Origin of the sequence: Halalkalibacter oceani, from assembly GCF_040544555.1 — a bacterium.
In the GTDB taxonomy this organism is placed as follows: Bacteria; Bacillota; Bacilli; order Bacillales; family Bacillaceae_D; genus Halalkalibacter; species Halalkalibacter oceani.
The window spans coordinates 346030-576715 of record NZ_JBEPKD010000001.1 but is presented as its reverse complement, the minus strand read 5'-3'; the positions used below and the strand labels follow the sequence as shown (position 1 = coordinate 576715).

General features: G+C 47.7%; 234 protein-coding genes, 1 other RNA gene, 1 pseudogene, 2 riboswitches and 1 other annotated feature (2 of these 239 running past the window's edge). Of the genes and pseudogenes, 185 read left to right on the top strand and 51 right to left on the bottom strand.

Annotated features, from left to right (window positions below):
- From dmpG to ABMB67_RS02835, 8 genes are all read left to right on the top strand, one after another.
- Positions 1-971 carry the 3' portion of a 4-hydroxy-2-oxovalerate aldolase gene (gene dmpG, locus ABMB67_RS02870; protein ID WP_354571041.1) on the top strand. 37 nt of this gene lie to the left of the window's left edge, so 971 of the gene's 1008 nt are visible here — the last part of the coding sequence; the start codon falls outside the window, past its left edge; its stop codon occupies positions 969-971.
- A gap of 18 nt (positions 972-989) precedes the next feature.
- A complete protein-coding gene (locus ABMB67_RS02865; protein WP_354571040.1) occupies positions 990-1976 on the top strand; it encodes a C-terminal binding protein in 987 nt (328 codons plus the stop codon).
- A 412-nt stretch (positions 1977-2388) separates the two neighbouring features.
- A complete protein-coding gene (locus ABMB67_RS02860) occupies positions 2389-3159 on the top strand; it encodes a class I SAM-dependent methyltransferase (protein WP_354571039.1) in 771 nt (256 codons plus the stop codon).
- A 144-nt stretch (positions 3160-3303) separates the two neighbouring features.
- Entirely contained in the window at positions 3304-4797 is a 1494-nt protein-coding gene (locus ABMB67_RS02855; RefSeq protein ID WP_251222454.1) for a spore germination protein, read from the top strand.
- Positions 4790-5923, top strand: a complete 1134-nt coding sequence (locus tag ABMB67_RS02850; protein WP_354571038.1) for a GerAB/ArcD/ProY family transporter — start codon at positions 4790-4792, stop codon at positions 5921-5923. The genes ABMB67_RS02855 and ABMB67_RS02850 overlap by 8 nt, the downstream gene beginning before the upstream one ends.
- Complete coding sequence (locus ABMB67_RS02845; protein WP_354571037.1) at positions 5901-7001, top strand: Ger(x)C family spore germination protein; 1101 nt, start codon at positions 5901-5903, stop codon at positions 6999-7001. Before ABMB67_RS02850 ends, ABMB67_RS02845 begins: the two co-directional genes overlap by 23 nt.
- Positions 7002-7117: 116 nt before the next feature.
- On the top strand, positions 7118-8032 hold the full coding sequence (locus ABMB67_RS02840; RefSeq protein ID WP_354571036.1) for a peptidoglycan DD-metalloendopeptidase family protein: 915 nt from the start codon (positions 7118-7120) through the stop codon (positions 8030-8032).
- Between the two features lie 85 nt (positions 8033-8117).
- Positions 8118-8492, top strand: a complete 375-nt coding sequence (locus ABMB67_RS02835) for a hypothetical protein (RefSeq protein WP_251222450.1) — start codon at positions 8118-8120, stop codon at positions 8490-8492.
- Positions 8493-8665: 173 nt separating this feature from the next.
- Here ABMB67_RS02835 and serA read toward each other — a convergent pair whose 3' ends face one another.
- Positions 8666-10288 carry a phosphoglycerate dehydrogenase gene (serA, locus tag ABMB67_RS02830; RefSeq protein WP_251222449.1) on the bottom strand — a complete coding sequence of 541 codons (1623 nt, stop codon included), beginning with the start codon at positions 10286-10288 and terminating at the stop codon, positions 8666-8668.
- Between the two features lie 94 nt (positions 10289-10382).
- Positions 10383-10608, bottom strand: a binding site (T-box leader).
- Positions 10609-10799: 191 nt separating this feature from the next.
- Between serA and ABMB67_RS02825 the strand changes: the two genes are divergently transcribed.
- Complete coding sequence (locus ABMB67_RS02825) at positions 10800-11852, top strand: M14 family metallopeptidase (RefSeq protein WP_354571035.1); 1053 nt, start codon at positions 10800-10802, stop codon at positions 11850-11852.
- Positions 11853-11975: 123 nt separating this feature from the next.
- On the opposite strand, the gene ABMB67_RS02820 is transcribed toward ABMB67_RS02825, so the two are convergent.
- The gene (locus ABMB67_RS02820) at positions 11976-12224 is read right to left on the bottom strand and encodes a ferredoxin (RefSeq protein WP_251222447.1); all 249 of its coding nucleotides are present in this window, start codon (positions 12222-12224) and stop codon (positions 11976-11978) included.
- A 231-nt stretch (positions 12225-12455) separates the two neighbouring features.
- Between ABMB67_RS02820 and ABMB67_RS02815 the strand changes: the two genes are divergently transcribed.
- Genes ABMB67_RS02815 through ABMB67_RS02795 form a run of 5 tightly spaced genes read left to right on the top strand, consistent with a single transcriptional unit; the run spans position 12456 to position 16366 of the window.
- Complete coding sequence (locus ABMB67_RS02815) at positions 12456-13514, top strand: YpbB family protein (protein WP_354571034.1); 1059 nt, start codon at positions 12456-12458, stop codon at positions 13512-13514.
- The gene (locus ABMB67_RS02810) at positions 13504-15003 is read left to right on the top strand and encodes a RecQ family ATP-dependent DNA helicase (protein ID WP_354571033.1); all 1500 of its coding nucleotides are present in this window, start codon (positions 13504-13506) and stop codon (positions 15001-15003) included. The genes ABMB67_RS02815 and ABMB67_RS02810 overlap by 11 nt, the downstream gene beginning before the upstream one ends.
- A 53-nt stretch (positions 15004-15056) precedes the next feature.
- A complete protein-coding gene (locus tag ABMB67_RS02805) occupies positions 15057-15656 on the top strand; it encodes a CPBP family intramembrane glutamic endopeptidase (protein ID WP_354571032.1) in 600 nt (199 codons plus the stop codon).
- A 1-nt stretch (position 15657) separates the two neighbouring features.
- Positions 15658-15873, top strand: a complete 216-nt coding sequence (locus ABMB67_RS02800) for a hypothetical protein (RefSeq protein ID WP_251222443.1) — start codon at positions 15658-15660, stop codon at positions 15871-15873.
- A gap of 52 nt (positions 15874-15925) precedes the next feature.
- Positions 15926-16366, top strand: coding sequence for a DUF2663 family protein (locus ABMB67_RS02795; RefSeq protein WP_354571031.1), 441 nt, complete (start codon positions 15926-15928; stop codon positions 16364-16366).
- 186 nt (positions 16367-16552) lie between these two features.
- Here ABMB67_RS02795 and ABMB67_RS02790 read toward each other — a convergent pair whose 3' ends face one another.
- Positions 16553-16786: a hypothetical protein gene (locus ABMB67_RS02790; protein WP_251222441.1), complete on the bottom strand. Its 234-nt coding sequence runs from the start codon at positions 16784-16786 to the stop codon at positions 16553-16555.
- 467 nt (positions 16787-17253) lie between these two features.
- Here ABMB67_RS02790 and ABMB67_RS02785 point away from each other — a divergent pair, with 467 nt between their 5' ends.
- The 9 genes from ABMB67_RS02785 (at position 17254) to ABMB67_RS02745 (ending at position 25885) form a co-directional block, all read left to right on the top strand.
- Positions 17254-18477, top strand: a complete 1224-nt coding sequence (locus ABMB67_RS02785; RefSeq protein WP_354571030.1) for a M20 family metallopeptidase — start codon at positions 17254-17256, stop codon at positions 18475-18477.
- Positions 18478-18879: 402 nt separating this feature from the next.
- Positions 18880-19410, top strand: coding sequence for an RNA polymerase sigma factor (locus ABMB67_RS02780; protein WP_251222439.1), 531 nt, complete (start codon positions 18880-18882; stop codon positions 19408-19410).
- Positions 19407-20357, top strand: coding sequence for a hypothetical protein (locus ABMB67_RS02775; RefSeq protein WP_251222438.1), 951 nt, complete (start codon positions 19407-19409; stop codon positions 20355-20357). The genes ABMB67_RS02780 and ABMB67_RS02775 overlap by 4 nt, the downstream gene beginning before the upstream one ends.
- A 252-nt stretch (positions 20358-20609) precedes the next feature.
- Complete coding sequence (locus ABMB67_RS02770; protein WP_251222437.1) at positions 20610-21005, top strand: hypothetical protein; 396 nt, start codon at positions 20610-20612, stop codon at positions 21003-21005.
- Between the two features lie 23 nt (positions 21006-21028).
- Positions 21029-21793 carry a metallophosphoesterase gene (locus ABMB67_RS02765; RefSeq protein WP_251222436.1) on the top strand — a complete coding sequence of 255 codons (765 nt, stop codon included), beginning with the start codon at positions 21029-21031 and terminating at the stop codon, positions 21791-21793.
- A gap of 189 nt (positions 21794-21982) precedes the next feature.
- The gene (locus ABMB67_RS02760) at positions 21983-22879 is read left to right on the top strand and encodes a MerR family transcriptional regulator (protein WP_354571029.1); all 897 of its coding nucleotides are present in this window, start codon (positions 21983-21985) and stop codon (positions 22877-22879) included.
- 122 nt (positions 22880-23001) lie between these two features.
- On the top strand, positions 23002-23613 hold the full coding sequence (locus ABMB67_RS02755; protein ID WP_251222434.1) for a genetic competence negative regulator: 612 nt from the start codon (positions 23002-23004) through the stop codon (positions 23611-23613).
- Between the two features lie 126 nt (positions 23614-23739).
- A complete protein-coding gene (locus tag ABMB67_RS02750) occupies positions 23740-24657 on the top strand; it encodes a D-alanine--D-alanine ligase family protein (protein ID WP_354571028.1) in 918 nt (305 codons plus the stop codon).
- 256 nt (positions 24658-24913) lie between these two features.
- Positions 24914-25885 carry a YpdA family putative bacillithiol disulfide reductase gene (locus tag ABMB67_RS02745; RefSeq protein WP_251222432.1) on the top strand — a complete coding sequence of 324 codons (972 nt, stop codon included), beginning with the start codon at positions 24914-24916 and terminating at the stop codon, positions 25883-25885.
- A gap of 142 nt (positions 25886-26027) precedes the next feature.
- Here ABMB67_RS02745 and ABMB67_RS02740 read toward each other — a convergent pair whose 3' ends face one another.
- Entirely contained in the window at positions 26028-26993 is a 966-nt protein-coding gene (locus ABMB67_RS02740) for an asparaginase (RefSeq protein WP_251222431.1), read from the bottom strand.
- Between the two features lie 284 nt (positions 26994-27277).
- Between ABMB67_RS02740 and prsW the strand changes: the two genes are divergently transcribed.
- The 15 genes from prsW to fni all read left to right on the top strand — a co-directional run bounded on the left by prsW (position 27278) and on the right by fni (position 45713).
- Positions 27278-27925 carry a glutamic-type intramembrane protease PrsW gene (gene prsW / locus ABMB67_RS02735; RefSeq protein ID WP_251222430.1) on the top strand — a complete coding sequence of 216 codons (648 nt, stop codon included), beginning with the start codon at positions 27278-27280 and terminating at the stop codon, positions 27923-27925.
- Between the two features lie 21 nt (positions 27926-27946).
- Positions 27947-28108, top strand: a complete 162-nt coding sequence (locus ABMB67_RS02730) for a hypothetical protein (RefSeq protein ID WP_251222429.1) — start codon at positions 27947-27949, stop codon at positions 28106-28108.
- A gap of 83 nt (positions 28109-28191) precedes the next feature.
- Positions 28192-28297: riboswitch (SAM riboswitch) on the top strand.
- A gap of 89 nt (positions 28298-28386) precedes the next feature.
- Positions 28387-29499: a methionine biosynthesis PLP-dependent protein gene (locus ABMB67_RS02725; RefSeq protein WP_251222428.1), complete on the top strand. Its 1113-nt coding sequence runs from the start codon at positions 28387-28389 to the stop codon at positions 29497-29499.
- Positions 29500-29515: 16 nt separating this feature from the next.
- Entirely contained in the window at positions 29516-31354 is a 1839-nt protein-coding gene (locus ABMB67_RS02720; RefSeq protein ID WP_251222427.1) for a bifunctional homocysteine S-methyltransferase/methylenetetrahydrofolate reductase, read from the top strand.
- A 28-nt stretch (positions 31355-31382) separates the two neighbouring features.
- Positions 31383-34835 (top strand): methionine synthase, encoded by a 3453-nt coding sequence (metH, locus tag ABMB67_RS02715; protein WP_354571027.1) that lies wholly within the window; start codon positions 31383-31385, stop codon positions 34833-34835.
- Between the two features lie 168 nt (positions 34836-35003).
- Entirely contained in the window at positions 35004-36959 is a 1956-nt protein-coding gene (locus ABMB67_RS02710; protein WP_354571026.1) for an aconitate hydratase, read from the top strand.
- A 15-nt stretch (positions 36960-36974) separates the two neighbouring features.
- Positions 36975-37148 (top strand): hypothetical protein, encoded by a 174-nt coding sequence (locus ABMB67_RS02705; RefSeq protein ID WP_251222424.1) that lies wholly within the window; start codon positions 36975-36977, stop codon positions 37146-37148.
- A 212-nt stretch (positions 37149-37360) separates the two neighbouring features.
- The gene (locus tag ABMB67_RS02700; RefSeq protein WP_354571025.1) at positions 37361-38281 is read left to right on the top strand and encodes a VanW family protein; all 921 of its coding nucleotides are present in this window, start codon (positions 37361-37363) and stop codon (positions 38279-38281) included.
- 209 nt (positions 38282-38490) lie between these two features.
- On the top strand, positions 38491-39468 hold the full coding sequence (gene sleB, locus ABMB67_RS02695; protein ID WP_390188839.1) for a spore cortex-lytic enzyme: 978 nt from the start codon (positions 38491-38493) through the stop codon (positions 39466-39468).
- 20 nt (positions 39469-39488) lie between these two features.
- Positions 39489-40838 (top strand): germination protein YpeB, encoded by a 1350-nt coding sequence (gene ypeB, locus ABMB67_RS02690; protein WP_354571024.1) that lies wholly within the window; start codon positions 39489-39491, stop codon positions 40836-40838.
- Between the two features lie 507 nt (positions 40839-41345).
- A complete protein-coding gene (locus ABMB67_RS02685) occupies positions 41346-42017 on the top strand; it encodes a flagellar brake protein (protein WP_354571023.1) in 672 nt (223 codons plus the stop codon).
- 141 nt (positions 42018-42158) lie between these two features.
- On the top strand, positions 42159-42833 hold the full coding sequence (cmk, locus tag ABMB67_RS02680) for a (d)CMP kinase (protein WP_251222420.1): 675 nt from the start codon (positions 42159-42161) through the stop codon (positions 42831-42833).
- Position 42834: 1 nt separating this feature from the next.
- Positions 42835-43416, top strand: coding sequence for a lysophospholipid acyltransferase family protein (locus ABMB67_RS02675; RefSeq protein WP_251222419.1), 582 nt, complete (start codon positions 42835-42837; stop codon positions 43414-43416).
- A gap of 99 nt (positions 43417-43515) precedes the next feature.
- Positions 43516-44664, top strand: coding sequence for a 30S ribosomal protein S1 (gene rpsA / locus ABMB67_RS02670; protein WP_251222418.1), 1149 nt, complete (start codon positions 43516-43518; stop codon positions 44662-44664).
- Between the two features lie 14 nt (positions 44665-44678).
- A complete protein-coding gene (fni, locus tag ABMB67_RS02665; protein ID WP_354571022.1) occupies positions 44679-45713 on the top strand; it encodes a type 2 isopentenyl-diphosphate Delta-isomerase in 1035 nt (344 codons plus the stop codon).
- A gap of 170 nt (positions 45714-45883) precedes the next feature.
- On the opposite strand, the gene ABMB67_RS02660 is transcribed toward fni, so the two are convergent.
- Complete coding sequence (locus ABMB67_RS02660) at positions 45884-46018, bottom strand: YpzI family protein (protein WP_251222416.1); 135 nt, start codon at positions 46016-46018, stop codon at positions 45884-45886.
- 105 nt (positions 46019-46123) lie between these two features.
- On the opposite strand from ABMB67_RS02660, the gene ABMB67_RS02655 reads away from it, so the two are divergent.
- The 32 genes from ABMB67_RS02655 (at position 46124) to ABMB67_RS02500 (ending at position 76761) form a co-directional block, all read left to right on the top strand.
- Positions 46124-46735: a YphA family membrane protein gene (locus ABMB67_RS02655; protein ID WP_251222415.1), complete on the top strand. Its 612-nt coding sequence runs from the start codon at positions 46124-46126 to the stop codon at positions 46733-46735.
- 129 nt (positions 46736-46864) lie between these two features.
- A complete protein-coding gene (gene der / locus ABMB67_RS02650) occupies positions 46865-48178 on the top strand; it encodes a ribosome biogenesis GTPase Der (protein ID WP_251222414.1) in 1314 nt (437 codons plus the stop codon).
- Positions 48179-48294: 116 nt separating this feature from the next.
- Positions 48295-48924 carry a glycerol-3-phosphate 1-O-acyltransferase PlsY gene (gene plsY / locus ABMB67_RS02645; protein ID WP_390188838.1) on the top strand — a complete coding sequence of 210 codons (630 nt, stop codon included), beginning with the start codon at positions 48295-48297 and terminating at the stop codon, positions 48922-48924.
- Between the two features lie 19 nt (positions 48925-48943).
- A complete protein-coding gene (locus ABMB67_RS02640) occupies positions 48944-49993 on the top strand; it encodes an NAD(P)H-dependent glycerol-3-phosphate dehydrogenase (RefSeq protein WP_251222413.1) in 1050 nt (349 codons plus the stop codon).
- Positions 49994-50085: 92 nt separating this feature from the next.
- Positions 50086-50352: a stage VI sporulation protein F gene (locus tag ABMB67_RS02635; RefSeq protein ID WP_251222412.1), complete on the top strand. Its 267-nt coding sequence runs from the start codon at positions 50086-50088 to the stop codon at positions 50350-50352.
- Between the two features lie 239 nt (positions 50353-50591).
- A complete protein-coding gene (locus tag ABMB67_RS02630; RefSeq protein ID WP_251222411.1) occupies positions 50592-50795 on the top strand; it encodes a DUF2768 domain-containing protein in 204 nt (67 codons plus the stop codon).
- A gap of 19 nt (positions 50796-50814) precedes the next feature.
- A complete protein-coding gene (locus ABMB67_RS02625) occupies positions 50815-51543 on the top strand; it encodes a YphF family lipoprotein (RefSeq protein WP_251222410.1) in 729 nt (242 codons plus the stop codon).
- A gap of 232 nt (positions 51544-51775) precedes the next feature.
- Entirely contained in the window at positions 51776-53254 is a 1479-nt protein-coding gene (gene spoIVA, locus ABMB67_RS02620) for a stage IV sporulation protein A (RefSeq protein WP_251193928.1), read from the top strand.
- Positions 53255-53662: 408 nt separating this feature from the next.
- On the top strand, positions 53663-53881 hold the full coding sequence (gene mtrB / locus ABMB67_RS02615) for a trp RNA-binding attenuation protein MtrB (RefSeq protein WP_251222409.1): 219 nt from the start codon (positions 53663-53665) through the stop codon (positions 53879-53881).
- A 112-nt stretch (positions 53882-53993) separates the two neighbouring features.
- On the top strand, positions 53994-54782 hold the full coding sequence (locus tag ABMB67_RS02610; RefSeq protein WP_354571021.1) for a heptaprenyl diphosphate synthase component 1: 789 nt from the start codon (positions 53994-53996) through the stop codon (positions 54780-54782).
- A 5-nt stretch (positions 54783-54787) separates the two neighbouring features.
- The gene (gene menG, locus ABMB67_RS02605) at positions 54788-55498 is read left to right on the top strand and encodes a demethylmenaquinone methyltransferase (RefSeq protein ID WP_354571020.1); all 711 of its coding nucleotides are present in this window, start codon (positions 54788-54790) and stop codon (positions 55496-55498) included.
- A gap of 27 nt (positions 55499-55525) precedes the next feature.
- Entirely contained in the window at positions 55526-56389 is an 864-nt protein-coding gene (locus ABMB67_RS02600; RefSeq protein ID WP_354571019.1) for a UbiA-like polyprenyltransferase, read from the top strand.
- Between the two features lie 76 nt (positions 56390-56465).
- Positions 56466-57338: a menaquinone biosynthesis protein gene (locus ABMB67_RS02595; protein WP_354571018.1), complete on the top strand. Its 873-nt coding sequence runs from the start codon at positions 56466-56468 to the stop codon at positions 57336-57338.
- A 71-nt stretch (positions 57339-57409) separates the two neighbouring features.
- On the top strand, positions 57410-58381 hold the full coding sequence (gene hepT, locus ABMB67_RS02590) for a heptaprenyl diphosphate synthase component II (RefSeq protein WP_354571017.1): 972 nt from the start codon (positions 57410-57412) through the stop codon (positions 58379-58381).
- Positions 58382-58546: 165 nt separating this feature from the next.
- Positions 58547-58990: a nucleoside-diphosphate kinase gene (gene ndk, locus ABMB67_RS02585; RefSeq protein ID WP_251222403.1), complete on the top strand. Its 444-nt coding sequence runs from the start codon at positions 58547-58549 to the stop codon at positions 58988-58990.
- 168 nt (positions 58991-59158) lie between these two features.
- The gene (locus ABMB67_RS02580) at positions 59159-59947 is read left to right on the top strand and encodes a CheR family methyltransferase (protein WP_354571016.1); all 789 of its coding nucleotides are present in this window, start codon (positions 59159-59161) and stop codon (positions 59945-59947) included.
- A gap of 225 nt (positions 59948-60172) precedes the next feature.
- On the top strand, positions 60173-61345 hold the full coding sequence (gene aroC, locus ABMB67_RS02575) for a chorismate synthase (protein ID WP_354571015.1): 1173 nt from the start codon (positions 60173-60175) through the stop codon (positions 61343-61345).
- Positions 61345-62430 (top strand): 3-dehydroquinate synthase, encoded by a 1086-nt coding sequence (gene aroB, locus ABMB67_RS02570; protein ID WP_354571014.1) that lies wholly within the window; start codon positions 61345-61347, stop codon positions 62428-62430. Before aroC ends, aroB begins: the two co-directional genes overlap by 1 nt.
- A gap of 3 nt (positions 62431-62433) precedes the next feature.
- Positions 62434-62805: a chorismate mutase gene (aroH, locus tag ABMB67_RS02565; protein ID WP_251222399.1), complete on the top strand. Its 372-nt coding sequence runs from the start codon at positions 62434-62436 to the stop codon at positions 62803-62805.
- A 457-nt stretch (positions 62806-63262) separates the two neighbouring features.
- The gene (trpE, locus tag ABMB67_RS02560) at positions 63263-64792 is read left to right on the top strand and encodes an anthranilate synthase component I (RefSeq protein ID WP_251222398.1); all 1530 of its coding nucleotides are present in this window, start codon (positions 63263-63265) and stop codon (positions 64790-64792) included.
- On the top strand, positions 64785-65813 hold the full coding sequence (trpD, locus tag ABMB67_RS02555) for an anthranilate phosphoribosyltransferase (RefSeq protein ID WP_354571013.1): 1029 nt from the start codon (positions 64785-64787) through the stop codon (positions 65811-65813). Before trpE ends, trpD begins: the two co-directional genes overlap by 8 nt.
- Entirely contained in the window at positions 65806-66579 is a 774-nt protein-coding gene (gene trpC / locus ABMB67_RS02550; protein WP_354571012.1) for an indole-3-glycerol phosphate synthase TrpC, read from the top strand. Before trpD ends, trpC begins: the two co-directional genes overlap by 8 nt.
- On the top strand, positions 66563-67222 hold the full coding sequence (locus ABMB67_RS02545) for a phosphoribosylanthranilate isomerase (RefSeq protein WP_354571011.1): 660 nt from the start codon (positions 66563-66565) through the stop codon (positions 67220-67222). The genes trpC and ABMB67_RS02545 overlap by 17 nt, the downstream gene beginning before the upstream one ends.
- Positions 67200-68402 carry a tryptophan synthase subunit beta gene (gene trpB / locus ABMB67_RS02540; RefSeq protein ID WP_354571010.1) on the top strand — a complete coding sequence of 401 codons (1203 nt, stop codon included), beginning with the start codon at positions 67200-67202 and terminating at the stop codon, positions 68400-68402. Before ABMB67_RS02545 ends, trpB begins: the two co-directional genes overlap by 23 nt.
- Positions 68392-69195: a tryptophan synthase subunit alpha gene (gene trpA / locus ABMB67_RS02535; protein WP_354571009.1), complete on the top strand. Its 804-nt coding sequence runs from the start codon at positions 68392-68394 to the stop codon at positions 69193-69195. Before trpB ends, trpA begins: the two co-directional genes overlap by 11 nt.
- A 40-nt stretch (positions 69196-69235) precedes the next feature.
- Positions 69236-70342, top strand: coding sequence for a histidinol-phosphate transaminase (hisC, locus tag ABMB67_RS02530; protein ID WP_251222392.1), 1107 nt, complete (start codon positions 69236-69238; stop codon positions 70340-70342).
- 96 nt (positions 70343-70438) lie between these two features.
- Positions 70439-71536, top strand: a complete 1098-nt coding sequence (locus ABMB67_RS02525; protein ID WP_251222391.1) for a prephenate dehydrogenase — start codon at positions 70439-70441, stop codon at positions 71534-71536.
- Between the two features lie 13 nt (positions 71537-71549).
- The gene (gene aroA / locus ABMB67_RS02520) at positions 71550-72845 is read left to right on the top strand and encodes a 3-phosphoshikimate 1-carboxyvinyltransferase (RefSeq protein ID WP_354571008.1); all 1296 of its coding nucleotides are present in this window, start codon (positions 71550-71552) and stop codon (positions 72843-72845) included.
- 477 nt (positions 72846-73322) lie between these two features.
- Entirely contained in the window at positions 73323-74225 is a 903-nt protein-coding gene (locus ABMB67_RS02515) for a hypothetical protein (protein ID WP_354571007.1), read from the top strand.
- A 107-nt stretch (positions 74226-74332) separates the two neighbouring features.
- On the top strand, positions 74333-75595 hold the full coding sequence (locus ABMB67_RS02510; protein WP_354571006.1) for a tetratricopeptide repeat protein: 1263 nt from the start codon (positions 74333-74335) through the stop codon (positions 75593-75595).
- A 91-nt stretch (positions 75596-75686) separates the two neighbouring features.
- Positions 75687-76229 (top strand): ReoY family proteolytic degradation factor, encoded by a 543-nt coding sequence (locus tag ABMB67_RS02505; protein ID WP_354571005.1) that lies wholly within the window; start codon positions 75687-75689, stop codon positions 76227-76229.
- Between the two features lie 70 nt (positions 76230-76299).
- Positions 76300-76761 carry a YpiF family protein gene (locus tag ABMB67_RS02500; RefSeq protein ID WP_251222632.1) on the top strand — a complete coding sequence of 154 codons (462 nt, stop codon included), beginning with the start codon at positions 76300-76302 and terminating at the stop codon, positions 76759-76761.
- Here ABMB67_RS02500 and ABMB67_RS02495 read toward each other — a convergent pair.
- Positions 76758-76937 carry a hypothetical protein gene (locus ABMB67_RS02495; protein WP_251222386.1) on the bottom strand — a complete coding sequence of 60 codons (180 nt, stop codon included), beginning with the start codon at positions 76935-76937 and terminating at the stop codon, positions 76758-76760. The two genes, ABMB67_RS02500 and ABMB67_RS02495, sit on opposite strands and share 4 nt — an antisense overlap.
- 327 nt (positions 76938-77264) lie before the next feature.
- Between ABMB67_RS02495 and ABMB67_RS02490 the strand changes: the two genes are divergently transcribed.
- The 6 genes from ABMB67_RS02490 to ABMB67_RS02465 all read left to right on the top strand — a co-directional run bounded on the left by ABMB67_RS02490 (position 77265) and on the right by ABMB67_RS02465 (position 81681).
- On the top strand, positions 77265-77762 hold the full coding sequence (locus tag ABMB67_RS02490; RefSeq protein WP_354571004.1) for a Rieske (2Fe-2S) protein: 498 nt from the start codon (positions 77265-77267) through the stop codon (positions 77760-77762).
- A 15-nt stretch (positions 77763-77777) separates the two neighbouring features.
- A complete protein-coding gene (gene qcrB / locus ABMB67_RS02485; protein WP_251193954.1) occupies positions 77778-78449 on the top strand; it encodes a menaquinol-cytochrome c reductase cytochrome b subunit in 672 nt (223 codons plus the stop codon).
- Positions 78450-78520: 71 nt separating this feature from the next.
- A complete protein-coding gene (locus tag ABMB67_RS02480; protein ID WP_251222384.1) occupies positions 78521-79300 on the top strand; it encodes a menaquinol-cytochrome c reductase cytochrome b/c subunit in 780 nt (259 codons plus the stop codon).
- 114 nt (positions 79301-79414) lie between these two features.
- Positions 79415-80017, top strand: coding sequence for a lipoprotein heptaprenylglyceryl N-acetyltransferase LhaT (lhaT, locus tag ABMB67_RS02475; RefSeq protein WP_354571003.1), 603 nt, complete (start codon positions 79415-79417; stop codon positions 80015-80017).
- A gap of 74 nt (positions 80018-80091) precedes the next feature.
- Complete coding sequence (ypjB, locus tag ABMB67_RS02470; RefSeq protein ID WP_251222382.1) at positions 80092-80883, top strand: sporulation protein YpjB; 792 nt, start codon at positions 80092-80094, stop codon at positions 80881-80883.
- 120 nt (positions 80884-81003) lie between these two features.
- Positions 81004-81681 (top strand): zinc metallopeptidase, encoded by a 678-nt coding sequence (locus ABMB67_RS02465; protein WP_251222381.1) that lies wholly within the window; start codon positions 81004-81006, stop codon positions 81679-81681.
- A 196-nt stretch (positions 81682-81877) separates the two neighbouring features.
- On the opposite strand, the gene ABMB67_RS02460 is transcribed toward ABMB67_RS02465, so the two are convergent.
- Positions 81878-82744, bottom strand: coding sequence for a YitT family protein (locus ABMB67_RS02460; RefSeq protein WP_251222380.1), 867 nt, complete (start codon positions 82742-82744; stop codon positions 81878-81880).
- 343 nt (positions 82745-83087) lie between these two features.
- Between ABMB67_RS02460 and ABMB67_RS02455 the strand changes: the two genes are divergently transcribed.
- From ABMB67_RS02455 to ABMB67_RS02390, 14 genes are all read left to right on the top strand, one after another.
- Complete coding sequence (locus ABMB67_RS02455) at positions 83088-83435, top strand: nucleotide pyrophosphohydrolase (RefSeq protein WP_251222379.1); 348 nt, start codon at positions 83088-83090, stop codon at positions 83433-83435.
- Entirely contained in the window at positions 83428-84228 is an 801-nt protein-coding gene (gene dapB / locus ABMB67_RS02450; protein ID WP_251222378.1) for a 4-hydroxy-tetrahydrodipicolinate reductase, read from the top strand. Before ABMB67_RS02455 ends, dapB begins: the two co-directional genes overlap by 8 nt.
- Positions 84229-84244: 16 nt before the next feature.
- The gene (gene mgsA / locus ABMB67_RS02445) at positions 84245-84661 is read left to right on the top strand and encodes a methylglyoxal synthase (protein WP_251222377.1); all 417 of its coding nucleotides are present in this window, start codon (positions 84245-84247) and stop codon (positions 84659-84661) included.
- Complete coding sequence (gene bshB1 / locus ABMB67_RS02440) at positions 84642-85385, top strand: bacillithiol biosynthesis deacetylase BshB1 (protein WP_390188835.1); 744 nt, start codon at positions 84642-84644, stop codon at positions 85383-85385. The genes mgsA and bshB1 overlap by 20 nt, the downstream gene beginning before the upstream one ends.
- Entirely contained in the window at positions 85363-86484 is a 1122-nt protein-coding gene (bshA, locus tag ABMB67_RS02435; RefSeq protein ID WP_354571001.1) for an N-acetyl-alpha-D-glucosaminyl L-malate synthase BshA, read from the top strand. Before bshB1 ends, bshA begins: the two co-directional genes overlap by 23 nt.
- Positions 86485-86514: 30 nt before the next feature.
- Positions 86515-87651 carry a CCA tRNA nucleotidyltransferase gene (locus ABMB67_RS02430; RefSeq protein WP_354571000.1) on the top strand — a complete coding sequence of 379 codons (1137 nt, stop codon included), beginning with the start codon at positions 86515-86517 and terminating at the stop codon, positions 87649-87651.
- Positions 87648-88628 carry a biotin--[acetyl-CoA-carboxylase] ligase gene (locus tag ABMB67_RS02425; protein ID WP_354570999.1) on the top strand — a complete coding sequence of 327 codons (981 nt, stop codon included), beginning with the start codon at positions 87648-87650 and terminating at the stop codon, positions 88626-88628. Before ABMB67_RS02430 ends, ABMB67_RS02425 begins: the two co-directional genes overlap by 4 nt.
- A 251-nt stretch (positions 88629-88879) precedes the next feature.
- Positions 88880-89719: a 3-methyl-2-oxobutanoate hydroxymethyltransferase gene (gene panB / locus ABMB67_RS02420; protein ID WP_354570998.1), complete on the top strand. Its 840-nt coding sequence runs from the start codon at positions 88880-88882 to the stop codon at positions 89717-89719.
- Positions 89719-90576, top strand: a complete 858-nt coding sequence (gene panC / locus ABMB67_RS02415) for a pantoate--beta-alanine ligase (RefSeq protein WP_354570997.1) — start codon at positions 89719-89721, stop codon at positions 90574-90576. Before panB ends, panC begins: the two co-directional genes overlap by 1 nt.
- A 1-nt stretch (position 90577) precedes the next feature.
- On the top strand, positions 90578-90961 hold the full coding sequence (gene panD, locus ABMB67_RS02410) for an aspartate 1-decarboxylase (RefSeq protein ID WP_251193968.1): 384 nt from the start codon (positions 90578-90580) through the stop codon (positions 90959-90961).
- 67 nt (positions 90962-91028) lie between these two features.
- Positions 91029-92033 carry a tetratricopeptide repeat protein gene (locus tag ABMB67_RS02405; RefSeq protein ID WP_354570996.1) on the top strand — a complete coding sequence of 335 codons (1005 nt, stop codon included), beginning with the start codon at positions 91029-91031 and terminating at the stop codon, positions 92031-92033.
- Between the two features lie 10 nt (positions 92034-92043).
- The gene (dinG, locus tag ABMB67_RS02400) at positions 92044-94872 is read left to right on the top strand and encodes an ATP-dependent DNA helicase DinG (protein ID WP_354570995.1); all 2829 of its coding nucleotides are present in this window, start codon (positions 92044-92046) and stop codon (positions 94870-94872) included.
- 139 nt (positions 94873-95011) lie between these two features.
- Positions 95012-95842, top strand: a complete 831-nt coding sequence (locus tag ABMB67_RS02395; protein WP_354570994.1) for a ComEC/Rec2 family competence protein — start codon at positions 95012-95014, stop codon at positions 95840-95842.
- A gap of 48 nt (positions 95843-95890) precedes the next feature.
- The gene (locus tag ABMB67_RS02390; RefSeq protein WP_354570993.1) at positions 95891-97201 is read left to right on the top strand and encodes an amidohydrolase; all 1311 of its coding nucleotides are present in this window, start codon (positions 95891-95893) and stop codon (positions 97199-97201) included.
- A 59-nt stretch (positions 97202-97260) separates the two neighbouring features.
- On the opposite strand, the gene ABMB67_RS02385 is transcribed toward ABMB67_RS02390, so the two are convergent.
- Complete coding sequence (locus tag ABMB67_RS02385; protein ID WP_251222366.1) at positions 97261-97425, bottom strand: hypothetical protein; 165 nt, start codon at positions 97423-97425, stop codon at positions 97261-97263.
- 103 nt (positions 97426-97528) lie between these two features.
- Here ABMB67_RS02385 and ABMB67_RS02380 point away from each other — a divergent pair, with 103 nt between their 5' ends.
- The 8 genes from ABMB67_RS02380 (at position 97529) to ABMB67_RS02345 (ending at position 106533) form a co-directional block, all read left to right on the top strand.
- Complete coding sequence (locus tag ABMB67_RS02380) at positions 97529-97699, top strand: YpmA family protein (protein ID WP_251222365.1); 171 nt, start codon at positions 97529-97531, stop codon at positions 97697-97699.
- A gap of 2 nt (positions 97700-97701) precedes the next feature.
- On the top strand, positions 97702-98181 hold the full coding sequence (locus ABMB67_RS02375) for a cell wall elongation regulator TseB-like domain-containing protein (protein ID WP_354570992.1): 480 nt from the start codon (positions 97702-97704) through the stop codon (positions 98179-98181).
- 100 nt (positions 98182-98281) lie between these two features.
- Complete coding sequence (locus tag ABMB67_RS02370; RefSeq protein WP_354570991.1) at positions 98282-99469, top strand: pyridoxal phosphate-dependent aminotransferase; 1188 nt, start codon at positions 98282-98284, stop codon at positions 99467-99469.
- 150 nt (positions 99470-99619) lie between these two features.
- On the top strand, positions 99620-100912 hold the full coding sequence (gene asnS / locus ABMB67_RS02365) for an asparagine--tRNA ligase (protein WP_251222362.1): 1293 nt from the start codon (positions 99620-99622) through the stop codon (positions 100910-100912).
- Between the two features lie 132 nt (positions 100913-101044).
- On the top strand, positions 101045-101749 hold the full coding sequence (locus ABMB67_RS02360) for a DnaD domain-containing protein (RefSeq protein WP_354570990.1): 705 nt from the start codon (positions 101045-101047) through the stop codon (positions 101747-101749).
- A gap of 17 nt (positions 101750-101766) precedes the next feature.
- The gene (nth, locus tag ABMB67_RS02355) at positions 101767-102423 is read left to right on the top strand and encodes an endonuclease III (RefSeq protein WP_251222360.1); all 657 of its coding nucleotides are present in this window, start codon (positions 101767-101769) and stop codon (positions 102421-102423) included.
- Positions 102420-102938, top strand: a complete 519-nt coding sequence (locus ABMB67_RS02350) for a YpoC family protein (RefSeq protein WP_354570989.1) — start codon at positions 102420-102422, stop codon at positions 102936-102938. Before nth ends, ABMB67_RS02350 begins: the two co-directional genes overlap by 4 nt.
- Positions 102939-102957: 19 nt before the next feature.
- Complete coding sequence (locus tag ABMB67_RS02345) at positions 102958-106533, top strand: dynamin family protein (protein WP_354570988.1); 3576 nt, start codon at positions 102958-102960, stop codon at positions 106531-106533.
- A 558-nt stretch (positions 106534-107091) separates the two neighbouring features.
- Here ABMB67_RS02345 and ABMB67_RS02340 read toward each other — a convergent pair.
- From ABMB67_RS02340 to recU, 3 genes are all read right to left on the bottom strand, one after another.
- Positions 107092-107727, bottom strand: a complete 636-nt coding sequence (locus ABMB67_RS02340) for a class I SAM-dependent methyltransferase (RefSeq protein ID WP_251222357.1) — start codon at positions 107725-107727, stop codon at positions 107092-107094.
- A gap of 171 nt (positions 107728-107898) precedes the next feature.
- Positions 107899-110541 (bottom strand): transglycosylase domain-containing protein, encoded by a 2643-nt coding sequence (locus tag ABMB67_RS02335; protein WP_354570987.1) that lies wholly within the window; start codon positions 110539-110541, stop codon positions 107899-107901.
- 26 nt (positions 110542-110567) lie between these two features.
- The gene (gene recU, locus ABMB67_RS02330; protein ID WP_251222355.1) at positions 110568-111176 is read right to left on the bottom strand and encodes a Holliday junction resolvase RecU; all 609 of its coding nucleotides are present in this window, start codon (positions 111174-111176) and stop codon (positions 110568-110570) included.
- 126 nt (positions 111177-111302) lie between these two features.
- Here recU and ABMB67_RS02325 point away from each other — a divergent pair, with 126 nt between their 5' ends.
- Complete coding sequence (locus tag ABMB67_RS02325; protein WP_354570986.1) at positions 111303-112271, top strand: DUF2515 family protein; 969 nt, start codon at positions 111303-111305, stop codon at positions 112269-112271.
- A 190-nt stretch (positions 112272-112461) separates the two neighbouring features.
- Here ABMB67_RS02325 and ABMB67_RS02320 read toward each other — a convergent pair whose 3' ends face one another.
- Positions 112462-112584 carry a spore protein gene (locus ABMB67_RS02320; protein ID WP_354570985.1) on the bottom strand — a complete coding sequence of 41 codons (123 nt, stop codon included), beginning with the start codon at positions 112582-112584 and terminating at the stop codon, positions 112462-112464.
- A 198-nt stretch (positions 112585-112782) separates the two neighbouring features.
- Between ABMB67_RS02320 and racA the strand changes: the two genes are divergently transcribed.
- Both racA and ABMB67_RS02310 read left to right on the top strand, forming a co-directional pair.
- The gene (gene racA / locus ABMB67_RS02315; RefSeq protein ID WP_251222352.1) at positions 112783-113325 is read left to right on the top strand and encodes a chromosome-anchoring protein RacA; all 543 of its coding nucleotides are present in this window, start codon (positions 112783-112785) and stop codon (positions 113323-113325) included.
- 74 nt (positions 113326-113399) lie between these two features.
- Positions 113400-113786, top strand: coding sequence for a YppE family protein (locus tag ABMB67_RS02310; RefSeq protein ID WP_251222351.1), 387 nt, complete (start codon positions 113400-113402; stop codon positions 113784-113786).
- Between the two features lie 49 nt (positions 113787-113835).
- On the opposite strand, the gene ABMB67_RS02305 is transcribed toward ABMB67_RS02310, so the two are convergent.
- Entirely contained in the window at positions 113836-114039 is a 204-nt protein-coding gene (locus tag ABMB67_RS02305; RefSeq protein ID WP_285890221.1) for a hypothetical protein, read from the bottom strand.
- Positions 114040-114426: 387 nt separating this feature from the next.
- Here ABMB67_RS02305 and ilvA point away from each other — a divergent pair, with 387 nt between their 5' ends.
- The 3 genes from ilvA to ABMB67_RS02290 all read left to right on the top strand — a co-directional run bounded on the left by ilvA (position 114427) and on the right by ABMB67_RS02290 (position 117449).
- Positions 114427-115674 (top strand): threonine ammonia-lyase IlvA, encoded by a 1248-nt coding sequence (ilvA, locus tag ABMB67_RS02300; RefSeq protein WP_251222350.1) that lies wholly within the window; start codon positions 114427-114429, stop codon positions 115672-115674.
- A gap of 37 nt (positions 115675-115711) precedes the next feature.
- On the top strand, positions 115712-116611 hold the full coding sequence (locus tag ABMB67_RS02295; RefSeq protein ID WP_251222630.1) for a chemotaxis protein: 900 nt from the start codon (positions 115712-115714) through the stop codon (positions 116609-116611).
- A 196-nt stretch (positions 116612-116807) separates the two neighbouring features.
- The gene (locus tag ABMB67_RS02290; RefSeq protein ID WP_354570984.1) at positions 116808-117449 is read left to right on the top strand and encodes a YitT family protein; all 642 of its coding nucleotides are present in this window, start codon (positions 116808-116810) and stop codon (positions 117447-117449) included.
- Between the two features lie 13 nt (positions 117450-117462).
- On the opposite strand, the gene ABMB67_RS02285 is transcribed toward ABMB67_RS02290, so the two are convergent.
- On the bottom strand, positions 117463-118530 hold the full coding sequence (locus ABMB67_RS02285; protein ID WP_354570983.1) for a C40 family peptidase: 1068 nt from the start codon (positions 118528-118530) through the stop codon (positions 117463-117465).
- A 137-nt stretch (positions 118531-118667) separates the two neighbouring features.
- Between ABMB67_RS02285 and ABMB67_RS02280 the strand changes: the two genes are divergently transcribed.
- The 5 genes from ABMB67_RS02280 to ABMB67_RS02260 all read left to right on the top strand — a co-directional run bounded on the left by ABMB67_RS02280 (position 118668) and on the right by ABMB67_RS02260 (position 121429).
- Positions 118668-119186, top strand: a complete 519-nt coding sequence (locus tag ABMB67_RS02280; protein WP_354570982.1) for a type 1 glutamine amidotransferase domain-containing protein — start codon at positions 118668-118670, stop codon at positions 119184-119186.
- 9 nt (positions 119187-119195) lie between these two features.
- On the top strand, positions 119196-120107 hold the full coding sequence (gene rnz, locus ABMB67_RS02275) for a ribonuclease Z (protein ID WP_251222346.1): 912 nt from the start codon (positions 119196-119198) through the stop codon (positions 120105-120107).
- A 64-nt stretch (positions 120108-120171) separates the two neighbouring features.
- Positions 120172-120432: a DUF2524 family protein gene (locus tag ABMB67_RS02270; RefSeq protein WP_251193991.1), complete on the top strand. Its 261-nt coding sequence runs from the start codon at positions 120172-120174 to the stop codon at positions 120430-120432.
- Between the two features lie 209 nt (positions 120433-120641).
- Complete coding sequence (locus tag ABMB67_RS02265; RefSeq protein ID WP_251222345.1) at positions 120642-120974, top strand: thioredoxin family protein; 333 nt, start codon at positions 120642-120644, stop codon at positions 120972-120974.
- Between the two features lie 17 nt (positions 120975-120991).
- Entirely contained in the window at positions 120992-121429 is a 438-nt protein-coding gene (locus ABMB67_RS02260; protein ID WP_354570981.1) for a BrxA/BrxB family bacilliredoxin, read from the top strand.
- A 126-nt stretch (positions 121430-121555) separates the two neighbouring features.
- Here the strand turns inward: ABMB67_RS02260 and ABMB67_RS02255 are convergent, their stop codons facing one another.
- Entirely contained in the window at positions 121556-122275 is a 720-nt protein-coding gene (locus tag ABMB67_RS02255) for a metallophosphoesterase family protein (RefSeq protein ID WP_251222343.1), read from the bottom strand.
- Positions 122276-122487: 212 nt separating this feature from the next.
- Here ABMB67_RS02255 and ABMB67_RS02250 point away from each other — a divergent pair, with 212 nt between their 5' ends.
- From ABMB67_RS02250 to ABMB67_RS02235, 4 genes are read left to right on the top strand one after another with little or no spacing between them, the layout of a single operon-like run.
- Positions 122488-123621, top strand: a complete 1134-nt coding sequence (locus tag ABMB67_RS02250) for a conserved virulence factor C family protein (protein ID WP_354570980.1) — start codon at positions 122488-122490, stop codon at positions 123619-123621.
- 15 nt (positions 123622-123636) lie between these two features.
- Entirely contained in the window at positions 123637-123855 is a 219-nt protein-coding gene (locus ABMB67_RS02245; protein ID WP_251222341.1) for a hypothetical protein, read from the top strand.
- 20 nt (positions 123856-123875) lie between these two features.
- Complete coding sequence (locus ABMB67_RS02240) at positions 123876-124352, top strand: PH domain-containing protein (protein ID WP_251222340.1); 477 nt, start codon at positions 123876-123878, stop codon at positions 124350-124352.
- The gene (locus ABMB67_RS02235; RefSeq protein WP_354570979.1) at positions 124345-125775 is read left to right on the top strand and encodes a PH domain-containing protein; all 1431 of its coding nucleotides are present in this window, start codon (positions 124345-124347) and stop codon (positions 125773-125775) included. Before ABMB67_RS02240 ends, ABMB67_RS02235 begins: the two co-directional genes overlap by 8 nt.
- An 80-nt stretch (positions 125776-125855) precedes the next feature.
- Here ABMB67_RS02235 and ABMB67_RS02230 read toward each other — a convergent pair whose 3' ends face one another.
- The 3 genes from ABMB67_RS02230 to ABMB67_RS02220 form a co-directional block, all read right to left on the bottom strand.
- A complete protein-coding gene (locus ABMB67_RS02230; protein ID WP_354570978.1) occupies positions 125856-126851 on the bottom strand; it encodes a DUF2777 family protein in 996 nt (331 codons plus the stop codon).
- Between the two features lie 158 nt (positions 126852-127009).
- The gene (locus tag ABMB67_RS02225; protein ID WP_354570977.1) at positions 127010-127927 is read right to left on the bottom strand and encodes a hypothetical protein; all 918 of its coding nucleotides are present in this window, start codon (positions 127925-127927) and stop codon (positions 127010-127012) included.
- A 22-nt stretch (positions 127928-127949) separates the two neighbouring features.
- Entirely contained in the window at positions 127950-128957 is a 1008-nt protein-coding gene (locus ABMB67_RS02220; RefSeq protein ID WP_251222336.1) for a toxic anion resistance protein, read from the bottom strand.
- 245 nt (positions 128958-129202) lie between these two features.
- Here ABMB67_RS02220 and ABMB67_RS02215 point away from each other — a divergent pair, with 245 nt between their 5' ends.
- From ABMB67_RS02215 to kapB, 8 genes are all read left to right on the top strand, one after another.
- Complete coding sequence (locus ABMB67_RS02215; protein WP_354570976.1) at positions 129203-129994, top strand: NRDE family protein; 792 nt, start codon at positions 129203-129205, stop codon at positions 129992-129994.
- A 322-nt stretch (positions 129995-130316) separates the two neighbouring features.
- Positions 130317-134912 carry a glutamate synthase large subunit gene (gene gltB, locus ABMB67_RS02210; protein ID WP_354570975.1) on the top strand — a complete coding sequence of 1532 codons (4596 nt, stop codon included), beginning with the start codon at positions 130317-130319 and terminating at the stop codon, positions 134910-134912.
- 138 nt (positions 134913-135050) lie between these two features.
- On the top strand, positions 135051-136541 hold the full coding sequence (locus ABMB67_RS02205) for a glutamate synthase subunit beta (protein WP_354571121.1): 1491 nt from the start codon (positions 135051-135053) through the stop codon (positions 136539-136541).
- Between the two features lie 100 nt (positions 136542-136641).
- Entirely contained in the window at positions 136642-137289 is a 648-nt protein-coding gene (locus tag ABMB67_RS02200; protein ID WP_354570974.1) for a YpjP family protein, read from the top strand.
- A gap of 195 nt (positions 137290-137484) precedes the next feature.
- Positions 137485-137811 carry a hypothetical protein gene (locus ABMB67_RS02195; RefSeq protein ID WP_354570973.1) on the top strand — a complete coding sequence of 109 codons (327 nt, stop codon included), beginning with the start codon at positions 137485-137487 and terminating at the stop codon, positions 137809-137811.
- Positions 137812-137909: 98 nt separating this feature from the next.
- Complete coding sequence (locus ABMB67_RS02190; RefSeq protein WP_251222331.1) at positions 137910-138161, top strand: hypothetical protein; 252 nt, start codon at positions 137910-137912, stop codon at positions 138159-138161.
- Complete coding sequence (locus ABMB67_RS02185) at positions 138140-138352, top strand: hypothetical protein (RefSeq protein ID WP_251222330.1); 213 nt, start codon at positions 138140-138142, stop codon at positions 138350-138352. The genes ABMB67_RS02190 and ABMB67_RS02185 overlap by 22 nt, the downstream gene beginning before the upstream one ends.
- Before the next feature lie 14 nt (positions 138353-138366).
- Positions 138367-138741, top strand: a complete 375-nt coding sequence (kapB, locus tag ABMB67_RS02180) for a kinase-associated lipoprotein KapB (protein WP_251222329.1) — start codon at positions 138367-138369, stop codon at positions 138739-138741.
- Positions 138742-138773: 32 nt separating this feature from the next.
- Here the strand turns inward: kapB and ABMB67_RS02175 are convergent, their stop codons facing one another.
- Positions 138774-140441: a PucR family transcriptional regulator gene (locus ABMB67_RS02175; RefSeq protein ID WP_354570972.1), complete on the bottom strand. Its 1668-nt coding sequence runs from the start codon at positions 140439-140441 to the stop codon at positions 138774-138776.
- A gap of 210 nt (positions 140442-140651) precedes the next feature.
- Between ABMB67_RS02175 and ABMB67_RS02170 the strand changes: the two genes are divergently transcribed.
- The 4 genes from ABMB67_RS02170 (at position 140652) to ABMB67_RS02155 (ending at position 145454) form a co-directional block, all read left to right on the top strand.
- On the top strand, positions 140652-141845 hold the full coding sequence (locus ABMB67_RS02170; RefSeq protein WP_354570971.1) for a cystathionine gamma-synthase family protein: 1194 nt from the start codon (positions 140652-140654) through the stop codon (positions 141843-141845).
- On the top strand, positions 141842-143050 hold the full coding sequence (locus tag ABMB67_RS02165) for a M20 metallopeptidase family protein (protein ID WP_354570970.1): 1209 nt from the start codon (positions 141842-141844) through the stop codon (positions 143048-143050). Before ABMB67_RS02170 ends, ABMB67_RS02165 begins: the two co-directional genes overlap by 4 nt.
- Positions 143050-144285: a M24 family metallopeptidase gene (locus tag ABMB67_RS02160; RefSeq protein WP_354570969.1), complete on the top strand. Its 1236-nt coding sequence runs from the start codon at positions 143050-143052 to the stop codon at positions 144283-144285. The genes ABMB67_RS02165 and ABMB67_RS02160 overlap by 1 nt, the downstream gene beginning before the upstream one ends.
- A 233-nt stretch (positions 144286-144518) precedes the next feature.
- Positions 144519-145454 (top strand): DMT family transporter, encoded by a 936-nt coding sequence (locus ABMB67_RS02155; RefSeq protein ID WP_354570968.1) that lies wholly within the window; start codon positions 144519-144521, stop codon positions 145452-145454.
- Positions 145455-145548: 94 nt separating this feature from the next.
- Here the strand turns inward: ABMB67_RS02155 and ABMB67_RS02150 are convergent, their stop codons facing one another.
- The gene (locus tag ABMB67_RS02150; RefSeq protein ID WP_354570967.1) at positions 145549-146313 is read right to left on the bottom strand and encodes an IclR family transcriptional regulator; all 765 of its coding nucleotides are present in this window, start codon (positions 146311-146313) and stop codon (positions 145549-145551) included.
- Between the two features lie 306 nt (positions 146314-146619).
- Here ABMB67_RS02150 and ABMB67_RS02145 point away from each other — a divergent pair, with 306 nt between their 5' ends.
- Genes ABMB67_RS02145 through kduI form a run of 6 tightly spaced genes read left to right on the top strand, consistent with a single transcriptional unit; the run spans position 146620 to position 152219 of the window.
- Positions 146620-147663 carry a TRAP transporter substrate-binding protein gene (locus ABMB67_RS02145; RefSeq protein ID WP_354570966.1) on the top strand — a complete coding sequence of 348 codons (1044 nt, stop codon included), beginning with the start codon at positions 146620-146622 and terminating at the stop codon, positions 147661-147663.
- Positions 147664-147679: 16 nt separating this feature from the next.
- Positions 147680-148168: a TRAP transporter small permease gene (locus ABMB67_RS02140; protein ID WP_354570965.1), complete on the top strand. Its 489-nt coding sequence runs from the start codon at positions 147680-147682 to the stop codon at positions 148166-148168.
- A 20-nt stretch (positions 148169-148188) separates the two neighbouring features.
- A complete protein-coding gene (locus ABMB67_RS02135; RefSeq protein WP_354570964.1) occupies positions 148189-149499 on the top strand; it encodes a TRAP transporter large permease in 1311 nt (436 codons plus the stop codon).
- Between the two features lie 45 nt (positions 149500-149544).
- Positions 149545-150561, top strand: a complete 1017-nt coding sequence (locus ABMB67_RS02130; protein ID WP_354570963.1) for a zinc-dependent alcohol dehydrogenase — start codon at positions 149545-149547, stop codon at positions 150559-150561.
- Between the two features lie 23 nt (positions 150562-150584).
- Positions 150585-151352: an SDR family oxidoreductase gene (locus tag ABMB67_RS02125; protein ID WP_354570962.1), complete on the top strand. Its 768-nt coding sequence runs from the start codon at positions 150585-150587 to the stop codon at positions 151350-151352.
- 36 nt (positions 151353-151388) lie between these two features.
- Positions 151389-152219, top strand: a complete 831-nt coding sequence (kduI, locus tag ABMB67_RS02120) for a 5-dehydro-4-deoxy-D-glucuronate isomerase (RefSeq protein WP_354570961.1) — start codon at positions 151389-151391, stop codon at positions 152217-152219.
- A 69-nt stretch (positions 152220-152288) separates the two neighbouring features.
- Here kduI and dapA read toward each other — a convergent pair whose 3' ends face one another.
- Positions 152289-153176, bottom strand: coding sequence for a 4-hydroxy-tetrahydrodipicolinate synthase (gene dapA / locus ABMB67_RS02115; protein WP_354570960.1), 888 nt, complete (start codon positions 153174-153176; stop codon positions 152289-152291).
- A 142-nt stretch (positions 153177-153318) separates the two neighbouring features.
- Positions 153319-153498, bottom strand: a riboswitch (Lysine riboswitch).
- 189 nt (positions 153499-153687) lie between these two features.
- Positions 153688-153843 carry an aspartyl-phosphate phosphatase Spo0E family protein gene (locus tag ABMB67_RS02110; protein WP_251222322.1) on the bottom strand — a complete coding sequence of 52 codons (156 nt, stop codon included), beginning with the start codon at positions 153841-153843 and terminating at the stop codon, positions 153688-153690.
- A 234-nt stretch (positions 153844-154077) separates the two neighbouring features.
- Between ABMB67_RS02110 and ABMB67_RS02105 the strand changes: the two genes are divergently transcribed.
- On the top strand, positions 154078-154782 hold the full coding sequence (locus tag ABMB67_RS02105; RefSeq protein WP_354570959.1) for a YhcN/YlaJ family sporulation lipoprotein: 705 nt from the start codon (positions 154078-154080) through the stop codon (positions 154780-154782).
- 85 nt (positions 154783-154867) lie between these two features.
- Here ABMB67_RS02105 and ABMB67_RS02100 read toward each other — a convergent pair whose 3' ends face one another.
- A complete protein-coding gene (locus ABMB67_RS02100) occupies positions 154868-155434 on the bottom strand; it encodes a hypothetical protein (protein ID WP_354570958.1) in 567 nt (188 codons plus the stop codon).
- Positions 155435-155555: 121 nt separating this feature from the next.
- On the opposite strand from ABMB67_RS02100, the gene ABMB67_RS02095 reads away from it, so the two are divergent.
- Entirely contained in the window at positions 155556-155708 is a 153-nt protein-coding gene (locus ABMB67_RS02095) for a hypothetical protein (protein ID WP_354570957.1), read from the top strand.
- 812 nt (positions 155709-156520) lie between these two features.
- On the top strand, positions 156521-156724 hold the full coding sequence (locus tag ABMB67_RS02090; RefSeq protein WP_251194025.1) for a cold-shock protein: 204 nt from the start codon (positions 156521-156523) through the stop codon (positions 156722-156724).
- Positions 156725-156803: 79 nt separating this feature from the next.
- On the opposite strand, the gene ABMB67_RS02085 is transcribed toward ABMB67_RS02090, so the two are convergent.
- A complete protein-coding gene (locus ABMB67_RS02085) occupies positions 156804-158348 on the bottom strand; it encodes an AbgT family transporter (protein ID WP_251222318.1) in 1545 nt (514 codons plus the stop codon).
- Positions 158349-158814: 466 nt separating this feature from the next.
- On the opposite strand from ABMB67_RS02085, the gene ABMB67_RS02080 reads away from it, so the two are divergent.
- Positions 158815-159258, top strand: a complete 444-nt coding sequence (locus ABMB67_RS02080; protein ID WP_354570956.1) for a YkzI domain-containing protein — start codon at positions 158815-158817, stop codon at positions 159256-159258.
- Positions 159259-159270: 12 nt separating this feature from the next.
- Here ABMB67_RS02080 and ABMB67_RS02075 read toward each other — a convergent pair whose 3' ends face one another.
- A complete protein-coding gene (locus ABMB67_RS02075; RefSeq protein WP_251194028.1) occupies positions 159271-159792 on the bottom strand; it encodes a D-glycero-alpha-D-manno-heptose-1,7-bisphosphate 7-phosphatase in 522 nt (173 codons plus the stop codon).
- Positions 159793-160113: 321 nt separating this feature from the next.
- Here ABMB67_RS02075 and ABMB67_RS02070 point away from each other — a divergent pair, with 321 nt between their 5' ends.
- The 12 genes from ABMB67_RS02070 (at position 160114) to ABMB67_RS02015 (ending at position 171483) form a co-directional block, all read left to right on the top strand.
- Positions 160114-161184: a TRAP transporter substrate-binding protein gene (locus tag ABMB67_RS02070; protein ID WP_251222317.1), complete on the top strand. Its 1071-nt coding sequence runs from the start codon at positions 160114-160116 to the stop codon at positions 161182-161184.
- 106 nt (positions 161185-161290) lie between these two features.
- Positions 161291-161854: a TRAP transporter small permease gene (locus ABMB67_RS02065; RefSeq protein ID WP_251194031.1), complete on the top strand. Its 564-nt coding sequence runs from the start codon at positions 161291-161293 to the stop codon at positions 161852-161854.
- On the top strand, positions 161854-163188 hold the full coding sequence (locus ABMB67_RS02060; protein ID WP_251194032.1) for a TRAP transporter large permease: 1335 nt from the start codon (positions 161854-161856) through the stop codon (positions 163186-163188). Before ABMB67_RS02065 ends, ABMB67_RS02060 begins: the two co-directional genes overlap by 1 nt.
- A gap of 39 nt (positions 163189-163227) precedes the next feature.
- On the top strand, positions 163228-163971 hold the full coding sequence (locus tag ABMB67_RS02055; protein WP_251194033.1) for an SDR family NAD(P)-dependent oxidoreductase: 744 nt from the start codon (positions 163228-163230) through the stop codon (positions 163969-163971).
- Between the two features lie 30 nt (positions 163972-164001).
- Positions 164002-165009, top strand: coding sequence for a Gfo/Idh/MocA family protein (locus tag ABMB67_RS02050; RefSeq protein WP_354570955.1), 1008 nt, complete (start codon positions 164002-164004; stop codon positions 165007-165009).
- Positions 165006-165431, top strand: coding sequence for a MaoC/PaaZ C-terminal domain-containing protein (locus tag ABMB67_RS02045; RefSeq protein WP_251194035.1), 426 nt, complete (start codon positions 165006-165008; stop codon positions 165429-165431). The genes ABMB67_RS02050 and ABMB67_RS02045 overlap by 4 nt, the downstream gene beginning before the upstream one ends.
- A 3-nt stretch (positions 165432-165434) precedes the next feature.
- Positions 165435-166196 carry an SDR family NAD(P)-dependent oxidoreductase gene (locus tag ABMB67_RS02040; RefSeq protein WP_251222313.1) on the top strand — a complete coding sequence of 254 codons (762 nt, stop codon included), beginning with the start codon at positions 165435-165437 and terminating at the stop codon, positions 166194-166196.
- Between the two features lie 13 nt (positions 166197-166209).
- Entirely contained in the window at positions 166210-167325 is a 1116-nt protein-coding gene (locus tag ABMB67_RS02035) for a glycoside hydrolase family 88 protein (RefSeq protein ID WP_251222312.1), read from the top strand.
- Between the two features lie 24 nt (positions 167326-167349).
- Positions 167350-168930, top strand: coding sequence for an acyl CoA:acetate/3-ketoacid CoA transferase (locus tag ABMB67_RS02030; protein WP_354570954.1), 1581 nt, complete (start codon positions 167350-167352; stop codon positions 168928-168930).
- Complete coding sequence (locus tag ABMB67_RS02025) at positions 168927-169874, top strand: dihydrodipicolinate synthase family protein (protein WP_354570953.1); 948 nt, start codon at positions 168927-168929, stop codon at positions 169872-169874. The genes ABMB67_RS02030 and ABMB67_RS02025 overlap by 4 nt, the downstream gene beginning before the upstream one ends.
- Positions 169875-169888: 14 nt before the next feature.
- Positions 169889-170674, top strand: coding sequence for an SDR family NAD(P)-dependent oxidoreductase (locus ABMB67_RS02020; protein WP_354570952.1), 786 nt, complete (start codon positions 169889-169891; stop codon positions 170672-170674).
- Between the two features lie 26 nt (positions 170675-170700).
- Entirely contained in the window at positions 170701-171483 is a 783-nt protein-coding gene (locus ABMB67_RS02015; protein WP_251222308.1) for an enoyl-CoA hydratase/isomerase family protein, read from the top strand.
- 97 nt (positions 171484-171580) lie between these two features.
- Here the strand turns inward: ABMB67_RS02015 and ABMB67_RS02010 are convergent, their stop codons facing one another.
- Positions 171581-172654 (bottom strand): serine hydrolase domain-containing protein, encoded by a 1074-nt coding sequence (locus tag ABMB67_RS02010; RefSeq protein WP_354570951.1) that lies wholly within the window; start codon positions 172652-172654, stop codon positions 171581-171583.
- A 13-nt stretch (positions 172655-172667) separates the two neighbouring features.
- Positions 172668-173795 (bottom strand): acyltransferase family protein, encoded by a 1128-nt coding sequence (locus ABMB67_RS02005; protein ID WP_354570950.1) that lies wholly within the window; start codon positions 173793-173795, stop codon positions 172668-172670.
- 599 nt (positions 173796-174394) lie between these two features.
- Between ABMB67_RS02005 and ABMB67_RS02000 the strand changes: the two genes are divergently transcribed.
- From ABMB67_RS02000 to ABMB67_RS01915, 18 genes are all read left to right on the top strand, one after another.
- Complete coding sequence (locus ABMB67_RS02000; RefSeq protein ID WP_354570949.1) at positions 174395-175309, top strand: ketopantoate reductase family protein; 915 nt, start codon at positions 174395-174397, stop codon at positions 175307-175309.
- A gap of 239 nt (positions 175310-175548) precedes the next feature.
- Complete coding sequence (locus ABMB67_RS01995; protein ID WP_354570948.1) at positions 175549-177837, top strand: DEAD/DEAH box helicase; 2289 nt, start codon at positions 175549-175551, stop codon at positions 177835-177837.
- Entirely contained in the window at positions 177834-179087 is a 1254-nt protein-coding gene (locus ABMB67_RS01990) for a ribonuclease H-like domain-containing protein (protein ID WP_354570947.1), read from the top strand. The genes ABMB67_RS01995 and ABMB67_RS01990 overlap by 4 nt, the downstream gene beginning before the upstream one ends.
- A gap of 370 nt (positions 179088-179457) precedes the next feature.
- Positions 179458-179949 (top strand): spore coat protein, encoded by a 492-nt coding sequence (locus ABMB67_RS01985; protein ID WP_354570946.1) that lies wholly within the window; start codon positions 179458-179460, stop codon positions 179947-179949.
- A gap of 66 nt (positions 179950-180015) precedes the next feature.
- Positions 180016-180564: an SLOG family protein gene (locus tag ABMB67_RS01980; protein WP_354570945.1), complete on the top strand. Its 549-nt coding sequence runs from the start codon at positions 180016-180018 to the stop codon at positions 180562-180564.
- Between the two features lie 109 nt (positions 180565-180673).
- Positions 180674-180985, top strand: coding sequence for a cell division regulator GpsB (gene gpsB / locus ABMB67_RS01975; RefSeq protein WP_251222300.1), 312 nt, complete (start codon positions 180674-180676; stop codon positions 180983-180985).
- Between the two features lie 11 nt (positions 180986-180996).
- Complete coding sequence (locus tag ABMB67_RS01970; protein WP_251222628.1) at positions 180997-181392, top strand: reverse transcriptase-like protein; 396 nt, start codon at positions 180997-180999, stop codon at positions 181390-181392.
- 61 nt (positions 181393-181453) lie between these two features.
- Positions 181454-181843, top strand: an RNA gene (rnpB, locus tag ABMB67_RS01965) — RNase P RNA component class B.
- Between the two features lie 329 nt (positions 181844-182172).
- Entirely contained in the window at positions 182173-183210 is a 1038-nt protein-coding gene (locus tag ABMB67_RS01960) for an ABC transporter substrate-binding protein (RefSeq protein ID WP_251222299.1), read from the top strand.
- Between the two features lie 299 nt (positions 183211-183509).
- Positions 183510-184502 carry an ABC transporter permease gene (locus tag ABMB67_RS01955; protein WP_251222298.1) on the top strand — a complete coding sequence of 331 codons (993 nt, stop codon included), beginning with the start codon at positions 183510-183512 and terminating at the stop codon, positions 184500-184502.
- Positions 184486-185280: an ABC transporter ATP-binding protein gene (locus ABMB67_RS01950; protein ID WP_354570944.1), complete on the top strand. Its 795-nt coding sequence runs from the start codon at positions 184486-184488 to the stop codon at positions 185278-185280. Before ABMB67_RS01955 ends, ABMB67_RS01950 begins: the two co-directional genes overlap by 17 nt.
- 184 nt (positions 185281-185464) lie before the next feature.
- Entirely contained in the window at positions 185465-186622 is a 1158-nt protein-coding gene (locus tag ABMB67_RS01945) for a THUMP domain-containing class I SAM-dependent RNA methyltransferase (protein WP_354570943.1), read from the top strand.
- A gap of 351 nt (positions 186623-186973) precedes the next feature.
- Positions 186974-187474 carry an RNA polymerase sigma factor gene (locus ABMB67_RS01940; protein WP_354570942.1) on the top strand — a complete coding sequence of 167 codons (501 nt, stop codon included), beginning with the start codon at positions 186974-186976 and terminating at the stop codon, positions 187472-187474.
- Positions 187471-188472, top strand: coding sequence for an anti sigma factor C-terminal domain-containing protein (locus tag ABMB67_RS01935; protein ID WP_354570941.1), 1002 nt, complete (start codon positions 187471-187473; stop codon positions 188470-188472). Before ABMB67_RS01940 ends, ABMB67_RS01935 begins: the two co-directional genes overlap by 4 nt.
- Before the next feature lie 315 nt (positions 188473-188787).
- On the top strand, positions 188788-189270 hold the full coding sequence (locus ABMB67_RS01930; protein ID WP_354570940.1) for a DUF2975 domain-containing protein: 483 nt from the start codon (positions 188788-188790) through the stop codon (positions 189268-189270).
- Between the two features lie 10 nt (positions 189271-189280).
- Positions 189281-189502 (top strand): helix-turn-helix domain-containing protein, encoded by a 222-nt coding sequence (locus tag ABMB67_RS01925; protein WP_354570939.1) that lies wholly within the window; start codon positions 189281-189283, stop codon positions 189500-189502.
- 46 nt (positions 189503-189548) lie between these two features.
- Positions 189549-190355 carry a DUF817 domain-containing protein gene (locus ABMB67_RS01920; protein ID WP_354570938.1) on the top strand — a complete coding sequence of 269 codons (807 nt, stop codon included), beginning with the start codon at positions 189549-189551 and terminating at the stop codon, positions 190353-190355.
- A 352-nt stretch (positions 190356-190707) separates the two neighbouring features.
- On the top strand, positions 190708-190980 hold the full coding sequence (locus ABMB67_RS01915; RefSeq protein WP_251222291.1) for a DUF2564 family protein: 273 nt from the start codon (positions 190708-190710) through the stop codon (positions 190978-190980).
- Between the two features lie 126 nt (positions 190981-191106).
- Here the strand turns inward: ABMB67_RS01915 and ABMB67_RS01910 are convergent, their stop codons facing one another.
- Positions 191107-191409, bottom strand: coding sequence for an iron-sulfur cluster biosynthesis family protein (locus ABMB67_RS01910; protein ID WP_251194822.1), 303 nt, complete (start codon positions 191407-191409; stop codon positions 191107-191109).
- 124 nt (positions 191410-191533) lie between these two features.
- Here ABMB67_RS01910 and ABMB67_RS01905 point away from each other — a divergent pair, with 124 nt between their 5' ends.
- On the top strand, positions 191534-193054 hold the full coding sequence (locus ABMB67_RS01905; RefSeq protein WP_354570937.1) for a carboxypeptidase M32: 1521 nt from the start codon (positions 191534-191536) through the stop codon (positions 193052-193054).
- Between the two features lie 54 nt (positions 193055-193108).
- Here the strand turns inward: ABMB67_RS01905 and ABMB67_RS01900 are convergent, their stop codons facing one another.
- The 4 genes from ABMB67_RS01900 to ABMB67_RS01885 all read right to left on the bottom strand — a co-directional run bounded on the left by ABMB67_RS01900 (position 193109) and on the right by ABMB67_RS01885 (position 196257).
- A complete protein-coding gene (locus ABMB67_RS01900) occupies positions 193109-193813 on the bottom strand; it encodes a YwaF family protein (RefSeq protein ID WP_354570936.1) in 705 nt (234 codons plus the stop codon).
- Positions 193814-193831: 18 nt separating this feature from the next.
- On the bottom strand, positions 193832-194923 hold the full coding sequence (locus tag ABMB67_RS01895; protein ID WP_354570935.1) for a tyrosine-type recombinase/integrase: 1092 nt from the start codon (positions 194921-194923) through the stop codon (positions 193832-193834).
- A 140-nt stretch (positions 194924-195063) separates the two neighbouring features.
- Entirely contained in the window at positions 195064-195453 is a 390-nt protein-coding gene (locus tag ABMB67_RS01890) for an ATP-binding protein (protein ID WP_354570934.1), read from the bottom strand.
- Between the two features lie 111 nt (positions 195454-195564).
- Entirely contained in the window at positions 195565-196257 is a 693-nt protein-coding gene (locus ABMB67_RS01885; RefSeq protein ID WP_251222286.1) for a Na-translocating system protein MpsC family protein, read from the bottom strand.
- Positions 196258-196483: 226 nt separating this feature from the next.
- On the opposite strand from ABMB67_RS01885, the gene ABMB67_RS01880 reads away from it, so the two are divergent.
- From ABMB67_RS01880 to ABMB67_RS01845, 8 genes are all read left to right on the top strand, one after another.
- The gene (locus tag ABMB67_RS01880; RefSeq protein WP_354570933.1) at positions 196484-197413 is read left to right on the top strand and encodes an ABC transporter ATP-binding protein; all 930 of its coding nucleotides are present in this window, start codon (positions 196484-196486) and stop codon (positions 197411-197413) included.
- Complete coding sequence (locus tag ABMB67_RS01875) at positions 197413-198942, top strand: ABC transporter permease/substrate-binding protein (protein ID WP_354570932.1); 1530 nt, start codon at positions 197413-197415, stop codon at positions 198940-198942. Before ABMB67_RS01880 ends, ABMB67_RS01875 begins: the two co-directional genes overlap by 1 nt.
- A gap of 90 nt (positions 198943-199032) precedes the next feature.
- The gene (locus tag ABMB67_RS01870; RefSeq protein WP_354570931.1) at positions 199033-199446 is read left to right on the top strand and encodes a CoA-binding protein; all 414 of its coding nucleotides are present in this window, start codon (positions 199033-199035) and stop codon (positions 199444-199446) included.
- Positions 199447-199773: 327 nt separating this feature from the next.
- On the top strand, positions 199774-201762 hold the full coding sequence (parE, locus tag ABMB67_RS01865; RefSeq protein WP_390188812.1) for a DNA topoisomerase IV subunit B: 1989 nt from the start codon (positions 199774-199776) through the stop codon (positions 201760-201762).
- A 2-nt stretch (positions 201763-201764) separates the two neighbouring features.
- A complete protein-coding gene (parC, locus tag ABMB67_RS01860; RefSeq protein ID WP_251222281.1) occupies positions 201765-204203 on the top strand; it encodes a DNA topoisomerase IV subunit A in 2439 nt (812 codons plus the stop codon).
- A gap of 85 nt (positions 204204-204288) precedes the next feature.
- A complete protein-coding gene (locus ABMB67_RS01855) occupies positions 204289-204732 on the top strand; it encodes a hypothetical protein (protein ID WP_354570929.1) in 444 nt (147 codons plus the stop codon).
- A gap of 137 nt (positions 204733-204869) precedes the next feature.
- A complete protein-coding gene (locus tag ABMB67_RS01850) occupies positions 204870-205955 on the top strand; it encodes an isocitrate/isopropylmalate dehydrogenase family protein (protein ID WP_354570928.1) in 1086 nt (361 codons plus the stop codon).
- A 181-nt stretch (positions 205956-206136) separates the two neighbouring features.
- Positions 206137-206616, top strand: coding sequence for a metal-dependent hydrolase (locus tag ABMB67_RS01845; RefSeq protein ID WP_251222278.1), 480 nt, complete (start codon positions 206137-206139; stop codon positions 206614-206616).
- Positions 206617-207097: 481 nt separating this feature from the next.
- On the opposite strand, the gene ABMB67_RS01840 is transcribed toward ABMB67_RS01845, so the two are convergent.
- The 4 genes from ABMB67_RS01840 to ABMB67_RS01825 form a co-directional block, all read right to left on the bottom strand.
- Positions 207098-208060 carry an NAD(P)H-binding protein gene (locus ABMB67_RS01840; RefSeq protein ID WP_354570927.1) on the bottom strand — a complete coding sequence of 321 codons (963 nt, stop codon included), beginning with the start codon at positions 208058-208060 and terminating at the stop codon, positions 207098-207100.
- Positions 208057-208224, bottom strand: coding sequence for a hypothetical protein (locus ABMB67_RS01835; protein ID WP_354570926.1), 168 nt, complete (start codon positions 208222-208224; stop codon positions 208057-208059). The genes ABMB67_RS01840 and ABMB67_RS01835 overlap by 4 nt, the downstream gene beginning before the upstream one ends.
- A gap of 201 nt (positions 208225-208425) precedes the next feature.
- Positions 208426-208965, bottom strand: coding sequence for a TetR/AcrR family transcriptional regulator (locus tag ABMB67_RS01830; protein WP_354570925.1), 540 nt, complete (start codon positions 208963-208965; stop codon positions 208426-208428).
- A gap of 231 nt (positions 208966-209196) precedes the next feature.
- On the bottom strand, positions 209197-210084 hold the full coding sequence (locus ABMB67_RS01825) for an AraC family transcriptional regulator (RefSeq protein WP_354570924.1): 888 nt from the start codon (positions 210082-210084) through the stop codon (positions 209197-209199).
- A 208-nt stretch (positions 210085-210292) separates the two neighbouring features.
- Between ABMB67_RS01825 and ABMB67_RS01820 the strand changes: the two genes are divergently transcribed.
- From ABMB67_RS01820 to ABMB67_RS01810, 3 genes are all read left to right on the top strand, one after another.
- On the top strand, positions 210293-211048 hold the full coding sequence (locus ABMB67_RS01820; protein ID WP_354570923.1) for an SDR family NAD(P)-dependent oxidoreductase: 756 nt from the start codon (positions 210293-210295) through the stop codon (positions 211046-211048).
- Positions 211049-211378: 330 nt separating this feature from the next.
- Positions 211379-211849 carry a hypothetical protein gene (locus ABMB67_RS01815; protein WP_251222272.1) on the top strand — a complete coding sequence of 157 codons (471 nt, stop codon included), beginning with the start codon at positions 211379-211381 and terminating at the stop codon, positions 211847-211849.
- Between the two features lie 100 nt (positions 211850-211949).
- Positions 211950-212339: a hypothetical protein gene (locus ABMB67_RS01810; protein WP_251222271.1), complete on the top strand. Its 390-nt coding sequence runs from the start codon at positions 211950-211952 to the stop codon at positions 212337-212339.
- A 154-nt stretch (positions 212340-212493) separates the two neighbouring features.
- On the opposite strand, the gene ABMB67_RS01805 is transcribed toward ABMB67_RS01810, so the two are convergent.
- Together ABMB67_RS01805 and ABMB67_RS01800 are read right to left on the bottom strand one after the other, a co-directional pair.
- On the bottom strand, positions 212494-213483 hold the full coding sequence (locus ABMB67_RS01805) for a tRNA dihydrouridine synthase (RefSeq protein ID WP_354570922.1): 990 nt from the start codon (positions 213481-213483) through the stop codon (positions 212494-212496).
- A 130-nt stretch (positions 213484-213613) separates the two neighbouring features.
- On the bottom strand, positions 213614-214090 hold the full coding sequence (locus tag ABMB67_RS01800; protein ID WP_354570921.1) for an SRPBCC family protein: 477 nt from the start codon (positions 214088-214090) through the stop codon (positions 213614-213616).
- A 383-nt stretch (positions 214091-214473) separates the two neighbouring features.
- Here ABMB67_RS01800 and ABMB67_RS01795 point away from each other — a divergent pair, with 383 nt between their 5' ends.
- Positions 214474-214692, top strand: a complete 219-nt coding sequence (locus ABMB67_RS01795; protein WP_354570920.1) for a hypothetical protein — start codon at positions 214474-214476, stop codon at positions 214690-214692.
- A gap of 45 nt (positions 214693-214737) precedes the next feature.
- A complete protein-coding gene (locus ABMB67_RS01790; protein ID WP_251222267.1) occupies positions 214738-214950 on the top strand; it encodes a hypothetical protein in 213 nt (70 codons plus the stop codon).
- A 30-nt stretch (positions 214951-214980) separates the two neighbouring features.
- Here ABMB67_RS01790 and ABMB67_RS01785 read toward each other — a convergent pair whose 3' ends face one another.
- The 3 genes from ABMB67_RS01785 to hemB all read right to left on the bottom strand — a co-directional run bounded on the left by ABMB67_RS01785 (position 214981) and on the right by hemB (position 217699).
- Entirely contained in the window at positions 214981-216174 is a 1194-nt protein-coding gene (locus ABMB67_RS01785; RefSeq protein ID WP_354570919.1) for an MFS transporter, read from the bottom strand.
- Between the two features lie 290 nt (positions 216175-216464).
- Positions 216465-216710 (bottom strand): membrane protein insertion efficiency factor YidD, encoded by a 246-nt coding sequence (yidD, locus tag ABMB67_RS01780; RefSeq protein ID WP_251222265.1) that lies wholly within the window; start codon positions 216708-216710, stop codon positions 216465-216467.
- On the bottom strand, positions 216710-217699 hold the full coding sequence (hemB, locus tag ABMB67_RS01775) for a porphobilinogen synthase (RefSeq protein ID WP_251222264.1): 990 nt from the start codon (positions 217697-217699) through the stop codon (positions 216710-216712). The genes yidD and hemB overlap by 1 nt, the downstream gene beginning before the upstream one ends.
- A gap of 170 nt (positions 217700-217869) precedes the next feature.
- Between hemB and ABMB67_RS01770 the strand changes: the two genes are divergently transcribed.
- The 4 genes from ABMB67_RS01770 (at position 217870) to ABMB67_RS01755 (ending at position 219782) form a co-directional block, all read left to right on the top strand.
- On the top strand, positions 217870-218646 hold the full coding sequence (locus ABMB67_RS01770) for a GTP cyclohydrolase II (RefSeq protein ID WP_354570918.1): 777 nt from the start codon (positions 217870-217872) through the stop codon (positions 218644-218646).
- A 12-nt stretch (positions 218647-218658) separates the two neighbouring features.
- A complete protein-coding gene (locus ABMB67_RS01765; protein ID WP_354570917.1) occupies positions 218659-219048 on the top strand; it encodes a Fur family transcriptional regulator in 390 nt (129 codons plus the stop codon).
- 122 nt (positions 219049-219170) lie between these two features.
- On the top strand, positions 219171-219467 hold the full coding sequence (locus tag ABMB67_RS01760; protein WP_349775602.1) for a hypothetical protein: 297 nt from the start codon (positions 219171-219173) through the stop codon (positions 219465-219467).
- 18 nt (positions 219468-219485) lie between these two features.
- Positions 219486-219782, top strand: a complete 297-nt coding sequence (locus ABMB67_RS01755) for a hypothetical protein (protein ID WP_349775601.1) — start codon at positions 219486-219488, stop codon at positions 219780-219782.
- Between the two features lie 87 nt (positions 219783-219869).
- On the opposite strand, the pseudogene ABMB67_RS01750 reads toward ABMB67_RS01755, so the two are convergent.
- From ABMB67_RS01750 to ABMB67_RS01730, 5 genes and pseudogenes are all read right to left on the bottom strand, one after another.
- Positions 219870-220630, bottom strand: a pseudogene (locus tag ABMB67_RS01750) (ABC transporter ATP-binding protein).
- Positions 220602-221417, bottom strand: a complete 816-nt coding sequence (locus ABMB67_RS01745) for an ABC transporter ATP-binding protein (protein WP_354570916.1) — start codon at positions 221415-221417, stop codon at positions 220602-220604. The pseudogene ABMB67_RS01750 and the gene ABMB67_RS01745 overlap by 29 nt, the downstream one beginning before the upstream one ends.
- Positions 221410-222207, bottom strand: coding sequence for an ABC transporter permease (locus ABMB67_RS01740; protein ID WP_354570915.1), 798 nt, complete (start codon positions 222205-222207; stop codon positions 221410-221412). Before ABMB67_RS01740 ends, ABMB67_RS01745 begins: the two co-directional genes overlap by 8 nt.
- Positions 222200-223141, bottom strand: a complete 942-nt coding sequence (locus ABMB67_RS01735) for an ABC transporter permease (RefSeq protein WP_251222258.1) — start codon at positions 223139-223141, stop codon at positions 222200-222202. The genes ABMB67_RS01740 and ABMB67_RS01735 overlap by 8 nt, the downstream gene beginning before the upstream one ends.
- A gap of 3 nt (positions 223142-223144) precedes the next feature.
- The gene (locus ABMB67_RS01730) at positions 223145-224731 is read right to left on the bottom strand and encodes an ABC transporter substrate-binding protein (RefSeq protein WP_354570914.1); all 1587 of its coding nucleotides are present in this window, start codon (positions 224729-224731) and stop codon (positions 223145-223147) included.
- A gap of 104 nt (positions 224732-224835) precedes the next feature.
- Between ABMB67_RS01730 and ABMB67_RS01725 the strand changes: the two genes are divergently transcribed.
- On the top strand, positions 224836-225585 hold the full coding sequence (locus ABMB67_RS01725) for a class I SAM-dependent methyltransferase (RefSeq protein WP_251222256.1): 750 nt from the start codon (positions 224836-224838) through the stop codon (positions 225583-225585).
- 99 nt (positions 225586-225684) lie between these two features.
- On the opposite strand, the gene ABMB67_RS01720 is transcribed toward ABMB67_RS01725, so the two are convergent.
- The 4 genes from ABMB67_RS01720 to sufU all read right to left on the bottom strand — a co-directional run bounded on the left by ABMB67_RS01720 (position 225685) and on the right by sufU (position 228887).
- Positions 225685-226092, bottom strand: coding sequence for a Fur family transcriptional regulator (locus ABMB67_RS01720; RefSeq protein ID WP_354570913.1), 408 nt, complete (start codon positions 226090-226092; stop codon positions 225685-225687).
- A 17-nt stretch (positions 226093-226109) separates the two neighbouring features.
- A complete protein-coding gene (locus ABMB67_RS01715) occupies positions 226110-227102 on the bottom strand; it encodes a CobW family GTP-binding protein (RefSeq protein ID WP_354571120.1) in 993 nt (330 codons plus the stop codon).
- 9 nt (positions 227103-227111) lie between these two features.
- Positions 227112-228083 (bottom strand): CobW family GTP-binding protein, encoded by a 972-nt coding sequence (locus tag ABMB67_RS01710; RefSeq protein WP_354570912.1) that lies wholly within the window; start codon positions 228081-228083, stop codon positions 227112-227114.
- Between the two features lie 357 nt (positions 228084-228440).
- Positions 228441-228887, bottom strand: coding sequence for a Fe-S cluster assembly sulfur transfer protein SufU (gene sufU / locus ABMB67_RS01705; RefSeq protein ID WP_251222625.1), 447 nt, complete (start codon positions 228885-228887; stop codon positions 228441-228443).
- A gap of 237 nt (positions 228888-229124) precedes the next feature.
- Here sufU and ABMB67_RS01700 point away from each other — a divergent pair, with 237 nt between their 5' ends.
- Entirely contained in the window at positions 229125-230126 is a 1002-nt protein-coding gene (locus ABMB67_RS01700; protein ID WP_251222253.1) for a GTP-binding protein, read from the top strand.
- A 201-nt stretch (positions 230127-230327) separates the two neighbouring features.
- Here the strand turns inward: ABMB67_RS01700 and ABMB67_RS01695 are convergent, their stop codons facing one another.
- A protein-coding gene (locus tag ABMB67_RS01695; protein WP_251222252.1) for a sensor histidine kinase crosses the window boundary here: on the bottom strand, positions 230328-230686 show its 3' end. It continues 700 nt past the right edge of the window; 359 of the gene's 1059 nt are visible here — the last part of the coding sequence; its start codon lies beyond the right edge, outside the window; it ends in the stop codon at positions 230328-230330.

Below are 230686 nucleotides of genomic sequence, written 5' to 3'. Positions count from 1 at the left end.
TGCGCGATGGAATGCACGCCATTTCGCATCAATATACAAAGGAGCAAATTGCCGAATTAACGAGAGTCATCGATGAATCAGGTGCTGACATTATCGAAGCGACGCATGGCGATGGTCTTGGGGGCAGCTCGATTCAATACGGTTTCTCAAAGGAAACGGAAGAGACGATTATCCGAACGGCGGTCGAAAATGCGAAGTCGGCTAAAATCGGCGTCCTGCTCATCCCAGGCATCGGCACAATTGAGCATTTGCAGCGCGCCCATGAATACGGAGCAAGCGTCGTCCGGATTGCGACTCATTGTACAGAAGCCGACATTTCGGAGCAGCATATTAAATATGCGCGCGACTTAGGAATGGATGTCGTCGGCTTTCTGATGATGGCTCATATGATTCCGGCAGAGCAGTTGGCCGAGCAGGGCAAAAAGATGGAGTCGTATGGGGCGGGCACGGTTTATTGCACAGATTCCGCCGGAGCACTGTTGATGGATGATACTCGCCGGCGCATTGCCGCGCTGAAGGAGCGGCTTTCCGTCGAAATCGGCTTTCATGCCCATAACAATCTGTCGCTCGCCGTCGCGAATTCCATCGTCGCCATTGAAGAGGGAGCGAACCGGATCGACACAAGCCTTGCCGGAATGGGAGCGGGAGCTGGAAATACGGCGACGGAGGAACTGGTTGCCGTCATGAACAAGGCGAACATCCGCCACAACATCGATTTATATAAAGCGATGGATGCGGCTGAGCATGTGATGAAGCCGATGATGAAGCGTCCGATCTCGATTGACAGATTGAGCTTAACGATGGGCTATGCCGGCGTGTACAGCTCATTCCTGCTGTTTGCGTTCCGGACAGCCGAAGAATACGGGATTGATGCCCGTGATATTTTGATGGAAGTCGGCCGGCAAAAAGCGGTCGGAGGCCAGGAAGATATGATTCTATCCATTGCACAGAAGTTGGCAAGTGCAAAATAAACGTGGAGAGGGGCAGCAATGATGCTCGTTGTGTTAGCGGATGGCAAGTCACTAGAAGGAGATCACTATCAGATTGAAGAGGAGTTCTTTCGCGAGCGCGGAGTTGAATTCAGAGTAGAAGATTGTGCAACAGAAGAAGAGGTGATAGCAGCGTGTCAGGATGCCGATGCGGTACTTAGCGTCTACGCTCCGATGACGGAAAAGGTGATTGCTGCTTTGCCGAACTGTAAAGCGTTGGTGCGCTATGGTATCGGCTTTGACAATATTGACGTAGAGGCTGCTTCGAAGAGAGGAATCGCTGCTTGCAACATTCCTGACTATTGCATTCCTGAAGTCGCTACCCATACGATGGCGATGCTGCTACAATTTGAACGGAAAATCGGTTTGCTCGATGCTTCCGTGCGCGAAGGACAATGGAATCCGAATGCCGGCTTTTACTCACGCCGCCTGTCTTCACTGACGCTCGGCCTGGTCGGCTTTGGAAATATCGCTCAGGAAGTAGCGAAGTATGCCGCGTCGTTTGAGATGAAGATCATCACGTATGATCCGTTTATTTCCGATGAGGTAGTGGACAGATACGGGGTGAAAAAGGTCACTCTCGAGCAATTATTTACCGATGCAGATTATATCTCGGCTCATGTTCCGTTGAATGAGCACACGCATCATCTGATTAATGAGGAAGCGTTTAATAAAATGAAGAACTCCGCTGTCCTGCTTAACACCGCGCGCGGGCCGATTATTGATCAAACAGCGTTAGTGAAAGCGTTAAAGGAGAAAACGATCAGAGGAGCTTGTCTCGATGTTCTCGAGCATGAGCCGCTTCAGCTCGATGATGAAATTCTGAAGCTTGAGCATGTCGTCATCACCCCGCATGCGGCTTTCAATAGTGAAGAAGCAAAACAGCGCCTTCATTTACGAGTAGCAGAAACCGCTTACGCCATCCTCCAAGGTGAGCATCCAAGCAACATCCTTAACCGGCAGGCAGTCGTCAGCGCAAAAGGGTGAAGTGTCCCTTTTGCGCTGACGACGAAGCAGCGAGAGAAGAGCGCGCAAGGGTGTAGAAGTCAGAAAGGAAGGAGGCCATTGAAAAACTTCTTTTTTCGTAACTCGAAGAAGAGTAATGGCTCCGCGCGTTGCGCGCCTTGCTACGAGAAACGCACTCGTAACAAGGCTTTCAAAATCAGGCAACGGCTACACTCATTACGAAAAAGCTGCTGAAAAAGCGAAAATCATCCTTTTTCAGCAGCTTCAAGGAAAGCGGGGTTTCTTTCCTTCTGACTGAGCGCGGACGGAGCCGCTGCAAAGTAAGCTCCTGTGAAAAGGGTGAAGTGTCCCTTTTGCGCTGACGACGAAGCAGCGAGAGAAGTGCGCGCAAGGGTTGATATAATGAAACAGAACAGCAGAGGAGGTTGGAGACATGGCGATGGCCAAAGCGGACAAGTGGAATGCGAATCTTTATGACAATAAGCATGCGTTTGTCTCAAAATATGGAGAAACATTGATTGGACTGCTTGCCCCGGCGGAGGGGGAGAAGATTCTTGACTTGGGCTGTGGAACGGGAGATTTAACAAATCAGCTTAGCGAACGAGGCGCGATCGTAACAGGGGTCGATCAATCGACCAATATGATTGATCAGGCGGAGCAGAAATATCCCCATTTACAATTTGATGTGATGGACGGGGCCGAGCTGACATACCGGGAGCAATTCGATGCCGTGTTTTCGAATGCAGCCCTACACTGGATGAAGAAGCCTGAACCGGTGCTTGCGGGAATTTATCGGGCGTTAAAGCCAGGTGGGCGCTTCGTCGCGGAATTTGGAGGCCAGGCTAATGTCGCGATGGTGACAAATGAATTGCGGAACGAATTTGAAAAACGGGGCATGACCGATTTTTCTAGTCGTTATCCGTGGTATTTTCCAAGTATCGGGGATTATACGGGAAAAATGGAGGAGGCTGGCTTTTTCGTTACGTTCGCCGAGCATATTGACCGGCCTACTCCGCTCGAAGGAGAGGAGGGACTACGCAACTGGCTTGTGATGTTTGCCGCTTCCTTTTTTGAAGGAATTGAGGAAGGGCTAAGGCAGGAGATTGTAAAAGCAGTTGAACAAAATTTGCGGGCGACGCTTTATCAGGAAACAGGCTGGGTCGCTGATTACAAGCGAATCCGGGTGATCGGAAAGAAGCAATAAAAAATGGAGGCTCGAGGAAAAGGTTGTTATTTACCTTTCCCCGAGCCTCTTTATGTTTTTCCTGGAAACAAAGGTGAATGATGATACATAATTCCACGAGCTGTATTTCATACTACATAACAGGAAATGACAGGAGGTGAGAGAATGCTTGGAAAATGGCTGATGCATAAAGTGAAACATCGGGAAGATGAAACGATCCCAAGCATTCTCGAGTTATTTCGGCAGTCGAGTGACTTTGTTGAGTATGATTTTGAGCTGGAGTCAGCCTGTTACAAAATCGCTTATTTCCGGACGATGGTTGACTCGGATCGCCTGAATCGCGACATCTTGGCCTATTTGCCAAAAGCGAAAAAACAAAGCTTGGATGCGCTGCTTGAAGCAGTTCCGATTACTGATAAACAGCTTGTATATTCAGGAAACGAATTACGGAATAAGGCGATGGCCGGTTTTGTCATTCTCTATGAAAAAGACAATCCCTCCGCTTGTGGTGTCATTGAAGTATCGATGGAATCCGATCGGCAGGTTTCTCCTCCTGAAAATGAATTTAGTGTTGCCGGTCCACGAGAGTCCTTTATTGAATCACTGGACACGAATATCAATTTAATCCGGAAAAGGCTGCCTTTGCCGCAATTGGAAGTAAAAGAAATGAAGATTGGGAAAATTACCCAAACGCGTGTCTGCCTTCTTTATATTCAGGGTCTGGTCGACCAGGATAATTTGCAAACGATGCAGCAAAGGCTCGAAAAAGTAGAATTTGATCAGGTGATTGACAGCAGTTCCCTTGCGCAAATGATTACCGATAATACGATGTCGATGTTTCCCCAGCTGATCAATACTGAAAGACCGGAAAGGGTCGCGGCGGTTCTGGCGGAAGGGAAAGTAGCGTTTATGTGTGACGGGTCGCCGGAGGCTGTTTTCGGTCCGACGACTTTAATTGAGTTTTTTTCGTCATTGGAGGACTATTTCCTCCCATGGCAGATTGCTTCCGCCGTCCGGCTGCTACGCTTTGTGGCGGTAGCTTTTTCGATTTTGGCGACGCCGATTTATGTCGCCGTGCTAACCTATCATTATGAACTCATTCCACGTGATTTACTGGCAACGATTATTGCCTCGCGCAGTAATCTGCCGTTTCCTCCTATAATTGAAGCGGTATTTCTTGAGCTGACCATTGAGCTGTTACGAGAAGCCGGGGCGCGGTTGCCGACTAAAGTCGGACAAACGATCGGTATCGTTGGCGGAATTGTGATTGGGCAGGCGTCGGTGGAAGCGGGGCTGACAAGTAATATTTTGTTAATCATCGTCGCGCTGGCGGCATTAGCTTCCTTTACGACGCCTGTCTACCAAATGGGCAATACGATCCGTCTGATTCGCTTTCCGTTTATTATTGCCGCAGCCATTGCCGGCGGGGTCGGCGTCGTCGTTTGCGGCCTCTATACACTTGTTCATCTGCTTCATCTTACATCGCTCGGAAGACCGTATTTGGCTCCGCTCTTTCCGCCACGGTTTAAAGATTGGAAGGATGCTTTTATCCGGCTGCCTTTCAGCTGGATGTCCTCGCGACCGGTTTATTTAAGACCGCGTGATAAAGGGCGCTTCAATTTCAGCAGAGCGACAAGGAAGGAAGATATCGATGAGTAAAGGGTCGACAATTGGTGATAAACCGATAAAAGAGCAATATTTAGTATCTGGATTTTTAGTGCTGTTTTTGATTCACAGCACGCAAATTGGCGTCGGTGTGCTAAGCTTTCAGCGCTCGGTTGTAAAGTCAGCCGGTTATGACGGCTGGATCTCTGTCCTGCTTGCCGGTGTCGTCGTCTCGCTCATTATCAGTTGTATGTATATCCTCCTTAAAAGGGCGAATGGGGATATAATTACGATTCATCGGCAAATTTTCGGAAAGTGGATCGGAAATGGCTTCAGCATCCTTGTCGGCGTTTATTTTATGGCGCTGGCGATCCTTGTCTTGAGGTCGTATATCGAAATCGTTCAAGTGTGGATATTTCCTGATCTGCCGACCTGGGTTGCCCTTTCTTTCGCTATGTTGTTTTTTTATTATGTGGTCGCAGGAGGGTTCAGAACCGTCGTCGGTTTGGCCTTTTTAGGAGTCGTGATTCCTTCTCTTTTATTCCCGTTGCTTCTTTTGCCGCTTGAATATGCGCATTTTCTCAATATCCTTCCAATCTGGAAGCATACTTTCACGGAAATTGCGTTAGGCGCGCGTGATACGACGCTGAGCTTTCTCGGATTTGAGCTGTTGCTCATGTATTATCCATTTTTAAAGCAAAACGAATTTACGCAAAAATGGGCTCAACTGGGAGCGATCTTGACGACGGTCACCTATACGATCATTATGGTTGTCAGTTTGGTCTTTTACAGTGAAGAACAGCTTAACCGGACGATTTGGGCAACGCTGACCTTATTTAAGGTGATTGAGCTTCCCTTTCTTGAACGATTTGAATATATCGGCATCTCTATTTGGCTGATTTTAATCACGCCTAATATTGCGCTAAGCTTATGGGCGGCAAGCAGATGTGCGAAGCGGGTTTTTCATATGAATCAACGACTTGCTTTAGTGCTGGCGCTTATCATCGTTGCAGCTGCGATCACCTTTTTACCGACGAGGCAGGAAATCAACCTTTTTAACGAATGGGTCGGAACCGTTGGCTTTTATTTTTGCTTTCTTTATATCCCGCTTTTAGTACTTCTTCAAACGATCGTCTTGAAAGTAAGGAGGAATAAACATGGCCAAACGATGGATGTCTAGCGTCTGTTTGGCAGTACTTTTCCTAACGGGCTGCTTACAAACAAATGTGATTGACGAAGTCTCCCTCATCCGCTTAGCCGCCTATGATCTCGATGATGAACAACAGCTGAAAATCACGGTCAGTTTTCCGACTTTTATTGAGCAAGGGGGGAAAAACGTGCTTGAAAAGGGAATTATTGAGGCCAGTGGGGATACGGCAAAAGGAACGAAAGTCATGTTAAATAAGCGGGCCCAGCGGCCATTGGTGCTTGGCCAAATCAGAGTCATTTTATTTAGCCGGGAGCTGGCTGAACAAGGGATTGAGGATTTAGTCGATTCCCTCTACCGTGATCCGTCGGTAGGAAATCGGATTTTGCTGGCGGTTGTTGATGGTCGGGCCGAGGAGGTTCTGAAGACCGAGTTGGGCTCAGGGGAGCAGGCCGGTGTTTTTCTGTCCGATTTGTTGCGGCAAAATATGGAGCAGAATATGATCCCTTCGACTAATTTGCACAACTTTTTATTCAGCTTTTATAGTGATGCGCGTGATCCGTATCTTCCTCTTATTAAAAAAGCCGGAGATACTGTCCGTGTCGCAGGAACGGCATTATTTAAGGCCGATGTCGTCCATACGACTTTATCGGGTGATGATTCTTTCTTGCTTAAACTGCTCACGACACCGGCCCGGCAGGCGACACAGCAGTTTACGCTTAATGGAGAAGGAGCAACTAGTCATGTCGTAATTGAGAAACTGAATAGTGAATTAAAAAAAGAAGTAGAGAAAACGGAGACGGGGCCTATCTTTCGCTATAATATGACAATCGATGGGGAAATCATTGATTATACAGGAGAAATGAATTTGGATGAACCTGGGGTTGTGAAGGAGGTGCAGGAAAAAATAGAAGAGGAAATCACGAGGCGGCTGACAGATATGCTATACCAATATCGCGATGAAGGAATTGACCCGGTCGGCGTCGGCGAGCTTTACCGCAGCACGACACGCGACTGGCGTCCGGAAGAATGGAAAAACAGCATTTATCCAGCGGCGACCTTTGAATTGGATATTGAGTTAAACGTAATCCAGTCTGGGGCGATTGAATAAATCAGGAATATTTTTTAACGGATTTCCATATGATACTGATATCTGTGAATAAATCAAATAGACCAGCTTCGCTTTAAAGGGAAAGACTGGTTGTGATATCGGAATGGGAGGACGTCATGGTTGATTTAATAAAACGAGTCTGCATTGCGCTTGCCTTAGCTGCTTTTATTAGCATGTTATTTATTACATCGACAACTTCATTTGCGGCAGAATACGAATCAGGTTTCAGCGATGACCTGATTTGGCCGACGGTTGGCGAAGTGACGGATTCTTTTGGGACAAGGGAGGGCAAGCATTATGGGATTGATATTGCCGCCCCCGAGGGCACGCCGGTAGTGTCAGTAGCGAGCGGGACGGTTTCCCGCTCCTATGTTTCTCATACATATGGACAAGTCGTGTTTATCGAGCATGATAATGGCTTGGAAACGGTATACGCGCATCTACACGAACGCATCGTCGATGAAGGAGAGCAGGTAGAAGAGGGAGAAAAAATCGGTTCCGTCGGCAATACGGGCCGCTCGTCCGGCAATCATTTGCATTTTGAGGTTCATCACGGCAGCTGGAATCCGGAAAAGTCAGATTCGATTGACCCGCTTCATGTACTTTCAACGGACACGGGTGCGATGTATGCGGCAATTGGCGGCGTCTTTGAAGAGGAAGAGGAAAGAAAAACAGTGGCGACGCTAAGCATCCAGTCGGAACATACAGCCCGGGGAGAACAGGTGAATGATGAAACAGCAGTCTATGTCGAGGTGGAGTCCGGAGATACACTGTGGGGAATTGCGTCTGATTTTAAGGTGACCGTAGAGCATTTGCAGCAGTGGAACGAGCTTGAGACCGATTTGATTACTGTCGGTTCGACGCTCGTTGTATACCCTGAACGGGTCGATGGTGCTCATGTCATTGAGCAGGGAGAGACTCTCTCGGCGATTGCCGCCAAATACGAGCTGACGGCGGAGCAAATCATTGAACTGAATCAGCTTTCTTCCGATCTTATTTATCCGGGGCAGCTTCTGACAATTAAAGAATGAGAGGCGGAGCAGTCTATAATTCGCCTGTGAAATATGGTAAAATAGGAGGTAGCTCGACGGGTACGTAGAACGGGGAAATGGTGAAATGAACATAGATATCGAGCTGTTTCAATGGCTCAACCGACAAACGGATTTGAATAGCTCCCAAATTGATTTAGTCGATGGGTTTGTTTTCATGCTGCGTAAAATCAAGCAGCATGGTTCTATTCGTATGGTCGGAAACAGAGAGTTTCATTCCCGCTTTTGGCGCTCTCATGACCGGGCGTTCGGCTATCAACTTATGAAGAAGAAAGGCAGGCAGCAACGGGCCCACCTCTATCAATTTTATTGCGACATCGCCTTTGAGGAAGCACTGCTCAAAACGGATGGAACGATCGTCACGCTGACCGAAGCCGGCGAGGCTTATTTGCGTCAGAGCAAGGACAAGCAGCTCGACCTGCTGTTTTCGTATATATGGTAGGAATGAGGCTGTGACAAAAGGTTGTTTTTTAAACCTTTTGTCACAGCCTTTAAGCAATGAGCGGAACCGCCACGATCTTTTAAAGCCCGTTGTGAGTGGGTTTCTCACAACGGGCTTGTGGCGTGTGAAGCCATTTCCAGTAGGTCCAAAGCTAGCTTTGTCTCAAGCTCTTTTTAACATTCAATCTTATCGGCGATGTGGATGTCTTCCATTTTGAGAAGGGCGTCGATGACCGTGTCATCGACGAGCTTATCGACAGCGACCATCATAATCGCTTCTCCGCCTTCTTCTTTCCGGCCAACTTGCATCGTCGCGATGTTGACATTATGCTCAGCAAGCAATTGTCCCATACGGCCGATGACGCCTGGACGGTCATTGTGCTGGATGTAGATGAGGTGTCCTTCCGGAATGAAATCAACTGTGAATCCGTTGACGTTGACAATTCTTGGACCGTATTCCTTCACGTATGTTCCTTTAATTTCAAACGTACGGTTTTCGCCGCGGACAACAGCGTGAATCATATTGGAATAGCCGTACGTTTTGTTTAAGTGCTTCTCGCCGAAGCTGATGCCGCGTTCTTTGGCGATCAGGCTCGCATTGACATCATTGACGGCAGCGTCAACACGCGGCTGGAGAAAGCCGGCCATCAAGCTTCTTGTCGTAATCGACGTTTCCAGCTCTGTTACCGTTCCGCCGTAAAACACATCGATTTCCTGAACAGGAGTCATCATGACCTGTGACAGGATGTTCCCCATTTTCTTTGTTAATTCATAGAATGGTTTCACCTTTTCGTACACTTCCTTGGAAAGTGTCGGTAAATTAATAGAGTTGCTCGCTGGCTCGCCTTGAAGGAAATGGAGCACTTCTTCGGACACTTGGGCGGCGACATTGAGCTGCGCTTCTTTCGTAGAAGCAGCGATATGCGGAGTGGCAATCACTTTTTCAAATGATAGCAGCTCCTGATCGGCAACCGGCTCTTCTTCAAATACGTCAAGCGCCGCACCGGCAATATGACCGTTATTTAAGTAGTGTTTTAACGCTTCCTGATCGATAATTCCTCCGCGGGCACAGTTAATGAGAAAAACGCCCGGCTTTGTTTTGGCGATGTTTTTCATCCCGAGTAAGCCTTTTGTTTCTTTTGTCAGCGGTGTATGAACCGTAATAATATCAGCGTTTTCAAGGACTTCATCAAGCGAAGCTGTCTCGACACCAACCTTTTGCGCACGCTCTTGCGTTAAGAACGGGTCGAAGACGAGCAAGGACATTTCAAATGCTTTTGCCCGTTGAGCGAGCTGTGTACCAATCCGGCCAAAACCGATAATTCCAAGCGTTTTTCCTCTAAGCTCAAAGCCCTGGAACGCTTTGCGGTTCCATTCTCCGGCTTTGATGGAAGCATTGGCTTGCGGAATGTTTCGCATGACGGCCATCATCATCGCAAACGTGTGCTCCGCAGTTGAAATCGTATTCCCGTCCGGTGCGTTCACGACGACAACCCCGCGTTTCGTTGCAGCATCGAGGTCGATATTATCGACGCCGACCCCCGCTCTGGCAATGATTTTCAGCTTCGGCATCTTATCAAGCAGCTCACCTGTCACAGTTGTTGCACTGCGGACAAGTAGCGCGTCGAAGATCGATAAGTCTTCAACATCATTGACATTTTTCTCGACACAGCGGACCTGGTCACTTTCCAGTAAAGGCAGAAGCCCTTCCTTGCTCATGCTGTCTGAGACAAGAATGTTAAATTGTCCCTCTTTTGCTGCAGTTTCAGGATGATCAATGACAACTTGCTTGTTCATACTCTCTACACTCCTTTAAAAATCTGTTTTCTTTACTATGCGTAAAAATGAAAGCGGTATAACAAAAAAACCTTCTGCCCACACGACGGGAGTCGTGAGGGGCGGAAGGTTCAAACCGCGGTGCCACCCTCATTCATGCGCAACGCGTGCGCATCTCAGGGAGAGATACTCTCCAAGATAACGGATTTATCCGAATACATCTACTGACCTTCAATGTATGAACTCCGAAGGGCTCTGGAGGATGAAGCCAAACTAGTTCACAGCACCCACTAGCTCTCTGAATTGGCTTTTCATGCTCCCATCTTCATCATCGTTTTTCTAATGTGTAATTGTTCGTGAATAATAGTATTAATTGTTTGATAATTTATCATATCAAATGGCTTCTGTCAATCAGAAAATGACGAACAAAAGAAAAGATTTTTTCGTTTTTCTTCGTGAATAGCGTGATTGACGATAATTTTGTATCAAAAGAAGTTCGTTATCATATATATCGACTAGAGGAGGGGAGGCTTTGAAACATGTCGTAGGACCGGGAGAGACAGTGGCCATCATTGCGGCCAGCTATCAGATTCGGCCAATTGATCTGATCATGCTCAATCCGATCATTTACGCGGAAAACAGTTATGTTCCTCGCGGAGCCGAGCTTACACTTCCGCAAGAGGCGAAGTATTGCCCAGACACGTTCATTGATGACGTAAGGACAGAGTTTGGCCACGAGCAGCTGGTGGCATTGCTGCCTGTCTGGAAAGAAAAAGGGATTCGCAGTGAAATCATTGGCTATTCGGTCATGAAAAAACCGATTTACGCATTTTTTATCGGCAGCGGGAAGAAGAACGTTTTTTATTCGGGAGGCTGGCATGCGAACGAGTGGCATACAGCAAAGCTGCTGGCTCGTTTCCTCGACCGGCTTGCCTCATACAAGCAAAAAAAAGAAGCGTGGTTTGAGTACGACATCGAAGCGATATTGCAGCAAGTGACACTTGTCGTCGTTCCACTCGTCAACCCGGATGGTGTTGAGCTTGTGTTGCAGGGAATTTCCCCTGAGCATCCTTATTATCAGGACGTGCTTGCCATCAACAAAGGGATGACCAGGTTCGATCACTGGTCGAGCAATATTCGCGGCGTCGATTTGAATCATCAATGGCCGGCGGAGTGGGAAAGAGAAGCGGGTGAAAGTCCCCAGGAGCCTTGGCCGCGTCATTACAGCGGGCAGGCTCCATTAACCGAGCCGGAAGCACTTGCGGTGTATGAATTGGCTCTTCGTGAGTCGTTCTCTCATGTGCTTGCCTTCCATTCCCAGGGGCAGGTGATCTATTGGGGCTATCGCGGCTATGAGCCGCCTGAGAGCAAAGAAATGGTGACGCGCCTTTCTCTCGCCAGCTCTTACACTCCGGTTCATACGGCGGACAGCGACGGCGGCTTTAAGGACTGGTTTATTCAGGAAACTGGAAGGCCGGGCTTTACAGTGGAGGTCGGGACCGGCATCAACCCATTACCGCCAGGGGCCTTTGCCGAAATATGGGCCAATAATGTCAAGCTCGCACTTGAGGGTCTGCAGCTTTAAACGCAAGTGGCTGGGCAAAATTTTGCCCAGCCATGATCTTTTTCTCGCAACGGGCTTGTGGCAGTTTTGTCTCAAAAAGCAAAAGCCGATGAATCGAGATCATCGGCTTTCCATTAAATGGGCCTATTCAAATTTAAGCGCATCGCCGTCAAATGACTCGTCGGCAACTTTAATTGAGTCCGTCGGGCAGCCCTCTTGAGCATCGATCATATCTTCCTCAAGCTCCTCAGGCACTTCAGCTGTCCCTTGATTATCATCAAGAATAACGAAGGCAATTCCTTCATCATCATAATCATAAATATCTGGAGCAGCCGCGCCGCACGCACCGCATGCAATACATGTGTCTTTATCGACAATTGTATATTTAGCCATGGTTAAACCTCCAATTCCACTCTCTTTTCTATTGTTTAATGTCGCATCTTCTGATTTATTGTAAAACGGAATGAGAAACATTTCAACCAATTCAACTGAACAGTGCCATTATTTTTTTCAACTTTCTTCTTTCTTACACGTCCACTCAGACGATTTTCCACCCCATTAAACGTGGAATTTGCTAAAATAAACAAAAGAGCTAGTTTTTTCGCAGGAAAAGGTGGGAGGCGAATGAACGCCCAGCAAGCATTCATTTGTATCATTATAAGCGCCTATGAGGCAGACCGTTCGATTTATGGCGTTTACCATATCGTAAAAGGCAAGAAATCTTCTCAAACCATTCAAGACGCAGCCTTGTTTTCCCTGTTGCCTTATTTTGGCGTGTTGCCGGCGTTAACACGGGCTGAACTGGAGCAGGCTGTACGGGAACTTCACCAGCAAAAATGGCTGGAAAAAGTCGGCGAGGACCGCTTCGTCTTAACGGGGCAAGGTCAGGCGGCACTTGACGCTTTTCTACAGCTTCATCCGGTTATGAAGGAGCTAAACGGCTGGGAGTACCATACGTTGACGGAGACGGCCTGGCTCAGGCTGCGCTTGTATATTCAATCGTTAACCCATCTCGTCGCCAGGATGCCATCCTTTTATCCGCTGACGCACGAGCCTGACATCCAGCGCTGGGTGAAAAACAAGCTGCCGCCGTCTGATAAAAGGGAGACCGTTCACCGTGAGCTGTATGCGGAGTTAGTATCCTTTTTAAAAACCTGCCGGCAGGAGCAGGCCTTTGTTTTTGTCCATCAATTATCAGGGAAAAAACGGGCAGGAATGACAAAGCAGCAGCTCGCATCCGCACTCGGCTGGCATCCGTCTACGGTTCACCTTTATCATATGGCGACCTTGCATCAGATGTTCAACACAACAGCGAAACAGCCGGAGCGTTACCGCCGCTTGGCGATGTTTGCCGCTGATCTGAAGCAGGAGGTCGTGCTGACGGCATCGACGAAGCAGACAATGGAGCTGCTTGCTGAAGGCTATTCACTTGAGGAGATCAGCCGTATTAGAAAGTTAAAGCAAAATACGATCGAAGACCACATCGTCGAAATCGCCTGGCATCATAGCGCCTTTTCGATCCGGCCCTTTGTCCGTCAGGAATGGGAGCAGCAAATCATTGAGGTGGCGGAGCAGCTTGGGACGAGCCGTCTGCGCGAGCTGAAGGACAGATTGCCGCAGGAGGTCAGCTATTTTATGATCCGGCTGGTGATGGCCAAAAGGAAGGTGAGTCATGGAGCTTGAACGAGCATTACAAACTTTTTTCGGCTATTCGACTTTCCGAAGCGGACAAAAGGACGTTATCGAAGCATTGAGGCAAGGGCAGGATGTGATCGCTACATTGCCAACCGGTACCGGGAAATCGGTCTGTTACCAGCTGCCTGCTTTATTGGCGGAGGGGATCACCGTGGTCATTTCTCCGCTTCTGTCGTTAATGGAGGATCAAGTGCAGCAGCTGCGCACGGAAGGAATCAGGGCGGTTACGGCGTTAAACAGCTTTATGAACTGGAAGGAGCGGGAAAGCGTCCTGCGAAAGCTGTCCGAGTATAAGATGGTTTATCTTTCACCGGAAATGCTGCAAATGGCTCATGTCCAACAGCGTTTACGCGAAGTGGGAATCGCCTATTTCGTCGTCGATGAGGCCCATTGTATTTCGCAATGGGGACATGATTTCAGACCGGATTATTTGCGGCTCGGCACGTTGAAGGACGAGCTTGGCTGTCCGCCGTGTCTGGCGGTGACAGCGACGGCGACAGAAGCGGTGATTGAGGATATGGAGAAAAGCCTGCAACTAAGGCAGCCGGTGCTTCTGCGCTATCCGTCCGATCGTCCGGTGATTTCCTACCGGGTCGAAGCGTACCGCACGACGGAGGAAAAGCTCGACAGACTGAAAGAGCTTGTCAGAAAGCTTAGAGGCCCGGGGATGATTTATTTTTCCAGCCGGCTCTGGACGGAAAGATGCGCTCGTCTTTTGCAGGAGGAAGGAATCGGGCGAGTGACGTTTTATCATGGCGGCTTGTCGACAGAGGATCGACTTTTAATTCAGGAGCAGTTTATGAACGGACAAATTGACGTCGTCTGCTGCACAAGCGCCTTCGGAATGGGGATTAACAAGAAAGATATTCGCTATGTGCTGCACTTTCATTATCCAGCCGACATGGAGTCCTATGTTCAGGAAATCGGCCGTGCGGCACGCGACGGCAAGCCGAGTCTTGCGCTTTTACTCTATAGTGAAGAAGATAAAGGAAGAGTAAGGCTGTTAACCGACAGACTGGCACTTGAAGAGTCCGGCTTAAAGGACGCCTTACGCTCGATCAGCGGTGGTGCTGAGCTGACAAGAGAGCTGGAAGAGCAGTTTCGTGCGCGGACGGGCGGCGAGGAAGCAATCTGGAGGCTGACGCGCTATTTTTTGCAGGAAGAGGGTGCCTTGAACGGCGAGCGGATTGAGCCTTTTTCCGCCGGGCGGATGTATGAACGGATTCAGACAGCCCATGAACAGCATTTGAAACAGAAACAGCATAAGCTGTCGGCTTTTGAGGCATGGATTGCGGGTACGGGATGCCGCCGTGAAGCATTACTCGCTTATTTTTCAGAAAAAATAGGCGAACGGCCTGAGCAATGCTGTGATCAGTGCGGGGCGAATGTCGAAGCTTTCTTTAGTGAATCACAGCGAATGTCCGTACCGTTAAAAAGATGGGAAGAAGCACTTGAACAGCTTTTTTTTGAACAGTAGGGGCGGTCTGATGGGCTGCACGCCGCTTCGGGACTGCCCGGGAAAGGGAAACGATGACATCACAAAAAGAAATTCTTGCATCATTAACAGATAAACAGCTGCTTATCCAGGTATATGTTACACAGGGGCTATTGCTCGGTTTGTCCTTCGTCATCGGATTTTTTGTTTTTGACAACCGGGAAGCGTTTTGGGCGTTATTTCAAAATGAGCTGTTTCCTATTGTACTCATTGGCGGTGGCTTGGCCCTGGCTGTCATCATGCTTGATGTTATGCTTGAAAGGCTGCTCCCCGCCGAATGGCTCGATGATGGCGGGCTGAATGAACGGCTTTTCCGAAGCTTAACGACGCCGCGGCTCCTGCTCGTTTGTGCGACTGTCGCCGTGGCCGAAGAAATCTTTTTTCGCGGCGTGCTGCAAACAGCGTTCGGTCTCGTTGCCGCCAGCCTGCTGTTTGCCGTCGTCCATGGCCGCTATTTGCCGAAGCCATGGTTATTTGGCCAGGTGATTGCTGTTAGCTTTTTACTTGGTCTAACCTTTGAATGGACAGGGAATCTTCTCATCACGATTTTTGCCCATTTTCTGATTGATGTCGTAGTAGGGATGTTAATTCGCGCTCGTGCTCAAAAGGACATGAGAGAGGTAAAGGAGGTATAAGATGTCAAGGAAGGTAAATGATCAGGCGGACGGACTCCGTCAGCAAATGAAAAAGCACGAAAGCGAGACGGCTTCCCTTCCACCGCGTTCCGAAGTCCATAAAAACAGACCGAAGCCGATCAAGCTGAAACTCTCATTCCCATTAGTGCGCTTACTATTGATCTTGTTTTTTATCATTGTCGTCCTCGTCCTGTCCATCCCTTACTGGCTGCAATAGCCGCTTCTATGATTGCTTTGTCCCTCATAGAATGAAGAGGGGGTGAAAAAAGATGAAAAGCAGGCTGGAGGGGGAAAGAGAGGGCATTCAAGTATTGATGAATGAACTCGTCGCGCGGAAGCAAAAATGGGAAGACGTTGAAAAGGCAAAATCAAGATGGTCGCTGTTTTTGCTCGGCTGCCTCGCGCTGCTTGTTTTTGCCGTCTATCGCTTATTTATCGAAAGCGGAGCTGCTTCCTCGACCCGGCTGATCTCTGTCCTGACGACGGACCCTTTTTTTATCGGGGCCGCGGTCCTTTGCGCGATCGGCTATTGGCAACTCCGCTTTTTCAGCAAAAAGGAGGATAAAGCGGAAAAGGAGTACGAAGAACTGCGGCTTGATATTATCGCCCGCAGCCCTGAGCTGTGGGAGGATGATCGCTCCTGGAAAAAGCGCGAGCAAACATATGCCTTTATGAAACGTGTCCACGGAGTCAATTTGTACCACAAGTGACGGGCTTGCCTCGAAAAGGGGAAAGGCCGGTGAGATAATGCTTAAGGAGCTTGAGACATGGCAATGGCTTCACACGCAACAAAGCCCGTTGTGAGAAACCCACTCACAACGGGCTTTAAAAGATCGTGGCGGTTCCGCTTCATTGCTTAGAGAGACAAAAACAACCTTTTTTCCCAGACTCCTTTGTCAGCACGAGGCAGGGGCCGGCTGGGCCGGCTGTCCGAAGAACAGGTAGCTGGATCGGCAAAACGGGGAACCGTGTATATGGATGAGCTGCTCATTGTATGCTTCAATTTGTCCAAAGGCGACTGTTTTTCCTTGCTGGGAGTCAAATACCTCGACAGGAATCCCTAAACGGTAATTAAATGATACGTCTTGGTCGGTTACGAGCGATTTGTTCGTCAGTTTCGTCAGAATCACGTGAATCACTCCTTCATGTTTGTTCATAATCACCCTTGAATGTAAACGTTTCCTTTTCTCTGTTACTTTCAGTATACTGACTATTCACTAAATATTCAATCAATTTGTTTGTTTTTCTGACGTGTTAAAATTCTTTGTTTTGTCACATTATTACGGTAGCTAAGGTGATAACTGTGTTAGGATAAAATAAGAAAATGTGATAATGGAGTAAGGAGTGGATATTCATGACAGGAGTTCAATTACTTGCGATCCTCGGCTTTGGATTTTTAGCGATGATTTTAGCTGTGAGCATGGCTATTTACATGCTTAAAGTTTCAGATGAAGCTGAATAAAAAAAGAATGTTTTACCGGTTGTCTAAGACTATTTCATGCTGATCGAAAGCAGATGAAATAGTCTTTTTTGTTACCCTGTTTTCAATTTTCTGTTAGAAAGGTACAATAAAAAAAAGAGGAAGGGGAGACGAACGATGCTTAACCGTTTACTTGCAAGAATGGAAGAGCTTTACCCGGAGATGATCGAGCTGCGCCGGCTGCTTCATGCTGAACCTGAATTGTCATTTGAGGAAGTGAAAACGCCGGCGATGATCGCCGATTATTTAGAGCGGCTCGGTGTTGAGGTGAAAAGAGGGGTCGGCGGACGAGGCGTAGTCGGTTACATAAAGGGTGGTAAGCCGGGAAAGACCGTGGCGCTGCGGGCTGATTTTGATGCTTTGCCAATTACGGAAGAAACCGGTCTGCCATTTGCATCGAAAAACCCCGGTGTGATGCACGCCTGTGGCCATGACGGTCATACGGCGACGCTGTTGGTCGTCGCCAAGGCTTTGATGGAAATACGCGCCGAGCTTCCCGGGACAGTCGTGCTGATTCATCAGTTTGCGGAAGAGCTGGCGCCGGGCGGTGCAATTGCGATGATCGAGGACGGCTGCCTGGAGGGGGTTGACGCGATTTACGGCACGCATCTCTGGACGCCGATTCCAGTAGGGGAGATCGGCTATAGAGAAGGTGCGATCATGGCCGCGGCGGACCGTTTTGATGTGACGATTCTCGGTCGCGGCGGTCATGGGGCGAGTCCGCATGAAACGGTTGATTCCATCGCTGTTGCTTCAGCAGTCGTCGGGCAGCTTCAGCATATCGTCAGCCGCAATGTCGATCCGCTCAAGTCGGCAGTGATCAGCGTCGGGTCATTTCAAGCGGGCGGCGCCTTTAATGTAATCGCCGATCAGGCGGAATTGGTCGGAACGGTGCGCACGTTTGATCCAGACGTGCAGGAGCTGTTAATCAAAAGAATCGAAGAAGTGATTCAGGGCACTTGCGCAGCAATGGGTGCGAGCTATACGTATTCGTATAAAAAAGGCTATCCGGCTGTCATTAATGATGCTGTGGAAACAGAGCGCTTTGTCAGCAGCGCGCAGGCCGTGCATCCAGCAAAGGACATCGTCGAGATTGAACCGGTGATGGGTGGAGAAGATTTTGCCTATTATTTGCAGCATGTGCCGGGCAGTTTCTTTTTTACCGGAGCGGGAAATGAAGCAAAAGGTTTAACGTATCCGCATCATCATCCTAAATTTGATTTTGATGAAAGGGCGATGGTCATTGCCGCCAAAGGCTTAGTGAGCGCTGCCCTCCACTTTTTACAGGAAGCCAAAGCGGAGCAGCCTGTTAGCGGGCAGGATGTCCTCAAAAAAAGATAGGTCCGGGATCTAACAGAGCTGTTTCCCTCATGTGGTATAATGTCAGCAGAGATACAGGGAACATTTTTTATCACTTGTCCGAATATTCGTGCAGGTAGAAGGTTTTGGTCTCCCCTCTGCTTCCGTTTATGACCGAGAGCGAATGTCAGAGATGTTTCAAAAGGAAACTAATCGCCTTTTGAAACATCTCTTCTTAATTTTTTTAAAAAAAGACGGCTCTGACGCTGTGGAGCTTGAGGTCTAAAGAAAAAGCACGTGGCGGCGTGTCTTATTGCCAAATGAAGGTAAAAAGCCGGAATGAAACCTTTTATCAACATCGGGCGTTACATAAGCATCATGATAAAAGCAAGCTTGCTGGAGAGATAGAGAGACAGGTGTACACCGAAATCGGAGGTCTTGAAGATGGAAGAACAATTAGTTTTGCGCGCAAAGCAAGGAGATGATGAAGCCTTTAGCCAGCTGATTGAACAGCATTTAAAAACAGTGGAAAAATTCGCCTATCAACTTGGTGTTCATCATATGCATGTTGAAGACGTCACGCAGGAAGTGTTTATAAAAGTCTACCGTTTTTTAAATAAGCATAACCGTGGAAAGTTTACAACATGGCTTTATTCAATCACCCTGAATGTCGTCAGGGATTTCTACCGTAGCGAACAGCGTCAAAAAAGAAAAACGCAGGCGCTGAAGCAAATGGCTCCGGAAAGCACGTATGTGGAGCCGTTTTTTGACGAAGAATCAAAGGTGTTGCATGATTTTATTCAATCATTAGATGAGAAATACAAAATTCCGATCATTCTTCATTATTTTCATGATTTGCCTTATCAGGAAATCGCTGAGGTGCTCAATGTAACAGAGGGAGCTGTGAAAACGAGGATGCTGCGAGCAAAGAAGCAGTTGAAAGGAAAGTTTGAAAAAGTAGGTGAGCAGCTATGAATGATCAACAATTAAAAGAGATGATGGATAAACTGAAGGGGCAGTATGATCAGCTGCCGCAAAAATCGTCATCTTCCCATATAATGGCGCAAATTGAAAAGGAAAAACGCCCGCGGTGGGGCCGCTTTTTTCATCGTTGGCAGGCGGTGGCGATGATTGTCCTAGCGCTTGGTCTCGGCAGTGTGCTGACGATCAGTCAGCTTGGAAATTTCAGCTCGGAAGCACCAAGTGACTCAAGTGGAGACGAGGCTGAGCTAGCCGTGATGCCGGATGCCGAAAGTGGACAAAGTGAGGAAGAGGTTACCATATTCAACGATGCTCCGGAAATCAACGAATTCGCAACGGATGAACCGGCGATGGATTCCCGGGAAGCAGTACCGAATGAGAATGAGGATGCTGCTGAATCGACGGATGCCGGGGGCGAGACTGAGGTCATTGAATCGAGTGAGCGGTTCGAGGAAGTAATTATGATGGAAGGGATGGAGGAAACGATCCTCCTTAAGGAAGTGCAAAGTCCGGAACTGAACTTTACGACAAGGGTTAATGAACAGTATGTCGTTGAGCAAATGGCTTCTGAAGAAGGCCAGACGTTGCAGTTTTTTACAAACTTTGCCGGAGAGCCGGCAACGACGCCTTTCTTTACGCTGACAGAAGAGCAGATCGACGCCGCTTCGCCTGAAGAGCTGGAGGCTTCATTGCGTGAGCGCTTTGAAGCCGCCGGCTGGACGGAGAGCGAAGAGGGATGGCCGCTTTCTTCTCATGAGACAGAGCTGACATTTGCTGCCGAACTAAGCTTTGAAACGGAAGGGGCGACGCTTGAAACCGCGATTATTGAGGATGAGGGCGTTTATTACCGCCTCACTGCGGAGATAAACATAAGCGGTGACGGCGGGGAAAGAGTGTTTCGTGATATCGGCGTCCTGCTGAAATACGCTGAATTTGAATAAGCCGGTTTGAGCAAACGCGTCACCCGGGGTGTGCCAAAAGGAAAACCAACCTTTGCGGCGCACCCTGTTTTGCTGGAAACTGCTGAAAAAGTACGATTTCCACTTTTTTAGCAGTGTTACAAAAAAAGGACGTTTTTCAGTGGCCTCGTTTTGCTGCCGGCTGTCGGCTAGCTTGAAAATGTAAGGGAAAGAAGGGACTGTTGTCCATTTCCGCGCATATGTATGATAGAAAAAGGGGATGTCGCTGTGAGGATGGCAGTCTGGGTATATATAAGGATACTGCTGTTAGTAACCGCTTATGGCGGAGTTGCAGCTGCTGCGAGTCTTTTTCCCCGTTCGCCGATATGGGAGCTTTCGGCTTTTATCGGAGAAGTGTTGTTTTCTCCATTTAAGCTGCTGGCGGCCTGTCTGCTATTTATCGCCGGGTTTCTCGCGTATTCATTTTTTATTCGCGACTTGATCAGCAGCTACGTTCCGCATTATACAAAGAGACCGGGAAAACGTCCGACGCTCGTGTTTGGCTGCGCCGCATTAGTAACGTTTGTCCCTCTCTTTCTGAGTCATCGTTTTCTCGCATGTTTCGCGCTTTTTCTTGCTCTCTGGTATGGTATAATGGATGTCGGTTTTATGAGAAAACGCTGGAAATAGGAAGCTAAGGAGTACTGCATAGGATGAACATCTTCATTTACCTTATGGTGGCGGCAGGAGCCGTCCTTGTTTTTTATATGATTACGGAGGCTTTTCGGACGCGGGTTCGTCATCATCAGCTGTCATTCGGGCAACTGCCGGCAGCCTTTGACGGCTTCCGGCTGTTTTTTATTAGCGATATTCATCGCCGTCGCCTGCCTGATCCGCTCATTGAAACGATCCGGGGAAACGTCGATCTTGTGATTATTGGCGGCGATTTATGTGAAAAAGGAGTGCCGCTTGCCCGGATTGAGGATAATTTGCGCCGGCTCGCCTCACTCGGACCGTGCGTCTTTGTCTGGGGCAATAACGACGAAGAAGTCGGAGCGCAGCAGCTGCGCCGGTTGCTTGCGCGTCATCACGTGATCGAGCTTGTCAATTCATGTAAGGTCATTACGCGCGGAGCGGATCAGCTGTTTATCGGTGGGGTGGATGACATTGGACACAAGCGGGACGACCTCAGTCAAGTTAACGCCCAGAGCGAGGAAGGCTTTGCGGTTCTTGTCAGTCACTACCCCGATATCGTCGATGTTTTGCCGCACGATCACCCCTTTTCTCTCATCCTGAGCGGGCACACGCATGGGGGACAAATCAGAATCTTTGGCTGGGGACTGGAGGAGAAGGGACAAATGAAGCACAGGCCCGGTTATGTGCATCTCATCAGCAATGGCTTTGGCACCTCGACCCTCCCGCTTCGATTGGCTGCTCCCGCTGAAACCCATCTGATCCAGCTTCGGCGGGCAAAATAGCGTTGTATAAAGGAGTTGTACAAAGTTTACACAAGTTGTATCATTCGCTATACTGGGGAGTAAGTAGATGAACGTGTAAAGCCCAAAGATCAGGCGCGTTATGTGCATTTGAATGTGACGGGCCTGAGTTGCGGCTTCATGAGCGCGAAAATGAGACGTTTTTTCGTTACTCAGCAGGAGGAGAAGGATATGACCTCGAAAGAAGGGAAATATAATATTAAAGCGATTTCGACGATGTTAGGAATTCAAGCGGGTACTCTCCGGGCCTGGGAGCGCCGCTACCGGATTGTTAAGCCAATCCGCAATGCAGCGGGACATCGCCTGTATTCTGATGAACATGTCGCAATTCTGCGCTGGTTACTTGATAAAGTAAATAAAGGGTTTACGATTGGACAAGCTGTCGGCCTGTTAGAAAAAGATCACGCTGTTTCACTGAATTCCCAGCAGGAAGCACGCTATGAAGATTATGCGGCGAGGCTTGGCGACGACATGTTAACAGCGCTGCTTGCTTTTCGGGAAAGGGAAGCCCATGATTTGTTAAATCAGGCTTTCAGTATGTTCAGTGTCGATAAAGTAACGGTCGACATTTTAGGCGCCCTGCTTATAAAGGTTGGGGAGTTGCGGAAAAATGAGGAGATTTCACTTGCCGGTGAGCAGTTTGTCACGACTTTTTTACGGACGAAAATTGGCATGATTCTTCACAGCTTTCCGGTTGATGGCTTTTTACCAAGGGTCGTTACTGTCTGCGGACCTGATGAAGCCGATGAATGGGGCTTGATGAGCTATAAGCTGTTTCTGCGGCAGAAAGGGTTTGAAGTCATCTGCTTAGGCAAGAAAATTCCGGCTGACGATGTCGAACAGGTCATCAAGGAAGTGGAGGCACGGATGTTCTTTACATCCTGTATGAAGGATGGAAATCTTCCCGATGTGATGGACTTGATAAGACGGCTTAGTGAAGCGTACCCGCAGCTGATCATTGGTGCTGGCGGCAAGGCGATCGAGCTGCACGGCCCGGCAGAAAAATACCGGGTAGGGTCAACAAGGCCGGAGTGGGAAAGCTGGCTGCAAAAACAGCTCAGGGGATAGAAAAAAATGGTCTTCCTGTTTACGAACCTTCTTTTCTGTCTTCTCATATCGTATAGTAAGACTTTTCTACGGATGAATCCGCTTAAGCATGTAGGGAGTTCAGGGACAAAGGAGGGGGAAAAATGCGTCTTGAACGCTTGGCATCTAATAAATTCAAGGTGTTTTTAACATATGACGATTTAAAGGAACGGGGCATATCAAAGGAAGATTTGTGGCAGGATGTGCCAAAGGTTCATGATTTGTTTCGCGATATGATGCTTGAAGCAGATGATGAGCTTGGTTTTAAAGTAGACGGCCCAGTGGCTGTTGAAGTATATGCTATGCCGGCGCAAGGCATGGTGATCATTGTGACAAAGGGCCTGCCTGATGATCACTATGGACTTGATTACGATGAAGGGTATATTGAAATGCAGGTCACGCTTGATGAGACGGAAGAGATCTTTTATGAATTTCAGGATATAGAAGATGTGATTGATCTCGCGGCGCGGCTGTACGCCTTTGGCGCGATAGGTGGCACGCTCTACTCGTTTGAGAACCGCTATTATTTGAGCTTCGAGGAGTACGACCTCGATGAGATTGAAGAGGAAGCATTTGTCGCCCTTTTGTCTGAATACGGAAATCCTGCGACCGTTTCTTCCTTCCGCGTAGCCGAATATGGCAAAGTGATTGCAGAGCACGAAGCGATTTTACAGCTGTATATGAATTTCATTGGAGGAAAAAGGACTGATCAATGATAGAATCAGTCTTTTTTTGCCGTTTTCTTGAAAAAAGATTATGATACAATAGCCTAGACTAGTTCCACTTAGAGAAATGGGCGAATAAACTAGTGATACATAATGTTGGCGAGAGGTGAGCACGGAATGAAGATAGCAGTATTATACGGAGGGATTTCAGCAGAGCGGGAAGTGTCCTTATCTTCAGGTAAAGGAATTATCAAAGCATTGGAGCAGCGGGGACATGATGTCGCTGGCATTGATTTTCATCCTGAACGGCTTGAGGAACTGCTAAAGCTGGATGTGGATATGGTATATATTGGCCTGCATGGCCGCTATGGGGAGGATGGCAAGATCCAGGCATTGCTTGATATGCTTAATTTGCGCTATGTCGGTTCGGGCGTCCAGGGATCGGCTCTGGCGATGGATAAAGCGCGGGCGAAGCTGTTTTTCGCGCAAAACGGCACACGGACGGCGAAGGAGCAGGTTCTTTACCGCCATTCGTACGAGCGCGGGCAGGTAGAGATTTCACTGCCATTTCCGTTGGTTGTCAAGCCGAATCAGGAAGGGTCGACAATCGGGATTACGTTTGCGGAAGATAAGGAGCAGCTTCTGGACGGAATTGATGAAGCGTTTAAGCTTGATGAAACAGTATTGATTGAGGAGTTTGTTTCCGGGAGAGAGGTAACGGTGGCGGTAATGGGAAATCGCGGTCAGGAAAAAGCGCTGCCGGTTGTTGAAATTGTCCCGAAAAATAAATACTATGACTACGAAGCGAAGTATGCTGCCGGAATGAGTGAGCATATCGTTCCAGCGAGATTGACTGATGAGTATACGGAATATGTGAAAAAACATGCCGTGCTTGCCCATCAGTCGCTCGGCTGCGATATTTATTCCCGCGTTGATTTTATCGTGCCCGAGGATGGAACAGAGCCGGTCATTTTGGAGGTCAACACCCTTCCCGGCATGACGCCGACAAGCTTATATCCGGATGCCGCGAAGGCGATCGGGCTGTCATATGAAGAGATGATCGAGGAGCTTGTTACGCTTTCCTTGAAAAAATAAAATGGCTTTTTTAAACGATGTAGCGACTTTCGCGCATTTCTTGGACTTGTCCCGAAAAGGTAAATTCGGCCTAGTGGGACAGGTCTTTTCATTCGTGGCTCGCGAAACTCAGCGGTGGCGGCATGCTTTCGTTCGTTTCGTAAAGAATAAAAGGGAGATGAAGCGGCAGAAGCATCTCGTTTCCGTCGGTTGTTGTAAATTGGTATACTAAAAAAGAACTCAAGTAAGCGTGGCAGTGTAAAAAAGAGGTGGAAAAATGAACGATGAAGATGTGATCATAGTCGGGGGAGGGCCATGCGGCCTGGCGGCGGCGATTGCCTGCAAGGAGCGCGGTCTACATCCGTTAGTGATCGAGAAGGATCATGTCGTGAGCGCGATCTATCGTTATCCGACGCACCAAACCTTTTTCAGCACGAGTGAGAAGCTGGAAATTGGCGGGGTTCCATTTGTGATTGAAGGGAGAAAGCCGAAACGGAACCAGGCGCTCGTCTATTATCGTGAGGTCGTCAAGCGGAAGGAGCTGCGAATTCATGCCTATGAGCGCGTCGAGGCAGTTGCGCGTCAGGAAGATGGTACATTTATCGTGCAAACGACTAAAAATAACTATCGCACTCCGTATGTCATTATCGCGACAGGCTATTATGACTCGCCGAATATGATGGGAGTGCCCGGTGAAGAACAGGATCATGTCTTTCACTACTTTAAGGAGGCTCATCCGTTTTTCGATCACGATGTCGTCGTCATTGGCGGCAAGAACTCAGCCGTTGATGCGACGCTGGAGCTGGAAAAGGCCGGTGCGCGAGTGACGAATCTGTATCGTGGCAGCGATTATTCGTCAAGTGTGAAGCCGTGGATTTTACCGGAATTTGAATCGCTTGTCAGACACGAGAAAATTAAGATGGAATTCAATGCCGAAGTAAAACGGATTACAAAAGACGAAGTGATCTACCAGGTCGGGCAGACGACAAAGCGCGTCCGGGCTCAATTTGTTTTCGCGATGACCGGCTACCATCCCGACCATTCGTTTTTGCGGAAAATGGGGGTCGAGGTCGATTCGGATACAGGCCGTCCTCTGTTTGCCGAAGAGACGATGGAAACGAATGTCTCTGGGTTGTTTATCGCTGGGGTGATTGCTGCAGGCAATAATGCGAACGAAATCTTTATTGAAAACGGCCGTTTTCACGGAGAGGCGATTGCCGAGGCGATTGTCAGCCGCCGGCAGCAATAGGCTGGACCGTTCCCAAAAGCAAGGATTGAACATAAATCAGGCAAAAAAGATGGCTTACACAGGGGAAGAGACCTGGTATGCCATCTTTTTTTAAAAGATAAAAATAGCTGGAAGGTTCATGAAGACCGCTACGCGCTTTTCTTTATTGGAGAAAATAGGATTGGAGAAGCTCACGGTCATCTGTTTTCTCTAGCGTGACCATCAGCTTTAATCGCGCCTTTTGCCCATTTAACCCGTTTGTGAAAATAACGCCGAGCTCGCGCAATTCACGCCCGCCTCCTTCGTAGGCGTAGTTGTCCTGCACGACGCCGCTGAAGCAGCGGGAGACAAGCACAATCGGGATGTTGCGTTTGATGAGCTCTTTGAGTGCCGGGACAATCGCCGGGGGAACATTGCCTTGGCCGAATGCTTCAATGACAAGGCCGTCGGCGTCTGATTGCATCGCCAAATCGATGATGTCGCGGTCCATACCGGTGTATACCTTTAAAAGGATGACTTTTTTTGTCAGCCTGGAAACGGGGTACGATTCCCTTTTCGTGACAGTATGGTGAAAAAAGATGTCGCGCTTTGTGACGATGCCGAGCGGGCCATATTGCGGACTTTGAAAGGTCGCGATATTGCTGGCGTGCGTCTTGGTGACATTTTTAGCACTGTGAATCTCATCGTTCATGACGACGAGGACGCCTTTGCCACGCGCTTCGTCACACGTCGCCACGCGAACGGCGGTGATCAGGTTATGTGGCCCGTCGGCTCCTAATTCATTGCTTGAACGCATCGCTCCAGTAATGACGACGGGAAGCTGCCAATTAACTAATAGATCGAGCATATAGGCCGTCTCCTCAAGCGTGTCCGTTCCATGTGTGACGACAATGCCGTCAAGGCCGTCACGTTCCGTTCTTTCCCGCAGCCGTTCAGCGAGGTCGACCATTAAAGCGGGAGTCATATGAGGCGAAGGCAGATTGAGAAAATCATCGACCGTAACCGAGGCAATGCTTGCTAGCGATTCAATCGTGGAATATAATGGATGTATTGCTGTTGGAATCGTTCCTTGCTCTTCTTCCTTCATCGCAATAGTACCACCAGTATGTAAAACAAGAATTTTTTTCAATTTAAGCACCTCTATTTCTTTCCAAGTGAATGAAGGCGGGAAATGCCGAAAGTGTGCCCCTGCACTACCGAACAAAGAAATGATGCAGCTCGTGAAACAGACTTCTGCTTTCCGCGGAAACGATCTCTGTATCAGGAGTAGTGGCGTCCTCTCTAATTTGTCCGGATCGTCGTGTAGTTGAACTACTTTTGCCCCAGCCTCTATTATGATAACATACGATCTTAAAAGTATCCTCTAAGATCCTGCTGGCATAACGAAAGGATATAGAGAAAAGGGAGGATAACGTGTTTGCGATTGTGACGGCAGCGATGGCACCTGGCATGGCATTGTTGTCTTATTTCTATTTACGAAACCACTACAGTTCCTATACAAGCGCCTTTGTCTTTCGGACGTTTCTGATTGGTGTATTGCTTGTTTTCCCCGTAATGGTGCTGCAATATGCTTTTATTGAGGAACAGTTCTTTGAAAATCTGCTTGTCCAGTCGGTCGTGCTCTATGGGGTAATCGAGGAATTTTTCAAATGGTTTTTATTGTATTTCTTTGCCTATCAGCATGCCGATTTTAAGCGGAGATATGACGGGATTGTCTTTGGCGTTGCCCTGTCGCTCGGATTCGCCAGTCTGGAAAACGTCCTCTACCTGCTGGCAAACGGCTTGGAAACAGCGATTGGCAGAGCGCTTCTTCCGGTCTCCAGTCATGCGTTATTTGGTGTACTGATGGGGTATTATATGGGTAGGGCGAAGCTGGAGCGGGCCTCGAAAGCCAAGCATTTGACTTTGGCCTTGTTTTTTCCTATTCTCTTACACAGTATCTATGACAGCATTCTGCTGTTGTTCGACACCTATTTTATTATCGGGATGCTTCCATTTATGCTCTTGTTATGGTGGCTTGCTTTAACGAAGGTGAAACGTGCCCATCAATTGGACCAATAGAAAGTAAGAAAGGTGGTTATTATGTCTGAAGGACGTTATCGCGTTGTCATTCGCTGTCCGGTCTGTGGAGAAAAATATATTCTCAGAGGAAGACGAACCGAGTCAGGCGAGTATGAAACCGGTTTTAAGCGCTGTGTATGTGGGAATGCGGAGCATTTGCATATTGACGCAACACCGGAATGAATACTTCAGGAAAAAAATTTCACTTGCAAAATGGTTTGAATTGTTGTAATTTTGATTAAACGAAAAACTCATTTACATACGATTTCTTATCAAGAGAGACGGAGGGACTGGCCCGACGATGTCTCAGCAACCAGCCATTCATGGTCAGGTGCTAATTCCATCAGGTCGCGATGATCTGAAAGATAAGAAGAAGCGAATTCATAACCAAACACCTTCTTCTTAATGGAATTTAAGAAGTGGGTGTTTTTTCATAATTTGGTAAAGGTGGAGGTATACAGATGAATCGAGACAAGCTTGAGACATTGCTAGTACAGATCGGAAACCGCTCAGAAGACCGGACAGGAACGATTAATACGCCTGTTTATTTTTCAACGGCGTATCGTCATACAGGAATCGGAGAGTCGACAGGCTATGATTATGCCAGAACAGGAAATCCGACAAGGGAAGTCGTAGAAAAGGCGATTGCCGCCCTTGAGGAAGGAGATCGCGGATTTGCCTGTAGTTCAGGGATGGCGGCGATTCAGACGGTATTTTCCCTGTTCGCCCAGGGAGATGAGATTTTGGCCTCTCAGGATCTTTACGGGGGAACGTATCGTTTATTTGAACAGGGCTGGAATCGCTGGGGACTGTCATTTGCTTACGGTGATCCGCGAAACCTAGAGCATTTCGAGTCATTAATCAATGAGCGGACGAAGGCGCTTTTCATCGAGACACCGACGAATCCGTTAATGCAGGAAGCCGATATTGCCGCCTTGGCGGAAATCGCCAAGAAGCATCAATTGCTGCTGATTGTCGATAATACATTTTATACACCGCTGCTTCAGCAGCCGCTCGTCAAAGGAGCCGACATTGTCATCCATAGCGCCTCGAAATATTTAGGCGGGCATAATGATGTGATTGCCGGTCTCGTGGCAGCTAAAGGCACGGAGCTCTGTGAAAAGATCGCTTATTACCATAACGGCATTGGGGCGACTCTGTCGGCGTTTGACTCCTGGCTGCTCATCCGCGGAATGAAGACACTCGCTTTGCGGATGGAAAAGCATGAGGAGAATGCGAAGGCCGTTGTCGCTTTTCTTGAAGAGCATGAAGCGGTAACGGATGTTCTGTATCCAGGCAAAGGCGGTATGCTTTCCTTCCGAATTAAAAAGGAAGCATGGGTTAACCCGTTTTTGCAGCAGCTGAAACTGATTTCCTTTGCGGAGAGCCTTGGTGGAGTGGAGAGTCTGATGACGTATCCGGCGACGCAGACGCATATGGATATTCCCGAGGACATTCGGATTGCCAATGGCGTCTGTAACCGGCTGTTGCGCTTTTCGGTCGGAATTGAGCGCAGCGAGGATTTAATAAAAGACCTGGAGCAAGCTTTTCACTTTGTGACATCAAAGGAATAGAAAGGAGGGACCCGTAATGAAGTTGTTGGAACGATTAGCAAATGAGGTCCTTGTAGGAGACGGGGCAATGGGCACCCTCCTGTATGAGCAGGGGGTTGATCAATGCTTTGAAGAAGTCAATCTGAGTAATCCCGATAAGATCATCGCGGTCCACAAGCAGTATGTAGAGGCTGGAGCCGATGTGATTCAAACAAATACATATGCGGCCAATTCCTTAAAGCTCGAAAAATACGGCCTGGAAAATCAGGTTCAGCTCATCAACGAGGCAGCTGTTGCATTAGCGAAGCAGGCTGCGGACGGACGGACCTTTGTCGTCGGCACAATTGGCGGGGTGCGCCGCTTTCAGCTGGAGGAATGGTCGCTTCAGGAAATCGAAGAGTCGTTTAACGAGCAAATGAAGTACCTTCTGCAAGGAGGCGTCGACGGCCTGTTACTTGAAACATTTTATGACCTTGAAGAAGCAAAAATGGCTACAACCCTGGCGAGAAAGTGGACGAATTTGCCGATCATTGTTAACCTTTCATTAGGAGAAATCGGCGTGATGAATGGCGGGATCCCGGTCGCGGATGCTTTTCGTGAGCTGATTGCAGCCGGAGCGAATGTCGTCGGCTTAAATTGCCGGATGGGGCCTTTCCATATGCTGCGTTCATTTGAATCGATTCCGCTGCCGGAGAACGGCTATCTGTCAGCGTACCCGAATGCGAGTCTGCCCGATTATCGCGACGGGCGCGTTTTTTATCAGTCGAATGCGGACTATTTCAAGGCGATGGGGGAGAAGTTCGTCAAGGAGGGGGTCCGCTTATTGGGCGGCTGCTGCGGAACGACACCCGAACATATCACAGCATTCAAAGAGGTGAAGGAACGGTTCGCACCGATTACGGAGAAAAAAGTCCGTTCGATTATCCGTGTGGAAAAGCGGATCGAGCTGCCGCCGGAGCATACGCCGCTGCCTGAGCTTGTGAAGCAGCGCAAGTCGGTGATCGTCGAGCTTGACCCGCCGAAAAAGCTTAATACGGACCGATTTATCGAAGGAGCGAAAAAGCTTCATCAGGCCAGCGTCGATGCGGTGACGATGGCCGATAATTCACTCGCTTCCCCGCGTGTCGACAACCTGGCACTCGGAGCAATGCTGAAAGGGCAGATCGGCGCTCGTCCACTCGTTCATGTTACATGCCGCGACCGCAATTTAATCGGGCTGCAATCACACTTAATGGGGCTTCACGCCTTAGGAATTGATGATCTGCTGGCGGTGACGGGCGACCCGACGAAAATAGGAGATTTTCCGGGGGCGACTTCGGTGTATGACGTAACTTCCTTTCAATTAATTTCCTTTATTAAGCAATTGAACGAAGGAATTTCTTTCTCAGGAAAAGAGCTCGGACAGAAGTCAACCTTCTCTGTCGGGGCAGCCTTTAATCCGAATGTCCGGCATTTGGACAAAGCGGTGCAGCGGATGGAGAAAAAAGTCGAGAGCGGCGCCGATTATTTTATGACGCAGCCGATTTACAGTGAAGCGCAAATTGAAGCGGTGTACGAGGCGACAAAGCATATCGAACAGCCGCTTTACATCGGGATCATGCCGTTAACCGGAACAAGGAATGCTGAATTTCTTCACAATGAAGTACCCGGTATAAAATTAACCGATGAAATCCGGAGCGCGATGGAGCGGTGCGGTGATGACCGTCAGCGGGCGGCGGAAGAAGGGATACGGATTGCCAAGTCGTTAATTGACACGGCGCTAACATTCTTTAACGGCATTTATTTGATAACGCCATTTTTACGGTATGAGATGACCGTTGAACTGACTGATTATATTCAAGCGAAGACGAAGGCAGCATCCATTAAAAATCAGTAGCAGGGATCAGGAGAAAGGACTAAAGCGTATGACGAAGTCTTTATTTGAACAACAATTGGAACGAAAAATATTAGTACTTGACGGGGCGATGGGAACGATGCTCCAGCAGGCTAATTTAAGCGCGGAAGATTTTGGCGGCGAAGAATATGAAGGCTGTAACGAATACTTGAACGAAACAGCGCCCGAAGTCATTGAGAAGATTCACCGTGACTATTTGCAGGCCGGAGCTGATATTATCGAAACGAACACATTCGGTTCGACCAATATCGTCCTTGATGATTACGATCTCGGTCATAAGGCAGAAGAGCTGAGCCGCGTCTCAGCTGAAATTGCCCGCAGAGTCGCTGACGAGTTTTCAACACCGGAATGGCCACGCTTTGTCGCCGGGGCGATGGGTCCGACGACGAAATCACTTTCGGTGACGGGCGGTGTTACGTTCGAGCAGCTGATTGAATCCTATTATGAACAGGCTCGTGGCTTAATTCTCGGCGGAGTCGATGTGATGCTGCTCGAAACGAGTCAGGATATGCGCAACGTCAAGGCGGCTTATATCGGAATTGAGCAAGCTTTCACCGAGCTTGATAAAAAGCTGCCGATCATCGTTTCAGGAACGATCGAGCCGATGGGCACGACGCTTGCCGGTCAAAACATCGAAGCGTTTTATTTATCGCTTGAGCATATGAAGCCGACCGTCGTCGGCTTAAACTGTGCGACGGGACCGGAATTTATGCGCGACCATATTCGCTCTCTGTCGGAGTTGGCGACAACCTATGTCAGCTGCTACCCAAATGCCGGCCTGCCTGATGAGGAAGGGCATTATCATGAATCGCCCGACTCGCTTGCGACAAAGCTTTCGGCTTTTGCGGAAAAGGGCTGGCTCAATATCGTCGGCGGCTGCTGTGGAACGACGCCTGAGCATATTGCGGCAATGGTCGAAGCAACGAAGGACTTTGCCCCACGCGTGATTAAGGAGAAACATCCACATGCTGTTTCAGGCATTGAACCGTTAATTTATGAGGAAAGCATGCGTCCGTTGTTCGTCGGCGAACGGACGAATGTCATTGGTTCACGGAAGTTCAAGCGTCTGATCGCGGAAGGGAAATTTGAAGAAGCGTCGGAAATCGCCCGGGCCCAGGTGAAGCGCGGCGCCCACGTCATTGACATCTGTCTCGCTGACCCGGACCGTGAAGAGCTTGAGGATATGGAACAGTTTTTAAGCTATGTAATCAATAAAGTGAAAGTGCCATTGATGATTGATTCAACGGATGAGAACGTCATTGAAAAAGCGTTGACGTATTCTCAGGGGAAAGCGATCATCAATTCGATCAACCTGGAGGACGGGGAAGAACGGTTCGAAAAAGTAATTCCGATTGTCAAACGCTACGGGGCGGCGGTGGTCGTCGGGACGATTGACGAGAAAGGGATGGCCGTCAGCGCGGAACGCAAGCTCGAGGTCGCGAAACGCTCGCATGACCTGCTCGTAAACAAATACGGCTTAAAGCCGGAGGATATCATTTTTGATCCGCTCGTCTTCCCGGTTGGAACCGGTGATGAGCAGTATATCGGCTCCGCCAATGCGACGGTCGAAGGCATCCGCCTGATTAAAGAAGCGTTGCCGGACTGTTTGACGATTCTCGGTGTGAGCAACGTTTCGTTCGGCTTGCCGCCGGTCGGCCGCGAAGTGCTGAATGCTGTTTATTTGTATGAATGCACCCAGGCCGGGCTGGACTATGCGATCGTCAATACCGAGAAGCTTGAACGCTATGCCTCGATTTCAGATAACGAAAAAGAAATGTCGCGCAAGCTGTTATTTGAAACAACAGATGAGACGCTCGCTGAATTTACCGCTTTTTACCGCGGGAAAAAAGCAGAGAAGAAAGTCGAGCTTTCCACGCTTAGTCTTGAGGAGCGGCTCGCTTCCTATATCGTTGAAGGGACAAAGGAAGGACTGACGAAGGACCTCGATGAAGCGCTGGCGAAGTACGATGACCCGCTTGATATTATTAACGGGCCGCTGATGACCGGGATGGATGAAGTGGGCCGCCTGTTCAACAATAACGAACTGATCGTCGCCGAAGTGCTGCAAAGCGCTGAGGTGATGAAAGCGTCTGTTGCTCATTTGGAACCGTTCATGGAGAAAAAGGAAGATGATAACGGCAAAGGAAAAATCATTTTGGCGACCGTAAAAGGTGACGTCCATGATATCGGAAAAAATCTCGTGGAGATCATCTTAAGCAACAACGGCTTCAAAATCGTCAACCTCGGCATTAAAGTGACGTCGACTGAACTGATTGAGGCGATTAAAAAGGAAAAGCCGGATGCGGTCGGTTTGTCCGGGCTGCTCGTCAAATCCGCGCAGCAGATGGTGCTGACGGCGCAGGATTTGCGCCAGCAGAAAATCTCGATTCCGATTTTGGTCGGGGGAGCAGCATTGACGCGCAAATTCACCGATACGAAGATCGCCGCCGAATACGATGGAATGGTTCTTTACGCCAAGGACGCGATGAACGGGCTGGAAATCGCCAACCGTCTCGCCAATCCGGACGAGCGGACCCGTCTGGCGGAAGAACTGGCGGAAGCACGGGCGAAAAAGGACGCGGTTCGGAAAGAAAGAACACGAGGAGAACCGGATGATCCGGCAAAGGCTCCGGTGCGCTCCGAGGTGAAAACGGATGGTCCGATTTTTACGCCGACGGACCTCGATACTCATATTTTACGCGATTACAAGCTCTCTCATCTAGAGCCTTATATTAATATGCAAATGTTGCTCGGCCGCCATCTCGGCTTACAAGGCAAAGTGAGCCGTCTGCTCGCCGAGAAAGACGAACGGGCCGTTCAGCTGAAGGAAAAGGTTGATCAGTTTTTACAGCGGGCCAAGGCAGAACAGATTATTTCCGCGCACGGCATGTACCGCTTTTTCCCGGCACAGGCCGACGGCAACGATGTTCTGATTTATGATCCGGAAGATACGTCCACGGTGCTTGAGCGCTTCAGCTTCCCGCGTCAGCGCCAGAAGCCGTACCTTTGCTTGGCTGATTTTCTACGCCCGGTAGAAAGCGGTGAAATGGATTATGTCGGCTTCCTCGCTGTCACCGCCGGTCACGGTGTCCGTGAATTAGCGGAGAAAGCAAAGGAAGAGGGCGACTATTTGGAAAGTCACCTAATGCAGGCCGCGGCTTTGGAAATCGCTGAAGGCTTTGCTGAGCGTCTCCATCAGCAAATGCGCGACCGTTGGGGCTTTCCGGATTCGGCGGACATGACGATGGAGGAGCGCTTCTCCGCCAAATATCAGGGTGTGCGCGTCTCCTTCGGCTACCCGGCCTGTCCGAATCTTGAGGATCAGGAGAAGCTGTTTGCCTTGCTGAAGCCGGAAAAAATCGGCGTCCAGCTGACGGAAGGCTTCATGATGGAACCCGAAGCATCGGTGACCGCGATGGTCTTCTCCCATCCGGAAGGGCGTTATTTTAACGTGCTGGCTTAAAAAGAAAAGAGCTTTCTATTTTCGGAGTTTGAGTAAAAAGGTAAACGAACCTTGTTACTCAAACTCCTTTTTGCTTCCTTAAAAAAGAATTTCCCGCCTGGAGCATACATTTTCCCTTTTCAAAACAGACTAAGTGAAGCTGGATTTGTACAAAGGGGGACGAACGTAATGGCGTTTAATGTGACGCAAAAGCTGATTGATGGCCATCTTTTGTCTGGTGAAATGACGCCGGGCACAGAAATTGGCTTGAAAATTGATCAAACGTTGACGCAGGATGCGACTGGAACAATGGTGATGCTCGAATTGGAAGCGATGGGGCTCGACTATGCCAAAACCGAAGCGTCGGCGCAGTATGTCGATCATAACTTGATTCAAGTAGATAGCAAAAATCCGGACGACCACTTGTTTTTGGAAAGCGCGACGCGGCGGTTTGGCTTGTATTACAGCCGACCGGGAAATGGAGTCAGCCATCCGGTTCATATGCAAAGGCTGGCGAAACCGGGAAAAACATTGCTCGGCTCCGACAGCCATACATGCGCAAATGGCTGCATGGGGATGCTGGCGATGGGGGCGGGAGGCATTGACGTTGCGATGGCGATTGCCGGAGAACCGTTTTATGTGAAAATGCCGCAAGTGTGGGGCATTGAACTGAAAGGCAGGCTGCCTGACTGGGTCAGCGCCAAAGATGTGATTCTCGAGCTGCTTCGCCGTCATGATGTAAAAGGCGGAGTCGGCTATGTCATCGAATATTTCGGTGACGGATTAAAGCATTTAAGCGCGATGGACCGTCATGTCATCGCCAATATGGGAGCCGAGCTTGGGGCGACAGGGACCGTCTTTCCATCGGATGACGAAATCAAACGTTACTTGAAGCAACAAAACCGTGAAGAAGATTGGATCGAATTGAAAGCGGACAGAGGGGCTTCCTATGACCGGTATGAAGAAATCAATATATCGGAGCTGGAGCCGTTGGTCGCCAAACCATCGAGCCCGGGGAATGTCGTCGCCGTCCGGGATATCGCTGGGGAACCGATTTATCAATCGTATATCGGCTCTTCCGCCAATCCGGGCTATCGTGATTTTGCGATTGCGGCAGAAATTGTAAAAGGAAAACAGGTCGCCAATGGCGTTTCCTATGATATCAATCCGAGCTCGCGCCAAATTTTAACCGATTTAGTGGAAGAGGGGCATATCGCCAGCTTGCTTCAGGCAGGGGCGAGGCTGCACCAGGCTGGGTGCAACGGTTGTATCGGCATGGGACAGGCGCCCGCCTCAGGAAGAAACAGTCTAAGAACAACGCCGCGCAATTTTCCTGGACGGTCGGGAACGAGAGAGGACAGCGTCTTTTTATGCAGCCCGGAAACCGCCGCCGCCTCGGCGCTGACAGGCAAAATCACCGATCCGCGCACGCTGGAGATGGATTATCCGAAAATAAAAGAGCCAAGGAAGCCGACGGTTGATGAGAGCTTGTTATCGGTTCCATTACCACTTGAACAGGCACGGGAAGTGGAATTATATAAAGGGCCGAATATTGCCTCGATTCCGGAAATGAACGAGCTCCCTTATACATTGGAAATCCCGATTTTGCTGAAAATGGGCGATAATATTTCAACGGACGAGATTTTGGCCGGCGGTGCTCGCGTATTGCCGTTTCGCAGCAACCTGCCTGAAATCAGCAAATTCGTGTTTGAAATTGTCGATGAGACGTATTATGAGCGGGCGCGGAAAACGGTGGAACAAGGCGGGCACGCGATTATCGGCGGCTTTAACTACGGTCAGGGCTCAAGCCGAGAGCACGCGGCGCTTGCGCCGCGGTATTTGGGATTGCGGGTCGCCCTCGTCAAGGATTTTGCGCGGATTCATTGGCAGAACCTGGTCAATTTCGGCATTTTGCCGCTCACTTTTGTTAATGAAGCGGATTACGATAAGCTGAAGCAGGGCGATATCCTGACGATTACAGATGTAAAGAATAAGATTCAACAAGGAAATGAATTTAGCATTAGTTTAAATGGAGAAAAAGAAAGCATCAAAGTGAGGCATGCGCTGTCAGCAAGGCAAATTGACATGATGATCAAAGGTGGATTAATCAACTGGGTGAAAGCGCAGCAAAAGGTTACCACGTAAGAAAGGGTGAAACAAATGGTCGACCGCAACCATGTTTGCAAAGCATGTGAAGGAACAGGAATGCTCGCTGATGATGAAGAATGGCAATATACATGCACAGTATGCGGTGGTGAGGGATATGTTCAGCAGGAGCATCCTGCCTCTTCCATCGTGCTAAACGTTGATGAAAACAACCGGATTTTGGATTGAGGGAAAAACAGAGAAGCTCGATTTGCACAAAGTGCAGCTCGGGTTTTTCTTTTTTGCGGTGAAAATATTGTGAGACAAGCTGTGAAAATATGAAAAAATGGTAAAAAAGTTCGCAAAAAAGATGAACTCAGGGCCTAAATCACTATTGGTTCTTTCATAAGGATGTAATAAAATGGTACTTATAATGACACCACGATAGGGAGAATGAACAGTTGAAAAAAGCACTATTATTATGTGTGATTTTAATCGGGGCGAGCGGATGTGCGGGGGCGACGGTCAATGGAAGTGAGCAAATCGCTGCTGAGGCAAATAAAAAAGCGGTAAACCTCTATATAAAAGAGCTGGAAGAAAGAGAAATTGACTTGATTAACCCGCTCAAACAGGAGGTATTAATGACGATCAGAAAAAGCGATTTTGCTGATTCTGAAGAGACTCTGCGCGAGTGGGTGAAGGAATTGGCCCGAGGCCCGAACGGCTTTGATCAGCGCATGAAAGCGGCCAAGGTTCGCGATGATGGAACGTTTGTGCCAGGTGTTCCTCAAGTTGTATTAAAAGAAGAGGAATTAGTGGAAAAAATCAAGCAAGCCAGTTATTTTACACGGCAGCTCGAAATTCCGATTGAAGTAACCTATATTAACGTCACGGAAGAAGATGTCGCCGGCCTCGATGAAGTCGAGATCGGCCGTTATGCGACAAAGTTTACTTCTTCCATTAGCGGACGTGTCGATAATATCGAGCTTTCAGCGAAGAGCATTTACGGCGTCGTCCTCGGTCCGGGAGACATCTTTTCGTTTAACCGGATTGTCGGGGAACGTACAAAAGCGCGCGGCTATAAAGAAGCGAATGTCATTGTTGATGGCGACTTCGTCAATGGACTCGGTGGCGGAATTTGCCAAACATCAACGACATTATATAATGTCGCGTTGGATGCCGGAATGGAAATCATTGAGCGCAATCCGCATTCGCTGCCTGTTTCGTATGTGCCGGAAGGAAGAGATGCGATGGTTAACTGGGGTACATCCGATTTGCGCTTTCGCAACAGCTTTGACTATCCGGTTTTGATTCAAATGAAAGTCGACCGGGAGAAAAGCGAGCTGATCGCGATCATCAAAACGGCGCAACGTTATTTATAACTAAGTACGGCTGCATGGCGCAGGATCAACTTGTATAGAAATGAAGCCTCAAAGAAGCTGGAGATCAAGCTTTTTTGAGGCTTTTTTTTCTGTCTCGTCAAAAGAATGGTATAAAAAGAAGGCTGGAACAAACACTATTTGTATCAATCATGACCAAAAAAGGCGTGTCATGAAACAGATAACAAAGCATAAGGAGGGAATGATTCATCATGAAGCGGGATCTGTTTACATGGAGAATGGTATGTATTGTCGTACTCGTTGCGATTGGTTTAGTAGGGCATGCCAGCCCGGGGTTTGCTTTTTCAAACCAGATCATTCAGCAAGGAGCGACAGGTGATGATGTGGTCGAGCTGCAGGCGCGGCTCCAGTATATTGGATTTTACAATGGAAAAATTGACGGTGTATTTGGATGGAGCACCTATTGGGCTGTCCGTAATTATCAATATGAATTCGGACTCGACATCGATGGGCTTGTCGGCCCAGAAATGAAAAATATGCTGGAACGGTCGACCGATTATGATGAAGCATTTGTGCAGAAGGCGCTGCAGGAGGGACGTAAATTTACCCATTACGGTCAAACGCCAAAGCATATTCAAAAAGGAGCAAAAGGCAGCGAGAAAAAAGGCCAAACCCGGCAGCCGCAGGGCGGAGGCGGACAGGCTGAAGCGCCACAAGGCGGTGGACAGACAGGTGGTACTCCTGGTACGGGAGGAACGCCAGAGCAAGGTGGACAGCAGGAGCCGCCAGCGGAACCAGTGCCGGAGGAAGAAGCACCGGAACAACAGGACAATGATGTCAATATTGAGAAAGCGACAAATGTTCCGCCAGGCTATTCCGATAATGACATTCAATTGATGGCCAATGCCGTATACGGCGAGGCGCGCGGTGAGCCGTATGTCGGCCAGGTAGCCGTAGCGGCTGTCATTATCAACCGGGTGAACAGTCCCACGTTCCCGAACACGGTCAGCGGAGTTATTTTTGAACCGCGAGCCTTTACGGCAGTCGCTGACGGTCAAATTTGGCTGACGCCAAATGAAACGGCAAGAAGAGCAGTGCTTGATGCATTAAATGGTCAAGACCCAACCGGAAATGCGCTTTATTATTTCAACCCTGATACCGCAACATCCGGCTGGATCTGGACACGCCCACAAATTAAGCGAATTGGAAAACATATTTTCTGTCATTAAATTAGTGGAGGTGAAGGATCATGTTGAGAAATATCATCATTGGACTATTAGGTGTTGCTGTTGTCGGCCTTGGGTACTGGGGCTTCCAGGAACAGGGGCAAAAGCAGACCTTAATGATCACAGCGGAAAACAATTATCAGCGTGCATTTCACGAGCTGGCTTTTCATCTTGATCAAATTGAAGATCAGCTCGGGTCAACATTGGCGATGAATACGAGACGTCAGCTGACGCCGGCGTTAGCCGAAGTGTGGCGGGTGACGAGTTTGGCGCAGGAAGAAATCGGGCAGCTTCCGCTGAACTCGATTGATCTCGGGCAGACGGAGGAATTTCTGTACAAGCTTGGCCGCTTCAGCTATCAAACATCTATACGTGACCTTGAAAAGGAGCCGCTGACTGACAAAGAGTATGATACATTGACGCATCTTTATCAGCACTCAAAGGATATCCGTTCGGAATTGCGGAAATCTCAGGCGGAGATGCTTGCTAACCGTCATCAATGGCTCGATCTTGAAAAAGAGCTGGAAGCAAGCGAGGAACCTGGCGATAACACGATTGTCAATAATCTTGAAGTGATGAATAAATCGGTCCAAGGCTTCAGTGAAACAGAATGGGGCGCAGGTCTTGCTGCGATTGACGATCTGAATGGGGAACTGAAAAAGGCCCTTACCGGAAAGGAAATCTCGAAGCAGGAAGCAGAAAAAATTGCGCGCCAGTATCTTGAAATGAGCCCGGATGTGCCCGTGCATGTATCGGATACCGGAGATGGGCTTGAATATCCAGCTTATACGATCGTGATCGACGATCCAGAGCATGAAACGAATTATTATATGGATATGAGTGTAAAAGGTGGGGAGCCGATCTGGTTTTTGCAGGACAGACAAATCGAGGAACAGCGGCTCAGCCTGAATGAAGCGGTTGAAAAAGGAAAAGCCTTCCTGAAGCGGACCGGCAAGGAAGGGATGCAGCTGATCGACAGCAAGCAATATGATTCGATAGGGATGCTTGAATTCGCCTACGTCGAAGGGAATGTCCGCGTCTATCCGGATACGGTTACGCTTGAAGTAGCGCTTGATGACGGCGATATTCTCGGCTATGAAGCCAAGGATTACTTGCTGAACCATAAAGAGCGCAATATCCCGGAACCTGCGATTACGAAAGCGGAGGCCGAGGAGCGTCTTAATCCAAGGCTTGAAGTAATGGAAAGTCATGTAGCGTTAATTGAAAATGAGCTGAAAGATGAAGTTTTGTGCTATGAGTTTTTCGGTGTCATTGACCAGGACACATACCGGATCTTTATTAATGCCGAGGATGGCCAGGAAGAAAAGGTCGAACGCCTTGACGGAACCGAGCCTGTGTATCAATTTTCATAAAATCAGACCGGAGACAAAGAGCTAGTGGCAATGGCTTCACACGCCACAAGCCCGTTGTGAGAAACCCACTCACAACGAGGCCACTGAAAAACCTCTTTTTCCGTAACTCGAAGAAGAGTAATGGCTCCGCGCGTTGCGCGCCTTACTACGAAAAACCCACTCGTAGCAAGGCTTTCAAAATCAGGCAACGGCTACGCTCATTACGAAAAAGCTGCTGAAAAAGTACGATTTTCACTTTTTCAGCAGCTTCCTCACAACGGGCTTTAAAAGATCGTGGCGGTTCCACTCACAGCCTCTTTTGCATTTTTCGTTTGGTTGTTTCTCCAGTGCCATGCCGCGGTTTTTTCAGATCAACGCCTGCCTGCGGAAAGCGTGCCCCCCCTCCCGGCAGCGAGGTCGAAGAGCCAAACCCTGACTATTAACAAAGAAGAAGCATATCGTGCTTCTTCTTTTTCCTTGTTCATGCGATAATGGAGAAAGAAGGATATCAAAAAGGAGGAGTGCTGCTTGATTAATATTGGCTCGACGATCTTTTTGGAACGAAAAGATTGCAATGAGGAGGAGGTGGAGACAAAATTTCACTGCCGGCTTATTGATCGCGATGATAATTTGTTAATTGTTGATGAACTGTTAAGCGAGCTGACGAACACGGCGAGTATTTTCAAAACCGGTACAGCATTTGATGCCTGGTTCATCGGGCGGGATGAAGCGAAATATGTGTTTGAAACAGAACTTGTCGGCAGAAGAAAAGGGAATATTTCGATGTTTTGCCTTAAAGATCCGGGGAAGGCAGGTTACAAGCGGATTCAGCGCAGAAATTATGCCCGTGTCGAAGCGGCGGTTAATGTGGCGCTGCATTTTCAGGCGGACAGCAAGAAGCGCTTTGTCTCCGTGACAGCTGATCTTAGCGGCGGCGGCTGTGCCATCGACATTCCAAAGGGCAAGTCGCTTCCGGAAGAAGGAGAGGTCAGTCTCTGGTTCGTGTTGCCGATGCAATCAGGCGAAATCGATTATGTAAAGGGGCCGGCGAAGATCGTCCGCGTTTTTACGCCCCAGCCCGGAGCGCCTGAACGAGTTTCTTTGCAATTTACCGAGATGGACGACGCCGAACGACAGAAAATCATCCGCTATTGCTTTGAAAAGCAATTGAACATGCGCCGTCAGAAAAAAGAAGGATAGAAGCTTGTGGTCACGCTTTTTTTCAGACCTTTCGTTAGACCGTCATCGCTTCTTGTGATAAGATAGTAGTGAAAACGCTCTAAGCTCCCTTTATTCTTTTGAAAAAGGTGTTTGGTTGAATGGTATGAGGTGTAGATGTCAATGGATGAGAAATTGAAAATAGCAATTGATGGACCTGCGGGCGCAGGAAAGAGTACGGTTGCAAAGCTTGTTGCTGAGCAGTTATCCTTTTTATATATCGATACGGGAGCGATGTACCGTGCTCTGACCTGGGCAGCGATCGCAGCACAAATTGATCTAAACGACGGGGAGCGGCTGAGGCAGCTGCTGGATGAAACGACGATTCGTCTCTCAAATGAAGATAACAAATTAAACGTATATTTGAATGAAGCTGATGTTACGCAGCAAATACGGCAGAATGACGTTACAGCCCATGTCTCGCTGGTGGCAAGTCATGAATTGGTGCGTAAGGAAATGGTCGAGCGTCAGCGTCAGCTTGCGCAGCAAGGACGAGCCGTTCTGGATGGCCGGGATATCGGGACATACGTGCTGCCGGACGCCCAGATAAAAGTCTTTTTAACTGCTTCAGTGGAAGAACGAGCGCGGCGGCGATTTGAAGAGCAGCAGGCGAAAGGGATGGAATCCAGCCTTGAACAGCTGAAAGAAGAGATTGCCAGGCGCGATAATCTTGATTCGACAAGAGCGTTCGCGCCGCTGAAGAAAGCGGATGACGCCGTAGAGATTGACTCCACGAACCTTTCGATTGAAGAGGTGGCCGCAAAGATTATTGAGCTGGTAAAGGAGAGAACACGATAAGATGGGCTTATATCAGTTGGGTCAATTTGTTAGCAGATGCTTCCTTTCCAGCTCTTACAAAGTTGAAATCGTCGGCAAGGAGAATATCCCGTCGGAAGGGGGAGTTCTGCTTTGCGCCAATCATATCAGCAATTTCGATCCGCCACTGCTCGGGGCCTATATTGACAGACAAATCCATTATATGGCCAAACAGGAATTGTTTGAAAAACCGGTATTAAAGGGGCTGCTGCCGAAGCTTGGCGCCTTTCCTGTAAAAAGAGGAATGAGTGATAAGCAGGCATTGCGGCGGGCGATGAACCTGCTGAAAGACGGCGAAATGATCGGGCTTTTTCCGGAAGGAACGAGAAGTAAGGATGGCGTGCTTGGAAAAGGCATGGCAGGCGCCGGCTTCTTTGCGTTACGAACCGAGGCGACCGTTATTCCTTGCGCGATCATCGGCCCGTATGAACGCAAGAAACGATTAAAGCTGGTCTATGGCAAACCGATCGATTTTGCCGCTTATCGTGAGGAAAAGCGCTCTGCCGAGGAGGCAACCGCCTATATTATGGAGCATATCGGACAGTTAATGGAAGAGCATAAGTAGAGAAACCGTTCGTAAAATTTCTTTCGCAAGCGTGAAAGATTTTTAATATATTAGCGAGATCCGCGACTAGACTGCGGGTATTGAAGGAGGCAAAAGCCAATGGTCGAAGAAATGAACAATGAAGTGACAGGAATGAAGTCCTTCGAGGTAGGTGAAGTAGTAACTGGTAAGGTAACAAAAGTCGAGGATAAACAAGCGTTTGTCGATGTCGGCTTTAAGGTGGATGGCATTGTTCCAATCAGTGAATTATCGAGCTTGCATGTCGAGAAGGTCAGTGACGTTCTTTCAGTTGACGATGAGCTCGAATTAAAAGTCCTTAAAGTCGAGGATGACGAGCTGATCCTTTCGAAGCGTGCTGTGCAGGCTGAGAAAGCATGGGAAGAGCTTCAGGCAGCATTTGAGTCTGGTAAGATTATTGAAGCGGAAGTAGCCGAGGTCGTAAAAGGCGGTCTTGTCGTTGACCTAGGAGTGCGTGGATTTATTCCTGCTTCCCTGGTAGAAAGACATTTTGTCGAGGATTTCTCTGATTATAAAGGTCGTACGCTTCGTCTGCAAATTGCAGAATTGGATCAAGAGAACAACAAATTGATTTTATCACAGCGTGCTGTGCTTGATATGGAAGAAGAAGAAAAGAAGAAAGATGTTCTTCAATCTCTTAAAGCCGGTGATGTTGTGGAAGGAACTGTTCAGCGTCTAACGGATTTCGGTGCGTTCGTTGACGTCGGTGGAGTCGATGGTCTTGTACATATCTCGCAATTGGCCCACCATCGTGTGGAAAAGCCGTCTGATGTTGTTCAGGAAGGCGATAAAGTCAATGTGAAAATTCTCTCCGTCGATCCGGATAGCGAACGGATTTCGCTTTCAATTAAAGAAACGCTTCCGGGGCCGTGGGAGCAGATTGCGGGTCAGATCAAACCTGGCGATGTGATTGAAGGAACGGTCCGCCGCCTCGTTACATTCGGCGCGTTTGTTGAAGTGGCCCCTGGTGTCGAAGGACTTGTTCACATTTCGCAAATTGCCAACCGTCACATCGGTTCTCCTTCCGAGGTGCTGACAGAAGGCGAGACGGTTCAGGTGAAGGTGCTTGATATTAATCTTGAAGATAAGCGGATTTCGCTCAGCATCCGTGAACTGCTTGAGGATGAAGGCGAAAACGACTATCAGTCTTATGAAGCGAAGGATGATGAGCCAAGCGGATTCTCATTGGGAGATATGATTGGCGACCAGTTAAAGAAATATAAAAATTAATTACAGGTGATGAGATGAGCAGCAGAGCGAGCAGGAAACTTGATCATTTAAACCATGCGCTTGTAACCGGGCAGGCCCGCACTCATGGATTTGAGGATATTCGGTTTGTCCATAACAGCATTCCTGAGCAGCATGTCGATGCCATTTCTCTCACATCGCAAATCGGTGAACTTACGTTAAGTTCACCGATTTTTATCAATGCGATGACAGGGGGCGGAGGACTGCGGACGGAAGAGATCAACCGTCAATTGGCGGAAGTCGCCGCGGAAACAGGAGTCGGCATGGCTGTCGGCTCGCAAATGGCGGCGTTACGAGAAGCGGGACAGCAGCAAAGCTATCGAATTGTTCGTCAAGCTCACCCGCATGGCCTAGTCTTTGCCAACCTCGGCAGCGAGGCTACGGTTGACCAGGCGAAAAAAGCGGTTGAAATGATTGAGGCGGATGCTCTGCAAATTCATGTCAACGTGATTCAGGAGCTTGTCATGCCGGAGGGAGATCGTGATTTCCGCGGTACGTGGCAACGAATTACGGCGATTGTCGAGGCTCTTGATATTCCTGTGATTGTCAAAGAAGTCGGCTTTGGCATGAGTAAGGAAACCGTCGCCCGTCTCGTCGATTGCGGGGTGGCGGCCGTCGATATCGGCGGCTTTGGCGGGACGAACTTTTCGAAAATCGAAAATGAGCGACGTGAGCGCAGATTAGCGTATTTTGATGAATGGGGCATTTCCACTACCTGTTCCCTGCTTGAAGCGAGGGAGGCAAAGGGCGACATCGCCGTGATTGCTTCAGGCGGGATCCAGACCGCCCTTGAGATGGCGAAGTCACTGGCGCTCGGTGCTGCGGCATGCGGCTTTGCCGGTCACTTCCTCCGCGTGTTAACCGAGTCAGGACAGGATGCTCTGATTGCAGAAATTCGTACATTGCAGGAGGACTTGCGCTTTTTGCTGGCAGCCCTTGATGCAGAAAGTCCGCTGCAGCTGCGGGATACCCCGTTAGTAATCAGCGGGAAAACCTTTCATTGGGCGGTGCAGCGTAGTTTAACGATTTAATCCGTAGCGGCTGCAACGTTAAAAAAGCCAGCTGGAGGTGATTTTGTTCCAGCTGACGGCCAAGAGCGATCCTTTTATTCGCGCAAAGGGAGGCAAAAGAGAAAACCAACCTTTTAGACTTCGCATAGAGCTTGAGGAAGGGGAAAACCAGCCCTTTCCTCAAGCTTTTTTTATCGGCGCTGGTTCTGTCTGGCGTCTTCCGGTGATTCAAGCTTTGCTGCACCAGGGTAATCCAGGCTTTGATCGCGGTCGGATTCCACTCGTTTCGCCTGCCTGTTTTTCTTCTCCTGCCGGTCTTTTCCCATTGGCTCGCCTCCTTTTTGATTAGCTTGCCCAACGCGGCGGGTGAATTATGCAGAAAGGGTTAAAACAAGCTGAATCCGGCGATAATGGGGGAGGAGGTGAGAGCAGTGGACGGAGTTTTTATTTATTGGTTTGGCTGGCTATTGTGGATTGTGATTACGTTTTTTCAGAAAAAAACAACGAAACGGCTCGTAAATGCGGCGTTGCTTTTGCTGGTGCTTGCTTGCCTGCCGTTGACATTTTCGGTTGCGGGGATGTCGGTATCCGTGGTCTTTGCGGCGATGATTGCTTATGTATGTTGGCAAATGAGAAGCTTTTCCTGGCGGACGATTTTCTTCTTTCTCGTCGTTTCCTGGACAATTGCAGCAGCCTACGGAGCGTTCCGTCTGATGCTGATTTTTGATCCGGTGATCGAGCTGCTCGATACGCGCTGGATGAGTGCCGGTATTGCGTTTTTATTGGCTTGTTTGTTCGTCCGTCATATTCCGCGCAGCTGTCTGCTGGCGGTGTCCGGCCTGCTGCAAGGGGAGTTTGTTTTTCATTTCGTGTTACAGCAGTTTTTTCACTTGCAGGAAGTGACGGGAAGTCTTTACTTTTTTGACATTGTCGCCATCACTGTCTTTTTTTATGGCATTCTGCTGACCGTAAAAGGAGTCATGCGTCTTGTGCAGGAGATGACGATCAGACGGCCTTTTTCTTCACTTGAAAAAACATCGTAGAGAGGTCGACAAGTTCCAGTAAATCAAGTAATATAAAAAGGTTATGATGGAGAAAATCTGGACTGAAGGGGATTTTTTCTAGGGAGTAGCGTCTCCTGTAGTATCGGAAAGCAGAAAGGGTGTAACACGATGACAAAGCCGGTAGTTGCAATCGTCGGCCGTCCAAATGTGGGGAAATCAACGATTTTTAACCGGATCGTTGGTGAGCGGGTGGCGATTGTTGAAGATATGCCTGGAGTGACGAGAGATCGCTTATACGGCAAAGGAGAATGGTTGAACCGGGAATTTAATATTATTGACACAGGAGGAATCGAGCTTGGTGACGAGCCGCTGCTGATTCAGATGCGCGAGCAGGCGGAAGTCGCGATCCAGGAAGCGGATGTTATTATTTTTATCGTGAACGGGCGCGAAGGCATTACAGCTGCGGATCAGGAAGTGGCGAAGCTGTTATTCCGCTCAGACAAGCCGGTCGTGCTTGGCGTCAATAAGGTTGACAACCCGGAGATGCAGCAGGAGCTGTATGAATTTTATTCGTTGGGCATCGGCGATCCTTTCCCGATTTCGGGCTCACATGGTCTCGGGCTTGGTGATTTGCTCGATGAAGTGATCAAGCATTTTCCTGAGGAAGAAGGCGATCCGTACAATGAGAATACGATCAGAATCGCTTTAATCGGCCGTCCGAATGTCGGCAAATCCTCGCTCGTCAATGCGATGCTCGGAGAAGAGCGGGTCATTGTCAGCAATATTCCAGGAACGACGCGCGACGCGATTGACACGCCTTTTACAAAAGACGGGCAGGAATATGTGTTAATTGATACGGCCGGGATGAGGAAGCGCGGCAAAGTCTATGAAAATACAGAAAAATACAGCGTCCTCCGTTCATTGAAAGCGATTGAACGTTCCAATGTCGTCCTTGTTGTGATCAATGCCGAAGAGGGTTTGATTGAGCAGGATAAAAAAATTGCCGGCTATGCCCATGAGGCGGGACGGGCTGTTATTTTAGTCGTCAATAAATGGGACGCGGTTGAAAAAGACGATAAAACGATGCGGAATTTTGAGCAAAAGCTGCGGGACGAATTCCTGTTTTTGAGCTATGCGCCGATTTTATTCGTTTCGGCGAAAACGAAGCAGCGTCTGCAGCACGTACTGCCAATGGTGAAGAAGGTTTCGGAGAATCATCATCTGCGCGTGCCGACAAATGTGCTTAACGATTTGATTATGGATGCGGTGGCGATGAACCCGACGCCGACAGATAAAGGGAAACGGCTGCGGATTAACTATGTGACGCAGGTCGCTGTTGAACCGCCGACGTTCGTCTTTTTTGTCAACGAGCCGGAATTGATGCACTTTTCGTATCAGCGTTATTTGGAAAACCGTTTGCGAGATACATTTGAATTTGAAGGAACGCCGATTAAAATTTTTGCACGAAAGAAAAATCTCTAAGCAGACAATTAGGGGAAGCAGCAGTGGAGATGTCCGCTGCTCGATCTGCTCCACTCGGACGATCACGGCAGCGTACAAAACCATTGGCCCGATATAAATGAAAGGGAGAGAATGGCGTGGGAGACGGATTTATCGTTATTGCTCTTATTTTTATTATTGTAAGTGGTTATTTATTAGGCTCGATCAGTTTCAGTTACATCATCGCCAAAAAAATAAAGAAAGTCGATATTCGCCAGCACGGCAGCGGCAATGCCGGAGCGACGAATACGTTGCGCGTGCTTGGGGTCGGCCCGGCGGTTGCCGTCCTCGCTTTGGATATTGTAAAGGGAATCGCGGCGGTCTGGCTCGGCATTTTGCTCGCTCCTGATCAGTCCGGTCTATTTCCGGCTTTGGCTGGACTGGCGGCGATTCTTGGCCATAACTGGCCTGTTTATTACGGGTTCAGGGGAGGTAAAGGAGTAGCGACGACAATTGGTGTCCTGGCTACACTTGTCTTCTTCCCGGCTTTGTTTGCCGGCTTGCTGGCGATCGCCAGTATTTTCATCACTCGGTTTGTCTCGCTCGGTTCTTTATTATTTACAGTATTAACACCAGTGCTGACATACGTCCTTATTCATACTTATGATTATCCTATTCTATATGTCTATTTAACAGTGATTGTCGCCATTTTATCGCTTTGGCGTCACCGGACAAATCTGGCACGCCTTATCAATGGAACAGAGAGTAAGCTGGGCAAGAAAGCATAAGAATAGAGGAGGGGTTATAATGGGAACGATTTCCGTACTGGGAGCAGGAAGCTGGGGCACCGCACTGGCGATGGTCCTGGCTGACAACGGACACGCGGTGCGTCTGTGGGCGAGGCGGAAAGAACAAATTGAGGAAATCAATCAGCGTCACACGAACGAATCCTATTTGCCAGGTGTGACGCTTTCTGAGACGATTGTTGGCTGCGCCTCGATGGAACAGGCTGTGGAGGATACAGATGCAATTCTGCTCGTCGTGCCGACAAAGGCGATGCGGGAGACGGTTGCCGAGCTGCGAAAGGTACTGAAAAAAAAGGTTGTGATGATCCATGCGAGCAAGGGGATCGAACCAGGCACGCATAAGCGGATTTCGGAGATGATTGAAGAGGAAATGGGAGGCACCGAGCTGCTTGAAGCAGTCGTTGTGCTGTCGGGACCGAGTCATGCCGAAGAGGTGAGTCAGAGACAGCCGACGACGGTAACCGTTTCGTCCAAATGTCATCAGGCAGCCGAGTTCGCCCAGGATTTGTTTATGAATCAGCGTTTTCGCGTTTATACGAACCCTGATTTAATTGGCGTTGAAATTGGCGGGGCGCTGAAAAACATTATCGCCCTTGTTTGCGGCTTAACGCAAGGTCTCGGAATGGGAGATAATCCAAAAGCGGCGATTATGACACGCGGGCTGGCGGAAATCGCCCGTCTTGGCGTGAAGCTTGGGGCCAATCCATTAACCTTTGCCGGGCTGTCCGGTTTAGGCGACTTAATCGTGACATGCACGAGCATTCATTCGCGTAATTTTCGCGCCGGTAAGCTGATTGGCGAAGGAAAAACACTCGATGAGGTGCTCGATTCGATGGGAATGGTCGTCGAGGGAATTCAGACGACGAAGGCTACTCATGAGCTCGCCGTAGAATGCGGTGTCGATATGCCGATTACCGCTTCGCTCCATGCGGTCTTATTCGATGGTGTACAGCCAAAGGATGCGGCCGAAGGGTTGATGGGTCGGGTGAAAAAGCATGAGGTTGAACAGCTGCACACTGACATCGTCGATGCGGCGTATCGTCAGAGCTAAATAACCAGATTTCCCCCTTCCTGGGCGATTAAGGCACCACCTCCCTTCAGCCTGCATACGATATGGTGATTACGAATGAGGGAGGGTGCCGCATGTTTCAGAAAAATGACCCATCTATTATGGATCAAATTCAAAAAAAGACGAGTGTTAAGCCAGATGAACTCCTCAAGCTTGCCAACTCGGTCAGCCAGGCCAATCTTCAGGACGAAGCAACTGTAAGGCAGTTAATTGCCCAAGTCGCAAAGCTTGCAAATAAACCTGTTTCAAAGGAAAAAGAAGACCAGATTGTGAATGCGATTATTAACAACAACATGCCAACTGACTTTGCTTCTCTTGCGAAGATGTTCAATAAAAAATAACGGCTGGATAGGCTGCTGACGAAGCACACTAGCGGTTAGTGCATATAGTAGTAACGAACGAACATTACAATAGGGCTGTTCATTTGAAGGGTTTCGTCAAAACCGGAGAAGTGTGCCCCCGCTTCTCCGGTTTTTGCTATTTTCAAGCAGCGACGTTTTTGTGACTGATTGTGGTGAGGATTCCATTCTTTTTTCCTGATATGCTATAATACGAGTGATCGTCAGAAGGAGTGATAGAATTGTCACAAGCATTAATGAATATGTGGATTTCTTTTTTTGCGTTGGCCTTAATGTTTATTTCAGCAGGGACGGCGATTTTCAGCCGTGAAAAGTTAAAAGGCTGGCTGCAAAAAACGGTGCTTGCTTTTTCGTTTGTTTGCCTGCTTATTTCCGGAATCATCGTCTTCCTGATTGTCATCGGCGGTCCAACAGCTACGATGTAGGGAGAGGAGACAAAATAAAATGAAACAAATCAGTTGTACAAGCCTTATTATGTTGCTCGGCTTGCTGCTTTCCGGCTGCATGTACCCGAGTGAGCAGCGCGCTGAAAATCAGATTCCGTACCCGGATCAGCTTCAGGCTGTTCAGCAGGCGATTGAGCGGTTTCAGACCGATACAGGCGTGCTGCCGATACGAACCTTTGATGAAACGACGTCTCAGTATCAGCGCTATGTCGTTGATTTTAATCAATTGGTCCCGCGCTATATGCAGGAGCCGCCGGGATCGGCATTTGAAAATGGCGGTGTCTTTCAGTATGTGCTGGTCAATGTTGAAGAGGCGCCTGAGGTGAAAGTGATTGATTTAACTACCCAGCGGGCAATCCAGCAGATGCAGCAGCGCATCAATGATTATATGCGTCAGCATACATACGCCCCGGTTGCGGAGATCCTTGATGTCGGCTTGTTTCAGCTTGATCATCAGGCGCTCGGCTACGACGAAGCACCCCATGTGAGAAGTCCGTATCATGAAACGCAGCTTCCGCTTTTGTTTACAAATGACGGGGAGATCATCATTGACTACCGGATTGACTTAAATATGATGCTTCAGGAGCATGGTCATTCCTTTGCCGAAGGGGAAGATATTCGTCCTTTGCTCTATGAACACAGTCCGTTTGTGCCGAACCGCAGCATCCCATATGTGCTTGATGAAAATGGCGAGCCGGCATACGCGATCACACTTGATAAAAATTAAGAGGAAAAATTGGTCTATTGCCCCTTTTTATTTGATATATATATCAAAGGAAGGGGCAATTGTTTTCTGAACGACCCCTTCTCGGTGACCGAAAAGAAATTCATCTTACTTTTCAGCTGTTTCTTGCTGACGATTGTCATAAACGTTGGACAACATCATAAACATGATAGTGTCCAAGGTTTACGGAAACGAAGATGGGTTTCACATCTTTACTTAATCGGGAGGGGATCAAGTGGAAAAGGTAGATATTTTTAAAGATATTGCCGAGCGAACCGGCGGCGATATTTATCTTGGGGTTGTGGGTGCTGTCCGGACGGGAAAATCAACCTTCATAAAGAAATTTATGGAGCTTGTTGTCTTGCCAAATATCGAAAATGAGTCGGATAAGGCGAGGGCACAGGATGAACTGCCGCAAAGTGCAGCCGGAAAAACAATTATGACGACAGAACCGAAATTTGTGCCGAACCAGGCTGTTTCGATTCATGTTGACGAAGGGCTTGATGTCAACATCCGTCTCGTCGATTGTGTCGGCTATGCGGTTCCGGGGGCGAAAGGCTACGAGGATGAGCATGGGCCGCGGATGATCAATACGCCGTGGTATGAAGAGCCGATTCCTTTCCAGGAAGCTGCTGAAATCGGGACGAGAAAAGTAATCCAGGAGCATTCAACGCTTGGAGTCGTCATTACGACCGATGGTTCGATTGGTGAAATCCCGCGCTATGATTATATCGAGTCAGAAGCGAGGGTTGTCGAGGAATTAAAAGAGGTCGGCAAGCCGTTCATCATGATCGTGAACAGTGTTCGTCCTCATCATCCAGATACAGAGAATTTGCGGCGCCAGCTTTCAGAAGAGCATGACATTCCGGTGCTGGCGATGAGCATTGAAAGCATGACCGATCAGGATATTAACAATGTCCTTCGTGAAGTGCTATTTGAATTTCCTGTGCATGAAGTCAATGTCAATCTTCCGAGCTGGGTAATGGTCTTAAAGGAAGAGCATTGGCTGCGCCAAAGCTATGAAGAGTCCGTGCGGGAAACGGTGAAGGATATTAAGCGGCTGCGCGATGTTGATCGGGTTGTCGGTCAGTTCACCGAATATGAATTTATCGATGATGCGCGCCTTGCCGGAATTGAAATGGGCCAGGGCATTGCTGAAATTGATTTATACGCTCCGGACGATCTGTATGATCAGGTGCTGAAGGAAGTCGTCGGCGTTGAAATCCGCGGGAAAGACCATCTGCTGCAGCTGATGCAGGAATTCTCCCATGCTAAATCTGAATATGATCAGGTGGCAGAGGCATTGCGGATGGTGAAGCAGACCGGATACGGCATTGCCGCGCCTGCCCTGTCTGATATGAGCCTCGATGAGCCGGAAATCATCCGCCAGGGGGCGCGCTTTGGAGTCAGGTTGAAGGCGGTTGCTCCTTCAATCCATATGATTAAAGTTGACGTCGAGTCAGAATTTGCGCCAATTATCGGAACGGAAAAGCAGAGCGAAGAGCTTGTCCGCTATTTGATGCAGGATTTTGAAGAAAATCCGCTCTCGATTTGGAATTCTGATATTTTCGGCCGGTCGCTCAATTCGATCGTCAGAGAGGGAATTTCCGCGAAGCTGTCGCTTATGCCAGAAAACGCCCGTTATAAGCTGAAAGAGACGTTGGAAAGAATCATTAATGAAGGTTCAGGCGGACTGATCGCCATTATCCTTTGATTGACAGAAGCCCGGGGAAAAAAGAAGCTGCCGAAAAAGTACGATTTTCACTTTTTCAGCAGCTTTTTCGGTATAAGGATTTATCACGATCCAGAGCTTCGAACCCGCTCCCCGGATCGGGGCATGCTACCGGCTCACCAGCTTCCCGCGGAAAGTGGAGTTATAGTTCAGAAGCGGCGGATTCCCCCTTTTCATTTGTTCGGATAGTTATATAGAAAATACGTTTGAGCTTCCCTCGTTTTGGCTACGGTCTGAAAGGTTGTTTTCAACCTTTGCCCGGGCTTCGTTAATTTTTCAAGGCTGAACAAAGCAAAAACAGCCAAATCATGATAGACTAAAGAGAAAGTCGAATTTAGTGCCTGTCTTCCATCAGGGATGGGGAAGACAAACAAACAGGAGCGTGAGTCAATGAACAATCAAAATGAATTTTTTGTGATAAAAGCGAAGGAAAACGGGGTAAATGTCATCGGTCTGACGAGAGGCTCGGATACGCGCTTTCACCATTCAGAAAAGCTGGACAAGGGCGAAGTGATGATTGCCCAGTTTACCGAGCATACGTCAGCAGTAAAAGTCCGTGGCAAGGCGATTATTCAGACGAGTCATGGGACGATTGACACAGAGGAATAGCATTTATACACAGGAGAGGGAGTTTTGGTACCTTGTTTTGTGGAACATATGATATAATAGATGCGCGTTAATGATTTACAACAACGATTGTCGGAACTTGGGGGACGTAAAAATGGCAACAATCAGTCAGTTTAATGAGGTCGTAAAAGAGATCAACGAAAGCTTCTACAGCTTAATCAGGCATCCTTATTTACAAAAGTACATACATGAACCGGTTGTAGATGAAGATAAGGTTCGCTTTTTGTACGCTGGCCTTTATCGGCACCTGCCGGCTGAGGAAGCGAAAATGTTTACGATTTCATCTTTGCTTGTTCAGGCTGCGCTTGATGTTCACGAAGCGGTTACCCTCCATAAAGTAACGACAGATGCCGGCAGAAAGAACCGTCAGCTGACGATTCTTGCCGGGGATTATTATAGCAGTTTGTATTATTATCTTCTGGCCGAGAATAAGCATCTTCCGATGGTTCGCGTTTTCAGCCATTCGATTCAGGAAATCAATGAAAGCAAGATGAACCTGTACGGCTCTGATCAACTCAGCTATCACGAAGCGATGGAAAATATGGCGCTGATTGAATCATTATTAATGCAAAACATCGTAAAGCACTTCGGTGAGGATATATGGGCGGCTGTCATGAAAGATTATTTCTATTTGAAGCGGCTTCTGTTTGAAAAAGTAGAGTGGCTGGAAGGAAAGACGTATCCGGTGATCCAGGCGATTTTTCAAGAGGCTGACGGACCGAAGGAAATGCTTGAGCTGATTGAAAGAAAAGTAGAGGATGTCAAGGATCGTTTATTGAAGAACAGCCGATTGCTACAAACATGCGCCGGCTTTGTAATTGAGCACGTCGACGCGCTGTTTGAGCAGGTGGCGTGGCAAGAAAAGGTAGCAGAAGAAGGGTGAGCCTGATGGGACAGTCAAAGGAAGAACGCGTTCATCAAGTATTTGAATCGATTTACAAAAAGTATGATGTGATGAATTCCGTGATCAGCTTTCAGCGTCATAAAGCGTGGCGCAAGGATACGATGAAACGGATGAATGTAAAACAAGGGCAGTCCGCGCTTGATGTGTGCTGCGGGACGGCGGACTGGACGATTGCCCTCGCTGAGGCGGTCGGCAAGAGCGGGAAGGTCGAAGGGCTTGATTTCAGCGAAAATATGTTGAAAATCGGCGAAGAGAAGAGACAGGAGCGCAACCTCAGCCAAGTGACGCTCCGACATGGGAACGCGATGGAATTGCCTTATGACGATAATCAATTTGATTATGTCACGATCGGCTTTGGACTCCGGAATGTCCCGGATTATATGCAGGTGTTGCGGGAAATGCAGCGTGTCGTCAAACCAGGAGGTCTTGTCGTTTGCCTGGAAACGTCCCAGCCGACGATTCCTGTGTTTAAGCAGTTGTATTTTTTTTATTTCCGCCGAATCATGCCGCTGTTTGGCAAACTCTTCGCCAAAAGCTATCAGGAATATTCCTGGCTGCAGGAGTCGACGATGTCGTTTCCTGATCGGGACAAGCTTGCGGAGATGTTTAAAGAGGCCGGGTTGACGGGCATTGAGGTGAAGCCTTATTCAGGAGGCGTCGCCGCGATGCATGTAGGGAGAAAACCAGCCTTTTAATTTGGGGAAGAATTGGAGCAGATAGTTGTGATTAGAAAGTTAAGAATCATCCTTGAAATGATTAAATTTGAACATACTGTTTTTGCATTGCCGTTCGCCTACTTTGGCGCTGTTCTCGGTGCTTATATTGTGAATGGAGTGTGGCCGAGCCTGGCCCAATGGATTTGGATTACGGTGGCGATGGTCGGGGCAAGAAGTGCGGCGATGTCGTTAAATCGTGTTATCGACGAACAAATTGATAAGCATAATCCACGGACGGCAGGCAGGGCGATTCCTGCAGGCCTGATTTCAAAGGTGGAGGTGCTCTTTTTTATTGTCATTTCCTTTGTGCTGCTCTTTACGGCAGCTTTTCAGTTGAATCTCCTGGCGGTTTATTTGCTGCCGCTCGCCGTCTTTTTTCTTGTGATTTACTCCTATACGAAGCGCTTCACCTGGGCTTGTCATTTAATCTTAGGAATGACGATCGGAATTGCGCCGTTAGGTGGCTGGGTCGGAGCGACCGGCACACTGACCTGGGATGCCTTTATTCTCTTTATTGCGGTCGCCTTATGGACGGCCGGATTTGATGTGATTTATGCGACGCAGGATGCGGATTATGATCGTGAACACAAGCTGCATTCGATTCCGAGCCGCTTTGGCATTAAGCGGGCATTATTGCTTGCGCGTCTATTCCATGTCACAAGCTTTGCCGCTTTTTTGACCTTGTTTTTTATCACGCCGCTCGGCTGGTTGTACTTGATCGGGGTGATCATCGCCGGAGGCATTATGCTCTATGAGCATGCGATTGTTTCCGTTGACGATCTGACAAAAGTCAATGTCGCGTTTTTCACGATGAATGGAATTTTAAGTATCGTTATGTTTATTTTTACGATTGGAGATGTATGGCTATGAATGGATTAGAGAACGACATTCAGCGCAAAATAGCTGAAGGCGTGTCTCACTTGGAAAAAAGAGAAGGTGAAGGGAAATGAGTCTTGTTATCGGAGAAATTTCCTACACGAACATTTTACCTTTCTTTTATCACCTTGACCGGGAGAAGCTCAAGGAAGCCAATTGTCATTTTACACCGCAGGTACCGGCCCAGCTTAACAAAGCCATGGCTGCCGATCAGGTCGATATCGGCGGGATCTCTTCATTTGCTTATGCGGCCAATGCCGGTGCTTACACGTTACTGCCGAATCTTTCTGTGACGTCTTACGGCAATGTCAATTCAATCTTTTTGTTTTCAAAGCATCCGATTGAGCAGCTGGCCGAAAAAAAGATTGCCCTAACTTCGAGTTCTGCCACGTCTGTTCATTTGCTGAAAATTATTCTGGAGCATTTTTATTCACTGGACGTTCAGTATACGACGATGAAGCCGGATTTTACGGAGATGCTGCGCGAGCATGATGGCTGTCTGTTAATTGGAGATGATGCGATCCGGGCGAAGCGCGAGCTGCCGGACAATCTGTACAGCTATGATCTCGGGGAAATTTGGTACAAGCAGACAGGACTGCCGATGGTATACGCTGTATTTGCAGTCAGAAATGAAGCGATTAGCAAGCAGGCTGAGTTGGTAGGAACAGTTTATCAATCCTTTTTGGCGAGTAAGCAACTTAGTGAAGGACTGAACTATCAGCCGATGATCGCCGATATTGTGAAAACACACGGAGGCAGTGAGGATTTTTGGAATCTTTATTTTCAGCAGCTGTGCAATGACTTTGGCGAAACAGAGCAGCGCGGCCTGCTTTATTTCTACCGCTTAGCCTATCAGCTTGGCTATTTAAAGCAGCCGGTTGACAAGCTGGCGATCTGGGATTCCGTTTTGATAAAGAAAATGCTTGCCAATAATGAAATGTAATGTTTCAATCAAAACGAGACGAATTTTTTTCTATAGGCAGAAAGCCGCTGTAATGGAGTAAGGTGGATGATATGAAACTAACCGATATCTATATGAAATTTCAATCTGATATTGTCGTGATTGAACGGGAGCTGGAGGCGACCGTTCAGGCACGGCACCATGTATTACGACAAGCCTCGACCCACTTATTAAAAGCAGGCGGAAAACGAATCCGCCCTGTTTTTGTGCTGCTTTCAGCCAAATTCGGCACATACGATATTGATGTACTGAAGCATATTGCCGTTCCGCTTGAACTGATTCATATGGCCTCTCTCGTTCATGATGATGTCATTGACGATGCCGAGCTGCGTCGTGGAAAGAAAACGATCAAGTCCCAATGGGATAACCGTGTCGCGATGTATACAGGCGATTACATCTTCGCCAAAGCCGTTGAGACCTCAACCTTTTTTGATCACCCGGAAATCCATCAAATTTTATCGTATGCGATCGTTGAAATGTGCATTGGCGAGGTTGAGCAAATCCGTGATCAATATAATTGGCAGCAGAACTTCCGTATTTATTTACGGAGAATTAAGCGAAAAACCGCTTTGCTGATTGCCGTAAGCTGTAAATTAGGAGCACTGGCGGCTGGAGCTGATCGCGATGTTCAGCGTCAGTTGTTCAAGTTCGGCTACAATGTCGGTATGTCGTTCCAGATCACCGATGATATTCTCGATTTTGTCGGCACGGAAGAACAATTGGGAAAGCCGGCTGGCGGTGATTTACGTCAAGGAAATGTGACGCTGCCGGCTTTGTATGCGATGCAGCATAACGAAGAGGTAAGAGCGATGATTGAGCAGGCGCTCTCGACGGACTACCCGGATCAGGCTGACATGGAGCCGATTCTCGAGGCAATTAAGAAGTCGGGCGGAATTGAGTATTCGCTTGAAATCAGCGACCGTTATTTGGAACGGGCGTACTATGCGCTTGAATCACTTCCAGAGACGGAAGCAAAAACCTATCTCAGTGAAATCGCGGCTTACATCGGCAAACGGAAGTTTTAACAGTAGTGGGAGCAGAGGGAAATCAATGGCTTTCTTTCGTGATAAATCGGAGATAAAGCTCTATGCTTCGCGCGGGAGAGAACCCCATTGTCGACGATGTAAAACTTTGCTATACTGAGAGAGGTTTTGAACACATAGAAGAATGGAAAAGGGAGCGAATGACGAATGGAACGTACATATTTAATGATTAAGCCTGATGGCGTACAGCGTAATTTAATTGGTGAAGTTGTTTCTCGATTTGAGAAGAAAGGCTTTACACTTGTCGGTGCCAAGCTGATGACGGTTTCAAAGGAAACAGCGGAAACTCACTATGCCGAGCACAAGGAGCGCCCGTTCTTCGGTGAGCTTGTTGATTTTATTACGTCCGGCCCGGTATTCGCCATGGTTTGGGAAGGCGAAAATGTCATTTCTACAGCGCGGACAATGATGGGCGCAACGAACCCTGCTGATGCGGCGCCAGGAACGATCCGCGGCGACTATGGTGTCCAAGTGGCGATGAACGTCATTCACGGTTCTGATTCACCTGAAAGCGCGGCGCGTGAAATCAGCATTTTCTTCACAGAAGAAGAGCTGAACAGCTATGATAAAACGATTAGCAAATGGGTGTAAGCGGATAAGCACCGTCTGCTAGAGATATCGTCTTGCAGAGAGGCTTCACACCTTGCTTCGGGGATGTTTCAACCGGTCGGATTCGATCTGTTGAAGCATCCCCTTTTTAAAATAAGTGGGGGGCTCCAGTTTTGTCCAGCGGATAAATGAGTAATGAGGGGAATGCAAATGAACGACGACTATCAGCAATTCGTGCTTCTGATTAAAGAAAAGACCGGGATTGATTTGTCGCTTTATAAAGAGGCGCAAATGAAGCGGAGGCTTACGTCATTGCGCGATAAAAAAGGCTTTCGCACGTTCCGTTTGTTTTATGAGGCCATTTGTCAGGACGAGAAGCTGTTTAACGAATTTTTAGAACGAATGACGATTAATGTGTCAGAATTTTACCGCAATGCAAAGCGGTGGGAGGTGCTCGAGCAGAAAATCCTGCCGCGGCTATTGCGGGAGAATCCACGGCTTAAATTGTGGAGCGCGGCGTGTTCCACTGGGGAGGAACCTTATACACTGGCGATGATCATGAGCAAGTTTAAGCCCTTAAAAGACGTCTCGATTTTGGCGACGGATATTGATCAGGCAATTCTTGAGCGGGCGAAAGTTGGCCTGTATCCGGAACGATCATTAAAGGAAGCACCGACTGAGGCGATTCGCAACTTCTTTCATAAAGAACCGATCGGCTACCGGGTGAAGCAGGAAATTAAAGATACGGTTTCGTTTAAGCGGCAAAATTTACTGGCCGACCGGTTCGATGATCAATATGACTTAATCATTTGCCGCAATGTGATGATTTACTTTACCGAGGAAGCGAAGCATGAGCTTTATCATAAATTCAGCCGTGCGCTGCGGCCCGGTGGCGTGCTGTTTGTCGGCAGTACCGAGCAGATTTTCAATCCGGCGGTTTATCAGTTTTGCTCGGAGGATACTTTTTTTTATCAAAAATGCAAGAAGGGCACATCATAAGCAGGAAAGAGGGAGTAGACAATACAATAGGTAATTAATATCGAAATGTTCGTATTTTTTTCGAGACAGCAATCTGAAAGCATGTTATAATTTAACGCATAAAAGCGATAAAGAAAGCTGTGAAAAAGAGGGGATACATAAACAGCGGCTTCAAAAAGAGACGCGGAGCCACCCCTAAGGCGATGAAAGATAACAGCTGAACGTGTAGGCATAGGAGGAATTTAGATGAGATACTTAACCGCTGGTGAATCACATGGTCCCCAGCTGACGACGATTATTGAAGGGGTTCCGGCCCAATTGGAGCTGGTGGCAGAAGATATTAATGTTGACCTTGCCCGTCGCCAAGGCGGCTATGGCCGTGGCAGAAGAATGCAAATTGAAAAGGACCGGGTACAGCTTTTGAGCGGTGTCAGACATGGGCGTACGACCGGAGCACCGATCGCCCTTGTCGTCGAGAATAGGGATTGGACGCACTGGACGAAAATTATGGGCGCCGAGCCGTTAAGCGGTGAAGAAGAGAAGGAAGTCAAACGCAAGATCACCCGGCCGCGTCCCGGGCATGCCGATTTGAACGGAGCGATTAAATACGGTCATCGCGATATGAGAAATGTGCTGGAGCGCTCTTCCGCCAGAGAAACAACCGTTCGGGTCGCAGCAGGGGCTGTCGCCAAGAAGATTCTCGCTGCCTTTGACATCGAGGTTGGAGGCCATGTGCTCGAAATTGGCGGAGTTAAGGCGGAACAGGTTGAGTATTCGTCTGTCGCCGACCTGCGCGAGCGCTCGGAGGCTTCTCAAGTCCGCTGTCTTGATGAGCAGGCGAGTCAGAAAATGATGGAAGCGATTGATCAAGCGAAAAGCGATGGGGATTCCATTGGCGGAATCGTCGAGGTCGTTATCGAGAATGTACCGGTCGGCCTTGGCAGCCATGTTCATTATGATCGCAAGCTAGATGCGAAAATCGCCGCTGCGGTCATGAGCATCAACGCGTTTAAGGGAGTTGAAATCGGCATCGGCTTTGAAGCGGCTCATTTGCCGGGCAGTCAGGTTCATGATGAGATTATTTGGGATGAGGAGCACGGCTATCGCCGCAAAACAAACCGGCTCGGTGGGTTTGAAGGCGGAATGACGACGGGAATGCCGATAGTCGTCCGTGGTGTGATGAAGCCGATTCCGACTTTATATAAGCCGTTGCAAAGTGTCGATATCGATACGAAGGAGCCTTTTGCGGCGAGCATTGAACGTTCCGACAGCTGTGCCGTTCCGGCGGCTTCCGTCGTCGCTGAAGCGGTCGTCGCATGGGAGGTCGCCAATGCGCTGCTTGAAACCTTCGGCCATGACCAAATTCCGGTTATTCAGGAGAATGTCAAGCGTCACCAGGAACAAGCGAGGGAATTTTAATGCGGAAGGTCGCAATTAAAACGCCGTCAAAGTCGTATGAGGTTTTTATTGAAGCGGGACTGCGCCGGGAAATCGGTCGGCGGATGGACGATGTGCTGGCGCAGCCGGCTTCGTCCGTGCTGATTATTAGCGACTCTGTCGTCGCCCCGCTTTATTTGGATGAAGTGAAAAACAGCTTTTCCGGTCTGGCTGTTCATACAGCCGTCATTGAGGCTGGCGAAGCGTCGAAGTCGTTTACTGTGTTTGAACAGCTGCTGACAAAGGCGCTTGAGGCCGGCCTTGACCGAAAGTCGGTCATCGCCGCCCTTGGAGGAGGCGTTGTCGGCGATATCGCCGGGTTTGTCGCCGCGACCTTCATGCGGGGCATTCGCTTCATTCAAGTGCCGACGACCTTATTGGCGCATGATAGCAGCGTCGGTGGCAAGGTAGCGATCAACCATCCGCTCGGGAAAAACATGGTTGGCAGCTTTCATCAGCCTGAGGCTGTCTTTTATGACACGGAGGTTCTCTATTCCTTGTCAGAGCGGGAATGGCGTTCAGGCTTCGCGGAAGTGATGAAGCACGGCCTGATTCGCAAGCCGTCTTTTCTGACATGGCTGCAAACGACGATTTCGTCGCTTGAAAGCATTCCGGTTGAGGTGCTTGATGAGCTGCTTGAGCAATCGATTGCCGTGAAGGCCGAGATTGTTGCCGAAGATGAAAAGGAAGCCGGCGTGCGGGCCTATTTGAATTTAGGTCATACGTTAGGGCACGCGCTTGAAACGAAGCTCGGCTACGGTAAGCTGACTCACGGCGAGGCCGTCGTGATCGGTATCGTCTTTGCGATGCGGCTGAGCGGGAAGCTTTGCGGGCTGTCTGCGAATGTGGATGACTATGAAAAGTGGTTTCAAAGACTTGGCTACGACACAAAGATTCCGGCTCATTTGCAGGCCGATGAATTAATTGAGACGATGATGAAGGATAAGAAAACCGAGGGCGGAACGATTCGGATGGTGCTGCTGCGCAGCATTGGCGAAGCAACGACAATGACGGTTTCGTCTGACGAAATTAAACAATTACTAGTGGAGCAGGTGGAGGTGGACTGACGCATGGTGCGCGGTATCAGAGGAGCAACGACGATTGATGTTAATACTGAACAAGCAATCAGTGAAGCGACAAGCGAGCTTGTGACGAAGATGATTGAAGCAAATCAGATTGTGCCTGAAAGTGTCGCTCACGTTCTCATTACGGTAACCGAGGATGTGACAGCCGCCTTTCCGGCTAAGATCGTCCGGCAGTTTCCGGGATGGTCCTATGTCCCTGTCGTTTGCGCACAGGAAATTCCGGTACCTGGGAGTCTGCCGAAATGCATCCGGATTTTAATGACGGTCAATACGGATGTCAAGCAGGATCAGATTGTTCATGTGTATCAGCGTGAAGCGACCAAGCTTCGTCCGGATTTATCGACGAGCGAATCTTGATAGTTTTAAGGAGTAAGGAAAAAAGCCTAACATGTTCAGGTGGATTTGAGGAAGGGCACTGGCTTCCCACGCGTTACGTTCTCCATGAAAGAACCTCACTTTCATGGAGAACAAAGACCGTTGTAACGGCTCCGCATAGAGCTTCAAAGAAAAGACGCCTGTGGCGTTTTTTTTATTGACGAATGATTCAGAAAAGTGATAAACTGTATGCAGCAGAGTTGAGTGAAAGTATGAGTTTACTTGTTAGATCACAAGAGTATGAGTTGAGAATGAGAATGAGCTGAGGAGAGCAGAGTTTAGTTGAGGAATAAAGGAACATTCAATCCTCCTACCTCTTATGGTCCGGGAGGATTTTTTATATGAGATGCATTGGCCGTTGCCGCTCAGGCGGTGTCCGTGCCACCCGTTTCGTTTGCCTCCCCTCTTTTTCATTCCTTCTATTTTAAGGAGGATTGCGATGATTACCCCATCATTACACGATTTTCAAACATCTTGCCAGAATTACAAAACGATTCCCGTTGTGCAGCGTTTTTTCGCCGACGGTCTTACCCCTGTACAAATTGTTCACCAGCTTGAATCCCAGGTCAGCTTTTTACTTGAAAGCAAAGATGAGCAGTCGCCTTGGTCACGTTATTCCTTTATCGGCTTGAATCCGATGCTTGAATTGGTAGAGGAGCAAGGCGCGTATCGGACATATACGGATCAGCGCGAGCTTGTCGTCGAAAAAGAGTCGTTTCAGGCGGCGTTTCAAGCGACGATGTTGTATTTGAACGTCGAACCGGTTGACGTGCCGATCCCGTTTCGCGGCGGGGCGGTCGGCTATATGAGCTATGATGCGATTGAAACGATCGAACCGACCCTTCAAACGGAGACGGCGGAGCGTGTTCCGCATTATCAGTTTTTATTTTGTCAGACGCTGATCGCTTACGACCATACGAAAAAGGAATTGACGATTTTGGTTCATTCCCGTCCGGAGGCAGGAGAGGAAGAACGGGCTTACGGTGAAGCTCTTGCGGAGATCGAACGTGTCTCCTCCCTGCTTGAACAGCCGGTAAGCGGCTTAATGCTGAAGCAGCTGCCGCAAACCGATGAAGACGTATCATTTGAGCATGTCATCTCGAATTATAAAAAGGAAGCGTTCCTTAAAGATGTGGAGAAAATCCAGGAATACATCCGCGCGGGTGATGTGTTTCAAACGGTGCTGTCACAGCGATTTGAAATGAATGTTTCAGCGACGGCGCTTGAAGTATACCGGGTATTGCGGATGATCAACCCGTCCCCTTATTTGTTTTATCTTAAATTTGATCAGCTGGAAGTTGTCGGCAGCTCGCCGGAAAGGCTCGTTCAGGTTCAGGATGGTCATGTGGAAATCCACCCGATTGCCGGCACGAGAAAGCGGGGCAGGGACGAGGCCGAGGATGCCCGCCTGGAAGCGGATCTGCTCGCTGATGAAAAGGAGCGGGCCGAGCATTATATGCTTGTTGATTTAGCGCGAAATGACGTCGGCCGCATTGCCGAATACGGCTCTGTCGAAACCCCGACTTTACTTGAGATCGGTCGCTTTTCCCATGTGATGCACATCATTTCCAAGGTGACAGGACGGCTGCGCCGTGATACGGAGCCTTTGGAGGCTTTAATGGCTTCCTTCCCGGCCGGAACGGTGTCCGGTGCGCCGAAGATTCGGGCAATGGAGATTCTGCAGGAGCTTGAACCGACGAAGAGAGGCTTATACGCCGGAGCGATCGGCTATTTAGGCTTTGATGGAAATATTGATTCCTGTATCGCCATTAGAACGATGATCATTCAGCACGGGAAAGCCTATATTCAGGCCGGTGCCGGAATCGTCGCAGATTCTGTTCCGGAAAAGGAATTTGAAGAAACGGAGAATAAAGCGAAGGCGTTGATCCGTGCTGTACAGGTCGCGGAAAAAATGTTTGGCTCAGAAGCAAAGCAAAGTGAAAAAGGGGAGGTCGTCAAGCATGCTTAAATTATTGCTGCGGAAATGTATGAACGGAGAGACGTTGACAGAGAAGGAAGCGCAGGCGGCGATGGATGAAATTATGCGCGGCGAAGCGACGCCGAGCCAGATTGCGAGCCTCGTGACAGTTATGCGGTTTCGCGGGGAAACGGTCGACGAAATGACCGGATTTGCTCGTTCGATGCGGGCGCATTCGGTAACGATTCCCGAGACAAAGCTCGATGTTGTCGACACATGTGGGACAGGCGGCGATGATCTTGGCACGTTCAATATTTCAACAACGACGGCGATCGTCCTGTCGGCGCTCGGTGTGCCGGTTGCCAAGCATGGCAATCGCGCGGTTTCCTCAAAAAGCGGCAGTGCTGATGTGCTGGAGGAGCTTCAAATGTCGATCCAGTATTCCCCAGAAGAAGCGCAGCAGGCACTGCAGCAGACAAACCTGTGCTTTTTATTTGCGCCGCTTTACCATCAGTCGATGAAGCATGCGGTTGCTCCGCGGAAGGAAATCGGCTTCCGGACGATTTTTAATTTGCTTGGTCCATTGACGAATCCGGCCAATGCGAAACATCAGCTGATCGGCGTCTATGACGAGGCATTTGCTCGGAAAATGGCTGAAACACTGAGCCGGCTTGGGACGACGCGCTCGCTGCTCGTAACCGGAGGAGAGGGACTTGATGAGCTTTCCATTACGACAGAATCGCATGTTATTGAAGTGAACGGCACAGAACAGAAGCAGTATTCGCTCACACCGGAAGAGGTCGGCTTGACGCGCGGGACGCTGGATGAGATTCAGGTTGAGACGCCGAAGGAAAGTGCGGCATTAATTCGAAAGGTGCTAGCCGGAAAAGCGAATGCGTCGGCAGAGGGTATCGTCGCGCTTAATGCCGCGGCGGCACTTTATGCGTCAGAACGGGTTGCTTCGATAAAAGAAGGCGTATCGCTTGTGCAGAAGGCGATTTCCTCCGGCCGTGTCTATCGCCATTTTGAAAAGCTGACAACTGAGCAGAAGGAGACTGAACAACATGCTTGAGAAAATTTTGCAAACAAAGCAGAAGGAAGTAAGCGAGCTCGTTCTTCCCCCTCAGGAAGACGTGACGCACTATTCCTTGTTTGAAGCGTTGCGCGCGCCGACGCGACAAACCGCTCTCATTGCCGAAGTGAAAAAAGCGTCGCCGTCAAAGGGGCTGATCCGCGCTGATTTCAATCCGGTGGAGATTGCCAAAGGCTATCAGGCGGGCGGAGCCGATGCGATTTCGGTTTTAACCGACCGGGATTATTTTCAGGGAGACCCGACTTATTTGTCAGCGGTCAAGCGCGCGGTTCAGCTGCCGGTTATGCGCAAGGATTTCATTATCGATGAGGCGCAGGTCGAGGAAACGCTCCGGATCGGCGCTGATGCGATGCTGTTAATTGTCGGCGCAGTACCGATTGATAAGCTGAAACAGTTGTATGATCTTGCCTATGCGAAAGGGCTTGAATGCTTAGTCGAAGTCCATGCGAAAGAAGAGCTGGAAGAGCTTTTGTCCGCCTTTACACCGAAGATCATCGGCGTCAACAATCGCAACCTGAAAACATTCGAGACGTCGCTTTCCCAAACAGAGGAGATGGCTGTGCTCATCCCGGAGTCGAGCCTGTTTGTCAGTGAGAGCGGCATCTTTACAAAAGCCGATATCGACCGCGTCCAAAAAGCCGGAGCGGCCGGGGTGCTCGTTGGTGAATCCTTGATGCGGGCCGACTCACCGGAGCAGGGAATTAGCGAATTATTTGGAGGCGAAGCGCGTGTCTCCCCTTCTTAAGCTATGTGGCAATCATTCTTATGAGGATACAGAAATTGTGCTGACGAGCGGAGCCGATTATGCCGGCTTTGTTTTCGCCGAAAGCAAACGCCAGGTCACGCGCGAACAGGTAAAAGAGTGGCTTTCCCGTCATCACGGCAAAAGTCGGGCGAAAATCGTTGCTTTGTTTGTCAATGCGTCAGCGGAGCAAATTGCGGCAACGGTGGACGGGCTGCCGATAGACATTATTCAATGCCACGGAGCGGAAACACCGGAGCAGGTGAAAGAGATTAAAAAACAAACAGGGCTGCCAGTTTGGAAAGTGATCCATCACAACGAGAACGCGTTGCAGGAGATGGAAGCTTATGAAGGCATTGTCTCTGGTTATGTTGTTGATTGCAAAGTCGGGAAGCAATGGGGCGGGACAGGAGTTTCCTTCGATTGGAACTATGTCCCTCGTTATATAACAGAAGGACGCCGGCAAAAGGTGCCTGTCTTGATTGCCGGCGGCATTCGTCCAGAGAACGTAGGTGAGCTGATGCGCTATCAGCCTGACGGAATTGACGTCTCAAGCGGAATCGAGCAGGGCGGCCGCAAATCAAGGGCACTAGTGGAGCAGCTAGAGGAAAGGATGAACAATCATGGCAGTGATCTATCCAGATAAACGAGGACGCTTCGGCGATTTTGGCGGGAAATACGTGCCGGAGACGTTAATGAGCGTAATTGAAGAGCTAGAGCAGGCATTGGATGAAGCGATGGCTGATGAAACTTTTGTTGAGGAGTATCATTATCAGCTGCGTGAGTATGCGGGCAGACCGACTGCGTTATCGTATGCCAGACAGCTGAGTGAGAATTTGGGAGGCGCTAAAATTTATTTGAAGCGGGAAGATCTGCTTCATACGGGAGCGCACAAGCTTAATAATGCAATGGGTCAGGCGTTGCTGGCGAAACGAATGGGCAAAACAAAAATTGTCGCCGAAACGGGGGCCGGCCAGCATGGTGTGGCGTCCGCGACGATCGCCGCCCGCTTTGGCCTGGAGTGTAAAGTATTTATGGGAGAAGAGGATATGGAGCGGCAGGCGCTCAACGTCTTCCGGATGGAACTGCTCGGAGCTGAAGTCATTCCGGCGACATCCGGCAGCAAAACGCTGAAGGATGCGACGAACGAAGCAATCCGCTACTGGGTGGCGAATGCCGAGGATACGTTTTATTTAATCGGCTCTGTTGTCGGCCCGCATCCGTATCCTAAGATGGTTCGTGATTTTCAGCGCATTATCGGCGACGAGGCGCGCAAACAAATGCTCGAGCGGGAAGGAAAGCTTCCGACCGAAGTGATCGCTTGCGTCGGCGGGGGAAGCAATGCGATCGGGACATTTTATCCGTTTCTCGACGATGATGTCCGCTTGATTGGTGTCGAAGCGGCCGGGCTTGGCGTGGAAACCGACAAGCATGCGGCGACGATTACAAAGGGAACGAAGGGCGTCATTCATGGTTCTTTGACGTATTTATTGCAGGATGAAGCAGGACAGATTACGGAGCCGTATTCGATTTCCGCGGGCCTCGATTATCCTGGCATTGGGCCTGAGCACGCGTATCTTGCGGCAAATGGACGCGTGAGATACGATGCGGTCACTGATCAGCAGGCATTGGATGCGCTGAAGCTGCTTTCTGAAACGGAAGGGATCATTCCGGCGGTGGAAAGTGCCCATGCGCTGGCAAAGGCGTGTGAACGCGCGCGGCAGCTGACGAAAGAAGATACGATTCTCGTCTGCTTATCGGGACGGGGCGATAAAGATGTGCACACATTAATGAAACATTTTCGAGGTGAATCCGATGGCGAGTAAGCGTATGGAAGCTGCGATGAATTCGCACAAGCCTTTATTTATTCCTTTTATTACAGCCGGTGATCCTTCGGCTGACGCAACGGTCGAGCTGGCGCTGATGCTGGAGGAAGCCGGGGCGAGTCTGCTTGAACTCGGCATTCCGTATTCAGATCCACTCGCGGACGGTCCGACGATCCAGGCTGCTTCGAAGCGGGCTCTTGCCGAGGGGATGAGCTTGGAGCAGGCGTTGAAGCTCGTGCCGCTCATGCGGGAAAAAGGGCTGACGATTCCTGTCGTGATCTTTACTTATTTTAATCCGCTTTTGCAATATGGTGAGCGCCGTTTTACTGAGGAAGCGGCAGAGCTCGGCATCGACGGCGTTCTCGTTCCCGACCTGCCTTATGAGGAGAGCGAAGAACTGAGCGGTCTATGTCACGAAAAAGAGCTGGTGCTCATTTCTCTCGTTGCGCCGACCTCGCGTGAACGAATGGTGAAAATTGCTGAACGGGCCGAAGGGTTCTTGTACTGTGTTTCCTCGCTCGGCGTGACTGGTGCGCGGTCTAAGCTTGACCCGCGTGTCTATGACTTTTTGACAACCGTTCGCGAAGCAAGCCGGATTCCGACAGCGGTTGGCTTCGGCATTTCAACGGCAGAACAGGTGAAAGTGATGAATGAGCATGCTGACGGAGTCGTCGTTGGAAGCGCGCTCGTTGCCGAAATCGAAGCGCGCGCGGAAGCGTTAAAACAGCCGGCGACAAGAGCAGAGGCGCTCGCGGAAATAAAAACGTTTGTTTCTTCGCTTATTTCGTCGTAACATAGAGATATACGACTAAGACATAGATGAGGTGCTGACGATGCAGGTAAAACGACAATTACTCGGTCTTCCTTCCTATAAACCGGGGAAACCGATTGACGAAGTAAAAAAAGAGCTCGGGCTGACGAAAGTAATCAAGCTTGCCTCCAATGAAAATCCGTTCGGTGCTTCGCCGAAAGCAGCGGAAGCGATTCGGGAGCTTGCGGCAAATACGGCGATTTATCCGGATGGATATGCGGCTGTCTTGCGGGAAAAGGTCGCCCAAAAAATCGGCGTCGCCCAGGAGCAGTTAATCTTCGGAAATGGTTCAGATGAGATTATTCAGTTTCTTTGCCGGGCGTTGCTCGATGAGAATACGAATACCGTTACGGCTGATCCAACCTTTTCGCAATATAAGCTGAATGCGACGATTGAAGGGGCGGAAGTCCGCGAGATCGCCTGCAAGGAGGACGGCACCCATGATTTAGAGGCGATGCTTGCGGCGATTGACGAAAATACGCGCATCGTTTGGGTATGTAACCCGAACAATCCTTCCGGTACATATATCGACAAGGCGAGCTTTGAGCAATTTATGAAGAGCGTACCTGCGGATGTGCTCGTCGTTTCAGATGAAGCCTACTATGAATACGCGATAGCGGACGATTTTCCGCAATCGATTCCTCTTCTGAAGACATACAAAAATTTGATTGTACTCCGAACGTTTTCAAAGGCATACGGATTAGCAGCGCTTCGCGTCGGTTACGGCGTCGGGGATGCTGATTTCATTGCCAAGCTTGATCCGGTACGCCCGCCGTTTAACAATACGACCTTTGCTCATGCTGCCGCTGCGGCTGCACTTGATGATGATCCATTTATTGCCGAATGCGTACAAAAAAACAGAGAAGGCATGAAGCTGTATGAAGCATTCTGTGAGGAGCAAGGGCTTACGTACTACTCATCGCAGGCGAACTTCATCTTAATTGATTTTGAACGTTCAGGAGATGAGGTTTTTGATTATTTATTAAAGCGCGGCTTTATTATTCGCTCCGGTGAAGCGTTAGGCTTTCCGACATGTGCCCGGATTACGGTAGGCAGCCAGGAAGAGAATGAGGAAATACTTTCGATCTTGAAGGAAATGTTGCAAACACAGCCTATTGGACAAAAATAACATGTTCCTGTTTGGTGGAGAGGCAGTTTTGAAAGGTCGGCATTTGACTTTTTGAAACAGCCTTTTTCAACGCTGTGTGGGTGGAAGGAGAAAAGAATGAAAAGAACGGTTTTCATCGTCGGCCTCGGTTTGATTGGCGGCTCGATTGCGCTCGCCATTCGCAAAGAACACGACGTGCATATTCGAGGCTTTGATATTTCACAACAACAAGTAAAAATGGCTTTATCGCTGCAGGTGATTGATGAAGTGGCGCCTTCATTGGAAGAGGGGGTCAAGAATGCGGATCTGATTATTTTCGCGACTCCAGTTATGAAAACAGAGGAGCTGATTCAGGAGCTGGCTGGCTATTCATTGAAGGCGGGGGCGATCATTACCGATGTCGGCAGCACGAAGAAGCGAATCGTGACGCAGGCTGACTGCCTGACGGAAAAAGGCGTGACGTTTATCGGCGGTCACCCGATGGCCGGTTCACATAAAAGTGGTGTTGAAGCGGCGAGAGCTCATTTGTTTGAAAATGCCTTTTATATTTTAACCCCGGCTGAAGGCACGGATCTTAGGCAGATTATCCAGCTGCAAAACTGGCTGAAAGGGACGAAGGCGACGTTTATCGAGCTGACCGCGGAGCAACACGACCGTCTCGCCGGCGCGATCAGTCATTTTCCTCATATTGTTGCGGCAAGTCTCGTTCATCAAGTCGCGAAAATGGACGGGGATGAACCGCTTGTTTCGCGCCTTGCTGCCGGTGGATTCCGCGACATTACGCGAATTGCCTCGGCGAGTCCGGCGATGTGGCGCGATATTTTACTACATAATAAGGAAAGCCTGCTTGAGCTGCTCTCTTCATGGACAACGGAGATGAATGAGGTGCGAGCGATGATTGAAACAGAGAATGCCGATGATATTTTTGCTTATTTTGAACAGGCAAAAGCATTTCGCGATGGCTTGCCGGCACGTGAAAAAGGTGCGATTCCGTCCTTTTATGATTTATTTGTCGACGTACCGGACCACCCGGGGGTCATTTCGGATGTGACGAGCATTCTCGCCCAGCATGAAATCAGCATTACGAACATCCGAATTTTAGAGACGCGTGAAGATATTATGGGAGTGCTGCGCTTAAGCTTCCGTTCGGAAGAGGATCGGCAGCGGGCCCAGGTTCATTTACAGCAGGCAATGTACGACACGTATATGATGTAAGGAGGAAGGGCGAATGAGTACAGCACATGTTGAGCAGGCAAGGAATGGATTGACAGGCTCCATTCAGGTGCCTGGTGATAAATCAATTTCCCACAGGGCGGTCATGTTTGGTGCGATCGCTGAAGGGAAGACGACAGTCGACGGCTTTCTGGCCGGAGAAGATTGCTTAAGCACGATTGATTGCTTTCGGAAATTAGGGGTAACAATTGAGCAGGAAGGCGAAAAGGTGACGATTGAAGGGAAGGGCTGGGACGGCTTACAGGAGCCGGAAGAGATTTTAGACGTAGGCAATTCGGGTACGACAACGCGGCTGATGCTCGGCATCCTGGCGACGAGACCGTTTCATTCGGTTATTATTGGAGATGACTCGATTGCGAAGCGACCGATGGGCCGCGTGACGGAACCGCTGCGGGAAATGGGCTCGATTATCGACGGTCGCGGCAACGGACGCTTTACGCCATTGTCAATCCGCGGTGGACAGACAAAAGGGATTCAGTTTCAATCGAAGGTGGCAAGCGCTCAGGTGAAGTCGGCGATTCTTTTAGCTGGTTTGCAAAGTGAGGGTGTAACGTCCGTCACTGAGCCTGCGCTCTCACGCGATCATACAGAACGAATGCTGACGGCGTATGGAGTCGAAGTGAAGCGCGACGGATTAACCGTTTCTGTCAAAGGCGGACAAACGTTGACGGCTCAGGATATTACCGTGCCTGGTGATATTTCCTCGGCGGCGTTTTTCTTAGTTGCGGCGGCGATTGTTCCGAATAGTCATATTACGCTCAAGGGAGTAGGGATCAATCCGACCCGTTCGGGCATTATTGACGTGCTTCAGGAAATGGGCGCCTCGATCTCGGTTCACAACGAGCAGATCGTTGGCGGCGAGCCGATTGCCGACCTTGACATTAAGACATCGACGTTAAAGGGAATCGAAATCGGCGGTGACCTGATCCCGCGCTTGATTGACGAGATCCCGGTCATCGCTGTTCTCGCGACACAGGCCGAGGGCAAAACCGTCATCCGCGATGCCGAGGAATTAAAGGTCAAGGAAACGAACCGGATTGACACGGTTGTCAGCGAGCTGAAAAAGCTTGGGGCCACAATCGAAGCAACGGAAGATGGAATGATTATTGAAGGACGTACCGCGCTTCAAGCAGCGACTGTGAGCAGCTATGGCGATCATCGGATCGGAATGGCGATGGGGGTAGCGGGGTTAATCGCGGAAGGCAGAATGACAATTGAGCGCAGCGAGGCGATTGCCGTTTCGTATCCGACTTTCTTCGAGCATATCGACGAGCTGCTTGGCGGTAAGTAAACCGTGCGTGAGGCGAAAGGCGCTATTGGGAACCTTATTCCGCTATTCCGCCCATTATGACTTTTTGACGGATAAAAAAGGAACGGCATTCCGCAATTGCTAGCTGGAAGTGAGCTGAAGAGCTTATTTTTGCTTAGTAACGGAATCTTGTTCCTTTTGTCATGCGTATGAAGGACGAAAGTGAGAAATAACGCATTCCAGTTCCGCTTACGGATGATTTTAATAAAAAAAGCCCTTGATTTGGAAACGTAAGCGTTTTCAAATCAAGGGTTAGCAAAAGCTAAAAGTTGTATGGATAGGAGTGGAGAGAAACCATACGCTTAACTTTATTATAAACGCTTACATAAAGAAGTCAATAGGGAAAATAAATAATTTTAAAAAAGAATCCGCGCAGGATGTTTCAAAAGAAAAAGACATGCTAAATTGTCTCCTCCTTTCATAGCTTGTTTATAACAAGGTTGAAAGGGAGTGAGCATTATGTATTTATTGGATCGTGCGGTGCATCTTCATGAGGATTCTTTGCAATCTCGTTCTTATTTAATCGAAAACGGACAAGTTCGCTATGTAACGGGAAATTTTAAGAAGTGGAAGCAGAAAAGAAGCGTGCTGGAAGGCATCGCTCTTGAGCCTGGAAGGGTAATGGTGGCGAATCGGCTGCTTGACGCTGCCAATTTTACAAGCTTCCGTGAGCAGCAGGCCACTTTCATTGAAAAAGGCTGTACGACTGTCATCGTTTTGCCCGAGGCTGATTATGAACGTCAGTTAGAAGCGGTGATGAAGCGTGCCAAACATTCACTCGCAAGCAGTACGCTTGATTATGTGATCGGACTTTCGATTCCTCTGTCTCTTCTCCGTTGCTCTGTAGTGCGCCGCTGTCAAAAAATGAAAATTCCCCTTCTTCAAATTAAACTGACTTCATGCCGTGACATTCAGCAGCTTCCGTGGAGTCATATTGCCCAAACGTTAATGAGCTACCCGATCTTGCTCATTCCATCGGTTAGTGAAGGCGCAGCGGATCAGCAAATGCTGTTGGAAGTATGGGAGCAGTGCTGCGACTCCTATCACATTCATACCGCGCCGCCTTTAATCGAGGAAGCGCCGTGGTCGAAATCGCTGCTGCAAAAATCAGGCCTCTATCCGGAAAAGGGTGTTCTCTTACATGGCAGCGATGCCGACTATTTGCTTTTTTCACCGGAAGATCGAGGCGGAACGGTTGCAAGCAAAGACGGATTTGTTTATCATGATAACAATCCTAGCGTCGTCGTCATCAGAGGACAGATTATTAAAGAGAATCAGATGATTGTCGGCAAGCCGGGATACGGCCGTTATTTGCAAATCAAACGGCCGGGACGTTTTTTAGCGATAGAGGATGCAACATAATCAATCAAGATAGTAGGGATGACCCATTTTCAGCAAGATAACAGGAAAACAGCGAAAGATGGCGAACCCATCTGACAGAGGAGAGTACGAGAATAGGAGCAGATAAGATGGAAGCGATGAAAGAGGTTTGGAAGCTGATTGAAGCAGGGGAAATTGAGCAGGGCTTACGCCAGCTTGCTGAGCTTGAGCGGAAAGCCGACCATCAGACAAAATATGAAATTGCTGAAGTATACCATGAGCTTGGTCATATCGAAAAAGCGAAGACTTTAATTGAAGAGCTGCTCCAGCTTTATCCCGATGAAGGCAGTTTGTATGCGCTGGCAGCTGAATTGTTGATTGATCTCGATGAAGAAGATGAAGCGATTGAAATGCTGCTTGAAATTGAGGAAGACGATGAAGCCTTTTTGCAGGCGCAGCTGCTGCTCGCTGATTTGTACCAAATGCAGGCGCTCGACGAAGTCGCTGAACAAAAGCTTTTGACGGCGGCAAAAAAGGCGCCTGAGGAACCGATTATCTCCTATGCTCTTGGGGAATTGTATATAGAGCGTGGCGATTATCAGAAAAGTATTCCTTACTTAAAAAAGGCCGTCCACTCGGCCGACCCGATTCCTGATGCCAATATTGAGCTGAAGCTCGCCGAAGCCTACAGCGCAAGCGGTCAATTTGAAGACGCGCTTGCCTATTATCAGATCGGCGTGAAAAAACGGCTCGATCCAAACGGCTTGTTCGGCTATGGTTTTACCGCCTTTCAGCTCGGTGATATGATCGTCGCTATCGAGCAGCTGGAAGCGCTGAAAACGCTCGACCCTGATTTTTCGAGCGTTTATCCATTGCTCGCAAAGGCTTATGAAGCTGAGGGCCGGCTTGATGAGGCGCAGGAGACGCTTGAAGCCGGCTTCAAAATAGATGAACATAATGATCAGTTGTATCTTCATGCCGGCAAGCTCTGCTTTAAACGGCAGCAGCCCGATGACGGCGAGCAATTTTTGCGGCAGGCGATCGCCTTAAACCCCGGAAACATCGAAGCGGTTCAGACGTTGGCTGCTTATTTAAAGCATAATGAGCAATTTGATGAACTGCTTGAGCTGGTGACGCATATTCGCTCATTTGGCGAAGAAGATACGATGTTTACATGGTATGAAGCAACAGCGCTGCGGGAGCTTGATCAGTACGAGGAGGCTGCCGTGCGCTATGCGGAGATTGAAGGATTTTATCAGGACGATCCCGACTTTCTTGAGGAGTACGCCGGCTTTTTGCTTGAGGATGGAAAGCGTCCTGAGGCGAAAGCCTATTATAAGAAGCTGCTGCAACTACAGCCTGAAAGAAGCGACATTGAAGAGCTGCTTGCAGATTTAGAATCCTTTTCGTAAAAACGGAAAGGATTTCACCTACTGTTGGCGAATAGGAACAGTATACATGTCATCGACAGGCATTTGCTTGAAGAATAAGGAGGGATAAAGGATGGACAGTATCGTTTCCGTTGTGGAAAAAAAGGAGTTTTTACGGGGATTCCTTCAGCAATTTGAATTGAAACGTCGAGAGTGTGCGTGGTTGCTTAACTATTTAATGAGCGACGACCAGATTATGGAACGCGTACATTTTGTGGAAAAAGCTGCCCATACGCCAAAGGCCCTGATTATTTCTACAAAAGGAGTTGACACGATCCCTTTTTCTTTTCATAAGCAGAAGCATATAACGACAGACGCGGAAAAAGCCTTTCACGATATTCGCCTAAACCAGACAGAGGATATTTACATCGAACTGCATTTTAGCGGGGCGAAGCAATACCCTCCTTTTTTATCCGTGTTAGAGGATAATCCCTATGTGCCGGAGAACCTGGAGCTGGCAGAAGCGTTTCAGCATGAAGCGGAAAAGCTGCTTGAACGCTCGATACGGAGCTTCAAGCGCAAGCAATTATTACAGGCGATCGACGAAGCGCTTGATAAAGGGGATGAGACGGAGTTTCGTCACCTTGTGCAAGAGCTGGAGCAATATCAAAAGTAAAGGAGCGATAGACTATCCGGCTGTCCTCCTTTACGCTTACAACAGGAGATGCAAGGAAGGAACGATTGTGATGAAATGGCAGACAAAAGAAATGGATACATACTTGCAGGCGAAGGAATATGTGGATACTGCCCTTATTCCGCTTGTGCCGATTTCCTGGAAGGATGACGTGAAATCAACTGTCGCGATGGGGGAATTTATTTCGATGATTACCCATGAAGTCGAGCGTCAGTTTCACGGAAGAGTGGTGCATTTTCCTTCCTTTACGTATTTGAAGGCAGAAGAGATGACAGCTCGCCTTGAGCGGCTCGAAAGCTGGATCACGGAATTAAAAGCGGGGGGCGTTACCCATTTTATTTTCTTAACCTCGGACGGGGAATGGAAGACGAGTGAAAGCGAGATTGAAGGACTGCTAACGTGGCTGCCGACGATTCCGTTAGAGCATCTTGAGGAAAGCTACAAAAGGGAAATCATCGCCGATCAGCTGAAGCAGCTCATTCCGATTTTGACGAAAAAATGGCAGGAAAGCTAGCTTTCCTGCTTTTTGTTCTGCTTGATGATTCGTAGCCCGATAAAAACATTCAGGCAAGCCAGAAGTATAAATAAGAGAAAGAACATTTCTCCGTAGGCGACGACTGCTCCAATCAGCCAAAGCATTGCCATAATAAAATAGACAAAGCTGATGAACGGAATTTTTTGCGACTTCAATCCGATCCCTCCTCAAGCGCTACTATAGCAGAGTTTGACCAAATGGGGAAGGGAGTCGTCAGGCAGGCGAGGTCCGTATGAAGTTTTTCTCAACCGGCCTTGGCTCAAACTGGGAAAGAAGATTTGTTAAAAAAGTGAAAAATGAGGAAGGATAAAAAGAGCTAGGGTTGATTGAAGCTTTGATGAAAATATGCCGAATTTGTGCCAATTCATGTATTATCTTGCACATTAAGTTCGGATGTATTATCATGGGTATGTCCTAGTATAATATGTGTTTATTATGTGCCCGAAAATGGGTTTACCTTATTGTGTAAGGGGGGAAAATGAGTGAGCGAAAAAGATCACAAAGTATCAAGACGTCAATTTTTAACGTACACACTAACGGGTGTTGGCGGTTTTATGGCTGCGGGAATGATTATGCCAATGGCTCGATTTGCACTTGATCCTGCTTTGAAAGCCGGAGCGGAGTCAGATAGTGTATATGTATGTGAAGTGTCGGAACTGACAGAAGAACCGCAAAAATTCCCTTTTAGCTTTGACCAGACTGATGCTTGGTACGAATCAGAAGTTACGCACGATGCGTACATTTATTTAAATGGGGATGAAGTGGTAGCACTTTCACCTGTATGTACCCATTTAGGCTGTACGGTGACTTACGGTCATGAAGAGAATCCGGATGGATTCCGCTGTCCGTGCCATTTCGGGATGTTTTCGAAAGAGGGGATTAACGTACCCGGCACACCGCCACAGCGTCCGCTGGATGTGTTTGAAGTGACGGTGGAGGATGGAAAAGTTTACTTAGGTCAAATCAATCAGCGAACATAAGGAGGGGCGTAATCGATGCTTCAAAAAATTTACGACTATGTTGATGAGCGTCTAGATATTACGCCTATGTGGCGCGATATTGCTGACCATGAAGTTCCTGAGCACGTTAACCCTGCTCATCATTTTTCTGCGTTTGTTTACTGTTTCGGGGGATTAACCTTCTTTGTCACAGTCATTCAAATTCTATCTGGGATGTTTTTGACGATGTACTATGTGCCAGATATTATTAACGCTTATCAATCAGTAGCATACTTACAACAGGAAGTTGCCTATGGGGTCATCGTTCGTGGGATGCACCACTGGGGAGCTAGTTTAGTTATTGTCATGATGTTTTTACACACATTGCGTGTATTCTTTACGGGATCGTATAAGAAGCCACGTGAATTAAACTGGGTAGTCGGTGTCCTTATTTTCTTCGTTATGCTTGGTTTAGGATTTACAGGTTACTTGCTACCATGGGATATGAAAGCTTATTTTGCGACAGTAGTAGGGCTTCAAATTGCGGAAAGTGTACCGATTATCGGTGGCTTCGCCAAAACATTACTTGCTGGGGGAGAAGTCATTGGAGCATCGACGCTTGCACGTTTCTTTGCGATTCACGTATTCTTCCTGCCGGCTGCATTGTTAGGTCTTTTAGCAGCTCACTTCTACATGATCCGTAAGCAAGGTATTTCCGGACCGTTGTAAGAGCCGGAAGACGCTCGGATTGAAGAGATAAGCCTGTTGACTAATAGAAAAGTTGAAAAGGAGGGAACGAGATGGAACGTGGTAAAGGGATGAAGTTTGTCGGTGACTCTCGTGTCAAGGCAAACAATCGCAAAGCGAATATTCCAAAAGACTACTCCGAATATCCAGGAAAAACAGAAGCGTTCTGGCCGAACTTCCTCTTGAAAGAGTGGATGGTTGGAGCTGTATTCCTAATGGGATACCTTCTTTTAACCGTTGCGCATCCAGCGCCGCTTGAGCGTATGGCTGATCCAACAGACTCTGGATATATTCCATTACCGGACTGGTACTTTTTATTTTTGTATCAGCTACTTAAATATTCATATGCTTCTGGTGACTATAATGTCGTCGGAACAGTTGTTATCCCGGGGCTTGCATTTGGTGCATTATTGCTTGCGCCATGGCTCGATACCGGGAAAGAGCGTCGTCCATTAAAGCGTCCGATTGCATCTGGAATGATGATGCTTGCGTTAATTGCGACGATTTACTTAACGTGGGAATCTGTCGATCAGCATGACTGGGAAGCTGCCGCTGAACAGGGGGCGATCCAGGAGGAAGCTGATATTGATATGGAAGCCCAAGGGTACGAAATTTACTCTTCACAACAGTCATGTATGGGCTGTCACGGGGACACAATGGCTGGTGGATCAGGCGGTCCGAACTTACTAGAGACGGAAAAGACGCCTGAAGAGGTTATCGAGACGATCGTTAACGGTCAAGGTGCAATGCCAGGAGGTATGTTTGAAGGTTCTGAAGAGGAGCTTCAAATCCTTGCTGAATACATTGCCGCCCACGGTCATCCTGAAGAATAACAGCTTCTGAAAAACGGGATGTTTTGAAAGGTTTGTCATATACCTTTTGAGACATCCCCTTTTCTGTCGGTCGATAGCGGATTACTCTACAAAGAAAAAAGGTAGGATTAAACAATGCTACATGCTCTTTTGCGCTTATTTGGAAAGAAACCGATGCTGATCATGCTGCTCTTGATCAATATTCCCGGAACGATTTATGGCTATATGTGGTACAGCTCCCAGCTGGCCCGGACGCCGGACCTTTTTCTCCCGTTCGTGCCGGACAGTCCGACAGCAAGTCTCTTTTTTGTGTTCGTGCTGATCGCTTTTTTGCTCGGACGCAATTGGCCGCTGATTGAAGCGCTTGCAGCTGTTACGTTGATTAAATATGGCATTTGGGCTGTCGTGATGAATGTCGCTGCCGGTTATGTTGGCGACCCGTTAAATTGGCGCCACTACATGCTGATTTTCTCTCATGCCGGGATGGCGTTGCAGGCTGTTTTATATGCGCCTTATTATCGGATCAAACCTTGGCACCTCGTTGTCGTCGCTGTCTGGACCGTACATAATGACATCATTGATTATGTATTTATGATGCACCCGACCGTTTCGTACGGACTGATGCCGTATGTGACGCAAATCGGTTACTTTACGTTCTGGCTCAGCATTTTCTCGCTTGTGACCGTTTACGGTTTAACGGTTCGCAAACAAGCTCTTCGTCTCGAAATTGAGCGCTAGGTCGCATTTTCGCCTTTTCTTGGTCTACTCTTGTCCCATTGTACATAGGATGAGAGTAGAAAAAGGGGGGACGGATGATGCGTCAACTAGTGCTTATTTTTTTAGCCGTTTGTTTGCTGATGAGTCCAGTGTATGCCGAGACGGATGAAGAGTCATCTCTACATAGATGGAAAGAATTAAACCATACCTCGGACCAGATCCTTCAGCTGGTCAAAGCGGAAAAGTATGAGGAAGCAAAGCAATTGCTGGACTATTTTTCACGCAACTTTTTAGAGGTTGATTTTCAGGCAGAAGGGATCACGATGAGCGCGCTACGGACGGTAACGCTGACGTTCGAGAAAGCGGAGGAAGCGGTGACGGCGGCTGATTTGCCGGTGGAAGAACGGATTTATGCCATCACCTCGTTTCGCCTGGCAGTTGATGCGCTAACGAGTGAGCACCACCCGCTCTGGCTGCAAACGGAACAATCGGTGATGCAGGCGTTGGCGAAAATGCGGGAAACGGTGGTCGCGCGGGATCAGCAGGCTTATCAGCATCGCCTCAATGAATTTCTCCGCCATTATCAAATGATCCGGCCGGCGTTGTTCATTCATTTAGAGCCGCCGCTTTTGCAACGGATTGAATCGCAAATCACCTTTCTCGAAAAACGGAGGGCAGAGTCGCTTGAGTCCGGCACATTGACTGCGCATTTGACGATGATGGAGGAAGAATGGCAGAAGCTCTATCAGCAGGTGAAGGAAGACAGCGCCGATCCGTCCTTATGGTGGGTGATGTTTACCATTGGCGGGATGATCGTGCTTTCGCTTTCCTATGTCGGCTGGAAAAAGTACCGGGCGGAAAAAAGCAAAGTGAGAATGAAGGAATAATGTGTCGGAATTGTGAAAACGCTTGTGCGGCAAGGAATTGAGAGGTGTTTTGTTTGACTTTCGACATGGCTGACTTTAGAATAATAATTAAATAAAAGACTACAGAGGTGACTGCAAAATATGGGGTTTTTGATTTACTTCATTCTGCTTCTGATCATTCCAATCTGGGCACAAATGAAAGTGAAGAGCGCCTATCGCAAATATTCGCAAGTCCCGGCATCTTCTGGAATGACCGGAGCACAGGTTGCTCGAAGAATTCTCGATGACAATGGCCTGTTTAATGTGAGAATCGAGGAAGTTCGCGGGCAATTGACCGATCACTATGATCCGCGCTCAAAGGTTGTTCGTTTATCAAGCGACAATTACCATGGCACCTCCGTCGCCGGAGCAGCTGTCGCGGCGCATGAGGTCGGCCATGCGATTCAGGACGCGGAAGACTACGCCTTTCTACGCTTCCGTCACGCGCTTGTCCCTGTAGCCGGTTTTGGTTCCAATGTTTCGTTCTTTTTAATTCTTGCAGGGATTTTATTCCAGGCTTCCGGTCTGCTTCTGCTTGGGATTGTTGCGATGGCAGCAGCGGTGCTCTTTCAAGTCGTTACCCTTCCTGTCGAGTTTAACGCGAGCAACCGCGCGATGGAGCAAATCGTCTCAGTCGGCGTGATTCGCAATGATGAAGAGCGTGAAACACGGAAGGTGCTGAATGCGGCTGCGCTCACCTATGTAGCCGGTGCGCTCGTTGCCTTGATGGAGCTTGTCCGCTTTATCCTGATGTATGTTGGGATGGGCAACGACGAATAAGCAGGAAGAAAATAAGCAGTTTGTTTGCGACTGGTCTGGAGAGGAGAAGTTGATTCCCCTCCAGGCTTTTTTTAGGGTAAGGCCACGTGCTACGGGCTTTAAAGGATAGTAATCGTTCCGCCTTGCACAAAGCGTAAACAGCGCTTGCCATTCAGGGGAGGTGCAAAAAGGAAACAACCTTTTTGCACCTCCCTTTTCAATGCTCGAGCGGCTGCTTGTTTTCGTCGAGAGTGAACCCTTCGCCGATGACATCCTGGACGTCGTTGACCGTAACGAAGGCGTGTGGGTCGATTTTTTCAACGAGTGTTTTCAGGCGGATTAATTCGTTGCGCCCGACGACGCAATACAGCACCTCCCGTTCACTGTTTGTGAAGCTTCCCTTTCCTTTCAACAGTGTGGCGCCGCGATCCATTTCCTTGGCGATCGCCTCGGCAATCGCCTTGCTGTGGTCGGAAATGATGAAAGAAGCCTTGGCGGAATAAGCGCCCTGCTGAATAAAGTCAATTACTTTCGCCGCAATAAAGACGGCGACGAGCGTATACATCGCCTCGCGGTAATTCAAATAAATGAGCGAGGATGTAATAACGGCCGCATCAAACATGAACATCGTTTTTCCCATGCTCCAGCCGAGATAGCGAAAGCCAAGCTTGGCGATAATATCGACCCCGCCAGTCGTTCCCCCGTACCGAAAGACAATCCCGAGGCCAACGCCGATAAAGACGCCGGCAAAAAGCGCGGCAAGTGTCATATCATCGCGCAGCGGAATATGAATCAGCTGAACGCGCTGAAACAGTTCGAGAAAAAGCGAAACGCTGAAGGTGCCGATCAAGGTGTAAATAAACGTCGTTCTCCCGAGTATTTTCCAGCCGATAAAAAAGAGAGGAATATTCAATAGCAAATTTGAAATCGCCGGATTAAATTGAAAGACAAAATAAAGAATGAGCGTGATTCCGGTAAATCCACCGTCGGCCAAATTATTTTCCATATTAAAATAAACGAGCCCAAAGGATAAAATCGCCGAACCGAGAATAATAAATAGACTGTTTTTCACTTTTTTGCGCATAGAATGAAGCGTGCCCCCTTTGAGGAATGAAATCATGCCAAAAGGAAAATATCCCCTATTATAGGGGCCACTGAAAAACTTCCTTTTTCGTAACACGAAGAAGAGTAATGGCTCCGCGCGTTGCGCGCCTTGCTTCGAGAAACCCATTCGTAGCAAGGCTTTCAAATTCAAGCAACGGCTACGCTCATTACGAAAAAGCCGTTGAAAAAGTGAAAATCGTACTTTTTCAGCAGCTTCTATTATAGTCAGTATCACATTTTTTTTGCAAATGAAACATTAAGATTTGTCAAAATCGTCCTGATTCGCTAACATGAATGAGTAGGAATGTGAGGTGACGACAGCATTGAAGCAAAAAACGATGGAGGACATGCAAAAACAAGTTGATGATTATATTGGCCAATTTAAAGAAGGCTATTTCAGCCCGCTCGCTTTACTAGCAAGAATGAGTGAAGAGGTTGGCGAACTGGCGCGAGAAGTGAATCATGTTTATGGGGAAAAACCAAAAAAATCAACAGAAGAAAAGCGTTCCATGGAAGAGGAAATGGGGGACGTCTTATTTGTTCTAATCTGTTTTGCAAATTCATTACATATTGATTTAGAAGAGGCATTTGACCGCGTCATGAATAAGTTTGAGACTCGTGATCATGACCGTTGGACAAGAATAGAAGAAGAAGGTGTCAAAGATGAGTAATGTAAAGATTGTCATTGCCGGCCCACGCGGGAATATGGGAAAAGAAGCGGTGAAAATGGTTGAGGCGACAGACAGCTTTGAGCTGGTCGCTGTCGTTGATTCGAAGCATGATCAAATGCGGCTATCGGAAATTGGTGAATTCGCGGGAGTAGATGTGCCTGTTTATACCGATATGGAGCAGTGCTTTAGTGAACACGAACCGGATGTGCTGATTGATTTAACCGCGCCGGCTTTCGGGCGCAAGCATATGGAGCTCGCATTCGCCCATGGCGTACGCCCGGTCGTCGGGACGACCGGCTTCACGGAAAGCGATATTACGAGCTTGCGGGCGATTGCCGAAGAAAAACAGCTTGGGGCGATTATTGCGCCGAATTTTGCGATCGGGGCGATTTTAATGATGAAGTTCGCCAAAATGGCTGCCTATTATTTACCGGATGTCGAGATTATTGAGCGTCATCATGATCGCAAGCTTGATGCGCCTTCCGGAACGGCTGTCAAAACGGCTGAGCTGATCAAGGAAGTTCGCCGGCAGAAGCAGCAGGGGCATCCTGAAGAGCATGAGGATCTCGCCGGCGCGCGCGGCGCCGATTATGACGGCATGAAAATACACAGCGTGCGACTACCGGGTCTTGTCGCCCATCAGGAGGTTATTTTCGGAGGCGAAGGCCAGACGTTGACGATCCGCCACGATTCACTGAACCGGGCCTCCTTTATGCCGGGAGTAAAGCTGGCGGTTGAGACCGTGCTCCAGCTTGATACGCTTGTCTACGGATTAGAACATATTATTGAATAGAGGGAGAGAGATGCTTATGAGAATCGCGCTCATTGCTCATGATAAAAAGAAAGAGGAAATGGTCCAGTTTGCCACTGCTTACCAGGCTGTACTGGCAAAGCATGAGTTATATGGAACCGGAACGACGGGGACGCGGATTATGGAAGCGACCGACCTGAAAGTGATCCGCTTTAAATCAGGCCCGCTTGGAGGAGATCAGCAAATTGGAGCGCTTGTGGCGGAAAACAAATTCGACTTGATTTTATTTTTTCGCGACCCGCTTACTGCCCAGCCGCATGAGCCTGATGTCTCGGCTTTAATCCGGCTTTGTGACGTGAGACAGGTACCTTTGGCGACAAATCTTGGAACGGCTGAAATTTTGATTAAAGGACTGGAGCGGGGCGATTTCGCCTGGCGTGAACAGGATAGCGATGATGAGTCAGGCAACGCTTGATCTTCTCGCCTTCGGTGCTCATCCCGACGATGTTGAAATTGGCATGGGAGCGACCTTGGCGAAATACGCCGCCGCCGGCTACCGCGTCGGCATATGTAATTTGACGAAGGCCGAGCTTTCCTCAAATGGAACGGTCGAGCTGCGGCAGCGCGAGGCAGAGCATGCCGCCGACATTCTCGGGGTGAGCGAGCGCATTCAATTAAGCTTTGCGGATCGTGGCTTGAAGGCGGCCGGCTATGAGCAGCTTCAGGAGCTTGTTTCCGTCATTCGCCGCTTGCGGCCAAGACTGATCTTTTCGCCGTATGCGGTCGATCGCCACCCTGACCACGGCGCCTGTACCGAGCTGGTGAAAGAAGCGGCTTTTAATGCCGGGATTCTCCGCTATCGCTGCAAGGAGAACTTGCCGGCCTTTCGTCCAGAGGCTCATTATTATTATTTTATTAACGGCTATGAGCATCCTGATTTTGTTCAGGACACGACTCCGTTTATCGAGACAAAAATACAGGCACTGTCCGCCTATAAAAGCCAGTTTACATACAGCGGGGAAACGGTAGCGACCCCGCTTACAGACGGCTACATCACAGCGGTTGAGGCGCGTGACCGTCTTTTCGGCAAGGAAGCGGGCGTCCCTTTTGCCGAAGGGTTCATGAGTGAGCGGCCGCTGCTGCTTGGGGATTTGTTGGCTGGAAAGGAACAGAGGCATGAAGCTGAAAATCGGGATTAGCTGTTATCCGACGGTAGGCGGCTCAGGCGTGATTGCGACTGAGCTTGGAAAGCTTTTGGCGGAACGTGGACATGAGGTGCATTTTATTACGTCAAGCATGCCGTTTCGTCTTGACCGCGTCTATCCGAACATTTTCTATCATGAGGTGGAAGTCAATCAGTATTCTGTTTTTCAATACCCGCCTTATGATTTGACGCTGGCCAGTAAAATGGCTGAAGTCGCCAAGCGTCAGAAGCTTGATTTAATCCACGTTCATTATGCCGTGCCCCACGCGATATGCGCGATATTGGCAAAGCAAATGGCCGGCTATGATTTGAAAATTATGACGACGCTCCACGGGACGGATATTACCGTGCTCGGCTATGACCCGTCGCTGAAGGATATTATTCGCTTTGGCATTGAGCAGTCTGATATGGTAACAGCTGTTTCACATGATTTAGTGAAACAGACGTGCGAACTGATTCAGACGGATAAACCGATTGAAACGGTCTATAATTTCATTGATGAACGGGTTTATACAAAGCTGGAGGTCGAGGAGCTAAAACGACATTACGATATCGCCGCAGATGAACGGGTGCTGATTCATATTTCGAATTTCCGGCCGGTTAAGCGTGTTCCGGATGTTGTCCGCAGCTTTGCTGAAATCGCCAGGCACGTGAAATCGAAATTATTATTGATCGGCAATGGGCCTGATTTGCAGGTGGCAAGAGATCTTGTTAAATCGCTTCAGCTTGAAGATCAGGTGCTGCTGCTCGGGAATCAAAAGCATATTGCAGAATTGCTATCGATGAGTGACTTAATGCTGCTGCTCAGTGAAAAGGAAAGCTTCGGCCTGGTCGCACTTGAGGCGATGGCCTGTGGTGTGCCTGTAATCGGGACGAATACAGGAGGCATTCCTGAAGTGGTGGTTGACGGGGAAACCGGCTATTTATGCGAGGTCGGCGATATTGAATGTGTGGCCCACCGCGCTCTGACTTTGCTCGAGGACGAGGAACGCTATCAGGCGTTTTCAAAAAAAGCAATGGAACGCGTCGCCGCGACATTCCATTCACAGCTTATTGTGTCCCGTTATGAGCAGCTTTATCAGCAAATGCTTTAGAATACGGCATGAAGGAAAAGAGGAAATAAGATGCAAAGCGCGTGGAAGGAAGCCTTACATCTCATTCAAATAGTAGAACGGCATGGCTATCAGGCTTACATTGTCGGCGGGGCGGTTCGTGATTGGCTGCTTGCCAAGAATAGTGCCGATATCGACATTGTGACCTCTGCCAGACCCGAAGAGCTTGGGCGGGTTTTTTCGAAAACCTTTCAGATGAACACCGCTCATCAGACGGTCATCGTCCGTTCGAATGGTCACTTGTTTGAAGTGACGACGCTGCGCGGCGCTACGATTGAAGATGACCTCTGTTGCCGAGATCTGACGATTAACAGCATCGCGCTGACGGCCGATGAAACGGTGCTTGACCCGGCTGGCGGGCGCGAGGACCTCAAGCTTGGCCGGCTGCGCTCGATCGATCCGGAAAGCCGGATGACGGAGGATCCATTGCGGATGCTGCGCGTTTATCGGTTTGCGAGTCAGCTCGGCTTCGCGATTGACGAGGAGCTGCAGAAGGTTATTCATTGCAATAAGGAACGAATCCGCGAGACGGCTGTTGAACGGATCACGAAAGAATGGCTCAAGCTGTTAAAGGGGCCAGCGCGTACGGCCGCGCTGGCCGAGCTTCGGCAATCCGGGCTTCACCACGCGCTGGCCGGCCTGGCGGTAACAGACGATCAGCTTGAGGCGCTCGCTAAGCTGCCGGGCTTTGAAGAAGAGGCGAGCGAGGAGCTCGTCTGGACCGCTTTTTTTCTCTGTCGGGGAGAGACCGAGGTCAATCTTGGCAGCCTGGCGCTCTCTAAAGCATCCGCGCGGGCGATTCGGAAGCGGCTGTCTTATTTTCAGCTGCGTCGGGAGGCAGCCTGGTCGGCGTATGAGCTGTACCGCGCCTCGCTCGAAGTGGCGCGCGATGTGGAACGATTGCGGAGCTGGTTCGGCTATTCGCATGAAACAGACGAGACGCTGCAGGCGATCTGGGACGGGCTCGTCTTGAAGCAGAAGAGCGACCTGGCGATCAGCGGGCATGATTTGTTACAGAAAGGAAGAAAGCCGGGACCATGGCTTAAGGAGGAACTGGAATGGGCCGAACGGGCTGTCCTTTCCGGCCGTTTGCCAAATGACCACCGGCAGATTATTGCAGCGCTTGAGGAAAGGAGGGAGACCGAATGAAAGAGGCATTGCTGAAGATGTTTGCCGAGCATGAAGGCCAATTTTTATCAGGCGAAAAGATCAGTCAGCAGCTCGGCTGCTCGCGTACGGCGATTTGGAAGCATATTGATGAACTGCGGAAAAACGGCTATCAGCTTGAATCAGCGCCGCGCAAAGGCTACCGGCTTGTTTCCAAGCCGGATGAGATTCAGCCGCATGAAGTGAAGGTCAGCTTGCAAACGAAGTGGCTCGGTCACGAGCAAACGTACTATGAAGCCGTATCGTCGACGCAATCAGTCGCCCACCGCCTTGCCCAGGAAGGCGCAGTGGAAGGCCACCTCGTTGTTGCCAATGAGCAGACCGCCGGAAAAGGCCGGCTCGGACGGAAGTGGTATTCCCGCGCCGGTTCAACGATTTCAATGAGCCTGATCCTGCGCCCCGAGCTTCCACCGCAGCGGACGCCGCAGCTGACCTTGCTCGCTGCTGTGGCTGTCGTCCGGGCGATCAAACAGGAAACCGGAATCGACTGTTCGATCAAATGGCCGAATGATATTTTGATCAATGGCAAAAAGCTTGTTGGCATATTGACGGAAATGCAATCCGAACCGGACGTTGTCCATTCCGTCATTATCGGCATCGGCATCAATGTCAACCAAACGCCCGATGAATTTGCCGATGACATTGAAACGGTGGCAACGTCACTGGCAATCGAAAAAGGAGCGAGCATCAAGCGGGCACCGTTAATCGCGGCAATTCTTAATCAATTTGAAGTGCTGTACGAGCTCTATATCAGCTCGGGCTTTTCGGCGATCCGTTCTCTTTGGGAGGCGCATTCGATCAGCATCGGAACGCATCTTTATGCACGGACGACGAAGGAAGTCATTTATGGCTATGCGCAAGGGATTACCGACGAAGGAGCCCTCTTATTAAAAGATGAAGCAGGCAAAACGCATCAGATCTATTCAGCTGATATCGAAATTGCTTCCCACCCGACGTAACTTTCTGTTATACTTTTGATGAAATGGGCAGTATCGTTACGAACTGCACCAACACATAAAGGCTAATCGGATAGATGATCTGCCTTGATCCATGTTGGACTAGGACAGAGGGATTCAGCTAGCTTCAGATTGCAATTTCGCCGTGGCGGAATGGCTTCTTTCACATGAGCATCCTTCTTCCGTATTGTGAAGCGGGATTTTTTTGTGCGGTCTGGCTGAAGCTCTCCTTTTAAAAAAAAGGAGGAAAACGAATGAAGACAACTGCTGGGTTGAGAAAAATGAAGGAAAACAAGGAAAAAATTACGATGATGACCGCTTATGATGCGCCATCGGCAAAGCTCGTCGAACAGGCTGGAATGGATATGATTCTTGTCGGCGATTCGCTTGGCATGGTCGTGCTCGGCTACGATTCGACGATTCCGGTCACAACCGAAGACATGCTGCTGCATGCCAGAGCGGTGAGACGGGGGGCAAGGGATACATTTATCGTCGTTGACTTTCCTTTTTTATCGTACCAAACGGATCGGACGGAAGCATTTCGCTATGCGCAAAGAGTGATGCAGGAAACAGGCGCCAATGCCGTCAAGCTTGAAGGGGCAGGGGAAGTTGTGATTCAGCTCGTCGAACAGCTTACCGCAGCTGGCGTGCCGGTGATGGGTCACTTAGGCTTGACGCCGCAATCGGTTGAGGTGCTCGGTGGCTACCGCGTCCAGGGAAAGAGCCGGGAAGCCGCGGAACAATTACTGGCCGACGCCAAAGCGCTTGAAGCGGCCGGCGCGTTCGCCCTTGTTGTCGAATGTGTACCGGAGCCGGTCGGCGCCCTGCTTAGTAAAACGTGTCAAGTGCCGATCATTGGCATTGGCGCCGGTGTACACACGGACGGCCAGGTGCTCGTCTATCATGATGTGCTTGGCTATGGCGATGTTCACGTTCCTAAATTCGTCAAGCGTTATGCGACGCTTTCACCAGTGATTGAAGATGCGTTGAAAATGTATGTCCATGAAGTGAAGGAAGGAATTTTCCCGGGGGAAGAACACCGGTTTGCGATGAAAGAAGAAGAGCTTGCTGCTCTTTATGGAGGAAGCAAGTGATGAAAATTGTCAAAACGGTTTCCGCTATCCGTGAGGAAGTACGGAAAATAAAAGCAGAAGGCCGCTCGATCGGCTTAGTCCCGACGATGGGCTTTTTACACGAAGGTCATCTCAGCTTGATTGAAGCGGCGCGGGCGAAGCACGATGTTGTAATGGTGAGCATTTTTGTCAATCCATTGCAATTTGGGCCGAATGAAGATTTTGAACGTTATCCGCGCGACCTGGATCGAGATGAACGGCTGGCGCGAAACAGCGGTGTGGATATTTTGTTCTGCCCGGGAGTGGAAGAAATGTACCCCGGCGAAACGGCGATGACGATCCATGTGACAAAGGGGATCGACGTGTTATGCGGAGCCAGCCGCCCGGGCCACTTTGACGGCGTCGCGACTGTCGTGATGAAGCTGTTTCAGCTGACTGCGCCGGATGAAGCCTTTTTTGGCCAGAAGGATGCGCAGCAGGTAGCGATTATCACAAATATGGTCGAGACATTTAATGTTCCTGTTGGCATTGTCAGCTGTCCGACTGTGCGCGAAGAGGACGGACTCGCCAAAAGCTCGCGCAATGTCTACCTAACAGAAGAAGAGCGGCAGGAAGCGCCATTTTTGTATCAAGCGCTGCAGAAAACGGCTGAACGGGCCCAAGCGGGTGAACGCAGCCGTGAACAGCTGCTTCAGTTTTTAACCCGACAGCTTGAGGGTGGAAGTGGGACAATTGATTATGTCGACGTGTTAACCTACCCTGCGCTTGAACAGCAGGAAAAGCTTGCAGGACGAATCATTTTCGCTGTTGCGTATCACTATACACATGCTCGATTAATTGATAATATTATCATCGAGCTTGAGGGAGAGGAGGCTTAGCATGTTTCGGACCATGATGAAGGCAAAAATTCACCGCGCCCGCGTGACGGAGTCAAATCTTAACTACGTTGGCAGCATTACGATTGATGAAGATATAATGGATGCGGTTGATATACTGGAAAATGAAAAGGTGCAAATTGTCAATAACAACAATGGCGCGCGCTTTGAAACGTATGTTATTAAGGGAGAAAGAGGAAGCGGCGTTCTCTGTCTGAACGGCGCGGCTGCCCGTCTCGTTCAGGAAGGCGATGTCGTGATCGTGATCTCCTATGCGCTTGTACCTGAAGAAAAAGTGAAATCGCACACGCCGCGGGTAGCCATTATGGATGAAAACAATCAGATTGTCGAAATGTTACGTTCGGAGCCAGCTTCTACCGTGCTCTAATCCGCATATTCCCCTCTGTTTCGATGAACACTTTGAGTAAAAAGCCATCGAGAGGAGGGGTTTTTTGATGGATTGGTTCACGTCGTGGCATTCTCTCTATCAACAAACAGAAAAGAAATGGGCATTGTTAAGCCCGAATGAGCAAAAGAAACAGCTGACATACTTGGAGGAGACGGCCGGGACATTGCTCGATGAATGGACGCAAATGGATGAACTCGTCCAGAAGCTTCGTGCGGAAGGGACAGAGCAAAGCGACCTCCCGCAATACCGCTCGACCGGCACGGTGTATTATCAGCTTGAGATGTTTGCGAAAGCGGCCGATACTTTGCAATCAGAGCAGGCAAGCGGGGATGAGGATGATTTACGCCTGCTCTACACCGGCTTTGCTTTCCTGTTTGCCGACAATGAACAAAAAGCGCTGGAGTTGTTTCTTTATCTCGTTCAGGCTGCCCGGAAAAAAGTTTTTCATCATTTTGCCTATGTCGGTTTAGGCTGTATTCACGCCCGCCGCCAATGCTTTGAGGAAGCGACCGTCTGTTTTGAGCGGGCAAATCAGCTTATCACGACGGCGGATGTCGTGTATAATTTAGGCGTGTGTTATTACGTTCAAGAAGCGTTCCACCTAGCTGAATCCTATTTTCTCGATTATATCGAGCAGGTGAGTGAGGATGAAGAAGCTTACTTCTTTCTTGGCTGTTGCCAATGGCTGAAAGGGGATAAGGAGGCGGCCTGGGTTTCCTGGCTGACGAGCATTCACGTCGCTGAATCAACGACTTCTCTGCTCGCTTTGGCCCATGTGTGCGAATGGCATGGCTACCATCAAACAGCTGTCCACTGCTATAAGCGGATTCAGGAAAGCGAAGGGCTGGAGCAGAAGGTGCTCCATGGACTGGCCTGGAATTATGCCTTGGCGGGAGAAGGAAAAAAAGCGATGGTGACGTTCCGAAAAGCATTGCAATTCGACCCATTCAATTCACATATTCGTTCCTCGATCAGCTGGCTTGACGAGCATTGGCCCGAGGAAGAATGGCGTTCGCTGCTTGGGGCGGGAAAGAACGGCTTGATTAATTGAGGTGCAATCCATGATAGAACAAGAAAGATATGTGGTCGTCGATATAGAAACAACCGGCCACTCTGCTAAAAAAGGAGACCGGATCATCCAAATCGGGGCGGTTGTGATTGAGCAGGGAGAGATCGTTGAGACGTTTTCTTCGTTTGTTAATCCAGGTCTTCCGGTTCCGCCATTTATTGAAGACTTAACAGGGATTTCCGATGAGCTGGTCGAACAGGCACCTTCTTTTCACTCGCTTGTCCCTGAGATTTTACGCTTGCTGAAAAACAGTGCGTTTGTCGCTCACAATGTTGATTTTGACCGTTCCTTTTTAGCTGAGCAGCTTGAGCTGGAGGGCTATATGTTTCCTCCGGTTCCGCTGTTTGACACGGTGGAGCTGGCCCGGATGCTGTTGCCGAAACAGGAGGGCTATAAGCTGAATCAGCTTGCCGATCAGCTCGGCTTCGATCATGAGCGGCCGCATCAAGCCGACAGCGATGCCGAAGTGACGGCGACCTTATTTTTAACGTTATTACATAAACTAAAGCAACTCCCGCTCTTGACGCTGCAGCAGCTTCAGCCGTTTGCCAAACGGTTAAAGAGCGATTTAGAGCCGCTGCTCGCCCATTATATTACTGAAAAGCTTCGTCAAGGGGGCGAGGACGAGCGACAATATGATTGTTACCGCCAGCTTGCTTTAAAAAGGATGCCAGAGGAAGAAACGGAGCCGGTACAGCCGGCGGCAACTGACGCGCTGTCGTTTCCTGATTTTTTCTCGACTTTCATGGACGGGAAAATGAAGGAAGCCTTTCTTCATTACGAACTGCGTCCGGGCCAGCGTCAGATGATGCGGGAGGTTGACGAGGCATTTGAACAATGCCAGCATCTGCTCGTTGAAGCGGGGACCGGAACGGGCAAGTCGCTCGCTTATCTTCTGCCCGCTGCTTATTACGCCCATTCAACAGGAAACCCTGTCGTCATAAGCACGCAAACGATTCCGTTACAGGAGCAGCTGCTTGAGCGCGACTTGCCGCTCATTCGCCAGCTTCTGCCTTTTCCGGTAAAAGCGGCTTTGCTCAAAGGAAGAAGCCATTATTTATGCTTGCGCAAGTTTGAGCAATCATTACAGTCGATTGAAACGGACAGCTATGATGTCATTTTAACGAAGGCGCTGCTGTTGATCTGGCTGACGGAAACAGAGAATGGCGATGTCGAGGAATTAAATCTGCCATCCGGCGGAAAAGGATTCTGGTATGAAGTGGAAAGTGATGCTGCCTCTGATTTAGGAAGATTCAGTCCGTGGTTTTCGCGCTGCTTTTACCACCGGGCGCGGAGACGGGCGCAGGAGGCCGATCTGATCATTACGAATCACGCCCTGCTCTGCACCGATTTAACGAATGAGCAACGGATTTTACCGTCCTATAGTCATGCTGTCATTGATGAGGCCCATCATTTTGAAGAAACAGCGAGCGACTATTTAGGAAACAGCGCTGATTATGTCACCTTTTCCTATTTGTTTCAGCGCCTCGGCGTACAGCAGGAGACAGGGATGCTGGAAACGCTTTTTGAGCTGATTGGCAAGCATCAGCTCCCGCTTCGCCAGACGAGAAAGGAAGCTGAGGACGTCCTGCTTACCGCCAAAGAAGAGGTCGATGACCTGTTTCGGATGATTCATCAATTTGTGATGCACACCCGGCAGAAAAGCTCGACCGATATCGGCCGGATTCGGTACCGCTACGCAAGCTACGAAGAGGAAGGGGCGACGTGGCAGGCGATTCTCGAATGTATGATGCGCGTTCATATGATGATGAAGGATGGAATCAACTTTTGCCGCAATCTGTCTCAGCTTTTTCAGGAAAAGCAGGAGGCGCTTTCCTATCCGGAGCGAGGCTTGATCGCTGATTTTGAGCGGATCGTTGAAGCGTTGTACGAGCAGGAGCAAAATTTGTATGAGCTGCTGCTCGAATATGATCCGAATGTCGTTTACTGGATTGAGGTTGAGCCAAGGGGAGCGCGTAATGCGACCTTTTTATACAGCAAGCCCGTCGATGTCGCTGAGCTGTTAGCCGATCATTTTTTCGCCAAAAAGAAAAGCGTCATTTTAACCTCGGCGACATTATCGGTCAATGGTGTTTTTTCCTATCAGGAGAAACGGCTCGGCCTAACTGATTTCGGCGTAAGACAATGTGTCATACCGTCGCCGTTTTCCTATGAAGAGCAGGCCCGCTTGCTGCTACCGTCCGATTTGCCTTCGATAAAGGACGTATCCGAAGAGGAATTCGCGGAAGAGGTGGCGGTGAAGCTTTGGCGGATCGCTGAAGTTTCAAGCGGGAAAATGCTCGTCCTCTTCACCTCTTATGAGATGCTGAAGCGCGTTTATCAGCATGTGAAGGATTTCAATCAGTTTGGTCATTTGCAACTGATCGGCCAGGGAGTGACGAGCGGCAGCCGGGCAAAGCTAATGAAAATGTTTAAACAGAGTAGCCAGGCGATCTTATTTGGGACGAGCAGTTTCTGGGAAGGGATCGACTTGCCGGGTGAGCAGCTTCATACGCTCGTGATTGTCCGCCTGCCGTTTTCACCACCGGATCAGCCGCTGCAGCAGGCCCAATTTGAAAAGGCAAAAGAGGAAGGCTTGAATCCGTTTATGGACATTTCGCTCCCGCAGGCGATCATCCGCTTTAAGCAAGGCTTCGGCCGCTTAATCCGGACGCAGTCTGACCGCGGCTGTGTGTTCGTCCTCGACCGGCGGATTTCCACAACGCGCTACGGAAAACAATTTATCCGCTCATTGCCAGAGGTCCCTGTTCATGAAGGAAAGCTTGAGCATTTATTAGAGCAATTTGCTGATTTTCTCTGAACGGACGGAGTATCCAACGGGAGACAACGGACCACACTAAGGGAGAGACGAGTAGTAACTCGAAGAAGAGTAATGGCTCGCGCATTGCGCGCCTTGCTTCGAGAAACCCACTCGCAGCTTTAACGGGAGGACGATATTCATGGACATGAAACGGATACTTGGCGGTCTGCTCTTCGCCTTTGTTCTTGCTTTCTTTGGCGGAGAACAAGGCTTGGCGCTTACAGAAGACGGAACGGAGGCGGATCAGGCCGGACTCGTGTTTTTTGACCTGCCGAACGGGGAGGCGACTTATCTCAGGCTGCCCTCACAAACCTCCTATTTAATTGGCACGGGCGCGGAAGATTCGTGGACCGAGTTAAAGCGCAGGCTGAAGAGGCTGCAAATTCAGACAATAGATGTTCTCATTTTGCCACGTTTTGATAAAGAATACAGCGCCAATGCTGAGCGGCTTTTCGAGCAGTTTGAGGTGAAAAAGCTCGTCGTTCCACAGGCCGGTCTGACACTGGCGGAAGCGCAATTTGCTGAAGGTGCTAAGCCGGAACTGATCGGCTGGGATCATGAGGCTACGTACATGATCGAAGACCAGGTTCAGCTTCAAACGTTGCCGACCGACCACGCTCTCCTTCCGTCGCTCTCCTTTGTCGTGTCTTTTTTCGACCGGCATCATTTTTTGTTTGCCGCGGAATCGAGCGAAAGCATTGAAGAAGCCTGGCTTGAAAGAAGCCTGCCGGCGATGACCGGGCTGAAGGTGGCTGAGTTCGGCGTCGGGGTGGAAACGACTGAACCGTTTTTAGATGCGATTGATCCCCAGGTGGCGATTGTTTTTTCAAAAAAGAACACGATTCCGAACGGCCAGCTGCTTGAACGCCTGCAGGAAACGTGGATCGATACGTACCAAACGAGACAAAATGGATCTGTTATAATAAAATTAAATGAAGATGATTATCAGCTAGTGACGGCCCATTTTTAAATAAGCTGGCTACGGAAAAAGAAGGGCCGAAAAAGGAAGGATGAAAGCATGCTATTACTAAAGGATGCGGCGATCGTCACGATGGATAAGGAGAATCCTTTTATCGACAACGGCTTTCTCGTCATCGCGGATGGGAAGCTGATTGAGGTCGGCAGCGGCTCGCCATCAGAAAAGCAGGAGTCGGATGCCGCAGAGGTGATTTCAGTCAAGGGAAAATGGCTGATGCCTGGTTTGATCAACACTCACGGCCATATCGGCATGACCTTGCTTCGCGGTCATTCAGATGATTTGCCGCTGCACCGCTGGCTGGAAGAGAAAATGTGGCCGTTTGAAGGAAAGCAGGACGAGGAGGCGGTCCATGCCGGTCGGGCGCTGGCGCTTGCCGAAATGATCAAATCCGGAACGACGACTTTTTTGGAAATGTATCATTTATATATGGATCAGTGCGCCGAAGCCGTAGAAGAGGCGGGGATGAGAGCGACGTTAATGCGCTCGATGATCGGGCTCTGCTCTAAGGAAGAACAGGAGGCGAAGCTGGGGGAAGCGGTTCGCTTTGCCAAGCAGTGGCATGAGAGGGCTGACGGCCGAATTCGGACGATGCTTGCCCCTCATGCTCCATATACATGTCCGCCGGCTTTTATTGAACGAATTGTCGAAGAAGCGGTCCAGTTGCAGTTGCCGGTTCATATGCATCTTGCTGAAACAAAAAAAGAAGTGGCTGACCATTTGGAGCAATATGGCTGCCATCCGCTTGACCATTTGGATCAGCTGGGCGTGCTTGACGCTGTCCCATGGCTCTTCGCGCACGGTGTCCATCTTGCTGAGGTGCAGCTGGAACGACTCGCCCGGACAGAGGCAACGATCAGCTACAACCCGAAAAGCAATTTAAAGCTTGGCTCCGGCATCGCACCGGTTAAGGAGATGCTTGAGCGCGGGATTCGCGTCTCGTTTGGCACCGACAGCGTCGCGGCGAATAATACACTTGATCTGTTTGAGGAGTTGAGAATCGGGAATTTGCTGCAAAAAGGAAGTTATCAGGACGCAACGGCACTTTCAGCTGGGACGACGCTTGAACTGGCGACGATAAACGGGGCTGAAGCTTTGCAATTTCCGGAGCTCGGCAAGCTGAAAGCAGGCTATCAGGCCGATTTTATTTTACTTGATGGAGAGCAGCTGCACGTCCAGCCGGCTGCGCATGTACTTTCCCATCTCGTTTACGCCGTAAAGGCAGCTGATATCACCGATGTTTTTGTTCAAGGAAAGGCGCTGATGAGAAATCGCTCGCTCCTGACGTTAGATGAGGAAAAAATCCGTTATCAGGCGAACCGCCAATATAAGAAAGTTTGCTCGCTTATGTAAGTGCTCTGTACGGTGGGCATGTACAGAGCGACAAAAGAGGTGTGAGTAGGAAATTATAGTTACGTTTCATCATGCTGTTGACGATCTGGTTGAAAAAAAGAAGGGAATAGCGTCTGATGGAGCGTGACGGGAATGGCCCGATACCAGGTCGCTCCCTCCCGGCTTACTAATGCGACCGTTTCTTTATCGCGCTGAAAAGCCTCAGCGATTGTCGTTTTTGACACGACATAAGCCCCCTTTCCGGCTTATGTATAGTATCACCAGCTGGCCGCCGGCTATGTTTAGAAAAACTTGCCGCACATTTGGCAGAGGAACGGAGGAATAAAAGTGGGACAGAAAATGGAAGTGTTATCAACAGTTAGAGTGCAAAAGGCTGCTGACCTCTATAAAATTGTTGATTCGCTTAATCGCACATTGAAAGAGAAAGACCTGATGTTTGGTCTGGCGCTTGATGAGAAAGATGAGGAGAAAATGGTTTTTACCATTTACAGAACATAAGAATGAAAAAATGGATTGTTAGCGGGATTATCGTGTTGTTTCTTGTTGTGTGCGGTGCTGTGGCATACAGCTATAACAGCATTCGCACTCCTTTAGACGAGCAATATGCGCGGGCAGAGGCTTATGCGATCAATGAAGCTGGACTACATACGATTACAGATATTACTTATTATCATGGGACAAATACGTATTATGTTGTAACCGGGAGTGATACGGAGCAGGAGCAGATTATCTGGATTCCCGATGACTTTCAGTCTCATCACATGGAAGCAGCGGCTGATGGCATCACAAAACAGCAAGCGCTCGAAATAGCGGCCAGTCAAGTCGATATCGATCACGTGCAGGCGATACGCTTAGGCTTTGAGCGGCAGCTGCCGGTGTATGAAGTAACCTACATTAATTCGGAAGGGAATCAAGCTTATTATTACATGACATTTGCTGACGGGACCTTTATGAAACGCTATCAGCTCAGAGTCGGATAGTCAGTTGGAAAATAGTTCTGTCTATTCTGAATTGACACTTGATTGTTGACAGCGGACACTCTATAGTGGATATAGTACATAAACTGGAGGGACAATTGTCATGAAATTAGCAAAGCGAGTATCGACGTTAACCCCGTCTTCCACTTTAGCGATTACCGCGAAAGCGAAGGAGTTGCGGGAGCAGGGCCATGATGTGATTGGACTTGGAGCCGGCGAGCCGGATTTTAATACACCGGCTTATATTATTCAGGCAGCGATTCGTTCGATGGAAGAAGGTCATACGAAATATACACCTTCCGGCGGGCTGCCGAAGCTAAAGGAAGCGATTATCGGCAAATTCCAGCGCGATCAACAGCTAAGCTATTCAGCGGCTGAAATTATCGTCGGTTCTGGAGCGAAGCATATTTTGTATACGTTATTTCAGGCAATCCTTGACGAAGGCGATGAAGTGATCATACCTTCTCCTTACTGGGTGAGCTATCCGGAACAGGTTAAACTGGCAAACGGCACGCCTTTGTTTATTGAAGGAAAAGAGGAAAACGGCTTTAAAGTAACGGCTGACCAGCTGGAAAAGGCGATTACACCTCAGACGAAGGCATTTATTTTGAATTCGCCAAGCAATCCGACTGGGGCGATGTATGCAGAAGAAGAGCTCCGCCAGCTTGGAGACGTCTGCCTCAAGCACGATGTGTTAATCATTTCTGATGAAATTTATGAAAAGCTTGTTTACGATGGGGCGACTCATACGTCGGTTGCCCAGCTGTCTCCCGAGTTGAAAGAGCAGACAATTGTCGTAAATGGCGTATCGAAATCGCATTCGATGACGGGCTGGAGAATCGGCTATGCGGCCGGTAATGCAACGATTATTAAAGCGATGACCAACCTCGCCAGCCACAGCACGTCCAACCCGACAACGAACGCTCAATACGGAACGATTGCCGCTTATACGGAGGACGACGGTTCGGTCGAGACGATGCGTCAAGCTTTTGAGCAACGTTTAAACGGGATTTACGAACGGCTTATCACCATTCCAGGGATCACATGTGTCAAACCGCAGGGCGCTTTTTATTTATTCCCGAATGTCAGGGAAGCGGCAGAATTAAATGGGTTCGCCGATGTGGACAGCTGGGTTGAAGCATTGTTGGAGGAAGAGAAGGTCGCGCTCGTTCCAGGCTCCGGCTTCGGGGCGCCGAACAATGTGCGCTTGTCCTATGCGACCTCCTTTGAAGCACTGGAAGAAGCATTGACGCGGATCGAGCGGTTTGTGAAAGCGAAAGCAAGAGCGTAAGAGGGATGCTCAAGAGTCAATAGAAAAAACGTGCAAGCAGGCAGGACAGAGTGGGCGTGTTAAAAGGAAAAACACCTTTTGGCACGCCCACTTGTTGACTTCAAAAAAAATACAACGGTATAATGTAGGGTGTTATCGAGGAGGTATTACATGAAAACGACAATAGCAAAGATTGGTCAATATGAAGGACAGGAAGTGACCATTGGCGCCTGGCTTGCCGGCAAACGATCCAGTGGTAAAATTGCCTTCCTCCAGCTGCGCGACGGAACCGGCTTTATCCAAGGTGTGGTCGTCAAAGCCGAGGCGGGGGAAGAACAGTTTCAACAAGCGAAAAACCTAACTCAGGAAAGCTCACTCTATGTAACCGGCACGGTGAAGGCTGATGAACGTTCTCCTTCAGGGTACGAGCTGGTCGTTTCTCATATCGATCTGCTGCATGCGGCAACGGACTATCCAATTACACCGAAGGAGCACGGAACCGAATTTTTGATGGATCATCGTCATTTATGGCTTCGCTCGAAACGGCAGCACGCCGTAATGAAGATCAGAAATGAAATCATCCGGGCGACGTATCAATTTTTTAATGAAAATGGCTTTGTGAAAGTTGATCCGCCGATTTTGACCGGCAGTGCTCCGGAAGGGACATCTGAGCTGTTTGCGACGAAATATTTTGATGAGGACGCCTATCTTTCACAAAGTGGTCAGCTCTATATGGAAGCGGCGGCGATGGCATTAGGTCGTGTTTTTTCCTTTGGCCCGACATTCCGCGCGGAAAAATCAAAAACGAGACGGCATTTGATCGAGTTTTGGATGATTGAACCTGAAATGGCTTTCGTTGAATTTGAGGAGAATTTAGAAATTCAGGAGCAGTATGTTGCCTATATCGTTAAGGCCGTGCTCGATGCCTGCCAACTTGAGCTTAACGTGCTTGGGCGCGATACGAGCAAGCTCGAACAGATTACGGCACCATTTCCGCGGATTCATTATGATCAAGCGATCACCTTCCTCCAGGAAAAAGGATTTGACGATATTACATGGGGCGATGATTTCGGGGCGCCGCATGAGACGGCAATTGCCGAGCATTACGACAAGCCGGTGTTCATCACCCATTACCCGACATCATTGAAGCCATTTTATATGCAGCCGGATCCCGAGCGCGACGATGTTGTCCTATGCGCCGATTTGATCGCGCCGGAAGGCTATGGAGAAATCATCGGCGGTTCGCAGCGGATTGACGATGCTGATTTATTGAAGCAGCGAATTAAAGAGCATCAGCTGTCCGAGGATGCGTATAAATGGTATATGGAACTGCGGCATTACGGCTCTGTCCCGCACTCTGGCTTCGGCCTCGGTCTTGAGCGAACCGTTGCATGGCTTGCCGGCGTCGAGCATGTCCGCGAGACCATTCCGTTTCCGCGCTTGCTGAATCGCCTGTATCCATAACGGTATGAGCCTGTCACGCTTCACTTAACGGCGAAAGGAGCTGTCCAGCCATGTTTCGGATAGCTCCTTTTTTATATGACAAACGACGGAATGGCAAAGCCGTGTTATACTAAGAAGTGAGGTGTTTCCACGATGCAAGAGAAAATCTTATTAAAATGGGCTACACAAAAGCAGCTCACTGTACCGACATTATTACTGCAACATTACGCTGAAATGGGGCTAAAAGAAAATGAGCTGATCGCCCTTTTACAGGTGCAAACATACATTGAAGCGGGCAATCAATTTCCGACGCCCGACTTAATCAGTGAGCGGATGACGCTGACGGCTTCTGAATGTGCTGAGTTATTAGGGCGCTTAGTACGGCGGGGGTTTCTTGCGTTGGAGCGGAAATCGGACGAACAGGGTATCGTTTACGAATGCTATTCGCTTGAGCCGCTTTGGATAAAGCTGATTGAGCTGCTAAAAGGCGAAACGCTGCGGGCGAGAGAAGAAGACCAGCACGAGCAGGAGGGCCAGCTGTTCAAGCGCTTTGAAGAAGAATTCGGCCGTCCGCTTTCGCCGATTGAAGCGGAAACCCTTTCGATGTGGCTTGATGAAGATCGCCATTCCCCGACGTTAATCGTCGCCGCTTTAAGAGAAGCTGTCGTCTCGGGCAAAGTCAACTTCCGCTATATCGACCGGATTTTATTTGAATGGAAGCGAAATGGCGTGACAAGTCTCGAGCAAGCAAAGCTCCACGGGGAAAAATTTCGTAAATACAACCAAGTAAAGAAGCAGGAGAAGCCGCGGGCGGGCGCTGATTCTTATCCGGGCTTCAGCTGGCTTGAACAGCGCTGAGTAAGGAGAGAATGAGTATGATGTCAAAGAAACAAACCATTGAAGCACTGGATCTGATCGCCGAAATGTTTCCGGATGCGGAATGTGAATTGACCCATTCCAATCCGTTCGAGCTGCTAATTGCTGTTGTGCTTTCCGCACAGTGCACCGATGCGCTCGTTAATAAAGTCACACCTGGTCTGTTTGCGAAATACAAAAAACCGGAGGATTACATAGCTGTTCCACTTGAAGAGCTGGAGCAGGATATCCGTTCGATCGGCTTGTTCCGCAGCAAAGCAAAAAATATTAAGAAGCTGTCACAAGCCTTACTTGAGCAGCATAACGGTGAAGTACCAAAAACCCGCGAAGAGCTTGTGAAGCTGGCCGGTGTCGGCAGAAAGACGGCGAACGTCGTAACATCGGTTGCTTTCGGCGTGCCGGCAATTGCTGTTGATACGCATGTCGAGCGCGTTTCAAAACGGCTCGGCATTTGCCGCTGGAAGGACAGCGTCAAGGAAGTAGAAGAAACATTGATGAAAAAAATTCCAAAAGAACGCTGGTCCGATGCCCATCATCAATTTATTTTTTTCGGCAGGTATCATTGCAAGGCCCAATCGCCGCAATGTGACACCTGTCCGCTGCTTGATCGCTGCCGGGAGGGGCAGAAGCGGATGAAAGCGCGGGAAGGCAAATGAAGATTCCCGCTTCATTTCGCCGCCCACCTTTTTTTCAGAAAGAAACCGAGCTTACGCCGGGGCAAGCTCAGTCATTTCCGGAAATGTTGCTAAAGACGCCTTTTTATTATGACTTGACGCAGGAAGAGCGGCCTTGGCTTCATAAAAGGGAGACGGTTCCGCTCTTGTTCGCGCTTTGGCGGCAGATCGAGCCTCAGCTGGCAGCGTGCTACAGTGAACGAAAGCCGCAGGCCGCAAAACAGCGGATGATCGCGATGAGTGCGCTGTATATGAACTGCCTTTGGTGGAGCCACGGACGCCCGGTGACCTCTTTACACCAGCTTGAAGAAACAAGCGAAGCATTGCTTTATAAACCGGTAAACATCGGGGAACGGCTCCATTATGTCCTGAGCGACCTTCCCCGTTTTCATGCTTTTCTGCAATTAAAGGCGCTGTTTGACGAGCAGCAGAAAATATTTGCGAAAATGCTCATGCTTGAAAAGCGGGACGAAAACAAACGGATGTCAAATTTATGAGTAGGTGATTATCATCGTAGTGCGAGATCTTGAAAAGAAAGCAAATCTTTTAGAAATGACAGAAAAGGAAAAAGAACGGTTAACGATTGTCGAAGAAAAGCGGAAAAATACCGCCTTTCAGGTCGCCTTTTGCGGTCACTTTTCCGCGGGAAAGTCAACGATTTTGAACCATTTGCTTGGAGCGGAGATGCTGCCGACGAGTCCGATTCCAACAAGTGCGAATATTATTGGAATTCAAAATGGTGAGCTTGGCTTAACCGTTGTTGGCACGAACGGAGAAGAGGAAAGCTGGGAAGGGGAAATACCTTGGCAGCGGGTGCGTGAATGGGGGATGAATGGCGGCGAGATTGCTTCGCTGACGATTTCGGCACCGCTTCCGTTTTTAGGACAGGAGAGCATTATTTATGATACGCCGGGGGTTGATTCAACCGACCCGACCCATCAGGCTGTTACGCTCGAAGCGCTTTATACGACCGATTTCATCGTGTATGTGATGGATTATAACCATGTTCAATCGGAAACGAATTTAACGTTTTTGAAGCAGCTTTCCGATGAGAAGAAGCCGCTTTACTTAGTGATCAATCAAATTGACAAGCATGATGAAGCGGAGCTGTCGTTTTCTCATTTTGACCAATCTGTGCGCCAGACATTTTCGGAGTGGGGCATTAACATTTTGAAATTGAGTTACACGAGCATGAAAAACCGCTCCCATCATCTTAATCAGCTTGACCAGTTTGACCGTGATATGAAGGCGATGCTCTATCACGGCAATGAGCTGTTGCCATACGCGAAGCAGCGGCTTTTGCAAGGTTTTTATTTAAGCATTGCCGCCCGGCTTCAAGAAGAAATGGAAGCGGAAATGGATGAAATCAAAGAGCGGGTAAAGGAAGAAGGCTTCGCGCTGGAGTGGCTGGAAGAGCGGGAAAAGACCGCTGTCGCTTATGAACGCGCGCAGCAGGCGAAGCAGCTGTTGGAGGAAGAAATCGAGGCTGACATTCAGAAGCTGATGAAGGATGTGACGATTTTTCCTTATACGACGACAGAGCTTGCGCGCCAGTGGCTTGAGAGCATTCAGCCGAACTTTAAGGTTGGACTGTTGTTCGCAAAGAAAAAAACCGAAGAAGAACAGGAGCGACGTTTGAAGGGGCTGCTTGATGAAGTGCAGGATAAAGTGAAAAGCCAGCTTGAATTTCATCTTCATCAACTATTTAAGCGCTATGATTTCACGTTGCTGAGCAACCGCGAGGAGGTTGAGCGGGCGCTTGATAATCTTACCCTCTCGCTCGATGCTGATTTCTTTACAAAAGCAGTACAGGCTGGACCGAAAAACCGTGAATATGTCTACACCTTCACGAAGGAACGGACGGCTGCGGTCACGAGAGAGCTGCGGCAAAAAGCGGCGACGGTAATCGCTTTACTCGTCAAGGGGATGGAAACACATTGGCAGGTCGAGCGAAAAGAGCTGAAAGAAAAGCTGGAGCAGTTGAACGAAGTAAAAAAATATGCTGATGAGCTGAAGCAGACAAGTGCAGCGTATCAAAGTGGGATGGTGCATTACCGCCAGCAGGCTGACCAATTTCAGGATGCCGGGGGCTACGAGCGTTCGTTGAAGGAAGCGATGGAAAAAGAAGTGCCCGCATTTGAACAAACGACGTTTTCCGATATTCGTTTGCCGGAAGAAACGGTGATTGCCACCGACTGGGAGCAAGGCGGTACATCAAGCCGCCCGCTGTTCGACCAACAGCTCGCTGAGCAGTGGACGGCGAAGCTGATGGAAGCACTGAATGAGTCACGCGGAGAAGAGAGAATGGAGATAGAGCGTGAGGAACTTGCCGAACGGACGGCTAAATTTCAGCAGCAGACGTTTACGATCTCGTTGTTTGGGGCGTTCAGTGCCGGAAAGTCGAGCTTTGCCAATGCTTTATTAGGCAAGTCGGTGCTTCCTGTATCGCCACATCCGACAACCGCCACGGTCAATCTTGTCAAACAGGCGGAGGAGGGCCATCCGTCAGAAACAGCGGTCGTCCATGTGAAAACAAGAGAACAGCTTGACGCTGAAATTAAAGCCGTTGCCGAACAGCTCGATCAGCAGCTGTCATTTGATTCATTGGCAGGCTGGAAGGCAAATCCAAAAGAGGCCCAAACAAGCTGGCAGAAAACATACCAGGCTTACTTAACGACGCTGCATAAAAGCATTGCGGCGGAAAAATGGGAGCTCGGCTCGTCATTTGAAGTAACGCTTGATGAACTGCAGCCATTTGTCGCCAATGAAAACGATGCCTGCTTAATCGAGCAAGTCACGCTTTACTTCGACAGTCCGATCACAAAGCAAGGGATTGTGCTTGTCGATACGCCGGGGGTGAATTCGATTCACGGCCGCCATACAAATGTCGCCTTTAAGCAATTGCGTGATTCCGATGCGATTTTTTACGTCAGCTACTATAATCACGCTTTCTCAAAGGCCGATCAGGCATTTTTACAGCAAATGGCCAAGGTCAACGGCGACTTCCAAAATGATAAGCTCTACTTTATTTTAAACGCGGCTGATCTGGCCAGCAGCGAACAGGAATTAAACGGGGTGCGGAAGCATGTCTATGATCAGCTCGTTCATAATGGCATTGATGAGCCGAGGCTTTATCCGTTATCAAGTAAAAAAGGCTTGCAGGCCAAACAGGGGAATCAAGAGCAGGATCCGTTGTTCGCCGTTTTTGAAACAGCGTTTTACGAGCAAACCATCTCCGAGTTGAAACGGTTGAGCTTTGAATTGCTGCGCGAAGAAACAAAACGCTATACGATGACGCTGGCGAAAGGGCTTGAGTATGCGACGAGTGAGGAAGCGACAAAGACAGCGAGACGGCAAGAGCTTGCTGACCGCGTCGAGCAGTGGAAGGACGACATTCAGCAATCCCAGCCTTTACAGGTCGAGCAGGCGATAAAAATGGAAACGAGCCAGCTTTTCCTCTACCTTCGTGAGCGGATTCGCTTTGTGTTAGGGGATGAGTTTCAGGCGGCGGTCAATGTGACGACGGTCGTCGGCGCAAGCAAGAGGGCCCAGCAGCAGGCGCTGCTTCAGGCGTTAAAGGAGTGGAGGGGCGAGGGAGAGCATTTTCTCCAGCAGGAGCTCCGGGCGACATTCGTCCGCCTCGAATTAGCGCTGTACCGGGCGGTTGACCAGTGGCTTTCTGAAACAGTAGAGCGGCTGAGAAAGGACTTTCCATCCTTTGCTCTTCCGGCAGAGCAGAAGAAGCAGGAGCTGCAGCTTGAGCTTTCGAACCGCTTACTCGATTTGCGTCTTGAAGACTACAGCGCCAGCTTTCAGTCGCTAAAGGCTTTCTTTGAAGGCCAGCAAGTACGCGCGTTGAAGGATAAGCTTGTTGAAGACGGAACCGTCGTCGCAAGTGATGCGCTGCGAAACATCGAAGAAGAAACACTCGTCCAGCTTGAATCGGCGTTCGCCCAATCATTAGCCGCGGCTAAGTCCGCCTTTGTCGAAGGACTTAACCGCGAAGTAGAACGGTTCGACGCCCTGACCGATCCAAAACACCAACAAGGCCTCCAACAAGAATATGACCGGTTTCAGTCGCTAATTCAATAGGGCGACTTACCCTATTGAATTAGCGACGAAGCAGCGAGCGAAGTTTGCACCCGAACGTAAGCTGGCAGGAAAGCGGGTTTCTTTCCTGCTGGCGCGTGCAAAACGGAGCCGCTGCCAGCCCCATAAGCCAAAAGAAAACAAGAGTCGAAGCGCAGGCAAAAGCCCATCACAAAGGGCGACTTACCCTATTGAATTAGCGCCATGGCTCCGCGCGCTGCGCATCATCCAGGAGAAGGGCACTCCTGGATGACTTGAAAATCTTGCAGCGGCTCCGCACATTGCTTCAAATAGAGTGTCTCTTTGGGACACTCTATTATCGAAGCAGCGAGCGAAGTTTGCACCCGAACGTAAAGCTGGCAGGAAAAGAGGCCACTGAAAAAAAACTTCCTTTTTCGTCAGTCGAAGAAGAGTAATGGCTCCGCGCGCTGCGTGCCTTGCTTCGAGAAACCTATTCGAAGCAAGGCTTTCAAAATCAGGCAACGGCTACGCTCATTACGAAAAAGCTGCTGAAAAAAATGAAAATCGTACTTTTTCAGCAGCTTCCAGTATTTTCTTAAACTACAAAACGCCTGTCGACTTTTTGCATCTTATCATTAAGAAAGTTATTGGCGGTTTATTGTCGCTATCCTTATTCGGTTCATCAATTTCCGAAAACGCCTCCAGCCCGTATTCGCTAAATTCCTGCTTAATCGAGTCGGCGTCATAAAAAAACAGCTTTACACCGTCCTTTGTCTCAAAATAGTCCTGATCCAACTGCTTGCCTTTTCCAAACATCGGTGCTTTTTTTGAAACGGTTGTAAACATCATCGTGGCACCAGGCTTTAGCTGATGGTAGCAATCTTTAATAAACGTCGCTCTTTCTTCCTTATTCAATAGATGGAGCAGGGCATGGGAGAAAATGCCGTCATATTGTTTAGAATCGAAAGGCATCTCGGTTACTGAACCATGGTATATTTTACAATTAATCCCGTTTTTCCTCGCCAAATCAATCGCCGTTTGTGAAATCTCAATTCCTGTAACAGCGATTCCATTTTCAATAAACACTTTTGCGTTTCTTCCATAGCCAATTCCAGGCAGTAGGATATCGTTCGCATTTCTTTCAAGGAATAAGTCCTTTGCCAAAATGGCCGAATCTGTGGGCGCGAAGCCCCACATCATTTGTTTTTCGATAAAACTGGACTCCCAGAATTCCATTTTACGACTAACTCCTTTCTGAGTAATTATAGATATAATTACTCTTTAATAACTGTAATTGATTTTCAGCTTCCTGTAAACAAAATAAAGAAGGCTTGAAGAAAAGGGTGTTCTTTACCTTTTCTCCAAGCCTTTACGCATCTACGCTAACCCGTTTGGCCCAGCGTCTCTTTACGTTTCGCTTCCTTCGTCAGCTCCTTCATCGGTTTCCGGACCAGGAGGCTGTTCTGCATCTCCGTTGTTGTTGTCATCCGGATTGTTGCCATTCCCGTTGTTATTGCCGTTTCCGGGACCGCCGTTCCCATTGCCGTTGTTGTTGCCATTATTGCCGTTTTCTTCTGGAGGGGTTTCTTCATCCTCTCCCGGCTGATTGCCATCGGGATCCAGCTCGTCAAGCGGGTCTGGAATCTCTTCTTCATCCTCATCAATGGCATCTTCAATGACGACACGGGCTGAAGCGGAATCACTTTGGACATTTGGATTTTCATCTGAAATCGCGCGAACCGTAAATTCATACGTCGAGCCGTGCTCAGGTGCGTTAAAAATAAATTGCATGTCTTTCATTCGATCGAGTAATTGCGGGCTATTGCCATCAATGGACACTTGAAGCTCGAACGTCACTTCATCTGCGAGATCACTTGGATAATCCCAGCTGACGATAATTTGATCGGCGTCCGCTTCATAGCTGGCCATCATACCCGACGGGGCAGCAAGCTCCATGAACTCTTCGGAGACACGGGTCGGCTCGTTACCACGGACAAATAATTCATAAACAATTTCACTTTGCGGTGTATACGGACTAGGCAGTAAGCCGGTTGAACGCTCGACACCGACGCGGACAACGGAATTCGGCATTGTGAAATCCTCTGTTTGTTTATTAGCCGAAACTTCCTGCATGACCGCTTTAAAAATCCGTTGCGCAAGCAGGCGCTCTTCCCCGCGTCTAAGGTAATTGTTCGGGCCATTGCGGCTGAAGCCGGTCCAGACGGCAGCCGTATAATTCGTTGTATAGCCGGCAAACCAAATGTCCGGCACTTCATTTTCCGGGATCCCGTGGGTCCGACGGGTATCTTCATCAAAATTCGTTGTCCCCGTTTTTCCAGCCATCGGTAAGCCCGGAATGTTTGCTGTCGTTCCGGTTCCGTCCGTTACGGCTGTTTTTAGCATATCGGTAATCATATAGGCGGTGTAGTCGCTCATTGCTTTTTGTGATTCAGGCGCCATATTGATTTCCCGTCCGTCAGGAAAGACGATTTTCCGGACTGTATATGGTTTTGTGTACGTTCCGTTATTGCCAAAAGCGGCGTAAGCGCCGGCGAGATGGAGGGTGGAAATCCCATCGCGGAAACCTCCAAGTCCAAATGCTTCGGGCATCTCACCATCATCGTATTCAATCGGAACACCGAGACCTTTGGCGAATTCTTCGGCACGGTCAACGCCAACTTCCTGCAATGCTTTAATTGCCGGAACATTTCGCGAGCGGGCTAAGGCCCGCCGCATGGAAAGGGCGCCGTCGTAGGAACGGTCAAAGTTGCGAATCGGTACACCGACACTGTATTCATGAGGTTCGTCGACTAAGACGTGGCCGGTTGACCATTGCAAATACTCAATTGCCGGTCCGTAATCCAAAATCGGTTTGATCGTTGAACCAGGTTGTTTACGAATATCGGTCGCATAGTTAAACCCACGCTGGACATCAGTATCCTGCAAGCCGCTTCCGATCGCCTTGATCTGACCGGTTTTTGTATCAAGCAGCGTAATACCGGCCTGAAAGTCTTCATTATCAGGAAAGCTCGTAATGTACTGATCCGTTTGCAGGACGGTTTCCACATGCTCCTGTGCATGAACATCAAGCGTTGTATACACCTTTAGTCCGGCATTGTACAAATCATTAACAGTAATGCCTTCCATCTCTTCAAGCTCTGCTAGCACTTGATTATAAAAGGCTTCATACGGGTAAGATTCGCGCTCTGTTAAGTGAAGCTGATCCTCCAATGGAATCGCTTTGGCCGCTTCGGCCTCTTCACTCGTAATTTTTCCGTGCTGCTCCATTAAAGAGAGGACGAGGTTACGTCTGCTCTCGGCGGCTTCCGGATTTTTCGTCGGATCATAAAAGCTCGGGCGCCGCGGAATCCCGGCGAGCAACGCGGCATCAGCGAGCGACAATTCGCCGACTGATTTATTAAAGTACGTTTGCGAGGCGAGTTCCACGCCGTACACGCCGGAGCCTAAATAAATTTGATTCAAGTACATTTCAAGAATCTGGTCCTTCGAATAGCGCTGCTCCAGTTTGATCGCTAAATATTGCTCCTGAATCTTTCTCGTTAAACGTTTCTCCTCGTTCAGAAAAAGGTTTTTGACGAGCTGCTGGGTAATCGTACTCGCTCCTTCAGCTCCAAATCCCTCGGTTATATTGGCGGCGACTGCACCAAACAAGCGGCGGATGTCGACCCCGAAGTGCTCGCGGAAGCGAATGTCCTCGACGGAAAGAAACGCATCCTCGACGATTTGCGGGATATCCTGAATGCTGACATTGACCCGCCGTTCACTTGAGTCGAGCTGTGAGACAAGCTCATCATTCTGGTCAAACATTTGCGCTGCCTGCGATAAAGTCAGCTTGTCTTCATCGAGCGCCGGTGCTCCTTGAATCATCGCGAAAACGGTAATTCCGCCGGCGATGGCTGTGATGATACCAAGCGTGACAATGAATAAGAATATTTTTTTCCAAAGGCCTTTCGTTGACGTCTTTTTCCCCTTTTTCATTGATTGACGTGCTTGACGACGCCCTTGTCTTGTTTTTATTTCTTTTGACATCGTGTGTCTCTCCCTTTCTGCATCCACTACTTTTTGAAGTAGACCGATTCGACTACTTTCAAGTAATCAATTCGTGGATGATATCCTATTTTAATCGAATACCCTAACTGTTCAATATCCGACTTTCGGATGGATTTTCGGGTTTGCTCCTGTCTGTCGTAAAAAGAAAGGAGGTGGCTGGCATCCAGTAAATAGATTTCATCTGTTACCGTAAAGCGAAGAATAACAAACGCAATCCCGCCCTGGCCGATGACCTGGCGCATATGTTCAATTTGATGCTGATGAAAATTCTTTAGCGGAAAGGAGGTTTTATTCTTCGTTTCCTTCGCTTCGAAATCAATATAGCGCCCTTTAAAAACACCGTTATAGTCCGTCGTGGAGGCCTGTTTGAAATAGGCTTCTTTAATGACGGCAGCGCTGCGCCGCGGATAGTCGACGTCGACTATTTGCACAGGTGTCGGCTTCTTATGAATGACGGCGAGCTGATGCTCTAAATAGTACTGGTTCGTTACGTTTAAGTCTTCTTCCAGCGTCATTCCACGATTGCTGTACATATTCGTTGCGCTTGAGCCCGCTTTTTTTGCAGGAGGCGTATTTGCTTCAAAGCGCCTGCCGTTTGGGTAATGAATCGCCATAACCGCTCACAAACCTTTCTAAAACAATGCATGGAATCAAAGATAGAGATCAAAATAAGGTAGATTCCATCACATAATCTTACCATAAATGGCCCCGGAAAAGGTAGGTCATTTTTTGGGGATACGATGAAAGAAAGGCTGAAAATCATGAAAAAACATGTAATACATACGATAAAAAAGCGCTCAGCACGAGGTAATCTAGATAATATTTCACGTACCGTACTATATGAGCAGTTTTACATGAAGCACCCGGAAATAAAGTGGGCGCTGCTCGCCGGACTCGTTTCCCGTAACGCCGGCTGGAATATGACGGATCTTTGGAGCAAATGGTTTCACGTTCTCATTAGCACAGAGGAGAGGAATCTACTATTTTCAACATATGAGCGGGCGAATTGGACGATTTTTGCCGATGCCTATCCGCAGCTGCTCTGGTATGAGCGGGCAAAGAAAAAAAGGCACCCTGATTATTCCTTGCTTGCGGCGTTAGGGGCGAGCCAATTCATGCAGAACGAGTGGAGACGATTTTGGGAGAAGCGCGATGAGCAACGGCTTTGCACGGCGCTGATTATTAATGAACAATTTGTCATTGAAGAGCCGGTGCTGCGGAAGCCGCCTTATCAAAACCGGGTATTTGCCACCGCGCTATATGCTGCTGAAGAGCATGCTCATTTCAGCTACGTCCTCTTTCCAACGAAGAGCGGCAATCTCTACGGCTTATATACGCGCGATTTTCGCGATGTCCACAAGCGTATCTGGCTTGGAAAGCAGCTGGCAAAGCTGTTATTTCATCAGCAAATTCATGCTGAGATTATTCAGTTTTTGCGCGATACACCGCCGACCGGCTCGCGCCACGATTATAGTCAATATATGGATTGGTCGTTTTCCAACACCAGTCCGGCGCTCCGTGGGACGGTACCTCTCGTCGCCCATCACTGGTCGAATCGAAAGGACTGGTATTTACGGACAGACGAGAATGTCATGGCGCTCTTTGCCGAGGAAGAAAAAATAGAGCCAGTTGAACGAACCAACTGGCTGCAAATGAAGATGGGTGAGCTTTATCTTCTGATGAAGGTGAAACAGCTGCTTCGGGGTTGAGGCAAAACTAGTTAGCATGGAGTAGCAATGGCTTCATTCGCCACAAGAGCTTGAGACATGGCAATGGCTTCACACGCCACAAGCCCGTTGTGAGAAACCCACTCACAACGGGCTTTAAAAAGATCGTGGCGGTTCCGCTCATTGCTTAGAGACTGGACCAAAAGGTAAAAAAACAGCCTTTTGGTCCAAGTCATTCAGCAGGGCGGTTTGGTCCACCGAGCTTTTTATCGCCGGTATACGAATTGAGCCCTTTGGCTGTTTGTTCCCGTTCATTCTTTTGCTTGTCGCTTTTTGTGCGTTTATTTGTCTTCATACGTCCCTCCTTATGAATAGTTTGTCGGATCATTGCATTTCCATGCATGTTCAGTCAAAATTCCGCCTTCTGTTCCGTTTCTTACGGAATGAGCACTTTGTTTGCCGAATCCATTCTACTTTTGTCAGGCGCAAAGGAATTCGCAGGAGGCGGCGAGAAACTACCCTCAAGCTTATTATTTAAAAGGAGGGACCGACAATGAGAACATTTAAAACGAAGGAAGTATCGGATCAATTAGGTGTGAACCCGACGACGGTCCAGCGCTGGGTAAAATATTTCGGCTTAGAATGCGAAACGAACGAACATGGGCATTATCTGTTCACGGCGGAACATGTAGAGATTTTGCAGCATATTCAACAGGAGCTCGCTCTCGGCAAACGGATGAGAGAGATTACATTGGAGCAATTCCCGGGAATGAAAGGCGAAAGACCGGCAAAGCTGCAGCAGACGATTGATACAGAGCTATATGAAAAAAAGCTGCAAGAAGTGATGAAAAAAGTCCAGGAGCTCGAATATCGGCTTAGTAAAAAAGCCGATGAAGTTGTCAGCTATCAACTGTTGAAGCATCGGTCGGAGCTGGAGGAAATGATGAAGCTCATTAAAGGATTGGAGAAACGGCTGGCGCAAATGGAACAGAAAATTGACTATCCGCAGCACGGCCATGAGAGAGAGCTGCCGTTAGTTGCCGGTGACGAAATCAAAAAGAAACGGCGAACGTTGATGCAGCTGTTTTCTTTCTAATTCTCTGATGAAGAGGACAAAGGACTTTGAAGCATGACAGCCATTTGGTAAGATTGAGAACGGAGGTGCTGGCTATGAGCAGGGAAATACGTTCTCAATTACAGCAATATACAAGCGATTTACTCGCTCTTAATAAAGAAGCAGAAGATTACTACCTCGACGTCGTTCGCCGGCATGACAGCTATGAACCGGACTTTTTCGGCAAGGTGAAGCCATTTGCCGATCGCGTGGCGGCGGTCAGGGAGCAGTGGCTGCCCGCGGCAACCGCCTTTGTCCAGAAGGAAAGACCGCTGCATCTGCATCCGAGTCAGCTTCAGCAGACAGCGGAAAATCTCGAAATCGTCGCGATCAAATCGTTTTACAAACAGACAAGCTTAAAAAGACAAATGGAAACCTTTAAATCTGTCGAGTACGTCCTCAATCAGCTGCTCGACGCGATTTCAACAGCAGCAGGCAAATGAACGAATAGGAAAAGGCAGCAAAAAAGCAGCGGAAGCGCTGCTTTTTTACTTATCCATTATCGCGAAAAGCTAAAAACGTCATAAAAATAATCGTCGCAAAGGACAGAACAGCTAAAATTGTTACGAGCATCCCGGACGGCTCTGCGTGGGCCACTTCCTCAGCACCGCTTTCTTCGGCGGCCGCAGCCAGAACCTGAAGCGGAACTAGGAAAGCAACGAGACAAGCTCCGAAAAATGAAATCACTTTACCCAAGATCAACCCTCCTCTTTTCACATATGTATCTTTTCCTTTAAAACCTCAATGACTGTCAGATGATCCCATTGACTATCCCTTTTATTATAGGGAGCGAAAAACAAATAATCAACCTAAACCAGCGCGATAAAATATGGCTAATCTGTGAGCGAATCAAAAAGAATACAGTTTCTTTCATCCGCTACGTTAGTGCTTTGTTCGATATTCGAGTCACAGGCGGTATGCAGACTGTTTCGCAAACCTTTGCGCGTTGTCTCAAGCTCGAATGCTAGATCATCTCTCGCAGCTCTGGGGGTTCGCAAACGATAGGCGTTATGATAAGATGAATGTACTATGCAAGTAGTCGAAGTTATTGTAAGATTCAGTTTGAAATGAAAGGACAAGACGATGGGAACTGTACATATTGAAGATATCATTATTGCGAATCAACGCTTAAAAGACGTCGTAACACATACGCCACTTCAAAAAAATCAAGTGCTGTCAGAACGTTATGATTGTCAGGTTTATTTGAAAAGAGAGGACCTCCAGGTCGTACGCTCCTTTAAGATTCGTGGAGCCTTTTACCAAATTTCGAGCTTATCCGTTGAAGAACTGAATAATGGCGTCGTCTGCGCCAGTGCGGGAAATCATGCACAGGGTGTCGCGTATTCCTGCCAGACGCTCCGCATTAACGGAAAGATTTTTATGCCATCAACGACTCCGCGCCAAAAGGTCGATCAAGTGAAGTTTTTCGGAAAAGAGTACGTTGAGGTTATTTTAACCGGAGATACGTTTGATGATTCCTTTAACGAAGCAATGGCATACTGCACGGAGCATCAGATGGCGTTCATCCATCCATTTGACCAGGAGAAAATCGTCGCCGGACAAGGGACGGTCGGAATGGAAATTATGAACGATATTGATGAGAATATCGACTATTTATTTTCTTCAATTGGCGGCGGCGGCTTAATTAGTGGAGTCGGTACATATATCAAAAGCATCAGCCCGCGGACGAAGGTGATTGGCTGTGAGCCGAGCGGGGCACCGTCAATGAAGGAATCGCTGAAACAGGGAAAGGTAGTCGAGCTTGAGAAGATCGACAAATTTGTCGATGGGGCAGCGGTCAAAAAAGTAGGGGAGCTGCCGTTCGAAATTTGCAAAAACATCCTGGACGATATTGTGCTCGTACCAGAAGGCAAAATTTGCACGACGATTTTAGAGCTGTATAATCAAAACGCGATTGTCGCCGAGCCGGCCGGCGCGATGTCGATTACGGCGCTCGACTTTTATAAGGAAGAAATAAAAGGCAAGACTGTCGTATGTGTAGTAAGCGGGGGGAATAACGACATTGGGAGAATGCAGGAAATGAGAGAACGTTCCTTAATTTACGAAGGACTTCAATACTATTTCATCGTTCAATTTCCACAGCGGGCCGGAGCATTAAGGGAGTTTATCACTGATGTGCTCGGACCGGATGACGATATTACAAGATTTGAGTATACGAAGAAAAACAATAAATCAAATGGACCCGTCCTGATCGGAATTGAATTGAAATGCCATAAGGACTATGAGCCGCTGATCAAACGTTTACAGAAAAAAGGCTTTGATTATCAGGAAATCAATAAGGATGCCAGCCTGTTTAATTTGTTAATCTAGCTGTCGCGACGTAAAAACAAGGGGAGGATTTGCGGTGATTCAACAGAATAAAGAGATTTTATTAGAAAGTGGAACAAATGAACTGGAGGTAATCGTCTTTCAAGTCGGCACAGGAGTATTTGGGATTAATGTGATGAAGGTGCGCGAAATTATTAAAGCGCCACCGGTCACTTCGATGCCAAACAGTCATCCGCATATTGAAGGGATTGTGCGTTTGCGTGATGAAGTGCTGACCGTTGTGAATCTGACGACAGTGCTCGGGTTTCCCCCGTCGGAGCATCCCGAGGAAGACAAGCTGATCATCTCCGAACTAAATCAATTAAAGGTGGCCTTCAGAGTACAGAGCGTCTCACGTATCCATCGCCTGTCATGGGAGCAGATTGAAAAGCCGACCGATTTATCGCAAAATCTTGAAAGTGCAGCCACAGGGGTGGTCAAGCTGGACGACCAGATGATTTTACTGCTTGATTTTGAAAAGGTCGTCGTCGACATTAATCCGGACAAGGGAATTAATGTTTCCCAGGTGAAAACATTAGGCAAGCGCGAAAGACGTCATAAAAAAATTGTCGCCGCTGAAGATTCAGCGATGCTGCAGAAGCTGTTGCACGACACACTTGCAGAAGCTGGCTACGACCAAGTGACATTTTTTCAAAATGGTAAGGAAGCATGGGAGTACCTTGAATACTTGAAATCGACGGGTGATGTCCACAATGAAGTGCAGCTGATCATTACCGACTTGGAAATGCCGAAAATGGACGGTCATCATCTTACTCGAAAAATAAAAGAGGATGAAAGCCTAAAGGACATTCCTGTCATCATTTTTTCCTCACTGATTACAGATGACCTCTACCATAAGGGCGAACGGGTCGGAGCTGACGGGCAAGTGAGCAAGCCGGAGATCGTCAAATTAATCGGGCAAATCGACCAACTGATTTAATCGATGTATGATATCCTGTATAACACTCATACAGGATATTTTTTATTGGTTCAAAGCACTTTGCGAAAAAAGGAGACAGTATCCTGTTTACACCCGTTCATGTCAACGTTTGTCAGAAAATTCAAATGAATAAAAATACATTGATATTCATTGACCGGTCACCGTTTATCCCGTAGAGTAAAAGGGAGGTGATCGGATGAAAGAACGCGTAAAACAACTGATCTTCGTTTTGCTAGGTCTCGTGTTAACGTCTGTCGGGCTGCATCTTCTTGACATTCATCAGTTAACATTTGGAGGAACAGCAGGACTTGCGACTGTACTGACTTTTTTGACCCCCTGGTCGTGGGCTGTGCTGTTTTTCTTTGTCAATCTGCCCTTCTTTTTAATGTCGGTGAAAGAGCTTGGAAAATGGTTTACACTTTCGAGCTTTATGTCGATTACGGCCATTTCAGTCATTCGCGATGGGCTTACGTTATTGCCGACGGTTGAAATGCTGCCATGGCTTGCGGCAATCGTTGCCGGTATTTTGATCGGAGTCGGCGTAACCTTTGTACTGAATAACGGCTCCTCGCTTGGCGGGATTCATATTCTGGCCTTGTATATCGATCACCGCTGGGGCGTGAACCGCGGCTGGACGATCTTCGTTAGCGATCTGCTGATCGTGCTCAGTGCCGCTTTTCTCGTCGGCTGGAATTTGGCGTTGCTGTCTGTTGTCACGATTTTTCTCGCCAGCTCGATTATTGGCCGCTACAAGAAGTCGCCGATTAAGGCGGACGCTGCGTCCACATATCAAGCGGCTGTCTCGCCAGGCTCTGACCTGAAGACTCCGGCGAAATAATCGACTACACTGCCTAAAAGCGTTTGCCGCCAAGATAGCGATGTGACCAATAAGGCTGGTCTAATGAAGAAACTGTGACGCCGGTTGATGAGCCGGCATGAATAAATTGCCGGTTTCCTAGGTAAATGCCGGCGTGAGAAGGGCCGCTTTGAGCTGTGGAGAAAAAGACGAGATCACCAGTCTTTAGCTGGGAAACCGATTGTCCACTGCGAAAAAGCTCTCTTGTCGTCCGCGGAAGCTGCTTGTTATGCTGGCGGAACACATATTGAATAAACCCGCTACAATCGAAGCCGGCCGTTGAGGTGCCGCCCCACGCATAGGGAATCCCCTGCAGGGAAAGCGCGGTTTGAATAAGCGAATTCTGAACGGGCTGCTCGACCTGCTGTTCGACTTGTTGTTCCTCCGGTTCAGCGCTGATTGCCGCCGCTTTAACTTGCGGTGCCTTCAGTGCTTTTTTTGTTTCAGGTCCGATAATACCATCGACCTGAAGCCCGTGCGCTTGCTGGAATTGCTTGACAGCTGCGGTCGTTCTCGGACCGAATATGCCATCGACTCCTTGATAATATCCGTACTCTTCCAGCACTTGCTGGGTCTTTTTGACGGAGGCCCCTTTTGCCCCTTCTTTCAGCAGCTGAATCGAGCTCCCTTTTAAGGTCGGCGACTGAGCAGCGGCGATCAACGCCTGCTCCGGATTGTTTTCTCCTTGCTGGATCGTCGCTGTTCTGTCTTCTTGATTCGCAAAACGAATTTCGGTCGACAGCCGCAAATGACGGCTCGTTTCCGGACCGGCAACACCATCGATTTTTAAGGCGTGATTGCGCTGATAGATAGAGACCGCCTGTCTCGTCATCAGGCCGAAAAATCCGTCGATTGCCCCGTCATAATAATGGAATGCTTTTAAGTAGCTTTGCAGCTGCATGACCTGGGCGTCAGTCCGGCCAAACTGGAGTAACCATGAATGGTCGAGCGGTGCGCCTTTTTTCGGTGCGGCAAGCGCTTTTTCCTGGTTCAATGGCATATACATCACGGTACCAAGCATAGCGGCAGACAGCAGCAGCGTTCCCTTCGTTTTCGTCTTCATCTGTCCCCTCCTGTTGTCGCAATGATTCACCACATAGTTTATGACGTCCGGCTGGTACTAGAACCGGATTTCCTTTTTGCAATGAAAAATCCATGCTATACTAATACACAATGACATGAGAGAGAAGGAGTGAGCATATGCGATTGCAGCATAAAAAAATTATCGCCCTCGTCGATGAGGAATTTGAAGATTTGGAACTTTGGTATCCGGTAATGCGTTTGCGGGAGGAAGGTGCTACGGTTCATCTGGTCGGACAGGAAAAAGGAAAAAAATATACCGGAAAATACGGCGTACCGGCTACTTCTGATTTCGCCTTCGATGATATCGCTGCCAGTGATTATGACGGGATTCTCGTGCCTGGCGGCTGGGCGCCGGATAAGCTTAGACGCTATCCGCAAGTGCTTGATTTCATTAAGGAAATGGATCAGCAGCAGAAGCCGATCGGGCAGATTTGTCATGCTGGCTGGGTATTGATATCAGCCAACATTCTTCGCGGGCGAAACGTGACGAGCACACCGGGGATTCGCGACGATATGGAAAACGCGGGAGCGACGTGGCTTGATGAAGCGGTTGTCGTGGATGGCCATGTGATTTCAAGCCGCAGGCCGCCGGACTTGCCGCCATATGCAAAAGCGTTTGCTGATGCACTTGCCTAGGTGACTGCTATGGAATTTCATTTTTTAGGAACGGGAGCGGGCCTGCCCTCCAAACAGCGGAACGTCAGTGGACTGGCTCTTCGTTTTTTACAGCGGAAAAGCTCGCAATGGCTGTTTGATTGTGGAGAGGCGACACAGCACCAGCTTCTTGAAAGCCCGATTACGCTGACAAAAATTGATAAAATCTTTATTAGTCATTTGCATGGGGATCATATTTTTGGCCTGCCCGGCCTGCTTTGCTCGCGTTCGGCCCAGGGAGCGACGACGCCGCTGACGATTTACGGCCCGTATGGCATCCAGGCTTTTGTCGAAACGGCTTTATCTGTCTCCTCCTCCTATCTGTCTTTCGAGGTGGAGTATGCCATCGTCCAGGAAGGGATTATATTTGCGGATGAAATGATGTCAGTCGAAGCGCTGGAGATTGACCATGTGATTCCAAGCTACGCCTTTCGTCTGACGGAGGCCGACCGGCCGGGGACACTCCAGGTTGAACGGCTGCGGGAAATCGGCATCGAGCCGGGACCGATCTATCAACGGATTCAGCGCGGAGACGTCGTGGAGCTCGCGGATGGAACGGTTGTGAACGGCGACGATTATCTTGGTCCGGCGAAAAAAGGACGAGTTGTGATCATCGCCGGCGATACGAGATTGAGCGAGAAAGTGAAAGCCTTTGCCGGCGCCGCTAATTTGCTCATTCATGAAGGAACGTTCCGCGGGGATAAGCAGGAGCATGCCCAGCGGTTTGGCCATTCAACGATAACAGAAGCTGCCTCTTTGGCAAGAGAAGCCGACGTTGAGCATCTAATCATTACCCATATCAGCTCCCGCTATGCGGAAGAAGAGAAGGAGCTTGAGCTTGAGGCGAAACGTGTCTTTCCTGCTGCGAAAATCGCTTATGACGGGATGATTTTTAAGCTGTAGCGCATATTCGTGCTAAAAGCTGTACAAAGTAAGATCATTGCTTCATCTTAAAGGAGGAATGAGTATGGCAGAGCACAGCTCGCTTGAGCAGTCACTTCAGAAAGCGGAAAAGACACTTGCAGAGGCTGAGCAGGTATTTGAGCACGCCCAGCGCCTTGAGGGAACAGATCCGGATCAATACAGACAGGCGCAGCTGCAATTGGAAGAAATCAGCGAAGAGCTTGATGCCTTAAGCCGTGCCGCAACGCCTGAACAACGTGATCAAGTCAGCCGCACCCAACAGCAGGTAAGGCAGCTGCAAAATCATTTTATTTTACGACGATAATAGAGGAAATAACGAAACAGAGACGGCAGTACGGCTCATGGCTGACGTTAAATCATGCCGCGGGTCCGTTTTGGCTTTAAACCATTGCCCAGACTCTACACGCTTTTTTGAGAGGTGTGCCCAAAGGGGAAATTCATCCTTTAGGCACACCTCTTCCCATTGGTTGGGGGTTTCTGGTACAATGGGGAGGAAGTAAGGGAGGCGATGAAGTGAAGGAGATTTCTGGTGAGCAGCTGAAGCAAAGCATCGCCGGGCGAGAAGAACTGACAATTGTCTTTGTTCATACTCCTCTCTGTGGCACGTGCAAGCTGGCGCGAACGATGCTTGAGCTGGTGGAGGAGTCCTTTCACGGGCTGCAGATTGTTTCGATCAATATTAATGAGGCGCCGTGGTTTGCCCAAGAATGGAAGATTGAAAGTGTCCCGTGTCTGCTCGTTTTTCAAAAGGGCTTGGGCGTGGAGCGGATTTACGCTTTCCGGTCACTGCCTTATCTTCACAATCTCTTGAAAAAATATGTATCCTATACAAACTCATTTCAGTAGGAAAGGGGATCGAATCAATGTCAACAGCTTATGAAGAATATATGCGTCAAGTCGTGCTGCCGATGCGTGCGGAATTAACGGAGGCAGGGTTTCAGGAACTAACAACAGCAGAAGAGGTCGAAAACTACATGGAGCAAGCGGAAGGGACGACTCTTGTCATGATTAACTCCGTCTGTGGCTGTGCCGCAGGTTTGGCCCGTCCATCAGTTGTTACGTCGCTTCAGCATGACCATACGCCTGATCATCTTGTGACGGTATTTGCCGGTCAGGACAAAGAAGCAACAGCGAAAATGCGCTCTTATTTTGAACAGTATCCGCCGTCTTCGCCCTCAATGGCTTTACTGAAAGGGAAAGAGGTTGTCCACTTTATTCCGCGCGAGCAGATTGAAGGGGCGACCCCGGAAAGCATTATCCGTAATTTGGCGTTGGCATACAACGAGCATTGCCAAAGCTGAGTATCGCTCATAAAGAAGCCGTCCGCTCCAGGGATGAGTAACCTGGCGGACGGCTTCTTTTGTGAGATTATTATAGCGAAAGGTGAAACGGCTTTCAGTCTGCTTCCGCATAAGAAAGGGGGCAAGTTAAGGCTTCACCCCATAGAAAATGACTCTGCCCATCGTTTCAATGTTCGGATACCCGCTCTGTTTATAAAGCTCTACCACATGTTCGCGATTATACGGTACGCGATTAAGGTGAAGGCGGTGTCTGCCCTCCTCGATTTCGACGAGTAAATAGGAAGCGAGCGGATGCCCGTCAAACGGCATGCCGACACTGCCTGTATTGGCAATGTTTTTCCCGTGCATTGAGCGGATAAACGGCTGGTGAATGTGGCCATACACATAGAGATCAGCTTCATCCCGGCTCATGATGGTCTCTTCAATACGCTCTGTTTCATCCGGCAGTACCGGCTCAAACAGACTTGTCGGTGTCGCATGAAACGCATGAACGATTAAATCGAGGTCATCTACGACAAGATCGGTCGGTAAATCACGTAAATAAGCTAAATCATCCTCATTTAAACGATTTAACGTCCAATCCCGCTCTTTTCCCATAATTTCCAGCGCTTCATCCGGTACCTCGCCCTGCTGAATGCCGCGCACCAACCATTCATCTGCATTTCCTTTAATGACATCGGCATCGAGGCTGCGAATCATATCCAGAACCCGCTTCGGCTCCGGTCCGCGAAAGCAAAGGTCGCCAAGAACGCATATTCGGTCAACCTGATGCTGGTTTATATCTCTGAATACCGCTTCGAGAGCTGTTGCATTTCCATGAATATCGGATAAAAAAGCTATTCTCATTTAAAAACCTCCCTTTTTTCTCCATTATACCAGACAACCTCTTTTTAGCGTTATTTCAATTTGATTAAAAAGTAGGAGAGAAGACGTGGAACGATGTAAAAACATCAAGCGAAAGGCTGAAAAGGCAAGGGAAATGCCTACTCATTGGCACGGAAGAAAATCATATGATAAGATCAAGGAAAGAGGAAGAAAGTGATAGGAGGTCTGTTTTTATGTATATTACATCGATTGAACCAACACCAAGTCCGAATACGATGAAGCTGACGTTAAGTGAAAGCCTTGAAGGCAGCACGCGAAACAGCTACTCTGAAAAAAATAAGGATCAAGCACCTCCTTACATACAAGCGCTGTTTGAAATAGAGGGTGTGAAGAGCGTCTACCATGTAGCTGATTTCATCGCGATTGACCGTCACCCGAAAGTCGATTGGAAGGTGATTTTACCAGAGGTGCGAGCTGTCTTTGGAGAGGACAGCGCAGAGCAGGCGGAAAAAGAGACTGCAATCGATGAGCATTTTGGCGAAGTCAATGTTTTCGTGCAAACGTTTAAAGGAATCCCGATGCAGATTAAGGTGAGCGACGGGGAGCAGGAGAAGCGGGAAGGACTGCCGGAGCGCTTTCGTGAGGCTGTCGCAGAAGCGCAAAATCCTGACGATAACGTCGTGATGGAACGGAAATGGGTCGAAAAAGGGGTTCGCTACGGTGATTTAGAGGACGTCGCCAAAGAAGTGGCCGAGGAAATCGCCGCTGCCTATCCCGCTGAACGGCTGCGTGCGCTGATTGCACTGGCCAATGGCAATGAGTCAGAGGTTCAGGCTGCCCAGGCGCAGCGCTTTATTGAGGTGACCGAGGAGATGCTGGATCATGAGGACTGGCGCGAACGCTATGCTGTGCTGGAGCGCCTCGATCCGAAGGAAAAAGATATCCCGGTGTTAGAAAAGGCGTTACACGACGAAAAGGCTTCCATCCGCCGGCTGGCGACGGTTTATTTCGGAATGATTGAAACAGAAAAAGTGCTTCCGTATCTTTATCAAGCCTTGAAGGATTCGTCTGTCACGGTGAGACGGACGGCGGGGGACTGTTTGTCCGATCTGGGCAACCCGGCGGCGATTCCCGCTATGATTGAAGCAATGCAGGATAAAAACAAATTAGTGCGCTGGCGCGCGGCGATGTTTTTATATGAAGTAGGCGATGAGCGGGCGATTGACGCGTTACGACAGGCGGAGAATGATCCGGAATTTGAGGTCGCTCTGCAGGCCAGAATGGCATTGGCCCGGATCGAAGGCGGAGAAGAAGCGAAGGGCTCTGTATGGAAGCAGATGACAGAGTCACGTAAAGCGGAGCAGTAGAAGGGGGAGACGGATATGACTAAGGAAGAAGTGATTGAAACGTTAAAGAGCAGACAGATGGAGGAAATGCTGGAATTGGTCGAAGATGCTGAAAGCGGTGATTTACAGGAGCTGGAGCTCGTTGAATCAATCGGACTCGTTTATGACCGCCAGTTAAATGAGGCGCTCATTCGCGTATTGGAAGAGCTTGGCGTGACGATGATCTATGTGAAAGATGAAGAGGAAAACGGCTGATATGGGAAGAGGGAAGCCGCTTGCGTCCTGAACCATCGAAGTCCTTATCAAGAAAAGCTCTTCCAGCCTGGCGCCTGCAAGCTTTTGTTGAAAGCTTATTTGTAGCGCTTGTACCAATTGCCTATGGCGTACTGCTCTATTTTTTTCAGTTCCCGCTTTGGATTCTATGGGCGCTGATCGGCTGTTATTTGCTCTATCTTTTTATTTTCGTCTATTTGATTCCTCCATTGCGCTGGAAAAGGTGGCGCTATGATGTGCTCGCAGAAGAGATTGATTTGATGCACGGCGTATTTATCGTTAAGCGAACCTTAATTCCGATGAGTCGTGTCCAGCATGTTGATACGGAGCAAGGGCCGCTCTTACGCCGCTACCAGCTTGCTGCTGTTTCGATCTCTACGGCGGCGACAGTTCATCGGATTCCGTCTTTAACGATTGAGGTTGCCGATGAGCTACGTGACCGGATCGCCCAGCTGGCGGCGGTGGCCGAAGATGAATAGTTTAAGGCGTTTGCACGTAGCGGCGATTTTTGTCTCGTTTTTCCAGGCGTTAAGAAGTTTTCTGATTCCTTTACTTGTTTCACTCTTTATCGGCGGCTCCCAATCTTCCGGCGGCTTTTTCCGGATGGAATATATATGGATCGCGATCATCGTCTTGAGTTTTATTGCTGGAATCGTTCATTGGATTTTCTTTCGCTATCGTTTTGAGGATGGCGAGCTTTATATTCAAAAAGGGATGTTTGTCCGCAAAAAGCGCTACATCCAGCAGCAGCGCGTTCAAAGCATTGATATTACCGCAGGGCTGCTGCAACGGATCTTTGGTCTCGTAAAGCTGAAAATCGAAACAGCCGGGGGCGGACTGGAGCCTGAAATTCAGCTTATTGCGATTAGCAGGGAAGAGGCTGAAGAGATTAGAAGTAAATTATTAAACAAAGTGAGTGCCGCCGAGCCGGAAAGCAGCGAACAGGAAGCTAAGCCTGATGTAACGTGGAAGCTGAAGCCGAACCGTCTCGTCATCGCCGCCCTAACGTCAAGCGGCATCGGCTTGACCCTCTCCGCTGTGATCGCTTTATTCAGTCAGGTCGAGCAATTTATTCCAGATGCCTATTATCAACAACTCATGGGTCTCGTCAGCCGGACTCAACTTTCAGCATTTGCGGCATGGATTGTGATCATCTTATTGCTCTCTTGGCTATTATCCTTTTTAGGTACCGTGCTGAAGTATGGACATTTTACGATTGAAACGTATGAAAATGAGATCGTCATTTCCCGCGGGCTGCTTGAAAAACGACAATTGACGATTCATCCTGATCGCGTGACTGCGGTGCGCATCGTCCGCAATATTTTTCGCCAGCCGTTCGGCTTTGCCTCCGTCTATGTTGAAAGTGCGGGCGGAGGGACAAAGGATGAGCAGCTTTCGACCGTGCTTATCCCGCTTGCGGCGAATAAAGAAATCGAAGCGCTGCTGGCCGACGTGCTGCCGCGCTATGCTCGTTCTGTCGAAATCAAAGGGGCACCGCGGCGGGCGATCCTGCGGTTTTGTTTCCCGCTTGTGGTCATTCCTTTGCTGATCGCGCTTGGAATCGGCTATTTTTGGAGTCCGTATGGCTATTACGGATTGCTGGTTGTCCTGTTCGGAATCGGACTTGGCTGTTTGCAATATAAAGACGCGGGGGCAGGAGTGGACGGCGAGTTTGTAGCGGTGCGCTATCGCCAGCTGAGTCAGGTGCAAGTCATTTCGTTCAAGCCGAAAATTCAGGCGGCAGAAACAAGAGTATCGCCGTTTCAGCGAAGAAAGCAGCTACGCAGCTTTCGTTTCTCTGTGTTATCAAGTGTGGTCGGAAAATCGTTTACCGTGTCGCATTTGGATGAGCAGCACGCTGAGCGGCTATTGCAATGGTTTTCAGTTGAACAGAGAGCCTGAGACAAACCGAGCTTTGGGGTTGGGCAAATAGAGAGGCTGGGAAAAAGGTCAAAAAACAACCTTTTTCCCAGCCTCTATTTTCAGCGTGAAAATTCGTTCGTGTACGTTACAATCGAGCGTTTGCCCTGCTCGGTCGTAAATTCAAAGCGGTCATAAATTTCATCGTTTTTCTGATTGTGCAGCTTGCGGTCAAAATGGTGCTGGACCATAATGATTCCCTGGCTTCCACGATAAGTCAGGAAGTTAACACCCTGGAAGGATGTACGGCCTTCCGACAGCAGAAATTGCGTGAGAAGCGCGTTGTGACAGTCGACTAAATGATCGTGAGAAACCCCAAAGGATTGCAGGCTTTTTTCAAGCGACTGGAGAGCGCCCGGCTCAAGCTCCTTCTGAAAAATCACATATGGATCAAATTGCTTTTTGTCGATCGTGAAGACGGTCCCTTCCTTTGGTGAAAAGCGGACGCCGTCGTTGGACATAAATGTTCCGTTCTCTTCATAATGACCAGTACAGGTTTCGTTGTTTTCGTTTACCCATTGCAACTCAAATGGACATTCCTCAAGCGCAAGTGCCTCTTTTCGTTCGTCGAGCAGGAGGTACTTGCCATTTTCATAGTGGAAGGTATAGGCGATTGCTTCGTCCTCTTCGTCTTCCGTTTCTTCCATTTGCGCTTCCTCAGGCAAGGAAAGGTCGTGAGCATCAACAAATTGCTCTAAAGCTTTCTGCTTATGGGCGAGGCTTTCCTTTTGCTCCATAAGCTCTTGCAGGCGCCGGATAGCGGCGTTCTCCATGCTTTGCTGAAAGGAGGTGGAAATCTCTTCCGGAGCAAGGCTCAGCTTAGAGCCGATGCATTCCACGACATCACGATCCTTATATTTTAACGGAAGCAGGGTGATCTCGTCCTTCTCAGGCAAGAAGGAAGGGAGTTCGACAACGGCTTGAATCTGAACCGTTCCACGCCATGTTTTCCGGGGCGGGGCAATGACACCCTCCAGCATGCCGAGGTAGCTTCCGCCTTGACCTTCATCAATGATTACTGCTTTCCCTATATGGTTCTGTGCTTGTTTACGATCCATGAAAACCCTCACTTCTACATCTCAGTTTCACAGCTGTATCGCTGTCTTCTTTTACACCGTGCAGCCGTTTGCTATACATATTATAGACAAGAGTAGTGACATTTCGCAAGTAAAGAGGGAATTTGTCTGCTTTCGTCACATTTTTTGTGCTTTACTTCTTATCCCTGCGATGGTCTTTCGTAGCGGAGCGACTGGAGCTTGAGCAAATAATCCATCCGCTCGACCCGCAGGCGCTCCAGACGATCGGCGTAATCAATCAATGTTAATTCCATCTTCGAGAGCGCGACAAAAACCTTCTCCTTCTGTTCAAGCTGGTGCTTCACCGATAAAGAAAGGAAGGTATGCAGCAGCGAAGGGATATCTTCGCGAAACATACGACGTACCGTATGGCGCTCCTCGAAATCAAGCAATTCGAAGTCATCCTGAATTTTATGAGCTTGATGGATCAGCCGTTCGAGACGATTCTCAATCGTCGGATCAACGGTGAATTGCTTGACGGTGTCAATATAGCGCTTTGCTTCCTCGACAAGCAGGGCAACATCTGTACCGGTCGCGGTTTTCAAAAGCTGCTGCTGATTGGCAAGGATCGCCTGGGAGGTCGTCCCGGGTGTCACCTGCTCGTTGGCAAAGGCTAAATCAAGGTGATGAATGCGGTAAAATAACGTGTGCAGCACCGGCGATTCACGCACCGAGCGGGTCTGAACCCGTCCGTCCTTCATGTAGCGGATCGACGCTTCCTTGCACACGCCGACCCCGTCCTTTGCTTTCATATATTTACGAAAACAGGTAATGACGATTCTTTTTTTGATGGGGGCCGGAGAATGCTTTTGGTCGAACATCATCACTGTAATAAATGTGTGATTGACTTTGACTTTAATCGTCCATTCTTTTGTCTTGCGGCGAATCGTTCTCTTTTTATTGGAAGGCGGGGCATTTTGCGTCATCCGCATCAGCAATTCTTCCGTATCTTCAATTAGTTTTCTCGTTGTCCGATCACGCAGAATGTGTTCATCGACAGGTTTCTTATGTGATGGAGTAAAAAAATCCTGGATTTTCGTCATCCATGAAGCCTGCATGTCAAGCCTCCCTCCATGGTTGTTATTGTAGCAGTTTTGTTTGCATTTCCTTGTTGAGCGTATCAAGCTCCTGGATAAAGGCTTTGCCTGATTCAACAATTCGCTCATTCGACTGCTCGGTCATCTCGATTGCTTCAAACACATTTTGATAGGCTTTGCGGAAGGACTCGATCGCAATCGCCGGCTCTTCCAATGTTTTCAATGTGTCGGCTGTATTTTGCTTTAACAGCTCGGCATTTGACAGCAGCATCGATTCTGTTGCTTCATTAACATTTTTTACCGCCTTGATTACTTTTTGCTGGTTGGAGAGGGCAAGCTGAATCGAAGCCGAAACGGTAATGACATTTTTCGTCATCGTAATCGCATTAAAAATCGCTTCCTCCAGCTTGTCGTTATTTTCGACAATCAAATCAACAGAGGCAAGGGACTGCTGCAGTACCATGACCGCCTGAGACATATTTTTCATTCTCGTCACGATTTTCAGCTGGCCTTTTTTGATTTCATTTGGATTGTCCGCCCAGCGCTCAGATGTCATTTCTGCTTCGAGCATGTCGTGAAGCTGCTGGCCGTACTCAATTTGCTTGTTTAAGTTGGCAATGCGTTCTTTCGCCACGTCCTTTAACTGGTGAAGCATCAGCGTATCTTCCTGCAGCTTGTCCTTGCCGCTCAGCAGGCCGTCGATAATATTTTCCACTTGGGCTTCAACCGTTTTATATTTGCGGGCGTATTGTTCGATTGGATTGCGGCGCAGTACTTTATTGAGCCATTTTTTCGCCTGGCTCTCCTGCAGATGAGTAGGCTCAAGCTGACTGACCGTTTCCTTCAGCTGCAGCAGCTGACTAGGCAGCTGGTTCGACTGGTCCTGCATCATCGTTTTAACCGGCCGCTTTAACGCTTCGAGCGACTCACCGGCCTGGCGCTGTTCCTCCTCGCCCAATTTATCTAATCCTTCTAAAATTTTGGAGAGATCTTTTTCCTCCGGCAATGATTGTTCGTTTTTATCATGTAATTGATTCTTATTTTCCTCCATGAAAATCCTCCTCTGACGTCGCAAAATAAAAGATGTCGTTATTTATATTTACGGAAAAAAAGCTGAATCCGTTTCAATTTTTGTAGAAAGCTGTCATTTCTATTATGATGGATTTTAAAAAGGAACACAATCATCCTGGAGGCGGATGTATGGAAAAAATTCAACTTAGGCAGGTCAGGCGAGAAAATCCTGCTAATTTAATAGGTAAGGAAACGATATAAAAAGCGAAAAGGAGAGATGAGAAGATGTGTCTGCTGCTACTTGCGATTAACCAACATCCGGATTATCCGCTGATTTTCTGCGGCAATAGAGATGAATTTTACGACCGTCCTGCCGCCGATGCTCATTATTGGGGGGAGGACGGACAATTGTTTGGCGGGAGAGATTTAGAAAAAGGCGGGACGTGGCTCGGTCTGACTCGTTCTGGGCGGTTCGCTGCCGTGACGAATGTGCGGGAAGCGGCTGCGGGGACAGCCTCCGCCACCGAATCAAGGGGGAAGATCGTCACTGATTTTTTGTGTTCGACGGTCAGCGGAGCAGATTATTCGCGCCAGCTGCTGAAGAAAAACGCCCTCTATCAGGGCTACAATGCGGTCTTCGGTGTGGAAAACGAGCTTTATTACGCCTCTAATCGAGCGAATGAAAGTGGAAAATTACCGGATGGCATCCATGTGCTGAGCAATGCGTCGTTGAATACACCTTGGCCGAAAACAGAACAATTAAAGACGTCGATCACTGCTTTGCTTAAAGATAACAGACAACCAGTTGACCGCTGGCTTGAAGCGATATTCGACAGCCTTCGGGATGACCGCCCTTATCCGGACGAAATGCTGCCTGAAACCGGCGTCGATCTGGAGCGGGAGCGGAGGCTGTCTCCGATCTTCATTAAAGGAGAAAAGTACGGGACAAGGGCTTCAACAATCGTCCTCATGAACAGGTCGCGAAAGTTTCGTTTTCTGGAGCAGACGTATGGACCATTTGGACAAAAAAAGACTCGGACGGATAAGCAGATTTTCCGCCGGAATCCAGAGAGATAATGGCACTAATAGTAACAAATATTCGTTAATAAACAAATGTCCATACCGAATACACTTTTATAAAAAAGTGATTGGTGAGAAAAAAGTATGAATTTTTATACATGTCAATGATGGTTATATACAGATACGCAAATATGACAATTTTAAGGCGATATTTTTTTTAATATCGCTACATCACAGCAAAGTAACCGCTTTCAAATTATAATCGTAAAAAGTTTAATTTGCCGAAATGTCAGAAAAATGATATGATCCTGTATATTAGCTCAGTAGTTTTTGGGGAGAGTTGATGAATTTTTACTTTTTTGAAGGAAGGTTGATGCCAATGCGGAACGCACAATACCCGAAGAAACAAGGCCTTTATGACCCGCAATTTGAGCATGACAATTGCGGTATTGGCTTTTTAGCACATATGAAGGGGCAAAAATCGCATCAAGTTGTTCAGGATGCGCTTCAGATTCTTCGGAATTTAGAACATCGTGGCGGACAAGGTGATGAAGTGAATACTGGTGATGGAGCAGGGATGCTTTTGCAGCTGCCACACCGTTTCTTTGAAAAAGTTTGTTTGGTAGAAGGGATTACTCTTCCTAATATAGGTGAGTATGGAGTTGGGATGCTGTTTTTGCCACAGGATGAAGAAGCACGGGAGAAGTGTGAACAGGGCCTGGAAGCTCTTATAAAAGAAGAGAAGATGGAACTTCTTGGCTGGCGCACAGTACCTGTTGATGATTCTATGCTTGGTAATGCGGCAAAAGCAGCTATGCCATTTATCCGGCAGCTTTTTGTCAAACACAATGAAGCTGGCATGAGCGAGCTTGATTTTGAGCGCAAGCTTTATGTGCTGCGCAAACGGGCGGAGCATGAGCTTTCCTCGCTTGTTCCTGAGCAGGAATCCTTTTATTTTGCCAGCCTTTCAAGCCGGACGATTGTTTATAAGGGAATGCTGACAACGGAGCAGGTTGCTCAGTTCTATCTCGATATGACAGATCCGGATTTTGAAACAGCGATCGCGCTTGTTCATTCGCGTTTCAGTACGAATACGTTTCCAAGCTGGGAACGGGCTCATCCGAACCGCTACATGATTCATAACGGGGAAATCAATACAGTAAAAGGAAATGTCAACTGGATGCACGCCAGAGAGGCCGTCTTTAAATCCGACGTATTTGGAGACAATATTGCGAAAATTCATCCGATCGTCGATCAGGATGGATCTGATTCGGCGATGTTTGATAATACGCTTGAATTTTTGTCGCTTGCCGGCCGATCGATGGCTCACTCTGCGATGATGATGATTCCGGAGCCGTGGCAAAATGACGCGCATATGAGCGCAGAGAAGAAGGCGTTCTATCAATTCCACAGCTGTTTAATGGAGCCGTGGGACGGACCGACGGCGATCGTCTTTACTGACGGCAAGCAAATCGGCGCCTGTCTTGATCGGAACGGACTGAGACCATCGCGCTATTATGTAACAAAAGACGACTACATCGTGATGTCGTCCGAGGTCGGTGTGCTTGATATTGATCCGGCAAACGTCCTTTATAAGGAAAGACTTCATCCTGGTCATATGCTGCTTGTCGATACAGAAGAGGGAAGAATTATCCCAGATGAAGAAATCAAGCACCAAATCGCGACGGAGCAGCCATACGGTGAATGGGTCGCTGAGCATCTGATTCAGCTTGAGGATGTGCTGGAGACGGCTCATGTTGAAAATACAGACTTTAAAGCGCTCAGCTCGCGTCAGCTGGCGTTTGGCTACACATATGAAGAGATTTCCAAGGTGATCAAGCCGATGGTTATGGAAGGTGTTGATCCGATTGGCTCAATGGGATATGACTCGCCATTAGCGGTTCTGTCGAAGAAGCCTCAGCTGTTGTATAACTATTTCAAACAGTTATTCGCGCAAGTCACGAACCCGCCGATTGACGCGATTCGTGAAGAGGTTGTCACAGCGATGGGAACAACGATCGGGGCGGAGCGCAACCTGCTTGCGCCTGAGCCGATCAGCTGCCGTCATATTCACCTGCCATATCCGATTCTTGATAATGAAGAGCTGGCTAAGCTGCGCCATAACAAAATGGATGGCTTTACATCGATGACGCTTCCGATTTTGTTTGACGTTAAAGAAGGGGAGAACCAGCTGGAAAAGGCACTCGATTCCTTGTTTGCTCAAGCGGATCAAGCGATTGAAGACGGTCATACCCTGCTTATTTTAAGCGATCGCGGCCTTAACGAGAAGCAGGCGGCCATGCCTGCGTTGCTCGCTGTTTCCGGCCTGCATCATCATTTGATCCGGCAAGGAACGCGGACAAAGGTTAGTATTCTAGTAGAATCAGGTGAACCGAGAGAGGTGCATCATTTCGCGGTTCTGCTTGGATACGGAGCGGAAGCGATTAATCCGTACCTTGTGTTTGATTCGGTCGATCACTTGATTCATGAAGGGCTGCTTGATGATATTTCCTATGTCGAAGCGGTGAATAAGTATATTAAAGCTGCCGCAAAAGGGATCATGAAGGTTCTTTCGAAGATGGGGATTTCAACGATTCAAAGTTACCGCGGCGCGCAAATTTTTGAAGCTGTCGGCATTCATGAATCGGTTGTTGATCGTTATTTCACATGGACGACAACCCGCATCGGCGGCGTCGACCTGGCGATGATCGAAAAAGAAGTGTTAGCCCGTCATAAGCGCGCTTACTCTGAACAAGAAGGTGTAGACGGCGCCTTAGATCCAGGCGATGATTTGCAATGGCGTCGCAATGGGGATCCGCATCAGTACAATCCTCATACGATCCATATGCTGCAGCATGCCTGCCGTCAAAATAATTATGATTTATTTAAAAAATATTCACAGGCGATCAATGAACAGACGAAGGAGCAAACAACGCTTCGCGGTTTGCTGAAGTTCAAGGAAGGTCGTACGCCGATTCCGGTTGATGAGGTTGAGTCGGTCGAAGAGATCGTGAAACGCTTCCGCACAGGGGCGATGTCGTTCGGATCAATTTCTCAGGAAGCGCATGAAACGCTGGCGATCGCCATGAACCGGCTTGGCGCAAAGAGTAACACAGGTGAAGGCGGGGAAGATCCTAAGCGGTTTATCCCGGATGAAAATGGCGATCTGCGCCGCAGTGCAATTAAACAGGTGGCATCCGGTCGTTTCGGTGTAACGAGTCATTATTTAGTCAATGCCGATGAAATTCAAATCAAGGTCGCCCAAGGTGCGAAGCCGGGCGAAGGTGGACAGCTGCCTGGAAACAAAGTGTATCCGTGGGTTGCAGAAGTTCGCGGTTCAACGCCGGGCGTCGGCCTCATTTCACCACCTCCTCATCATGATATTTATTCGATTGAGGATTTGGCGGAGTTGATTCATGACTTGAAAAATGCCAACCCAACGGCGAAAGTCAGCGTGAAGCTCGTTGCCGGTACCGGTGTCGGGACGATTGCTGCCGGCGTCGCCAAAGGCCGAGCCGACGGCGTCATTATTAGCGGGTACGACGGAGGAACAGGAGCGGCGGCGAGAACGAGTATTAAGCATACCGGTCTTCCGTGGGAAATCGGCTTGGCGGAAACGCATCAGACGCTTGTGCTTAATAACTTGCGCGACCGGATTACGGTGGAAACCGACGGTAAGCTGATGACAGGACGAGATGTCGTAGTTGCCGCGCTGCTCGGCGCTGAAGAATTTGCATTCTCAACTGCGCCGCTTGTCGTCTTAGGCTGTATCATCATGCGCGTATGTCATTTAGATACATGCCCAGTCGGCATTGCGACGCAAAATCCGGAGCTTCGCAAAAAGTACATGGGCGAGGCTGACCATGTCGTCAACTTCATGCGTTTTATCGCGCAAGAAATTCGCGAGCTGATGGCAGAGTTAGGATTCCGCAAAATTGATGAGCTGATCGGACGGACTGACCTTCTTGAAATGAACCGCGACATTGAGAATGAAAAGGCAAAACAGATTGATTTGTCGAGCCTTCTTTATCAGCCGAAGCCGGAAGAACAGGAACGCAACTATTGCACGAAATCTCAGGATCACCAGCTTGAGCTCTCGCTTGATAGCCGTGAGCTGATGGCCGCCAGCCTTCCTGCGCTTGAACGCGGCGAAAAAGTGAATGGCTCATTTAAGATTTTCAATGTTGATCGTGTTGTCGGTACGATGGTCGGCAGTGAGATTAGTAAACGATACGGGGCAGCGGGTCTGCCGGATGATACGATTACGTTTGATTTCAAAGGCTCTGCCGGACAAAGCTTCGGTGCCTTTATTCCGAAGGGAATGACATTGCGTCTTGAAGGAGATGCAAATGACTATACAGGTAAGGGACTTTCCGGCGGAAAAATTGTCGTGTTCCCGCCACAGGAGTCAACCTTCAAGGCTGAAGAGAATATTTTAATTGGAAATACGTCCTTCTATGGAGCTACAAGCGGTGAAGCGTATATTCGCGGGATTGCCGGGGAACGGTTTGCTGTACGGAATTCCGGCGCGAAGGTTGTCGTGGAAGGGGTCGGTGACCATGGTCTTGAATACATGACCGGTGGTGTCGTAGTTAACCTTGGAACAGTCGGCAAAAACTTCGCCGCAGGAATGTCAGGCGGGTTAGCATTCGTCCTTGATGAGGACAATCGTTTCGCCTCTAAGTGCAACAAAGAAATGGTGCTGCTTGAAGATGTAGTCGAGCAGAAGGATATTGAACAGCTTAGACAATTGCTTGAAAACCATGTCGCCTATACGAACAGTGAGCGCGCAGCGGCGATTCTTAAAGACTGGAATTCGTATTTACCGAAGTTCACGAAGGTGATTCCGAAAGATTACAAGCGGATGCTGGCGGCGATTGAGCGCGTCAAGCAGGAAGGCTTGAGCGGCGTCGATGCCGTCATGGTCGCCTTTGATGAAAACAAAAGCGATAAATCACGTGTAGGCGGAAAATAAAAAGGTAGTTGCAGGATGAGTAAAGCCTTAAGTAGAAAGCGCGGAAAGCAGACTACAGGCTGGCTCATCTTTGCATGCCCGCTTCCCCTTTTAGGATGGAAGGCTGGAAGTAGACAGACAAGGATTGGAGTGAATGCGATGGGGAAGCCAACTGGATTTATGGAGTATAAGAGAGAAACAACAAAAAAGCGTGATCCGTTCGAGCGGACGAAAAGCTGGCAGGAGTTTCATATTTTAATGCCTGAACCAGTTTTACGTCAGCAAGGTGCTCGTTGTATGGATTGCGGGGTGCCTTTTTGTCAGACAGGCACGACGATGGACGGTTCAGGTGAGATCGGCTGTCCGGTATATAATTTAATTCCGGAATGGAATGATTTGGTTTATCACGGAAAGTGGAAGGAAGCATTGGAGCGTCTGCACAAGACGAATAATTTCCCTGAATTTACAGGACGGGTCTGTCCGGCGCCTTGTGAGGGTTCCTGTACCGTCGCGATTTCCGATGAGGCCGTTTCGATTAAAAGCATTGAGTTTCATATCGTTGAACGCGGATTTCAGGAAGGCTGGATCGTACCTCAGCCACCGGCGAAGCGCACTGGTAAAACGGTTGCTGTCGTTGGTTCAGGGCCGGCCGGCTTAGCTGCTGCGGCTCAATTAAATAAAGCGGGCCATACGGTGACGGTCTTTGAACGTGAGGACCGGATTGGCGGCTTGCTAACATACGGCATTCCGGATGTGAAGCTTGCCTACCATGTCGTCGAGCGCCGCGTCAAAATTCTTGAAGAGGAAGGCGTTATGTTCAAGGCGAACGTCGAAATTGGCAAGGATATACCGGCTGCCCAGCTGAAAAACGATTTTGATGCTGTTTTGCTCTGCACGGGGGCGACGAAGCCGCGTGATGTGGAAGTAGAAGGCCGCGAGCTAAAAGGGATTCATTTTGCGATGGATTTTCTCACGGCAAATACGAAGAGCCTGCTTAACTCCAACCATCAGGATAACAACTACATTTCCGCGGAAGGGAAAAATGTTATCGTGATTGGCGGCGGAGATACCGGGGTCGATTGTATTACGACATCTGTCCGTCATGGGGCAAAATCCATTACGCAATTTGATATTAATAAGCAGAAGCCTGGTGTCCGTGATGAGGAGAAAAACCCTTGGCCGCTGTTTCCAATTGTGCATCAAGTTGAGGATGGCCAAAAGGAAGCACAGGCGGTTTACGGCAGTGATCCGCGCAGCTATCAGGTTAGTACGACAAAGTTTGTCGGTGACGAACACGGCAACGTAAAAGAATTGCACACGATTGACGTTGAAACGAAAATTGATGAAAACGGACGGAAGACGCGGACGCCGATTCCAGGGACGGAAAAAGTATGGCCGGCTGACCTGGTATTGCTTGCTGTCGGTTTTACCGGTCCGGAAGAGCGTATCATCGAAGAGCTGTCACTTGCTACAACGGCGCGTCAAACGATTGAGGCGGCATACGGCAAGTATGCGACGAGTGTAGACGGTGTTTTTGCTGCCGGCGATAATCGCCGCGGCCAAAGCCTGGTCGTCTGGGCGATTCATGAAGGAAGAGAAGCAGCAAGAGAATGTGATCGTTATTTGATGGGAAGCTCTAATTTACCATAAGATGTTATAAGCTTGTAACGATTTTGTAATAGCCTTTTTCATTGTTTCATGAGAAAATGAAAATAGAGAGAAAATTGTAACAATGAAAGGGCGACTCATGATGTTTCCATGGATGAAGCGTGGTATCGTCATATCATCGGCCTTGTTGACACTTGGAATGTTTGTTCCTTTCGACTTTGTTCGGGAGGTCCATGCAGACGAGCCGCAGAGGGCACTGGATGAAAATAACGACAACCCACTAATTTATAAAGTTGATCAGGATAATTATGATCTATTTCATGAAGTGCTTCCGGCGAAGACGGAGCACTATATTCACCGCGATATTACATCGGCTGAGGTGCTGCAGCAATATTTCGTGAAGCAGGCTTATAAGCAAAGCTTGAATAAGTTCGGAACGGCAATTTCTCAACGGATCAATAAGCCATTTGCGGAGGAAATATTGCCGCGTCTGACAACAGGGCTGATCGATACCGCCCGGACGTTTACAGAAGAGGACTGGAAGCACGTCAAGCTTTCAGTTCAGCCTGCCTCGGGGTTGGGAGAGAAAATTGTTCACTTGTACAATGATGAAAGCGGTACGGACTATTTTCGCTTTCATGTTCGGCGTGACCAGCCGCCGAAGCAAGGCTACTTCTTTAATTTTCATTATCACACATACCTCGATCAATACGAACGTCACCATGAATTGGGGACGATTTACTGGGGAAAGGACATGCCTCCCCAATGGAACGGAGAAGACCGCGTCTAAATGGATGCGGTTTTTTCTATGGAGGCGGGCTGCTCAGCCCGAGGAAACGCTGGCTCTCCTTTCCATCGTTATCATGAACAAGGAAAATGGAGAACGATGACAAAAGCTGGCCGGCCATGATAGAATAAAGGTACTAGTTAGCAGGAGCAGAGTAACGTAAACAAAAAGAAGTATGTATGTTATGGAGTGGAGCATATGGCTAAACAAAGATGGCTGTTATTGCCGGCAGCGTTGCTTTTTGTGACGATTTGGACACTTGTGATTGTTCAGTTTCTACAGACAGGTTCAACAGATGATGTCTCGCTGGAGGAAACAGCTGAAGCAGCTGATCCATTCAATGAGCAACAACGAACGGATGATGGTGAGGAAGAAGGAAGTGCAGTTGCCGATGCAGGAGAAGGGAAAGGGGAGGACTCGTCAGAAGCGGACACAATCAATTTAACCGAGTTTGACTTTAATGACATCTCTACTCCGGCCGGGGTGCCGATTGATGGAATATTATCAAAGCTTCACCTTGATTGACTTGTTCATCATTTTTTCGCAAATCAAGCTCTAACTTGAGGATGATATTTGGTAGGATAAGAGGGGAGTATCATGTCTGAACTATGAGGGGGATTTGCGTGGATGCACAAGTAGATAGAAAAGCAAGACCGCCGTGGCTGAAGTGGATCTTGCGGATCGTTCTGAGCTACATCGCTTTACTTGCCATTATTTTATCCATAACGATCATTGTCATTTTAGTTACCTTTGGCTTCATTGTCATTGATGCCTTCACTCACTCTACATCATTGGAAGAGTTTTCGACAAAGTATTTAGTACCTGTGTCAGAATTTATGTGGCGGGCCTTTACATGGCTCATTCCGGGCCTATGATGGAACAGGACTTAGTTATCATTTTAGCCGTATTTGGTTTCTTTCTGTTGACTGGCATTTTTGGTATGATCGGGATTTATAGCATCTTTCAACAGAAAAAGAAGCGGGCGATGTGGAGCTTTGGAATTGGATTTGTGATGATTGCGGCCTATTTACTGCTGATGTTCGGCAGTGGATTTGTCACAAGATAAGGGGGAGATCAGCAGTGGAACGCCAGTATGTCCGGGCTGTTTACAAAACAGGGGTTTATATCGCCGAACTGCTTGAAGAGCAGCCTGCCAATCAGCGCGCTCTCGTAAAAGTGGCGGCGGTTTTAAAGCACCCGATGCAGGGTGATCTGCATCATCCGAAGGAAGCGGATGTCCCGCTTTTTCATCAGCGGAAAGCACTGGCTGAATTCGAAAAAACGTGGGTCCCGCTCTCGTCGATGAAGCCGTATGAAGGTGAAATTCCTTCGTATCAAGAATCACTGAAAGAAGCGTTTCAAAAGGAGCTTGCCAATTGTCAGCAGCTTGATAGTGAGTGGGCGAGAAAATGCGAAGAAAAGCTGAAAGAATGTGAAAAAGAGTATGGGTGGTGAAAGCTCCCATACTCTTTTTGCGTATCGTCGGATTATTCACCGTCATAAAGCCATAAGCGGGTGCTTAAGTCGAGCAAAAATAAATCGTCGGCATCATCGAGCGAACAGCCTGTTAAGCTTTCGATTTTTCGGAGGCGATAGAGGAGCGATTGCCGATGAAGATTAAGCTCGCGCGCTGTCTGACTGACGTTTTGCCGGTTGCGGTGATACGTGGTAAACGTGTGAAGCAGATCAATTTGCCTTTCCTCGCTATAACGCAGCAAGGCCGTCAAGATCGAACCGGTAATCTCCAGCAGCTCGTTGTTTTGATAAATGCTTTCCAGGATGCGGTCGACCTTTGTATCCGAGAACGTCGAAATGGACGGGATACCTTTCCGCTTGCGGCCGATCTCCAGCGCCCGTTTCGCCTCCAAATAGCTCGTATGGAAGCAGGAATAGCCATACTGCTTGGCGATCCCCCACGACAGCGTGAGAGAAGGGTAAAGCAGTTGCAGCCGCTCTGTAAATTTTTTAATATAGATCATCGCCTGGGAGCTGGCCGGTTCATGGGTGATTTCAAGAAAAATAATTAATTCCTGCTGCTGATAGGTGACCATCGATTTGAGCGCCATCGATTTGGCAATGCTTTCAGCCTCCTCTTCCATATAGCGGATGCATTCATGAAGCCAGTGATCGAAGGAAATCGTCACATGACTCGCTGCCTGGAATGCCTGTTCGACCTGCTCTGCTTTGGCAACAAGAGCGAGATAGGGCAGGTTGATTTGATAGCTGAGTGATTTCGCCCGTGAGAGCATCGCTTCCTTTGTCGCAATCGCCCCGCGCGACAGCTCCCACACAAAATCATCACGTAGGCGCCACTCGGTTTCTTTTGCTGCTTGTTGATGAAAGAAGTGAATCGCCACGGCGGTGGCAACATGCTCAAGCAGGCTGACCCACTCCTGATGCTCCTCTTCACTGAATGGCTCCTCTCCAAAGCCGCCAACGACGATGTAGCCCTGAATCGCCGCGCCGGAATGAATCGTCAGCTGCAGCGCATAGCCATCCTCATAGGCGAGCCAATCAAAGCCACTGTTCACATGCTGATAAATTCCGTCATCCACTAATTGTTTGTGAAGAAAGACGAGCCATTTCTCCTGAAGGTCCGGATGGACGGCTTTCGATTTACCGAGAATCACGCCTCTTTTATCCGCAATCAGGATGTCACAAGTCAGCGTACTGGCGACATGGTCGGCTACGGTATGGAGCGATTGACCGGAGAGAATATAATGCAGCAACGATTTGCGCAACGCCTCGATCTTCTCCAAATTTTCCCGCTTTCGTTGATGAATTCGGGCAAAGACAGCTTCGAGAATGTCGGAAAAACGAACCTCCCAGTCCACTGTCAGCAGAATGAACTGCTTTGCCTGGGCCAGCTCGATAACAGAAGCGGGAATTTGCTTGACATAAGGTCCTAAAGCGACAGCGAGTCCGGCTGCTTTTGCCGCGATCACTTCGTCTACAAATTGATGGAAGCTGTCTTCATCGCGGCACGAGACGCCGGAAGTAAGCACGAATTCATTCTGCCGGACAAATGACTCGACAGGCGTTTCGATCACGGATACTCCTTTTACAACGGTTGTTTCCATTTTCTCTGTACCGGAGCAGAGAATGGAATGTTCGAATAATGGCAGACTGTACACCTCTTGCATCGTTATCCCCATTCACTTCACTCCTTCCATCACCTGAACAGCTTTTGTTTTTTCCTATTGTATAAGAAGAAAGGAACGCCGGACAATCTTTCTTTTCTCCTCATCTATAGCCTATTGCTAAAAATAGATGAAAATCATCGATGATCTTCATACAATTTGGTCAATGTTTTTTCTGATTATTCTGAGTAAGATGGAACTACATACTGGTAAAGGGGTGGTTTCATGGGAGCATATGAAGGAATGAAGAAGGCAACGCAGGTCGTCTGGTCGGGGGAGAAGAACTATTTGGCCCATGGAGCAACGCAGGTTCCGGTTGTTCATAGTGTAGCATACGGATACGACGACATTGATGAATGGTATGAAGTGGCGATTGGAAAACGGGACGGGCATATTTACGGCCGCAATACGAATCCAACCGTCCAGGCCTTTGAGGAAAAAGTGAAAGAGCTGGAAGGAGCAGAAGCGGCAACGAGCTGTTCAACCGGAATGGCGGCGATCTCCAATGCGCTCATGACCGTATTGAGACCGGGCGACCGCCTCGTCTCAATCAAGGACACGTACGGCGGGACGAATAAAATCTTTTCCGAATTTCTGCCTCAGCTGCAAATCGAGGTCGAGCTTGTCGAAACGGGCAATCATGAGCAGATGGAAGCAGAAATCGAAAAAGGCTGCAGGCTCGTCTATTTGGAAACACCAACGAATCCAACGGTGAAAATAACGGACATCCGCCGGATTGTGCAAGCGGCAAAACAGTCGGGAGCACTCGTTTTCGTCGATAATACGTTCGCGACACCGATTAATCAAAATCCACTGGCGCTCGGAGCGGATCTTGTCATTCACAGTGCGACTAAATTTCTCGGCGGGCATGCCGATGCGCTTGGCGGTGTCGTTTGCGGTGATCGTCAGCTCGTTGAAGCGATTTACCATTACCGCGAAATAAATGGCGCCTCACTTGATCCGATGGCAGCCTATCTGTTGCTGCGCGGAATGAAAACATTAAAGCTGCGCGTTGAAAAGCAGCAGGAGAACGCCCTCGCGGTAGCACGTTATTTAAGTGGACATGAAAAAGTCGCAAGCGTTTATTATCCCGGGCTTGCGACTCATCCGAACCATCAGATTGCCCGGGAGCAGATGAGCGGCTTCGGCGGAATGCTGAGCTTTGCCTTAAAAGGAGGACTGGAAGCGGTCAGACAATTTTTGCCGCAGCTTGAGATCGCACATCGTGCCGCAAATCTCGGCGCGGTGGAAACAACGGTTGGGCCGGCGCGGACGACAAGTCATGTCGAGAACACGCCGGAGGAGCGGGCGGCGCTTGGCATTCCGGAAGGTCTCGTTCGTTATTCAGCCGGAATTGAAGATCAAGGTGATTTGCTGGCGGATTTGAAGCAGGCTCTTGAAGCCGTGAACGAAGGATGACAGCAGCCGAACAGTTAATCATCTGGCGCCGCCATCTCCATCGCTATCCTGAGCTTAGCTTTGCCGAGCATAAAACGACTGCCTATATCGTTGAGCAATTAGCCGGTCTGCCTGGCGTAACGCTTCATACCGGCAAGGAAACAATCGGGCTTGATACCGGCGTCCTGGCCACGGTCGGAAACGGGGAATCGCCAGTCATTGGCTTGCGAGCCGATATTGACGCCCTGCCGATTGAAGAGAAAACCGGAGCCGATTATCAGTCTGTCCACCGCGGCATCATGCATGCCTGTGGGCATGACGGTCATACAGCGATGCTGCTTGGCGCGGTCCATCGCTTAAGCGAATTGCATGAAAGCGGCAAGCTGAAAGGCACGGTCAAATGTCTGTTTCAGCCGGCGGAAGAAACGAGTGATGAACAAGGCTTGACAGGCGCCCAGCATATACTGGCTTCTGGAATTCTTGATGATGTCATGGCGATGATCGCCCTTCATCTTGACCCGGAGCTTCCATATAAGCAGATTAAGCTATGTTCGGGAATTGTGATGGCGAATGTCGATACGTTTTCGATCGTCATTAGCGGGACGGGTGGGCATGGAGCCTATCCGGAGCAGGCTGTTGATCCGATCTGGCTAACTTCGCTGATTCTCCCCGGATTGTATGGAATCCCGGCGCGGAAAATCGCGGCGCTGGAGCCGGCGGTGTTAAGTATCGGCAGGCTTGAGGCTGGCAGCTCGGCAAATGTCATTCCGTCACAGGTCAGGATCAATGGGACGATTCGAACCTATTCAATCGTGGCGAGAGGCCAAATGGAAATAGCGCTGCGTCATGTTCTTGAGAGTGTGAAAGCATATGGAGGGAGCTATGAGCTGACGATGGAACACGGAGAACCAGCTCTAAAAAATGCGCCGGAAATAGTGAAGCTGCTCGAAGAAACAGTACGTTCGGTTGAGCCGGAAATAGCGATTCACGAGCAGCCGTACGGAATGGGCAGCGAGGATTTTAGTCATCTGGCAGCTCAGCGGCCGGGAGCCATGCTTTTTCTCGGGGCGGGCCTTCCGCAGCAGACGGCGCTTCACCAGCCAACATTTGATTTTAATGAGGCGGCACTTGAGCTTGGTACGAACATTCTCGTCGAAGCAGGCCTCCGCCTGTTATCCGGTAAAGCGCTATCCACCATCCAATGTGGATCCGATTGGATGGCATAATGGAGAATCAACAAGAAAAAAGGAGGGTGGATCATTTGTTCCCGTTATCAGAATATAAGCAAAGGCTGGAAAAGGTAAAAAGCAGAATGGTTGATGTCGGCATTGATGTGCTCCTCATTTCCAATCCTTCCAATATGTACTATGTCAGTCATTATGCGGCCTGGAGCTTTTACGTTCATCAGATGATGATCGTGACGCTGGACGATGACCAGCCGCTATGGATCGGCAGACAGATGGATGCAGGGGGCGTCGCCAAAACAACGTGGCTTGATGAACAGCATATTATTGCCTATCCGGATTATTATGTCCAGTCTACAGAAAGACACCCGATTGATTTTATCGCCAATATTTTAACGGAAATCGGTCAAGGAAGCCGCGCCATCGGGGTCGAGATGGACGCCCATTACTTTACCGCCTTAAGCTATGAGCGGCTGAAGCACGGCTTGCCAAACGCGAAGCTAAAGGACACGTCAAGTCTTGTAAACGGCGTTCGTTTGATCAAATCAGAGCAGGAAATTGTCTACATGAAGAAAGCGGCGAAGATTGTGGAGAAAGCGATGAAGGCTGCTTACGAGGCCGTCGCCCCAGGAGTGAGGGAGTGTGATGTCGCCGCTGCGATCTCGCATGCGCAAGTTCAGGGGACGGCTGAGTTCGGTGGTGATTATCCATCCATCGTGCCGATGCTGCCGACGAATGAGAAGACGGCCTGCCCGCATTTGACCTGGACAGAACGGCGCTATGAAGAAGGGGATTTTTTGACAATTGAAATTGCCGGCGTCTATCAGCGCTACCATACGCCGATGGCGAGAACGATGGCGGTCGGCCGCGCCCCGCAGCATGTTAAGGAAATGGCTGCTGTCGTCCAGGAAGGAATCGCGACAACGCTGGCAGCGATTAAGCCGGGGATGCTCGCCGAGGAAGTGGAGCAGGTGTGGCGGCAAACGATCGGAAAGTACGGCTTTCATAAAAGCTCGCGTCTCGGCTATTCAGTCGGGTTAAGCTTCCCGCCAGACTGGGGCGAGCATACAGTCAGTTTTCGGCCGGGAGATCAAACCGTCCTGCAACCGAATATGACGTTTCACTTAATGCCAGGCTTATGGTACGAGGACTATGGTGTGGAGATTACGGAAACAATTCGCATTACCAACCGTGGCGTAGAAACGATGACAGCTTTCCCACGGGATTTGTACGAAAAACCGGTCATCTCCATCATTCCGGACGAACACACATCGTAGAACGCACAGGCTTTCGGGTCGACGAAGCTGCTGAAAAAGGACGATTTACACTTTTTCAGCAGCTTTTTTCTTCGAGTTACGAAATAGGACGTTTTTCAATGACCTCCTGATTTCCGGCCTTTTCAAGAAAGCGCTTTCTACAAATTTTGGAAAAAAAGTCGTAGCGAAGGCGATTTGACAGTGGTAAGATGGGAGGTAGACAAAAGGGAGAGAGAAAAACTGGAGTGGAGAAAATGAAAGAGAAATCATTAATTTTTACGTACTGTGTCATTTTTGTCGTGATGATCATCTGGGGGCTGAACATCGTTTTGTTGAAGCTGCTCGTGGATGCCTTCCCGCCGGCAACGATGACGAGCTTCCGTATCATGCTTGCGGGTGTAGTGGCGATTGCCATTGTCCTTTTCAGTAAGCAAATGAGAAAAATGACGAAAAAGGAATGGCAGCTGACGCTTTTAGCAACAGCTTTCGGCGTCGTCGGCCATCATTTCTTTTTATCGCAAGGGTTAACGTTAACGAATGCTTCAAATACGGTGCTGATCCTCGCATTGTTGCCGTTGACGACCTTTTTGTTCGCTGTGATCTTTTTAGGAGACCGTTTAACAAAATGGCGCTTCTTTGGCATTGTGATGGCCTTTATCGGCGTCATGTTCATTCAGGGACTCGGGGGCGGTAACTGGGCGGTACAAACGGGCGAGCTGTATGTGTTTATCGCGATGGTGATGCAGGCGATCAGCTTTATTTATATTAAAAAAGCGACCGCTACGCTTGATTCAAAACAGATGACGTCGTTTATGCTGTTATTTGGCTCAATCGGGTTGCTTGGTTTAAGCTTAATGTTGGAACCAACTGGGCCGTCAGCCTTAGTCGGTGCGCCGTTTTATCTATATGTTCTGTTTTTCCTGTCAGCTGTCGTTGCCACGGCTTTAGGGCACTTTTTATTTAACGCGGCGATTCAGCAAATCGGGGCAGGCCAAACCGCGCTTTTCAATAATTTCGTTCCATTCTTTGGTCTGGTCAGCTCGGCGATTTTTTTAGGGGAAAAAATCTACTGGTATCAAACATTTGGCTTTGTCTTTATTGTGCTCGGTGTTCTGTTTGGCACTGGTTATATTGAACGGGCTTGGGCAAAGCATCATCCTGTAGCTAAAAAGGCTGTAAAGCATATATAGATAAGAAATTGTCCCAAAAGCTTGCTTTTTGGGACAATTTCTTTTTAATTTAGTTAATATCCTGTGCTTTAAAGGCAGCAGATCCATCGTTACTCTAAATATTCCACAGCTTGAGCTGTTCGGAAATTTCGCGCGTTGTTTGCCGGACTCGTTCAATAAGCTCGTCTTGAATCCGCTCAAGCGTTACGCGATTGCTTGGACCGGAGATGCTGAAGCTGGCAATAATGCTGCCTTTTGCATTGTAAATTGGCGCAGCGATGCAGCGGATTCCTTCTTCTACCTCAACATTGTCCAGAGCATAGCCTTGTTCCTTGACACTACTTACTTCCTTGGTCAATTCCTCTGGCGTTGTAATCGTGTTCGGGGTACGGACTTCAAAGTCGATATTTTTTAATACATGCTGATAACGCTCCGGCTCCATGCCGGCGAGCAGAACCTTACCGACACCTGTACAGTAGAAAGGACGTCGGTTTCCAATACGAGAATACATTCGAATCGTTTGTGTACTTTCAATCTTATCAATGTACAAAACTTCCTCATTATCTTCGATACAAAGATGAATCGCTTCATTGACATCATCACATAGCTTTTTTAAATACGGCCTTGAGATTTGGATCAGGTCAGAATTATTTAATAATTGCCTTGATAAATAAACAACTTGATAACCAAGTTTATATTTATCTGAATCCTTATCCTTTAAGACGAAATTCATGTTAACAAGTGTTGTCAAAAGACGATGCGTCGTACTCTTCGTCAGCCCAACTTGCTCAGAAAGACGAGTCACCTGAATGCCGTCCGGATATTCGGATAAAACGTTTAAAAGCGTAAGAGCGCGTTCTACTGATTGAACGTTTGCCATGTCTAACTCCTTTTGAGTGTTATAAAAGAGAATCTCTGAATTTTATCATAGTGGAATTGTACCGTATTGTAAACTACTGTCACAAATAGAGCATCATAGAACAGTTAAAAAAAGCAAAATAAAAATATTTAAAAAAGTTATTGAAAAAAAAGGAAAGATTAACTATAATCATTATACGGAACGTTGTATTACGATACGGAACAAAGAAAGGGGTGTTTAAAGAATTTACGTTGCGCAGTTTTAATTTGCAAAATGAAAAGGATTACAAAGCTGAAGAAAATTTGTTTATTTTTAGGGGGAATAACAATGAAAACTAAAGAACTAAAGCTTTCTATAATTGTAAGCGCTGTCTTGGTGGTTTTTTTTCTGGCTGCTTGTGGTAATACGGATTCTTCGGCAGGGGGAGCGGCGGAAGGCGGATCTGAGGCACAGGTGGAAGCGAAAACGATTAAAGTGGCCTTTAACCAGCCGGAAAATCATCCTCAGTTCAAAGCGATGGAGGAATTTGGTGAGCGCGTGTATGAATTAACGGACGGAGCTTATCAGATTGAAATTTCGCCGAATGAATTACTGGGTGCCCAGCGCGAAACAATCGAGCTAGCTCAGTCTGGAACGATCGAAATGTCGATTGTCGCCGGAAGTCTGCTTGAAAACTTCAACGAGGATTTTGCGGTGTTCAATTTGCCGTATGTGTTTGATTCAGCTGAACATCAAAAAGCCGTTTTAAAGGACAGTGATATTGTCGGTGATTTGTATACATCGATTGAGGATCAGGGGGTTACCGTATTAGCAGGATTCCACGGTGGAGTCCGCAATGTCTATAACTCTATTAAACCAATTGAGACACCTGAAGATTTGCAGGGAATGAAAATCCGAGTCATTGAAAGTGATACAAATATTCAGATGATGGCAGCTATGGGCGGAACCGGTACGCCAATGGGGCAGGGGGAAGTGTATACAGCGATTCAGTCCGGTGTACTGGATGGCGGTGAAAACAATGAACTGATTTTCGCCAATTTAAATCATGATGAGATTGCTCCTTATTATTCCTATACCCAGCATCTCATGTTTCCTGATTATTTGATCGTCAATACTAACTTCTTTAATAGCATGTCAGAAGAGCATCAGCAAATTTTCCTCGATGAACTGGATAAGGCTATTGATCTTGAGTTTGATTTATGGGATCAGGATGTAGAAGCGGCCATCGCAGCAGCGGAGGAAGCTGGAGCAGAATTTAATTATCCGGATACGCAGCTTTTTAAAGACGCCGTTCAGCCGGTTATTGATGAAAAATTAACGACTGATACAGCACAGGCTCTTTATGAAAAAGTGCAAAATGCTTTGCAATAGCTGATGGAGTGGTGATATGAATCTCATCAAAAAAAGCTTAGATAAAGTACTAACATTATTCTGTATTGGGCTTTTCGGTTTCCTGGTACTATTGGTTACCTGGCAGGTGTTCACTCGGTTCGTATTAAACGATCCGAGTGTCATCTCTGAGGAATTGGCAAAATACTGTTTTGTCTGGCTTGTATTATTCGGCGCTGCATACGTGTTTGGAGAGAAAGGACATATGTCGATTGAATTTATAAAAAATACCTTTCCGCAAAAATGGCAGCTTGGAACCGATATTATAATTGAAATTGTGATCATGGCGTTCGCCGTATTTGCGCTGGTGTTAGGCGGTATTAACGCAACTAACTTGGCATGGACGCAAATGGCTGCCGCCTTGCAAATTCCTGTTGGCTATTTATATGCAGCCATGCCATTAAGCGGGCTTTGCATCGTCTTTTATAGTCTGAACAATATTTATCAATTGTTAAAACAAGGCTTGCATCAAGCAAAGAAAGCATAGCTAGGAAGGAGAATATCCTGATGGATGTTGCTGTTCAAGCCGCATTAATCCTTTTTATTAGTGTTGGTGTTTTGCTCGTGATTGGAGTGCCAATCAGCGTAAGTGTAGGCTTAGCATCTGTGCTGGCGATGTTCACCATCGTGGATGTCGGGAATGGAATGTTGACGTCAGCACAAAGACTGTTTACCGGGATAAATTCGTTTACGCTGATTGCGATTCCGTTTTTTATCTTGGCTGGTGTCATTATGAATAATGGCGGTATAGCCATTCGGCTCGTCAATTGCGCCAAAGTGCTGAGTGGCCGGATGCCGGGCTCGCTTGCCCATACAAATATATTGGCCAATATGCTGTTTGGGTCGATTAGCGGATCAGCCGTTGCAGCTTCAGCAGCCGTCGGCAGCACGATGGCGCCTCTTCAGGAAAAGGAAGGGTATGACCGCAAATTCAGCGCGGCCGTTAACATCGCCTCGGCACCGACCGGGATGCTTATTCCACCGAGTAATACGCTGATTGTGTATTCCCTTGTTAGCGGGGGAACTTCGATTGCCGCTTTATTTATGGCCGGCTATCTACCTGGAATTCTCTGGGGACTTGGTTGTATGATCGTCGCGCTCGTGCTGGCAAAGCGGTATCGCTTAAAAAGAAATGATCGTATCAGTTTCAGCCAAGCACTGCTTGTTATGTTAGACGCGATTCCAAGCTTGCTGCTTGTCGTTATCGTCATTGGCGGGATTATCGGCGGTGTGTTCACGGCGACGGAAGGCTCAGCGATTGCCGTTGTTTACTCGCTTCTTCTTTCATTAATATATAGAACGATAAAAGTGAAGGATTTGCCGCGGATTTTACTGGAGGCGACGAAAACAACGTCAATTGTTATCTTTTTAGTCGGCGTTTCTTCCATTATGTCCTGGGTGATGTCCTTTACGAATATTCCAGGACTGATCGCCGACGGTCTGCTCAGCTTGACAAGTAATATTTTCGTGATTTTGTTGATTATGAACTTAGTGCTGCTGCTCGTTGGAACATTTATGGATCCAACGCCTGCCGTTTTAATTTTCACCCCGATTTTTCTACCGATTGCCGTCAGTTTTGGGATTGATCCTGTTCATTTTGGCATTATGCTCGTTTTTAATCTTTGTATTGGAACGATCACCCCGCCGGTCGGACCTGTTCTCTTTGTCGGGGCGAAGGTGGCAAATTTAAAAATTGAAGATGTTATTAAACCGCTTCTGCCTTTTTTCGTTGTCTCAGTTGCCGTGCTGCTGCTCATAACTTATGTGCCGCAGCTGTCAATATGGTTGCCGGGGATTCTTGGTTTGCACAACGGATAAAACAATGGATGGCAAAAGCTGAATTTTATAAAAGAGGTGGAGACGATGAAGGCTGTTTTCTATGAGGGAGATAAAAAAATTACAGTAGGGGAATCGCGGCCGGTTCAACCGGGGGAAGGCGAGGTGCAGATTAAAGTTTCTCATTGTGGAATTTGCGGGACGGACCTTCATATTTATCATGGCGTGATGGACCATCGCGTTACCTTTCCGCAAATTTTAGGTCATGAAATGTCCGGTATTGTTGAGGCGGTCGGTAATGGTGTAGAGAATGTCGCCGTCGGCAACCGGGTAACCGTCCGGCCTTTGTCGCCTTGCGGTCACTGTCCGGCTTGTGAAGCGGGCCACTCGCATATATGTCATCATCTTGCCTTTTTAGGAATCGAGACACAAGGAGCCTTTCAAACGTATTGGAATGTCCCTGCTTATACGATTCATAAGCTGCCGGAGAGTGTGTCATTAAAGCATGGCGCTTTAATCGAACCGTTGGCGGTTGCCTGCCATGATGTCAGAACCGGACAAATCGAAGCAGGCGAATATGTTGTCGTTATTGGTGGCGGACCAATAGGTGCCTTAATTGCGATGGTCGCAAGGCAGAAGGGCGCAACGGTAAAAATTGTTGAAATCAATCCTTATCGGATCAACCTTCTTCAGCAGTTGGGCTTTGAAGTCGTTGATTCTAAAAACGAGGATCTAGAAAAAATCGTTTATGCAGAAACGAATGGAGCGGGAGCGGACGTTGTCTTTGAAGTAACCTCTTCACAAACAGGAGCGCAAATGATGACAAAGCTGTTACGAACGAGAGGAAGAATTGTCATCGTTGGAATTTTTGGGCAAGCGTCGCAGGTTGACCTGTTTCAATTTTTTTGGAAGGAACTGAAGATGTTCGGGGCCCGTGTATATGAACCGGAGGACTTTGACCAGGCGATTGCCCTTGCCGCGTCAGGCGAGCTGCCGCTTGATCAGGTGATAACAAATGTTTACCCATTGGAAAATCTCGAGCAGGGACTAAAGGAAATGGAAGGGGGCGGCAATGTGATGAAAGTGCTGCTCACTTGTTCATAAAAAGCTAGGAGGTCAAAAGAGAGATGACTGTACTCGATATGTTTAAGCTTGATGGAAAAAGGGCGCTGGTCACAGGATGCAAGCGCGGAATTGGCAAGGCGCTTGCCGAGGCTTTGGCTGAAGCAGGGGCTGATATTATCGGTGTTAGCGCGACTCTTGGGGAAAACAGTGAGGTGGAGCAAAGCGTAAAAGCATTAGGCCGGCAGTTCAAGGGCTATACTTGTGATTTTTCAGACCGCGATCAGCTCTATACATTTATTGCCGAGCTGCAAAGGGATTTCGGAACGATTGATATTCTAGTCAACAATGCAGGGACGATCAAAAGAAACCCGGCTGCGGAGCATTCGGATGAATACTGGGATGAGGTTGTCAATGTGAACCTGGACGCGCCATTCATTTTAAGCCGGGAAATCGGGAAAATGATGATATCACAACAGTCTGGTAAAATCATTTTCACCGCTTCGTTGCTGACGTTTCAGGGTGGGATCAATGTGCCGGGGTATGCGGCAAGCAAAGGGGCGATTGGTCAATTAACGAAGGCGCTGGCAAACGAGTGGGCGGCGAAGGGAATTCAGGTTAACGCGATCGCCCCAGGTTATATCGCAACCGATAATACAGAGGCATTGCGTGCGGATCCCCAACGCTCACAAGAAATACTGGCGCGGATCCCTGCCGACCGGTGGGGAGAACCGGAAGATTTTAAGGCGACCATTGTTTATTTAGCATCGAATGCATCGAATTACGTCAACGGAACGATTATTACCGTCGACGGAGGATGGATGGGCAGGTAAATAAGGGAGAGAAAAAGAAGAGAAGGGATTGAGAATATGGAGAATCGATATGCGGCAAACCCGACTGATGTAAAGCAATATACAACCGCACGTCTGAGAGAAGACTTTCTTATCGAAAAGTTGTTTACTGATGGAGAACTGAAAATGGTGTACAGTCACTATGACCGGACCGTCATTGGCGGCGCGGTCCCGGTGGAGAACAAGCTAAAGCTTGAAGCGGGTGATTTTCTGCGTACTGCTTATTTTCTCGAACGCCGTGAAGTGGGCATTATTAATATTGGTGGTCAAGGGAAGGTTACGGTCGACGGTGAGGAATACCTTCTGAATAAGCATGATTGTCTCTATATCGGCCGTGGGAAGGAAAGTGTGCTGTTTGCAAGTGTCGACGATAAAGCGCCAGCGAGGCTTTACTTTGTCTCGACAACGGCGCACCGGGATTATCCGACAAAGGTGCTGCCGATTGACGCTGCCGTTCCAACAAGACTCGGCTCAGATGCGCAGTCCAATAACCGGACGATTTACAAATACATTCATGAGGAAGGCATTCAAAGCTGTCAGCTGATGATGGGGATGACGATTTTGGAGCCGAATAATATGTGGAATACAATGCCTGCCCATGTGCATGATCGGCGCAATGAGGTTTATCTCTATTTTGATATGGAAGAAGATGCGCGTGTATTCCATTTCATGGGGGAGCCGTCAGAGACGAGGCATTTACTCGTCAAAAATGAGGAAGCAGTCATTTCGCCTCCCTGGTCGATTCATTCGGGTGTAGGCACGAACAATTATACGTTTATATGGGCGATGGCTGGTGAAAATTATACCTTTACAGACATGGATTTTGTCGAGATGAAGGATTTGCGCTAAAAGGGGTGTATCAAAAGGACTGTTTCCTTTTGATACACCCCTTCAGCTATTTGATCTGTTCACTTTCATTTAACTTACAAAGAAATTCATCGTCGGTGTGATCACGCTTTTCAGCTGCTGTTGCTGTTCTGCGGAGAGCGGCACAAGCGGTAAGCGGACAGGGCCGGCTTTAATCCCCTGCATTTCGAGGGCAGCCTTTACCGGAGTCGGGTTCGGCGCCATAAACAGCGATTTCATTACAGGGAGAAGCTGGCGATGCTGCAGGGCAGCTGCTTGAACCTGTCCTGCCTGAAAATTGCGGACCATTTGCTGCATTTCGTTACCGATAATGTGCGAGGCGACTGAAACGACGCCAATGCCGCCGATGGAAAGAATCGGCAATGTCAGGCTGTCATCTCCACTATATAGAGAGAAGCCGTCTGGCGCACCTTCAATAATCGCCGCCATTGCTTCTAAATCAGCGCTTGCTTCTTTCGTCGCCACGATGTTCGGAATCTGGGCAAGACGCAAGGTTGTTTCAACCGACATCGTCACTGCACTGCGGCCAGGGATGTTATATAACATCACCGGAAGCTTTGTAGACCGGGCGATCGTGCTGAAATGGGCAAAGATCCCTTCCTGTGAAGGCTTATTATAATAAGGAACGACAAGCATAATGCCATCTACACCGAGCTTTTCAGCTTTTTGCGTCAGCTCGATGGAAGCCTGTGTATTATTCGAACCTGTACCGGCAATAACCGGAACCTTACCGTCTGCTGCTTTTACAACCGTTTCAAACAATAAGCATTTTTCCTCTGTTGATAAAGTTGGCGATTCACCAGTTGTTCCACCAACGACCAATGCGTCTGAGCCATTTGAGATTAAATGGGCGACAAGCTCCTTTGTTGCTTCAACATCAACTTGTCCATGCTGATTAAACGGTGTCACCATTGCTGTTAGAATACGTCCGAAATTCATCCTTATTCACCCTCAATTCTAAAAAGTTTACATACGTTGTTTGGGCTACTTTGGGAGGCACAAAAAAACAACAACGAGCTCTCGACTCATTGTTGCAGGCTAGCTGTACGTCAGTACATAAACGACGCTAGACCAAATCAATGTGTGAGATAGCCCTCCATATAGCAAACGCTATATGACAGTCCTGTATTTATTCAATACAGTCCCAGCCAACGGACTATGAGCTTCCGTTAACTTCGGCAAATTCCCCTTTCGACTTGCTTCTTCAGAGCTCATACTCCTCGACAAGCTTACTTATGGCATTTGCGCCTCTACCCTCACTTCAGCGTATGAAGTAAGTTCTTACATGAATTTGTGTCTACCTTAACAGATGCTGCTAATAATTGCAATACTTTAGGGCGAATTTCAATTATTTCGTAAAAAGATTGATCAAAGCCGTTGCGCCGCTTCTGGTCAAGATGAAGGTGATTCAAAGGAAAACACAGGTTGCTCGGATCACCCATCTGTCCGATTATTTCATTAAGAAAGGCACCATTTTCGCCTGCAATTGGTTGAGCAGCTTGTCAAGCTCCTGGCTGCACTGTACGGTGACGTCGGCGGTCAATCCGTATGTTTTGGCAAGTGTCAACATTTGTTCCCTTTTCTGTTCGATTTTTAAATAATACATTGCTTCACTCCATCTTATATTTTGCAAAATGCACATTGTTTTTATCTATCACAATGCTACATTATACCCGGTTTTTGTAAATAAAAAAGCAATTCCACGAAAGTAGTCAGAAAAAATGAAAATCCCCGAAAGTTCGACACTTTTCTCTGTGGAGTGTTGCACCATTCCTGTTGAATATTGCAAGAGTGAAATAAAAAGAATGTCGTAAACTAAACAAAAAGAAGGGAGGTACCAATGAAAAAAATCATTTCGATCATCCTTATAATGGGCATTCTTTTTTGTGGAGGATGTCAAGTAGAACAAAAGTCTGTAATGGGAGCGAATTCTAATCGTGAGGAAGGATTCAGCGGCTATGGAGTAGCGCGTGTCCGTGGCTTGGAAGGCCCCTTAATGGACTTGGTCGTGCCTGATCGCGCGCCGAAAGGGTTGACGGATCCTGTACATTCCCTTCGGCATGAAGGCCAATATACGACGAATAAACGAATTTTAAGTACGAAACGCGGGGAAAGGGTGCTGAATAACCGACCGAATGTTCTGCGGGATAAATACGCTCATCGTGATAAGCCGTACTTGCAGAGGAAATCTTATCAGGCTCAAACCGAACAAACAGCGCAAGGAGAAAGACTCCGCCGCATTGAACAACGGATAGAAGCCCTTGAACATATTGAAGATGCTCATGTGCTGGCCGAAGACGATCAAATCATTATCGGCATTGAATCATATGAACAGGATCGAAAGAAACTAATCAAATCAGTCGAAAATGAAATCCGTGATGAGATTGGCGGATCAACTGTTTATATTACAACGAACCGACGTTTGATTAACCAAATGAATGCGATTGAGCATCATGTCTCCTGGCCACATCCTTTTGAAGGAGTGGGCGGCGCCGTCGGCGAGCTCGCCGATCTGATTGATGATACGATTCAAGGACGCAGGTAACGGCATGCGCCGTCCGCTTATTTTCCTGAAAGAAAGTTGTGCCATCTTATGATTGGAACAACCTTTTTTCAGTTTGGTGCATTTGTTAGTAAAGGCCGTGCTCTTCGGAGACATTTAAATATTCCCGTTCCATCAGCTTATGAGCCATGACGACATTTTCATAATAAATTCTTCCGTTCGCCAGCTGTGACATATCACCGGTTTCGGCCACTGCTGTAATCAGGTCAGCGAGAGCCCGGGCTTCAATCAGCGTACTCATCTGAACTTGGAAAAAGCCATTAAATTCAGGCGGGTGCGACAACGTTTGCAGCTGCTCACTCTGCGCTTCAAAGGCCGTTAAGGCGGCATAAATGTGATCGAGCTCTCCCTCGCCCAAGTTCGGAGTATCAAAATAGGGAGAAATTTGCTGCAACAGCTCGCCGGATTGTGAAAGATAGTAGCCAACTTCACTGGCAAAAGACTGGAGGTCGTTCGTCTGCAAGCCGCGAACTTTATTTTGATCTGTATTGTTGGAATGTAGAGCTAAGCTGTCTGCTCGTTTATGCTGCTCTGCATCGAGATTTTTCATCAGGTCGTCCTGCGGATTCATTGCACAGCCAAAAAGCAGCAAAAATAAAGGAAGCATAAAGGTGAGGAAGGCTCGACTAAACACGTATCTTCAACTCTCTTTCATAACCAATTTTTCTTTAGTATGGAAGCAGACGCTTTTTTTATGCATGACTGCCTCCGGTAAACCGTATACATGGTAGAAAGGCATGAAGGGGGAGCGGAGCGTGATGGTGATCGTGTTTAGTATTTGCTTTTTTACTTTGTTTTTTGGGGTGATGATGTTCGGGAATCATATGTCTCATACTCTTGAAACCATCGTCAACAAACGTGCCGATGAACATTTACTGCAAATTGAGCAACAGCTGAAAAAGAATTAAAACCGTTGTGGTGAAGGGGAGAGAACCTTGCCACACTTTTTTTTGAAACAAAATACATTATGTAATAATACAATTTTCCGAAAAAGGTTGACTATTGTATAACAGAAGAATATACTAGCGGTAAGAGAAAGAGAAAGAGAAAGAGAAAGAGAAAGAGAAAGAGAAAGAGAAAGAGAAAGAGAAGAGCACAGGTAATGAATAACAAAAAACGGGAGGGAGATCATCGTGAGAAAACAGAGCAAGGAAACTGACCGCAAGCCGGTTGAAGTGAAAGAAGAGCCGACGATCCTTGAATCGATTAATGATTACTACAGCCGTACTTGATCTTGAGTAAAGGAAGCTGGACAAAAGGTTGTGTTTTACCTTTTGTCCAGCCTGTAAGCTAGTTGAGTCTCAAGCTTTTCTGCTTTCTGTTATGAAACAGAAGGAGGCGGCAGGAATGGTGAAAAGTAAATTATTGCGCTTGCATTTTTGTCAATAATAAGTTATAGTAAAGTCAATGGTTGTCGACTTCATTCCCAAGATAGCTCTTTTCATTCCACTGGCGCGGTCAAGGAACCGTAAAGATGAATGAGAGGTAGGGCTTTCATCGATTGAAGATTGATACTAGATCCTTGATAACCAATTTATATTTAGTTTTGCTCATCAAATAAGAAACACAGATTCATAAGAGTTTGGTATTCACATGTTATAAGGGATATTCACTCGATTTGTGATTGATGTTCCTTATAATATGTGAATTTTTTATTTACCTTGGTTTGTAAATATGATTAGCATATTAAGTAAATAATATTAAGATTGGGGTTTTTAGCATGGCACAAACTGGAACAGTTAAATGGTTCAATGCAGAAAAAGGATTCGGTTTCATTGAAGTAGAAGGCGGAAACGACGTATTCGTACACTTCAGTGCTATCACTGGCGAAGGTTTCAAAACACTTGACGAAGGTCAATCTGTTGAATTTGAAATCGTTGAAGGCGACCGTGGACCACAAGCAGCTAACGTTGTAAAACTTTAATTTGCTTATATAAAAAGGGTGTCCCTTAAAGGGGCACCCTTTTTAAGTACATTTTTAAAGTCGGTTTGAACAAGTTTTGCTATGAAGGATAGTGAATCGGCGAGGCCGGCCCGAGATCAATTCCGAGCAGCATCCAGATGATTAACATAGCCGTCCAAACGATTGAGAAAACAATCGAGTATGGGACCATGACGGAAATAAGTGTCCCAATCCCCATCTTCTTATCATACTTTTGCGCAAAGGCGATGATAATCGCGAAGTAGGTCATCAATGGTGAAATAATGTTGGTCGTCGAATCAGCGATCCGGTACGCCATTTGTGTCAGTTCCGGAGAATAGCCGAGCTGCATCATAATCGGAATGAATACCGGAGCCATAATCGCCCATTTCGCCGAGGCGCTGCCGATAAATAAATTAATCAATCCAGTCACAGCGATGAAGGCAAGAACTAACGGAATTCCCGTGAAATTCACACTCTGCAAAAACTCAGCTCCATACACACCAAGAACAATCCCCATATTCGTTTCATTGAAATAGGCAACAAATTGACCGGCCGTAAAGGCGAGAACAACAAACATCCCCATCGAAGCCATCGTATCGGACATTTGGTTCGCGACATCTTTGTCATTACGAATCGTCTTCATTAACACGCCGTACACAATCCCCGGGACGAGGAACAGCACTAAAATAACAGGGCCCAACGAGCGCATAAACGGAGAATTGGCGATCGGGTTCGGCCCTTCCCCGCGCAGAGGTCCCCATTCAGGTAACACAAGCAGAGACATAATGACAGCGACAATAACCATTGAAATACCTGCCCATGTGAGGGCGCGCTTTTCGTCTTTTTGTAAGTAGTCGATTCCCGTAGGGCTTGCCTCCAGCTTGTTTTTGTACGTGCCAAGTCTCGGTTCGACGATTTTTTCAGTGACGAACGTTCCGGCAATGGTCAAGACGAATACAGAGACCGCGATAAAGTAGTAGTTCATCGCAATATTGATCGTCTCAGCATAGGCTGGATCAAACGTCGCCGCCGCCTGTCTTGTCAGTTCGCCAAGCATCGGATCTGTGGCAGAGAGAAATAAATTCGCGCTGAAACCGGCGGAGACGCCCGCAAAAGCAGCAGCAAGCCCGGCGAGAGGATGGCGTCCTAACGCAACAAAGAGCAGCGCTCCTAATGGAGGAAGAACAACATAGCCGGCGTCGGAAGCGACGCTTGACATAATCCCGGCGAAAACCAAGGCAGCGGTAATTAAGCGGCTCGGGACAGAAGTGACAAGGCCGCGCAGCGCAGCGCTAATAAGCTGACTTCTTTCGGCGACGCCAATCCCGATCATCGTCGCGAGGACGACACCGAGCGGAGCAAAGTTGATAAAATTGCTGACCATGCTTGTGACAATATAAGCGATTCCCTCTCCGCTTAACAGATTGGTGATGGCCAACGTTTCACCGGGCTCGGTCGGATTCTCGACGCTGATGTCAAAGGAAGATAGTAGAGCGGACAGAAACACAACAACGACGGCTAATATAGCAAAAAGCGTAATCGGATGAGGCAATTTATTACCAACTCGCTCAATGAAGCTTAGAAATTTTCCGAAAATACCTTGCTTCTTTATTGAATCATCCATCAAGATAAACTCCTTTCATCATAAAATATAGAGAGTGTGCGATCTGTTTAAAAGGAAACACGATTTTGATTCTACCGTATTATTAACGGAGCGTGTACGAAAAAACAAAAAATAGTAAAAATGACCTAAAAGATATTTCAGAAAAATAAATGTATTGCTTCTATTTGCGAATTTAGTAGGGAATCATCGGAAGGATAGTCCAATAAAATTATGGTAAGCAAATTAGAAATGGAAAGAGGGGAAGTTGCTTCGATTTTTTTAAAGATAAGAAAGTAGAAAAGTTTTCGGGTTGATTCGAGGAAGGGCGTCGGCTTCTAAGAAAGGACGCTACGTGTTTTCCTATTTCCTATAATTTTATTATGTAAACAATAAAACTGACATAATGACGAAAATCAGTGAATAGGATAAAATAAAGAGGTGAAAACGCTTTCTGGCAGGCGATCACTTGTGAAAGTTGGTGAACTGAATGAAAAAACTTGTTCATGAAGACTTATCACTCGCTATAACGCGTAAGGAGTTAAAAGGAATTGTCCAGGCTTGTTTGAACCAGCAATTTCAAATATTTTGGGGGTTTCATAAAGGGACGATGATTTTGCACATTTATAATTCAGAGGAGCGGAATTTATTAACATTCCGTCGTCATAAACATTACCTCGAGCTTCTGCGGGCCCAAATCATTAGTTTCCCTGTGCTGCAAGTACTTGATTTCTCGATTCAATTTACGTTGAAAACGAGGAAGAGGCTGGAGCAAAAAAGAAAACGGACAGCCCGCGAGATTTATCAGGAGATCGACTATTATTTAATGGTCCTTCATGAAGAGCTGACGACTAACAATCAAATGAGTGTGCAGGAAATAAAACATAAACTGCAGGAGTTACGGAGGGAGCAGAAGCGTCTGGCAAAGGGCTGAGCCGCCGCCTCCTCAAGTATTGGAGAGAATCCATGGTACGGCGGCACGCAGGCTTGGGAAATGAGCATCGGCGCCGGTCACGTTTTGTCCAATGCCAATTGTCGTGCATCCCGCTTTTTTGCCCGCTTCAATATCAGCCTGCCGGTCGCCGACCATCACGCTTGCTGCAAGATCAACATCATATCTCACGGCTAAATCTTCAAGCATTTTCGAGCCTGGTTTGCGGCAGGCGCAGCCTGCATGGGGAGCGTGCGCACAATAGGCAATCGCCGTGATTCTGGCCTCGTAAGCAGCCAGCTGCCTGATCATCTCCTGATGAACCTCCTGGAGGGAAGCTTCACTCATGTAGCCAAGGCCGACGCCGCCCTGGTTTGTTACGACAAATACCGGCCAGTTCGCCCGGTTGAGAAGATGTATCGCTTCACCGACACCATCTAACAAGAAAAAATGCGATGGACGATTGACGAATCTCACTCGTTTCGATAACACTTCATTTATTACCCCATCCCGGTCTAAAAAAACAGCTTGTCTCATAATGCCTCCTTTCAAGATTAATCATAAGCAAAATTGCTGATTTTCATACGGGAAAGAGATTTTAAATAATAAAAATATTCAGAATTATATTGACTGATCGATTCTGAGCCGCTAGAATAAACGTGAATAAGCGAGGATTTTATTGTAAACGTTTTCTTGTATTATGCGTAATTTAGCTGATTACTCCAATTTAACCGCTTTTAATTCAAAGATTTTGTCGAAAAAAATGTAAACGTTTTCTTAAGATCGCCCTTTATCACTGAAAGGAGGTGGGGAAAACGACTGACTTCGCAAGACGATAACAGGTAAGGAGGAGATAATATGGGAAAAAAAAGAGGTCTTACGGTGATTTTATTTGTAAGCGTTATCATGATGCTTGCTGCCTGCGGGGGCGGAACGTCAAGCGATCCTGCACAAACTCCGGATGCACCGGCGCCTGATGCCGGCGGGGAGGCCGCAAATAATGGAGAAGTGCGAACATTTTCATTCGGCTACGACCAGCCGCAGTCCACCGGTTACGGAATCGCCGGAGAAATTTTTCGTGAGAAGCTTGAAGAATTAAGCGGCGGCAAGATGACGATTGCCCATTATCCGGGAGCTCAGCTTGGCTCAGAGCCTGAAATGCTGCAAAAGGTTCGTTCCGGAGATATTGACTTTATTATCAGTTCTACTGCGAATGCGACAACTGTAGCGGAGCAGTCAGCCGTTTTTTCCTTGCATTATATTTTTGAGGATGAAGACCACCTCGCCCGCGCCTTGGCTGATCCGGAAGTCACGCAGGCATTGAAGGATATGTTCAGTGAGTCGGTAACCGGAGCACAAGTATTGTCGCCGATGACGCTAGGTTTGCGCAATATGTATTCCAAGGATGAAATTCAGAGCGTCGACGATCTCAATGGCAAAAAAATTCGCGTACAAGCCACAAGAACCGAGGACGTGCATATGCCGGCCTATGGAGCGCAAACCGTTCATATGGCTTTTGGCGAAGTCTACACGTCACTCCAGACCGGAGTAATGGATATCGCTGAAAACGGCATTAATGTTTATTTGGAAAACAAGCATTATGAGGTTGCCCCGATCCTCTCGATTACTCAGCATGCCGCCAACAATTCCGTCGTCTGGGCGAGCGACAAAGTGATGGAAAGCTTAACGGAAGAAGAAAGGGAATGGGTTCAGGCTGCCGCTGATGAAGTCGGCAAAAACCAGCCGAAGAAGGCATTGGAGCTGGAAGCGGAGTCGTTGGCCGAACTGGAAGAGCTTGGAGTGAAAGTGGTGAAGGAGGTAGACAAGTCGGGCTTTATGGAAGCGGCCGAACCGATTCAGGATCAATTAGCGGCGGAAATGGGACCGCATGCCGAGAAAATTTTACAGCTCGTTCGTGCGTTGCGCTAAGCAAACTCGTTTTCGGTAACGGATCGCCAGCAATTTGAGCAAGGTCTGCTTCAACAGCCATTCCGTCTTTGGAGCAGACCCGTTCTACAAAAGTGAGGTGTCTGGAATGAGTCAAAAGGAAACGATTGTTTCTCAACAAGACCGCAACTTGAAATGGAAAGCATTTGATGTGCTGGAGCGGATTTTGATGATTCTTTGCGGAGTGGCGATAGCGGGCTTTACATTAGGTGTCTTTCTAGACGTCGTTACCCGCTCGATAGGTCATCCGTGGCTCTGGCTCCAAGAGGTAACATTGGGCTTCTTCGTCTACGGAATCTTTCTAGGCGCTTCGGTTGCCGTACGCCGTAATGAGCATGTCATTCTTGCCAATACAACTGAAAATTTGCGAGGAGCAAGCCGCGTACTGCTGGAAACATTTAACCGTCTTGTCGTACTCGGTGTTGCTCTGTCGTTATTGTATTTCGGCTACATCAATTTTCTGCACGGCTTTCAAAGCTATTTGATGCCTTCAATGACCCCGATCGCTGTCTTGACCGTCATTCTTCCCATTTCCGGGGTGCTGATCTCCCTCTTTACGATTGAGCAGCTCATTAATGGGTGGAAAAAAGGATTTCATACGCACTCGATGTTTGAGGAAAACAAGTCGGATGAAGAGGAGATGACCGGATAATGTCAGCTGGAATGATAATCGGATTAATGAGCTTTCTGTTTCTCTTTTTTGGTGTAATTGGCGTGCCTGTTGCCTTTGCGATTATTGCCAGCGTGCTCGTTGCCACCTTGTTCACAGAGATCAGCCTTCCTTCAATGGTCGGTCAGCTGTTTAACGGGATTAACTCCGTCCCGCTGATGGCGGTTCCATTTTTCCTGCTTGCCGGCGAGCTGATGGCCTCAACGAATATTACCGAGCGGATTATCCGCCTGGCCAACAGCCTGGTCGGTCATATTCGCAGCGGGCTGGCCCAAGTAAACACCGTTTTCAGTCTGTTTTTCGCGGGGATGTCTGGTTCCTCAACCGCTGATGTGGCTGCGGCGACGAGAATCCTCGCTCCGCAGATGAAAAATGAAGGCTATCATCCGGCCTTTACCGCGGCGTTGATCGCCGCAACGGCGACATTGGCCAATATCGTGCCGCCGAGCATTATGGCGATCATTTACGGGGCGAGCGGCGGAGTTTCGATTATCGGCATTTTTCTTGGAGGAATTATTCCCGGCATCTTAATCGCCGGCGGCTTTATGGTGTATTGTTTCTTCTTTCAGGCGCCGCCGATTCGCAAACAGCGCTCGACCTTTGTGGAAATCAGCCAGTCAGCAAAGAGGGCGGCGCTTCCGCTGATGATTCCGTTTATTATTATGGGCGGAATTTTGAGCGGCTGGTTTACGCCGACAGAAGCCGGGATGATTGCCGTCGTCTACACGATCTGCGTCGCGATTCCCGTCCTAAAAAAGAGCCATTTGCGCCATCTTCATAAAGATTTTATGAATGCCGGCGTCCTCTATTCGGTGCCGTTAATCTGCGTCGCGGCAGCCTCGGCGTTCGGCTGGATGATTGCTTACTTAAAAGCGCCCGAAGTCGTTTCCGGCTATATCGAGCGCTTTGCCGGCACCAATCCGATTTTGATTATGTTTCTTGTCATCCTGATGTTTATTGTTGTCGGCCAATTTGTCGATGCGGTTCCGGCGATCATTATTTTTATGCCGATTGTCATTTCCCTTGTCGAACTTGGCAATATCAACCCGGTTCATATGGGGGTTATCGTCATTATCACGCTTGCCTTCGGTTTAATTACACCACCGTACGGCCTCGCTTTGCTTTTGGCGTCCGGGTTGTCAAAGGTCCGCTTTAAAGACGCTTTGCTGCAATGCTTGCCGATGTATGGAGTGTTTATTATCACCTTGACGATCGTCGTCTTTTTCCCTGATACGGTGCTGTATTTGCCGAAGGTCTTTATGCCGGAATCAGTCGGCTGCTTTGTCGGACCGGAAGGCGGCTATATTTGTCCATAACGGAAAACAAAAAAATATGAGCGAAAAGAGCTGATCGAGATGAATCAACGAGTTGCTTTAGTCACCGGGGCAGCAAGCGGGATAGGCCGTGCTGTTTCGGAAGCTTTTTTCAAGGAAGGAGTGACCGTCTGTCTTGCTGATCGCGATTTGCAACAGGCGGAAGCTGTCGCTGCGGTGTTCAGGGAATACGGCGGGCGGGCAAGCGCCTATCAGGTTGATGTCAGGAATGAGGAGAGCGTTGAAGCGCTGTTTGACGATATCGGCCAGCAGTTCGGCAGGCTTGATCATTGCGTGACGTGTGCCGGCGTGATTAATAAAACGAAGCTGCTTGAGCTGACGTTGGCTGAATGGGAGGAGGTTATACGGATCAATTTAAGCGGCACATTTCTTTGCGTGCAGAAATCATATGAGCTGATGCTGCCGCAAAAGACCGGCAGCATCGTCGCGATTGCTTCGGACACGGCGAAGCGCGGCGGTGGAAGAATCGGCACCGCCGCCTACGGTGCGTCAAAAGGCGGCGTGCTGGCGATGGTGAAATCAATCGCCAGAGAGATGGCCGGGTCGGGAATCCGGATAAACAGCATTTGTCCGGGCCCGGCCGATACGTCGATGCATCATCAGCTGAACGAGGAATTACGGGAAAGTGTCGCAGCCGCTATTCCGCTTGGGCGGTTTGCGAAGCCGGAAGAGATTGCGAATGCCGTTCTGTTTCTCTGTTCGGATAAAGCGAGCTATGTGTACGGCGAAAGTTTGAATGTCGATGGCGGGATTTTAATGGAATAATGCCAAATTGAGGCGAAGGAGATGATTCGATTGACGAAGAAAGTAAAGCTTGCCGTAGTCGGAATCGGCAGAATATCAACGGCTCATATTCGCAGCATCTTGCAGGCGAAGGAAAAGGCTGAGCTTGTCGCTGTCATGAGCAGAAACCGCAGCCGGGCTGAAAAAGCAGCGAAAGAGTACGGCATTCCGTCCATCTATACCGAATATGAGGAGCTATTAAATAATCCTGAAATTGACGGTGTTATTCTTTGCACACCAAATGAAGTGCATGCGGAGCAGGCGATCGCTGCGGCGCAGGCCGGCAAGCACATCCTTGTCGAGAAGCCGATGGCGATGAGCGTTGAAGATGCTGAAAAAATGGTTGAAGCGGCCGACAGGCACCATGTTACGCTGATGATCGCGCAATGCCGGCGCTTTTTTAAGGCGGCACGCGCCGCCAAAGCTTCGCTGAAACAGAAACAAATCGGTGAAGTGATCGACACAACTCATTATTTAGGTGTGTCGTTTGACCGGGTACTGACGGAATGGTGGAACGAAATGAAGCATCTCATTGTTGAGTTAAACGCCCCTCATCCGCTCGATACGACATTGTATCTTCTTGAGGAAGCACCGGAAACGGTCTATGCGGTCGGCGGAAGCTTCAGCGACCAGCTGACCGGCACAAGTCAGGCGACGATTGTGTTGACATTTCCTTCAGGAAAAACAGCAACGGTTCATCTCTCCTTTCATTGCGCGCCACCTTATAATGAGCGAATTATCGTCGGCACAAATGGGACGATGCGGATTAAGGATGAAAAAGATTTATGGATCGCTGATGAGCTAATGGTGACAGAGCCGTACGGCTCCTATCTTGATGGCGGCGTCAATTTCGAGCGGCAAATGGCGGAGTTTTGCGAAGCGATCATTGATGGGCGTGAGCCGATTGCTTCCGGAAGAGAAATCGTTACGCTGATGAGAGTGCTTGATGCTGTCAAGCAGTCGCTAGATCAAAAGCGGGTGATTTCACTTGCAGAAAAAGGAGAGGGGGTGAAGCAATGAAGCAGCTGCCAATTAAAGTGGGCGATTCGGTTCAATTCAGCAAAACGATTGGCGAGACCGATGTGTATTTGTTCGCCGGGATTACCGGGGATTTAAGTCCGAATCACGTCAATGAGCAGTACATGAGCAAAACAGCTTATAAGAAAAGAATCGCTCATGGCGTGCTTTCGGTCGGCTTTGCCTCGACGACTTCAACATTAATGGTTGAAAAAACCGGCTTGCCTGCCGTCTCATACGGCTATGACCGGATCCGCTTTATTCAGCCGATTTTTATCGGCGATACGATAACCGTGTCATATACGATTACCGAAGTGGACGAAGGCGGGCAAAAGACAAAGGCGTCGATTGAAGTCCGCAATCAGGATGACGAGCTTTGTACCGTCGCAACACATATTTTAAAATTCATCGACAGGGAGGACTAAAGTATGAAGATTGAATTGAACGGGCAGGTCGCGATCGTAACCGGAGCGAGCACAGGAATTGGGGCGGCGGTTGCGAAAGGGCTTGCCGAAGCTGGCGCCCAAGTTGTCGTCAATTATAACAACAGCAAAGAGAAGGCGGAAGAGGTTGTTTCCGAGATTGAAAGAAAAGGAGGACGCGCCATCGCGGTCCAGGCCGATGTATCACGCAAGGAAGAAGTGGAAGCCTTATTTGCGCAAACGGTTGACACCTATGGCAAGCTGAATCTTTTAATCAATAATGCCGGCGGTCTGTTAAAGCGAACCGCGATTGAGGAAATGGAGGAAGAGCTGTGGGACCGCGTCTTTGAAGTTAATGCGAAATCGGTCTTTTTATGCTCGAAGCAGGCGATTCCACTTTTGAAACAGCAGGGAGGGGGCAAGATTATTAATCTCTCCTCACAGGCTGCGAGAAATGGCGGCGGTGGCGGTTCGATCGCTTACGCCTCTTCAAAAGGGGCGGTAAGCACGTTTACAAAGGGGCTGGCGAAGGAACTCGCTTCCGCAAATATTCTCGTAAACGGGATTGCTCCGGGAATTATCGCGACGCCGTTCCATGATCGCTACACGCCAGAGGAGATGCGGGCGAAGATGCAGATGCAAATCCCGCTCGGCCGTGAGGGGACACCGGAGGAATGTGTCGGTGCGGTGCTGTTTCTCGCTTCTGAGGCAGCCGATTACATGACTGGCGAAATGATCGAAGTCAATGGCGGCACCTTAATGGACTAAGGGCGGATGAGGGATGACGAATAATCTAGCAGATGTCTTAATGAAAAGCCTGGAGAAAGTGACGGAGATCGAAAAGAAAGTGAGCGATTTTCCTCATATTACGAAGGACGGAAAATGGCTGACATTCCGCTACGGTCATTGGACCGGCGGTTTTTGGACGGGATTGCAATGGATCAAATCACTCTATGAGACCGATCAGCAGAAGGCGCTTCAGCAGGCGGCAGCTTGGGCGCGAAGGTTGAAAGCCCGGACGGATGACAACAAGACGCATGATATGGGCTTTCTTTTCGGCCCGAGCTGCGTAATGGGCGAGCGTCTGACAAGTGACGGCCAGCTGAAAGAGCTGGCGATTGCCGGCGCCTATAATATGAGCGATCTTTACGAGGAGCGAGCAGGATTGATTTTGGCTTGGGATGAGCCGGGCTATGAAGGTGTCGCCATCGTTGATACGATCATGAATTTACCGCTCATGGTCTGGGCAAGTCAAGAAACAGGGAACGAAAAACTGGCGCAAACCGCCATACAGGTTGCCGACAACATCATCCGCTATCATGTGCGTGCGGATGCTTCCACCTATCATACAGTGCGCTGGGACACCGAGTCCTTTGCTGTTGTTGAACGGGGGACGCATCAAGGCTTTTCCGCCGAAACTTGCTGGTCCCGCGGGCAGGCCTGGGCACTGTATGGATTTGCCAATATGTATCGCTATACGGGGGAGAAGCGCTATCTTGACTGCTCCGCCAGGCTCGCTGACTACTTCTGGGACCATCTTGACGACGGAACGACTTTGCCGCGCTGGGATTTTTATTTTAGAAATGAGCCGGATGCGCCGATTGATTCTTCGGCGGCGAGCATTGCCGCAGCCGGGATGCTCCTGCTTGCCGACCAATCACCGGCGGAGCAGGAGGCGCGCTGGCATAAGCGCGGCGAGCTTCTTGTTCAGGCGCTGGTTGACCATTGCTTTTCGCCCCGGTCTGATTGCTATGGCTTGATTGAAAGAGCGACCGTTGATCAGCCGCGCCGCTCCGGGATCGGCGAGTCGACGATGTACGGTGATTATTATTTCGTTGAGGCGTTATACCGCTTAATTCATAAAAACGATCACGAGCGATTGGCGCTTTTCTATTAACTGGCAAAAAAAGGGGATGAGAGAATGGAAATCCTGTCTGCCAAAGAAGCAGCGGCTTTGATTCAGTCCGGACAGACGATAAGCGTCTCCGGAAATGGAGAAATGCTGCTGCCGGATGAGATCTTGCAACAGCTTGAGCAACGTTATTTGGAAACAGAGCAGCCTGATCAGTTGACGCTCGTGTACAATGTCATTCCCGGAGCACAGCGCAGCGGCACGGGAATTGACCGCTTTGCCCACAAAGGAATGGTGAAACGAATGTATGCCGGAAGCTATTATACGCTGAAGGTAGATCGATTAAACACATTAATTGCTGAAAACGAGGTAGAAGCTTATTTAGTGCCATACGGGGCGCTTTACAATATGGTCCGGGCCGCCGCCGCCCATCAGCCCGGCATTCTGACAGCGGTAGGCCTGCATACGATGGTGGATCCGCGCATGGCGCAAAACAAATTAACGCCACGAACGACGGAGGAGCTGGCGACCGTTCAGGTGATCGACGGCCAGGAATTTTTATTTTACAAAGCGCTGCCTTCCGATGTCGCGATCATCCGGGCGACAACGGCCGATGAAGATGGCAATCTGTCGCTGGAGCATGAGCCTAATTCCATCGGAATCCTCCACCAGGCAATGGCGGCGAAAAACAATGGCGGCATCGTGATTGCCCAGGTCTCTCAGCTCGCCGAACGCGGCAGCATTCATCCGAAGACAGTGACGGTCCCGGCAATCTTTGTCGATTATGTTGTTCTCGTTCCTGAGCAAATGAAGAATATGCCATACAATCCGGCCTGGACCGGCGATATTCGCCTCCCTGTCAAACAGCTTGCTCCGGCACCGCTCGATTACAAAAAAGTGATTGCGCGCCGGGCAGCAATGGAGCTTGAGCCTGGGGCGCTTGTCAACTTCGGTTTCGGTGTTAGTGCCGGCGTGCCGCAAATCGCCGCTGAAGAAGGCATTGCCGAGCAGGTGATTTTCAACGTCGAGCACGGCCCGGTCGGCGGAATTCCGAACAATAAAGAAGCGTTTGGCGCCGGCGTGAATATGATGGCGGTTATGGATGCTCATGCAATTTTTGATTTTTATGATGCCGGCCGGCTCGATATGACCTGCCTCGGAATGGCCCAGATAGCCTCGGATGGCAGCATTAATGTCAGCAAGGTTAACGGCAAATATAATCTCGGCGGCTTCATCGATATCGTCCATGCGACGAAAAAAATTGTCTTCTGCGGCTCGTTTACAGCAGGGCAATTACATGTCGCGATTGAGAATCAGGCGATTCGCATCATCCACGAGGGCCGGTATAAAAAATTTGTCACCGAGCTCGCGCATCTCACCTTTAATGGCCGTGAAGCGCTGAAAAAAGGGCAGGAAGTTTATTATGTGACAGAGCGCGCCGTCTTCACTTTGACAGATAAAGGGGTAACGTTAATCGAGATTGCGCCGGGAGTTGAGCTGGAGCGCGATATTTTGCAGCAAATGGAGTACCGGCCGCATATTGCAGAGGAACTTACTTATATGGATAAACGCATTTTTTCCCCGGAAAAAATCGGACTAGATGAAGCGGAGCGATTTGCAGGGAAACAATCAAGGAGGTATGCAAGATGAAAAAAGATCTAAAGCTGTCAGGGGTCATCCCCGCTAATTTATTGCCGTTTACAAGCGATTTGGACATTGATGAAAGAAATTACCGCCGCCATCTCCGTGCATTGATTGAGACGCCCGGAGTTAGCGCGATCACAACAAATGGTCATGCCGCTGAAATCGCGACATTAACCCGGGAGGAGCAGCAGCGCAGCCTGGGGATCACCGTCGAAGAGGCAGACAAGGAAATTCCGGTCATTTGCGGAATTTATGCCGATGGAACGAAGCAGGCCGCCGAGCTGGCGAAAATGGCTGAACGGGAAGGGGCAGATTGCTTATTAATCTTTCCGTCAGCTGTGCTCGATCTGGGCGCGCAGCTCAGACCTGAAATGGCTTATCGGCATTATGAAGCAATCGCCGAAGCGACATCGTTGCCAATGATCGCCTTTGTGTATCCGGTCACGTCGGGACTGCATTTGCCGACCGAAACCGTTGTCCGGATTTGCCGTGACATTGATCAAGTGGTGGCGATCAAAGAATGGTCCAATGACATTAGCGTCTATGAGCGCAACTATCGCGAGCTGAAGGCCCTGCCGAAGCATATATCTGTTTTGACGAGCTTCAGCAAGGCGTTGCTTCCTTCGCTTTGCATCGGGGCGGACGGCATTTTATCCGGACACGGTAGTATGATTGCCGAAATTCAGGCCGCTTTGTTCGACGCCGTGCAAAAGGGTGACCTGGCATTGGCAAGAGAGCATGCCGCCCGCCTCTATCCGCTCGTACAGGTTTTCTATGCCGAGCCGTTTATCGATATGCATAACCGGATGAAGGAAGCGATCGCGATGCTCAGCCGGATTGACGAAGCACACGTCCGTCCGCCGCTTCAACGCATCTCCGCTGAAGAAAGGGAACAGATCAGAAAGGCGCTGATTGAAGCGCGTTTGCCAGGCTCGGAAAATCTCCGCTAAAGCAGGTGAAGACGATGAACAGATTGGCAAAGCAAGTCGTGGCGATTACAGGAGCAGGAAAAGGAATCGGGCGCGCGGCGGCGCTCAAATTTGCCTCGGAAGGCGCGGCCGTGCTCGTTACCGACCAATATGCCGCTGATGCCGAAAAGACGGTGAGGCTGATTGAAGAGCAGCAGGGGAAGGCATTTCCGTTAGCGGTGGATGTGCGCGACAAGGAGGCTGTCAGCGAAATTCCGGCAATTGCCCAGGAGCAGTTTGCCGCCCCGTTAACTGTTATGGTTAATAATGCCGGCATCCAGCAAGTGAAGGATATTTTAACCATTACGGCAGATGATTGGGACCGGATGCTTGACATCAATGCGCGAGGGAGCTTTTTCGGGATGCAGGTGGCAGCGGCGGCGATGAAACAGAACCACACTGGCGGAGTCATTATCAACGTCGCGTCGGTGATGGGCAGGAACGGTCATCCGCTCTACGCCCATTATGCGGCCTCGAAAGCGGCGATCATCAGTTTAACGAAATCGTTCGCTCTTGCACTTGCTGATACGGGCATTCGGGTTAATGCGGTTGCACCCGGGATTGTTGATACGGCATTATGGGAGAGATGCGACCGGGAGTGGGCGGAGCTGAAAGGAATGAAGGTCGGGGAACCAAAGCGGCAGCGGATTGGCGAAGTGCCGCTGGCACGCGCCGGTACGCCCGACGATGTCGCCGGGGCGATTGCCTTCCTCGCTTCCCGTGAAGCGGACTATGTAACAGGAGAGTGCCTCCATATTAGCGGCGGGGCCTTTATGCTATAAATTACGTTCAGGAAAGGGGAAAAGAAATGACCGTAGCAAGTGAACTGATTCAATTTGAAAAACGAACAAATAAAGTGGCGGTGCTGACGCTTAACAATCCGCCCTTGAATGTGACGACGCTCGAAGCGACGAAGCAGTTGCGTTCCATTTTGCAAGAAATTGAAGCGGATGATGAAGTACGGGTCGTCATTTTAACCGGTGCCGGTGAAAAAGCATTTTGCGCCGGCTCGGATATTAACGAATTTCCAAGCGTGCGGGATGATGTTATCGGAAAAAAGCTAAGAAAGGAAAACGAAGCTTTCAACGCGATCGAGGCGCTGCCAAAACCGGTTATCGCCGCGATCAATGGTGTCGCCTGCGGCGGCGGCGGAGAAATAGCGTTAGCGTGTGACATCCGGATTATCGCTGAAACGAGCCGCATTGGCTTTCCAGAGGTTAATTTAGGTGTCTTTCCGGGAAGCGGCGGGTTATTCCGTCTTCCGCAAGTCGTCGGCGAAGCGAAGGCTCTCGAGCTGATGTATTTCGGCGATTTAATCGACGCTAAGGAGGCTTACCGCATCGGACTAGTCAATGAAGTGGTTCCTGACGACGACGTTTTTGATTACGCGCTTCGTCTTGCAGAAAGACTTGCACAAAAGCCAAAGGCATCATTAAAAGCGATTAAACAAGGAGTTAAGCGATCAGCGAGATTGACCGTTGCCGAGAATACGGAGCTGACGCTGGAACTGAGTGATCGGGTTTTTCAAACGCGCGATTGTGAGGAAGGCGTTAAAGCGTTCTTTGAAAAAAGAGAGCCGAGGTTTGAGTAAAGATGCGGCTCACATCCTATTAAAATCAAGAGGTAGACAAAAGGCGAAGCGCGCCCTTTGTCTACCTCTTTTCAACGCCAGCTTCCTCTGGAAATTCTCACTCCGGCTCGATTTTTGCATCGAGGATCATCGATAAAAGCTGCAATCGCTGACTGGAGCTGACGTAGCGGACAGTCCGGTTAAAGAAGCGGTCCGAATTGACCCGGTGAACGAAAACAAGGTTTTTTTCCGGCACAATATCGATCGATTGCCCGTAGCGGCCGACAGCAGAATAAAGGCCGACATCGGCAAACTCTTTTTCTGCGACCCACCACATATAGCCGTAGCCATATTCATTGGAGGAAGGCGCATGTGCATGAGCCTGCGTGCTCACCTCGACCCATTCCTCGGGGATAATTTGCTTTCCTTCCCATTGTCCGTTTTGCAAATAAAGTTGTCCGAAACGCGCCATGTCACGGGCTGACATCCGGAAAAGGTAGGATGGATGCAACGAACGGCGCAGTTCATACTTATAGCTTCCATCCTCAGGCTCAAAATCTTCCATTCCAAGCGGCAGGGCAATTTTGTGATAAAACTCATCAAATAAATCTTTGCCGGTCAGATTATTGAAGATCGTTCCTAACACATTGAAGTCCCAATTATTATAGTAGAAATACGAACCAGGGAGGTGAAGCTCCCGTTCAGGCCGCCGCCATCTCATCATTAAAGATTCCTCTCCGGCTCTTAAAAAGATACCGGAACGTGACGTTAATAAGTCTTCAATTTGCGCCTCTTTTTCCATCTCCGTCAACGCGACGCGATCTTCAATCCCAAGCTCACGCAGCGTTTTCGATAAAGCGATCGTCCCTTCCTGAACATGAATTCCGTACAGCGCGCTTAAATAGCTTTTGCGAATGGAATGGACGTTGCTTTTCTGACTTGTGTTCCCCCAGGAGAATAACACTTTTCCGTCATAAATCGCCATCGCCGCCGTTGAGCCAAGCGATCGGTAAAATTTGCGGGCTTCTTCAAGCTTTTCTTCCGACCAGCCGATCTCTTCGAGGTTTTCATGCTTCGGCCAGGTCGACTCCGTTTTAAGAAGCGGTGTGTCTTGATACCCGATTATGAGAAGAGCAATCATATTTATCATCCCTGCTAGTATAATGATCGTTCTTTTTTCGCGTTTACTCATAAATGACCCATTCCTAACTCGTTCGATTACATGAAGGAATACTTGCCGCTTGACTCGTCTTGATCTCCCGCCGTTTCGTCTTTGCCGTTGAAACATTAATTCTGCCGACAATGTAATGACCGTATTTCCACTTATTTAACACGAAAATCGTCAACATGGAAAAGGTGGTACTGACAAGAAACAAGACAAGAATCGTAAAAATGCCAAAATTCAGCGGAGTGTAATCAAAAAGAATAATTAACAAGGCCATGTACATCGTATGAAGCAAATAGATGCCGTACGAATATTGGCTGATTTTAATAAATAACTGCGGAACGGTTTTCATCTTCATCGCAAAATAAAGGACAAAAACGATTACGCTGCATGTATGAAACAGTATATCAACCCGCTTTGAACTGTCAATGGTAAAGCCATTATGATAGGAAAGAAGCAAGACAGCGCCGCTGACAAACGGGGCGATCAAGACCCAAACTTTATACTTTTTAATCATCGCTGAAAAAGTCTCATAGTGAGAACCGATGTAATAGGCTAAAGTAAAGTAAAAGATCCAGCCTGGAAATGGAATCCAATAATAGCGCTCCCAAATGTAATCGGCAAACGGCAGCGCGACCGGGTCGGTAAAATTGAACACGGACAAATAAATGACATTGAGAATGAGAGATAAGCCGATCACCTTTAAAGGCGGATGGCGGTCAAGCCAGCTGCGGCCCCAGACGAAAAATAAATAAAATTGAAAAATAATCAGGACGAAGTAGGCATGGAAATCGCCGATAAAAATGTTTAAAAACGCTTTTTTGGCGAACTCTCCTGAAGAAACGAGCAAATAAGGGAAAGCATAAAGAAATCCCATACAGACGTAAGGAATCAAAATAAATTTGACCCGTTTTGCTAAAAAATTTTCCGGGATCTCCTTTTGTCCTTTGTAGCTGAATCCGAGAATGAGCGCCGTGATAAAGATGAACGTCGGCGTACCATAATATAGGAACATATTGACTGAATCAAGCACTAGCTTACTGTAGTTCGGCAAGGCCGCAAGGAAGCTAATATAGTCCATGCCCCAGTCAATCGAGTGGAGAAGGACTATGCTTAAACAGGCGATGCTTCGTAAAAAAGAAATTTCATGCAAATATTGTTTGCCCATAAGAGATCATCATCTTTCTTTATGTGATAAAATCCGTCATCGCATCTCTCGTCTTGCTTCTCTAATCCCCTTTCACGTAGAAAGAAAACACTGTACTATGTAATTTGAAGTATAGTAGATAACCAGAAAAAAGTAAAAAGCCGATCAAACAGGAGCTAAGCGCCAAAAAAGGGAGTAAAACCCTTTTAATTCCAAAAGGTGGACGGGATAAGCATAGTAGAAAGGTGAAAATCAACGGGTCTTTCGTTCTGTTTATTTGGATAAAATTTGTAACAGAAGTAATTTTGTTAAGGCTGTCTTTCGTATCTTGAAAAACTGTGTAATGTCACAAAAAAGAATGAAAGAAAGATTATTTTGATAATTTCACATACCGTATTTCTTTAAAAATGAAAAAACGTCAAAACCGCGATTAAAGAAGTTAGCAAGCCATTTAGCGGACGGTTTTCAGGTTGATGGAAACAAAAACAGACAGGGAGAACAGAAATCATGATGGCTCAGCAAACGGGGCGAGTACATGCCGAGAAATAGAAAAAACTACTAAAGTAAAAAAGCACGTTGTATACTTACTAGTAAGGGGTTTATAGAGGAGGAATGAAAAGATGAAAATATTAATCGTTGGAGCAGGAGCAGTTGGAGGCTATTTTGGCGCAAGATTAATTGAAAAGGGAGAAGACGTGACCTTTTTAGTACGTGAAAAGCGAAAGCAGCAGCTGCTTGAAGATGGCCTCGTCGTAGAAAGTAAGCACGGGGATGTAAGCGTTATCCCGCAAGTGATCACCGCTGCGGATCAAGGGTCGTTCGATGTTGTTTTAATTGGGACAAAAGCGTATCATCTCGATCAGGCGATTGACTCTGTAAAACCGTTTGTACATAGCAAAACGATCATTATTCCAATGCTGAACGGAATTGCGCACATTGAACAGCTTCAGCAAGCTTTTTCAAAGGAACAGGTGTTGGGCGGTCTCTGTTTCATTGAATCGACCGTGACGGCAGACGGAATCATCCAGCAAACGAGCGGCATTCATCATTTCCTGTTCGGGGAGCTTGATGGACAAGCAACAGAGCGGCTTAAGCAGCTTGAGGACGTTTTTTCCGGAACGAAAGGAAAGTTTAAAGCGAGCAACTCGATCATGAGCGAATTGTGGAATAAATATTTGTTTATTACAGCCATGTCCGGGGTGACGACATTATTCCAGCAGCCGATCGGGCCGATCCTTGAATTGGAGGAAGGCCAGGAAGTTATTAAAACCGTCATCAATGAAATCACTCAGGTAATGCGGGCGGAAGGCGCTCCAATTGCCGAAGAGGTGGAAGCAGAACAATATGGCCGTTTCATCGCATTGGACTATAAAATGAAATCATCCATGCAGCGCGATATGGAAAAAGGCGCCCCGGTAGAGGTCGACCATCTCCAAGGGTACCTGCTTAAAAAAGCACAGCACCATAAGATTGAAACCCCTGTATTAAAAAGCATTTATGTCAACGTCAAGCTCTATGAAAAGAGCCGATCATAGCATATGACGCTTCAGCCCGTCGACCTTCCCGTGAATGAGGTCGACGGGCTTTTTCAGCTAAAATGAGTGGAAGGAACCGTTTATTTCAGGATATACCCGCTGTCATTCGTCCGGATTTGCAGAACACTTTGTGTCCCAGTCTCTGTTCTGCTGAAAGCGGTCATTTTTATCCAGCCGTTCCTCTAGAAAAACAAACAAACATTCGGTACAATGGAGGAAGAGATTGGTGAGGTGAGCGGATGTTTAAAGAAACGTTAGAACAGCTATTAGCTGAGTTACGAGATGGTGAGGATTTTAAAGAGCGAATAGTCCATTGGCGCGAAATGAAGGAAGTGCCGGCGCGGACCAGGCCGTTTCCTGAATTTATCGATGACCGTTTAAAGCAGGCTTTACAACGGAGGGGAGTTTCCGAGCTTTACCTCCATCAGCACGAGGCGGTCAGCTATGCCGCCAGGGGGGAGAATTTTGTGGCGGTTACTCCGACCGCTTCCGGGAAAACACTGTGCTACAATCTGCCTGTTCTTGAGGAGATTTTAAAGGATGAGGAAAGCCGGGCGCTTTATTTATTTCCAACGAAGGCTTTAGCGCAGGACCAGAATAGTGAGATTAATGAAGTAATAGAGGAAATGGGAGGTAAGGTAAGATGTTTTACGTATGATGGCGATACGGCACCGACGATTCGCCAAACGGTCCGGAAAGCAGGTCATATTGTAATTACCAATCCCGATATGCTCCATTCGGCGATTTTGCCGCATCATACGAAATGGGTCGCGTTTTTTGAGAACTTGAAATACATTGTTATTGATGAATTGCATACGTATCGCGGCGTATTCGGCAGCCATGTCGCCAATGTCCTTCGCCGCTTGAAGCGGATTGCCCGTTTTTATGGCAGTGACCCGCAATTTATTTGTACGTCGGCAACGATTGCCAACCCGCAAGAGCTGGCTGAGCAACTGACAGGTGAGCCGATGCGGTTAATTGATCAAAACGGGGCGCCCCAGGGGAAAAAGCATTTTCTCTTTTATAATCCGCCGATTATTAATGAGCCGCTGCATATCCGGCGGAGCGCGACCGTTGATGTTAATATGCTCGCCAAACGTTTTCTCGAGAATCATATTCAGACGATCGTGTTTGCCCGGAGCCGGGTGCGGGTGGAGATCATTTTAAGCCATTTGCAGGCTCTTGTTGAAAAAGAACTCGGCCCGAAATCGATCCGCGGCTACCGCGGCGGTTATTTACCGAAGCAGCGGCGGGAAATTGAGCAGGGCTTGCGTCAAGGTGAGATTATCGGCGTCGTCAGCACGAATGCGCTTGAGCTTGGCGTCGATATCGGCCAGCTCCAGGTATGTATTATGACCGGCTATCCGGGATCTGTCGCCAGCGCCTGGCAACAGGCCGGACGGGCCGGCAGACGGCAAAATGAAGCGGTGATTATTATGGTGGCGGGTTCCACCCCACTTGATCAGTATATTGTCCAGCATCCGGAATATTTCTTTGAGCGTAGCCCGGAATCGGCCCGGATCAATCCGGACAATCTCATTATTTTGATTGACCATATTAAATGCGCTGCCTATGAGCTGCCATTTAAGCAGGGAGAAACCTTTGACGGGGTGGAGCTTGACGATATTCTTGAGTTTCTTGCGGAAGAGCAGGTGCTGCATCAGCGTGGGAAGAAATGGTACTGGATGAATGACGCGTTTCCGGCTCATGGTATCAGCCTCCGTTCGGCGTCGCAGGAAAATGTCGTGATCATTGACCAAAGCGACCGCGCTCATCACCGGGTGATCGGGGAAATGGATCGCTTCAGCGCGATGACCTTGCTGCATGATGAGGCGATTTATCTTCATCAAGGGGTGCAGTACCAGGTGGAATATCTTGACTGGGAGGAGAAAAAAGCGTTCGTCCGGGAAGTTTCGGTTGAATATTTTACCGACGCGAATCTGGCTGTGCAGCTTCGGGTGTTGGAAGAGGATGAGCAGCGCGCTGAGCCGGAGGCGACCATTCATTACGGGGATGTAATGGTTAACGCCAAGGCAACGATTTTCAAGAAAATAAGGCTCTCAACCTTTGAAAATATCGGCTCCGGCCCGATTCATCTGCCGGAAGAAGAGCTCCATACAAGTGCGATGTGGATCAGCTTTTCCAGTGAAATAGTCGAGCAATTTGGCGAAGCGCCGTTTGACCAGGCATTGACTGGGCTTGCTCAGCTTCTGCAGCAGGTTGCGCCGGTATTTGTCATGTGTGACCGTCATGACCTTCATGTTGTTCCGCAAATGAAGGCCGAGCATTCTGAGCTTCCGACGATTTTTCTCTATGATCGTTATCCCGGGGGAATTGGGCTGGCGAAAGAGGTTTATCGACACCTGCCGACAATTCTTGCCCAAGTTTACGATTTGCTGAATTCGTGCCGGTGCGAACATGGCTGTCCGTCCTGTGTCGGTGCCGCTTCCGACAGCGGAATTAACACAAAAGCGCTCGTGAAAAGATTCATTTCCTTATTACGCAAAGCAGAGGAGAGACATGTATGATGAAGCAAAAGCTTCAACGGATGAAACAGCATCTGCAGCTTCAGGAAAAACAGCCTTCGTCCGTCGGCAGTGAGGGCGCCGTTTCAGCTCAGCAGAAAGTGCCGTTTGAAAAAGAATGGAAGGAGCGGCAAGTAAGCGCTCATTGGTTCGAGGACGAATATACGCTGGTAAGGAATCAGCAGTATTCGCTGAACCATCAGCATGGTCGTTTTCGCTTCAGCGCTGTGGAAGAGGCAGTGGCCAGATGGCAGGACCATCTATGGCATCATCCACTGTCGGCGAAAGGTCGTCAAGTGGATGACCTGTTGTTCTTTGATACGGAAACGACCGGCCTGAGCAGCGGAGCCGGCAATACGATTTTTTTATTAGGCTATGCGAAAATCGAAGCTGGAGAAGTGCGCGTCAAACAATATTTTTTGCCTGGACCGGAGCATGAGGTGGCGCTATACCATCATTTTTTAACGGATGTGACAGACTTGCGCAATCTTGTGACCTATAACGGAAAATCGTTCGATTGGCCGCAGGTGAAAACGCGTCACACGTTTGTGCGTGATCAGGTGCCGAAGCTGCCTCAATTTGGTCATTTTGATTTATTACATGCGGCGAGAAGACTATGGAAGGAAGCATTGCCAAGCTGCAAGCTTTCTGTCGTTGAAGAACAGGTTCTGCAATTTGAGCGGGTGGAAGATACCCCGGGCTATATGGCGCCAATGCTTTATTTTGATTTTTTGCAGGAGCAGCATCCGGATTATATGAAAGGGATTTTCCAGCACCATGAGTGGGATGTGCTTTCGTTAATGACGTTATATGCCTGTCAATCGATGCTCGTGCTTGATTGGCTCCAGCAGGAGAGCCGGCCATCGCGGCGGGAAGCCTATGAAATCGCGCGCTGGTATGAAGCGGTAGGGGAGAGCGAGCTGGCTTCGTCTCTGTATGCTCAGTTACTTGACGGAGATGATGACATCGCTGAACACGCCCGTTTTGCTTATGCGACCGGGTTAAAGCGGCAGGAAAAGTGGGAAGACGCATTTTTCCATTTTCAACGTCTCACCTCGTTATCCGCCCATTCCTTTGAAGCTGCGATTGAGTGTGCAAAGCTGGCTGAGCATAAAAGGAAAGACCCGGAACAGGCGATTTATTATAGTGAACTTGCGGCGCGCCATTTACCTGCCAACGAAAAGCAAAAGCAGCTTCATCGCCAGCTTCGGCAAAGGATGGAGCGCTTATTGAAAAAGGCGGGAAAGAAATAAAAAGCTATTTCCTGGGGAAGCGCAAAAAGACTGATTTTCCTACAAAAATCAACAATTTTGTGAACGCGCAATAAAGACTAGTTTTCTTCCTTAAAAAGTCAATTGTCAATGAGCTGAAAATCATTTACAATATGAGCGAAATCAATTAAAAGGATGAGTGAACGAAGATGTATCGCACCATATTAGTATTGTTTTTTGTGATCATTGGCCTAACTTTGTTTGTGATGAGTGAAATTCGCGACGGGGCGTTTGCCTTTCTATAAGACGAAGCGGCAGGATTTGCTTATAAATAGGTGAAACAACTAGTACAACTACATAGTGACTAACATAGGTTAATATTGACTCACAATAAAAGGAGGAAATAAAACTTATGCATTGTCCACCGAAAGTAAATCATTGTCCGCCAAGACCGAATCATTGTCAATTGCCAACTACGACGCAGGTTATGCCAGCTCAGGTACACCCAACACAGCACAATATCGTAGAGAAAACATGCGAATATATTGTCCCAGAAGTGTATCCGACGCATACAACAAACGTGACGAACCATGTGTATAAGCATGTAAAAAGCTTCCCGCAAACTCAATCCTTTGATCAAACAATCAGCAACCAGCAGTTTGTTGCTCCTTCTCAAGGGTTTGGAGCACCGGTAGCTGGCGCGATGACGTCACCACGCCCGAATATGATGGGACAAATGGGAATGAATGGTCCTGTGATGGGTGCGATGAGTCAAGCGAATGCCCCTGTCATGGGAGCAATGAGCCAGGCAAACGCACCTGTGATGGGCGCGATGAGCCAAGCGAATGCGCCTGTCATGGGTGCGATGAATAACATGAAGGGCAATAAATCATGTGGATGCTAAGTAAATAGCAAAACGTGAGAGAGCAGGCTGAAGACCAGTTTGCTCTTTTTTTGAAAGGATGTGACTATGAAAACACTGGCTGTTTCCGGTTATAAAGCGCATGAATTAGGTATTTTTGATCAAAAGCATCGAGGGATTTATTATATTAAGAAAGCAATTGAACAGCGGCTGCGCGCATTTGCCGATGAAGGGCTCGAGTGGGTGATTATTAGCGGACAGCTGGGCGTAGAGTTATGGACAGCCGAGGTTGTTTATCAGCTTAAGGATGATTTCCCCTCCCTGCAATTGGCTGTATTGACGCCTTTTTTGCAGCAGGAGGATAATTGGCAGGAGGCAACGAAACAGTATTATCAGGAACTGCTATCCAAAGCAGACTTCGTCGACAGCATTACAAAGCGCCCTTATGAAAGTCCGGCTCAGCTGCGGTTGAAAAATGAATTTATTATTAGCAAAGCAGAAGGATTATTATTGCTGTATGATGAAGAGAAGATCGGCTCTCCCCATTACTATTTGGAGGTTGCCAAAAAACGCCAGCAAACCGAGGACTTTCCGGTCTACTTTATTACCCCTGAAGATCTGGATTTGCTCATTTCGGACGAGCAAAGCTGGGAATAAAGGCGTGGAACAAGGAACTCCCGCTTACGAAGACAAATTGACAAGTTCAAGAACTTTTGAAAAAATAGAGTAAGCTGTACATATATGCTGCATAGTAGAGGTGATAAAATTGAATCAACAGGATATTCGTTTTACAGCAAAGGACATTTTGGAAAAAGACTTCAAAACAAGTATGAGAGGCTATAGCCCTGACGAGGTAGACAAATTTTTAGATGCTATTATCCAAGACTACGAAGCTTTTCAAAATAAGGTAGCGAGTCTGGAACAAGAAAACGCCCAATTAAAGCGCGAGGTAAAGAAGCTGTCTGAACGCAGTCAGCGACAAACGCCGGCCCCGGCGGCCGGGAATACAAACTATGACATTCTTCAGCGACTTTCAAATCTGGAGAAGAAGGTTTTCGGGAGCAAGCTTTACGAGTGAGCGAAAAGAGAATGGTTGATGTCTATATCGATGGGGCCAGCGCTGGCAATCCCGGCTTCTCGGGCGCTGGTATTTTTATTAATTATAAAAATGGACAGGTGGAGCATCATTCGATTCCCCTCGGTTTGTTATCGAACCATGAGGCCGAGTATGAAGCGCTGCTCCTAGCGCTTGATTTATGTCTGGAGCGCGGTTTGACGATGGTTTCATTTCGAACCGATTCCAAGCTGATTGATGAGGCGGTTGAAAAGCGCTATGTGAAAAATAAACGTTACCAGCCTTATTTGCACAAAGCGCTCGAAAAAATCGATACATTTGATCTGTTTTTTATGAAATGGGTGCCAAGTAACCAAAATAAAGACGCCGACCAGCTGGCGAGAAGGGCGATTCGGGAGAACGCTAAATAATACCATTGATTTGACTGACGTTTTAGCATATAATTAAATTTGTCGCTTAAGACTGCTTCAAGCATTCAGGTAACCGCTGCATGCGTTAGTATGTAGAGGAAAGTCCATGCTCGCACGAGCTGAGATGCTCGTAGTGTTCGTGCCTAGCCAATTCATAAGCTAGGGTAGTCCGGTTTCGACTGGGCTAACGGCAAGGGAAGCACCTACGTCTTCGTGATATGGTGTGAGCCCTTTGAAAGTGCCACAGTGACGTAGTCCGCCTGGAAACGGGTGGAGTGGAACGCGGTAAACCCCTCGAGCGAGAAACCCAAAATATGGTAGGGGCATTTTCCCGGCTGGAAATGAACAGCCTGGAAGAACAAAGAGATTTCTTTGTAGATAGATGGTTACCACCGGAGTACGAGGCTCATCACCGTTTGAAGTACAATGGTACAGAACATGGCTTATCGAATGCTTAAGAGATGCAACAAAAGCGACTTACAACATCAACGTAAGCAAATGTGCAAGCATCGTCGAAATGCTTCGCGCCGCCTGCCTGTATGGAGACATTCAGGGCAGGCCTTTTGACGTTAAAAAACATCCCCAAAAGACCAAGTTTTGGGGATGTTTTTTTGCGAAAATAAGCTTAAAAATCTTTCCTGAAAAATCATTTCTCGGTGACGCATCACTCCCGAAGCGCTTTAAAGCAATGAATTTTTTTGTTTACATACGATAAATATTAGATTAATATTGTTTTAAGATAATACCAAACTATTTGAAAATTACTAAAGGGGTTTGATTATGAAAAAGACATGGAAACATTGGTTGAGTATTGCAGTATTAGGTCTTGGTTTAACCGCCTGTGGCTCTGGTGGAACAGAGCAGGCACCAACGGATGCACCTGAGGAGACAGAGGGCGGTGGAGAGACTGCCGAAACAGATGAAGCGCTTCAATTTACAATCGGTGCGACACAAATTGTGGAACATCCGTCGCTGGATGCCGCTTTTGAAGGCTTTCAGGCAGCGCTTGCTGATGCCGGTCTCGATGTAACGTATGATTTCCAAAGCGCGCAAGGCGATCAAAATAATACGAGCGCGATTGCGAATAACTTTGTTGCCGATCAAGTTGATCTCATTTTTGCCAACTCGACGCCAAGTGCATTAGGCGCCCTTCAAGCGACAAATGATATTCCGATCCTCTTTACTTCTGTAACAGATGCAGTTGGAGCAGGACTTGTCGAAGCGATGGATCAGCCTGGAGAGAATATTACAGGAGTGCTAGATCTTCATCCTGACGCCATCCAAAATACCGTTGACTTTATTGATCAATATTTCGCCGATGCAACGGTCGGCTTGATTTATAACGCCGGTGAGCCAAACTCTGTTGCCCAAATCGAAGCTGTCCAGGCTGCTGCTGATGGAACGAGCCTTTCGCTTGTAACGAGAACAGTAGCGACTTCAGCCGAGGTCCAACAAGCAGCCGCGTCGCTTGTCAGCGAAGTGGATCTCTTTTATATCGTAACGGACAATACTGTTGTTTCAGCGCTTGCAACCGTTGTCGGTGTTGCAAATGAACAGGATATCCCACTTGTCGTTGGTGAGCCGGATTCCCTAGCTGGAGGCGGATTTGCGACATTTGGAATTGACTACCACTCAATCGGTTACCGCACAGGTGAAATGGCGGTGGACATTCTTACAGGTGAAAAAGCAACGTCTGAAATTCCTGTAGAATATCCTGCTAATATGCAGCTGCTCATCAACAAAGAAGCTGCGGAAGAGCAGGGTGTTGAATGGAATCCAGAATGGGATGAGATCGCCGAATTTTATGAGGCAGAATAAGGAGCACGTTGGAGACCGACCTGTCAGTACGGCAAGTCGGTTTCCGTTTTTTTCAAGGAGCAGAAGTGAGTGAAGAAGAGCGAGGTTCCGCATGTTATGTGTGGTGACCCACTTTTTACTTCTGTCTGAGGAAATCCTTGTCAAGAAGCGCTTACATCTGGATAGAATGATTGACATTAAAGATGAATAGCGTAAACTATATTTGTATTGATTATATGAAACTCTTATTTCTCACGGGTTGAACTCGAAAGAATCAGTCCGCAGAAATAAGAGATTTGCATGCACATTGGGAGGTTCCTATGTTTTTATCTATTTTTAGCGCAGTTGAATCTGGAATTATTTATGCCATTATGGCGCTAGGGGTATACTTAACGTTTCGCGTATTGGACTTCCCTGATTTAACCGTTGATGGCAGCTTTGTTACCGGAGCAGCCGTAGCCGCGATTTCCATTGTAAATGGAGTCAATCCATTTGTGGCGACGGCGCTGGCAGCCATTGCCGGCTTTATCGCAGGCTGTTTCACAGGCTTGTTACACACAAAAGGGAAAATCAACCCGCTTCTTGCCGGGATTTTAATGATGATTGCGCTCTATTCGATTAACCTGCGCATTATGGGTCAGCCGAATGTGTCCTTGATCAACGAGCCAACGGTCTTTCGGCAGATCGCCGGCATTTGGGAAGCGCTCGGGATTGACAATGCGCTGAACAGCTTTACGCAGATGCTCGGACTTGCGCAAGCACCACGGACATGGTCGATTTTGCTGCTCATGATCATCGTGACGCTGATCATTAAGTTTGCTGCCGACTATTTCCTGAAAACAGAAGCCGGGCTCGCACTTCGGGCAACTGGTGACAACCAGAAAATGATCCGTAGCTTCTCAGCGAATACGGATTCCTATATTATCATCGGCCTTGGACTTTCGAACGGCCTAGTTGCCTTAGCCGGTGCGTTTATCGCCCAGCTCGGCGGGTTTGCCGATGCCGGGATGGGAATCGGTCTGATCATTATCGGTCTCGCTTCGGTTATTATCGGGGAAGCATTATTCGGCACGAAAACGATTTTCCGCACGACGCTTGCCGTGATCGGCGGAGCGATTATTTACCGGATTGTCGTCACCCTTGCATTACGAGTTGATTTCCTTGAAGCGGGAGATATGAGATTGATCACCGCGATTCTCGTCATTGCCGCACTCGTGTCACCGAAGTTGATTGAGGCGCGTAAAGAAAAGAAAAGACGCCGGCAAAAACAGCTGGCACGCAAAGGAGGCGGCGAGCATGCTTCATCTGCATGATATTTCACTAACCTTTAATGAAGGGACGCCCGATGAGAAAAAAGCATTACAGAATACGAATCTCTCGCTCGAAAAAGGCGATTTCGTAACGATTATCGGCAGTAACGGAGCGGGGAAATCGACGTTGATGAACGTCATCTCAGGCTCCTTGAATCCGGATGTGGGGGAAGTGAAGATCGCTGACAAAGAGGTCACATACTTACCTGAATACAAACGTTCCCAGTTGATCGGACGGGTCTTCCAGGATCCAATGGCTGGTACGGCACCGACGATGACGATTGAAGAAAACTTGGCGATCGCCTATTCGCGAAACAAAAAGCGCACGTTGAAAATAGGCGTGAACAAAAAACGAAAAGATCTCTTCCGTGAGTATTTGGAAACATTGAATCTTGGCTTGGAGAATCGGCTTTCCGCCAAGGTCGGTCTGCTTTCAGGAGGAGAGCGTCAGGCATTATCGTTGTTAATGGCGACGTTCACCGAACCAAAGATTCTTCTTCTCGATGAGCATACGGCTGCCCTTGACCCGTCAAGAGCCGAGCTGATTACAAACCTGACCCGTGACATCGTGAAAAAGTATCAGCTGACGACGCTGATGGTCACGCATAATATGCAGCAGGCGCTCGATCTCGGGAATCGTCTGATTATGATGGATAAAGGGCAAATTATTCTGAATGTCGACAGTGAAACGAAGGAAACATTAACGATTGAAAAGCTGCTTAAGGAATTCCAGCGAATCCGCGGTAAGCAAATGGACAGCGACCGCGCTGTTTTGGCATAAGCAACGGAAAAAACGAATGTAAGTCGAAAACGATGGCCCGGAGCAAAAGGGGAATCCCCTTTTTATCCGGGCACTTTTGTGCGGCAAAGCGACACATGAACAACAGGTTTCCGTGCTGGTTGTATCCCGTCCTATTTCCTGTATAATAAGAGGATGATGCCAGTACGTAAGGAGTTTATACATAATGGAAAAAGTAACGTTAATCGCCACGGCGACAATGGGGCTGGAAGCTCTCGTTGCACGCGAAGTAAAAGCATTGGGCTATGAAGATGTCCAGGTCGACAATGGAAAGGTGACCTTCACAGCGGATGTTTCCGCGATCCCGCGCGCCAATCTGTGGCTGCGGACAGCAGACCGCGTCAAAGTGAGGATCGGAGAATTTAAAGCTCTCACCTTCGATGAATTATTTGAAAAGACGAAAGCACTGCCGTGGGCCGATTTTATCCCTGTCCACGCTGAATTTCCGGTTATCGGCCGCTCGGTAAAGTCCAAGCTGTTCAGCGTTTCCGATTGCCAGGCAATCGTCAAAAAAGCGGTTGTCGAAAGCTTAAAAAAACGCTACAAACGAGGCTGGTTTGATGAGGATGGCCCTTTTTACCGGATTGAAGTCGCACTCCATAAGGATATCGCGACGCTAACAATTGACACGAGCGGAGAAGGGCTGCACAAGCGCGGCTACCGCTACTTTCACAATCAGGCTCCGTTAAAGGAGACGCTCGCAGCAGCGATGATTATGCTGACACCATGGAAGCCGGATCGTCCATTTGCCGATCCTTTCTGCGGTTCAGGTACGCTGCCGATCGAAGCGGCGATGATCGGGCAAAACATCGCTCCCGGCTTTAATCGGGAATTTGTTTCGGAGAGCTGGCATTGGATCGGGGAAAATCGCTGGAATGAAGCAAGACAGGAAGTCGAGGACCTGGCGAATTACGATCAGCCGCTCGATATTCTTGGCAGCGATATTGACCACCGCAGCGTTGAGCTCGCGCAAAATAACGCCCAGGAAGCCGGCTTTGCTGATTTACTCACCTTTAAGCAAATGCAGGTCAAAGATTTCAGACACCGGGGCGAGTTCGGCATTTTGGTAGGCAATCCCCCGTACGGCGAACGTCTCGGGGAAAGAGCAGACATCGAGCAGCTGTACCGTGATATGGGAGACGTATTTCAGCAGCACTTGCCAACATGGTCGATTTATATGCTGACCTCCCACGAAGGCTTCGAGGAGCTGTACGGCAAAAAAGCATCCAAAAAGCGAAAGCTCTACAACGGAAATTTAAAAACCGACTACTATCAATTCTTCGGACCGCGACCGCCGCGGGGGGATGATGTGCCAAAGGTTTGAAGGTTGTAGAATAGCGCCTCACTATGAATTGCTATGTTAACTGGATAATAAAGGAGTAGATCTTATTTACTCACATAAAAGCAAGCTGCCCACTATGTAGACGAAAGTCATGTAGACCTCTTCTGTTGTGAAGGGGTCTACATTCAGTTTTTAGAATATCCATGCATACGGGTAAAAAACTTTGATGTTTCTAGCGAAATTCACATAAAACGTAAGCAGCTTGCTTTTAGGTTGTGCCGAAAAGAGGAATCTTTTTGGCACAACCTTTTCCATTTATACATACAAAATATTTTTCTGAAGGTGTAAACGATTTGCCCAACTTCACGTTATAAAAGAAGAAGGGAGGTAAGCATGGCAAACAAGACGATGAATGAATTTTTGCAGCAGGTCGGCACTCTGCTGTACCGGTATTTACGAAAACGCGGGCTGACGCATGAAGATGCGGAAGATATTGTCCAGGATACGTGTTATAAGTTTTTGCTACATCAAAATGGGATTGGTGCTGATCATGTGACGAGCTGGCTTTATCGGGTTGCCACGAATCAATTTTACGATTTAAAGCGGAAAGAAAGGCGCTATCAAGCAGCGGACGTAGATGCAGATTCGCTGCTGTCATTAACGCATATGCCGGAAATGAGCTATCTGCAGAAGGAACAACGAGCATCAATCCGAGAAGCGCTTGATACCCTGTCCCCCTTTCATCAGGAGCTTTTGATTTTGAAATACGAGTTGGAGCTTACATACAACGATCTTTCGGCCTTATTCAATATGAATCAAAATACGCTGAAAACGCATATGAAGCGCGCCAGGGAAAAGATGGTAAAGCAAGTAAAGGAGGAATTCGATTTATGAGTGAAAAGGAGCATTTTTTGTTTAATGAAAAAGAGTCAAAGAAGCTCATTCGAAAAGCGAGATTCTGGTCAACTTTGAAAATCGTCGTGATTGTTATGGTTGTAACGCCAATCATTCTGTTTACTCTCTGGTTTGGCATTGAAAAACTCTCACACAAACGGGGAGACGAGGTGCTGGAAGAAGTACGTTTATGGAATCTCATAACAGCACCAAATGTCCATATTAGTCATCTGCATTATGATCCGAATTGGTTTAAAGGTAACTTTAAGCTTACAACCTTTAAAATTCTCGGTGATCAGCCTTATATCTGGCAGCCAATTGAAGGAACATACAATCTCTTTGGTAATTATTTATTGGATTTTAGCGTGTACAACTCGATTCAATTAAAAGGATCAGAATCCCTAATCGAGACAAATCAATTTGAACGCTTTAATCTACATACCGGTGACCAGGAGATGCTCTTTTATCATCCTGAAATCGACTATGATACCTACCGCGACAGTCTTAGTGAAATGGAAGCGTTGAACGAGAACGCCCTGCTCGAGCTCGGCCTGTCATTTGATCAAGGCTATCAGCTTGAAGAGATTGAAGCAATGATGCCGCCAGAGGTACAAGTCGCTTGGTGGTGGGTGGATGCCTATACAGATGAAAGGATAAACTTTATGAAAGAGGTACAAGACACGGTAGTTGCCTCTTCTTGGTTCATTAATGGATTTTATTCGGACAGATATCAACCTGAAGGATCTAGGGGGGTAACAAACTTCATCTCACATCTGGAGCAGCTTCGTCAAAAGAAACGTTTCTCATTTGGCTGGGAAATCGAACAAATCTATGAGGCGATAGCCGGGGAGAATGATCAAATTGAAGAGGAAGAAATCTCGATTATCGGTGCGGTCGTGACGGGGACGCCGGAGCAGCTCTCTGCCTTACAGGATCAGCCATATATTCAGGCATCGACATTCGGTGTGATCACCGAGCAAAGACAGCTCAATAATTAAGTGTAGGGGAAAGGAGGCTGTGACAAAAGGTTGGTTTTACCTTTTGGCACAGCCTTTAAGCAATGAGCGGAACCGCCACGAACTTTTTAAAGCCCGTTGTGAGTGGGTTTCTCACAACGGGCTTGTGGCGTGTGAATCCATTGCCAGTAGGTCCAAAGCTGGTTTTGTCTCAAGCTCTTTTTTGTAAATATCGAAAGACGGGCAGGATGTGAAAGACTAACAACAATAATATTATACAAATCAATATTTATTTATTGTAAAACGATAAATGAAGTGTTATAGTTTTATTGAAATTACGAAGTGAGGTGCTTTTTGATGAAACAAGGAACAACGCTCTTTTTAAGGATCGCCGTTATACTGATCGGCATTCCGGTGCTTGCTTTGTGCATTTTTCTCGTGCCTAAGATTGCCCAGTTTGCCGCGCAGCTGCTTCCGACAATAGCGTATGTGAATTATTTTGTTTTTATTTTTTTCTATATGACGGCCATTCCGTTTTATGGAGCGCTTTATCAAGCGATTAAATTGCTAAGCTATATTGACAGGAACAAAGCATTTTCGGAATTATCGGTGACTGCCTTAAAGAAAATTAAGTATTGTGCAATGATACTCAGCATTTTTTATCTGGCGGGCATGCCGCTTTTTTTCCTTGTGGCTGAAGTAGATGATGCCCCGGGGATTATCGTAATTGGGCTGGTCATCATTTTTGCCTCAGCGGTGATCGCCGTGTTTGCTGCTGTCCTGCAGAGGCTTTTACAGGAAGCTGTGCAGATAAAATCAGAAAATGATTTAACGGTCTGAGGTGAAGAAGATGGCGATTATTATTAATATTGATGTCATGCTGGCAAAGAGGAAAATGAGCGTGACCGAGCTTTCGGAAAAGGTCGGAATCACGATGGCAAATCTTTCTATTTTGAAAAATGGCAAGGCGAAAGCGATTCGCTTATCTACATTAGAGGCAATTTGCAAGGCTTTGGACTGCCAGCCGGGAGACATACTGGAATACCGGAGAGATGAAGGGGAAGAGGAGTAATGGCTCCGCGCGTTGCGTGCCTTGCTTCGGGAAAGGAGAGCTGTTCATGCAAGTAATCCGTAAAAAAGAATACGTCGAGCCGCAACTCGTTAGAGCGGGAAAACAGCTCGTTCGTTTTGGCTGGGAGCAGGCGTTATCCTGCTTGTTTCCTGTTGTGATTTTTGCCTCTCTCGCAATAACGCAAGTCATTTCACTGCCTTGGCTGCCGCGCTATGACTGGCTGTTGCTCATTTGCCTGCTGATGCAGTGGTGGATGGTACGTTCAGGGCTTGAAACGCGGGATGAACTTAAGGTGATCACCTTGTTTCACCTTATCGGTCTCGCGCTGGAAATCTTCAAGGTTCATATGGGTTCCTGGTCTTATCCGGAGGAGGGCTATGTCAAAATTTTCGATGTGCCGTTGTACAGTGGATTCATGTACGCCAGCGTCGCGAGCTATCTCTGCCAGGCGTGGAGACGATTACATGTCGATCTCGTAAACTGGCCGCCGTTGATCCTCGTTGTCCCGCTCGCCGCTGCGATCTATTTGAATTTTTTCACTCATCATTATTGGATTGACATTCGCTGGTGGTTATCAGTCCTTGTGATTATCGTTTTCTGGCGGTCATGGGTAACGTACGAGGTGAACGGGACCGGTTATCGGATGCCGATCGCCCTTTCGTTCGTCCTGATCGGATTTTTCATCTGGGTCGCCGAAAATATCGCGACATTTTTCGGAGCCTGGGAATATCCGAACCAAACCGAGGCTTGGAGTCTCGTTCATCTCGGAAAGGTCAGCTCGTGGCTTTTATTAGTGATTGTCAGCTTTTTGATTGTCGCGACATTAAAACAGGTGAAGCAAAAGATTCAATAAGATGGCTGGATAGGGAGCAGAAGTCATCCAACTGCAATAGTTCCACTCGCCCCAAGCCCATTGTGAGAAGCTCTCACAATGGGCTTTAAGGTCGTGGCTTATTGCCTCGAGCTTGATAAAAGAAAAAAAAGCGCCTCTTTTGTCTCGTTTCTTTTGCTTTTTCTAGTGACATTTACCTGCATTTATGCATAATGGTACTTAAGTGGGGGAAATGATTAGGTCATAAGACTACGGTGAAGATACCCGGGTTTGATTATAAATAAACGATAATTATATTATGTTAACAATGCATGTTTTCGTTCAGGTTGGAAACACTTAGCAAGGAAGGAAATGAGAAAAGGAGGGAGATCCAATGAAGCAGCGGGACTTAGGTCAGAATGAATACGACGAGCTAAAGCAGATTGAGCTTGCGATTCAATCGGCTGAGCATATGGTTGGTCAGGCGACAAGAAGCATGGATGAGGAGCAGCTGGAAGCAGCGACGAACGCGCTCCAGGATGCACGGAACCAGCTGAAAAAAGCGACTGCGTTTGAGACGGGAGTCGATCAGCACTTTTTTGAGATGTCAGAGGAATTATTGGCCAAAGCCGATCATCAATTGAAGGAAGCAAAAGATAAAGAGTAGCCATCGATTGGCTTCCTCATTGCAAGAGGCTCGGCAAAAGGTTGTTTTTTTATCTTTTGCCGAGCCTCTTTCGCAGGAAAAAGCTTATCCGTTGTTTGAAGATTTTTGTCTCATTCCGTTTTGCTTTCATTCCGGATGATGAATTTCTTTATACGTTGGATGACTGAAATCAAGGTAGCCGGAATCCTCCTCATAATCAATCACCATTCCGTCTAAATACCAGAAATCATCTTCGTTCACAAAAAAGGTCACATCCTCTTTCTCCACTAAATAGGATGTTGGCTGCGGTCTTTCCTTCATCACGCCGACAGAAAACCCGCCGGAGCCGACGCCGCCAACCCGGACGTACAGGCGGAGCGTATCTCCCGGGTGGAGCGGAATTTCTCTTATATATAAGGCAGCTGCCGAATCGGTAATCGTAAGCTTCATCACATTCTCCTCCTTATGTTCTTCTTAGCATAGCATATTGCGCCAAGGGCGAGAAAGAGATTGATTATTTCCGGTGATCTCGTTATGATGGCAGAAGAAACAATTGGAAAAGGTGGGACATAAGATGCCGGAACATAACGCTCAGCTTGAGACGGATTTTCGTCAGTTCGTGAAAAAAATAGAAGATTACAAGCAAGCATTGGCTTTGCTCGCCTGGGATTCACGAACCGGCGCGCCAAAGAAAGGAATGGCGCAGCGCTCGGAAGTCATCGCGACGTTATCCGCGGAGGTGTTTGCCCTTTCAACTTCCGAGGAAATGGCGGAGTACCTCGGTCAATTACGGGAAGAAGCGCTGTATGCCACTCTTTCAGAGGTGACTCGGAAAACGGTTGATGAGTGTCACAAGGAATTTGAACGAAATGTAAAAATACCGAAAGAGGAGTTCAAGGAATATGTCCTGCTCCAGTCGCAAACAGAAACGCTTTGGGAAGAAGCGAAGGAAAAAGCGGACTTTGCGATGTTCCAGCCGAATCTGGAGAAACTGGTCGCCTTTAAAAAGAAATTCATCGGCTATTGGGGGTACGAGGAGCATCCGTATAATACGCTGCTTGATGATTATGAGCCTGGTGTGTTTGTCGCGACGCTCGATCAAGTGTTTGCTGAGCTGCGTGACGCCTTAATTCTGCTCGTTAAGCGGGTGACGGAATCAGCGCATCAGCCGCAGACGGATTTTCTGTTTCACTCATTTCCAAAGGAAAAGCAAAAGGAACTAAGCTTGGCGATATTGGAGAAGATCGGCTATGATTTCTCGGCCGGCCGCCTTGATGAGACGGTGCATCCGTTTGCGATTGGCATCAATCCGAATGATGTGCGGATTACGACAAAATACAAGGAGAACGATTTCCGCGTCGCCTTGTTTGGCACGATTCATGAATGCGGTCATGCGCTGTATGAGCAAAACATTTCACAGGAGCTGATCGGCACGCCGCTATGTGACGGCACGTCAATGGGCATCCATGAATCGCAGTCGCTTTTCTGGGAAAAATTCGTCGGTCAGCACGTTGGCTTTTGGGAACGGCATTATGATTTGCTAAAGCAATACAGCAGTGAGCAATTTTCTTCTGTTTCGCTTGAGGATTTTTACTTCGCCGTCAATGAAGCGAAGCCGTCGCTCATCCGGATTGAAAGCGATGAATTAACGTACTGCCTCCACATCATCATCCGCTACGAGCTTGAAAAAGCGCTGATGGAAGGCTCGCTTGACGTAAAGGATTTGCCGGCGGCGTGGAATGAGAAGATGGAACAATATATAGGGATTCGACCGGAAAACGACGGAGAAGGAGTGCTGCAGGATGTCCATTGGTCGTTTGGGGCATTCGGTTATTTTCCGTCCTACGCGCTCGGCTATATTTATGCCGCGCAAGTAAAAGAAGCGCTTGCAGGAGAGCTGCCGCAGTTTGATCAGCTCGTCCGCTCAGGCGATTTTGCACCGATTCGCGACTGGCTGAAGACGAATGTTCACCAGTACGGAAAGCTCAAGCAGCCGGCCGAGCTGATCCGCTCAATTACCGGCGGAGGAATTGATGCGAAGCCGCTGATCAATTATTTAACCGAAAAATACAGCCGGCTCTACCAGCTGTCATAACAGAGAAAGAAATGCGAAGCCGTCCTACGGCTTTCGGGGCTGACTTAAATAAAGTCAGCCTCTTTTTTTAAGAAATGGCAGATAAAGCAGGCCGAACATCAGCAGGGCAATGAGCTCAAGCTGAAGAATGTACCACGGGTAAGGCGCAAGAAAATCAAGGATGCTGCCATTGACCGGTTTTCTGGCGAGAAACATATAATTGGCACCTGTCCAGAGGTTGACAAGAAAGGCGACCAGCGCAAAGCCGTTTAAAACGAGAAAGGACTTGATGATCGCCACCGCTCTGATGGTGAACCGTTCCACCCACACCATATGCAAAATCGCCGTAATGATCGCAAAATGAGCGATAAAAAAGTGCAGAAAGCGATAATGAGGGAACGTATAAAATAAATCAGGCGTAAGGATCGCTTGAAGAGCGCCGGCAAGACCGAAAAAATAAACGATTTCAAACAGGCTCCGGCTTTTCTGAAAAAGCATCAGTATACACACGTACAGGCTGATCGTACAAAGCTGAAAGGGAAGATGATAGCGGACATCCCATGTCGTCGCGAGTAATGTCCAAAGTAGCAGGCTCAGCTCAGATACGAGCAATATCGCCAGGATGATCCAGCGCCCGTAGCGCTGCACGACGGGTGTGGCGCGCCAGCGGTAATAAAGGATCAGAAACAAGACAAAACATAATAAAATCCAAAGATGGGCCGGCGACAGAAAAAGCGCCGGTTCATAATAGCTGCTGTCATAGGCAAAAATATCATTCATGCAAACTCCTCCTCAATGTCAAAACGAAAGCTGCTCAATCGCTTTTTCGCGGGCCTTGTTTTGAACATGGGCATATACTTGCGTTGTCGCGACCGTCTCATGACCGAGCAGGCTTTGCACCGTCAGCACATCGACCCCCTGCTCAATCAGCGCTGTGGCGAATGTATGACGCAGCTTATGAGCGGAAATCGGTTTTGTCTGTAAAGAAGGAATCGAGCGGGCCGCTTTTTTCAGCTGGCGCTGAAGCATCTTTTGCAGCGCGCTGACCGTAACGCCAGGCAGATACGCGCCTGTTTTGAAATCATAGCCGACTAGAAGGGGGGCCTCGCCGTGAGCGGGCCGGCTTTTTTTCGGCAGGGATTCCAGGTAGCGCCTTATAAGGTTAATCGTTTCCGCAGATAGAGGGACGGTGCGCTCTTTGTTTCCTTTGCCGTGAACGAGAATCGTCCTTCGTTCAAATTGTACCTGTTTCAGCCTTAGGGAAGCAAGCTCGGAAATTCGCAAGCCGGTAAAGACAAGCAGATGAATCACGAGGAAATCACGCTCCTTCAAGTATTGATGGTAGCGTTTTTGGCGTTCGCTCGTACCTGTCGGCAACTCGGCATCGAGCTGCTTGAAAAACTGGCGCATCTCCTCCTTCGTCAAATAAACCGGCTCCTTTTTGCCGATTTTTGGCCGTTTCACTGCCAGTACTGGGTTGGTTTCCGTCTTTCCTTTTTTTATCAAATAATCAAACAGCGATTGCAGGACTGACAGCTTGCGGTTAATTGTCCGCGCTTCATTTTCAACTTCCAGGGCGAGGTACGATAAATAATGCTCAATCCCGTCCTTTTGCAGCTGGAGGAAATCATCAAGAGTGAGGGAGGACATATCAGCCTCACTTGAACCGGTTGCCTGTTTCACATAGGAAAAGAAAAAGCAGAAATCATAAATATAGCGCTGAATCGTCGCCGGGGAATAGCCGAGCGCCAGCCGGCTCAGCAAGTAATCCTGGACAAAGCCGGGCAGCTCGCCTGCTTTTTTAAATGTGGAGAGAAGCTGTAGCTTCGAGGAAAAATGCTCGTGTTCCTCTGTTTGTGGCATGCGATTTAGTTTTGCAAATAGCGACATCTTATTCACCTCTTTACCAGTTTAACGCAAAAATAACATTCTGTGAAATTGATATTTCATGGAACGTTATTTCGTAAAAAAATCAGGCTTGGGCAAAAGGGTAAAAAACAACCTTTTGCCCAAGCCCCCACACACAGGCCCTATTTCAACGCCCATTTTCCGGTACTGATCGTGATTCCTTTTTCAGGCTCAGCGGTAATCGCGTATGTATTCATCAGCCGTTTCACATGATGCAGCTCTTCGTCGAGGATCGTGCGGAGTACTGATGGTTTTTCCGGGATATGGGCGGGACTGTCACTGATTGTCACGGTAATCCTCATTCCGGTTTTTTCAAGCTCGTCGAGCAGCTGCACCATCATCGTCGCGCCAGCCGCATGACGAATCACTGTTCGTGTGAGCTCAGAGATGGCTGTCACGACCTTCGTTCGGTCAATGGGAGAGAAGCCGATTTCTTCAGCAGCCTGTCTTATTTTGTTTCGTGCGTTGACAATATCAGCTTTTGTCGTAAGTGTAAGAGTGAATGTAGTCATCGTATAACCTCCATAAGTGCCAGTTGGGAAAATAAAAAAAGCCAAAAAGAAGGTCGCCTAGTACCTTCTTTTTGGCTTATGACTAGCTTTGTTTCTAGCTCATTGCCGCCATTATAGCTTGTTAGGAGTTAAAATGAAGACGATAATGCTTTTATCGGCGTGAAAATCCCAGTTGACAAAAATGTCTTCCACCTGGGCCTCCAGATAAATCTCAAACTGCTCCTTGCTTTTTGTCAGCAACGCTTTTTCCAGCCTGCGCTTCGCCAAGGTGAGCTGCTCCTCAAACCCGAGCTCAATCAGCTCCTTCTCGATCTCGACGAGAATGCCGTGGCGGATGATGACAAGCGTGCGCGGATTGAGTAAATAGGAAGCCACTTGATCGGGGAGCTTTTCCGCCTTTTTCGTAATATGTCCTACTTCCTCATTGACGAGTTCGCTATTCGGATATGTATAAACGCTCCTATCAGCATCTTGATGCGAAATCCCGCAGAGCAGACCCGAGTATTGCTCCAGCGTCCAATCATAGTAAAGCTCATCAACGACGACTCCCGTGCTTTCTTCAATAATCGCAGCGATCTCGGGAAGGAGGCGGTCCATCATTTTGTCTCTCGTCTGTTGGATCGTCAGAAGATCGTTTTGCTCAAGCAACACTTGTTCCATCGGGGCGATGAAGCGTCGGAGAAAAATCGTCACAAACGGCTCGGAGATACTGACGAATACGCCTTCTGGTCCTTTCCCAAAGTGATCGCGCAGCACCTTCCCGATTCTGCTTGCGATTTCAACCTGCTTTTTCTTTGTCTCCAAGTGATCATTCCTTTTTAGAATGCGGCTTTTTTTATCCTCATTCCTTTTCTTGTATTCTATTATAGCGTAAATAATGGTACAATCCCATATTATTCCGTTTGTTTTTTGTTTTTTCGTCAATCATAACGGAAAGTCGGCAAACAAATGGGAATGATTCACAGGCTTACGATTCAGGAAAAAGGGTATAAAACGTAGGATGTTAGGTAAAGGGAGTGTACGTCATTTTATGATCACATTTAAAAATGTAACAAAGGCCTATCCGGATGGAACCGTCGCGGTGAAGCAGCTCAATATGACGATTGAGGCGGGGGAATGCTTTGTCTTGATCGGCCCTTCAGGCTGCGGAAAAACGACGACAATGAAAATGGTGAACCGCTTAATCGAGCCAAGTGAAGGGAGTGTCTCGATTCAGCAGAAAAACATCGCCGACGTGAACATCGATCACCTGCGCTGGAACATCGGGTATGTGCTGCAGCAAATTGCCTTATTTCCAACGATGACCGTTGCCGAAAACATTGCTGTTGTGCCTGAGCTGAAAAAATGGTCGAAGCGGGCGATTGACGAACGAATCGATCAGTTGCTGACGCTGATCGGACTTGCTCCGGCTCAATTTCGTCACCGCTATCCGCGGGAATTGTCCGGCGGCCAGCAGCAGCGCGTCGGCGTCGCCAGAGCGCTGGCGGCTGATCCGGATATATTGCTGATGGACGAGCCGTTTAGCGCGTTGGATCCAATCAGCCGTGAGCAGCTGCAGGATGACATTAAGCGGCTCCAACAGTCAATTCGAAAAACGATATTGTTCGTGACACACGACATGGAGGAAGCGCTGAAGCTCGGGGATCGCCTCTGTATTATGAAGGATGGCAACGTGGTGCAGATCGGCACGCCGGCCCAGCTGCAGAAGGAGCCGGCAAATGACTTCGTCGCAGAATTTATCGGCAACCGCCAAGCACCGGTGACGCTGCGTCAGCTGATGACTCCTCTGGAGGAGAGGATCGCAAAAGACTTAAGCACAATTTCAATTGATGCGCCGCTGCATGAAGTGTATGAACGTCTGGCCGGTGAACCGGAGCTGTATGTCATAGAAGGGGCGGACGTGGTCGGTCGAATTACATATAAAGACTTTGCCTACCATCTCGCCAAAGGAGGTGCCTGATGGAAGCGATCCAGCGGTTACAGGACTTGTTTGTTATGCGGCAGGAGTTGCTATGGTCATCCTTATGGCAGCATATGCAATTATCGTTACTTTCCCTCTTATGCGCTGTTTTCATTGCCGTCCCCTTAGGAATTGTCCTCTCCCGTTATCCGCGTTATGCGGAGTGGGTTATCGGCGTGGCGGCCGTCCTGCAGACGATTCCAAGCCTGGCGCTCCTCGGCTTTATGATTCTGCTCGTCGGAATCGGACCGACGCCGGCGATTATCGCCCTGACGATCTATGCGTTGCTGCCGATTCTCCGCAACACGTATACCGGCATTAATGAAGTCGACCCGGCGATTCGCGAAGCGGCGACAGGAATGGGGATGAATTGGCGCCATCGATTGCTCAAGGTCGAGCTGCCGCTGGCGATGCCGACAGTAATGGCCGGCATCCGGACATCAATGGTGCTCATTGTCGGTACGGCGACGCTTGCGGCGTTAATCGGAGCCGGCGGCCTTGGTGATTTGATTATGATCGGCATCCAGCGGGCGAACAATGAATACATTCTGCTCGGTGCGATACCGGCGGCGCTGCTCGCTTTAGGGTTTGATCTTGTGCTGCGTGTGACGGAAAAGCGGACGAAAGGCGCCTCGTACAAACCGATCATTGGCCTGATTACATGTGCTGTGGCATTGATCGTCGTTCCGCTGTTGTTTACCGAGGAGAGTGGAACGGATATTGTGATCGGCGGAAAGCTTCAGGCGGAGCCGGCGATCGTCGCGAATATGTACAAGCTGTTAATTGAAGAAGAAACGGACTTGACCGTCGATGTTCAGTCGGGGCTTGGCGGCACGGATATCGTCTTTAACGCGTTGAAAGTGGGGGACATTGATCTTTATCTTGAATTCTCCGGCACGATTTTAAGCGGCATTCTGCAAAAGACGGAGTTCAGCTATGATCCCCGCACCGCCTACGAGGAAGCGCGCGATGAGATGTATGAGGCGGACGGACTCGTCTTTCTTGAGCCGATGGCTTATCAGAATACATATGCGATCGCTGTAACGAAGGAATTTGCTGAAGAAACTGGTGTGCAGACGATTTCAGAGCTTGAGCCGTATCGCGATCAGCTCGTCGCCGGCTTTACCTTTGAATTCATTGATCGACAGGACGGCTACGCTGGTTTTTCCGAGGTGTACGGCTTTGAATTTGCCGATGTTCAGACGATGGATGCCGCCTTGCGCGCCAGAGCACTCGTTTCCGGGGAGGTGCAGCTGATTGATGCCTATTCGACCGATCCGGAGCTCGTTGAATATGAATTGCATGTGCTGGAGGATGACCGCCAGCTGTTTCCTCCTTATCAGGGAGGGGCGCTTGTGCGCGAGGATACGCTGTTGCGCTATCCGGAAATAGAAGCTCCGCTTGAACGTCTGGCTGGAGCGGTGACGGAGGAGGAGATCCGGCAGTTGAATTATGCAGTCGACTATGAGGATGCTGACCCGGAAGCTGTCGCGCGTGATTTTTTACAGGAAAAGGGATATATTAAATAAAAGCATGATTTTCCTCCGTCAGCAGCAGGAATGTAAGTGGTTGATGGAGAACAGTGTAGGATAGAAGAAGATGACGAAGGAGCTGGAAAGATGAGCATTCAAAATCCAAGTGATCAGGAAATTAAAGAGATTTTGGCGACAAACAAACGAATTGCGGTTGTCGGCTTATCCGATAAGCCGGAGCGGACTTCCTATATGGTGTCAGAAGCGATGCAAAAAGCGGGCTATGAGATTATTCCGGTTAACCCGACAGCGGATGAAATATTAGGGGTCAAGGCCGTCGCGTCCCTGAAAGACATCGACGGGGAGATTGACATTGTGAATGTGTTCCGGCGCAGTGAATATTTGCCTGAGGTGGCCAGGGAAACGGCCGAGGTCGGAGCGAAGGTGTTTTGGGCGCAGCTTGGGCTTGAGAGCGAGGAAGCCTTTGACATTCTTCAGGAGCATGGTATTATCAGTGTCATGAATCGCTGTATTAAGGTTGAGCATGCGAAGTGGAAATAACCGAAAATGCTCTCGAAAGATCTGTTTCTGATCTTTTCGAGAGTTTTTTTAAGCTGAGAAAGGATTACATTTTCGGACTGGTTCGAGGAAGAGCATCGGCTTGGCATGTGACCCAAATGGCTGAAAGACCCCTGTTTGCAGCCAACCTCTACCGATGTAACGGCTCTGCATGCCGCTTCCAAGAAAAGCCGCTACGCGGTTTTTTTAAGTGGAACGTGCGATTGGCGGTTGCGAATATTGAAATAATCGCTACAATAGTAAAAGCAAGGTAGAACGAATGACAAATAGAAACGTTTGTTCTGTTGTGCTACAATGAACAGTAGCACGATGAAAGGAGTAGCAGCATTGGCTAAAAAACAATACAACGACTATAACGATGATGCAATACAGGTACTCGAGGGATTGGAAGCGGTCAGAAAGCGTCCGGGTATGTATATTGGCAGTACGGATGCCCGCGGCCTCCACCACCTTGTTTATGAAATCGTGGACAATTCCGTTGATGAGGCACTAGCCGGCTACGGATCATACATAAATGTGACGATACATCCAGATAATAGTGTTTCTGTTAGTGACGAAGGACGCGGGATGCCGACCGGGATGCACAAGTCAGGAAAGCCGACTCCCGAAGTGATTTTAACCGTGCTCCATGCCGGCGGGAAATTCGGCCAAGGCGGCTATGCGACGAGCGGCGGGCTTCATGGTGTCGGCGCTTCGGTCGTCAATGCGTTATCAGAGTGGCTCGTCGTCGAGATTAAGCGCGACGGCTTTGTCTATACACAACGCTTTGAGAACGGGGGCAAGGCGGTTACCTCTCTTGAGAAAAAAGGAAAAGCACGAAAATCAGGGACGACGATTCATTTCAAGCCTGATCCGACGATCTTCACGACGACGACTTACAATAAGGAGACGTTGACCGAGCGCTTACGGGAAGCAGCCTTCCTGTTAAAGGGATTAAAAATCGAATTAATTGATCTGCGCGGGGAACGGTCAGAGGAAACCTTTTATTTCGAAAACGGCATTGAAGCCTTCGTGGAATATTTAAATGAAGAAAAAGAAACATTGAGTCCGGTCGTCTTTTTTTCCGGAGAGCAAAACGAGATTGAGATCGAAATTGCCTTTCAGTTCAATGACGGCTATACGGAGAATGTTCTCTCCTTTGTCAACAATGTGCGGACGAAGGACGGCGGGACGCATGAGCTCGGCGCCAAGGCTGGGATGACGCGCGCCTTTAATGAATATGCGCGAAAGGTAAAGCTGTTAAAGGAAAAGGATAAAAATCTCGACGGCTCCGATATCCGCGAAGGCTTTACCGCGATAATCTCTGTCAGGGTCCCGGAAGCGAAGCTGCAGTTTGAAGGCCAGACAAAAGGCAAGCTCGGCACGCCAGAAGCACGTTCGGCGGTTGACAGTCTTGTCTCTGAGAAGCTTTCTTATTTCTTTGAAGAAAATCCGGAAATTAGCACGATGCTGATCAAGAAAGCGATTAAAGCGGCGCAGGCCCGCGAAGCAGCACGCAGGGCGCGTGAGGATGCACGCAACGGCAAAAAAAGCAAGCGCAAGGACGTGCTCTTAAGCGGAAAGCTGACACCGGCCCAATCGAAAAATCCGCAGCGTAATGAGCTGTATCTTGTCGAAGGGGATTCCGCCGGCGGATCAGCCAAGCAGGGACGCGACCGTAAATTCCAGGCCGTTCTGCCATTGCGCGGAAAAGTCATCAACACGGAAAAAGCGAAGCTTGATGATATTATGAAAAACGAGGAAATCCGGACGATCATTCATACGATCGGTGCTGGAGTCGGCGCTGATTTTTCACTGGAAGATGTCAACTATGATAAAATCGTCATCATGACCGATGCCGACACGGACGGCGCGCATATTCAGGTGCTGCTGCTGACGTTTTTTTACCGCTATATGCGACCGCTGTTTGAGGCCGGGAAGATTTACATCGCCCTGCCGCCGCTCTATAAGGTCAGCAAAGGCGCCGGCAAAAAGGAAGTTGTGGAGTACGCCTGGGATGAACGAGAGCTGGCCAAGGTGATAAACCAGGTCGGACGCGGCTATACGCTTCAGCGCTACAAGGGGCTTGGTGAAATGAATGCCGTTCAGCTGTGGGAAACGACGATGGACCCGGAAACGCGTACATTGATCCGCGTCAAGCTTGAGGACGCAGCGCGCGCAGAAAAGCGTGTCACGACTTTGATGGGTGATAAAGTTGAACCACGGCGGAAATGGATAGAATCCCATGTCGCCTTCGGTCTTGATGAGGAATCGAATATATTAGAGAATGAAAATCTTGCGATAGTTGAGGAGGAGTAAGCTTGGCACAAACAGAGCGTTACTTAGATCTTCCTTTTGAAGAAGTCATTGGCGACCGTTTTGGCCGCTACAGTAAATATATTATCCAGGAACGAGCCCTGCCGGATGCACGCGACGGACTTAAGCCGGTGCAGCGCCGAATTTTATATGCGATGCATAAGGACGGAAACACGGCGGATAAGCCTTTCCGTAAATCGGCCAAAACCGTCGGGAACGTGATCGGGAATTATCATCCGCACGGCGATTCCTCGGTTTATGAAGCTATGATCCGGATGAGTCAGGATTGGAAGGTGCGCAACCTGCTTGTTGACATGCACGGAAATAACGGCTCCGTCGACGGTGATCCGCCGGCGGCGATGCGTTACACGGAAGCGCGTTTATCTGCGATCGCCTCTGAACTGCTGCGTGATATTGACCGTGATACAGTCGAATTCATTCCGAACTTTGATGACTCAGAAGAGGAGCCGGTCGTTCTTCCGGCGATGTTTCCGAACCTGCTCGTCAACGGCTCGACAGGGATCTCTGCCGGTTATGCGACCGATATTCCGCCCCATCATTTAGGTGAGGTCATCGATGGCGTCATTATGCAGATGGAGCGGCCGTCAACGACGCTTGACGATTTGCTGACGGTGATAAAAGGGCCTGATTTTCCGACCGGCGGTATTGTCCAGGGCATTGACGGCATCCGCCAGGCGTACCAGACAGGAAAAGGCAAGGTGATCGTCCGCGCGAAAACGGAAGTTGAGGAAGTACGGGGCGGGCGCTCACAGATTGTCATTACAGAAATTCCATTTGAAGTCGTAAAAGCGAACCTTGTGAAGAAAATGGACGAGCTTCGTTTCGATAAAAAAGTCGACGGGATTGCCGAGGTTCGGGATGAGACCGATCGTACCGGCTTGCGTATCGTTGTCGAATTAAAGAAAGAAGCCGATGCCGAAGCGATTTTACATTATTTATATAAAAATACCGATCTGCAAGTGACCTATAACTTTAATATGGTCGCGATTCACAATAAAGCGCCGAAGCTGATGGGGCTGCAAGCACTAATTCAAGCCTATATTGATCATCAAAAGCTCGTGTTTACGAGACGGGCTCATTATGACTTGAAAAAAGCTCAGGACCGCCAGCATATCGTGCACGGGCTGATTAAGGCGATTTCGATTCTTGATGAAGTGATCGCCACGATCCGGGCCTCAGCCGACAAGAAGGATGCTAAACATAATTTAATTGAACAGTTTGCTTTTACGGAAGAGCAGGCCGAGGCGATCGTCACCTTGCAGCTTTACCGGTTGACGAATACAGACATTACGACTCTCGAGGAAGAAGCGGCGGAGCTTGAACGTCGCATTCATGAGCTTGAAGCGATTTTGGCGAGCGAGAAGAAGCTGATTTCCGTTATCAAAAAAAGCCTGCTGGCGATTAAGAAAAAATACGCCGATTCACGGCGCACTGTCATTAAGGAAGAGGTCGAGGAGCTTAAAATCAATATGGAAGTGCTCATTGCCTCTGAGGACGTCGTCGTGACCGTGACGAAGGAGGGCTATGTAAAGCGGACGAGCATCCGTTCGTATACGGCATCTAGTGGAGAAGCTCCGGGTATGAAGGAAGGCGACTATCTGCTTGGCCGCTATGACATGAACACGACGGATACGCTGCTGCTCTTTACGAAGCTTGGAAACTATCTCTATGTTCCGGTTCATCAGCTGCCGGATATTCGATGGAAGGATAACGCCCAGCATGTCGCCAATCTTGTTTCCGGCATCGAGCGCGACGATGAAATCATTGAGGCGATCCCGATCCAGCAGTTTACAGAAGAACAATCGCTCCTCTTTATTACGAAAGACGGCATGGCGAAGCGCTCGCAGCTCTCGCTCTATCAGGCGCAGCGATTCTCTAAGCCGCTGATGGCTCTGAAGCTGAAGGCTAACGATGAAGTCGTCGCCGTTCACAAAACAGATGGTCACCAGGAACTCTTTTTAGCAACAAAGTTTGGCTACGGACTATGGTTCCGCGAAGAAGAAGTGAACCTTGTCGGTCAGCGTGCCGCCGGGGTAAAGGCGATTAATTTAAAAGACGGTGACCAGCTTGTCGACGCCTCTACCTTTACTCTCGATGATAAAGTGGAATTGCTCGTCGTCACCCACCGTGGCGCCGTGAAGAAAATGGCAATTACGGAATTCGACAAGTCCTCACGCGCGAAACGTGGTCTCGTGATGCTGCGTGAGTTAAAATCCAATCCGCACCGCGTTATTGCGTGCCGTCGGGTTGTCCAGTCAGATGAGCGTTACACTGTCCTCACGAGCAAAGGAACAACGGTGGACATTCAGCCGAAAGACTACCGTAACAGTGACCGCTACAACAACGGTTCCTTCGTGATTGATCAGGCAACGGACGGAGAAGTCGTGGACGTATGGCGCCATGTGCAGGCTGGAACGGAGTAAACCGACATTTTTCATTCTCAGTCAGGCGCTTCCATCTAAAGTGGAGCGCCTGTTTTATCAAAGCGGAAAAAGGAGGGGGAATGAGATGAACAGCCGGTTTGCGCTATTGATCAAAATCATGTCCGCCATTATTTCATCAGTCGCATTTAGTGCTGGGATGTCATGGTTAAGCTATACACCGCCGGACGAAAGGGCTGCCGAGGTATTGTACCATTCATTTATGACTTTATTTGCGTTTCTTTTCCCTTCTTCCTTCTTTCTGTTTTTTATTTTCGGAGCCATTTTCTCAACCTGGGTCGATCATAGATTTTCCTATTATCGAAAATGGACAGGAATGAAGAAGGCTGCGATCGTCATCACCGTGTATGTGGGAATCGGGCTCGTTGGAGGACTCGCGCTCTCTTTGCTATCACAAGCTGTCTTTCTTTCATTGACGATTCCAGGTGCACTGCTTTTTCTGGTAGTACAAACCCTTCTCCAGTACAGCTTTTCCGCATTATCATTATCGCAGTCAGCCAGGCGAAACTAAAAAGGATCTGCCCCTTTGGCTGCCTGCTTTATTTTTCATTCAATATAAGTAAAAAATTGGTTTATTAATTCAGAAAATTCTGTAATAATGAGAGGTGATCGTAAAGACTAATAGAAAGAGTGAGGTTTTCAATTGCAGTGTTACCAGGTGATGGCATCGGGAAAGAAATAATGGAGGCGGGCGTCAGCGTCTTAAAGGCCGCTGAAGAAATCGTTTCTGGCTTTGAGCTTGATTTTGCTCACTTTGACGCAGGAGCCGAGCACCATAAACGGACCGGCACCGCTTTACCGGAAGCAACCTTTGAGGCGTGCCGGTCAAGTGATGCGATCTATTTAGGAGCAATCGGACTACCGGATGTCCGGGAATTCCCCGGAGGGCCGGAAGTCAGCGGACAGGTGATGTTTAAGCTTCGCTTTGATTTAGATTTATTCGCGGGAGTTCGGCCAATCAAATTATATAAAGGAATTGACAGCCCGCTGCGTGATATGGAGAACATTGACTTTGTTGTGCTGCGGGAAAACATCGAAGGTTTGTTCGCTTCCTACGGAGGTGGCACGCTCGTTTCAGATGAAGTCGCCACAGATACGATGGTGATCACAAGAAAAGGGACCGAAAAAATTGTTGATATGGGCTTTCAGCTTGCTTTAAAACGCGGCGGTCGCCTTTTAGACCAGAAGCGGGTCGTCACATGTACGGATAAAAGCAACGTCTTTCGTTCGATGGCCTTTTTCAATAAAGTCTTTCATGATGTCGCCGATCGTTACGAGGGGCAGGTGGAGAGGGACCACGTTTTAATTGATGCGATGACGTTGTTAATGGTGCAGCAGCCGCAAAATTATGATATTATCGTAACCGAAAATCAGTTCGGTGATATTATTTCTGATTTAGCAGCAGCATTAGTAGGCGGGATGGGGATGGCGCCATCAGGAGATATCGGTCATAACCACGCGATGTTTCAACCAGCTCACGGCTCTGCGCCAACGATTGCCGGCAAAGGAATCGCCAATCCGCTGGCAACAATTTTATCAGGAAGCATGATGCTCGATTGGCTGAGTGATCAGCATAGCTGCCCGGAAGCGAAAAAAGCCGGCGAATTGATTGAGCAAGCGGTTGCCAGAACAGTCAAACGCGGTGTAAAAACGGTCGATATTGGTGGAACAAGCACGGCAGAAGTGGCCGAGAACATTATTGCCCAAATGAAAGCACATGCCCAGCTACTATAAAGGGAAACAAAGCCTTCACCCGACGAGCAAAAAGGGTGGAGGCTTTGTTTGAGGCTTTTTTAAACTTGATCAAAAAGGCACTTTATTAACAAAGAAAAAATAAGGTATAATGTTGTTTTCTGTTGGCATTTAGTAACAGATAAATATATTATGTAAACTAAAGAAACATCGAGGTGGAAAGATGAAGGGAACAACGCATATAATCGGCGGCCTGGCAGCCGCTGTCATCACAACACAAGGATTTGACATTTCAGTACAACAGCCGATGATCTTTTACAGCTCAGCACTAATCGGCGCCATCATACCGGATATTTGCCATCCGAAATCGATGCTCGGAAGACGGATACCGATCATTTCAAAAAGCATTCACCGCGTTTTTGGCCATCGTGCGATCACACACAGCTTGCTTTTTGTCATCGGTTTGGCCTGGCTGTTAAATCAATTGTCATTTGGCTTTGCAGCAGATCTTCAAGCCGGCATTCTGGCAGGAGTGATCAGTCATATCATTCTTGATGCGATGACGCCGCGCGGAGTGAAATTGCTGTATCCATTGCAAACGAGCTTTCAATTGCCATTACATAACCACACAGGATCTAAGCTAGGCGAAACGATAATTGGCGTAAGTTTACTTTTTCTTACAGTCGCATTGCTCGCTGTTTAACATTTTCTGTCTCAAAAACATAAGTTAACTTCGTGATTGAGACAGAAAATAAGAAATCATAACTGCTTCCGATAATATATATTATGTAAACTAAAAAATGATTTTATTTTTCATCTTCCTTCTTCTCTACATAAGCACCTGTTACTTTAACCAGTATCACCTAACATACGTTGTAAATGAAGAGATTTTTTATTAAATAGCACTTCCATATCCATAAGCAATAAACCATCATCAATAATAAGTTTTTTCATTATCGCCTAACGCCTACCTATTTTTTCTTAAGGTTAAGCCGCCGTTAGTGAAACAAAAGCTGAAAGACAATTAATAAAAATATGGGTCCAAATACGATAAACATTCTTACTTTTCCACTAACCTGCGCGTAAGTTTCATATCTAAAGAAGCGAACAGGAGACATTCCCAGCATAAGAAGCATTCTTGGGTGTGCCCGATATAGGTACGCGTACACCCAAGAAGCCACCATTCATTTTTTATCGATTTTACGATTCATTAAAACGCGTAACGTTTCTTCAATCCCTTGCCTATAAGGGGTGGCCGGTATCGGGCCGATACGATTTTCGTATTTTTCTCCGCTTAATACAAATCCTTCTTTTGTAAGGTACATAATTTCAACGACTTCTCTCATAAATGAACTAAACAACCCCATAAAACGAACGGTAGTTTTAGTCAATGGAATGACCATTTTACGGTTACTCGTTACCTCACGAGCGATCTCGATGATTTCTTTGCCCGAAATCAGCCCAGCTCCGGGTATATTCCAGTTCTCTCCGTATGCATCATCTTTCTCCGCTATATTCACAATCATTTTGCCTGCATCCGGTAAATAGACATATTCCCTCGGAGTTTTCAGGTTGCCAAAAAAAATCGATACTTTTTTATTTGCCATCCCTTCTAATGTTGGCTGCATGTATGAGCCTTGGGAGGTTGCTCCGTAATAATCCGGAAGTCTCACAATTAAAGCTTTAGCGTTTTGCCATTTGTTACTGAATATTAACTTCTCGTAATCTACCCTTAGCTTTCCCTTTTTCGTATGGGGGTGTTTAGGATGACTTTCATTCCCTTTCGCCATTTGGTATCCATACACGTAAATTCCATCAACAACGACGATTTTAGCTCCTAAACTATCGGCAGCTTTCATCGCACTTTCTCCAAACAAAAGAAGTTTTTCTTCCATATCCTGATACGCCACACCAGAACAGAGAAATAGTATTTCTGCCCCTTCTGCTGCGGCTACAATTTGTTGATAATCAAATATATCTCCTACTTTGTAGGACAATCTCTGATCATACTGATGCTTTTTCATTAATTCCTTTAATTTTGTCTCAGTGCGTGCAAAAGCAACAACTTGGATGTCTTTTGCTAATAGTTCAGTTATGATGACTTGCCCCGTCGCTCCAGTTGCCCCTAAAACAATCGCTTTTTTCATTTTACTAACTCCTTTATTAGTGATTGATCAATAATTAACCGGCGTATGAATGTTACTGGATTTAATGATTCTAAGAATTGAGCTAAAGCAAGAAATACAAGAGCAAGCCATCGTTTCGGGCTGCGCTCATTTGATTTGGTATGAGGGTGAACACCCGTATTCATTTTTCCACACTCCTTTTTTATTAATTGATTGGATTACGTTTACCTGAATGGTTCAACAAGCAAAGGGTAAAGCCATTAAGAACTGTTCATTGATTGTCCTCCTTCTTATTCATCTTCTCTGCATTATCATCAATTAAAATTTTATTGATTAATCAATAACAAATATGCAGAAAATAGGCTACAGCAGTCTTTTTAAATTTTTCAACGATTATCTATCGGTGAGTTCTTTGGCATATCGCCAAAGAACTCAGGAAGATCTAAGAAATAAGAAATATTACAGAGCATGCCCATTGCAATTGAGAAGGTAGCGTTTCTTTCTGCGTCGTCTATTCCTGCTTGCTTGAATTTTTCCAAAAAGATATTCCTCATACGAACCAATCCTGATTTTACTACTTTTTGAATGGCTTCTTCTGTGATTGAAATCGCGATTACTTGCAACGCCACTTCATTAGGATTAGATACCATTAATTCTTCATAGGCTTTAACCATCTCTTTACCCACTTCTTCGTGAGCGGCTTCAACATTGTGAAATGTTTTAAGAATTCTCTCAAAAGCTCTTTCCAAAGCTGCAATAAATAAATCTTCCTTTGTTTTAAAAAAACGAAATACGTAGGGCTGGGAAATGCCTGCTTTTTCTGCGATATGTGCAGTCGTTGTATTGTAATACCCTCGATTCGCAAACACTTCTAAACCAGCTTCAAGGATTTCTTCTTTACGGCTTTCCCACTTCGGTTTAACCATGATATAAACTCTCCTGTACTTTAATTTAACGGCAAAAATGTTATTGATCAATTACTAATGTAACTGACCTTTCCAATAATTTCAACCCCTTTTTCTACAGAATATATTTTTGGGCTAATGGTAGGCCGGATAAATAAGCCGCTTGATCCCATTTCCTCAAATTCCTCAGTTCCGCAATTTGAATGGAATTGCCATTCTCTTTGTCTGATTTCCCTGCTTACGAAACCGAGGCTAATCTCTTGCGCCTTCGATTCGTCTTAGTTTCTCGGTATCCCGAGCTGGCGATGTACCGAAGAAGCGGGAGTACTCTCGGTTAAACTGTGAAGGACTCTGGTAACCAACTTCATATGCGGCACTGGCTACTGCATAGCCTTCAAATGCAATGAGGTTTCTAGCCTCCAGCAGCCGTAATTGCTTTTGAAATTGAATCGGACTTAAACCCGTTGCCTGTTTAAAATGACGGTGAAACGTATTGATAGCCATACCGGATTTTGATGCCATCTCGCCGATGGCTATTGGCTTCTTATAATTATCGCGAAGCCATTGAACAGTCTGAGAAATCTTGGAGAAATTGCTTTCCCGCAAGCCAAGCTGCCTCAAATACCATCCTTGGGGGCCCATCAGAACACGATAAAGGATTTCTCGTTCATAGGCTGGCGCAAGAGCCGGAATATCTCTTGGTGTTTTCGATAATCGCAATAACCGAAGCCAAGCCTCCATCAATTCAATGTCTATTTCACAAGCGGCGAACCGTTCAGAAGCAATTGGCACTAAATCTTCAGGAAGATCTCTTAATAAGCTCTGAAGAACATGCTGATTCAACTCAAGACCGAGAGCCATATATGGACGGCCATCACGGTCTTGATGTACACTTCCCGTTGCAGGAACATGTAGCGGAAGCACATGATAGGAAGGGCCTTCCAAGGCAGTGCTGCGATTCCCAATTGAAAGAATCTTTGTTCCTTGAACCGTAAAACCAATCATCGGCTTGTAAAGCGCTGCGAGTTGATGTGCGGGAATGTCTCCCTTAATCATGCTCAGCCCCGGCACTCCAGTTTCGAGTGGTCGAGTGCCTGCTCTTTTCATTAGATCGATAATTTCATTTTTAACGTTATTCATACGCAAATTCTATCACACGCCTTTCTATTCCTCAATAAAGCGCTGAAACAATTCGGCATTTTTAAACTCTCCTAATAAGGTAGCCCGGAGATGATCCGGACGTATCATCGGTGTTTTTAGGCAATAAAAAGGCAGGATTGAATCTATCTGGCATCAGTAGAAACGACTAAAATGGAAGCCAGGTCGACAACAAAAAAGGAGGATAATTATGAAAATCGCAATCGTAACCGGAGGAAGTAACGGCATTGGAAAAGCAACCGCGCTTGAGCTTGGTAAACGTGGAGTCGGCGTCATTCTCACATACCATTCCTATCAGAACAGAGCGGAAGCTGTCGTTAAGGAAATTGAGAAGAACAAAGGAGTTCGGGCAGTAGCACTAAAACTGGATCTGTCCCACCTATCGTCATTCGAAGGATTCGTTCTGGAAGTTCAAAAGAGCCTCCAGGAAATTTGGAACAGAACGACTTTTGATTATTTAGTCAATAACGGTGGTGTTGGTGGTCCAATGTTGTTCGCTGATATGAGCGAAGAGTATTTCGACAAGATTCTTAATACAAACTTCAAAGGACCTGTTTTCTTAACTCAGCATCTAGTCCGATTCATGGATGATGCCGGGGCCATCGTAAATACGACAAGCACAGCCAAGAACCAATCCTTTCCCGGCTACTCCGCATATGGATCATTAAAAGCAGCATTCTCTTCGTGGACCAGGTACATCGCCAAAGAGCTTGCGCCACGAAAAATTCGGGTTAACGCCGTTTCTCCTGGCCCTACGCACAGCAATTTCGGCGATGGAGCATTCGATAAACATCCTGAATTCATCCAGCCTCTGGCAGAACAGTCTGCATTCGGCAGAATCGGCAAACCCGAAGATCTGGCCAAGGTCATTGTAAACCTATTGTCCGATGATTTCGGCTGGGTTACAGCCCAGGACATTGAAGCATCAGGCGGACATTTGCTCTAAAAATATATTGGACGCCATGCTAAGGATGGCCAGAACGGACGGCAATGCCATATCTTCTCAGACCTGCTAACAAGCAGGTCTCTTCTTCTCAAATAATTCAGTTTGATTAGGTAATACCACCCACTATTACAAAGCAAATAGCATGCGGACAATGGTTTGAAAGCCGACTGTCTCCAGACAGAATTTTGTATTATTCTCAGGAGCAAAAATTCGCACAGCATATCCGCCATTTTCTTGCTTCCCCGATAAAATAAAATATACTAACTTTCAAAAAGTTATCCTTTATTAAATGCTATGATATAAAGCAAAGCGTAAATAAGGAGGATGACAGTGAAAAAAGTCTTCTCGTTTTATTTGACAGTGATCGTGTTTCTTTCAGCATGCAGCACGCAACAGCAAGAAGCGAATGTCATCATTTTAGAAAACCATCTCTCGCCTGTGGATGTGCAGCTTATAGGACATGACAGCTTGTACGCTCAAAAAATTTTAGATCGGGAGGCTTTGGCTATTTTTCTTCCTCAAAGCCTTACTGATGTTGACAAAAACAATTGGGAAGATCAAGGGTTTATATATGTGGAAACACTAGAATCTTCTACTTGTCCTAAAAACATTAAAGAAGTGTCTTTTGCGGAAGAAGCCGCACTCATTGATTTGCAACTTGAGGCGCAAAGGGATCATTGCACGGATGACGCCGTCACCAAACTCTTTCTTATCCAAATGAATAGCGACCTTATAAAAAAAGCTGAACAGATTAAATTAGGCGATACATTAGCCTCCTTTCAAGAAGGAAAAACAGAATGAAATAGAAATTGACTGGAATAATTCTCTTTTTTACGTTGATCTAATTGGATGCTGTGACTACTTGTCCTCTTGTTTCAAATTTTTAAGCTGGAGTGATCGTATGTATCGAAATTTTCTTTATCCAATTTCCCTTACATTATTTGTCTTTTTATTAGGCTGGTTATTAGAATGGAGAAATCGAATGCCCTTAAGCTTTGATGACCCTGAACAAAACTTAATGGTTATTACCTCCTGTTTCGTTCATATATTTTTTGGGATTTCTTTGGGATCCTTCCTTCTGATCCGGGAAAAAGAAAAAAATGGTACGTGGCGCTTTCATTTCTTGCAGTTCGTACTAGGTGGAGTCATTCCGTTTACCATCACCATTACGGTAACTCTACTGATTAGCTTTGGAACCATTAGATATACTAATATTAATAGCGGATTAATAGAACAATTTATGCTCATTTTTCTTGGTTTTTATTTAATGGTATGCATGAAGAAAGATTAATTTTTCTTATTAAGATAAGGGCGAATGGAGGATAATGGCTGAAATACGTTTCCTATCGTTTCCTATTCATGCCTAATCAACCGCAGAAACCAAAATTGACTGGCAGGAATCCGGTTCAACACCGGCTTTCCACCAGCCAAGTAACTGTTCGCTTTTATGAGGAGTGAATGTCCATTTCTTCAAGCTGACTTGCTTCAAAGCGATCGAGCATGTCGCGGACTTCCTCTGTTGACTCTGTGTTCATGAGCTGATTTCGTAAGCCGCTTGCGCCGCGAAATCCTTTGACATAGATCTTAAAAAAGCGATGAAGAGCTTTAAACGGCCGCAGGCCCAAATCTGCGTATTGATCATGGAGGTCGAGATGCAAGCGCAAAAGATCAAGCAATTCCTTGCTGCTATGCTCTTTCGGCTCCGTTTCAAAGGCAAACGGATTGGCGAAAATGCCGCGGCCAATCATAACCCCGTCAATATCATATTGGCGGGCGAGCTTCAACCCGGTTTGACGATCCGGAATATCGCCATTGATCGTCAAGAGCGTATTGGGTGCTATCTGATCGCGGAGCTTCTTAATCTCGGGAATCAGCTCCCAATGAGCATCCGCTTTGCTCATTTCCGCTCTTGTCCGCAGATGAATGGAAAGATTGACAATATCCTGTTTCAAAATATGCGTCAGCCAATCGCGCCACTCGTCTACATCGGTGTACCCAAGCCGGGTTTTGACACTTACGGGCAATCCCCCTGCTTTGGCAGCCTGGATTAATTCTGCTGCCACTTCCGGCCGGCGAATAAGGCCGCTTCCCTTTCCATGCTGGGTGACATTAGGCACGGGACATCCCATGTTAATATCAAGCCCCTTGAACCCAAGCTCTGCCATCCCAATGCTCATTTCGCGAAAGCTTTCAGGCTTATCTCCCCATATATGAGCGACAATCGGCTGTTCATCCTCAGTATACGTCAAACGCCCGCGCACGCTTTGTTTTCCCTCTGGATGACAATAGCTATCACTGTTTGTGAACTCCGTAAAAAACACATCAGGTTTGGCCGCTGCGCTCACAACATGACGAAACACAACATCCGTCACTTCTTCCATTGGTGCCAGTATAAAAAAAGGTCGTGGTAACTCACGCCAAAAATTATCGTTCATCCTAAACTTCCATTCCTCTCATGATGGGATGAGCAATAAACCCCTCAACCCAAAATTAAAGGCAAACCACCCTTGCCTCTTTACACTTATACCATGCTTACACACGTTTGATCAAACGGATCGCAATGGATTATGGCTGCATAAATTTCTTTTTGTAGAATTCACGCAGTTCAAGGGCATTATCTGGCCATTCTATTGCGCGACCATCGATTAATTGGCCGAGGGCATCGAGGCATCTGTGCCATCCGGCGGCCGTATATAACGCCATTTCGCGATCATCAAACGTATGCCTGAACGTCAAGGTCGATCCTTGCTCCGTGGCATCGATCTGGATCTCCAGCAAATCATCGATTTCTTGAAAAGAAATGGCATGGGGAGGATGGAATTCGGTAATAACAGCCTCATAAAGTGACCCTTCCCCATCAACGAATGTTATCTTTCCACCAATGGTAAGATCCATTTCTCCAGTTGCGAAGGGGTACCATTGGGTAAAATAATCAGGCTCTGTGATAAAACGAAATACCTTTTCAGGGCTAAATGAATAGTTGCGCTGAAAAACCAAAACAGGTCTTTCCTCTTTCTCCTCAAGATTGCCGTAGGTACTCATGAATGCTGCCTCCTAGTCGTAGCTTCCTCTTTTATGGATAACCATATTCTTGCACATTCTTATCTGTCATTCAACTACTCTCCGCCTGTCATTGAGCCTCTCAAGCTGAAGCCCGAATAGTAGACATGTTTAGCACAAGCGAACCTACTCGGGCCTTTATTTTCATAACAATAATTCGGAATTATCAGACATTAGGAATAGGTAGAAGGATTGGAGCGGCCTTCCTTTTCCTTCTTTTCACCAAACGTAATGGTTTTCTCGGTAGGAAAGCCCCGTCGTTTAAACGACCATCTACCCTTGTGAGTATGTGAGCATTTGATTATGATTTGAGTATAAAAAGCAGGTATATTACGGGAAAGGAGGTTGATCCTGTGAGAAAGAAAATGATCGTAACTGTTCTGATCCTCGTGCTCTCGCTTGCTCTTTTCGCTTCCAGTGCTTCAGCTAACTACACGTATTGGTTCAATGACGGCAGCAGTTCCTGGAACCAATTGTACTATACAGATGGAAGTGGTGCTTATGGCTTGCCTTACTATATGGGTGGCACTGGCACGATCTATGACTTCAGCTCCACGCATGAAATTTTCTACCTTCCGTACTAACCAATCAGAATGAATCGGGCCAAAAATTTCAATGAGGTGAAAATGATGAGAAAAAAACTGATGTTGCTTGTTGGAGCGGCGATTCTTAGTTTGACCTTGTTTGCCTCCAGCGCTTCCGCAAGTGGTTTCAGCTATTGGTGGAATGACGGCTCCTCCTGCTGCTCGCAGCTGTATTACTCACCAGGAAATGGCCAGTCGGATATCCCAACGGGTCTGTATATGGATTCCAACGGGGGCATTTATTACTACGCTTTATAATAAGCATCTTGAGGCATGAGAAGCCTGCCGTTAACGTTCGGTTACTGACCGTGAGTTGACGGCAGGCTTTTTATCTACAGAAAGTGTATAAGAAAATAGCATGGAAATGATCGATATACAGGATAAAACCAACAAGACGGTTTGGATGCCGTAGCTGTCAGCGATTCTGCCTAATACTGGCGCGAAAATTCCCCCTGCACTTACTGCAACCCCAAGCGTAATTCCTGAAGCCAGACCAAGCCTGTTTGGCAAATATTTTTGCCCTAAGACGACCATTGAACTGTAGGGCATAAAAATAAAGATCCCCGCTAATAGGATGAATCCTCCTGCTAGAAGTGGTGAATCGGTTGCCGACAGGAGAAACAGGATGGGCACTAATAGGGCAAAGCTTATTCGAATAAGTTTAACAAGTCCGTATGTATCAGCTATTCTTCCGCCCATTATCGTTCCCAGCGCGCCGAACAATAAAAACAGACTCAATAAGACATTGCCTGAACTGCCCGATTGAAGGAAAACAGAAACCCAAAGAAGTGGAATAAACGTGTTTAAGCCATAAAACACGATCGAACGAACACAAAGAACAATGCTTAAAAGGGAAAATGGCTTCCACTGATCGATTTTGATTTCATCAGGACGCGTACGTTCCTTCTTTTCCATACCATCGTTTTTCGTAACAGGTTTGTTTAGCGGTCTCATCGTAATCAAGCCCATGATAATAGCAGGGATGATTAATGTAAGAAGCCCTTGGAGCCCCCATAGAAGAACAGAGACAGTGACAACAATGGGGCCAAGCGCAAAGCCCATTGTGCCTCCCAATGAAAAAACACTCATGCTTGTGGCTTTCTGTTCACCTGATGTCATGTGGACGGTCTTTGCTGCTTCGGGATGGAAGATGGCGATGCCAAGCCCGCTCATCATAACCGAAATAAAAATAAGCCAATAATTCGATAAAAAACCGATAGCCGCTAAGCCCCCGCCGCTGAGCAGCAATCCCAGTGGAACCATCCAGCCTTTAGATGCCTTGTCGGAGTATAGCCCTATTAAAGGTTGAAAGATAGAAGATATGATATTTGCCGCCAAGATTAAGCCGGCGGCCGCCGTGTAACTAAACCCGTAATTCAAAATTAAAAAAGGTAATATGGCCGGAAGAGCTCCTTGATTCATGTCGCAAAACAAATGACCCGCTGCCATCGTATACGTTTTTGAATTTACATGCCTGTACATGCTACCCTCCCTTTTTGAATGGGATGAAGCTGCTTTGATTCGTTTCATATAAATAGATACAAAACATATCGAGAAATGCCCTCACCTCCACTATATCCTTTATTATCAATAAAAGGAAAGGCTTTCAGAAGCTTAAAGAGGAAATTTGCAGGTACATAAAATTCAGAGCCACTCAAAATGATCGGGGAAGCGTTTAACTACTTGATCATCACTTGCTCCTGCAACAAAAAATCCTTTTTGACTGGAAACACACTATCGGAAAGAGTCAAAGCGAACTTCATACGGTCGGTTCATCTGAAGCTTCTCCCGGTTCTTTTATCTATTTTCTTCGGGACGGGGTCCACCCCACCTGGATGAAAGGGATGGCATTTCAGTAAGCGCTTTGTAAGCAGCCAACCGCCTTTTAGAAAGCCAAATCTTTGAAAAGCTTCTATTCCGTAGTGTGAGCATGTCGGATAAAATCTGCAAGTTGGTGGGAACAGCGGCGATATCGCCTTTTGATACGGACGGATCAATAGAATAGCCAGCTTTTTCATTACTCTTTCTCCTCCATAAGAAATCTTGCGATATCCTTTGCAAAGTATGTCACAATAAGGTCAGCACCGGCCCGCTTCATTGAAATCATGCTTTCTAATACAGTGCTTCTTTCGTCTATCCAACCATTTTGCGCGGCAGCCTTTATTTGGGCATACTCCCCGCTTACTTGATAAGAGATGAGCGGAATATGGAACGAATTGCGCATATCTCTGATAATATCCAAATATGGAAATCCCGGCTTAATAATTAAAAAATCTGCCCCCTCTTCAACATCTGACTGTGCTTCGCGAAAAGCCTCTAAACGATTGGCCGGATCCATCTGATACGTGCGCCGATCACCAAAAGCTGGTGAATTATCCGCTGCATCATGAAAAGGTCCATAATAACTTGAAGCATACTTCACTCCATACGACATGATAGGAACATTCTCGTAACCATGCTCATCCAACGCATGACGGATATACGCGACAAACCCATCCATCATACTTGACGGTGCTAAAATATCAGCCCCGGCCTCAGCTTGTGACAAGGCCACTTTTGCATGAATGTTTAATGACTTATCGTTATCGATTCTGCCGTTAACCGGTATACCACAATGTCCATCTGTTTGGTAGTGGCAAATGCATGTATCCGTAATAACCACCAATTCAGGATATAAAGCTTTTATTTGTCGAATAGCTCGTTGGACAATTCCATCTTTTGTATACGCTGAAGTTGCGAGGTCATCTTTCCAGCTTGGAATGCCAAAAAGAAGGAGTGCTTTCAATCCCAGTTGTTTTAACTCCCTCACTTCCTGTTCTAATAAATCGATTGTCAGCTGGTACACACCAGGCATCGAAGGTACTTCTGTTCTCAAGCTGACCCCCTCTTGTACAAAAAGAGGAAAAATTAAATCCGCCGTACTAAGCCTGGTCTCCTGCACTAAATTTCTCAGAAATGTCGATGAACGTAATCTGCGATGACGTTTAAATGAAAGAATTTGATTCAATATTGTTGCACCACTTTCCTTTATGAGTTATTGTTAAATCGTAATGATTACTATTTTCAAATTAAATTATAGCTAAATATGTTGAGGAGCGCAATGTTCGTACTCGAAAAAGGAAGGGAGAAATAAATCAAATCTCGTGATCCTCGATCAAAATAAAGGAGAGAACGTAGTTGTCCAAGTCTACTATGAAGCATTACGACGAAATTGCAAATAACTATCTAAACAAAGTGTCTTCACGCTCAGGCAGCCTTTTGCTGTTAGGCCCTGTTCCTCTTCCTCTTGATGTAAACGGTAAAACCGTTTCGTTCAACTGGTACACATGGATTCATCAGACAGAGGAATGTAAGGAATTATCAGTTCAGGAATCGATAAAAGTAGTACAAGGAATTTCAATGGCGGATAAGCAGGTATCATCCGTGTTGGTTTATGGAGATTTTGAAAACGCGGAGCAGGCTTTTGTTCGTTTTCATAGTATTTGCCACACAGGAGATGTCTTCGGAAGTCAAAAATGTGATTGCGGGGAACAATTTAGAGAAGCGAAGCAGATGATTGTGGAGCATGGCTGTGGGGCGATTTTTTATATCGCCAATCAAGAAGGCAGAGGAATCGGATTATTTCATAAGGCAATGGCCTATTTATTGCAACAGCAGGGTATGGATACCGTTGAAGCAAATCTAGCACTCGGATTTGATGACGATTTACGAACATATGAGGAACCGGCGGCTATTTTAAAGTATTTACGGAAGCGTCCGATCGATTTAATGACGAACAATCCGCATAAATTAGAAAAGCTTCAGCAGGCCGGAATTTGGATAAACAAGCGGATCCCAGTTTGGTGTTCGCTTACGCCAGACAACGAACGATATATTCAAACGAAAATTAAGCGCTCGGGCCACCTTCAAAGTGAAACGAATCCAGACTTTACTTATAGCAACATGAGTAAATAAGGATATAAGAAAATGGAAAAACAGACGGAATTAGCTTTGGCAAAGCTGAAAGCAAATGGAATACGAATAACTCCACAAAGGCTGGCGATCTATCGTAACTTACTAAAAAAAGAGCATCCGACTGCGAACGAATTGTATCAATCAGTGAAAGTTGATTTTCCGAGTGTCAGCTATGCAACAGTTTATAACACGCTTCGATCTTTAAAAAAGAAAGGAATAATAAAAGAGCTGAATTTCGGTGAAACGATACATTATGATGCCGTGACAGATCACCATTATCATGTTATTTGCACGACATGCGGGAAGGTCGTTGACTTACATTATCCCTACTTAGAAGAAATTGACCAGTATGCAGCGAAAAGAACAAAGTATAAAATCACCCATCACCATTTGGTGTTTTAACAAAGTATAAAATCACCCATCACCATTTGGTGTTTTATGGAATTTGTAAAACGTGTCAACTAGCATCCCCTGTATATGGAACTAGCCAGCGTATGTAGCAATATGAAAAGGAGGAAAAAATAATGAGCAACCAATGGGATGAGCGTTTTTCTAAGCAAGAGTATGTGTATGGAACTGAGCCTAACGCCTTCGTTCAAGCTGTTTTACCTGACCTCCCTTCTTCTTGTGAAGTGTTGTCTCTTGCTGAGGGAGAAGGTCGGAACGCTGTTTATGCAGCACAATTAGGTCATCGTGTCACAGCATGGGATTATTCGACTGTGGGGTTTGACAAGATGCACCAGTTAGCTGATTCCAGAAATGTAAAAGTAAAAACTGAGTTGGTTGATTTAACTCAAGAAATCGACTATAAGAAACAGTAATGGGACGTCGTACTCAATGTGTTTGGTCATATCAGTGATGCCGATTCCCGTAAAAAGCTAATGAATGGAATAAAAGAAATGCTGCGCCCCGGTGGTACATATATTATGGAAGTTTACTCAGATCAACAGCTCCCTTATCAAAGTGGAGGTGGAAACGATATCCGTTTACTTTACACGCCTGAGGAAGTTTTAACCGTCTTTGCCGATTGGCATTTCAAACATTTTTATTATGGCGAGGCTGTACGTCATGAGGGTAATTTACACACGGGCTTGGGGCATGTTATTCAAACCGTCGTTCATAAGCCTATATTGTAATGATTAAAATTTCTAGCTCACAACCTTCTAACCTTATGTCTGTAAAACCGGCACCTTTAAAGAGCGTGCCGGTTTTTTTAATCATGATTACTTTAAATGGACTGAATGAATTAATTTATTTGTATAGCTGCTTCGTTCTGGCCGGTGCCAATCGGCGGCTTTAAAGAAGTCCATTTTTTTACCGTCCTTCAGCACTAAAACCGTATCACACAATTCAAATACTAAGGAAATATCATGGGAGACAAATACAATGGACAGCTGCTTTTCCGTAACGATCTTTTTTAATAAATTTAGGATCTTTATTTGCGTCATCATATCGAGGCTTGTTACAGGTTCATCGCAAATTAAAATGTCCGGTCTGGCAAGCAAAGCGCGGGCTATGCAAATTCGCTGTGCCTGGCCGCCGCTTACCGTCCTGCTTTTTGTTTTAACAGATCCTTTTCTAAATTGACTTCCTCTACTATTTCCAACAATTGTTGGTTTCTCTCTTCTTTCGTCAAGGTGAAGAAATTAAGCAGTGGTTCCTCTAATACTTGTTGGACCGTTTGCTGTGGATCCAAGGAGGAAAAAGGATCTTGAAATACTACTTGAACAAGCTTGCACAACCATCTTCGATCTTTAACTGTCGCTTGAACGGGTCTTTCTCGGATGGACAGCTCTCCTTTTATTGTAGGGTGAAACCCTGATAAGACACGTGTCAGTGTACTTTTTCCACTTCCTGATTCTCCAACGATTCCGAGCTTCTCGCCTTTTTTCAAGGTGAAAGAGAGATCGTGCAGCACTTTCTTTTTTTGATAGGCTGCCGTCAAATTTTTCGCTTCAATGATCACTGGCTTCCCTTCTTTCATAAAGTCTGGGAATTTGTTTCCATAATTCTTTTGTATAGGGATGGTCCGGTTCGTTTTTTATCTTGGTCAGTGCGCCGGCCTCTACAATTTTTCCCTTTCTCATGACAGCTACTTTATTTGCAAGCTTATTAACCAACCGCAAGTCATGTGTGATAAACAAGATCGACATACCGTTCCTTTTCTTCAACTGTAATAAGTGGTTGATAATAAGTTGCTGGTTAATGGTATCAAGACCAGTGGTCGGTTCATCGGCGATTAACAGGCGCGGCTTCCTTAAGAGCGCGAGCGCAATCATCACCCGCTGATTCATCCCTCCGCTTAGTTGGCAGGGGTAGGCGTTGGCAATTTGATCGGGCTCAGGAAAGTTCATATCATCTAATTGCTGCAGGATGCGGTTGTTCATTTCTTTCTTGCTTTTCATTCCTGTACTTTTAAGCTGTTGGATCATTTGTGACTTGATCTTTAAGAAGGGATGAAGAGCCTGGGTCGGATTCTGATAGATCATCGCGATTTCTTTGCCGCGGATGTCCTGCCAATGCTTTTCCGATAATGTTGTTAAATTTGAAGGGCATGCTTCCAGTTGAACGTTTCCTGAAATGTTCCACTTTCTTTTAGCGAGCAGCCCCATAATCGCCCGTGAAGTAAGGGACTTCCCGCTTCCCGATTCTCCAACCAGACAGAAAACCTCATTTTTATTAATGTTAAAGGTCACGTCATCGATTAACCGGTTTTCCCCTAAATCAACGGAAAGGCGGCTGACTTCCAGTAATGCGTTGCTGCTATTCACGTGACTGTAACCCCCTTCCGATCAAATAAAAGAGCATGACGAAAACGGTAATGGCAGCTGCAGGAATCAGGGTAATCCAAGGAGCGATCTGTAAATAACTTTTTCCATCGAACATCATACTCCCCCATTCCGCCAACGGAGGCTGTGCGCCAAGACCAAGAAAGGACAGACTTGACATAAGCAGGATAACAGCCCCCATATCTAAAAAGAAAAGCTCCCGCACAAGCGGCTTCGTATTCGGAAGCAAATGACGATAGATCAGCTTGCCTCCAAACGAGCCACTTAATTGTGCAGCAAGCATATAAGGCTCTCGGCGAATCGTAATGCCGACACTCCGGACAATTCGGGCATATTGAACCCACCAGGAAATCGAAATGGCCAGAAGTGTATTAAGTAGGCCGGGACCAAGTAAGCCGGTTATCGCAATCGCAAGAAGCAGGTTCGGAATCGAGCTGAACGCATCCATCACAGCTGTCATCGCGCTATCCACCTTCCCTCCTACATAGCTGCTAACAAGTCCAAACAGACTACCGATGATAGCAGAAATGACTAAGACAAGAAAAGGAAAAAGCAAAGTAAACGGCGCCCCGTATACTAATCTGGTCAGGACATCACGGCCGAGATGATCTGTTCCGAACCAGTGAAGGGAGCTTGGCTTTTGAAGCTTGTTTGAAACATCGACATGATAAGGATCATAGGGGGTGACGATCATAGCGATCACAATAGCCATCAGCAATAGTGCACAACAAAGGGCCGGCCGCCTCCATCGTGATTTCTCTATCTTAATCATTTTCTTCCCGTATCCCCTTTCTCGGGTCGACCATATATAGCAGCAAGTCGATTATCAAGTAAAGGATCATCGTAAAAAACGCCATGCTCATCGTAAATCCAATGATAACTGAGTAGTCTCTTGCCGAAATCGAGCTAATAATATAACTGCCAAGCCCGGGTAAGGCAAAGATATTCTCCGTGACGATAATCGCGCCCCAAAGTGAACCGGTACTCGAAGCGATTATTGTTAACATCCCGTGGATACTCGGCTTGAGTAATGATGTGCCATATAAACTGAGCCGCTTTGCCCCTCTCGCCCTCATCGCTTCAAAATACAAACTTCCCATCACTTCTCCAAAGATTTGCCTGAATAACGGAACAAACATCGCGACGAGAGACAGACTAATCGTAGCAACAGGCAAAATAAAATGAACCGAGGAATCATTCCCAAAAACAGGTAACAGCCTCAAATGAATCGAGAAAAAAAGCACAAGCAATAAACTGATGAAATAAGTAGGAAGTGAAGAGAGGAAAATGGCTATGTTCCGCACCCATACATCCCATTTGCTATCTTTATACAGAGCGGCAAAGAACGCCAGAAGCATTCCGACAGTAATGGAACCAATTAAGGAAATCAAAATAAGGCTTAAAGAATGCCCCGATCGGGAGCCAATTTCCTCCATAACCGGTAGACCCGATTGATAGGAGAGACCAAAGTCGAGCCGGGCCAAATTTCCTATCCACTCCCAATATTGCTGAAACAAGGATGCATCCAGTCCCAATTCTCTCCTTATTTCGTTAAGCTCTTCCTCATTTACTGATCCCCCACGCTGTAAAAGAATCACCATTTCTGGTGATCCCGGAATGAAGCGTACAAGAAAAAACAAAAACATACTTAACAGAAACAGGGAGAGAATGATAATAGGGACTCTTCTAGCAATAATGCGGCCCATTTGTTAATTTTCCTTTTTCAGCTTATTCCATCGTACAGGGTGATCACTAATGGCACCCCAGCCGAACCCTTCCAGTCCCGCGTCACGGACCACAATTTCATTTGGATAGAACAAAGGTACCGTTACGGCATTGTCATGCATATAAGATAGCACTGTATTATAGGCAGCTTGGCGATCCTCGTCGCTTAGCGCTTTTGCGGCCTCGTGAATATGCTCTGAAAGTGTCGGATCAGTAAAGCCCACTCCCGTCCCCTGTTCATTGATTGTAAAAAGTGCATCAAGGAAGCCTTGAGGGTTCAGCCCGTCTGCGTATGTACGATAGATAAAAAGATCGTAGTCCTGCTTTTCCCATAGGTTATCGTAATAAGCTGCCGATTCCATACTATCCAGTGTCACTTCAATTCCAGCCTGATTAAAATCACTTTGAATCATTTCAGCAATTTGTTTCCACTCTGGAAATTCTTCTGTTTGCAAAACAAGTTTTAGCTTTAGCTGATTGTCATCCTCCCCATATCCAGCCTCTCTCAACAACTCTTTTGCCTTATCTAAATCATAAGCGTATCCAGGACTGTTCTGTTCGTTTACAAAAGGGACTGTTTCGGCAAATAAGCCTTTTGCCGCGTTTCCATTTTTATCAAGCAACTCATTCGCAAGGCTTTCTTTATCAATCGCAAAATTTAAGGCTTGTCGTACTTTTACATCCTGTAGCGGCTCTCTTCCGTTGTTCATTACGAGAAAGTAGCTCATCGTTCCGGGCTTAGACTCGACCTTGAACTGATCATCATCTTTAAAAGTACGTAAAGCCTGGTACGGGATTTTGCTCATTTCTCCCCCGGCCAATTGGATACTGCCTTCCTGCAGGGCTAAGGACCGAGTTTCCGGATCCGGGATGACCCTCCAGACCATTTTCTCGATTTGCGCTTTTTCTCCCCAATAGTTTGGATTTGGGATGAACGTTGTTTCTTTATCTTTTAGGTAATCGTCGATTTGAAACGGTCCCGTTCCAATTGCGTTGACAAACTCTCCATCTGGATCACCGGCAGGCTCTACTGCATTTGGGCTCATGATCCGTAAAGGACGGGCAGCAGTTAATTCATTTAAAATGTCAGCACTTGGTTCTGAAAACGTAAGCTTGATCGTATAATCATCTATTTTTTCGACAGTTTGCAACGTAGACACTGTTTTTAACCAATCATGCTCCTGTTTTCCTTTCCAGCGGTTAATCGAAAAGAGCACAGCGTCACTATCCATTTTCGATCCATCTGAAAAATAAACATCCTCGCGTAAATAAAAAGTATACTGCTTGCCATCTTCAGATAGTTCCCAAGCTTGAGCAAGAGCCGGTTGTATGTCACCCTTTGGTCCATATTCAACCAACGGTTCATAAATAGCTGTATAGGCCGACATCGCTCCATCATACGAAGCGGCATCAAGCTTATCCGCTCCCGTGTCAGTCGCAATCGCAACCTGTACCGTCTGTGAATCTTCATGTAATGCCGGCTCTTCTGCTGCATTCTCTTTTTCGGAACAGGCTCCTGTAAAAAATAAAATAAATGCCATCAAAACAAAATAGTAACCTTTACTCTTCATGATGTATCCTCCTGAATCTTTTATTGAAAATAGGAATCATTACGTTTAAAATAATAGAGTAATTATTTTAAAAGTCAACAGTTATTTACAAAGGAGCGTGCCCTATGGATGAAATAAAACATCAGGATTATTGGAATAAAAGTGCAGTCATTTATGATGACATTATTCAAGAAGAGCTGCATAGCTTTAAAAAAGAGGCTTGGCAAAGCCTGCTAAAGGAGCACCTCGCCGATGATCGGCGATCACTTCAAATATTGGATGTTGGAACCGGACCAGGCTTTTTCTCGATCATATTGTCGCAGATGGGCCATCAGGTAACCGGGATTGACTTTTCTAAAGAGATGATCGAAACAGCAAAAAAGAACAGTGCATTAGCACACGTACAGCCGCAATTTATTCATGTAACCGGAGATTCCTCCTTTAACCCTGTGAATACGTTTGATATCATCCTCTCACGCAATGTAACCTGGACATTACATCGGCCGGAAAAAGTGTACTCTGACTGGCACAAATGGTTGAAGAAAGACGGAAAGCTGATCATTTTCGATGCGAATTGGAATCTACCCATTGCCAATGAACAGTACGGTGAAATGTATCAAAAGGATGTTCAAGAGGCAATAAAGCACGGGTTTCCACAATATAAGGAGGAAGAGCTTTTCAAAGAAGGAGACGAAATTTCAACTTATTTGCCAATGACGTATGCAATGCGGCCTGAATGGGACCGCGCTATTTTATTTCAATTAGGCTTCCGCCATATTAAAATCAGACAAGACTTTGACAAGCGGGTTTATACGGAAGCAGAACAAATCGCCTACAAATCGATCCCTTCTTTTTCGATAACCGGAATAAAGTGATGGTATTAATAATTTGAATTTAGCTAGTGAAGGTATATATCAAAAAAGCTGCTGAAAAAGTGAAAATCGTTCTTTTTCAGCAGCTTTTTTACCGATTACTTATGAATGGCAGTCGCTACAGTGGCCATAGATCTCAAATTTATGGCCCGTAACGAGGAAGCCTTCGGGCAAGTCAAACAAGTGATCCATTGGGCAAATATCTACTTTTTTCACTGTGCCGCAATGAATGCAAATCAGCGGATGATGGTGATCCGTGCATGTAAAACGATAATGCTTTTCTCTGTTTAATTCGGTTGCCTCCAAAATGCCGAGCTCTTCAAATAACCTAATATTTCGATACACCGTATCAAGACTTAAACTGGGAGAATCCACTTTCATGACATTGTGAACGGCTCTGGCTGATAAAAAGCGATTATTCTTCCAGAAAATTTGCGCTATCTTTTCTCTTTTATCTGTGATTTTATAGCCTTTCTTCGCTAGAATATCCAGTGCGGTCGTACTATTCATGAGATCCTCCCTTCTCTTCAGTCGATTTCCACACACTCTGCAAACTGTGTTTGAAAGTGGCGTTGATCTAAATTTTTTCCAATCACAACAATTTCACTGAGCTTTGTGTCCGTATCTGTCCACTCGCGGTCGACTGTTGAAGCAAACAGCATATGGATACCTTGAAATACGACTCTTTCAGTCATTCCTTTTATATTCAAAATGCCTTTGTAGCGATACATCTCCGTTCCGTAATCATTAATCCAATGAGTGACCATTTTTTCGAGCTTATCTAAGTTTAAAGGGCGCTCCTCCCTTAATACGAAAGACGTTACTTGATCATCATGCTCATGGTCATGGTGGTCATCAGTTAAAAAGTCCGGATCCACCTCTAATTTTTTATCCAGATCAAATGTATGGATATCTAAAATCTTATCAAGCTCGATCTTTGAATTTTCTGTTTTGAACATCTTGACCGATGGATTCATGTGACGTAATCGTTTTTCGAGTCCATTTACTTCTTCCGCGCTGACAAGGTCGACTTTGTTCAGTAGGATGATGTCAGCGAATGCAACTTGCTCCTGTGCTTCATGGGCCTGGTCAAGCTGTTGATTGGCTTGTTTGGCATCCACTACGGTTACAACGGAATCGATTTGATAGAAGCGTGTCATCGCATCATCAACAAAAAAAGTTTGTATAACGGGAGCAGGTTCAGCTAAACCTGTTGTTTCTATTACAATCCGGTCAAAATCGACTTTTGGCTCGAGCGGATTCAGTTTAGCTTTCATGAGCTCGGTAAGAATGTTGATTAAATCACCTCGAACCGTGCAACAAATACAGCCATTATTCATTTCAAAAATTTCTTCTTCTGCGCCAACTACCAATTGATTATCAATCCCGACTTCTCCAAATTCGTTCACAATGACGGCTATTTTCTTGCCGTGATCTGCCGTCAGAAGATGATTAAGCAACGTTGTTTTACCTGCTCCTAGAAACCCGGTTATCACTGTAACAGGAACTTTTTTGATCATATCCACCTGTCATCTCTCCTTTTTATAACAATCAAGTTCAGTTTGTAAATGTAGTACATCTTCTTCCATTTGTTGATGATCGAGACCATCCCCGATAAAAACGAGTACAGGTTCAAAGCTCGTTGCGTGAACGCGTTCGAAGATGGGTTCCCCATAAGAATAGTTGAACAAAAACAGACCCGGCGTCTCCGTAAACGTTACAAATCCTTTTGCCCGATACAGCTGACCGGGAATGGCTTTTAGCCACTCTGTAAAGCGAATTCGATTAAGAGCAGCTTTTAATGGATAATGAAACGTATGCAGATGGAGATCATGATGAACATGCGCCCCATGAGCAGAGTCGTGAGAACCATTCTGATCTCCCCTTCTGCTTCCTTCGTTTCGTTTATATAAAATGTCCAGATCGATTTGAGAAAAGGTTGTAGGAATCATCTTTGCTTGAGAGTTAATCGATTTAAAGGCTTCCATCATCAATGATAATTCGTTTGCTTCAACCTGATCCGTTTTGTTCAGCACGAGAATGTCGGCAAATTTCACCTGCTCGTTAAGCAGCTTTTTCACCTTGAGGTTCATTTTGCCATCCTTCCACCACATCACGTCGATATGCGTAATAACAGCCTTGATTTTCACCTTATTCGCCAGTATCGGATGGGTACATGCATCAATCACCTCAATCGGATGGGCTGCTCCTGTTGCTTCGATATAAATAGCATCCAGTTCATGTTCTTCCAGCAACAACTTTAATTGGTAGCTTAATTCAGCATTTATTGTGCAACAAATACAGCCATTCAACAGTTCGAGCAATGGGGTACCAGGTGGGACAATACTGGAATCAATACTCATTTCGCCCAATTCATTCATTAATACCCCGACTCGTCTCCCGCTTTCTTTTTCTGTTTGTAACAGCCTGGTTAACAGAGTGCTTTTTCCACTGCCTAAAAACCCGGTCAGTATATAGATATCAGCTTTTCGGATGTCCAACATGGATGCTCCTTCCTCCAATCCCCTATCCCACCGTTACAATAGGTTCAATATCTTTTTTTCATAGCAAGCGCAAATCCACTTAAACTCGCTTCTTCCCAAAGTCGGATATTCTATTGCTTCAGAGTATCCGCACCAGGTTTAGAGTAGCGATCATAGTAAACTTGTCCTTTTTTAATTGCGGTTTCAAAATACGTGTTTAGCAAAATATTACTCCACACTCACTTTCAGGCCTCCTTTTTGATAATCGTAATCATTACTGTTTTTCCTGCTAATTAGCCATTGATCTTCTGTTATCACATCCGCTTGCACGACTAAAGAAAACTCAAATAAGCTTCTTGAAAAAAAACGACACCTCTACTTGCTATACTCCTCATAATCATCTAAAGTACGATCAAGAGCCTGCCAAGTCATTAACGCACAATTGTGGCGAGCTTTTAATTTATGCACACCTTCCAACGCTAAGGCATCTCCTAAATCGACATCTTCCGGAATATCACCTTCCCGAATCATTTTTTCCATCGCATGCCGCAATTGTGAAGCCTCCTTTAGGGAAGCTCCTTTTAACAGGCCCGTCATCATCGATGCTGATGCCATGCTTATACTGCACCCTTCCCCAACAAACGAAATATCTTCTATTGTGCGTTTATCAGACAGCTGTATAAAAAGAGTCATTACATCACCGCAGGTCGGGTTTTTATAATGTTTTTGCAGCACCTTGTCTCCTTCTATTTTCCGATGATTTCGTCTATTTTTCGAATGATCCATTACAAGTTGCCGATATAGCTGGTCCAGGATAGGAATCCCTCCTTCAAAAGAACAAATCATAACCATTACGATTTATACTTCTAATATACACATTTTTTTTGAATAAGTCTAATTGAACAAAAATCGTTACTATTTTTTATCCGTTCACTTTACTTCATTTAAACTTTCCTTTATGATATTTTTTAAATCGTAATAATTACTATTTTCAAATGTGACTTCTGCTGCTAAAATCGAACGTAGTCGTAAAGGTCAACTCTGAAGGATGTGTAATGCGTGGAAAAACAACTACCTTTCACTTTATTAACAGGCTTTTCTTTAAAGGATAAAGGCTTATTAATAAAAGAAATGGAAAGAAATCAATCAAAAAAAATGGGTTACGTACTTTACCGGCCAACCAATAGTAAATTAACCGAAAAGGTTGATGATCTCTTTCCACTAACAACTATAATGGGAGAAGCTGTCCATGATATAGAAATAAACAATATGGATGATTTGCATACATTGCTTCTGAACGAAGAGATAAGAAATCATATCGATGAAATTGTAGTGGATGTCTTCCCCCTTTCAGCAGCAACTCTTTCAGAAGTATGGTCCTCTAAATTAAAATATACAAAGCTGAAATCTCATATCCATCTTGTTGATGCGAGAGAATTCTGGTTTTCTTATTTTTCGGAACATGAAATATCCGTCCAACCCGATTCAAACTATACATTGGGAGAAGCACTTATTTATCAATTAGAAGCGGCCGATACCATTGTTATATGTCATGCGGAAAGCGTATCCTATGAACAAGCGGGTGCGATCTTTTCTTTTATCAGGAACTTGCAGCCACAATCAGCTGTCATCACTTTCGAAGAGTTCCTTCGGTTTAATGAAAACAGGAATGCAGCATATCGTATTGATTCAGTGTCTTCCCTCTTTGATGACCAAATCAATTTATTTGAGTCCAGAAGCAAATTAGTGATGTTAGGACACTATGGAATCGATACATATGTTTATAAAAGCAAGTATCCAATTGACCTCTCTCATTTAGAACGTTTATTTGAACAATTTCCAAATGAAGTGTTCCGAATGAAAGGAAGATGCTATAACCCAGGCAGCGAGGAACTCTATGAGATCTCCCAGATAGGTGCGTCGATCCGGCTTCATACCTTTCACATGCCGTCGTGGTCATCTGATGTATTTTCTGAGTTCCTTTTTATTGGAGAAGAGCTTGATAGGAATGACATTCAAAAGAAAATAGAGGCTTGTCTGAGAACGACGGTCACATCCTAAAGATTATGGGGGAATATTCGATAGAAGATGAGTAACTTTCCCCCAGCTTTTAATTGTAAGTAGAATTTTTGCCAATATGATCCAACTTCGATTTATCAAGAAGAACGAGATCGCCCCCTCTGTTAGTGCCATAATTTCTTGCCCTGGTGTCTCTTATCCCCCCTTCCCGCGATTATCGATACAATCCAATTTTCAGCGTTTTTAATGCTTTTCCAACGGCAGTATGATCGTAAAAACAGTCCCTTTTCCGAGCTCGCTTTGCACGTCAATCGTACCGCCGCAAAGATCGACAATCCTTTTAACGATTGTTAATCCGAGTCCGTTTCCTGTCATTGAATGGGAAGTATCTCCCTGATAAAACTTATCATATATGCGGCTCAACGTTTGATCATTCATGCCGCATCCATTATCCTCGAGCCGAAAGGTAACTTTTCGTCCATTCGTCCATAAACCGATTTTCACTATTCCGTCGCTGTCCGTATGCTTAATTGCATTGTCGAGAAGATTGAGCCAAATCTGTTGAATTAAGTTTTTGGCACCAAGAATGTCAATGTCATCCT

Coding starts and splice junctions, on each gene's coding strand:
- ABMB67_RS02865 (WP_354571040.1), top strand. CDS start 990: ATGATGCTCGTTGTGTTAGCGGATGGCAAGTCACTAGAAGGAGATCAC.
- ABMB67_RS02860 (WP_354571039.1), top strand. CDS start 2,389: ATGGCGATGGCCAAAGCGGACAAGTGGAATGCGAATCTTTATGACAAT.
- ABMB67_RS02855 (WP_251222454.1), top strand. CDS start 3,304: ATGCTTGGAAAATGGCTGATGCATAAAGTGAAACATCGGGAAGATGAA.
- ABMB67_RS02850 (WP_354571038.1), top strand. CDS start 4,790: ATGAGTAAAGGGTCGACAATTGGTGATAAACCGATAAAAGAGCAATAT.
- ABMB67_RS02845 (WP_354571037.1), top strand. CDS start 5,901: ATGGCCAAACGATGGATGTCTAGCGTCTGTTTGGCAGTACTTTTCCTA.
- ABMB67_RS02840 (WP_354571036.1), top strand. CDS start 7,118: ATGGTTGATTTAATAAAACGAGTCTGCATTGCGCTTGCCTTAGCTGCT.
- ABMB67_RS02835 (WP_251222450.1), top strand. CDS start 8,118: ATGAACATAGATATCGAGCTGTTTCAATGGCTCAACCGACAAACGGAT.
- serA (WP_251222449.1), bottom strand. CDS start 10,288: ATGAACAAGCAAGTTGTCATTGATCATCCTGAAACTGCAGCAAAAGAG.
- ABMB67_RS02820 (WP_251222447.1), bottom strand. CDS start 12,224: ATGGCTAAATATACAATTGTCGATAAAGACACATGTATTGCATGCGGT.
- ABMB67_RS02815 (WP_354571034.1), top strand. CDS start 12,456: ATGAACGCCCAGCAAGCATTCATTTGTATCATTATAAGCGCCTATGAG.
- ABMB67_RS02810 (WP_354571033.1), top strand. CDS start 13,504: ATGGAGCTTGAACGAGCATTACAAACTTTTTTCGGCTATTCGACTTTC.
- ABMB67_RS02805 (WP_354571032.1), top strand. CDS start 15,057: ATGACATCACAAAAAGAAATTCTTGCATCATTAACAGATAAACAGCTG.
- ABMB67_RS02800 (WP_251222443.1), top strand. CDS start 15,658: ATGTCAAGGAAGGTAAATGATCAGGCGGACGGACTCCGTCAGCAAATG.
- ABMB67_RS02795 (WP_354571031.1), top strand. CDS start 15,926: ATGAAAAGCAGGCTGGAGGGGGAAAGAGAGGGCATTCAAGTATTGATG.
- ABMB67_RS02785 (WP_354571030.1), top strand. CDS start 17,254: ATGCTTAACCGTTTACTTGCAAGAATGGAAGAGCTTTACCCGGAGATG.
- ABMB67_RS02780 (WP_251222439.1), top strand. CDS start 18,880: ATGGAAGAACAATTAGTTTTGCGCGCAAAGCAAGGAGATGATGAAGCC.
- ABMB67_RS02775 (WP_251222438.1), top strand. CDS start 19,407: ATGAATGATCAACAATTAAAAGAGATGATGGATAAACTGAAGGGGCAG.
- ABMB67_RS02770 (WP_251222437.1), top strand. CDS start 20,610: ATGGCAGTCTGGGTATATATAAGGATACTGCTGTTAGTAACCGCTTAT.
- ABMB67_RS02765 (WP_251222436.1), top strand. CDS start 21,029: ATGAACATCTTCATTTACCTTATGGTGGCGGCAGGAGCCGTCCTTGTT.
- ABMB67_RS02760 (WP_354571029.1), top strand. CDS start 21,983: ATGACCTCGAAAGAAGGGAAATATAATATTAAAGCGATTTCGACGATG.
- ABMB67_RS02755 (WP_251222434.1), top strand. CDS start 23,002: ATGCGTCTTGAACGCTTGGCATCTAATAAATTCAAGGTGTTTTTAACA.
- ABMB67_RS02750 (WP_354571028.1), top strand. CDS start 23,740: ATGAAGATAGCAGTATTATACGGAGGGATTTCAGCAGAGCGGGAAGTG.
- ABMB67_RS02745 (WP_251222432.1), top strand. CDS start 24,914: ATGAACGATGAAGATGTGATCATAGTCGGGGGAGGGCCATGCGGCCTG.
- ABMB67_RS02730 (WP_251222429.1), top strand. CDS start 27,947: ATGTCTGAAGGACGTTATCGCGTTGTCATTCGCTGTCCGGTCTGTGGA.
- ABMB67_RS02725 (WP_251222428.1), top strand. CDS start 28,387: ATGAATCGAGACAAGCTTGAGACATTGCTAGTACAGATCGGAAACCGC.
- ABMB67_RS02720 (WP_251222427.1), top strand. CDS start 29,516: ATGAAGTTGTTGGAACGATTAGCAAATGAGGTCCTTGTAGGAGACGGG.
- metH (WP_354571027.1), top strand. CDS start 31,383: ATGACGAAGTCTTTATTTGAACAACAATTGGAACGAAAAATATTAGTA.
- ABMB67_RS02710 (WP_354571026.1), top strand. CDS start 35,004: ATGGCGTTTAATGTGACGCAAAAGCTGATTGATGGCCATCTTTTGTCT.
- ABMB67_RS02705 (WP_251222424.1), top strand. CDS start 36,975: ATGGTCGACCGCAACCATGTTTGCAAAGCATGTGAAGGAACAGGAATG.
- sleB (WP_390188839.1), top strand. CDS start 38,491: ATGAAGCGGGATCTGTTTACATGGAGAATGGTATGTATTGTCGTACTC.
- ypeB (WP_354571024.1), top strand. CDS start 39,489: ATGTTGAGAAATATCATCATTGGACTATTAGGTGTTGCTGTTGTCGGC.
- cmk (WP_251222420.1), top strand. CDS start 42,159: ATGGATGAGAAATTGAAAATAGCAATTGATGGACCTGCGGGCGCAGGA.
- ABMB67_RS02675 (WP_251222419.1), top strand. CDS start 42,835: ATGGGCTTATATCAGTTGGGTCAATTTGTTAGCAGATGCTTCCTTTCC.
- rpsA (WP_251222418.1), top strand. CDS start 43,516: ATGGTCGAAGAAATGAACAATGAAGTGACAGGAATGAAGTCCTTCGAG.
- fni (WP_354571022.1), top strand. CDS start 44,679: ATGAGCAGCAGAGCGAGCAGGAAACTTGATCATTTAAACCATGCGCTT.
- ABMB67_RS02660 (WP_251222416.1), bottom strand. CDS start 46,018: ATGGGAAAAGACCGGCAGGAGAAGAAAAACAGGCAGGCGAAACGAGTG.
- der (WP_251222414.1), top strand. CDS start 46,865: ATGACAAAGCCGGTAGTTGCAATCGTCGGCCGTCCAAATGTGGGGAAA.
- ABMB67_RS02640 (WP_251222413.1), top strand. CDS start 48,944: ATGGGAACGATTTCCGTACTGGGAGCAGGAAGCTGGGGCACCGCACTG.
- ABMB67_RS02635 (WP_251222412.1), top strand. CDS start 50,086: ATGTTTCAGAAAAATGACCCATCTATTATGGATCAAATTCAAAAAAAG.
- ABMB67_RS02625 (WP_251222410.1), top strand. CDS start 50,815: ATGAAACAAATCAGTTGTACAAGCCTTATTATGTTGCTCGGCTTGCTG.
- mtrB (WP_251222409.1), top strand. CDS start 53,663: ATGAACAATCAAAATGAATTTTTTGTGATAAAAGCGAAGGAAAACGGG.
- ABMB67_RS02610 (WP_354571021.1), top strand. CDS start 53,994: ATGGCAACAATCAGTCAGTTTAATGAGGTCGTAAAAGAGATCAACGAA.
- menG (WP_354571020.1), top strand. CDS start 54,788: ATGGGACAGTCAAAGGAAGAACGCGTTCATCAAGTATTTGAATCGATT.
- ABMB67_RS02595 (WP_354571018.1), top strand. CDS start 56,466: ATGAGTCTTGTTATCGGAGAAATTTCCTACACGAACATTTTACCTTTC.
- hepT (WP_354571017.1), top strand. CDS start 57,410: ATGAAACTAACCGATATCTATATGAAATTTCAATCTGATATTGTCGTG.
- ndk (WP_251222403.1), top strand. CDS start 58,547: ATGGAACGTACATATTTAATGATTAAGCCTGATGGCGTACAGCGTAAT.
- ABMB67_RS02580 (WP_354571016.1), top strand. CDS start 59,159: ATGAACGACGACTATCAGCAATTCGTGCTTCTGATTAAAGAAAAGACC.
- aroC (WP_354571015.1), top strand. CDS start 60,173: ATGAGATACTTAACCGCTGGTGAATCACATGGTCCCCAGCTGACGACG.
- aroB (WP_354571014.1), top strand. CDS start 61,345: ATGCGGAAGGTCGCAATTAAAACGCCGTCAAAGTCGTATGAGGTTTTT.
- aroH (WP_251222399.1), top strand. CDS start 62,434: ATGGTGCGCGGTATCAGAGGAGCAACGACGATTGATGTTAATACTGAA.
- trpE (WP_251222398.1), top strand. CDS start 63,263: ATGATTACCCCATCATTACACGATTTTCAAACATCTTGCCAGAATTAC.
- trpD (WP_354571013.1), top strand. CDS start 64,785: ATGCTTAAATTATTGCTGCGGAAATGTATGAACGGAGAGACGTTGACA.
- trpC (WP_354571012.1), top strand. CDS start 65,806: ATGCTTGAGAAAATTTTGCAAACAAAGCAGAAGGAAGTAAGCGAGCTC.
- trpB (WP_354571010.1), top strand. CDS start 67,200: ATGGCAGTGATCTATCCAGATAAACGAGGACGCTTCGGCGATTTTGGC.
- trpA (WP_354571009.1), top strand. CDS start 68,392: ATGGCGAGTAAGCGTATGGAAGCTGCGATGAATTCGCACAAGCCTTTA.
- hisC (WP_251222392.1), top strand. CDS start 69,236: ATGCAGGTAAAACGACAATTACTCGGTCTTCCTTCCTATAAACCGGGG.
- ABMB67_RS02525 (WP_251222391.1), top strand. CDS start 70,439: ATGAAAAGAACGGTTTTCATCGTCGGCCTCGGTTTGATTGGCGGCTCG.
- aroA (WP_354571008.1), top strand. CDS start 71,550: ATGAGTACAGCACATGTTGAGCAGGCAAGGAATGGATTGACAGGCTCC.
- ABMB67_RS02515 (WP_354571007.1), top strand. CDS start 73,323: ATGTATTTATTGGATCGTGCGGTGCATCTTCATGAGGATTCTTTGCAA.
- ABMB67_RS02510 (WP_354571006.1), top strand. CDS start 74,333: ATGGAAGCGATGAAAGAGGTTTGGAAGCTGATTGAAGCAGGGGAAATT.
- ABMB67_RS02505 (WP_354571005.1), top strand. CDS start 75,687: ATGGACAGTATCGTTTCCGTTGTGGAAAAAAAGGAGTTTTTACGGGGA.
- ABMB67_RS02500 (WP_251222632.1), top strand. CDS start 76,300: ATGAAATGGCAGACAAAAGAAATGGATACATACTTGCAGGCGAAGGAA.
- qcrB (WP_251193954.1), top strand. CDS start 77,778: ATGCTTCAAAAAATTTACGACTATGTTGATGAGCGTCTAGATATTACG.
- ABMB67_RS02480 (WP_251222384.1), top strand. CDS start 78,521: ATGGAACGTGGTAAAGGGATGAAGTTTGTCGGTGACTCTCGTGTCAAG.
- lhaT (WP_354571003.1), top strand. CDS start 79,415: ATGCTACATGCTCTTTTGCGCTTATTTGGAAAGAAACCGATGCTGATC.
- ypjB (WP_251222382.1), top strand. CDS start 80,092: ATGATGCGTCAACTAGTGCTTATTTTTTTAGCCGTTTGTTTGCTGATG.
- ABMB67_RS02465 (WP_251222381.1), top strand. CDS start 81,004: ATGGGGTTTTTGATTTACTTCATTCTGCTTCTGATCATTCCAATCTGG.
- ABMB67_RS02460 (WP_251222380.1), bottom strand. CDS start 82,744: ATGCGCAAAAAAGTGAAAAACAGTCTATTTATTATTCTCGGTTCGGCG.
- dapB (WP_251222378.1), top strand. CDS start 83,428: ATGAGTAATGTAAAGATTGTCATTGCCGGCCCACGCGGGAATATGGGA.
- mgsA (WP_251222377.1), top strand. CDS start 84,245: ATGAGAATCGCGCTCATTGCTCATGATAAAAAGAAAGAGGAAATGGTC.
- bshB1 (WP_390188835.1), top strand. CDS start 84,642: ATGAGTCAGGCAACGCTTGATCTTCTCGCCTTCGGTGCTCATCCCGAC.
- bshA (WP_354571001.1), top strand. CDS start 85,363: ATGAAGCTGAAAATCGGGATTAGCTGTTATCCGACGGTAGGCGGCTCA.
- ABMB67_RS02430 (WP_354571000.1), top strand. CDS start 86,515: ATGCAAAGCGCGTGGAAGGAAGCCTTACATCTCATTCAAATAGTAGAA.
- ABMB67_RS02425 (WP_354570999.1), top strand. CDS start 87,648: ATGAAAGAGGCATTGCTGAAGATGTTTGCCGAGCATGAAGGCCAATTT.
- panB (WP_354570998.1), top strand. CDS start 88,880: ATGAAGACAACTGCTGGGTTGAGAAAAATGAAGGAAAACAAGGAAAAA.
- panC (WP_354570997.1), top strand. CDS start 89,719: ATGAAAATTGTCAAAACGGTTTCCGCTATCCGTGAGGAAGTACGGAAA.
- panD (WP_251193968.1), top strand. CDS start 90,578: ATGTTTCGGACCATGATGAAGGCAAAAATTCACCGCGCCCGCGTGACG.
- ABMB67_RS02405 (WP_354570996.1), top strand. CDS start 91,029: ATGGATTGGTTCACGTCGTGGCATTCTCTCTATCAACAAACAGAAAAG.
- dinG (WP_354570995.1), top strand. CDS start 92,044: ATGATAGAACAAGAAAGATATGTGGTCGTCGATATAGAAACAACCGGC.
- ABMB67_RS02395 (WP_354570994.1), top strand. CDS start 95,012: ATGGACATGAAACGGATACTTGGCGGTCTGCTCTTCGCCTTTGTTCTT.
- ABMB67_RS02390 (WP_354570993.1), top strand. CDS start 95,891: ATGCTATTACTAAAGGATGCGGCGATCGTCACGATGGATAAGGAGAAT.
- ABMB67_RS02375 (WP_354570992.1), top strand. CDS start 97,702: ATGAAAAAATGGATTGTTAGCGGGATTATCGTGTTGTTTCTTGTTGTG.
- ABMB67_RS02370 (WP_354570991.1), top strand. CDS start 98,282: ATGAAATTAGCAAAGCGAGTATCGACGTTAACCCCGTCTTCCACTTTA.
- asnS (WP_251222362.1), top strand. CDS start 99,620: ATGAAAACGACAATAGCAAAGATTGGTCAATATGAAGGACAGGAAGTG.
- ABMB67_RS02360 (WP_354570990.1), top strand. CDS start 101,045: ATGCAAGAGAAAATCTTATTAAAATGGGCTACACAAAAGCAGCTCACT.
- nth (WP_251222360.1), top strand. CDS start 101,767: ATGATGTCAAAGAAACAAACCATTGAAGCACTGGATCTGATCGCCGAA.
- ABMB67_RS02350 (WP_354570989.1), top strand. CDS start 102,420: ATGAAGATTCCCGCTTCATTTCGCCGCCCACCTTTTTTTCAGAAAGAA.
- ABMB67_RS02340 (WP_251222357.1), bottom strand. CDS start 107,727: ATGGAATTCTGGGAGTCCAGTTTTATCGAAAAACAAATGATGTGGGGC.
- ABMB67_RS02335 (WP_354570987.1), bottom strand. CDS start 110,541: ATGTCAAAAGAAATAAAAACAAGACAAGGGCGTCGTCAAGCACGTCAA.
- recU (WP_251222355.1), bottom strand. CDS start 111,176: ATGGCGATTCATTACCCAAACGGCAGGCGCTTTGAAGCAAATACGCCT.
- ABMB67_RS02325 (WP_354570986.1), top strand. CDS start 111,303: ATGAAAGAAAGGCTGAAAATCATGAAAAAACATGTAATACATACGATA.
- ABMB67_RS02320 (WP_354570985.1), bottom strand. CDS start 112,584: ATGAAGACAAATAAACGCACAAAAAGCGACAAGCAAAAGAATGAACGG.
- racA (WP_251222352.1), top strand. CDS start 112,783: ATGAGAACATTTAAAACGAAGGAAGTATCGGATCAATTAGGTGTGAAC.
- ABMB67_RS02310 (WP_251222351.1), top strand. CDS start 113,400: ATGAGCAGGGAAATACGTTCTCAATTACAGCAATATACAAGCGATTTA.
- ilvA (WP_251222350.1), top strand. CDS start 114,427: ATGGGAACTGTACATATTGAAGATATCATTATTGCGAATCAACGCTTA.
- ABMB67_RS02290 (WP_354570984.1), top strand. CDS start 116,808: ATGAAAGAACGCGTAAAACAACTGATCTTCGTTTTGCTAGGTCTCGTG.
- ABMB67_RS02285 (WP_354570983.1), bottom strand. CDS start 118,530: ATGAAGACGAAAACGAAGGGAACGCTGCTGCTGTCTGCCGCTATGCTT.
- ABMB67_RS02280 (WP_354570982.1), top strand. CDS start 118,668: ATGCGATTGCAGCATAAAAAAATTATCGCCCTCGTCGATGAGGAATTT.
- rnz (WP_251222346.1), top strand. CDS start 119,196: ATGGAATTTCATTTTTTAGGAACGGGAGCGGGCCTGCCCTCCAAACAG.
- ABMB67_RS02270 (WP_251193991.1), top strand. CDS start 120,172: ATGGCAGAGCACAGCTCGCTTGAGCAGTCACTTCAGAAAGCGGAAAAG.
- ABMB67_RS02260 (WP_354570981.1), top strand. CDS start 120,992: ATGTCAACAGCTTATGAAGAATATATGCGTCAAGTCGTGCTGCCGATG.
- ABMB67_RS02255 (WP_251222343.1), bottom strand. CDS start 122,275: ATGAGAATAGCTTTTTTATCCGATATTCATGGAAATGCAACAGCTCTC.
- ABMB67_RS02250 (WP_354570980.1), top strand. CDS start 122,488: ATGTATATTACATCGATTGAACCAACACCAAGTCCGAATACGATGAAG.
- ABMB67_RS02245 (WP_251222341.1), top strand. CDS start 123,637: ATGACTAAGGAAGAAGTGATTGAAACGTTAAAGAGCAGACAGATGGAG.
- ABMB67_RS02235 (WP_354570979.1), top strand. CDS start 124,345: ATGAATAGTTTAAGGCGTTTGCACGTAGCGGCGATTTTTGTCTCGTTT.
- ABMB67_RS02230 (WP_354570978.1), bottom strand. CDS start 126,851: ATGGATCGTAAACAAGCACAGAACCATATAGGGAAAGCAGTAATCATT.
- ABMB67_RS02225 (WP_354570977.1), bottom strand. CDS start 127,927: ATGCAGGCTTCATGGATGACGAAAATCCAGGATTTTTTTACTCCATCA.
- ABMB67_RS02220 (WP_251222336.1), bottom strand. CDS start 128,957: ATGGAGGAAAATAAGAATCAATTACATGATAAAAACGAACAATCATTG.
- ABMB67_RS02215 (WP_354570976.1), top strand. CDS start 129,203: ATGTGTCTGCTGCTACTTGCGATTAACCAACATCCGGATTATCCGCTG.
- gltB (WP_354570975.1), top strand. CDS start 130,317: ATGCGGAACGCACAATACCCGAAGAAACAAGGCCTTTATGACCCGCAA.
- ABMB67_RS02205 (WP_354571121.1), top strand. CDS start 135,051: ATGGGGAAGCCAACTGGATTTATGGAGTATAAGAGAGAAACAACAAAA.
- ABMB67_RS02200 (WP_354570974.1), top strand. CDS start 136,642: ATGTTTCCATGGATGAAGCGTGGTATCGTCATATCATCGGCCTTGTTG.
- ABMB67_RS02195 (WP_354570973.1), top strand. CDS start 137,485: ATGGCTAAACAAAGATGGCTGTTATTGCCGGCAGCGTTGCTTTTTGTG.
- ABMB67_RS02185 (WP_251222330.1), top strand. CDS start 138,140: ATGGCTCATTCCGGGCCTATGATGGAACAGGACTTAGTTATCATTTTA.
- ABMB67_RS02175 (WP_354570972.1), bottom strand. CDS start 140,441: ATGGGGATAACGATGCAAGAGGTGTACAGTCTGCCATTATTCGAACAT.
- ABMB67_RS02170 (WP_354570971.1), top strand. CDS start 140,652: ATGGGAGCATATGAAGGAATGAAGAAGGCAACGCAGGTCGTCTGGTCG.
- ABMB67_RS02165 (WP_354570970.1), top strand. CDS start 141,842: ATGACAGCAGCCGAACAGTTAATCATCTGGCGCCGCCATCTCCATCGC.
- ABMB67_RS02160 (WP_354570969.1), top strand. CDS start 143,050: ATGGAGAATCAACAAGAAAAAAGGAGGGTGGATCATTTGTTCCCGTTA.
- ABMB67_RS02155 (WP_354570968.1), top strand. CDS start 144,519: ATGAAAGAGAAATCATTAATTTTTACGTACTGTGTCATTTTTGTCGTG.
- ABMB67_RS02150 (WP_354570967.1), bottom strand. CDS start 146,313: ATGGCAAACGTTCAATCAGTAGAACGCGCTCTTACGCTTTTAAACGTT.
- ABMB67_RS02145 (WP_354570966.1), top strand. CDS start 146,620: ATGAAAACTAAAGAACTAAAGCTTTCTATAATTGTAAGCGCTGTCTTG.
- ABMB67_RS02140 (WP_354570965.1), top strand. CDS start 147,680: ATGAATCTCATCAAAAAAAGCTTAGATAAAGTACTAACATTATTCTGT.
- ABMB67_RS02135 (WP_354570964.1), top strand. CDS start 148,189: ATGGATGTTGCTGTTCAAGCCGCATTAATCCTTTTTATTAGTGTTGGT.
- ABMB67_RS02130 (WP_354570963.1), top strand. CDS start 149,545: ATGAAGGCTGTTTTCTATGAGGGAGATAAAAAAATTACAGTAGGGGAA.
- ABMB67_RS02125 (WP_354570962.1), top strand. CDS start 150,585: ATGACTGTACTCGATATGTTTAAGCTTGATGGAAAAAGGGCGCTGGTC.
- kduI (WP_354570961.1), top strand. CDS start 151,389: ATGGAGAATCGATATGCGGCAAACCCGACTGATGTAAAGCAATATACA.
- dapA (WP_354570960.1), bottom strand. CDS start 153,176: ATGAATTTCGGACGTATTCTAACAGCAATGGTGACACCGTTTAATCAG.
- ABMB67_RS02110 (WP_251222322.1), bottom strand. CDS start 153,843: ATGTATTATTTAAAAATCGAACAGAAAAGGGAACAAATGTTGACACTT.
- ABMB67_RS02105 (WP_354570959.1), top strand. CDS start 154,078: ATGAAAAAAATCATTTCGATCATCCTTATAATGGGCATTCTTTTTTGT.
- ABMB67_RS02090 (WP_251194025.1), top strand. CDS start 156,521: ATGGCACAAACTGGAACAGTTAAATGGTTCAATGCAGAAAAAGGATTC.
- ABMB67_RS02085 (WP_251222318.1), bottom strand. CDS start 158,348: ATGGATGATTCAATAAAGAAGCAAGGTATTTTCGGAAAATTTCTAAGC.
- ABMB67_RS02080 (WP_354570956.1), top strand. CDS start 158,815: ATGAAAAAACTTGTTCATGAAGACTTATCACTCGCTATAACGCGTAAG.
- ABMB67_RS02075 (WP_251194028.1), bottom strand. CDS start 159,792: ATGAGACAAGCTGTTTTTTTAGACCGGGATGGGGTAATAAATGAAGTG.
- ABMB67_RS02070 (WP_251222317.1), top strand. CDS start 160,114: ATGGGAAAAAAAAGAGGTCTTACGGTGATTTTATTTGTAAGCGTTATC.
- ABMB67_RS02065 (WP_251194031.1), top strand. CDS start 161,291: ATGAGTCAAAAGGAAACGATTGTTTCTCAACAAGACCGCAACTTGAAA.
- ABMB67_RS02060 (WP_251194032.1), top strand. CDS start 161,854: ATGTCAGCTGGAATGATAATCGGATTAATGAGCTTTCTGTTTCTCTTT.
- ABMB67_RS02055 (WP_251194033.1), top strand. CDS start 163,228: ATGAATCAACGAGTTGCTTTAGTCACCGGGGCAGCAAGCGGGATAGGC.
- ABMB67_RS02045 (WP_251194035.1), top strand. CDS start 165,006: ATGAAGCAGCTGCCAATTAAAGTGGGCGATTCGGTTCAATTCAGCAAA.
- ABMB67_RS02040 (WP_251222313.1), top strand. CDS start 165,435: ATGAAGATTGAATTGAACGGGCAGGTCGCGATCGTAACCGGAGCGAGC.
- ABMB67_RS02035 (WP_251222312.1), top strand. CDS start 166,210: ATGACGAATAATCTAGCAGATGTCTTAATGAAAAGCCTGGAGAAAGTG.
- ABMB67_RS02030 (WP_354570954.1), top strand. CDS start 167,350: ATGGAAATCCTGTCTGCCAAAGAAGCAGCGGCTTTGATTCAGTCCGGA.
- ABMB67_RS02025 (WP_354570953.1), top strand. CDS start 168,927: ATGAAAAAAGATCTAAAGCTGTCAGGGGTCATCCCCGCTAATTTATTG.
- ABMB67_RS02020 (WP_354570952.1), top strand. CDS start 169,889: ATGAACAGATTGGCAAAGCAAGTCGTGGCGATTACAGGAGCAGGAAAA.
- ABMB67_RS02015 (WP_251222308.1), top strand. CDS start 170,701: ATGACCGTAGCAAGTGAACTGATTCAATTTGAAAAACGAACAAATAAA.
- ABMB67_RS02010 (WP_354570951.1), bottom strand. CDS start 172,654: ATGAGTAAACGCGAAAAAAGAACGATCATTATACTAGCAGGGATGATA.
- ABMB67_RS02005 (WP_354570950.1), bottom strand. CDS start 173,795: ATGGGCAAACAATATTTGCATGAAATTTCTTTTTTACGAAGCATCGCC.
- ABMB67_RS02000 (WP_354570949.1), top strand. CDS start 174,395: ATGAAAATATTAATCGTTGGAGCAGGAGCAGTTGGAGGCTATTTTGGC.
- ABMB67_RS01995 (WP_354570948.1), top strand. CDS start 175,549: ATGTTTAAAGAAACGTTAGAACAGCTATTAGCTGAGTTACGAGATGGT.
- ABMB67_RS01990 (WP_354570947.1), top strand. CDS start 177,834: ATGATGAAGCAAAAGCTTCAACGGATGAAACAGCATCTGCAGCTTCAG.
- ABMB67_RS01985 (WP_354570946.1), top strand. CDS start 179,458: ATGCATTGTCCACCGAAAGTAAATCATTGTCCGCCAAGACCGAATCAT.
- ABMB67_RS01980 (WP_354570945.1), top strand. CDS start 180,016: ATGAAAACACTGGCTGTTTCCGGTTATAAAGCGCATGAATTAGGTATT.
- ABMB67_RS01970 (WP_251222628.1), top strand. CDS start 180,997: ATGGTTGATGTCTATATCGATGGGGCCAGCGCTGGCAATCCCGGCTTC.
- ABMB67_RS01960 (WP_251222299.1), top strand. CDS start 182,173: ATGAAAAAGACATGGAAACATTGGTTGAGTATTGCAGTATTAGGTCTT.
- ABMB67_RS01955 (WP_251222298.1), top strand. CDS start 183,510: ATGTTTTTATCTATTTTTAGCGCAGTTGAATCTGGAATTATTTATGCC.
- ABMB67_RS01950 (WP_354570944.1), top strand. CDS start 184,486: ATGCTTCATCTGCATGATATTTCACTAACCTTTAATGAAGGGACGCCC.
- ABMB67_RS01945 (WP_354570943.1), top strand. CDS start 185,465: ATGGAAAAAGTAACGTTAATCGCCACGGCGACAATGGGGCTGGAAGCT.
- ABMB67_RS01940 (WP_354570942.1), top strand. CDS start 186,974: ATGGCAAACAAGACGATGAATGAATTTTTGCAGCAGGTCGGCACTCTG.
- ABMB67_RS01935 (WP_354570941.1), top strand. CDS start 187,471: ATGAGTGAAAAGGAGCATTTTTTGTTTAATGAAAAAGAGTCAAAGAAG.
- ABMB67_RS01930 (WP_354570940.1), top strand. CDS start 188,788: ATGAAACAAGGAACAACGCTCTTTTTAAGGATCGCCGTTATACTGATC.
- ABMB67_RS01925 (WP_354570939.1), top strand. CDS start 189,281: ATGGCGATTATTATTAATATTGATGTCATGCTGGCAAAGAGGAAAATG.
- ABMB67_RS01920 (WP_354570938.1), top strand. CDS start 189,549: ATGCAAGTAATCCGTAAAAAAGAATACGTCGAGCCGCAACTCGTTAGA.
- ABMB67_RS01915 (WP_251222291.1), top strand. CDS start 190,708: ATGAAGCAGCGGGACTTAGGTCAGAATGAATACGACGAGCTAAAGCAG.
- ABMB67_RS01910 (WP_251194822.1), bottom strand. CDS start 191,409: ATGAAGCTTACGATTACCGATTCGGCAGCTGCCTTATATATAAGAGAA.
- ABMB67_RS01905 (WP_354570937.1), top strand. CDS start 191,534: ATGCCGGAACATAACGCTCAGCTTGAGACGGATTTTCGTCAGTTCGTG.
- ABMB67_RS01900 (WP_354570936.1), bottom strand. CDS start 193,813: ATGAATGATATTTTTGCCTATGACAGCAGCTATTATGAACCGGCGCTT.
- ABMB67_RS01895 (WP_354570935.1), bottom strand. CDS start 194,923: ATGTCGCTATTTGCAAAACTAAATCGCATGCCACAAACAGAGGAACAC.
- ABMB67_RS01890 (WP_354570934.1), bottom strand. CDS start 195,453: ATGACTACATTCACTCTTACACTTACGACAAAAGCTGATATTGTCAAC.
- ABMB67_RS01880 (WP_354570933.1), top strand. CDS start 196,484: ATGATCACATTTAAAAATGTAACAAAGGCCTATCCGGATGGAACCGTC.
- ABMB67_RS01875 (WP_354570932.1), top strand. CDS start 197,413: ATGGAAGCGATCCAGCGGTTACAGGACTTGTTTGTTATGCGGCAGGAG.
- ABMB67_RS01870 (WP_354570931.1), top strand. CDS start 199,033: ATGAGCATTCAAAATCCAAGTGATCAGGAAATTAAAGAGATTTTGGCG.
- parE (WP_390188812.1), top strand. CDS start 199,774: ATGAAAGGAGTAGCAGCATTGGCTAAAAAACAATACAACGACTATAAC.
- ABMB67_RS01855 (WP_354570929.1), top strand. CDS start 204,289: ATGAACAGCCGGTTTGCGCTATTGATCAAAATCATGTCCGCCATTATT.
- ABMB67_RS01845 (WP_251222278.1), top strand. CDS start 206,137: ATGAAGGGAACAACGCATATAATCGGCGGCCTGGCAGCCGCTGTCATC.
- ABMB67_RS01840 (WP_354570927.1), bottom strand. CDS start 208,060: ATGAAAAAAGCGATTGTTTTAGGGGCAACTGGAGCGACGGGGCAAGTC.
- ABMB67_RS01835 (WP_354570926.1), bottom strand. CDS start 208,224: ATGAATACGGGTGTTCACCCTCATACCAAATCAAATGAGCGCAGCCCG.
- ABMB67_RS01830 (WP_354570925.1), bottom strand. CDS start 208,965: ATGGTTAAACCGAAGTGGGAAAGCCGTAAAGAAGAAATCCTTGAAGCT.
- ABMB67_RS01825 (WP_354570924.1), bottom strand. CDS start 210,084: ATGAATAACGTTAAAAATGAAATTATCGATCTAATGAAAAGAGCAGGC.
- ABMB67_RS01820 (WP_354570923.1), top strand. CDS start 210,293: ATGAAAATCGCAATCGTAACCGGAGGAAGTAACGGCATTGGAAAAGCA.
- ABMB67_RS01810 (WP_251222271.1), top strand. CDS start 211,950: ATGTATCGAAATTTTCTTTATCCAATTTCCCTTACATTATTTGTCTTT.
- ABMB67_RS01805 (WP_354570922.1), bottom strand. CDS start 213,483: ATGAACGATAATTTTTGGCGTGAGTTACCACGACCTTTTTTTATACTG.
- ABMB67_RS01800 (WP_354570921.1), bottom strand. CDS start 214,090: ATGAGTACCTACGGCAATCTTGAGGAGAAAGAGGAAAGACCTGTTTTG.
- ABMB67_RS01795 (WP_354570920.1), top strand. CDS start 214,474: ATGATCGTAACTGTTCTGATCCTCGTGCTCTCGCTTGCTCTTTTCGCT.
- ABMB67_RS01790 (WP_251222267.1), top strand. CDS start 214,738: ATGAGAAAAAAACTGATGTTGCTTGTTGGAGCGGCGATTCTTAGTTTG.
- ABMB67_RS01785 (WP_354570919.1), bottom strand. CDS start 216,174: ATGTACAGGCATGTAAATTCAAAAACGTATACGATGGCAGCGGGTCAT.
- yidD (WP_251222265.1), bottom strand. CDS start 216,710: ATGAAAAAGCTGGCTATTCTATTGATCCGTCCGTATCAAAAGGCGATA.
- ABMB67_RS01765 (WP_354570917.1), top strand. CDS start 218,659: ATGGAAAAACAGACGGAATTAGCTTTGGCAAAGCTGAAAGCAAATGGA.
- ABMB67_RS01760 (WP_349775602.1), top strand. CDS start 219,171: ATGAGCAACCAATGGGATGAGCGTTTTTCTAAGCAAGAGTATGTGTAT.
- ABMB67_RS01740 (WP_354570915.1), bottom strand. CDS start 222,207: ATGATTAAGATAGAGAAATCACGATGGAGGCGGCCGGCCCTTTGTTGT.
- ABMB67_RS01735 (WP_251222258.1), bottom strand. CDS start 223,141: ATGGGCCGCATTATTGCTAGAAGAGTCCCTATTATCATTCTCTCCCTG.
- ABMB67_RS01730 (WP_354570914.1), bottom strand. CDS start 224,731: ATGAAGAGTAAAGGTTACTATTTTGTTTTGATGGCATTTATTTTATTT.
- ABMB67_RS01725 (WP_251222256.1), top strand. CDS start 224,836: ATGGATGAAATAAAACATCAGGATTATTGGAATAAAAGTGCAGTCATT.
- ABMB67_RS01720 (WP_354570913.1), bottom strand. CDS start 226,092: ATGAATAGTACGACCGCACTGGATATTCTAGCGAAGAAAGGCTATAAA.
- ABMB67_RS01715 (WP_354571120.1), bottom strand. CDS start 227,102: ATGATCAAAAAAGTTCCTGTTACAGTGATAACCGGGTTTCTAGGAGCA.